The organism is Actinomadura litoris (assembly GCF_009733595.1).
GTDB lineage: Bacteria > Actinomycetota > Actinomycetes > Streptosporangiales > Streptosporangiaceae > Spirillospora > Spirillospora litoris.
On record NZ_WOFH01000008.1, the window covers coordinates 57,672 to 288,357 of the forward strand.

A 230,686-nucleotide genomic window follows, 5' to 3' on the forward strand; every position below is an offset into this window, starting at 1 on the left:
TCGACCCCGCCGTCGTCCAGCGCGGCCCGCATCGCGCGTCGCAGGCCGTCGCCGTCCGGCGCCCAGGCCCCGATCCCGCGCGCGTCCGACGCGGAGCCGTGCCCGGCGAACTCGCCGAGGATCGGAGCGTTTCGGGCCTTGGCCGCCGACTCGCGTTCCAGGACGAGCGCGATCCCGCCCTCGGTGAGGGTGTAGCGGCGTCCGCTGGGGCCGCTGAAGAGCGGGAGGGCCCGGTACGCCTCCAGCACCGCCGGGGAGAGTTCGTCCACCGCCGGGCACACCACCGCGTCCGCCCGGCCGGTGCGCAGGAGATCGTGGGCGACGCACAGCGCGGACGCGCCGGCGGCGTGCCCCGCGGTCGCGGTCGAGGTGGGCCCCCGGGTGCCGAGGACCATGGCGACCTGCCCGGCCGCGGCGTTGAACACGGTGTTCGGGAAGATCGCCGGGTTCGCGGCCGCCGGGCCGTCGGCCAGGACGGGGGTGAGGAAGTCCGCGACGCTGCGCATGGGCCCGAGGCCGGTGCCCACGATCACGCCGACGCGCTCGCCGCCCTCCAGGCCGGCGTCTTCCAGCGCCTCGCGGGCGGCGGCGACGGCGAGCCGTCCGAGCCGGTCCATGCGGCGGCGCTCCCGTGGGGGGACGTCGCGCCGGGGGTCGATCTCGACGCGCGCGAACCTCGGTGCGCCGTCGGTGGTCTCCGGCCTCTCGCCCGCGCGGTAGGCGCGCCACAGGTCGGCGCCGGAGGCTCCGGACGCGCTGATGACGCCGATGCCCGTGACGACGACCTTCTCCGTCGCGGTCGGGGGCGGTCCGGCCAGCGGGCTGCCGGGGCGGCCGAAGGCGAGCGAGGCGTTGGCGCCGGCGAACGCGAAGTTGTTCGACAGCGCCGCGTCCATCGCGGTCGGACGGCTCGCACCGGGCACCGGGTCCAGCCCGCATCTCGGGTCGGTCCTGGTGAACCCCGCCGTCGGCGGCACGACCTGGTCGCGCAGCGCCAGGACCGTCACGGCGGCCTCGACCGCGCCGGCGGCCCCGAGCAGGTGCCCGATCATCGACTTGGTGCTGCTCAACGCCGTCTTCTCGGCCGCCTCGCCGAGCGCCGCCCGGACGGCGTTGCTCTCCGCCGAGTCGTTCTTGGGCGTGCCGGTGCCGTGCCCGTTGATGTAGATGATCTGGCCCGGTTCCAGGCCGGCGGATCCCAACGCCTCGCGGATGGCGCGCGCCGCGCCCTCTCCCTGGGGATGCGGCGCGGTGGCGTGGTGGCCGTCGGCGGAGAGTCCGTATCCGAGGACCTCGGCCAGCACCGGCGCGCCCGCCGCGCGCGCCAGCGACTCCTCGGCCAGGACGAGCATGCCGCCGCCCGCGCCGAGGGACAGCCCGTCCCGGTCCTTGGAGTACGGCGCGGCCGGTCGGGAGGACAGCGACTGGAGGCTGCTGAACCCCGCGAACCCGGTCTCGGTGAACGCGTCGCTGCCGCCCACCAGCATGGCGTCCGCCCGCCCGGCCCGGATCGCTTCCAGCGCGTGCGCCAGCGCGTGGGCGCCCGACGCGCACGCCGTGTTCACCGACAGGCAGGGGCCCTTGAGCCCGAACACGGCGCTCAGCCCTTCCGCGATGGCGTGCGGCGGGATCACGAGCCACTCCCCCGGACACACCGGCGCGCCGCCCGTGCGGAGCCGTCGCAGCACACGCTCGCCCGTGCGCAGACCGCCGTTGCAGGTGCCGAAAGCGACGCCGAACCGGTGCGCGGCGACCGCCCCCGCGCGCGCCGGGCCGGTGCCGTCGGCTTGGACGGCCAGCCCGGACGCGGCCAGCGCCTCCTCGGCCGCCGCGAGCGCGAAGTCCAGGGCGTCCTCCCGCTCGGGCAGGTCGAGCCCGGCGGGCAGGACGCGGCGCGGCGCGGCCCCGTCGGGCACCTCGCCCCCGATCTCCGTCTGGTAGCCGCCCATCGGGAACGACGTCACCGGGCCGATGGCGACCCGCCCGTCACGTACGCCGTCCCAGAGGGCCTCCGCGCCGGCGCCCTGGGCCGTCAAGGCGCCCACGGCCGTGACGACCACGCGCACCGTTCGCCCGGATCCGGTCCGCTCCGCGGCCGAAGAACCGGACGTTTCCGTTATGTCCGTCATGCCGTCCCTCTTCGAGTCCTGCGGGCTCACCGCACACCGTCCATGGCCACCGCCACCGCCTGTCCCTCCAAGCCGCGCGCCAGGGCCAGCGCCGTGGCCGGACGGCTGTCGCGCGGATCGCCGGGGACGTAGTCCAGATCGCAGCCGGGCCCCGGCGTCTCCAGGTTCCGGGTGGCGGGGACGACGCCGGTGTGCAGCGCCATCGCGGTGACGGCCGCGTTGAGCGCGCCCGCGCCGCCGACCAGATGCCCGGTCTGCGGCTTGACGCTGCTGATCTCCGCCGCCGCGGCCGCGCCGCCGAGCGCGTCATGGAGCGCCCGCGTCTCGCTCACGTCGCCCAGCGGGGTCGCGCAGCCGTGCGCCGCGATGTAGTCGGTGCGGACGCCGCGCCCGGCGGTGCGCAGCGCGTTGCCGATCGCGCGGGACAGCCCGCGGGCGCGGGGGTCGGGCATCGGCGGGGCGACGCCGTCGTTGCCGGCGCCGTAGCCCGTGACCTCCGCGTAGATCCGGGCGCCCCTGGCCTGCGCGTGCTCGCGCTCCTCCAGGACGAGCAGGGCCGCGCCCTCCCCGAAGACCGAGCCGCTGCGGTCGACGTCGTACGGCCGGAACGCCGCGTCGCCCGACTCGTTGCGCGTGGTGAGGACGCCGAGGCCGTCCATCTTCGACATCGGCCACCACGAGGTGGCGTCGTCGTATCCGCCGGCGACCACCACGTCGGCCTCGCCGCGGCGCACGGCGCGCGCCCCGTGCCCGATCGCGGCCAGCCCGGCGTCCGCGGTGCCCGCGAAGAAGGCGTTCGCCCCGCGGATCCCGAACTTCGCGGAGATGTGGAAGGCAGCCGCGGGCTGGAGTCCCTCCACGAAGAACAGCGGCGTGATCTGCGATGACGCGGTCCGGCCCAGCGTGGCCAGGTCGACCCTGCCGCGCTCGTCGCGGGCCGCCCCCACCGCGCCGATGAGCTCCTCCATCCGCGGCATCTCCTTGTTGCCGCCCAAGAACAGTCCCGTGCGGTAGCCGAGTTCCCCGGTGCCGTCCAGACCCGCGTCGGACACGGCCAGCGAGGCACCGGCGAGCGCCAACCGGTCGCCGCGGTTGAGCATCCGGAGCGTCCGCCGGGAGGCGTACGCGCCCGGGTCGAAGCCGGCGATCTCGGCGCCGATGCGGGTGCGCAGCGGGGACGGGTCGTAGGCGCGCAGGGGCCCGATCCCGCTGCGCCCCTCCAGCAGCCCCGACCAGGTCTCCGCCATGCCCTCCCCGAGCGCGGTCAGGACGCCGAGCCCGGTGACGACGACGCGGTGTGCGGTGTCGGTCATGCCGTCCTGCCCTTCGGTTCGCTGATGGTGCCGGTGCCGGTGCCGGTACCGGCCGTGTGCGAGCCGGTGGCCCCCGGGGAGGCGGCGGTGTCGTCGCGGAGGACCAGTTCCCGGACGTCCGCGACGGTCCGTCCCTCGACCCGGGCGGACGCCCGGAACGTGGTGACGGCACCGTCCGGGCCGGCGGGGGCCCCCGCCGCCTCCGCCGTGATCTCCACCTGGTCCCCCGGCGCGACGAAGTGCCGGAACCGCACCCCGATGACCGCGCTCAGCCGCCAGGCGCCGGAGCCGGCCACCGCCGCCGCGAGTTCGGCCATGTTCTCCAGGAGCAGCGCTCCGGGGTAGACCGGCCGCCGCGGGAAGTGCGTGGTGAAGATCGGAAGGGTCCCGGGGACATTGCGCACCGCGACCGCGCGGACTCCCGGCTCGAACGCCAGGATCCGGTCGAACCCGGGGACCGCCCCGGGCGGAACGGTCTGTGTCACGGCTGGTCCTCCCGGTGCGCGCCGATGACGAGGCTGACGTTGCTGCCGCCGAAGGCGAACGCGTTCACGAGAACCGCCGACACCGGCATCGCGCGGGCCTCGTGCGGCACGTAGTCCAGATCCAGCCGGCGGTCCGGGGTGTCCAGGTTGATCGTCGGCGGGACCCGCGACTCGCGGATCGCGCCGAGCGCCGCCAGGACGTTGAGCGCCGCGCCCGCCGACGTCAGGTGCCCCGCCATGGACTTGGGCGAGCTCACGACCACGCGCCGGACGTCGTCGCCGAACACCTTCTTCAGCGCGACGGTCTCCGACAGGTCGTTGCCGTGCGTGCTCGTGCCGTGCGCCACGACGTAGTCGATGTCGCCGGTGCCGAGGCCGGAGTCGGCGATGGCGCTCTCCATCGCCTGGATCGCGCCCGAGCCGTCCGGCGGCGAGTCGGTGATGCGCCAGGCGTTCAGCGTGCTCCCGTACCCGAGCACCTCGCCCAGGATCCGGGCGCCGCGCTCCAGCGCCGCCCCGCGCTCCTCCAGGACGAAGCAGACGGCCCCCTCGCCGAGGACGAACCCGGCACGGTCCGCGTCGAATGGCCGCGACGCCGTCTCGGGGGTGTCGTTGCCGCGGTCCGTCAGCGCGCCGAGCAGGCTGAACCCGAGCAGGTCGAGCCAGCTGATGAGCGAGTCGTAGCCGCCCGCGACGACGACCGAGGCATCGCCCTCCTGGATGCCGCGGAACGCCTCGCCGATCGCGTGCCCCGACCCCGAGCAGGCGGTGCTCACACCGATGGCGGGCCCGGTCGCCGAAAGCAACCGTGTCATGGTCACCAGCGGCAGGTTCTGGTCGTGTTCGAGCGTGGTGCCGGGAGCCTGCCGGAGGAACGCGTCCGGTCGCCCGGTCGTCTCCCGCAGGGTCGCGATGTCGGCCAGGAACTGCGCGTCGGGGCGGCCGACGCTCGCGCCCATCGCGACGCCGCGCTCCCCGGCCGGGTGGTGGCCCCCGACCGCGCCGGCGTCGCGCCACGCCTCCAGCAGCGCCGCGACCCCGAACCGTCCCGCGCGCGTGAGCCGGTGGCGGTCGGCCCGCGCCGGGATGGCGGCTGCCGCGTCGAAGTCCTTCACCTGCCCCGCGATCCGCACGGGGAACCCCGTCGGGTCGAACACGGTCAGCGGGCCGACCCCGCTGCGCCCGGCCACGAGGCCCTCCCAGGTGGCCGCGGCGTCGTTGCCCAGTGGGGTCACGGCGCCCGCCCCGGTGATGACCACTCGTCTCATCGCACCCGCCCTCCGTCCAGCAGCTGTCCCGCCATCCGCCGGGTGTCGGCGGGGTCCTCCAGTTCCGCGCCGGCCCGGAGCGCGCACAGCACCCCGGCCGCCTCCAGCACGGGTTCGCCGTCCACCGCGACCACGCCGCCCACCAGGGCCGCCTCGTCGCTCATCGACTCGACCACGGCGGTCATGTGCAGCACCTCGCCGAAGCGCACCGGCCGGTGCGCGACGGCCTCGCCGACGGTCAGCAGCACGGCCCGCCTGCGGTGGCCGGTGCTGAGCATGACCAGCCAGGTGGCGGCCTGGCACAGCGCCTCCAGCGTCAGGCCGAAGGGCAGCAGGTCGCGGTCCGGACCGCGGTACAGGGCAGGCGCCCACCGCGCCTCCTGCCGGGAGGTCACCTTCCGGGCCGAGATCCGTTCCCCGGCGTCCCAGGACTCGATCCTGTCGATCAGGTGGAATCGCATTGCCCGCTCCGTTCAGGGACGGCCGACGCCGAGTTGCGCGGCGAAACCGCCGTCGGCGCGGACGAGTTCGCCGGTCATGTACGCCGCGTCGGGACCGGCCAGGAACACCGCCACCGCGGCGATCTGCTCCGCGGCGGCGAACGAGCGCAACGGCACCTGCTTCTTGATCCGTTTGCCGGTCTCGTCCTCCAGGAGGCTTCCGACGAGGTCCGTCGGGGTGAAGCCGGCGCAGACGGCGTTCACCCGGACGCCGAACCGGGCCAGCTCGACCGCCGTGGACCGGGTGAAGGCGTTGAGCGCCCCCTTGGAGGCCGAGTAGTTCGCCTGGCCGATCCAGCCGCGCTCGCCCATGACGGAGGAGATGTTGACGATCGCCCCGTCGCGCTGCGCCATGAGATGCCCCATCGCGGCGCTGGTGCAGTGGTAGGCGCCGCCGAAGTTGACCTTCATGACCTCCAGCCAGGCCCCGGGCGGCCGACCGTAGACCAGCCCGTCGTCGCTGATCCCCGCGTTGTTCACGAGGATGTGCAGGCCGCCGAGGCTCTCCGTCGCCGCGGCGACGAGGTCCGCCGCGGCGCCGGGGTCGGCGACGTCGGCGCGGAGCGCGACGGCGCGCCCGCCCAGCGCCTCGATCTCCTTCACGACCGCCAGGGCGTCCTCCTCCCGCGAGCGGTAGTTGACCGCCACCGCCGCGCCCTCCCGGGCCAGCGCCAGCGCGACGGCCCGGCCGATGCCCCGGGACGCCCCGGTGACCAGCGCGATCCGATCATGCAGTTTCATCTCGCCCCCGTTCTGGCCTGCGGTGAGATCGGGTCGCGGTTCAAGGAGCGTCGGCCGGGGCGCCGGTGTTCGAGGTGCCCGTGTTCGGCGTGCCGGTGTCCGGGGAGCCCGTGGCCGCCGCGCGCGAGGCGAGCAGCCTGGTGAGGTTCTCGACGGTGAACAGGCCGAGGACCCCGTCGGCCGTCAGCGGCTCGGTGAGCTGGCCGCGGTCGAACTGCGGGAGCACCTTCTCCAGGTGGCTCAGCCCCGTGTCGTTGACGACCTCGTTCTCGTCGCCGAACTCCTCGTCCGGGATGCCGCCCTGGAGCAGGCCGGCGATGTCCGCGATGGTGATCTTGACGCCGGAGGCGCGCTCCATCCGGAACAAGACGTCCAGCAGGTCGATGGACTCGGCGCCGAGGTCGTCGAGAAGCGTCGCCTCGGGGACCACCTCGTCCGGTTCGATGCCCAGCGAGTCGGCGGTCGCGGTCTGGACGACGAGCAGGTAGTCGGTCAGCGTGTCGGTCATCTGTGATCGGCCTTTCATCGGTTCGTGGATCGTTCGTCGTCGTTCAGGTCCCGGATCAGGGCCGAGACCCGGCGGGCGTCGTTGGTGCTGCGCACCGTCGAGCCCGGGAAGGCGCGGTTGGCGAACCCGCTAAGCACGCGTCCGGGGCCGACCTCCACGTAGGCGGTCACCCCGGCGGCGTGCGCGGCCTCCAGCACCCCGCGCCACCGCACCGGGCCGGCCAGCTGCCGGCCCAGCAGCGCTCTCGCCTCGGCGCCATCGCGCAGCGCGGTGCCGGTCACCGAACTGAGCACGGTGGTGCGCGGGTCGGCGAACGCGGCACCGTCGAGCGCGGCGCCGAAGTCCTCGCTGATCCCGTTCATCAGCGAGCAGTGGAACGGCGCCGAGACGTCGAGCCGCGCCACCCGGTCGGCCCCCGCGTCGAGGGCGCGGCGCGCGACCCGGTCGACCGCCGGACGGTGCCCGGAGACCACCGTCTGGTCGCTCTCGTTGAAGTTGGCCACCTCGGCGACCCCGTCGGCGGCCGCGTCCGCGCACAGCTCGGCGACCCGCGCCGCGGGCAGCCCCAGCACCGCGACCATCGCGCCGGCCACCGTCCGTCCCACGCCCGCCATCAGCTCGCCGCGGACGCGGACCAGCCGCAGCGCGTCCGCGCGGCCGAGCACCCCGGCCGCGACCAGCGCCGCGTACTCGCCCAGGCTGTGCCCGGCCACGGCGGACGGCGTGAAGCCCGCCTCCGCGCGCAGTACCTCCAGCACCGCGAGGCTGGTGGCGAGGATCGCGGGCTGGGTGATCTCCGTCCGGCCGAGCTCGGCCGTCTCCCCGGTGGTGCACAGCCGGGTCAGGGGCAGGCCGAGCGCCTCGTCCGCCTCGGCCATGACCCGGCCGGCCGTCCGCGGGTGGTCGCGCACGAGATGCGCGGCCATGCCCGCCCGCTGCGACCCCTGGCCGGGGAACATCGCCATGACCGGCGGCGGGGCGCCGGTCCCGGCGGGAGCCGGGCCGGCCTCCGACGCCGCCGTCATCCTCGACCCTCCAACCGCCGCGCGGCGCCCAGGTAGAGGGAGGACAGGTCCCGGGTCGGCTTGAGCCGCAGGCTTCCGTCCTTGCGCTGGCCGCGGATGGAGATGCCGGCCATCCGGCCGAGCGGGACGAAGCCCGCCGCGCCCAGATGACCGAGCATCTCGTCGGGCGTGATGAAGTCGCGGTGGTCGTGCGCGCCGCGCGGGACGATGCCGAGCACCCGCTCGGGAAGCCAGATCATCATGATCCGGGACCTGAGAGTGCGGTTGATGGTGTCGTAGAGGAAGATGCCGCCGTCGTCCAGGACGCGGTGGATCTCGCGCACCGCGAGCGCGGGGCTCTCCACGTGCTCCAGGACGTCCACGCAGGTGACGACGTCGAACGAGCGGTCCGGGTAGGGCAGTTCCTCGGCCTTGCCGACGGTGTAGGAGATGTCCCGGTCGGTGTCGTCGGCGTGCCGGGTGGCGGCCGCGACGAGTTTCGCGGACGGATCCACTCCGCAGACCCGGGAGCCCCGCTGGTGCAGGAACTCGGTGGTGTAGCCGCCGCCGCAGCCCACATCCAGGACCCGCTGGCCCTTCCAGTCGTCCAGGAAGCGGTCGAAGTAGGCGAAGCGTTCAGGGTTGAACGACCGCAGCGGGTTCATCTTCGAGTCGTCGTTCCACCAGGAATCCGCGTAAGGAGAGAAGAAGTAGTCGTCGGACATGGTCGGCTCCGGCATCGGGGCCCTCCTCGGGTGTCGGCAGGCGTGGTCAGGTACGGGACCGGCCGCGGCCGGTCGGCGTGCGGGCCGGGGCGCCGGCGGCGCCGGATCAGCGGGCCTCGGAGCGGGACGCGCCCGGCCGGCTCCAGCGCAGGCCGTAGGCGACCTGGTTCTTCTCCGCGGCGGCGAACGCGCGGGTGTCCCAGCTCTTGCGCATGAAGGTCTCGCGGGCGCTGATCAGGGCCGGGTTCTCGACGGCCCCCATGCGCCCGATCCAGCGCGCGATGCGCTGCATGGGCGCGGTCCGCGCCCGGCGTTCCGCCTCATAGGCGCGCAGCGCGGCACGCGGGTCGGCGCCGCCTCCGCGCAGATGCTCGGCCAGAACGAGCGCGTCCTCCAGCGCCTGGCACGCGCCCTGGCCGATGTTGAAGGTGATGGGGTGCGCCGCGTCGCCCAGCAGCGTGACCCGGTCCCGCCCCCACCGGCGATCTGGCCTGCGGTCGAGGACGTCACCGCGGATGACGTCCTCCTCGGGCGTCGCCTTGAGGATGTCCAGGACGGGCCCCGCCCAGCGGCGGTGACGTTCGGTGAGCATCTGGAGCGCGGCCGGGCCGTCCTTGCCGCCGGCCGGCCCGTTGGCGACGCTCATCCAGTGCACCACGCCGGGCGCCACGTCGTAGTAGGTGAAGCGGGTGCCGGGGCCGAAGATCGCGTTGAACGTCCCCGGCGGGATCAGCGGGTGATCCATCCGGGCGCGGCCGCGCCAGGCGATGTAGCCGGTGAAACGGGGCGGCTTCGGCCCGAGGAGGCCGCGCCGGACCGTGCTGTGGATGCCGTCCGCGCCGATCAGGAGGTCACCGTGCTCGGTGCCGCCGTCCGCGAGGCGCACGCTCACTCCGGCGCGGCCGCTCTCGAAGGAGGTCACCTGCGCGCCGGTGCGCACCGTGTCCTCGGGGAGTGCCTTCTTGAGCACGCCGTGCAGGACGGATCGCTCGACCGCGATCGTCGGCTGCCCGTACCGGGCGACGAAGTCGCCGACCGGCCAGGCCGCCAGCGTCTCGCCGCGCCAGGTGCTGAAATGGCAGGTCTGCTGGACCGGTGCGATTTCGAGCACCCGGTCGGCCACGTCGAGTTCGTTCAGCGCGATCACGCCATTGCTCCAGATGTGCAGCCCGGCGCCGCCGTCGCGCAACCGCTCGGCGCGTTCGAGTACGAGGGTCTCGAAACCCCTGCGGCGGAGCGCGAGCGACGCGGCGAGACCGCCGATGCCCCCGCCTGCGATCAGGATGCGCGGTGAGCGGTCGGACATCCTGGCCCCCTTCCGAAAAGGACGACTTGCCACCGTCATTCTCGGCACGCCAGCTTGTTGTGCTTCTTGACTGCGCCTTGAAGACCTGGTCGGAACCATTGGCGCCCATTTGGTTTTCCAGCCCCGCCGGCGGCCGTCAAGAAAGGTTCAAGTCGGCCGCCCACTCGTCCCGCCTAGCGTGCTCACTGACCACAGGGAGGACAGACAATGCGGGACGAACACTCACTGGCCGAGCGAAACAAGGCAACGATTCGACGGGTTTTCGACGAGTTCGTCAACAAGGGCGATTTCTCGATCGTCGATGAGATCTACCGGCCGGACATGATCGACCACCAGCCGCTGCCCGGCGCCCCGGCGGGCGTGCCGGGCGTGAAGCACACGATCGCGGGCCTGCGCGCGGGGTTTCCCGACCTGCACGTGACGATCGAGGACATGAGCGCGCACGAGGACTACGTCGTCATCCACAACACCTGGCGCGGCACCCACCTCGGCGACTTCCTCGGCGCGGCGCCGACCGGGCGTGCCATCACCTCCCGCGGGGTCGTCGTCTGGAGGCTGGCGGACGGGCTGATCGCCGAGCGGTGGGGCATCGGCGTGGAGTCCAACATGCTGGCGGCGCTCGGGATGCGGAGGCTGGGCCGCAGATCGCGGGCGGGCCGTCCCGCGGAGAACGCGGGCCCGTCGGCCGAGCCCGCGGTGAACGTGCTGCCCCTCCTGCCGGGGTGCGAGGGGCGGTGGCGGACGCTGCGGCATGAGCTCGCGTCCACGCGGCTCCGCGAGTACGAGGAGTCGCGGCGCCGCACCGGGATCGTCCGGGAGTCCTTCTGGCTGCGGCGGGCCGGGGAGACCGACGTCGTCATCCACTACCTGGAGGCCCGGGACCCGCGCCTCGCCGGACGGCGGCTGCGGGACTCCGCCGACCCGTTCGACACCTGGCTGCGCGGCGTGGCCACCGAGCTCCACGGCCTGGACCCGTGGGCGGAACTGGCCGGGGGCGCCACTCCGGCCGTGCATGCCTGGACGGTGCCCGTCGAGCTCGTCCAGGACGCGCCGCGCTGACCGCCGCGTAGGAGCGAGAACGCCGGGGCGGACGTCCAGGCGTGCGCCACCGACCGCACGCGTCGCGCGCGGCGCCCCGGCATGGTGCGGACCCCCCGCATGGTGCGGACGCCCTACACGGAACGGGTGAACGCGGGACCGGGGCGCGGGCGGTCAGCGGCGGGTGGCGGTGCAGGAATGGTGGCACACCCGCACCGTTCCGCCTGCCCGACCGGCCCGCCTCCCGCATCCGACGTGCCCCTCCCCCGCGCGACGCTGAAGAGTTCGCACGCAGGACCCGGGTGTTCACTCGCCATGGCCGGGCGCTCAGCACGGCCACGGCACCGGAAGACCGGGCACCGATCAGGGCCGGTCGGTTCCGTATCGAGGCTTTCCAGGCAGCGGCGGTTGCCCTGACGGACTGTGCGCCCGTGTTCGTTTCGAGCCGCGGCATCCTCGCTGGCAGGGCTGCGCCGAAGAACGCCCCGGAGCCGGCAGCGGGTCGCCCCGCAGAATCGTCCGGTGGAGTTCTTGCAGGTCGGGGCCGGGATCCGCGCCCAGTTCGTCGGCGATGGCCTGCCGGACCGCCTCGTACTGGACGAGCGCCTCCGCTCGGCGCCCACTCGCGTACAGGGCCCGGACCAGGCGTTCATGCAGCAGCTCGGCCATCGGCGCCTTCATGAGTTCCTGGCGCAGGTCCTCGATCACCTGGTCCCACTCTCCGGCGCGCAGTTCGGCGTCCGCCCACTCCGCGAGCGTCTCCTGCCTTAACTGGAGCAGGTTGTTCCGGAAGAGCACGGCCCATTCGTTGTCGAGGTCGGCCAGCGCCTCGCCCTGCCACAGTCGCAGTGCGCCGTCGAGCAGGGATCGCCGCTCCCGGGCGCCGGCGGGCAGCATTCTGGCCCGCTTCACCATGCAGCGGAACAGGTGCAGGTCGACCTGGTCCGAGGCGATCGAGAGGCGGTACCCCACGTCGTCGCGGTGCAGGGCGACGGGCGTGCCGGTTCTGTCGGTCGCCTCCGCCAGGATGCGGCGGAGGCGGGCGATATAGGTGTAGGCGACGTTGCGCGCCTGGTCCGGTGGCGTGTCACCCCAGACGCGGTCGATGAGCGACCGAAGCGGAACGGGCTCGACGGCCTCGGTGAGGAGCACCGCGAGAACGCTCCGTTGGCGCTTGGGGCCGAGATCGACCTGCGCGTCCTGCACCCACATCTTGACCGGACCGAGCACTTGGAACCTGATCACTGGGCTTCCCCCGTAGTAAGTCCAGTACACCCCGACCTGACGATGCGCGGAATCAATGTGGCGGTAGACGCAAATTCCGCGGCAGAGGTTCGTGGCGAGGCCAGATGTGATCGAATATCCGATCACATCTCAAGCCCTTACCCCTCGCCAACTGTCCCTCCTGATATACATGCTATTGCGTTTTGTCAAGAAGTCAAAATTTCTATCAGTGCCGGGTCGGTCACGTCCTGCCATGATTGCCGTATCCATCCGGAAGGGAACCTTGCGGATGCCGTGGCGGCAGGCGCACTGGCGACCGACGTTAGGGGCTGAGCGGAAAACTTCGAGTACAGCCGGACGGTCCTGAAGGCCAATCGACGCCGACCACGGATCTACGGGATGTTCTCCCCCGGGGCGGCCGCTCCGATTCACTGTTCTTCCTGCGGTAATGGCGAACGCGCGTGACCGATGTGGATTACCCCCGGCGGCATGGTTACTTTTTGAACCATTTTCCACTGGACCGATCCCAATGGCGCTCGCGAGCCGGTGCCACGCCGTCCCCGAACGGCGGTGTGACGGCTTTCACACGGTCGTCGGAGGCGGCATGGATGCTCGCAGGACGTGAACGGTCGTCCCCACCGGCTTCCGCGACCGCTGACCGCGCGATCTCGGTCCACGCCCCCGTTGACATCGCAGGTGATCAGGAGGTCGCCGGGGCTTCGGGACTCGCCCGGGAGAGGCGGTACTCGTCAGGAGCCCGCCGGAAGCCAGTTCCCGTGGAAACCGTGGGGCACGCGTGCGGGCAGCGCTATCGTCGCCACCGTCTCCAGCGTGCCCGCGTCGAGGAGGAGCAGATCGCTGCGCTGGGTGGCCGCGTCGTACACGAACCCCATCAGCACTCCCTCGTCCTCCGCCGCGCCGGATCCGTTCGGAACGAAGACGAACTCGCCCGCCTGCCTTCCGCCGCCCAACTCGACCTTGGCGAAGGCGCCCGAGACGAAGTCGTACTTGAGGACCGCGTCGGTGGGAACGGCTCCGGTCACCGCGCCCATCGCGTAGCCGAACCGGTGCGGCCGGCTCACCACCCGGTCGTCCACCCGAGGGAACTCCTGCGGACGGTCGTCGAGCCGCGACTCCGTCACCTTCCCCGCGGAGAGGTCGATCGTCCAGCGGTCCAGGGTCGGCGCGCCCTCGTTCGGGCCGCGCAGGTCGGTCACGAACATGCGGGGATGCCGGACGACGTCCACCACGACCGAGTCGCCGTGATCGTAGGCGTTGAGCGTATGGAAGACGTAGCACGGCTCGACCCCGAACCAGCGGACGTCGTCCGATCCGCCGTCACGCGGCATGACCCCGACGCGGGCGGGATGCCGCGGATTCCAGCTGAACGGCAGGTTCTCGTTCGCCCGCATCCTCGCGCCGACCATCGCGGCGATGGGATGGGGGACCTTCACCCGGCCCACGAGGGCGGACAGCAGCAGCGCGGTCGGGTAGCGCAGCGGCCGGGGGACGGTGATCCGGGCCGCCTGGCGCGCGTCGAAGGTCACCGGAAGGTCGTAGAGGACGACGTACTTCTCGGTGAGGGCGAAGTCGTGCATCATCGGCATCCCGGGAGCGGCGATGTCGACGATCCGGCGGGCGCGACCGTCCGTGCCGATCACCGAGTACCGCACCCGGTCGCCCCGGCCGAAGTAGTGCGTCACCGCATGGAGTTCGCCGGTGGCCGGATCGAGCTTGGGATGGGCCGTGTACCCGCTGGTCATGGTCCCCTCGAACCCGTACGGGCCGACCGTGCCGAGCTCGCCGTCGAGTTCGTGGCAGCTCATCCCGCCCTCCACGAGGGCGAGGACGCGGCCCGCGTGGCCGATGACGTTGGTGTTGGCGCCGTACAGTTCGATGCCGGTGCCCTCCCGGCGCCGCCCCGCCGGCTGCCCCGCGGCGGCCTTCTGCTTGGAGGTGCGCACCCAGCGGTTGCGGTACCACTCGGCCCTGCCGTCGCGGATGCGGACGCCGTGTACCATTCCGTCGCCCATGAACCAGTGGTAGTTCTCCGGGTCGACCTCGGAGATCGGGTTGGGTCCGTTGCGCACGTACCGCCCGTCCAGGTGCTCCGGAATCCGGCCGGTGACGGGAAGGTCGGTGACCGTGAGCTCCCGTCCGACCGGGGCGTAGTTCCCCTCAAGGTAGGCGTTTCCCATTCAGATCCCCCTCCCGCACGAGGGGCGGGGAGCACGAGCGGCCGCGCGGTGCGGGTCGGGCGGCCGCCCGGAGTCCTCCCCCGCCCCTCGGATGATCTCTGCTAGACGCCCCTGGCCAGATCGTCGAGGACATCGAGGTGCTTCGGCTGCCAGCCGAGCTCGTCGCGGGCCCGGGTCGTGTTGAACCGCTGGTCGAGGGCGAGCGCGTCCGCGACCATGCCGAGGCTCTGGGAGAGTTCCGCGACGCTCACCGAGACGGTCTTGCCGGGGATGCCGACGGCCTGGCTGAGCGCCTCGGCGAACTCCTTGGTGGTCGGGTTCTGGCCGACCGTCCCGAGGTAGCGGCCGCCGGCCGGGGCCTTCAGCGCGAGCACGTACAGCTCGGCGATGTCGTCCACGTGCACCAGCGACCAGTGGGTGCCGCCGTCACCGAGGTAGGGCACGGCTCCCTTCTCCGAGCCCTGCCACGCGAAGAAGCCCGGCAGCCCGCCCTGCCGCCCGTACACCAGACCCGGGCTGATGACGACCGGATGCCGGCCCTGCTTCCTGGTGGCGAGCACCCTCTCCTCACCCGCGACCCGCCACGCGGTGATCAGCGGCGGGTCGTACGGAGCGTCCTCGTCGACCTCGCCGGCCGTGTTCCCCCACGTCCACGCGCCGCCGGTGTGCACGTAGGGATTGCGTCCCGCACCCTCCGACAGCGCGTCGGAGGCGATCTGGTCGATCTCGCCCGAGCGCTCGTCGCCGGTGAGCGCGAGGTGGATGACGCCGTCCGCGGCCGCGGCGGAGTCCCGCAGCAGATCCACTTCGGTGAGCTCTCCGCGCACCGGCGTGGCTCCGAGTTCACTGATCACGGTCGCGGACTTGTCGGAGCGGGCCAGCGCGGTGACCTCGTCACCGCGTTCCTGCAGGACGCGCAACACCGATCGGCCGATGTAGCCCGATCCGCCGGTCACGAACACTTTCATAAGACCCTCCAGTTCATAGTTCTCCTTGCCGCCAGGACATCGGCCGGGCCAACCGTCCGCGCGGGTCGGACGACCTGCGACGGTCGGGGACCGGCGGATGCGCCGGTCACGAACCGGCGACCGCGCCGACGAGGAGCGCGGCCACCGCCAGGCCCTGCAGACCGGCCCGCAGGTTGATGACGCTGTCCCATCTCTCCTGGAGCGATCGGGCGTCGTCCGGCGTGCGGCCTTCCTCGGCCGCCGAGGTCTGCCGCTTGTTCACCGGCGCGCTGATGCGCAGGAAGACGCCGAACCAGCCGGCGAGCATCAGGATCGCCGCGGCGTCCGCGGCGATGATGGCGGGGTCGCCGATCGCCGCGGCCGCGGCCGTGGTGAGCACGGTGGCGATGACGCTGATCGCTCCCGGTACGGCCAGCCGCTTGTCCCCGTAGAAGTGGACGTAGCCCATCACCTTGGTGAGCACCTCGTCGTCGACATGCCGGAGCGCGGACCGCTGGACGAGTGCGCAGAACATGTCGGTTCCGTAGATGACTCCGGCCGCCAGCAGCGCGATCGCGGTGAGGACGTCATGAACGACGATCACTACGCATCTCCCGATTACGTCAGGTTGGCCATTAATCGCCTAGCGTGCCGCAACGCGAACAACCCAGACTTCTAGCGCCGCTAGCAAGCAGCACGCTAACATGGCCGACACTAGAGGTTCAAGCAGTGCTAGATATTGGAGTCACGTTAGACTTTCTGCATGTCCGTTAGAGAGCGACGCGAGCGGGAGTACGCGCACCGCCACCAGCTGATCATCGACACCGCCCGCAGGCTGGCGGAGACCGACGGCTGGTCCGCGGTCACCACCAGGCGCCTGGCCGACACGATCGAGTACAGCCAGCCGGTGCTCTACAGCCACTTCAAGGAGGGCAAGGACGCGATCGTCGGCGCCGTGGCCCTCCAGGGGTTCGACGAACTCGCGGCCCTGCTGCGGGAGGCGCGCGAGAGTACGAACGAGCCGGGGACGGCCCTGCACCGGGTCGCCCACGCCTACACCGAGTTCGCCCTCGCCAACCCGGCGCTGTACGACGCGATGTTCATGCTCTCCTCCACGCTCCGCTTCGGCGAGGCGGACACGCCCGCGGTCCTGGAGGCCGCGTTCCAGGAGCTGTACTCCGCCGTCGCGGAGGTGACCGGCGGCGAGGATCTGGAGACCTGCACAGAGGCGATCTGGAGCGCACTCCACGGACTGGTCACTCTGCTGCGCAGCGGTCGACTCCGCCCCGGCCATCACGCCGCCCGGCTCGACCTGCTCCTCGACCGCTTCACCTTCAAGGACTGAGCGACGCGCGGCAGGCCGCGCACTCCCCTGGCCGACCAGCGACGACGGCACCCATGACCTTCGTCGCTAGCAAGGCTATTCTTTCTTTCGCTACTATTCTAGCGTCGCACTTCATGCTAGCGTTGATAGCGAATCAATGAGGGAGGGCACATGGGACGTGACCTTTGCAAGATCGCTGAGGAGTTCGTGGCGATGGTCGCCCGCCGGGACGCCGATGCCGTCGACGACCTCCTCGTCGAGGACTACATCGACCACAACCCGCTGATCGGCAACGGCAGGGAGGCCAACCGCGCCTTCTGGTCCGCGTTCTTCACGGCGTTCCCGGACGTCACGGCGACGCTGGAGGACTGCGTCGCCGACGGTGACCGCCTGGTCGGGCGGTTCACCTACCGCGGCACCCACAAGGGGGTCTTCTTCGGCGTGGACCCCACTGGCAACGACCTGCACATGCGGACCATCGACATCTGGCGGGTGGAGGACGGCCGCCTGGCCGAGCACTGGGACGAGATCAATCTGCTGGAGGTCCTACAGCAGATCGATGTCATTCCGGCGCTCGACATCACCCCGGAAGAGCAGCCGGCATGACCACCGCGGTACAGGCGCTGGCCATCGTGGCCATTCTGGCCAACGCCGTGATCTACGGCACGGACGTCTTCTCCGCGGTGGTGCAGCGCCCCGCGCTCGCCCACGTCGACGACCGCGCCCTGATCGCGATGATGGGGAACATCCACCGGTACGGGGACAGGCGGTTACCCGTCCCCGGCACCATCGGGCTCCTGGCCGCCCTGGCCGGCGCCATCACCGCCGCCGTCGCCGGGCTCGCCCCGGCCGCGGTCGCCGGCTTCGTCGCCTGCGCGGCCCTGCTCGCCTGGCTGGTCTTCTTCAACAAGGTCGCCGCGCCGGTCAACCGGCGGCTGGCGAAGGCCGCCGAGAACGGCGGCGAGCTCCCGGAGGCCAGGTCGCTTCAGGACAGGTCCGACGGCGCACTCGGAGCACTGGTGCTCTTCCAGTCCGTGGCGCTGATCGCGCAGTGCGTCATGGTCACCGCCGCATGACCGGCCGGCCGCCCTCGACCACCGGAAGGAAAACGCTGATGCGCCGCCGCAGACTGGGCATGGGTTCCCTGAGCGTGTCCGAGCAGGGGCTCGGCTGTATGGGAATGTCATTCGCCTACGGCCCCGTGAACGACTCCGAGTCCGTCCGTACCGTGCATCGCGCTCTGGAACTCGGGGTCACCCTGTTCGACACCGCCGACATGTACGGCCCGCACCACAACGAGAGCCTGGTGGGCCGCGCGTTGTCCGGACGCCGCGACCAGGCCGTCCTGTCGACCAAGGTCGGCAACGAGATAGACCGGGACGGCGCCTTGACCGGAAGGATCAACGGCCGGCCCGACTACATCAGGTCGAGCATCGACGGAAGCCTCCAGCGCCTCGGCGTCGACTGGATCGACCTGTACACCTTGCACAGGGTGGATCCACAGGTGCCGATCGAGGAGAGCTTCGGGGCGCTCGCCGAACTCGTCCAAGCGGGCAAGGTCCGCCACCTCGGCCTCTCCGAGGCGTCCGCCGCCACCATCCGCCGGGCCCACGCGGTACACCCGGTGACCGCCGTCCAGACGGAGTACTCGCTGTTCTCCCGGGACGTCGAGACCAACGGCGTCCTGGCGACGACACGCGAACTGAACATCGGGTTCGTCGCCTACAGCCCGCTCGGCCGCGGCTTCCTGTCCGGACGTATCCGCGACATCGACGATCTCCCGGAGAAGGACTTCCGCCGCGTCGCACCGCGCTTCCAGGAAACGAACTTCCACAGAAACCTCAAGGTCGTGGAGCGCATCGAGCGGGTCGCGGACACCAAGGGCGTGACCGCCTCCCAACTCTCTCTCGCCTGGGTGCTCGCCCAGGGCCCCGACGTGGTGGCCATCCCCGGAACCAAACGCCGCACCTACCTCGAAGAGAACGTGGCGGTCTCCGCGATGGCGCTGACACCCGACGAGCTGGCGGCCCTGGACGTGATCGCCCCACCGGGGGTGGCGACGGGCGACCGCTACCCGGCTGCGGCGATGGCCTATCTCGACGGCTGACGCGTGAGCCGACACAGCGAGGTCTCCGGTTGGGGGAAGAACCCCAGACCGGAGACCTCCCCAACGCCGCCTGCGCTCCGACGACCGATGCTGGACGCTGCCGCCCCGCCCCCCGGCGCCATACGCGGCCTGCCTTTTGAGGTCGGGCAGTGACCAACATGTTCAGCCTTGCTCGGGCTCCACCGGCAGCCACAGTTCGGCGTCGGCCTCGGTGTGCTCCGGCGACAGGTGGACGCGCAGAATCTCGGGGCCGGTGCGGGTGCGGTACGGGTTCGACGGAAACCACTCGGTGAAAACGTCCCGCCACAGTTCCTGGATGGCCTGGGGTGCCGGCCCGGAGGTGGTGAAGACCGCCCAGGTACCGGCCGCGACGGCCAACGTGGTCATGCCCTCCGGAGCGGCCGCGGAGGTGATCACGCCATGGTGGTAGTCGAGTTCAGTGCCCTGGGCGCGGCTGGGGTCCACGTCGTCGCAGACAGCGACGATGCCGTGCGGCTCCTGATCCGACAGCTTCTCCAGGCGCTCCAGGGTCTGGGGGGTGATCCCACGGACGAAGTCCATGATCGCCTGGTTCGGACCCGCGTGCACCAGCGGAACCCGGGTCTTGAACCCGACGACGGTGAAGTCCGGCCTGTCCACGACGCGGTACCGCATACTGCTGCGCCCTTCGATGGTGAGGCGGAAGGCCATCCGGGACTGGGAGTTGAGCGCGGCACCGGTCCGCCGGGCCTCGCCCGGTCCGATGCCGTGCATGGCACGGAACGCCCGCGCGAACGCCTCACCGGAGCTGTAGCCATAGCGCACCGCGATATCCAGCAGCGTTTCACGCCCCGCCAGCACTTCGGCGCCCGCGAGGGTGAGGCGGCGGCGCCGGACGTACTCCGACAGCGGCATGCCCGCGAGCGCGGAGAACATCCGGCGCAGGTGGTGCTCCGACGTCGCCGCGATGCGAGCCAGCTCCTCCACATCGACCGCCTGGTCGAGGTGGCACTCGATGTGCTCCATGGCCTGGTTCAGCCGCTCCAGCATGCCTGACCTCCCTTCACGGTGCCGACGATAGTCATTCAGCGCTGTGGCCGGTGCCGTCCCCCTCCGGCCCAGGGGTCTCCCATCCCAGTCCCCGGCGGATCGCGATCTCCACGGGCGAATACGCGCCGTCGGCCCGCTCCAGTTCGTACGGCGCGGCCGGCATCAGCGGCGGCTGGGCCATGAAGCGCGGCCGAGTCCCGTGGTGCGGTTGCGCGGTGTGCACCAGGAACGGATGGCACAGGAAGACGTCGCCCGGGGACCCGGTGGCGAGGCCGAGCGGCCGGTGGTCGGAGGCCGCCACCAGATCGGGCGCGAGGGTCAGCCCGCTCGCCCCGTCCTCCCCGTACTTCTCCAGCACCTTCGGCACATCGAGGTGTGAGCCGACGCGGATCCGGGTCGGGGCGTCCTCCTCACCGACCTCGCTGAACAGGAACAGCATCAGCAGCGCCCGGCCCCGGGAGCGCAGATTCGTGAAGTACCAGCTCTCACCCTCCGGCAGGTAACTCCCCTCGATGTGCCAGCCGGCATCGCTCGGCTCCTCCTCGTGCGGGAAACGCAGCGGGAACGTGCCCAGCGAATAGCGCGGCTCCCAGCGTCCCGCGCCGACGAGCAGATCGTACGCGTGCTGGAGGAACGGGGAGTTGGGCGCTGCTGCGAACGGCCCCTGCGCCATGCCGCCCACCCAGTGCACGGGCTGCGTCCACGTCGACGGGTCATCCGGGTCGCAGCCCGTCTCCCGCCACAGCAGCCGCGCGCAGTCCGCGGCCACACGCGGCGCGACGGCGCCCTCCAACTTCACGAAGCCGTCGCGAAGGAAACGGGATACCAAGGTCAGGTCGTCCATGCGCCCCATCGTGCGACAACACCGGCCCCGACCACCCGACATTCCCCGCGCCGCTTCTGTCGGGTACGAGGACGGACGTGGTCCCCGGCCACGCCGCCCACCTGCCCCCGCACCCGGAAGAGGCGGCGCGTCGGCCTTCAACAACGTCCAGGCACCCGCACGTCACACAGCCAATCGGCCCACGATCTTCTTGCCGACGTCGGTGCCCTGGTCGACGCGGGGCACACCGACGGAGGTCTTGACGCACTGGGAGTGGATGATGCAGGCGCTGGGCTCACCCCGGTCTCCTTCCTGCCCGCATCCAGGTGGGCTTGGGCGGAGCGCGGGGTGGTGGAAGGGGCCTCCGTGGTGCTGGACGAGTTGGCGCGGCGGGGTGGATCGACCGCCGCGCCGCTGGAGCCGGCGCAGGGCGCGGACGGGTTCTCGGCCGAGCCGAAGTCCGACCGGGCCGGCCTCGAAACCTGCATGCCCGGCAAGCAGGAGATCTCCGCGCCGCCGGTTATTACGTACCGCGAACGGAATGCCGCCGGGCCTGGGAACTCCAGGTTTCTCCTCCTTAACCTGCAAACCATGATCACTACTAGCCGCACACGCCGCGTCATCGCGGTCATGACCACCGCCGCCGCGCTCGCCCTCGACGCAACGGCGCTACCGGCATCGGCCCAGGAGGTGCAGCCGGCGGTCTCGGCACTGCGGTTCAGCGCCGAGGCCGCCACGGTCGGCACCAAGCTGACCGGGTCGGTGACCCTGGACGGGCCCGCACCCGCCGGGGGCTCCCAGGTCACCCTCTGGCGCAACACCTACTCCGCACCCAGCGTCCTCATGCCCGCCAAGGTCACCGTCCCCGCCGGAAAGACCTCGGTGTCATTCCCCGCCACCGCGTACTCGGCCGAGCCCTACGACCGCGACCACGCGAAAATCATCACCCCGTCGGCTCATCTGGGGACCTCACTGGCCTCGCGTGAGCTGGTCCTTCTGCCCACCGCCTTCGCCCTGTCCAGCGGTGTGGCACGACCCGGCACCGGCACCAAGGTGGCCGTCGGCATCGGCACGCCCGCCCCCGCGGGAGGCGCCACGGTCGCCCTGAAGAGCAACACCGCGGATATCAAGGTCCCGGCGACCGTCACGGTCCCGGCGGGAAGCCCCGGGGTGTCCTTCCCGGCGTCGGTGGCCTCCTCGGCTCAGTCGGGCGGGACCGGCCAGATCACCGCCACCTGGCAGGGCTCCACGACGACCTCCGCCTTCTACCTGAGCTGAGGGCCGATGTCGATCATCTGACAGACCCAGGCCCACGAGGAGGACCGGTGCGGACGGCATCGCCGCAGGTCACACGCGCTACCGCTCTGTACCGATCCTCCCCGAGGGCCGGTTCGAGGTCGCCACCAGTTCGAGGCCGCGCTCGCCCGCGCTCGCCAGATCAAGGCGTACGCCCTGCCTGCCGCGCCATCGTGACCGTGCATGATCGGACGGCGTCGTCCACAAACCATCGCCGAGGAGATACTACGGGCAGGCAGCGACATGGTGACGCTCGACGCTGATACTGCGGGCTGCGCAATGACGGCTTTCTTGATGTGCGAGGCCACAACAGCCTGCTCCGCTGTCTCGCCGGCCTCGACCGGGTCCTGCCGGCGCTCACCAAGGCAGGGGGCCTTGAATATTCGCAGCGTCTGCGTCAGGCGGCTCAACTCATCGCGGACGCCCCCATCGGTTCCATCGGATGATGGTCCCTTGAGCCGTGCTTGAGTGAGCCCGCCAGCCGACCGTTTTGTTGGGATCGCGAGAGCCGTTTTCCTCCTGGCCTCGGCGTGTCTTCGCCGTGCCAGATGCACCGCCCCCCGAGTCTGACTCGTTCGTTATCCAGCCCGCACCCAGCAACGGCATTCCGGCTTGGTCGCGTCCCCGGCGTGAACCTGACGCCCAATGCGGGTCTCGACGATTGCAGCGAACTCGGCCTTCGAGACCTGTCCCGCCGGACGGCGCAGCCACCCCCGTGGTCAGGTCCCCGCTCTCCATTACCGACGCCGCCGTCGCACTCGACTCTCTCTCGGCTCCCGATCCGATGACCACAAGGTGAACCGCGCGCCATCAGAGGCGTTCAGCGGCCCTTGCGGGTCTGGCGGGTGATGGCTCGGCCCTCGTCCGGGGTGAGCGGGCCCGCGCTTTCCGGCGGCGACGTACCGAGGGACGTCGCCAGCGTACGTCCGTGCAGGTCGAGGGCCGCCTCGGTGAGGTCGGTGAGTTCGGCCAGGGTGGACCGGGCGCGCGTCCAACCGGTGAGGGCCACGGCGAGCGCGACGATCGCGCCCGGCCACCACCAGACCGCCAGCACCGCGTAGGGGACCGCCCAGGCGAAGGTGACGACGGTCGCGGCGAACTGGCCGTGCGCGGCGGACAGGTCGGCGCGGACCGGGTCGGGCAGGACCAGCCACAACCGCGGCCATGCGAACGCCAGGTCCAGGGAGTAGCGGTTCAGCGCGACCTGCTCGACGGCCGCGACCCGGTCGCCCATCCAGGTGGGGCGCGCGGGCGGGGCGAGGGCGATCCGGTTGGCGCGGTCGGCGGCGGCGTCGATCGCGGCCTGCTGCGCGGGTGTTCGGTCGGCGGCGGGGCGGTCGCGTTGCAGGGCCTGCCGCGTTTCGACGTGCGCGTTCCAGCGGTGGGCCCGGGCCGTGGCGAGCCGGTCTCGCAGCCCGTGCAGGCCGCGCGGCCACAGGCCGAGCCAGATCGCGCGGACGGGCGTGGTGAGCGCCTGGACGACGAGCCCGATCCCGCACGAGGCGAGCAGCAGGCCAACGGCGAAGAGTAGCTGCGCCGGGACGGTCAGCCTGCCCTGGCTTGTGCCGAGTGCGATGACCTCCTTGCGGAGCAGCGCCAAATCGAGCGCGTGCGACCAGCCGAGCCGCACCCCGGCCCACGCGACGGCGACGAAGAGCAGGCCGGGCACGGCGAGCAGCGCCACCCAGCGTTCGGCGAGCTTCTTGGCCAGTTCGCCAAAGAAGGCGTTCACCTCGTCACCTCGGGGCCATCGGCAGGCCGGTGATGCCGCAGCGCGGGAACGGGCCCGCGGGGACGCCGTGGGCGGTGCGGTCGCAGGCCCCGTCGGGACAGCCGAAAACCTCCTCGTCGGCTCGTCCGGGGCCGCCGCCGGGAAGGCCAGCGCCGGGTCCGCGCGTCGTGCCGGACGGGTCGCCACCGATGAGGTCGGCGAGGAGCGCGCGGACGGGACGGCGAGCTCGGGCCTCGGCCTCGATGCGGGACAGCAGCCGCCGTTCCGGCTCGTCCGCGCATTGTTCCCGAAGCGCCGGCAGGTCGTCGCAGAGCGCGCCGAGCGCCCACCGTTCGGAGGATTGATCAGTTTCTTCGTCCACGACCGAGAACGTTATCCTGCGCATGGTCGCCGAGCGGCCGATTCTCCTCTTTCCCCCGATACGGGAGCGGGCCGTGGTTAGGATCGCGGCGTGAGCGGCGACAAGTTCTGGGATTTCACGCTGGATAAAGATCATTTCCCGGCCATGCAGTGGGTTCTGCGCGATCACGGCTCGTTCGACGGGCCCGTCCATATCCAGGTCGGCGAGCTCGGATCCGGCGGCTGGTATGTACGACACCAGGGCTTTGGCGTTCGCGAGTTCCCCGACCGGCGCGCGGCATGGCACGCGGTCCAGGCGCAGATGCGGCGGCACGAAGGACGGTGGGAGGAACTGCCCGCCGACCCCGAGCCGTTCCGCCTGCTCTGCGGCGCGGACGGCTCCCGGATTCTTTACGACACGGGCGACCCCTGCCTCTACGAATGCTGGGGTGAACTCAAGGACGCCGTCTGGGACGAGCTCTGGGCGGCGATCAACTCCGGCAAGGTATTGCGCCGGACGGAGGCGCACGCCCTTCTCGGAGGCGTGATCGAAGTGGCGCGATATGTTGACCCGAAGGACGGCGTCCGAAGGTTCGCCGTCATCGAGGCCATCGACGCGGGCGGCGACTACCGGGTCGTCGACTTTCCCGACGAGGGCGCCGCCGTCCACCTGTATGAGGAGGTCGTCCGTTCCAGGGAGGACCATGAACTTCCCTATCGCGCCACGGACCTCGACGATGTCCACTACCAGGCGCCCATCGCGGGCCGTCCGGAGCTTCCCGAGGGTCTCACCGCCCTTCCCGACGGGTCGATCATTTCCAGCGCCGACGCCGACGAATGGCGTTACCTGTATGGACGGCCCCGTTTCGACTGGCCGCTGACGCCGGACGCGCCGAACCCGCCGGGCCCGGTGCGCGCCGTCACCGGAGAGCCGCGGGATTGGCTGCCCACCGGGGTGGAGGTGCGCGAGGTCACCCCGCCCGCGTGGGCGGAGGCCGCGGGGATCGGGGAGCCGGCGCCCAGGGCGCTGTCCCTCGCCGTCCTGCCTGATGGCCGGACCGTCCTCGCCTCCGGCCACAACGACGCCGCCCACCTGTGGAACCTCCGGGACGGCGGGATCGCCCGCTCCTTCTCCGGCCACGCCGAGTGGGTGCTGGACGTCGCGCTGGCCGTGGTCGGCGACGGGACGGCGGTGCTCGCGACCGCGGGCAAGGAAGGCCAGGTCCGGGCCTGGTCGACCGGGGACGGCGCCGTCCTCCAGGAGATCGACGACCATCGGCGGGCGGTCAACGCGGTGGCCTGGGTGTGTCCACCGCGGGATGTCCCGTGGCTGATCTCCGGCAGTGACGACGGGACGGTCCGGGTGTGGTCGGTGGAGTACGCCAGGGAGCGTGCGCGATTCGAAGTGGGGCCGCCGGGCGTCGATCTGATCTGGTCGGTCGCCGGGGCGGTGCTGGCGGACGGGCACGTCTGCGTCGCCGCCGCCTCGGACGACTCGACGCGCTCGGCCGTCCACGTCTGGGACGTCGAGGCCGAGACGAAGGCGCACGAGTTCGTGCTGGAGCACAGGCCGACGTTGATGGTGCCGAAGGTGGCGCTGGCCACGCTGCCCGACGGCTCCTTCCGGGTCGCGGCGGCCGCCGGGCCCACGGTGCGCGTCTGGGACGGGCTCACGGGCGACGTCGTCCGGACCTTCCCGATCGAGGAGACCGGCTCCGCCGCCGTCGCGCTCGCCGTCCTGCCGGACCTGCGCGTCGCCGTCGCCGCCGCGAGCGGATCGGCGACCCTGGTCTGGGACGCCGAATCGGGCGCCGAGCTCGCCAGGGTCGACCATGGGACGCGCGGCCCGCACCCTGCCGTCGAGCTGGCGGCACGACCGGGCGGGGGGCTGGTGCTGGCGACGGCGTGCGCCGACGGCCGTCCCGCGCGCGTCCTGCGGCTGAACCCCCGCTGGTGACGGGCTGGCCGGATGCCCTTGGACGATCTGTCCGCCAAGCTCGCGGACCTGCTGGGAGAGTACTCGGCGACCGGGGACGAGCCGCTGCTGCTCGGCGCCGAGGCCGACGGATACGCCTCGGCGCTGTGGCGGAACGTCCGGGCCGTCGACACGGCGACCGCGTCGTCCGCGCTGATCGGGTCGTTCGTGGCGGCGAGCGTCGCGCTGGCGGTCCTGTACTACGAGCGGTACCTGTGCCGCGCCCCCGGGAGCCCGGCGGGAGAAGCCGACCTGGCGCGCGCCGTGGTGGTCGCCGCGCCCCTCGCGGCCGATCGCCGCCGCGTCCCGCCGCCGCTGCGCCCGTTGCTCGGCCCCGAGTCCGACGACGGCGCGCAGGCCGACACGGCGCGGGCCCTGCTGCGGTCGCCGGGACGGGAACCGGCGCTGCTCGACGCCGCGATCGTCCTGCTGGACGCGGCCGTGAACCGCGGGTCCGGTGACGTCTCCCGGCAGGCGGCGCTCTGCCGCGCGCTCCGGCGCCGCCACGAGCGGGACGGCTCCCGCGCCGACCTGGGCCGGGCAGTGGCCGCCGGCGAGAAGGCCGCTGAGGGGCGGGGCGACTCCGATGCGTGGACGTCGCTCGCGTCCGCCTACCTATGCCGGTTCCGGCTGTGCGGGGAGCCCGAAGATCTCCGGCGGAGCATCCGGCTGCTCGAACGGATTCCGGGCCCGGGCGCGGAGCCGACCGCCCTCGCCGATCTCGGCGCCGCCTACCGGCTCCTGTTCGAGCACGGCGGCGACCCCGGGCACCTGGACGCCGCCGTCCACCAGGGCGAACGCGCCCTCGCCGCCGCCGGGGACGACGCCCGTCCGGGGTGGCGGTCCGAGCTGAGCGTGGCCCTGCTGCGCAGGCACGAGCGGGCCGGTTCGCGCGCCGACCTCGACCGCGCCGCCGACCTCGCCGAGCAGGTCGTCGCGACGGCGGCCTGGGACGATCCCGAGCGGGGGGTGTACCTGGCGACCGCCGCGGAGGCCGTGCTGCTCCGGCACCGCCGCGGCGGCGACCCGCGGCATCTCGACCGAGCGGTCGCCCTCGCCGACGAGGCCCTCGAAACGCTCCCGGAGGACGACCCGCGCCGCACGGACGTCCTGCGCGGCCTCGCCGACGCCCTGCACCGGCGCTCGACCGCCGCCGGCTCCCTGGACGACCTGGACCGCGCCGCCACGGCGGCCGCCTGGGCGCTGGCCGCGCTCTCCGGCGGGCATCCGGCGCGCGGCGCGACGACCGCCCGGCTCGCCGCCGTCCACCTGACGCGCTACACGCGCACGGGCGTGCTCGCCGACCTCGACCGGGCCGTCGAGCTGGGGGAAGAGAGCCTGAGGGCGCCCGGGAACGCGCCGGAGCGGCGGTCGATGCTCGGCGAGGCGTACCGGCTGCGGTCCAGCGTCGGCGCCTCGGACGCCGACCTCCAACGCGCGATCCACCATGGCGAACAAGCCGTCGGCGCCACCGCGAAGGACGACTTCGCACTTCCCGGCCGCCTCGCCAGGCTCGCCGCCGCGCACTGGACCCGGCACTGGAGCAGCGGCGACCCGACCGACCTCGACCTGGCGATCGCCCTCGGCGGCGAGGCCGCCGACCGGACGCCCGACGACGAGGCGGACCTGCCCGGGAGGCTCGCCGACCTGGCGGCCGCGCACCTGGCCCGGCTCCGCGCCACCGGATCCCCGGCCGACCTCGCCGCGGCCGTCGACCTCGCCGAACGGGCCTGGCTCGGCCACCCTCCGGGCCATCCGGACCGGCCGCGCGCCGCCGCCGGGCTGTGCCGCGCGTACCGGGCGCGGGTGGAGGGCGGCGGCGCGTCCCCGTCCGCGGCGCGACTGCGTGAACTGGCGGGGACCGACGACGACCACGAGACCGCCTCGCCCGCCGAACGCGTGGCGGCCCGGCACACCGCGGGCCTGCTCGCCCAGGCCGCCGGAGCCGACGGCCTCGCGGCGGAACTCCTGGACGCGGCCGCCGCGCTGCTGCCGTCGGTGGCACCACGCGAAGCGGGCTGGCCCGACCAGCAGCACCGGATCGGTGAACACGCGGGGCTGGTCGCCGCGGGTGTCGCCGCGCACTGCGCCTGCGGCGACCCGGCGGGCGCCGTCGAGTTCGCCGAACTCGGCCGGGGCGTGCTGCTCGCCGCGCAGGCCGGCACCCGCGTCGGCGTGGCCGACCTCCGCGACCGCGACCCCCGGCTCGCCGACCGGTTCCAATGGGTGTGCGCACGGCTCGGCACGCCCGGGTTCGGCGCCGCCGAACGCCGCCGCTGGTGGGAGGATCACGACACGCTGCTGCGCCGGATCCGCGCCCTCCCCGGCCTGGCGCGCTTCCTGGCGGCGCCGCGGCTGGACGACCTGCGCGCGGCCCCCGCGGGAGGCACCGCGGTCCTGCTCAACGCGGGCAGGGACCGCGGCGACGCCGTCCTCGTCCGGGACGAGGGCCCGCCCGTCCACATACCTCTGCCCGCGCTCCGGGAGGCGGTCGTGGCCGATCAGGTCACGGCGCTTCTCGCGGCGCTCTCCAGCAGACGGTCCCTGAGCGGCGTGATGATCCTGCGCCGGACCGTCCGGGACGTCCTGGCCTGGCTGTGGCGCACCGCCGTCGGCCCCGTCGCGGACGCGCTCGGCCCGCCCGGGCCGGAACCGCATCGGGTCTGGTGGCTGCCGACCGGCGCCCTGGGCCTGCTGCCGCTGCACGCCGCCGAGGAGCCTGGGATCCCGGGGGCACTGGACGTCATGGTCTCCTCGTTCGTGCCGTCCCTGCGAGCGCTGCGGGACGCCCGGTGCCGCCCGCCCGCCGCCCGCCGGGAGACGCTGACCGTCGTGCTCGCCCAGACTCCCGGCCACGCCGACCTGCGCGAGACGGACGCGGAGGCGCGCCTCCTCGACGGACCGACGCTGACGGGCGCGCAGGCCACGGCGGGAAGGGTCCTCACCGCCCTCGGCGACGCCACCTGGGCGCACTTCGCCTGCCACGCCGTCGCGGACCCCGTGTCACCGGCCGCCGGCGGCCTCCTGCTCCACGACCGGACGCTGACCCTCCCCGAGCTCGGCGACCTGCGGCTGCCCGAGGCGGAGCTGGCGTACCTGTCGGCGTGCTCGACCGCCGGGCACGGCGTCCGCTACGCCGACGAGGTCCTGCATCTGGCGTCGGCGTTCCAGCTCGCCGGGTTCCGGCACGTCGTGGCCAGCCTGTGGCCTCTCAACGACACCGCCGCCGGCGAGGCCGCGACCGCCTTCTACGCGGCGCTACCCGCGACCCCGGTCGCCGACGCGGCGGCGCCGGTCCTCCGTGAGGTCACCCTCGGCCTGCGCGCCCGGCATCAAAGGCAGCCGGAACTCTGGGCGCCCCTCGTCCACAGCGGTCCCTGACCTCGGCCTCACCTGCGAAGGCGATGACTCCCGGGGCTGGTCGGAAGCCGTCGCGGAAGGTCGCCGGCCAGGGCGCAACCACGCGAGCCGCCGCCGCGGGCCCGCTCATCAGGATGTGGCCGCCGACGAGGGGCATGTCAGGGGCGGGCATCCGGCAGGTCGCAGCAGGAAAGGCCTTTTCTAGACAGTTTCGTCAACTCTCCCGTCTGCCTGTGCAGTTGAACCAGGCATTGGCAGCGGCGGCACCGAGGGCCAGAATCCCCACCGGAATCCCGATCCAGGCGGGGACCGGATTCCCGGAGGCTCGAGCGGTAAAGGGCACTGCTGCCAGAAGGAAGAGCGCCACTACCGCGACGATCCACCTCCCCTTGCGCATCATCTGATCCTCAGGTCGGTTTCAGCACACCGGCGGGCACCGCCGCGCCTTCGCTTCGCGGTGCCCGCCGTTGCGCAGAGTCACTCACGGGACTAGATGTTCATGTCCCGAATCGTCCGATTCATTACCCGGAGATCGCACCGGCGATCTGATCACCGAGGAAGGATCCTCCGACCTCGCAGAGGCCGGTCGCCGCCACTCCGAGGCCACCGGTGGCGCATGTGACGCCGGCCATGCAGCCGAAGGCGACGCCCTGGCCGCCCACGGCCGCGTAGGTGTCCTGGGAGACGCTCCCGTTGGGGTCGCTGACATCTTCGTAAACGGTGGCGTAAATATCCGAGTCTTGGGCCAAACCGATACCGTTCCAGAGAAGTTCGCCCCACGGACACTTGCCGGTGGGATCGACTCGGTTGACGGGGCTGTCGCCCGCATATGCATAGCGATTCCCCTTGCCTGGGTCGCCGAGCGAAATGACCGAGTCCTGCTGGGTGAAGCGGCCGCGGCCGGCATCGTAGAAGCGCTGACCGAGTTTAAGCAGGCCGCTACCGGGTTCGCTCAGGCCACTGGTATAGCGGATCAGGTTGATCGCCGACTGCCGGCCGTTGTCGGCGGTCGTCTCGCCGTACGGCCCGTAGGTGTCGGACGCGGCCTGGGTGCCCGAAGGCGAGACGATGGAAGTGACCGAACCGAGGCCGTCGGTGCCGAAGACGTAGGGGTTGCTGCCGTCGGGGTAGCCGAGCGGCGTGCCGGTGCTGTCGTGGATCATCCAGGCGGTGCTGCCGCCAGGCCATGCCGCAGCAGGAGAGTACATGCACGACCCCTTTGACAGGCCAGTGCAGCTCAGGGGCCGCTATCCAGTTGATAGCTGCCCCTGAGCTGGGGAAAGTGAAGGCGATACTGAGTTCGATTGAGTGACCTCTTCGGTGTGAACACCATTCACCATCCCTAGCACAGCGAACCTTCCGACATCTTCCCAGCTCAGAAGCACCTCATCCCTTCACCACAGAGCCGTTCGAGGAAGTTCGGACCACTCCTGATCTCCCACAATGCACACCCGCATATCGAGCAGCAACTACTCTAAGGGTGTGTCTCACGTGGATGTGGTGGGGGCCGCCGGATACTGCGGGATCGTGTCGTCAGATCTTGCGTTGCGGCTGGTGCCGGATGAGTTGTGGGAGCTTGCTGAGCCGCTGATCCCCAAAGTTCGCGCCGCGGCGGCAGGGCGGCGGTACGGCAGCGGTGAGCGATCGGGGGGTGTTCACCGCGATCGTGTATGTGCTGACCAGCGGGCGCGCGTGGCGCCATCTGCCCGCGGAGTTCGGTGTCAGCGTGCCGACCGCGCATCGCCGGTTCACCGCCTGGACGCGGGCGGGGCTGTGGCCGCGCCTGCACCGGGCGGTGCTGGACGAGCTGGGTGCGCGCGGGCAGATCGACTGGACGTCGGCGATCGTGGACGCCGCCGCCGTCCACGCGAAAGGGGGGGCACGCCGACCGGCCCAAATCCGGTCGATCGGGCCAAGAAGGGCAGCAAATTCCACGTACTGTCCGATGCCGCCGGGCTGCCGCTGGTGGTGGCCGTCTCGGCCGCCAACCTCCACGACAGCCTGGCCTTCACGCCGTTGTTCATGGCGCTGCCAGCGATCCGCTCCCGGCGCGGACCGCGCCGCCGACAGCCGCTCAAGGCCCGCGGCGACAAGGCCTACCATTCGGCCAAGCATCTGGCCCTTCCTGCGGCAACGCGGGATCACACCGCGCATCGCCCGGCCCCGGCATCGAGACCGGCGAACGCCTGGGACGCCACCGCCGGGTCATCGATCGCAACCTGGCCTGGCTGCTGGGCTACCGTCGCCTGGCCGTCCGCCACGAACGCCACGGCAGCCTGGTCAACGCCTTCCTCGTACTCGCCGCCGCCCTGATCTGCTACAAGAAACTCGCCCGAATCCCCACATGAGACATACTCTAAGTTAGATCTGTGTGTGATCGGTGCCACACAGCCAGCCACAATCCGTCCCGCTCCACCGCCTCCTTCGGGACAAGATCTAGCGGATTGGCGGCGACCTCATCCGGGAGATGGAACGCGTCGCCAACCAGCTCGGCCCGATCGGATGACCCGAGCGAAACCGGGTCCACGACCTGTGGTGCTCGACCGTGCCACTACCGCTGGAACAGGACGCCACTGCGCCGATCATTTCGACTAGCAGGCGAACTTTCTATCAGCATGAACGCCCCACTTCGAGGAACTGCCGATAAACAAGATCGAGTAATGCCGCGTATGCATGTTGCGAACGGGCGACGGATTGGTCGCCGCCTGATGCGATGCGACCGAGCCGGTCGACTCGCTCCATCAGCGTTTGAAGCATCGTGAGGACATCAGCCGGCGCCGGCTTGAAGATCCCCCGTTCCACATATCGAATCACCGTCGTTACATACTCGTCGACTTCCGCCAACTCGCCGTGCGTCAGAATAAGATCCCCACTTGACCCACTCCGAGGAAATGGCAGGTTGCGCCACAAGGTGTAGGCGTCCATAAAACTGAGCATCATACCTCATCTGCCTCTAATGAGTCCCGTTGTACCAAAATGAAACGATTCGCCCATCCGGCCCGACGATCCCCCCCACACCCCCGTTGGGATCCGAATACTTCACACCCCATTTACCATCATCAAAAGGCATCCTCTTTGCATTATACCCTACCTTTCCCCCCGGCTCAGCCAGACGCTTTACCCAGTCACTCGAATCTTGCAAGTACTTTTCTCGCGTTATTTTCAATGGTTCGCCGTGCTTTGCCCAATGATATTCAAAGCTCGCCACAGGATTGGCAAACGTGCCCTCATGCCAGGCATCTGCAACCGCCTTAGGGCATAGCCCCGTATTATGCACCAAAACTGGCGCCTCGTCCGCCAGCACATAGTACGTGTGGAGGTCGGCAATGGCGAGGTTGTGGGTGCGCTGGTGGCGGGTGGTCCAGTGTTTGGTTGCCGTGACCTGGACGTAGGTGCCAGCGCTGGTGCGGAGCCACATGCCGGGTTCGAGGTCGGTGGCGTTGACCCACTGGTTGACTCCACCAGCGACCCAGAAGGGGTGGTGGTCGGTGGCAATGATCATGCCCTGCCCTCCTGCACCGTGAGGACGGAGCAGGGAGCCGCTAATCTTGGGTTGACTTTTAGTCGTCCAGAACGGGCGCGCAGCGTGAGTGTCGATGGTGATCTGCACGAAGTTCTTATCGCCCTCGGTTACGACGGTAGCCAGAACTGGTTGGGCCGCAGTTTCTCCGGTTTCGGGATTGGTAGCAAGTACCTTGTCGCCAACCCTGATTTTTTCGATGGACTTCCGACTATTACCAGCCAGGAGAACCTGCGTGCCCGGGACGAAGCTATTACAGGCCGACTTCAGCAGGCGATTTCTAATAGTATTTTTAGCAATGATTTGCCTTGCGGCGGGCGCCATTGCACCCATACCCCCTTCCATTGCCGCCGCCGGCCCACCCATTGCAAAAAATGCTTCTAGGCCGAGTTGAGCGAGATAGCTTCCATGCTTGCTGCACTCCTTCCATGCATTACAGGCAAAGTGGGCGGCCCGTAGATCATAGTAGGGCTGCGCATCCGGGTTATACCATGTTCCGTATCCCGACACCCGGACGTACATCTTCCAGAATCGCTCCCGGAATTCGGAGATGTCAAGGCCTGGTGGAACGGCAACCACCGCCGCCAAGCCGACGGTGCGGTCGTCGGGAGCATCGTCACTATCGCCCTTCCAGGTGATGGGGACGCCGTTCGGGTGCCTGCTGTTTTGCCGCTTGGCCCTATCGCTGTTCTGGTTGCACCATGATGCACATCCGGTGGGAATGTCCCCCATCATCCCGGTGGGGTCGCTTATTGTGACCGGGTTGTTGTTGCTGTAGGTGTAGCCGTTCATCTGTTGTGGGTCGGCTTGGTCCATGAGGGGGTCAACAGAGATGAATCGGCCTGTCTGGGGCTCGTACTCGCGAGCGCCGAGGTGGGTGAGACCGGTGGGGTCTTGGGTGCCGCCGACGAAGCCCTTGTCCATGGCGGTGGGCCAGACGCCAGTGGAACTTCGTTCGGCACCGAAGGGCGTGTAGCGGCGTTGGCTGATAGAGGTGATGTCCCAGGCGTCGATGGCGAGCTGCGCCGTGCCCTGGTGATCTGCGGCGAGGAGGGTGACACCGCTCGCTGTGCGCATGGCGACGGTGTTGCCGGCGTATCCGTAGTAGCGGGTGGCGGTGGTGGCCCCGTTACTCAGGCGCAGTTCCATACCTGGCAGGTAGAGGGTGCTGCCGGTGTTGTCGCGGCGGATGAGCCGGTTGCCGTCGGCGTCGTTGACGTATCGGGCTTCGCCGGTGGCACTGTCCTCAGTCTTCACCAGTTCACCGGAGGGTGCCCACGTGAGTTTAAGGGTGTTGGTTCCTTGTGTGCGTTGAGTGGTGTGCCCGAGAGCGTCGTAGGTGTATCCGAAGGTGGTGCTTATGCCGCCCTGCTGTTGGGTGTAGCTCGCGAGTTGGTGGCCTTTGTATTCGGGGCCAACTCCGGTATCACCGGCATAGGTGAAGCTGCGGTTCCATTGGGGTATGCCACCGTTGGGCCCCGCACCCCAGTTGTCTTGCTTAGTGCGGTTTCCGTCGGCGTTGTAGGCATACCTTTCCCGGTAGGGCGCGGGGCCGCCGATCTGGGCGGCGGTCGGGTCGGCCGCGCAGGTGGCGCTGTTCTGGGACCAGGCGTCGGTGAGGCGGCGTTGGATGTCGTAGCCGAAGCACTGGGTATCGGTGGTCAGGGTGCCGTTGGCCGTGGAGCCGGTGATGTCAGTGATCTGGCGGATGTTGCCAGCGTTGTCGTAGCGGTAGGTGGCGTCACGGTCGTAGCCGACGATACCTTGTCGGCTGACGGTCGAGTGAGTCAACCGGCGGGTGGTGGGGTCGTAGTCGTAGCCGATGTTGACGGCTTTGCCGCTGGCATACAAGACATAGCCGCGGACCTGGTTGATATCGCTGTAGCCGGTGCCGGTGACGTAGGTCGACAGGCCGGTCAGCTTAGTGGGGCGTTTGAGGCCGTCGTAGCTGTAGACGAGGACTTCGGCGGGCAGTCCACCGACGGGTGGCATGCTGGTGTTTTGGACAGTGCCGTCGGGGTTGTAATTAGTGTTGAACTGGTAGGAGCCGTCCAATCCGGCGCCTTCGGCGCCGGTGGGCACTATGACGGTGGTCCTGGTGGCCCTGTTCGCCGCATCATATTTGTCGATGCGGGTCTTGTATTCGTAGATCTTTCCGTCAGCGCCGGTGGCATTGCGGGAAGAGAAGCTGAGTTGCCCGGGCCGGACCGTATCGTAGCCCCACAGGGCGATGAGGTCGCCTTTCTCGCCGCTGTCGTTGGCGGCGTAGGTGCGCAGTTTGCGACCCAGTTCGTCATAGTCGTTGAAGATCTTGCCAGCGTTGCCGCGTGCGTCGGTCGCCGACACAGGCTGGTCGAGGTCGTTGTAGTCGGTGTGGGTGGTGCCCTTGTCGGGGTCGATGGTGGTGGTAGTGCGGCCGCGTTGGTCGTAGCCGTACTCCCAGACCTTGCCGCCAGGCCCGGTGATCTTTGTGGTTCGGTCCGCCGCGTCGTAGGTGTAGCTGGTGGTGATGTAGTCGTTACCGCCGTTGTCCTGGCGCAACTCAAGAGTGCGTCCACGCGCGTCGGCGTAGGTGGTAGTGGGAGTGCCGCCCTGGGGTGGTGTCGTCCGCACCCAGTCGCCGGTGGTGTCACTGCCATAGGCGTAGGCGGTCGCGGACACCTCGGGGTTGTCGCCGGCACCGCCCAGGAGGGCCTCGCGGGTTTTGCGGCCTACGCCGTCGTAGGAGTAGCGGATCTGGCTGTGGACCAGGCCCTGCATGTCGGGGCCGAACAAGCTGGGGGTCGGTCCGGCCTGGTCGTTGTAGTAGCCGTTGTAGGTGTAGGCGACCAGACCGCGGCCGTCGTACATGGTGTCGGTGATGATCCGGCCGCCGTTTTGTCCTGGTGCTTGGGTTTGGCGGCCCCTCAGAAAGCCGTCGTAGATCTCGTAGGTCGGAGTGTCCAGGGCACCGGTGTTGGTCACGGTCCGGGTCCCGACCACGACGGGTGCGTTCTCGGTGACCTGGTAGCTGAACTCCATGCTCTGTGTGGCGCCGTCGCTGCGGGGGCGGTCAGGAAGCCAGACTTTGGTGGTACGCCCCAGCGCGTCGTAGTACAGATCGGTCTTGCCCAGACTCTGGGTGCCGGTGCCTTGAGCGGCGTTGTCGGTCTGGATGATCGGCAGGCCCCACGCGGCGTCCAACGTGGTGGTCGTCGACAGCAGCAGGGTGGTGTCGTCGTCCTTTTTCACTGCTGGTTTGGTGGTGGTGACCTTGGTGGTCAGACCGGCGGTCTGGGTGTAGGCGGTCGTGATGAGGTGATCGTAGGCGTCGACTGCCGCCGTGGGACGGCCGTAGTCGTCGAAGGCGGTGACCGCAGCGACCTTCTGGTAAGTCGGGTCGGAACCGTCGGCGCTGGCGTGGGAGACCAGGCGCTCGGAGTAGGTGACGCGCCCCTTGCTCACCGACTTGAAGGCGCTCTTCGGAGTGACCGAGGTCCCGTCGTAGTAGGTGCGTCCGTCAGCCAGGACGTCCTTGGTGCGGTCGACCGTGGTCGCGCAACTGCCGCGGGTGACCTCTTTGTGTGCGACGTAGTTGCGTAGCCAGGCGGTGGTGTTGTCGGCATAGGTGAGCCGGGTGCAGCGGTCGTCGCCGGTGCCGGGGCCGCCGAGATCGGACGTCCAGTTCAAGCGGCCGACGTCGGGGTCATAGTCGGAACGGGTCTCGGCGATCCGCCAGCTACCCGGCCCTATGGGGGTGAAATTCCGGGCGTACTCGGTGGCGACGATGTTGGCGGTCACCGTTCCCCAGTCACGGGTTTTGGACGCGGTCTGGTACTTGCGGGGCAGTTTCTGCGTCCAGTTCACGACCGAGCCGCCGGGCTTGTCGAGTTGCACGGTGCGCACTTCGAAGCCAGCGAAGGGGTCGTGGTCGGTGATCGTGCCGCCGTTGCCGTCGTCGACGGTCACGGTGCGTTTCTTGGTCTTGTCCGTGGCGGAGGTGCGGTCGCCGTGCATACCGCGAAGGTAGTAGTGGTCGGTTTGGGCGACCATGCCGTTGGTGAGGTCGGATCCCGTGAGGACGCTGACCTTGCCGTAGCCGCGCCATTGACCCCAGGACTTGTATTTGTCCTTGGTCAGTCCGTCATCGTCGTCATAGTGCCAGGCCGCGCCCTGCTGCTCGTCATAGATGTACTTGGTGACCATGTCGGGCGTACGCCCAGTGCGGTCGCGCGCTGTGACGTGGGTGACGACATATTTGTGGAACCAGTCCAGGCTTGGGTCGAGGTCGCCGTCATGCGCCCAGTGCACGGGGAAGCAGCGTTTGGTGTTGGTCTCCGGTTCCAGATGGTCGTCGGGGGTGCATTGGGCGGTGCTGTAGGCCACGGAGATCTCGCTGCCGTACTCGTCGGCAATGTAGTCGAGCCGGTAGTGCAACAGGCCGCCGGTGTCGCCTGCCCGGACCCGGTTGGGGCGTTCTTCGTAGTCCAGGCTGGTCTTGGGCAGCGTGATCGTGGTGGTGGCGGCGAGTCCGGTGTGCTGGATCGCGGTCGGCAGCAGCGCGCGGTCGTAGTCGGCGGTGCCCCACTTGTGCGACAGCGTCCAGGAGTCGACGTCCCGCCAGGTCCCGTCCGATTTGCTGATCTGGGTCTTGACCGACTCCAGCCGTTTGCGCGTCCAGAACGTCGGCGACACCGATCCCCTGAAGTCCTTGCATTCGGTGCCGGCCTTGCAGTTGAGGTCGTAGGGGACGTCCGGCCACAAATTCGGGTTGGTCTCGATCTTGGCGGGGTCGCAGTTGGCGTCGGTGTCCAGGCACCGTTCCTTGCTGGTGAACATCACCCGGGCCGGGGCCTTGGCGGTCAGGTTGTCCGAGCGAAGCCCGTATTCGATACGGTTGAGCACACCACCGCGAATGTAGGGCGTCTCATCCTCGGGCTTGAGGTCGCGCCCGTAGTGGTTCTGCTCGGCGTCGTAGTAGTAGGTGATGACGTTGCCGTCGGGATCGACGACGTAGTCCAGGTTCCAGCGCCATGCCTGCTGGCACCAGGACTCGGCGAAGGTGTCTTTATGGCAGTGCTCGGTGGCGTCGTTACCGAAGACCGGCATTGTCCAGGTCGCGCCGGTGGCAGGCTTGTTGCCGTCGGCGCCCTTGTTGGAGCCGAAATAGTAGGCGGTGCCGTCGGTGGTGGTGAGCTTCCAGTACTCGTTGTCGTTGTCACCGTTGTCGACATCCGCGTCGGTCAGCTGTTCGATGCGGGTGCCGTCGTCGTTCTTCATCCGCCATTTGCCGGCGCCGTCGGGGATGAGCTCGCCGCCGTGGCCGTTCCAGGTCAGTGTCGCGTTGTCATTGCCCCAGCACTGGTCAGTTGGGGCTCGTCCCCACTGGTCCTTGGGGGCTCCATCGTCCTCGCAGGACTTGTAGCGCCGTTCGATGAACCCCGGCCACAGGTCAAAGCCCTCACCGATCCAGGACGATTGTGCGTTGGCGCCCGAGGTGCGGCCGTCCACACTGCCCGACGAGTAATTGATCTTGACCGGTGGCTGCAGTCCACCGGGGACCGGGGGCACTCGCATCGGATAGGACCAGGTGAATTCGCCGGTGTTGGCGCCGATGTTCCAGGTCGATGATGAGGTCAGCTTCGTGGCCTTGTAGTCCCCGCCCTCGCCGGCGGTGCCTGCCTGGGCGGCCAGAACGGTCCCACCGGCATCGGCAAAGGTCGTCTGAATCTGGGCGACGAGTTTGTGGTGCTCAGGGTCGCGGGTGGTGGCTACTGGCACGGCAGCGCTGCATTGCGGGCGCTGCGGGGTGGTCAGAACACATGCGGGGAATCGCACGAGTCCCAACCTGTCGGCGTAGTCGCCGCCGAAAGCCGAGGCGAAGGAGGTGTAGTCCAACCCGATTGTGACCTGTCCGGGCGTCGGGGCATCGGTGCGGGCCACCGCGATCATCGGCCCACGTACACCTGCGCGCTGCGCGAGCGCGCGGTCTAGCACCTGCACACGGACGCTCTTGGCGGGCTGGAACGCTGCGCGCTGCGGCTGGCCTCCTGGTGACTGAGGCGCGCCGACGAGCACCGGTAGTTGCCCAGCTTGAGTCATCGATTTGTGTGAAGGAACCTTGACTTCGACGGTGCCTGGGGCAGGCCAGGTCGGCGCGGGCAACGCTTTTGTGTTGAGGGCCTCGTTGGCTGGCTTTCGGGGGCGCACTTTTACCGATTTGCCTTTGACAGGCTTTTCGTCGGCGTAATGGTGGCGCGGTGCAGGGTCGGCTTGGGCTGGCAACGGTGAGGTGAGCCCGATCGCCAGGACGGCGGCGAGGCCAAGGGCGATCTTGGCGCGCATGCGGCCGTGGCCTCCCAGCAGCATCCGGGTACCGCGCTTACTCACAGCATCCTCCAAGGCTGCGCCCGCCCGGTTTGGGCTGACGGATGATTCTCAGCGGGATTCGACAGGGGCAGGCACTTGGGGTGACCCCGGGCGGCCGGACAGCGCGGTCAGCTCGTTTCGCAACCGCACCGGGGTGCTGCTAGTCGTCAGGACATTGCAGGGTGGTTTCGTCGTAGGTGCACGGCAACGACGGGTTACCGGACGAGGTGGCGATCTCTTGAAGGTTCACCAACTGAGAGACCCCATCCGTGTCGAGGGCGCCCTTGAACATCCATACGTCGTCGACCAGGCCGGAGAGGTACTCGCGGTTGGCGTGGTCGTCGGCGGTCTGGCCATCGGCGAACCGGCGGCCGATCTGCACCGGACCGGTCGCGTTGAAGCCGATCACACCGGTCTTGGCCGAACTGTTGGTGGCACTGGCGTCGACGGCACCGTTGACAAACAGCGTCATGGTGCCGGTGGCGGCGTCATAGGTCAGCGCCAGGTGGTCGGGGCCGGAGTCGGTGCAGACGTTGCAGGGCTGCCCGTGGTAGGCCGTCGCGCGGACCGGGTTGTCTCCGTCGGCGGACGGCATCTCGATCTCCCACTTGCCCAGGTACTCGTCAGCCGGATCGTCGCGGTCTGGATCCCATCCGGGGTTCTTGGTAGCGCGCGGGTTGAACCGGACGGTGAACGCGCTCTGCTCCGTCCCGGCGGCCGAGAACACGGTCATCGGGACGGTGGGTTTGGCCGCGTCAACCCAACCGGCGATTGTGAAACTGCCGTCGGTGCGCACCACCGGATCGGCCTGTGCCCACTCCCCGCCGCCGGTGCGCGCGCCGTCCAGAGCAAGGCATCGTCCGGTCAGTTGGACGCAGGTCTCGTCGTCGGTCTTGATCTCGGCGCCCCCCTGAAGGGTGAGGGCATGGCCGGCGCCCGAATCGTCGGGGACCGTGACGTCGGTGCCCGCGGGGCTGTTGAGCCGCCACCGCGCCTGGACGGTGGGCCGGTACCAGCCGGTCACGCTGGAAAGCGTCACGGCTCGGTCGAACACGCGCACGTCGTCGATCTCGCCGCTGAAGTACTCCCCCACGCTGCCCGCGGTCAAGGTGCGGCCCATGGCGAACTTGCCTCGACTGGTGGTCCAGGTGCTCATGTCCGCCACGGCGGGATTGCTCTGGGATTTGCCGTTGATGTACAGGGTGAGGTTCTTGGCGTTAGCGTCGTGGACGGCGACCAGGTGCACCCACTGGCCGACGCGGACCTGTTCGTCCGACAAGGCGGTGGCCACGGTGGCGTCGGCGCCGTCCTTGGTGCGCACGACGGCGGCCCACTTGTTGGTCCAGTCGGCCTGCCCGCGAGTCCCACCCACGTATTTGAGCTGGAAGGCGGCCCCGCTCAGGCCGTCTTGGCTGAGGACGGTCTGGTAGCCCTCGTCCTTGGTGAGCTTGGCCCACACCGACACCGAGAAGCTCTTGGCCGGGTTGATCAGTGGCACGCCCATCTCGGCATAACCGAAGCTGCCCGGGTCGCTGTCGGAGTTGAGCACCAACGAGGTCGAACGGATTCGGGCGGGGTTGCCGGTGGTGTAGTCGGTGCCGACGAGCTTGGCGGTGTTGACGGAGGTGATTTTCCAGAGTTGGCGGTCGCTGCCGTCACATCCCCACTGGACGATGGTGGCGTTGTTGGCCGTGGAGGCGCCAAACACGTCGATGCAGCGGCCACTGCGCTTGGAAACCAGCTCGAAGCCATCGTCACGCTTCTTCTTCGTCCAAACCTGGTTGGTGGTGTCGTAGCAACCCCACTGCCACACCTGAGCACCATCACCGTCAGCGCCAACATCGGCACACTTGTTGCTGTTGACATTAACGAGTTTGTAGTCGTCCCCACCCATCGGATCCAGTCGCCACCGCTGGCTCAATCCACCATCGCACTCGTACTGGACCGTCTTGCCCGTCGGCCCGTTCTCTGTGCTTTTGCCGTTGACATCGAAGCATTTGTCAGAATGGGCAGCGACGAGGCTGTAGGTGTTGTTAATCGAGGTTATCTTCCACAGTTGACGGTCGCTGCCGTCGCAAGTCCACTGGACGATTGTGGCGTTATTTTCCGTTGACGCGCCGAGCACATCAACGCAACGGCCACTGCGTTTGGAGAGCAGTTCGAAGCCGTCGTCCCGCTTCTTCTTGGTCCAGATCTGATTGGTGGTGTCGTAGCAGCCCCACTGCCATACCTGAGCCCCGTCACCATCGGCACCGACATCCGCGCATTTGTTGCTGTTCATATTGACGATCTTGTAATCGTCACCGCCCACCGGATCCAACCGCCACCGCTGACTCAACCCATCGTCGCAGTCGTACTGCACCGTCTTACCGGTCGGCCCGTTCTCCAGGCTGCGTCCATTGACGTCGAAGCATTTGCCGGATAGCGCCGACACGATCTGGAAGGTGTCACTACCGGTGATCTCATTGAGTAGGACATGGGAACCGGCAGGGTCGTCCAGTTTCCAGTGCGCCTCTTCAGCTGCCATGTTGCGGATACGGAACTGGTAGGTGGGGGCACTGCCTGGTCTTCCGGCCCGGTCGACCGCCCACACGTCCATCTTCCAGTCGCCCTTGACGTCCGGGGTTTTGGAGAAGGTGCACTGTGTGGCCGTGCAGCCCGGCGACGGTGAGGCGCCCAGGTTCTTCCACTGGATCGGTTCGGCGGCGCGGCCGGGCGGGGTGAACTGCACACCGAACTTGGACAATGGCTCGCTGTCGGCCGCCGCGGTGACGGTAAAGTCGCCGGGCTGGCCGACTCCGTCATGTTCGGCGCCGTCATTGGGGTACTTGGTGGAGGTGATGGTGGGCGGCTTGGGGTTGGCGTCGTCGTAGACGAACCAGCACTTGTGCCCTTGCCCGCCGGCGGTGGTGGCAACGTCGGTCCACACTCCGACGCCCTGCCAGTGCTGCCAGTTGTCGTCTTCCTGGTTGTCCTTGAAGTCGTGGCCGCGCACCATCCAAGCGATCGGGACGTTCTTGGGGATGCCGCGGGAGGTCGCCAGGCTGGACAGCGACTTGGTGAAGGTGGTGCCGGAATTTCCGCCGCCAGAGGTCAGCGGGGCGGAGTCCGGGCCGAGCCCGCCGGCACCGATCCGCCACTGGAAGTTCGCGCCATTGGCGTCGCCCCATCCGACGAGGAACTCGGCCTGGACGCGGTCGCTGCTCTGCGGGTCGGTGATCTTTGCGGACATGGTCGGCCAGACCCGCACATAGGGCTTGCTGGCGTCGTTGGCGCCGCACGGGTAGTAGCCGCCCTCGGCCTGCAGCTGCACGTTGGTCGGGGCCTTGGGCGGCAGGTTGTACAGCACGCGCAGGACCGCGTCGTTGTTGAACCGCTTCCAGTACTTGGTGGAACTCTCACTACCGGCCTTCAACCCCAGCCACAGCGTGCCACCGCCGTCCGCGGTCTTTTGCACCTCATCCTTCAGGCGCGCGTCCTGGAACACCACGGTGTTGTTGGCGCAGCCGACACCCTCGTTGCCGTAGTTGAAGCTCTTCTCAGCGACCTTGCGCTGCCAGAACCCCGAGGCGTTCTGGGTGTTCCAACTCGTCGAGCCGCTGACCCCCTTGGTCCGCCACAACTCGGCCTCGGCGGGGGTGCAGTTGTAGGCACCGGTCTGGTACGGCTTGAACTCCACCGCGAGAACGTTGGTCTTCATCACCGCCGACGGCAGTGTGAACTTGTAGAACAGCCGCTTGGTAATGGTTCCGCCGCACTGCCCGCCCATGTAGGGGTCGCTGTCGGAGCAGTACCCCATCCCCTCGTCCTCCCAGGAGGAGTCGCTGTACTTGGTCGACACCATGACTGCGGCCGACTCCCCCGGTCCCTGCCAATCGGGATCGATGTAGACCGGGAACTTGGTGGTCGTCCCAGTCAGCAGCGCCTGATCCGGGGTCAGCTTCAGCATTCCGCCGCTGACAGCGGTCTTCACCGCCGCCCGCTGCACTCCGTCCGCCGGGTCCTCGCTGGGCCCAGCCAACGATCGCTTGGACGCCGAAGAGGGGGATGGCGAAGGCGTCGCCCTGCTTGATGACTGGGTAGGCGTGGACGGCGCGGCGCCGTCTCCGGCGGGCTGTCCAGAGGAGTCCCACATGTACGGCTCGGCGGCCCGGAAGACGGTTCCGCCGGCCGCCTCGTCGATGGCGGTCAGGCCACCGGCTCCGTCGCCCTGCACCTTCAGACGGTCAGCTGTCAGCTTGAGCTGCAGTTCCTTCAGCTCGGGCCGCTGGGCGGCCGCGGCGGTCTTCACCACCAGGACATGGCGAAACCCGTCCCCGACGGCCCGGAGCACCAGGTCAACATCGGGCAACACGTTTTGATAAGTCGCCGTATCACCATCGACGACCGGGATCGGCAGGCGTCCATAAGGCCATGTCAAGGCCAGTTCTCGACCTGCGCGGGTCATCCGCGCGAACGGGCCGTCCCCGCCTCCCGAGAATGCCAGGCCCACCGTGGTCGCTCCCGGCACCAATTCCCCGTTACTGCGACGGGTCAGCTTGGTGTCGACCGGCACCCACTTGCCGCCCCGCCGCGTGCGGACAGGGCGGGAACTCATCGTGGCCTCAAGTTCGCCATCGGGCAACGCGCGCACTTCTCGCTGGGCCCCGGTCAGCGAGGACACCACGACCGGCTTGTCCCACTTCTTCGCGGCGGCTACGGCCTCGTCCTGAGACACCATCGACTCGGGAGCCTCGCCCGCCCGCGCCATCGGCACCGAACCGAACGCCCTGACCTGCAACAACGCCAACGCCAGCAGGACGGCCAACGCACTCGCGCATAGCCGAAAACGTGCCGAGAACATATATCTGCCCTTACGGGCACTGTCAAGGCCAAGATGAGAACTAAGGCCCACACGTGCCCCCAAGGACATAAGGCTGCCATAAAGTCGCCTTAACCTAACCCGGCGGATGATCTACGGGAAGAGATGCCAGTCAAAGTCGTTTGTGATTCAGATCACAGTAGTAATGAGTGCTCTCGAGAGCCTTGTCGAGCGTCCTATCCCCGCTCTCCATAACAGTCACTTCGAGCGATCAAGATGGTGCCGAGAGTGGCGGCTACAGCACGCTCACCCGAAGGAGACTTCACAACTCCGCTGGGGTCGCGACGACACAGCCACCCGGCCGCGGCCGCTGCCTCAGCGACTCGCCGGGCAGGGTCACCTGATGACCGGCAGCCAACCCGGATTGGAAAGCGAGGAACCTGCGGCCGCCACATTCGACCGGTTCAAGCGAGACAGGAACTCCTCGGCGTCGCAACCTCACTTCCTTCCGCTCGTGACTTCGCGGTCAGGCCGACGCGAGAGCTGCTGGGGTAGTGATGGTCATTGAGTCATCTGGCGGGCGACTTCCAGGTGGGGGTTGGGCGTGGTGGCGGCGACATAGAGCCTGCGGCTCTTTCCGCGGATGGCGCAGTGCCACCAGCCGGACGCCGGGTCGTCGGTGAAGGCAGCACCGACGATCGCGCGAGTGGTGGTGTCCGCGACGATGAAGCTCTCTTCATCACCGATGAGCTCGTACTCCTTGTTGATCCTGTGGCTGGTGTCCATCAAGCCGGACCTTTCGAGGCTGGTAAGCCAGAGCGTCGTCCGGGGATTGAGCACGAGAGCGTCTTTCGAGTAGCTGGGCGCAACGGCGGGTTTCTCGACCCGACTTGCTTCCCATGCGGATCGGTGTGGCGCGCCTCAGACCTCGGCGCCAGCTGCATAACCGGGGGCACGGCGATGAAAGGCGGTCGCCGTTGCACCGTGCGTAGAGGAGGGCATGGCGGCACCAGACCACGGGGGCGACAGCCTGATACCGCCATGCCCGCTCGCGGGGGGATTCACAGCGCGGCCGAGGCAACGCATGGTTGCCGTCGGCCGCGCCGCAGCCCTCCCCAGGCGGGGCCACTTGAGCTCCGCCCTTCCGCGCCCGCTCGCGGCCACACCATCCCGGGGGGGCCGGACCGGCAGTGGGGCAGGGGAGGTGGGGACGATGCGAGAGCGAAAGCTCCCCAGCCGGTCCGCTTCAGCGTCGTCCCCGGCTTGTGAAAGATCGACATCGGCCGGCCTCGGAGAGCAACTGCTGTACCCGGAGGGCCAGCGCAGCCTCGGTGTCGGCCTCGACCAGCCGAACGCCGTACTCCGCCCACGGCCACGGCAGCATGGCGAACCAGTGCCGGGTGGCGTTGCCGTACCAGTGCATGATGCCTACCGGTATCTGGAGCGCTGGCTGTGCGCGTGCCGCCAGGATTGGCGCCCCAGGTGCGTCCATGGGGAGCGGGGGCCTGGAGGTGTTCGGCTGTGCTACCACCGATGCTCCGCCTGCACCCTCGGGAACGTTCGCCCAGGTCACCATGATTGCTCTCCGGACTCAGCAGTAGGTGCGCGATTCGTCGTGGACGCGGCGGCACGTCCCCGGGGGTAGGACGTGCCGCCGCGCCGCTGAAGAGCCGCCCGCCCGGTGATGCCGGCCACCGGGCGGGCGGCGGGCACGGCCCCTGGATGCGTCCGTGCCGGTGGTGCGGCCTCGCCTGCGGCGATCCCTGCGCCGGGCGTCCGGCCGCACATTGGGGTGGGCGCGGCGGTCGATGCCGCGCGCATCCGCCGCGCCCACGTCATGAGAGGCGTCCTGTGGGCTGGCCTTCGATCAGGCCATGGGGAAGCGCGGACATCAGCGTGGCCAAGAGCGCGTAGGTGCGTGAGCGCTCGGTGCTGTCGAAATCGTCTGTCATGCCCGACCCCCTGCTGCGATACGCAGTGGTGTTCCGGTCACAGAAAGTGAAGCGTTGACAGGTGCCGCAGGTCAGCGCCAATGAGCGGATGACCCCGGACAACACCGGATGACCTGCGGATGGCGCTCGCCTCCCCGACCCCGATGGGGCACCCTGGGACAGCGGAGGTGGTGCCGATGACCGCTGAGGAGGTTCCGCTTTGGAGCCGACGCCTGAGGACCGCACGCGAGGCGAAGGGCTGGGACATCCCCGAGGCGGGCGAGTACCTCTGGCGCGGACTCGGCAAGAGCGTCCGGCGCGACAGCGCCCGCCGGATGATCGACAACTGGGAACGCGGCAGGCACAGACCGCGTGGCCGCAACCTCCGCACGATGTGCCAACTACTGAGCCTGGATCCGGGCAGCCTCTTCGATGACGAAGACACCCGGGCGTGTGCGTCGTCAGAAGACGAAGCCGCGCATCTCCTCATCACCTTGAAGGCCGAGGCGCTCGACCTGGCGACCTGGGCAGAACGGACCAATGTGGGCGACACCACCGTCAGCTACCTCGCCGCAGCCACCCAACGCCTCGCCCGGGACTACCTGTCGAAGGCGCCGGCTCCGATCCTCGCCGAGGCCGCAGAGTTGTACCGGCGCACCGCCGACCTCCTACGCGGTGGCCGACAACACCTCCGCCAGTCCCGCGATCTGCACATCATCGCCGGGCAACTGCTGGCCTTCCTGTCATGGGCGTCCTCAGACCTCGGGGAACCCTCCGCCGCCGAGGCGTACGCCTCTGTCGGATGGGTGATGGCGGAGCAGGCCGACCATGACGCGCTCCGCGCGATGGTGCTCACCGCACAGTCCAAGAACGCGTTCTGGGAAGGCCGCTACCGCCAGGCCGCCGAACTGGCGCGCCAGGGCCAGCAGTACGCACCCTCCACCGAGGCCAAGGTCCTGCTCGCCTGCCAGGAAGGCGACGCTCACCAGGCACTCGGCGACCTCGGACGAGCGCAGGAGTCGCAACGCAGAGCCCAAACAGCACGCGAGGCCATCACTGCCGAGACAGAGGTGGGCGGACTGTGGGCCTGCGGCCGAGCCCGGCAAGCCAACTATGCGGTGGGAGTCCACCTGCGGGCGCGAGACACCACCAGCGCCCTCGCCAGCGTCGCCGAGGCCCACCAGGCATACGCCGCCGGTGAGCTGTGGGCCTACGGGACATGGGCGCAGATATGCCTGGGCGCCGCAACCGCCTACGTCTTCAAGGGCGAACTCGACCATGCGCTCGAAGAACTGACACGCCTTGCCACGCTGGTCAACCGGCTCGGCGAGGTCGACCAGCACCTCGCCCACCGCAGATTCCACGGCAGCCGCGCCGCTCTGACCCTGCGTCAGCAGATCACCGAATACCAAGCGGACGCGCTCACAACCAAGGCGATCACCACGGGAGACCAATGACCTCCGCATCCGAGAGCATGCGCGACCACTGGTGGTGGCGGCCCGGCTGGAGGATCGGCCGCCGCATGTACACCTGGCACTTCACCTTCGACGACCAGCACGAACTGCACCAACTCGTCCTCGCCTACCAGAAGCGCCTGGCGCACCTACCTGGCCTCGACCCGATCCCGCTGCAATGGCTGCACCTCACCACCCAAGGCCTGGCATTCGTCGACGAAATCCCCACCGAAACAGTCGACGCCGTGGTCTCCGCCACACGCACCCGCCTCGCAGACATCCCACCCGCGTCGGTGACCGCCGGACCGGCCATCGTCGACCCCGAGGTCGTACGCCTACGCATCACACCGATCGACACACTGATCCCCATCCGCGCGGCGATCCGCGCCGCCATCACCGACATCGTCGGCAACGTCAACGAACCCGAAGAGTGGAACCCACACATCAGCATCGCCTACAGCAACACCCAAGGTGCAATGGCACCGATCACTGCCGCCCTCACCAAAGAACTACCGCCCGCCCACGCGGAGATCAACTCGGTACAGCTCATCATCCTGGGACGCGACGAACACCGCTACACATGGGACACTCAGGCCACCCTCCCCCTAACCGGCTGACACCCGCCAGCACGGATGACGAGGTCGCGCGCGCTCTCCGCTTGCTGAGACGCCCGGACGGGCCCTCCTCTTGGCCAGCGATCCGCCCGTGTGATGAACCCTTGTTCAGTCCATGGGCCCCGTCCGCGACGCGGCGGACGGTCGTCCGCAAAAACAGCGCGAACCGTCCGCGCCGACAGATGCCGTCCAGACAATGGACGGCTAGCGTCCTACGCGCCCCATCAGCACCGAAGCCTGGCTAGATTGAGTCGCTCGCCAGCTTCCCTCCGCCGAACCAGACAGGCCTGCCGGACGAGCCCCGGTCATCGGACGGCGCCACGGCATAACCGGTGACTTGGCTAGCGAACCGTGAAACTGTAACACCTGCGGACCAAAAGCCCCTTCGCCTCCAGTCGGCGAAGAAGAGCGAAGAAGTCGGCTCCCGTCCGCGTCCCCGCCGCGGTGACCACGTGCCGTCGAAGAACGCCTCGCGCCGGTTCAGCGCGTCCGACACCTTCGGCCTCTCGTCTCGGCTCGTTTGGACCGCCGCGCCGCCATCCGGTCCGCCGGAGCCGTGGACCGCAGCCCCAATCGCCACTCCACCGCACGGCAGGCGCCCCGCACTCGATACCCGTCGTTCCACACCTCGGGTCGGTCCCCGTCCGACCGCGCCAAGGTCGCCACGATGTGGATGTGGTCCTCGGCATGGCGAACGGCGACCCACCGGACACTGTCCTCATCCCCGTCCGGCACAAGCCCGGTCTGGGCCATCACTTCGCCCGCGACCTCCGCCCACTGCCGATCACTCAGAATCGGATCCTCAGGCGCCGCGCGAACCGACGGATGCCACACCGGGCTTCCGGTAATCGCACTCCCCCAAAACGCCACCTGAAATTGCGCCTACCGTCCGCGCGCAGAGCCAGCTCTAGCTCAGCCGCGCTCCGAAAGCCCGTCCACGATGTGGGGATCGCGATGCTCCCCGTGTCGCCCCGCCCTCTACAGATACCGAATCAGGCCCTGCCCCCGTACACCAGGCAGATCCTTCCCGTTCAACGCTCGATCACGGGATCGAGGAAGGCGGCAGCCCAGTCCGGCCGTAGACCGTCGCCCACGCCTCCCGCAACGCGTAAGCCGTGGGCCGGCGCCACCAACGGACACGCACTGACCGCCATCCGGTCACCCGCCGCAGCCCGCACGATAGCGCACGCTCGTCCACAGACAACGAGAGCCTCGCCGACCTTGTACGACGCGGCGTGCGATGCGCACGCCGCGACAACACCGCCGTCCGCTGCCACACCTCACTCCCCCGACACAGCCCGCCGCTTCCCGGATCGCGCCCGATCCCCACCACACGCTGGACCGCGCCCGGTCCAGTCGCCATATGTGCACGATTTCCATTTCTAATAAGGGTCGTCGCGTCGGAAGCCTGTTCCATTTCAGGCCCACGGAGGCCCAGGGCAAGACCGGCGGACGCGGCCCGCCGCAGTGGTGGCGCTTGGTCGATCCAAGCGCGCCACTGCGCCGGAGCACGGCAGGTTGGTGATCGTGGTTCGAGCCGCCCGCACGGTTCACCCCTCGTCCTCATCCGAGCCTTCGAGCTCTGACTCAAGACTGGGGCCCGCGCGGGTCGCTGGGATCGCGAACGGCTCCATCGGAGGCCAGGCCACGAGCCTTGTTATTAGAGCGCCGCGCGTTCCCTGCCAGGTCAGATCCACATTCGAACTCGCCGGGTGATCAAGGAGAAAGCCCACGTGAAAGTATTCTGCGGCGTGGACTGGGCCGAATCCCACCATGACATCGCGCTGGTCGACCAGGACGGGCGACTGCTGGCCAAGCGCCGGATCAAGGACAGTGCCGAAGGGTTCACCGAGCTGCTGCAGATGCTCGCCGACGCCGGCGACGACCCCGCCACCGCCATCCCCGTGGCGATCGAGACCCCGCGCGGCCTCCTCGTCGCCGCACTGCGCGGCACCGGACGCAAGGTCTACTCCATCAACCCAATGGCTGTCGCCCGCTATCGTGAGCGCCACACCGTGGCCCGCAAGATATCCGACCACGTCGACGCGATGACGCTGGCCAACATCCTGCGCACCGACGCCCACGCCCATCGGCCGCTGCCCGACGACACCGAACTCGCCCGCGCCATCTCGGTACTGGCCCGCGCCCACCAGGACGCCACCTGGCGGCGCACCAAGGCCTCCAACGAGCTGCGCTCGCTACTGCGCGAGTACTTCCCCACCTTCCTAGACGCCTTCGCTGGCAACACCACCAATCTGGGCAGCCGCGACGCCCGCGCCATGCTGGCCATCGCACCGACCCCGGCGGCCGCCGCGAAGTTGTCGCGCACCCGCATCGCTGCGGCGTTGCGCCGGGCGGGCCGCCAACGCGGTATCGAGCAACTGGCCGAGAAGCTCTACCACGCCCTGCGGCGGCCGCAACTGCATCACCCGCCCCTGGTCGAAAAGGCGATGGGCGAGCAGGCCTGCGCGCTCCTGGCCGTCCTGGACACCGAATGCACCAACGTCGACCGACTCGGCCAGGCCGTCGCCGAGGCCTTCGTCCAACACCCCGACTACGAGATCATCACAAGCTTTCCCGGACTGGGCGATCACCTCGGCGCCCGGGTGCTCGCCGAAGTCGGCGACGACCCGACCCGGTTCGCCGACGCCCGCGGGCTCAAGGCCTACGCCGGATCAGCGCCAGTCACCCGCGCCTCAGGACGCAGCGTCTCCATCACCCACCGCGTCATCAAGAATGACCGCCTGGCCGCCGCCGGCTTTATCTGGGCATTCACCGCTTCCACCAACCATCCACCAGCCCGTGCCCACTACCAACGGCGACGAGACAGCGGAAGCCGGCATCCCGCCGCCCTGCGTCATCTGTTCAACCGCATGCTCGGGCAGCTCTACCACTGCCTGCAAACCAGACAGCTCTACGACCCGATCAAGGCCTTCGCCCCGCCCGTCACCGCAGCGACTTGACGCCTTAACGCCATCGGAGGTCTTGCCCCGCGTCAGCGGAGCCTCCAGCGGAGTGCTCGTGCCCATGCTGGGTCAGCCTTGGGTTACACCGCACCCGTCCCCGTAGGACACCGAGCGACGACATCCGGACCGAACTAGGGCACAGCGAGTAGGACGGCTGCGGCCAGAAGGAACGTCTGTCCGTCCTCCGACGTCGCGACCCCTGTCTGGGCACGGGAGTGTAGGGGTCCGCGGCATCAGCGTCGCAGGTCAACGACACTCCGTCACAGAACACCCTCAGACGACTACTCTCTGTGTAAAGTTGGCGCCAAGGTCGTTCAACTCTCATGAAAGGTGCCCGTCTCTGATGTTCGAGCCGCAGAGTGGTCGCCTTCTCGCCTCTGCCCTGCGGCCTGGCGGAGTAGCGAGGTGTGACCTTGCAGGGCAGGAGAAGCGGTCAGCGGCATTCTGCGGACTCGAAGGACAGCAAGGGAACGGACGTTCGGTTGTACACGCCCGCCGAGGCGGCGGCGATGCTGCGGGTGCGCGAATCATGGCTGCGCAAGAAGGCCAGTGCACGGGTGATCCCTTGCACCTTCATCGGCAAGCATCTGCGTTTCAGCGAACACGATGTGGCCGCGATCATCACGGCTGGGGCTAAGCAGCCGCTCGGCCGTCGGGGGCGCGCCTGCCCCTGAAGGGCGTTTCGACCACACAGGAGGAGTACGTCATGGCGTATGCCGAGAAGCGGGGAAGCAAATGGCGGGTCCGGTATGTACGGCCGGACGGCAGCAGCGCGTCAGAGTCGGGCTTCGACACCAAGACCGCCGCGCTGCGGTGGGGACAGGAACATGAGACGGGGATCCGACAACATACCTGGAGCGACCCCCGTGACGGGGCCGCGTTACTAGCGGACTGGGTCGAGCTCTGGTGGGCCGGCCAGGACCTGGAAGCGACCACCGAAGCCAAGTACCGATACCTGATCGATCACCACATCCTTCCAGCGTTCGGCAACCGACCAGTCAGCACGTTCACCAGCCCGGAGGAGATTGTCGCGTGGGAGAAGCGAACGCGGACCGGCGGCTTCTCCCACCGGACCGCAGCCGACGCCCGATCCCTGCTTGGAACGATCCTCGGCGACGCCAAGGAACGTGGGTTGGTCCCGACGAACGTCGCGGTCAAGCGGCGTGGACGTGGCCGGAAGCGAGCACGGCGCGCCATCGCGGTCCGGGGACCCGAGAAGGTCTGGGCGACGCCGTTGCAGGCGCTCCTGTTGGCTGAGCGGTGTGCCCTGCTCTCGGGGAGGGACGACGACTTTGTCATGATCGTCACGGTCGCCTACACCGGCGTACGGTGGGGCGAGGTGAATGGGCTGGAGCGGCCTGCCTGCCGCCTCGACCAGCTCCGGATCGACTGGCAACTTCGCGAACTGGCCGGTCGGGTGGAGAAGGTTCCGCCCAAGGACGATTCCCATCGTCCGGTCGACCTACCGACCTTCCTCTCGGCGCTGCTGTCAGGACAGAGCACCCGCACCACCGGGCGCTGCACATGTCCTGGTCGCAGACCCGAGTGTGGGGGCCACGGACAGTACCTGTTCCTCGGCACCGGCGGCGGGCACCACCGGCGCTCCACCTACGCGCGCCGTGTCTTCCAGCCGGCGGCGGACGGCCAGTACCCAAAGGCACCCGTGTGGCTGGCAAGCGCGTACTGGTGAACACCGGCGTGTGGCCGGGAGTCCCACTTCCTGCTTGGCCTGATGCCATCGCAGGGCAGCCGTTCCATCCGCCCAGAGGCAAAGGAGTCCGCATCACCACCGAAGCGGACTCGCCCTCGGTGTGGCTCCCGCTCCTGGAGGGGCTCACACCACACGGACTGCGCCACGGTCACAAGACCTGGATGATCGAGGACGGTGTGCCCGAAGTGCTTCAAGCCGAGCGGCTAGGGCACACCCTCCCGGGCATTCGCGGCGTGTACTCCCATGTCTCCGATGCCATGCGAACCGAGCTGAAGGCCAAGCTCCAACGGCGGTGGGAGGAAGCTCTGCGCGAGAGGCTCCTGCTCAGCGCGACATCCCCGGTCCCGCTACTCAACGAGCTTCTGGAAACCGCTCAGCAGAAGAAGAGGAGACCCGAGCTCAAAGCCGTGAGCGCCTAGCGCGGTGTAGCCGGAGGTGGGGTGGAGTCGGCACAGCCCGCCGCCCCACCTTCGACTACACAGAGTGACGAAACAGGCAAGCTTCTCGTGACCTCGTTTGACTGGGAGGGAGATGATCTCCCAGATTCCTCCCAGTTGATCACTCGGGCGCTGGGGCCGGAGTGCGGGAAGGCCAGTGGGGTAGGAGTGGGCGATACTGGGTTCGAACCAGTGGCCTCTTCGGTGTGAACGAAGCGCTCTCCCACTGAGCTAATCGCCCTTGCTCGTCGGTCGTGTGGGGGTGGCCGACGTCGGAAACTCTAGCGCATGCGGGGGGATGGTCGCGCGTCGGTTTCGGGGGCGCGGTCGGCCGTCAGTTCCAGAAGGTCGGGTCTTCCACGTTCCAGGGGAGGTTGAAGCCGTAGACCACCAGGTAGGCGATCACGGCGGCGCCGGCCAGGAGGCCCGTCAGCACGGCGAGGATGGTGTTGCGGCGCTTCTTGCGGGGGTCCAGGGCCTTCTCCTTGGCGCGCTCGGCGGCGGCCTTGGCGCGGCCCAGGGCGCGTTGGGCCCAGGCGAACTCGGTGGCGAGGATCGCCAGGCCGAGGACGATGGCGACGATGCCCGGTCCGGGGGTGACCATCATCACCAGGCCGCCCACGAGGACGGTGGCGCCGACGGTGAAGACGCCGACGCGCCAGGCGGTGTTGAGGATCGTGTTGCGCCTGACCCGCTCGCGGAACCGGTGGAAGGCGCCCGCTTCCGCGTCCTTTTCATTGTTTATTGCCACGTTTTTACCTTAAGGCAGCGGGTCGGCCAGGCGCCGACTGGAGCGTTCCACGTACCCCCTCGATCGTGACACATGCCCCAGGCGGGAGGGTTGAAGATCGCCCTGATGATCCGCTTTTGCCCAGGTCAGGAGGTACTTTTAGGTCAGTGAGATGGATCACACAGCCGGGGGGCGGCGGAATGTTCGGCCGAGTTCCGGCAGTTAGGCGTCATAGATCGCGGGGACATCCGTGAGAGGGAAACCAGCGCGACTCACCGGAGCGTGCGTGAGGCAGCGGCACCGACGTGTGAAGGAATGGCCATGGACAGCAGCACCACCGTCTCAGCAGAGCTGGGCCTTCGTCTCGTCGTCCCCGACCGCACGACCGTTCCCCTGCTCGCCGGGCTGGAGTACGCGGCGGACGACCCGTACGCCATCCGGATGGCCTTCTACGTCGGCGACGACGAACCGGTGGAGTGGATCTTCGCGCGGGAGCTGCTGACGGTGGGCATCGTGCGCAGGGTCGGCGACGGCGACGTGGAGGTCTGGCCGGGGGCGCCGGACGATGACACCACGTTGAACATCGCGCTGTCGTCCCCGTTCGGCAACGCGCTGTTCGAGGTGCCCCTGTCCCCCCTCGCCGACTTCCTGCACCGGACGTACCAGGCCGTGCCGGCGGGGCGGGAGACCGAGTTCATCGACATCGACGCCGAGCTGGAGAACCTGCTCTGGCCCTCCTGATCACCGGGTGAGGCGGGCGATGTGGCGCATCTTGTTGGTGGCGTCGAGGGCGGCGACCTTGTAGGACTCGGCCAGCGTGGGGTAGTTGAACACCGCGTTGACCAGGTAGTCGACGGTGCCGCCGCAGCCCATCACGGTCTGACCGATGTGGACGAGTTCGGTGGCGCCCGTCCCGAAGACGTGGACGCCGAGGAGCGTGCGGTCCTCGGGTGAGACCAGGAGCTTGAGCATCCCGTAGGAGTCGCCGATGATCTGGCCGCGGGCCAGCTCGCGGTAGCGGGACACGCCGACCTCGAAGGGGATCTTCGCCTCGGTGAGCGCGTCCTCGGTGCGGCCGACGAAGCTGATCTCGGGGATCGTGTAGATGCCGATGGGCTGGAGGTCGAGGATCTCCTCGACGGGCTCGCCGCAGGCGTGGTGGGCGGCGAGGCGGCCCTGCTCCATCGAGGTGGCGGCCAGGGACGGGAAGCCGATCACGTCGCCGACCGCGTAGACGTGCGGGACCTCGGTGCGGTAGTTCTCGTCGACCTTGATCCGGCCGCGCCGGTCGGCGGTGAGCCCGGCGGCCTCCAGCCCCAGCGCGCCGGTCATGCCCTGGCGTCCGGCGGAGTACATGACGGTGTCGGCGGGGATGCGCTTGCCGCTCTCCAGGACGGTGATCGCGCCGCCCGGCATCCGCTCGACCGACGCGACGCTCTCGCCGAACCGGAAGGTGACCGCGAGGTCGCGCAGGTGGTACTTGAGGGCCTCGACGATCTCCAGGTCGCAGAACTCCAGCATCCCCTCGCGCCGCTCGACGACGGTCACCTTGGTGCCGAGCGCGGCGAACATCGAGGCGTACTCGATGCCGATCACCCCGGCGCCGACGACGACCATGGTCTCGGGGACGCGGTCCAGGTGGAGGATGCCGTCGGAGTCGATCACCGTGCGCTCGTCGAACTCGACGGTGGCGGGCCGGGCGGGGGTCGTGCCGGTCGCGATCACGATGCGGTCGGCGGTGACCTTGGTCTCGCGCTCCGCGCCGTTGCTGACGCCGATGGTGTTCGGCTCCAGGAAGCGGCCCGTGCCCTGGAGGAGCGTGACGTGGTTGCGGGCGAGCTGGCTGCGGATGACGTCGATCTCGCGTCCGATGACGTGCTGGGTGCGCATGCCGAGGTCGGCGACGGTGATCTCGTCCTTGACCCGGTAGCTCTGCCCGTACAGTTCGCGCTGGTTGAGGCCCGTCAGGTACAGGACGGCCTCGCGGAGCGTCTTGGACGGGATCGTCCCGGTGTTGATGCAGACGCCGCCCACCATGTCGCGGCGGTCGACGATGGCGACGCGGCGGCCGAGCTTGGCGGCGGCGATGGCCGCGCGCTGCCCGCCGGGGCCGGACCCGAGCACGAGGAGATCGAAGTCAGTCACGCACCCAGTCTGGCGGGAGCGCGCGGCCCGGTCGAACCCCTTACAGGGATTAATCAGGGTTTTCGCCGGTGCCGAGGCCGGCGAGGAGGTCGTCCAGGCCCGCCTTGATCCGCTCGACCGGCATGCCGCGGGTGCGGCGCTGGTGGACGTACAGGTGCGCGGCGAGCGGGGCCAGGAGGGCGTCGGCGAGGTAGAGGGCGTCGGCGCCGGGGCGGACGGCGCGGATCAGCATCGCCAGGTGCCGGTTGTACAGCTCGTACGAGCCGTCCCGGAAACGGGCGTCGGGGGGCCCGGACTCGGCCATCAGCAGCAGGTCCGCCTGGGCCTCGATGCGGTCGGTGAGGGCGTGCAGGAAGGCGCGGAGGCGGTCGCGGGGGGCGGCGCCGGGGCCGAGCGGCGGCGGGCCCTGGAGGAAGGCGGCCTGGAACTCGCGCTCGCGGTCGTCGATCACCGCGTAGACGAGGCGGGACCGGTCGCCGAAGCGGCGGTAGACGGTGCCGACGCCGACGCCCGCGGCGCGGGCCACCTCGTCCATGGAGACGGCCTCGGGGCCGCGGGTGGCGATCACCTCGGCGGCGGCGCGCAGGATGCGCCGGCGGTTGTGCGCCGCGTCCGCCCGCTCGGCCGGTGGACGGCCCACGACCGGCAGTTCCCGCATCCCGCCCCCCTCTCTCGACACAGCAGGGTAGCGGGAGTTGTATCCGGAGACTTCTCCGGTTAATCTCACTAACCGGAATGTTCTCCACATACTGGGAGGCCGATATGGCGGCGGATCTGGCGGGACGGGCGGCTCTGGTGACCGGGGGCGGGCGCGGCATCGGCGCGGCGATCGCGCTGCGGCTGGCGCGCGAGGGCGCGGACGTCGCGATCACCTATGTGCGGGCGCCGGAGCGGGCGGCGGAGGTCGTCCGGCAGATCGAGGCGGCGGGGCGGCGCGGCCTCGCGATCCAGGCGGACGCCGCGGACGCGGGGGCCGTCGCGTCCGCCGTCGACACCGCGGCGCGGGAGTTGGGCCGCCTCGACGTCCTGGTCAACAACGCGGGCATCGCCCCGTACGGGCCGCTGGAGGACGTGCAGGCCGAGGAGATCGACCGGACGCTCGCCATCCACGTGCGGGCGGCGTTCGTCGCCGCGCAGGCGGCGGCGCGGCACCTCGGCGAGGGCGGGCGGATCGTGAGCATCGGCAGCAGCCTCGCCGAGCGCGTCCCCTACCCCGGGTGGACGCTGTACGCGATGAGCAAGTCGGCGCTGATCGGCATGACCCGCGGCCTGGCGCGCGACCTCGGGCCGCGCGGGATCACCGCGAACGTGGTGCAGCCGGGCTCGACCGACACCGAGATGAACCCGGCCGACTCCCCCGACGCCGACTTCGAGCGCGGGTTCACCGCGCTCGGCCGGTACGGGCGGGCCGAGGAGATCGCCGCGATGGTCGCGCATCTGGCGGGACCGGGCGGCGGCTACGTCACCGGCGCGTCGATCGCGGTCGACGGGGGGTACGCGGCCTGATGCCCTGGATCGTCCTGGTGATCGCGGCGCTCCTGGAGCTGGTGTGGGCGACCGCGCTCAAGCAGTCGGAGGGCTTCACCCGGCTCTGGCCGAGCGTGATCGGGCTGTCGGTGGCGCTGCTCAGCGTCGTGGTGCTGTCGGTGGCGCTGCGCGACCTGCCGGTCGGGACCGCCTACGCGGTGTGGGTGGGGCTCGGGTCGCTCGGGGTGGCGGTGACGGGCATGATCGCACTCGGCGAGAGCGTCACCCCGGCCCGGGTGGCCTGCCTCGGCCTGATCCTGATCGGAGTTATCGGTCTGAAGGTGGTCGAAGGGTAGTAATAGGGATATGACGACGCAGATGCTGGGCATCGACATCGGCGGATCGGGCATCAAGGGCGCACCGGTCGATCTGTCGGACGGCACGTTCACCCGGGACCGCTACCGCATCGACACGCCGAAACCGTCCGCGCCGGAGCCGGTCGCGGAGGTGGTCGGCGAGATCGTGCGGCACTTCGCCTGGGACGGCCCGGTCGGCGTGACGTTCCCGGGCGTGGTGATCGACGGGGTGACGCTGTCGGCGGCGAACGTGTCCAAGCACTGGATCGGGCAGGACGCGCGGAGCCTGTTCGCGAAGGCGACCGGGTGCCCGGTGACGCTGCTGAACGACGCCGACGCCGCCGGGATCGCGGAGATGCGGCTCGGATCGGGGAAGGGCCGCACCGGGACGGTCGTGCTGCTCACGCTCGGGACCGGGATCGGCAGCGCCGTGTTCACCGACGGTGTGCTCGTCCCCAACACCGAGTTCGGGCATCTGCAACTGCACGGCAAGGACGCGGAGGCGCGCGCGTCCGCCAAGGCCCGCGAGGAGCACGGCCTCGGCTGGGAGAAGTGGGCGAAGCGGCTCGGCGAGTACATGGCGCACCTGGAGGCGCTGATCTCGCCGTCGCTGATCATCGTCGGCGGCGGGGTGAGCCGCAAGTCCGAGCACTTCGTCCCGCTGATCAAGGGCGTGCGGGCGCCGATCGTCCCGGCGACGCTGGTCAACAACGCCGGGATCGTCGGTGCCGCGATGGCGGCGGCCGAGGAGACCGCGCCCGCCTAGAGGCCCGCCTAGAGGCCCGCCTAGAGGCCCGCCTAGAGGCCCGCCTGGACGGTCCTGAGCCGGACGGTGGCGATCTCCCACGGGCGCAGCGCGAGCGTGAGCGCGCCGCCCGCGGCCTCCAGCGGCTCACCGGGGCGTCCGCGCGCATCGGCGCGGGCCGCCTCGGTGAAGGGGCCGCGCAGGACGGCCGTGGCGGGCTCGGGCGTCTGGGCGACCATCCTGGCCTCGATCCACCCGCCGTCCCGGGGGCGCAGGGACGTCAGGGCGACGCCGCGCCCGGTGAGCGTGAGACCTTCGCGGGACGCGGGGACCGGCGCCCCGACCGGCCCGTACCCGGCCGTGGCCGCGAGGTCGTGCCGGTACTCCTCGGCGGCGTCCAGGACCCGCGGGCCGGGCCGGTCGCCGTCGTGGGGCATCAGGGCGAGGCCGACCGTCCGCCCGCCCCGGCACTGCGCCCGCGGCGTCGGGAGCTGCGGCCCGGCGGGCTGGTCGCGGTAGGCGTTGCGGTCGCGGGACAGGTACCCGACCGAGCGCAGCAGGGTGAGCGCCAGCTCGCCTCCCCCGCCGGTGATCTCGTACTCGGTCACGTGCTCCAGCAGGACGGCGAGGCCGCCCGCCGCGACGAACGCCGACGCGGGATAGGTCGGGACGGGACGCTCCCCGAACCCGCCCTCGGCGGCCGTCCCGCGCTCGACCACCGCGAACTGCCCCTCGGCGAACGAGGACTCCGCCCGGCGCGGCAGCGGCAGGTGCAGCCGGACGCGGTGGTCGTCGCACCGGTTGTCGAACGCGACCCGCAGCCGCAGGAACGGCTCGCCCGCGCGCAGCTCGGCGCGCATGGCGACCGTGATGTCCTCTCCATCCTCCGAGCGGGCGTCAGAAGCGGCGTCGCCGGACGCGGGCCAGCGGTAGGTCCGGACGATGTCGAGCGCGGCCACCAGCGGCCCGGGCCGCACCGGCTCGACGCGGACGGTCAGCGGCGTCTCGACGAGCCGGTCCCGCGCGGGCGGGGCGTGGTTGTAGGTGTCGCCGAGGTCGCCGCCGTCCACGATCCGCCCCGCGCCCTCGACGACCTGCCCGGCCGGGGTGCGCAGGCGCAGCGTGCCGTCCTCGCGGACCTCGGCGCGCAGAAGCCCGTTGTCCAGCGTGGACGCGTCCGCCACCACCGGGCCGTCCACCTCGGCCGGAGCCGGAACAGAGGCCGGTGCCACGGCGGTCAGTCCCAGCGCGGGCGCGGGGACGAGCGCGGCGACCGTGCGGCGCGGGTCGGCGAGGACGCGGAGCCGCCAGTCGCCGTCCGCGCCGCGCAGGGCCTCGCGGACGTCGCCGATGTCGAACCGCGTGTCCGCGCGGGCCGTCACGTGGAAGGTGAGCGTGCGGTCGGCGGGCGACACCGACCAGTCCCGGATCTCCCGCCCGTACAGGACCCGCCCGTAGATCCGCTCCAGCAGGACCGGCAGGTCCGAGGCCGGGTGCACGGCGTCGTCCAGCACGGTCGGCGCGGTCTCCAGGACCTGGACGGGCACCGGCCGCCCCTCCCCCGTCACCAGCCCGTCCCCGCCGGCGGAGGGCACCTCCACGACGACCACGCCCCGGCGGGCGCGCGGCGACGGGTTGAACACCAGGTGCCCGCCGAGCGGGACCCCGGCGGCCCACCGCTCCAGCGCGAGGTCGCGGACGGCGCGGCCGAGCTGCCCGGCCTCGGCGGCCCGCGCCGCGACCTGCTCGGCGGTCTCGTCGGCGCCGCAGCCGGTGACCGAGTCGTGGCAGCTCACCTCGACGAGCCGCCGCCAGGCCAGGTCGAGGAACCGCCGCGCGTCGCCCGCGTACCAGAGCGCGGCGAGCGGCTCGGCGTACCGCTCGACGAGCCGTTCGCCCCGCCCCATGAGCTGCTTCAGCCTCACCCGGGCCGAGATCACCCCGGGCAGGATGTTCGCGCGGGCGTGCGAGCGCAGTTCGCCGCGCACGCGGGTCAGCCCCTCCACCGACGGCCCGACGGCGGCCATGTACCCGGTGAGGGTGTCCAGCCGCATGCCATCACCGGCGGCGGCGATCCGGTCGGCGAGGTCGGCGGCGGGCGCGGTGTGGTCGGCGCCGTACATCGCCAGCAGCGGGCCGCCGCGCGGATGCCAGCGGGACATCGCCTCGGCGAACGCGGCGGCACGTCCCTCGGGCGCGCCGTCCTCGAACATCGACGCCGCGTTCCCGTAGCCGCCCTCGGGGAGGTACTGGGTGCGGATCACGGTCCCGTCCGGCGCCTCCCAGGCGAACGCGTGCTCCTGGACGCGGGACGGGACGCCCCGCCACACGCACGCGTGCTCCAGCCCCGCCAGCCGCAGGATCTGCGGCGTCTGCGCGCAGTGCCCGAACTGGTCGGGCAGGTAGCCGACCATCATCGCCGCGCCCAGCTCCTCCGCGCGCCGCAGCCCGAGCTCCAGGTTCCGGACGATGGTCTCCCCCGAGCACAGGAACTCGTCGTGGAGGATCTGCCAGGGGCCGACGGCGAGCCGCCCCTCCCGGACGAGCGCGACGATCTCCTCCCGGCGCTCGGGACGGATCTCCAGGTAGTCGTCGACGGCCGCCATCTGGCCGTCCAGGGTGAAGCGCCAGCGCGGGTCGGCGGCCATCCGCTCGACGACGCCGTCGAGCAGCGACACCAGCCGCAGCCGGAAACGCTGGAACGGCAGGTACCACTCGCGGTCCCAGTGGGTGTGGGGAACGACGACGATCGGGCCCGCCTCGGTTTTCACCCGCACAGGGCGATCACCTCGTTCGTGTGGGTCTCCAGGCGGTGCATGCCGGGGTCCTTCGCCGGGACGGCGACGTGGTCGCCCCGGATCGCCACGCGCCGGCCGCCCGGCCCGACCAGGACGGTCCCGTCCGCGTCGAGCGCGACCAGGTCGTCCTCCACGCGCAGCAGCACGGGCGCGCGTGGGCCGGAGGAGACGGACGTGCGGCCGGAGCGCAGCGCGGCGACCACCCCGTCCGCCGAGGCGTCCTCGGCCAGCACCCAGGTCGTGGGCTCCCCGAGGATCTTGTGCTGCGCCGGGTCGTGGAAGTCGCTGCCGCCGACCGGGACGGCGCCGCCCGGCAGCCACAGGTCGGTCCAGGCGAGCGGCGCGCCCCAGGTGCGGTCCCACCAGGAGGAGTGCCAGATCTCGACCAGCGGCGGGCGGTCGGCCTCGGGCAGCGGGCGGCGCCAGGCGCAGTCGCCGCTCAGCGGATGGTTGATCGACATCACCCCGCCCCGGTCGGCGGCGTAGCGCGCCCAGTCGGCGCTCGGGCGCCGGAAGTCGACCCAGCCGGTGTCGCCGAAGACGTTCGCGTGCCCGAGGTCGGTGGTGACCTCCTGGCCCGGCACGAGGACGACCCCGGCGTGCGCCCCGGCGGCGGGCAGCTCCGGATGGTGGCTGACGGTGTTGTGGTCGGTCACCGCCAGGAAGTCCAGCCCCCGGGCCGCGGCGCGGCCCGCCAGCTCGTCGACGGTGAGCGTCCCGTCGCTGTGGACGGTGTGGGCGTGCAGGTCGCCGGCCAGCCAGCGCCACCCGGCGGGCGCCGGGAGGTCGCGCGCGGGCGGGCGCTCGGGACGCGGCGCCAGGGTCTCGGCCTCGGGCTTCGGGAGCGGCACCGGGGACGTGGTGACCGCGACCTCGTAGGGCACGCCGCCCGGCGGGACGCGGTGCAGGCCGAGCCACACGTGCCACAGGCCCGGCTCCAGCTCGCCGGGCAGGTACCCGGGCGTGGCCCAGTCGGGCGTCACGGTGTAGCGGCGGCGGGCGCCGCCCGACCAGCCCCGGAACCCGTCCGGGCCGTGGCACCCGAGGTCGATGACGCCGCCCTCGAACGACAGCTCGACGGTCAGGGACGCCGTTCCCGGCGGAACCTCGAAGGGCAGCTCGCGCAGGCCCCGCTCCAGCCGGTCCTCCAGGCTCCAGCGCCCGCTGTGCGCGGTCATCGGCGTCCTCCAGTCGTGTCCATCCGCGTTTCCTCCTCCTCGCCGCCCGTGACCAGCTCGCCGTCCCGGTAGACCAGGACGCGCCCGGGGCGGGGGACGGCCCACCCCGCTGCTCCCGGTTCGGGCTCGCGGCCCTCCCCGACCACAACGTGCACGGCGCCGCCCGCGCCGTCCAGGGTCACCAGTGCCGAACCGCCGAGGTGCTCGACGACCGACACGATCCCGGGGAAGGCCCCCTCGGTCGCCTCCGAGGCGTAGTCCAGGTACTCGGGTCGTACCCCGCAGACGATCTCCTCCCCCTCGCCGAGGCGTCCGCGCGCCTCGTCCGGGACGGGCAGCTCCGCCCCGGCGACGGCGACACGGCCGTCCCGGACCGTCCCGGCCAGCAGGTTCATGGGCGTCGAGCCGATGAACGAGGCGGCGAACACGTTCGCGGGGCGGCGGAACACCTCCTCCGGCGTGCCGAGCTGCCGGATCCGGCCCGCCTCCATCACCGCGATCCGGTCGGCGAGCGCGAGCGCCTCCGCCTGGTCGTGCGTGACGAACACGGTCGTGATCGCGAGGTCGCGCTGGAGCCGCTTGAGCCGGGTGCGCGCCTCCAGCCGCAGCCGCGCGTCGAGGTTGGACAGCGGCTCGTCCAGCAGGAACACGCGGGGCTCGGCCACCAGCGCGCGGGCCAGCGCGACCCGCTGCTGCTGGCCGCCCGACAGCTCCCCCGGGCGGCGCGCCTCCAGCCCCGCGAGACCGAGGAGGCGCGCGGCGTCGGCGGCGCGCGCGTGCCGGTCCGCGCGCGGCCGCCGCCGGACGCGCAGCGGGTAGGCGATGTTGTCCAGGACGGTCATGTGCGGGAAGAGCGCGTAGTCCTGGAAGACCATCCCGACCCCGCGCCGTCCGGGCGGCAGCCGGGTCACCTCGCCGCCGTCGAAGGCGACCGTCCCGCCGGAGGCGGCCTCCAGCCCGGCGATCGTGCGCAGCAGCGTCGTCTTGCCGCAGCCGGACGGGCCGAGCAGCGCGAAGAACTCGCCGTCCGCCACGTCCAGGCCGAGCGCGTCCAGGGCGCGGACGCCGCCGGGGTACACCTTCGTCAGCCCGCGCACGGTGATGGCCGCCATCAGCGCTTGATCCCTCCGTGGAAGCGGAACCCGTACCGGCGGCTCACGAACAGGTACATCGCCACGACCGGCAGGGAGTACAGCAGCGAGAACGTCGAGATCAGCGCGAGGTCCGGCTGGCCGCCCTCGGTGTAGAACGTGTACATGACGACCGAGGCGGGCGCCTTGTCCGGGTCGCGGAGCAGCAGGAACGGCATCAGGAAGTCGCCCCACACCTGCGCGACCGCCCAGACCCCGACGGTGGCGAGGCCCGGCCTGATCACCGGGACGACGACGTGCCGCAGCACCTGGAGCGGCGACGCGCCGAACACCCGCGCCGCCTCCTCGTAGGAGGGGGGCGTGGCGTCGGTGAAGTCCTTCAGCAGGAAGATCGCCGCGGGCAGCAGCCCGCCGGTCAGCACCAGCACCACCCCGAGCCGCGAGTCGATCAGGTGCAGGTCGAAGGCCAGCAGGAACACCGGCACCATCGCGGCCGTCCCGGTGACGATGGACGACAGTAGGAGCAGGACGTACAGCAGCGCGTCCCGACCCGGCACGCGGACCCGGCTGAGCGCGTACGCCGCGAGCGCCGCGCACGTGACGACCAGCGCGGCCGTCCCGCCCGCGAGCAGGACGGAGTTGCGCAGCGACGCCAGCGCGTAGGGGTTGTCCATCAGCACGCGGAAGTTGTGCAGGGTGAACTCGGGCAGCGAGGCGGAGACGCCCGGGTCGGCGTCGAACGGCGCGAACGCCAGCCACAGCAGCGGCAGCGAGAAGAACCCGAGCACGGCCGACACGAACGTCGCCAGCCCGATCCGGCGGAGCGCCCCGCGCACGGCCTCGTTCACGACGCCCCCGCCGGGGCGGCGCGGCGGGCGCGCAGGGCGCGCAGGTAGACCAGCGCGATCGCCAGGTTGATCAGGATCATGATGAGCGAGACCGCGGCCCCGGCGCCGAGCCGCCCGTCGCCGAGCGCGGTCCGGTAGACGTACACCGACATGATCTCCGAGCGCCCGTCCGGCCCGCCCGCCGTGATCAGGAACGGGGTGAAGTCGTTGAACGTCCACAGCCCGACCAGCAGCAGGCTCGTCAGGACGTGGCCGCGCACGCGCGGGTAGACCACGTCCCGCAGCGTCTGGAGGGTCGAGGCGCCCGCGAGCGCGGCGGTCTCCAGATGGGAGGGCGGCACGTTCCCGAGCGCCGCTCCGTACAGCATCATCGAGAACGCCGTCCCGTGCCAGACGTTGAACACGATGACGCACCCCATCGGATGGTCGAGCAGCCACGCCGTCCCCGGCGTGCCGAGCAGCGCGTTCAGCGTGCCGCCGTCGCGGTCGAGCAGCGCGATCCACAGGAACGCGATGACCGAGGACGGCAGGATCCACGCCAGCAGCACCAGCCCCTCCACCAGCCGCCGCACCGGCCCCGGCCGGTCGCGCATCACCCAGGCGACGGCGAACCCCAGCAGCGTCTGCCCGAGCACCGCCGACCCGATGACGAACTGCGCCGTCAGCCACAGCGACCGGTGGAAGTCGCCGTCGCCGAGGACGTCGCGGTAGTTGGCGGTGCCGACGAACCGGGGCTCGCTCGCCGCGACGCCGGTGAGCCGGTAGTCGGTGGTGCCGAGGTAGAGCGTCCACAGCGCCGGGAAGACGAGGAACACCGCGACGAGGACCAGCGCGGGCGCGACGAACGCCGCGGCGCGGGCCCGGCCGAGGCCCGCCGCGTCGTCCGCGCCGGACCGGGCGGGCTCGGCGGCGACGTCAGCGCGCGGCGACGTTGGCGGCGCCACCGACGATCCCCTCCAGCTTCTCGGAGTAGCGGGCGGCCGCGTCCTGCGGGCTCGTGCCCGACACGACGGCGGCCGTGGCCTCCTGCAAGGCGGTGGACACCCGCGGGTACACCGCGAGCCCCGGCCGGTAGGACGTGACGGGCAGCGCCTTCTCCGACACGAACGTCAGGAACGGGTCGCCCGCGAGGATCTGCTTGTTCACGTCCGTCCGGGACGTGATCTCCGGCGTTCCGGCCGTCCGCGCCCGCGTCATCTCGGCGGAGTTCATGTAGGCCAGGAGCGCGAACGCCTGCTGCGGGTACTTGGTGTTCGGGTTGAGGACGGTGACCGCCCCGCCCGACATGCTCACGAACGACTGGCCGCGCACGCCCCTCCCCGGCGCGACGGCCGGGATGAGCGCGTAGCCGACGTCCTGGTCACGGGTCCTCATCCGCGCGACGCCGCTCTTGGGATTGAGGACGTCGCGCCAGAGGTAGTCGCCCTCGGCAAGGATCCCGATCCTGCCCGCCGCGAACTCCTCGAAGGACTTGTCGCGCCCCTTGGCCTCCTGCTGGAGCTTCGGGTCGCCGAGCCCCTCCGGCCCGTAGATCTGCGCGTACAGGCCCAGGACCTGCTGGAGGGCCTGCCCGCCGCCCGTCCATTTGCCGCCGGAGTAGATCTCGGCCCCGGCACCGGCCAGCAGCGGCAGCACGCCCTGCATGCTGGTCGCCTCGCCCATCGCCGTGCCCGCGTCCAACTGGACGGGCGTCACGCCGGGGAGCCGCTTCAGCGCCCGCGCCGCCGCGAGGACGTCCTGCCAGCTCCGCGGCTGCCAGGCCGCGGGGAGCCCGGCCCGCGCGAACAGCCTCCGGTTGAAGTACAGGACGCGGCCGTCGGTCGAGGGCGGGACGCCGTAGCGCCTCCCCTCGAACGACGCCTGCCTCTGGATGGACGCGGGGATCGCCGTCCAGCCGTCCCAGGCGTCCGCCGGAGGGCCCACGACGTCGCCGAGCGGCCGGATGTAGCCCGCCTGGGCGAACTCCCCCACCCAGATGCCGTCGATGTCCACGATGTCGGCGCCGGAGCGGGACTTCAGGTCGAGCGCGAGCCTGGTCTTGTAGGCCTCGTCGGCCACGCCCTGCCCGCGGAACGTCACCTTCGCGGTGACGCCCTTGGCCTTCTGCGCCGCGACGAACCCCGGGATCACCGTCCTGGTGATCCACTCGGCCTCCTCGGCGTTCTTGCCGCCCGCGATGGCGTTGCGCGTGATCGTCAGGGTGAGGCTCTTGGCGTCCCGGCCCCGATCGGGGTCGGCCGGGGATCCGCCGCCGCATCCGGCCGCGACCACCGCCATGACCATTGCCATGACCACCGCCGCGAGCGCCGCCGCGCCGATCCGTCCGCCGGGTAAGCCCGTACCGGAGAAGACCATGGGTGACCTCCACACGCGTCACCACTCAACGTGACCGATGTCCGCCATCACGTAAAGACCCCGGATACCGGAATCGGGGCGACCGGCCGGTGAACGGCGACCGGCGGGCGGTGGCGGGCGGCGGGCGGTCAGGGGTCCATGAGGTCGGCCGCGTGCGCGGCGAACGCCTCCATCGCCTTGGCGGTGATCGGGCCCGGCGCGGCGGGCAGGGCCCGCCCGTCCACGACCCGGATCGGCTGGATGTCGCGCGTCGTGGAGGTCAGGAACGCCTCGTCCGCACTGTGCAGGGCGTCGAGCGGGACGTCCTCCTCCTCGCCGCCGCACCACTCCAGCGCCAGCTCGCGCGTCACCCCGGCCAGGCAGCCCGCCGACAGCGGCGGCGTGAGCAGCCGGCCGCCGCGCACCACGAACACGTTGCTGCCGGTGCCCTCGCACAGGTTCCCCGCGAGGTTGCCGAAGATCGCCTCACCGCCGCCGCGCTCGGTCGCGAACGCGAGCGCGACCGCGTTCTCGGCGTAGGACGTGGTCTTCACACCGGCCAGCGCGCCCCGCTCGTTGCGCGGCCACGGCACCACCGTCACCTCCGCCGTCGCGGGGAACGGGCGCTGCTCCGCCACGATGATCGTCACGGTCGGGCCCGCGTCGCCCCGGTTCGAGCCGAGCGGCCCCGGCCCGCTCGTGCAGGTGATGCGGATCCGCGCCAGCGGCCACCTCGGCGCCGCCGCCAGCACCTCCAGCACGCCCTGGGCGAGCGCGTCGTGGTCGGGCTCGGGCAGCCCGAGGGCCGCCGCCGAGCGGGCGAGCCGCCGCAGATGCCGGGTCAGGGCGAACGGCTCCCCGCGCGACGCCTTCACCGTCTCGAAGATCCCGTCCCCGACGAGGACGCCGTGGTCGAACACCGACACCACGGCCCGCTCAGCGTCGAGCAGTTCCCCGTTCATCCAGATCCTGGGCTCGCTCACCCGAGGCCACCTCCAGTAGCCGAGCCGCCTTCAGCTCGGTCTCACGCCATTCCCCTCGCGGATCGGACCCCCACGTGATGCCCGCGCCCGTGCCGAACCGGAGCACTCCGTCCACCGCCCAGAAACTCCGGATGCCCACCGCGAGCGCGCCCCGCCGGGAGTCCGCGTCCACCCAGCCGACGGCCCCACAGTACGGGCCCCGGGGCACGGGTTCGAGTTCATCCAGCAGCGCCAGGGCGCTGGACTTCGGCGCGCCTGTCACCGAACCCGGAGGAAACGTCGCCGCCAGTAGACCGGGCCACCCGCCCCGCGTCACCCGCGCCCGCACCGTCGACACCAGGTGGACGAGCCCCGGATGCTCCTCCAGCTCGCACAGCCCCGGCACCCGCACCGACCCGGTCTCGGCGACCCGCCCGAGGTCGTTCCGGACGAGATCGACGATCATGATGTTCTCGGCCTCGTCCTTGGGCAGCAGGTCGGCGGCCGTCCGGCCGGTGCCCTTGATCGGACGGGACTCCACCACGTCCCCGTCCCGCCGCAGGTAGAGCTCGGGCGACGCGCACGCGACCTCAAGGCCCGGCACCCGCAGCGTCATCGCGTACGGCGCCGGGTTGCCGCGCGCCAGCCGCGCCCCGAGCCCGGCGATGTCGGCGCCGTCCGCCAGCGGCGCGGACAGCACCCGGCACAGGTTCGCCTGGTAGACGATCCCGTCCGCGATCGCGTCCCTGATCCGCTCGACGCCCGCCACGTACCGCGCCTCGTCCAGCGAGGAGGCCCACTCCCCCGGCGCGCGCCACACGCCCCCCGGATGCCTCGCGGGACGCACGTCGTCGAACCGCGCGCAGGTGACCTCGCCCTCATAGGTGACCACGACCGCCCACCACCCCCGGGAGTCCAGCGCCGCCGGGTCGTCGGTCACGTCCGCGAGGCCCGTCGCCAGCAGTCCCCCCGCATAGGCGAAGTTCACGGCAGGACGCACCCGAACGAGTCCGCGAGGCCGGCCAGCCCGGCGTCGGTCACCCGCAGCGCCCGCCGCGTCGTGCCCCGCTCGAACCAGCCCAGCTCGATCATCCGGCTCGTCAGCGCCGCCCCGAGCGCCCCGTTCAGATGCGGGCGCCGCTCCGTCCAGTCGAGGCACTGCCAGGCGAACCTCCGCCGCGCCTTCCGCAGCGCCGGAACGTCCAGCCCGAGCGCCTCGAACCGCTCCTCGCCCTTCCCGGTGACCTCGTACGCCTCCTCGCCGTCGGGCTCGATCAGGCCGGCGTCCAGCAGCGCCGCGAACAACGCGACCCCGGCCTCGCCCGCAAGATGGTCATAGCAGGTCCGCGCCACGTGCAGCCGCGCCGCGTCCCGCGACTGCCGCAGGCTCCGCGCCCGCACCGACGGGCTGATCCGCGACAGCGCCTCGATCACCAGCGCGACCTCGGCGCCGTTCAGCCGGTAGTACCGCCACCGGCCCTGCTTGATCACCGTGACGAGCCCGCCGTCCAGCAACCGCGCCAGATGGGCGCTCGCGGTCTGCGCGCTGACGCCCGCCGTGCGGGCCAGTTCCCCGGCCGCCAGCGGCCGCCCGTCCAGCAGCGCCGTCAGCATCGCGGCCCGCGCCCGATCGGCCAGCAGCGCCGCCACCGGCGCGAAGTCGGAGGTGAGGACATGTTCGGAGTCCATACGACGAGCCTATGCGCCGCATCCTTCGACGCCCGTCGAAGCGACCCGCCGCGAAACCGGTTTGGGGAACGCGCCGGGACGCGCTAAGGTTTTGCCCGTCGCCGCAAGACCGGGCGGCACACGCGGAAGTGGCTCAGGGGTAGAGCATCACCTTGCCAAGGTGAGGGTCGCGGGTTCAAATCCCGTCTTCCGCTCTGAGGGGCCTTTCAGGCTATGAACCAGAGGGTCTCGATTCTGGTGGAGTGGCCGAGAGGCGAGGCAACGGCCTGCAAAGCCGTGTACACGGGTTCAAATCCCGTCTCCACCTCGACACCGCACCTCCCCCCGGAGGCGGCGGCCTGGGGCGATTAGCTCAGTGGGAGAGCGCTACCTTGACACGGTAGAGGCCACTGGTTCAATCCCAGTATCGCCCACCAAGTAAGCCCAGGTCAGCCCACAGGCGGCGGCTTGGGCTTTTTCGGTTTGGTGCAGTTGGGCACGGAATCGGGAGCACCATGCTCCCCGGGCCGTCGCGGACTACCCGATCTCAGGTAGTGGTCAACCGGGAGCACCTGCTCCCGCCCCGACCCCCACCCGGACGTCACGGGTGGCCCCCGCGGGTTCGGCGGTTCAGGCTGGTCCAGCGGCGTTGGAGCTGGGCGATCAGACGGCGGCGCATGGCGTCGGTGACATGGCTGTAGACGCCCTGGATGCCTCTCATCCGGTGGCCCATCCGCTCCTGTTTGAGTACTTCGGGGACGTCCAACTCGTCCAGGACGGTCTTGTGGTGGTGGCGGAGCCCGTGTAAGACCGCGCCGGGCAGGATCGGGTGAGGGCTCCCCGTCACAGGCGGGTCGCCAGATGCGCCGAGCGAAGTTGGAGCGTCGTAGCCACTCCCCCGCCCTGCCGATGAACAGCTGGTCATGGTCGTGGCCGACGATGACCTCCTCCAACAGTTGGACCAGGAAGGGCGGGAGATCAATGCGGCGGACGGCGGCTTCGCTCTTGGGCGGCCCCAACCACAGTTTCCCGGCCACCTCGTGCAGGGAACCGACGTCGGGGCCGATGAGCAGGTAGCCCTCGCCGGTGTGGCAGTTGACCCGGTCGAGTCCTGCCAGCTCACCCCAGCGCAATCCGGTCCAGGCAGCGGTGATCGCCATGACCTGGGCATTACGACCGCCTGTCCGGCGGATGCGTTCGGTGATCTGGTGGGCTTGCGTGCTGCTGGGGACCGGGCGGGCACGGCGCCTGGGCGCGTTGGCGCTGGTGGTGGTTCGGGGTATGCGCAGGCCCTGGACGGGGTTGCGGGCGAGCATGCGTTCGTCGACCGCGGCGGTCAGCACGACCGACAGCAGCGTCACGATCCCGCTGACGGTGGAGGACGCGTATCGCTCGGCCAGCTCGTTGGCCCAGCGGTTGACCGCCAGTCGGCGGATTTCCTCCAGGCTGGTCTCGCTGAAGGCGGGCAGGATGTGGTAGTCGAGGTAGTGGTCGTATTTGGCCTGGGTGCTGGGGGCCACGCGGTGGGAGCGCCGCCACTGATCGGCCCATTCGGCCAACAGAGTGCGCGAGTCATTGGGGTCGATGAACTGGCCGCGCCGGCCGGCTGAGTCCATGTCCTCGGCCGCCTGGGGGGCGCCGGTCTTGGTGCGGTATTTGTCGGGACTGGTGCGGACGGTGCCGTCGGCGTCCCGGTAGCGGACCCGGTACCACGGACCGCGCTTTCCGCCCAAGCCATCAGTGATGCCGGGGCGGGCTCAAGGCTGGCCAGCGGCGCTGCCGCCACCGCACGGGACGTGCGCCGACGGCGACGATCGCCTCCAGGTCGGCACGGGAGAACCGCAGATGCTTCCCCACGAAGGTGCAGGGAACGGCGCGGTCTGCGGCCTTACGGCGCAGCCACGACGCTTTTACGCCGAGCAGCTCAGCGGCCTCCTCGGGGCTGTACAGCAGCGGATCACCCCTGCTCATAGCCCGGCCTCGGGTCATCAGCGACTCCCGTCGAGCGCCCCCGCTTGCGTGACCTGCACCCTGCACGGTTCAGGGGTCCACGCAGCACCAGAACGTCCTAATATGCGATGAGATGGGGGGAAGGTCCGTCCGCGCAGGCCGTGCGGATTGCGTGCGCGACGAAGAACGACGCCCGAGGCACCAAGTGTGCGTCTTCGATCCCGCACAGCAGCGCGACCAGCCGCTGCATCCATTCCAGTCCAGCGCGTCGGGCAGCAGCCCTTGTCTGGCGGAAAAATCTATCAAGTGGCCGTGGCGGCGGAGCGTGCAGGTGGTGATGGTCACGATGGCACCCGGAGGCAGGAGCGGTAGACAACCGGCCAGGGTGTCGGTGAGAGCGGTCAGCAACCGCTGGTGGCCGCCACGGACGAGGTTGCCGAGGTGTTGCCGTAGCAAGAAGTCTGACCCGTGCGCGTCGGCCCGAACGGAGTCGCGGGTGGAACGGATGGACTGCGTTGTTGCGCTGGCCTGGGGGTCGAGTGGTGACCACGAAGTGAGTGGCGATCTCACCGCAACTCCTCCCCGCCGACCTCGGGCCGGTCGAGGCGGAGCTGGCCTGGGTTTGTAGTTCGGTGAGGATGTCGATGGCGAGCGCGGTCTGGGGAGGTATCGCGCCATTGCCGAGGGCCCGCATCTGGACGGTTCGCGACAACCCCAGGTCGGTGACCCATCCCTAGGGCAGCCCCATCATCCACTCGACGAATCGGGCGCTCAGTCGTGGTTGTCTCCGCCGGCCGGGTTCGAGCGGCGCCGGTGCCGGGCGGTCGAGGATCGTTTCCCAACGGTGGATCGCATGCTGGTACGGGCCCCAGCCGAAGCAGTTGTCGGGGTGGGTACAGCCTTCCGGAGCTGAAGACGGCGGCGGCCCGGATGGCGGCGGCGTGGGCGATTGTCCTGGCGGAGCGGCCCGAGGGGTGGGCGTAGGCGTCGGTGGCGGAGATGATGGCCGCGGTCGAGTAGGTCGTGTCCCGCGATGATCTGGCGGCGGCGGTGAGTCGGTGCGGGAGCTGCCGCCGCCGAGTGAGGCCGACGACGGGGACGCCGAGTGGCGGACCGCGCTGGTCGGCCGGTCCGGCCCGGTGCGGACGTTCATCGAGGTGCCGGCCTGGGCCCTCGGTGAGACCCGGTGCGGGATCTGAGGGGAGTGAACGGGGCGGGACCTCAGGTGGCCTCGCCCCGTTCGGGTTTGAGATCAGCCGTCGACGTTGAAGGCGTCTCCCTCGGTCCGGGCCGAGGCGGCGTCCAGTACGCGGTTGGCGTCGAAGAAGTTCTTCAAATCGGCGCCTTGGCTGTCCTGCTCACGTTTGGGCACCCAGTCGTGCCCGTTGCCAGGTCGTGTTCCGCCCTCGTTGGTGGCCGCGAAGGCGTATTCGTCGCAGCTCGGCTTGTTTCGAGGGTCGGACAGCGGCAGTGGCCAGCCGGCCGGCGGCCGCCAGCCCTGGGGCAGCTTGGCCTTCCCGCACACCGCGGAGCGGTGGCCGGCCTTGAGGAAGCTGTTGCGGTGCAGCACCTTCGGGGCACCCCGCCCCTGCCACTGGCGGATGTTCGCATCGATGAAGCGGAGCCTGTGCAGGCTGGTGATGGTCGGTGTGAACTCGGGCACGACACAGCCGGCGCCCTGAGGCTTCAGAAGATCATCGCAGCGAACGTCGGTTGTCGCCCGGGCTGCCGCTGGCATGCCCGCCCCCGGTACGGGCATCTCCGGCGTGACAATGATGATGGGCTTGTTGTGCTGCTGCTGTGGGGTCTGGTCGCGGTAATTCAGTTTGCCTGTAAACGATTGACCCTTGGCGGATGACGGGCCCGCCACTTCCCCGGTTCCGACGCACGTGCCTTCGCACTTGGTGGTGATGATATTGATCAGCCCAAGCGTCATGCCCTGGGCGTAGGTGGTGTCGAAGAAGATCTCTGCGGTAAACTCCCGGCTCTTGATCTGTGTCCGCCAGACAATGGCGAGGTCAGCGACGGTGTGGCCGACCGCATGGCCTTTGCCATCGGAGATGATGGTCCGCACCGTGAATTTTTCGCAGGCGGCCGTCCGGCTTGGTTTGACGCAGTGCGGCGAAGACGGGGACGCCTTCGGGCCAGCCGCTGCCGACTGTTGGGGGGTGAGTGTGGATTTGATGTGCAGCCCGTTACGGGGTGTTGCTGTCGCGGAGGCTGATGCCGGCCCGGCGACCAGCCCCGACATGATCAATGCGATTAACGCCGGTAACCAGAGAAAACGCACAGGTGTTCCTTTCCTCGTGTCCGTGGAGAGTTACATGACGGTGATCCCGCTCCGGCAGGCCACCGCACCATCGCGGCAGACTCCGGCGTTCAGCCCGTTGCTGTTCCGGCGGATACCGCATTCGCGTGGTTATACGATGGCGATGGCTATGGGGGATACCAGTGCCGGGTGGGCAGCCTTGCAGGGAAGAGTTTCACGCCGATACCCGGCAAATCTGTTTGCCTCGGTGATGTAAGGCGGTTGTTGTTGGTGTTGGTCAATCCGTGCCGGCCAGAGTTGTGGGCCCAGGACTCCGCGGCCCAGGGGCCGCAGTCCCCGGCGTCGATGCCGGCGCGGTATCGAGAGAAGATGAACGCCCTCAAGCACCGCTTCGAGGGGTTGCCCGCCGATGCCATCGGCGCGTCGAGCCCCAGCGCAGTGGCCGGTCCGGCGGGGATCACCCCGGCCGTGTGAAGCCTCAGCCCTCAGACCGAGTAAGCATGCAAAGGGGCAGTGGGGTGCTCAGGTCTCTCGACGGTGGTCGGACCTGGTGCCGGAAGGTGTTGATCCGGTCGCGTCACATCGGACGGAGGAGCTCAGGCGCCGCCCATCCGGAACCACTCCCACGGCCCGATATAGTCCGCGCGTGCGCGGAGCATCCCGTTGCGGTCGCCATCGTAGTTGAGCTCGGCCGACACGAACTTGCCGTTGGCCTTCGACTTGAACGCCCACAGGTCCCGGGTTTGGTTGTAGTAGAGGTCGAACTTCTCCCATTCGCCGGCCACGTCCGCCCGCGCGCGGAGCATCGCGTAGTTCTTCCAATCGTAGTTGAGTTCGGCCGACACGAATTTCTGGTTGGCGCCCGACCTGATCGTCCAGGTCAGTTTGCCCCACACCTCCAAGTGGAACCTCTCCCACTCGGCGGCGACGTCCGCCCGCGCGCGGAGCATGCCGTAGTCGCCGCGACCGTAGTTGAGTTCGGCCGACACCAGCTTGCCATTGGCGTCAGAGGTGAGGGTGGAGCCGGCCATCCTCTTACCGAAAGGAGAATTCGCCGCTGTCACCAGGACGAAGCGGTCGCCGGTGGCGGCGGACGCGCCGGCGGCCGTGACGGAGCCCAACAGGCCAGGAGCGGCCACCATGAGCGCAACCCTGATCATCAAACGACGCATGAAGATCCCCCTCGTCCGGACGGCCCCGGCGTTTGCGGGGCGGCTCCGCACCGAATACTCAACGATCAAAAGGGGATGCGCAATAGCCGGTTCCGCCGAGGAGTGCCCGTAGTGGCCGCTTGCGGACCCATGCGGCTTGTATTCACCCAGCCCGGCGGGACGGTCGCTGCCATTCCAATGACCGAATGCGGTCCATCGGGAACGGTCCTTTCGACGTCGAGCCGTATTCGCAATACCGGTGGTCACCGCATTCACTCCGCCCCCGTCAGCCAGGGCCGGTTCTGCAGAGTGCTGGCGCGCCGCCGGGCGGCCCGGGCCGCACCTGACCACGGCCCGCAGAGTGCACCTCCGGCTACGACGTTGCGAGTTGGATCCACCCGGACCTCCTCGGTGGCCCCCGTTTCCGGACCCAACTGATCCGAAGGTCGCTGCAAAGCTGGTGGCCGATGACCAGGTCCGCGGTGTCGAGCATGTCGGCGATGGCGGCGTCGATGAGGTCTTGGGTTTGCCCGGGGCCGGAGACGTAGAGGGCGTGGTAGGCGAACTCGGCCGGGGATGCGCCGGGCGTGCGGGGGATGGTGAGCCAGGTGATCGACCAGCAGAATGGGACGTTGCCGTTGCTGACCCGGTAGTTCTTGGTCCACTCCACATCCAGCGAGGCCGCCAGCAAATGACCGGCGCCGGGGACGGGAGTGGGTGTGCGGTGGGTGATCACTCGGGTTCCTGGCGGGACAACTAAGGCGTTCGAGAGTTCGCCGGTTCAGCGATCACGGGCGTCCTTGTCGTGAAACTGCTGAGTGGGGAAGCAGTCTCCCACCCTGTTCTCAAGCTCGGTCGCAACGTTCAGGTTCTGCGACCATTCGTAGAGCCCGAGGTGTCGGACGGCGATCAGCGCGGACACCAGAGCACGCTCGATCGCCCACGCGGCGAGCCGTTCCCGCTTGTACTGCCCGGGCTCATGTGCGCGGGGGGCCGCTTCCGTCACGGCCTGTGGCTGAGCCGCCCGCCCGAGGGAACTCAGCGTCAGGTCGGCGGCCTCGGTCTGGCGCTGAAAGTGGTCGCTGTCGCCGCCGGCGTGGTCCTGGTCGCCGCTGTCCTCGCCGATCCTGTCGCCGGGCAGGTCGTAGGCGGTGTCGAGGTAGGTGCTCTGGCCGTGGCGGCGGCTGCCGCGTCAGGGCCACTCGGCTGCCAGCGCGTGCAGGCCGCGCCCGAACTCGTTGTCGCCGCACCTGGGTCGTGCTGGTCGACGGCACTAGAGGGTGTCTGACTCCCTGCCGGTTATCTGCCTGGAGGCCCTACACGCGCTGCCGCGCCTGGTTGACGCCCATGGTCCATCCACCGAAACCCAGGATGCTCCCCAGCAACCCCAATCTCACGACACCGCCCCACGCAGCTAACCGTGTAGCGCCGACCACCATCGAGAGCCGGTTACCGCTTCCTCGCGCGTGCTCCCCTTGCTCCTGCCGGGAACCAGGAACGACGGGAGCACGCCTGGTTCCCGAATCGCTCCGAACGGATGTCAACGAGCGTCAGCCGCCGCTGACCTGCGGTATCTCGAAAGCCGTAGGTCAGCGATGAGCGCGGACTACCTTGACACGGTAGAGGCCACTGGTTCAATCCCAGGTATCGCCCACCACAAACGCCCAGGTCAGCCCATAAACGGCGGCTTGGGCGTTTTTGGTTTGGCGGAGTCGGGGCCGAAATCGGGAGCACACTGCTCCACGGGCCGTCGTGGACTGCCCCATCTTAGGTAGTGGTCAAACGGGAGCATCTGCTTCCCGCCTCGAACCACACTCGGTCGTCACGTTTGGTTCTTGCGGGTTCGGCGGGTCAGGGTGGCCCAGCGGCGTTGGAGTTGAGCAATCAAGCGTCGGCGCATGGTGTCGGCGACGTGGCTGTAGACGCCTGGGATGCCTTTCATCTGATGGCCCGTCCACTCCTGTTTGAGTACTCCAACGCGTTGATGATGGTCTTGTGGTGTTGGCGAAGACCGTGGAGGGCCGCGCCGGGCAGGGTCGGGGGCTGTTGTGGGGGGTTTCCGTCGCAGGCGGGTCGCCGGATGCGGTGGGCGAAGTCGGAGCGTCGTAGCCACTCCCCCACGCCGCCGATGAACAGCTGGTCATGGTCGCGGCCGACGATGATCTCCTCCAGCAGTCGGACCAGGAAGCCGGCGGTCAGGACGGGCAAGATCGTCGGCAGGGCCGCAGAGTCCCAGGTCGTGGGAGCCGACGGGCAGGTCCTGCGCACCTTGAGGTGACCGGTAACGGCCATCCGCCGACGAGCGGGGCACAGTGCTCCGGGCTGCGGAAATCGGAAGCCGGGCTCCTGCCGAACGGCCAGTCCACATGTGGCACTTCCCCGATGGGCTGCGACACCTGACCATGATCCGTTTCGTTGCATTACAATGATGGGCCAGCACTTGAAGTGCCGGGGAGCCGCCCCTCCTCCGGAGCCGAGAGGGCGCGTGCGCGTAGGACAGAGCGCAGAGCGCCGCCCCCGTCAGTCACTCGCGAAAGAAGGCCACCGGAGACGTTGGAACAAGTGTTGTTGCGTTCCATCGACATCGCCTGGAAGTTGTCGTGCGCGTGCCACCAGAGAAGAGGGCTCTCTCCGAACCGTTGGACCGATGAATCCGTGTAAGCGTTGTGGATGAGACTGCAATCATTATTCCGCTCTGCCGAAACCGTGCCACGGCTCGCAGATAGGAGGTCTCTGACTCGATGGGCCGTACACAACCCGTAGCGCCGTCACGACCGGACGTTATCAGGCACGGCGAGACGCAGCGGCTTCACGGCGCGCTCGACGCTCTCGACCAGGGGCGGGGCCAGATCATCGAGTTGGTGGGGGAGCCCGGGATCGGCAAGACCCGGCTGCTCGCCGAGATGATGGGCGAGGCGCAGCGCCGCGGCCTCGCGGTGTTCCACACCCGCTGCACCGAGTTCGAGCAGAGCATTCCCTACCAGGTGTTCGCCCATCTGCTGGCGGCCCGGCCGATGACCGACCGGCTCCTGCAACTTCCCGCGGACGACCGCAACCTGATCGGCAAGGTCGTGACGCGCCCGCAGACCGGGTGCGCCGAGGCGGAACGGCCCGCGGCCTGGTACCGCTACCGGCTGTCGTTCTCCATGCGCACACTTCTCGGCGGGCTGGCGGAGAAGGTCGTCCTGGTGATCGAGGACTTCCACTGGGCGGACGCCGAGTCGGTCGAGCTGATCGACTACCTCGTCCGCCGACCGGTCGAGGGGCCGCTGCTGATCGTGATCGTGCACCGGCCGCGGCAGGCGTCTCCGCGGCTGCGCAGCAGCCTCGCGCACGGCATCGAGCTGGGGTCGGTGGCACGGATCGAGCTGGGGCCGCTGTCGCTGGAGCAGTCCGCCCGCCTGCTGGGCGTGCCCCGTGAAGAGCCGGGGTTCGTGGAGCTGCATATGGCCAGCCAGGGCGTCCCGCTGTACCTGCTGGCGCTGGCGGCGGGCGGTCATGCGCTCGACGGCGACCTCCCGTCCGGCGATCCTCCGGCGCACCTGTCCGGCCTGCTGCTGGGCGAGGTCATGGCGCTGGACACGCGTGAGTCGTTCGTCGCGGCGGCCGCCGCGGTGCTGGGCGAGCACTGCGTGATGGACGCCCTGATCAAGGTCGCGGAGATCGGCTCCGCCGACGTCTCGAAGGCGGTCGACACGCTCATCGCCCGCGACGTGCTGCGTCCGGTCAACAGCGGCGTGGGCTTCACCTTCCGGCACCCGATCATGCGATGGGTCGTCTACGCGAACGCTGACCTGACCTGGCGGCTGTGCGCCCATCGCAAGGCGCTCGCGGTGCTGGCCGAGCACGGGGCGCCCGCGGCCGAGCAGGCGGTGCACGTGGAGCGTTCGATCGCCCGTGCCGAGCCGCCGGACCTGGACGTCCTGACGCGGGCCGCCGAGGACGCCCTGATCACCGACCCCGGCCGGGCCTCGCACTGGCTGGAGGTCGCGCTCCAGGCGTTCCCCGAGGGACGGATGGAACCGCGAAAGCGGATCGAGCTGCTCCTGCTGCGTACCCGGGCGCTGGGCCTGGCCGGCCGGCTGTCGGAGAGCCGCGACCTGCTCCACCAGGTGCTGCGGGCGGTCGGCGACGACCACGGCGACCTGCGTGCCTCGACGGTCGCGTTCTGCGCGGTGATCGAATGCCTGCTCGGGCATTTCGCCGAGGCGCGGGCGCTGCTCGCGGGTGAGCTGGACACCATTTTGACCTGCGACGACCCGCCGGCGGGGGCGGCGACCCTGCTCATCGAGCACGGGATCATCGGCGCGTTCGACGGGCAGATGCCGAGCTGTGCCCAGGTGAAGTGCGCCGTGCGGCTGGCGCGCCGGCACGGGGACCGGGTGGCCGAGGCCGGCGCCCTGGTCCTCAACGGACTCTGCGACGCGTTCAACAGCATCCCCCAGGCGCGTGCCTCGCTGGCGGTCGGCTCGGGGTACATCGACCGGTTGTCGGACGCGGAGCTGGCCGCCCATCCCGAGTACCTGGGGCTGCTCGGCTGGGCCGAGACCCTCGCCGGGCTGTTCCAGGACTCCCAGCGGCACTTCGCACGCGGCATGGACATCGCCCGCAAGTTCGGACGCAGCTACATGCTCCCGGCCATGCTCCTCGGCCTCGGCAACGTGCACCGGCACATCGGGCACCTGGCGGACGCGCGGCGGACGGCCACCGAGGCACGGGAGCTGGCCGAGGGCTTCGACGCCGATCACCTTTCCGGCCTCGCCCTGGCGCTGGAGTCGCTCGCCATGGCCGAGGGAACCGGCGAGGGCGTCAGCGAGACGGCGGTGCGGCTGGCGGAGGAGGCGTTCTTCATCCTGCGCTCCCGGGACTTCTTCTGGAGCACGGCGGGGGCGATCGCGGTGGCGATCGCGGCCTGGTACGACGGCGGCCCGCGGCGGTCCATGATGCTGCTGCTCGACGCCGGTGGCGGCTGCGACCTGCCGCGCATCCCGCCGTTCCAGCGGGTGCAGGCCCTCACGCTGATCCTCGCGGCGTCGCTGGCCGTCGGCGAGCCGCTCCCGCAATGCGCGGAACTCGCCGAGGAGGAGGCGGCGGGCCTCGACCTGCCCTCGCCGCGCGCCTACGCGCGGGTGGCGCGGGCCATGGTGCTGAAGCACGAGGGGCGCTCCGCCGAGGCCGCCGAGGCGTACCAGGAGGCCGCGGGCCTCTTCTCCGAGGCGGGGATGATTCACGCGCAGTCGAGATCGCTCCTGCTGGCCGCCCACGACCTCGCCCAGGGCGGCCCGCGCCGGGAGCTGCGGTCCAACCTCGTCCTGGCCCGGGAGCTGGCGCGCCGCTGCGGCGCCGACCGGGCCGCGGAGGCCGCGGCGCAACTGCTGAGGAGCCTCGACGAGGGTTCCGCCCCTACGGCGCCGCACACGGACCTGTCCGTCCTCACCGAGCGGGAACGCGAGATCGCGGGCATCGCGGGGACCGGGCTGCGGACCCGCGAGATCGCCGCCGCGCTCTCGCTGAGCCCTCGCACGGTCGACGTCCACCTGACGCGCATCTACCGCAAGCTCAGCATCAGCTCGCGGGCGGCGCTGGCGCGGTTGATGGCCGAGTCCGGCTGAGCGCCCCGTCCCGGTGGCTCCCAGACCACGTGCCGCCCGGCCTTCCGCAGCCTCGGCTCGCAGGGCCGACGTCGAGGTCGGGCGGCGCGTTCGGAGCACCGGACGAGCCGTGGTCTTAGGTCACGTTTAGGCGTGCCGTACAGGATCGGCACCGATACGCAAGTCTGTTCGACCCCAGGGAAGGACCGGGGATGGACGCGTCGGACATCCGAATCCTGTCGGCCGGGACGGCGTTGCCCGGCCCGCCCGTGACCAACGCGGAGCTCGCCGGGCGCTTCGGCATGGACGCGCTGTGGGAGCAGTGGGTCGAGGTCTTCATCGGCACCCGGACCCGGCACCTGTCGGTCGATCTCGGCACCGGCGAGATCCATTCCACGCTCGCCGATCTCGGGGAGCGGGCGGCGCGGCGAGCGCTGGTCTCCGCCGGGCTGCGGGCCGCCGACGTGGACGTCGTGGTCATGGGGACGGCGACGCCCGACGCCCTCATGCCGACGACCGTCAACGTCGTCGCGGACCGGCTGGGGATCGACGGCGTACCGACCTACCAGTTGCAGAGCGGCTGCTCCGGTGCGGTCCAGGCGCTGGAGGTGGCCCGGCACGCGCTGCTCGCGGGCGGGCACCGCACGGCCCTGGTCATCGCGGGCGACAGCTGCGCCAAGCACTTCGACCTCGGCGCCGACCTGCGTGCCATGCCGCCCGCGGAGCTCGTGAACGTGGTGCTGTTCGGCGACGGTGCCGGGGCGGCGGTGCTCATCGCGGACGCCCCGCCCGGCTCGGTGGCGATCCGGCGGGTGCTGACCAGGTTCACCGGGCGGGGACGCGCCCCCGGGCAGACGGTCGAGTGGTTCGGGCTGGCCGAGCGGGACACGCGCCGGGCGGCGATCGCCGAGGACTACAAGGCGATCGAGGAGTCGGTCCCGCGGATGTCCGCGGAGATTCTTGAGGAGCTTCTGGCGGATCTGAACTGGAAGGCGTCCGACGTCGACTTCGTGCTGCCGCCGCAACTGTCCGGCCGGATGAGCGAACGCATCGGGGAGCGGCTGGACCTGCCCCTGGCGGAGGAGATCACCTGTGTGGAGGAGACCGGGAACTGCGGGAACGGCCTGCTGTTCTTCCAACTGGAGCCCGCGCTGCAACGGCTCGACCAAGGCGACCGCGTGGTGGGCATCGCCGTCGAGTCGAGCAAGTGGATCAAGGCCGGATTCGCGTTGGAGCGGGTCTGATGCGCATGAATACGGCCGGCACCGGTGCGGACGGCTCTGATCCGGACCGTCTCATGGGGGCCGAGCAGATCTCCGCGTGGCTGCGGGCGGGGAGGCTGGCCGCCCGGTATCCCGAGGTGCCGGGGTTGCTCGCGGATCTCGACGCCACGGCGCTGGCGCGCGCCGGGCGGCTGCTGGCCCGCCTCGACCCGGACGAGGTGGCCCGCCACCATCCGGGGATCCCGTCCGTCACGGTGGCGATCACGGGGCACGGCACGCTCGCCCCGCTGGTTCCGGCGCTCACGGCCGAGCTGGCGCGGCACGGGCTGCTGCTGCGGCCGTTCTCCGGCGACTTCGACGGTTATGTCTTCGACCTGTCCGACCCCGGCAGCGCGCTGTACGCGGTGGACCCCGACATCGCCCTCTGCGTGCTGGACCCGGCGGTCGTGTTCGACGAGGTCGCGGTGCCCTGGCGGCCCGAGGACGTCGAACGCGTCCTGGCGGGCAAGCTCCGGCTGATCGAGTGGCTCGCCGAGCGCTTCGCCGCGGTCGCGCGCGGCACGCTCGTGCTCAACACGCTTCCGCTGCCGTCGCTGCTGACCTCCCAGCTCACCGACCACCGGTCCCGCGCGCGGCTCGGCGCCGCATGGCGGGAGGCCGGGGCGGCCCTGCTGCGCCTGTCCGCGGCCCAGGAGTCGCTGGTGACGCTCGACCTGGACGCGCTGGTCGCCGAGGGCGTCCCCGCCACCGACTCGCGGATGGACCTCTACGCCCGGATGCACCTGTCCGCCGGGCTGCTCGGCAGGTACGCGCGCGAGATCGGGCACCTGGCGCGCGATCTCACCGGCCGCACCAAGAAGTGCCTGGTCGTGGACCTGGACGGGACCCTGTGGGGCGGGGTGCTGGGCGATGACGGGCGGGAGGGCATCGAGGTCGGGGAGAGTCACCGGGGCGAGGCGTTCCGCGCCTTCCAGCGGACGGTCAAGCAGATCGGGTCCCAGGGGGTGCTGCTGGCCGCGGTGAGCAAGAACGACCCCGAGCCCGTCCGGGAGGTGCTGCGCGAGCATCCCGGGATGGTGCTGCGCGAGGACGACTTCGTGCGGGTCGTCGCCAACTGGCGGCCCAAGCACGACAACCTCGCCGAGCTGGCCGACGACCTCAACATCGGCGTCGACTCCCTCGTCTTCGCCGACGACAGCGCGTTCGAGCGGGGCCTCGTCCGCCGGGAGCTGCCGGGCGTCGCGGTGGTCGCGCTCGACGGAGAGCCCGCCCTGCACGCCGAGCGGCTGCTGGCCGACGGCTGGTTCGACTCCCGCGACCTGACCGCCGACGACCGGGCCCGCGCCGCGCGCTACCGCGAGGAGCTCGCCCGCCGCGACTTCCTCGACACCTTCGACTCGCTGGAGGGCTACCTCGCCGAGCTGGACGTGCGGGTGAGGCTGGAGCCGGTGACAGAGGCACAGGTCCCGCGGGTCTCGCAGCTCACGCTGCGGACCAACCAGTTCAACCTGACGACGCGGCGGCTCCAACCGGCGGACGTGCGCGCCCTCGCCGCCGATCCGGACGCATCCGTGCTGGCCATCCACTCGGCGGACAGGTTCGGCGACAACGGGCTGGTCGGCGCGGTCTTCCTGCGCCGGGACGGGGCCGTCCTGCACATCGACAACTTTCTGCTGAGCTGCCGGGTCTTCTCCCGGGGGATCGAGCAGGCGTGCCTGACCGCCGTGCTGCGGCACGGGGCGGCGACCGGCGCGAAGGCGGTGCTCGCCCCGTACCGGCCGACCGCCAGGAACGGCAAGGTCCGGGACTTCTACCCCCGGCACGGCTTCAGCCGCGTGGGCGGCGGGTCCGGTGATGCCGAGGAGACCGGCGGGACCGAGGCGGCGGAGTTCCGGCACGACCTGCGCTCCATCGCCGCGCCACCCGCGCACCTGCGACTGATCGACGGCCTGGGAGGGGAGACACAATGACCACAATCGACGACTTCATCACCCTCGTACGCGACGAGCTGGGGCTGGAGGTCACGCCGGCCGACGCGGACCGGAGCCTCGACGAGGTGGCGGGCTGGGACTCGGTGCACCTGCTGGCCCTCGCCGGAGCGCTGGAGCGGGCGACGGGCCGCGGCCTCGTGCTGCCCGACCTGCTGGAGGCGCGGAGCCTCGCGGGCATCTACCAGGTGGCGGTGGCCACATGACCGGCCCGTCCGTCGCGCCGCTCCCCCGGGAACGCCGGCACACCCTGTACTTCCTGGACGAGGTGCGCGCGTTCGCGCCGGTCTTCCTGGACACCGAGGTGGAGATGACCGAGCTGGCCGCGCACCGCGAGTCCGCGGACCGGCGATACTCGACGGTGACGTACGCGGTCCACACGGCGGCGCGCGTCCTGGCCCGCCATCCCGACGCCAACGCCGCCCTCCGGGGCCGGACCCGTCCCCGGATCGCCCGCCCTCCCGGCGTCCACGCGAAGATCACTCTCGACAAGACGCTGAACGGGCGGCGCGTGGTGCTCTCGGCCGTCCTCCGCGACGCCGACAAGGCGGGCCTGGAGGAGTTGCAGCGCCAGGTGGAGCGGTACCGGGACGGCGACCCCGACGTCATGGAGGAGTTCGCCGGGCTCCGGACGCTGCACCGGCTGCCGGTGCCGCTGGGACGCGCGGCCTTCCGGCGGGTCGTCCGGCCGCTGCGGGGCAGGGCGGACCGGTTCGGCACCTTCGCCGTGACGTCGCTCGGGCATCGCCCGGTCGACGGGTTCCACTCGGTGGGCGGCACCACGGTCACCCTGGGCCTGGGCCGGGTCGTCGACCGTCCGGTGGCGCGGAGCGGCCGGGTGGTGGTCGCGCCGACCATGCGGCTCAGCCTGGCCTTCGACCACCGTGTCATCGACGGCGCGGAGGCCGCGGACGTGCTGGCGGAGATCAAGGAGGGCCTTGAGTCGTTCAAGGAGCCGCCCGGGGACGGTGACCCGCGGTGAACGACGTCGCGGAACTCAAGCGGTTCGTGCTCGTCCACGCCCGCGCGCAGGGGATCCCGGGGCGGGAGCACCAGGCACTCCTGCGCCGCGTCGAGAACGACGACGGCGACGGCCCCGGCTCGTGGGTGCGGGCATGGGTGGAGGCGGGCGAGGCGCTGGAGCGGCAGGGCCGGTTCCTGGACGCCTGCCGTCGTTACACCATGGCCCGCTTCCCCTACGTCGACGGCCCCGCCCGGCAGGACGCCCTCGACCGGTGCCTCGCCGCCTTCGACCGGTGGCGGGACGGCAACGGGATCGAGCGCCTCGACGTCGACCTGGGCGGTGGGCGGGTCCGCTGCTGGACGACCGGTCTGGACGGGCGCGACCGCCGCCCTCTGCTGCTGGTCATGGGCGGGATCGTCAGCGTCAAGGAGCAGTGGGCGCCGGTGCTGACGCAGGCGCGGCGGCTCGGCATGGCCGGTGTCGTCGCGGAGATGCCGGGAGTGGGCGAGAACACGGCCCGGTACGGCCCGCACAGCGGGCGGCTGCTGCCGCGCATCCTGGACGCCGTGGCGGACCGGGCCGACACCGGCCGCACCTACGCGGTGGCGCTGAGCTTCAGCGGCCACCTCGCGCTCGGGTGCGCGGCCGGGGACTCCCGGATCCGGGGCGTCATCACGGTGGGCGCGCCGGTCAGCGGCTTCTTCACCGACGCCGCCTGGCAGCGGCGGGTGCCCCGCATCACGCTCGACACGCTCGCCCACATCAGCGGCGTCTCCCCCGGCGACGTCCACGCGCACCTGAGCGGCATGGCGCTGGACGGCGACCGGCTCGCCGCCGTGGACGTTCCCGTCCACTACATGGCCAGCCTCCGGGACGAGATCATCCCCGCCTCGGAAGCGGAGCTGCTCCGCCGCCACGTCCGCGGCCTGCGCCTCGTCGAGAACGACGACGTGCACGGTTCGCCGCGGCACTTCGTCGAGACCCGGTTGTGGATCGTCCGGTCGCTGCTGGAGCTGGACGGCACCCACCGGCCGCAGCGTGCCGCCCTCGGTGCGCTGCTTCGTGCCCGGCGAGCCCGCAGCCGCCTCGCCGTGGCCCGCCCCACCCGCTGATCTTCTGAAGCAGTGGCCCCCAGGCCCGAGCCCTGGGGGCGCTTCCGCATGGGCCGCCCCCGGTGAGGGGCACTCGCAAGCCGTCGTTTAGATCACGCCAAGGGTGGTCTTTAGCTCGCCCGCGCAACCTGAGGGCCATGGCAGGACCGGCAATCCCGCGAGAGGTTCGCAGCGATGACGAGTGAGGCCGTTTCCGCAGCCGGGGACAGCGCGATCGCGATCACCGGGATCGCCTGCCGGCTCCCGATGGCCCCGGACCCGGCCGCCTTCTGGCGGCTGCTGAGCGAGAGCCGCACCGCCGTGACGGAGGTGCCCGAGGGTCGCTGGGAGACCGGCGGCGCTCCCCGGCACGGTGCCTTCCTCGACGGGATCGACCAGTTCGACCCGGAGTTCTTCGGCATCTCGCCCCGCGAGGCCGCGGGCATGGACCCCCAGCAGAGGCTGATGCTGGAGCTGAGCTGGGAGGCGCTGGAGGACTCCGGCACGGTCCCCGCATCCCTCAGGGGCACCCGGACCGGCGTGTTCGTGGGGTCGATCTGGGACGACTACGCCGCGCTGCTGCACCGGCACGGCCCGGAGGCCATCACCCCGCACACCATCACCGGGGTCAGCCGGAGCGTCATCGCCAACCGGGTGTCCTACGCGCTCGGGCTGCGCGGTCCCAGCCTCGCGGTGGACTCCGCCCAGTCGTCCGCGCTGGTCGCCCTGCACATGGCCGTCGAGAGCATCCGCGGCGGTGAGGCCGACCTCGCGATCGCCGGCGGGGTCAACCTGAACATCCTCGCGGAGAGCGCCGTCCTCACCGCGCGGTTCGGCGGCCTGTCGCCCGACGGCCGGTGCCACACCTTCGACGCCCGCGCCAACGGATACGTACGCGGTGAGGGCGGCGGCGCGGTCGTGCTGAAGCCGCTGGAGCGCGCCGTGGCCGACGGCGACCCGGTCTACTGCGTGGTCCGCGGCGGCGCGGTCAACAACGACGGCGTCGCCGACGGGCTCACCGTCCCGAGCGCCGAGGCGCAGGAGGAGCTGCTGCGCCGCGCGTACGAGCGGGCGGGCGTCCGTCCGTCGGACGTGCAGTACGTCGAGTTGCACGGCACCGGCACCCGCCGCGGGGACCCGGTCGAGGCGGCGGCGCTCGGCGCCGCCCTGGGCTCGGCCCGCCCGCAGGACCGGCCACTGCTCGTCGGCTCCGCGAAGACCAACGTGGGCCATCTGGAGGGCGCCGCCGGGATCGTCGGGCTGATCAAGACCGCGCTGAGCATCGGCCACCGGCGGATCCCGGCGAGCCTGAACTTCGAGACACCGAACCCCGACATCCCCCTGGACGAGCTGAACCTGCGGGTCCAGACCGGGCTGACCGGATGGCCCCGGCCGGACGAGCCGCTGGTCGCCGGGGTCAGCTCGTTCGGGATGGGCGGTACCAACTGCCACATCGTCCTCTCGGCTCCCCCGGCGCGGGCTTCGGCGGAGGCACCGGAGGAGGGGGCACCGGTGGAGGCGTCCACCATGCCGTGGCTGTTGTCCGCCCGAACCGAGAGCGGGCTGCGGGGCCAGGCCGCGCGGCTGCGGGAGTTCGCCGAGGCGAACCCGGACGTCGACCCGGCCGACATCGCGCTGACGCTGGCCACCGGCCGTACCCGTTTCGCCCATCGCGCCGCCATCGTGGGGGACGGCCCGGGACGGCTGCTGCACGGGCTCGCCGCGCTGGCCGAGGGCTCGCCCGCCGTGGGCGTCCTGCGGGGGACGGCGCGCCAGGGATCGGTCGCGTTCCTGTTCTCCGGGCAGGGGTCGCAGCGGGCGGGCATGGGCAGGGGGCTGTACGACACGGTCCCGGCCTTCGCGGACGCGCTCGACGAGGTGCTGTCCCATCTCGAACCCGGTCTGGGGGAGCTGATGTTCGCCGAGCCCGGCTCGTCCGAGGCGGCCCGGCTCGATCAGACGGCGGTGACGCAGACCGCGCTGTTCGCCGTGGAGGTCGCCCTCTTCCGGCTGCTGGAGGGGTGGGGCGTCACGCCCGGCCACCTCATCGGGCACTCGATCGGCGAGCTGGTCGCGGCGCACGTGAGCGGCGTGCTCTCGCTGCCGGACGCGTGCGCCCTGGTGACGGCGCGCGGCAGGCTGATGCAGGCGGCGCCCGCCGGGGGCGCCATGGTCTCCGTCCGGGCCCCGGAGGAGGAGGTCGCCGCGGAGCTGGACGGGCACGGAGGCCGGGTGTCGATCGCGGCCGTGAACGGCCCCGCCTCGACGGTCGTCTCCGGTGACGAGGACGCGGTGCTCGCCCTGGCGGACGCGTGGCGCGGGCGCGGGGTCAGGACGCGACGGCTGCGCGTCAGCCACGCGTTCCACTCCGCCCACATGGATCCCGTTCTGGAGGACTTCCGCGTGGTCGCGGAGGGGTTGTCCTATCGCCCGGCCGAAATTCCGATCGTCTCCAATCTGACGGGGAGGCTCGCCACCGGCGAACAGCTCGGGTCCGCCGAGTACTGGACGAGGCACATCCGCGAGGCGGTCCGCTTCCACGACGGCGTCCGGGCGTTGCGCGACGCGGGCACCACGACGTTCCTCGAACTCGGGCCGGACGCGGTCCTCACGCCGCTCGCGCACGCCTCGCTCGGCGGCGCTCTCCCCGTGTTCTCCGTGCTGCGCCGCGACCGGCCGGAACCGGAATCGCTCGTCACGGCGCTGGCGAGGGCGCACACGGGCGGCGTCCCGGTCGGCTGGGACGCCGCTCTCGCCGGGAACGGCGCCCGGCGCGTCCGGCTCCCCACCTACGCCTTCGAACGGCGGCGCTTCTGGCTCGAAGGCGAGGCGGCGCCCGCGGCCCCGGCACCACCGCACGCGCCGCCACAGGCACCGGCCGACACAGAGGCGGCCGCATCGGCGCCGGACGCGTCGTCACCGGCGGGACGGCTCGCCGCGGCGCCCCCGAGCGAGCGCGAGCGGATCGCGCTGGACCTCGTGCGCGCCCACGTCGCGGCCGTGCTGGGACACGACTCGCCCGAGGCCGTCGACCCCGGGCGGACGTTCAAGGAACTGGGCTTCGACTCCGTGCTCGGCGTCGAGCTGAGCGGCCGGCTGACCGAGGCGTCGGGCGTGCGGCTGCCCGAGACGCTCGTGTACGACCACCCGACCCCGGTGGCGCTGGCCCGGCGGCTGCGCGCCGAGTGGCTCGGCGAGGCGGACGGCGGCACCGGCGGTTCGCCGGGCCGGGCGGTTCCCGCGCACGGCGACCCGATCGCGATCGTGGCCATCGGCTGCCGCTACCCCGGCGGCGTCACCTCGCCGCAGGAGCTGTGGGAGCTGGTCGCCGCGGGCCGGGACGTGGTCGGCGGCTTCCCGTCCGACCGCGGCTGGGACCTCAAGGGACTCTACGACCCGGACCCGGACCGGACGGGGTCCTCCTACACCCTGCGCGGCGGATTCCTGTACGACGCCGCGGCCTTCGACCCGGCGTTCTTCGGGATATCCCCGCGCGAGGCCGCCGCGATGGACCCGCAGCAGCGGCTGCTGCTGGAGGTGTCGTGGGAGGCCATCGAGCGGGCGGGGATCGCCCCCGCCTCGCTGGCCGGCGCCCGCGCGGGCGTCTTCGCGGGCGCCACCGCCCAGGACTACGGCCCGCGGCTGCACGATCCGGCCGGCGGTCTCGACGGGTACCTGCTCACCGGCTCCACGCCCAGCGTCGCGTCCGGGAGGATCGCCTACACCCTCGGTCTGGAGGGCCCGGCGGTCACGGTGGACACCGCCTGCTCGTCCTCGCTGGTCGCGCTGCACCTGGCCGCCCGGTCGCTCCGCGACGGCGAGTGCGACCTCGCGCTCGCGGGCGGTGCCACCGTCATGGCGACGCCCGGGATGTTCGTGGAGTTCAGCAGGCAGCGGGGGCTGTCCCCGGACGGCCGGTGCAAGGCGTTCGCCGCCGCCGCGGACGGAACCGGCTGGGGCGAGGGCGTAGGGATGCTGCTCCTGGAGCGGCTGCCGGACGCCCGGCGCAACGGGCATCCCGTGCTGGCCGTCATCCGCGGCTCGGCGATCAACCAGGACGGCGCCAGCAACGGGCTCGCCGCCCCCAACGGCCCCTCCCAGCAGCGGGTGATCCGGCAGGCCCTCGCGGGCGCGGGACTCGGGCCCGGCGACGTGGACGCGGTCGAGGCGCACGGCACCGGCACCACCCTCGGCGACCCCATCGAAGCCGGAGCCCTCCTCGCCACCTACGGACAGGAACGAGACCACCCCCTCTGGCTCGGCTCCATCAAATCCAACATCGGACACACCCAGGCCGCCGCCGGAGTCGCCGGCGTCATCAAGATGATCATGGCGATGCGGCACGGCACACTCCCCAAGACCCTGCACGTGGACGAGCCGACCCCGCGGGTCGACTGGGAGTCCGGAGCGGTCCGGCTGCTCACCCGGCCTGTCGCGTGGGAGCGGAACGGGCACCCGCGCCGCGCGGCCGTCTCCTCCTTCGGCATCAGCGGGACCAACGCCCACCTCATCATCGAACAGGCTCCGGCCGCCGACGCGCCCGCGCCCGCCGACGCGCCCGCGCCGGACGACGCCGAAGCGGGCGTGGACGACCCGCCCGTCATCGTCTGGCCGCTGTCCGCCAAGAGTGAGGACGCGCTGCGCGCCCAGGCCGGGCGGCTCCACGAGCACTTGGCGGGGAGCGCCGGCGCCGAGGCCGGGACCAGGGACGTCGGCCACACGCTGGCCGTCCGCAGCGGGTTCGATCACCGCGCGGTCGTGCTGGGAACCGACCGCGACGGGTTGCTGGCCGGGCTGGACGCCCTCGCCCACGACGACGAATCACCTCAGGTGGTGCGGGGTGTCGCCCGGCGGGATCACAAGACCGTTTTCGTCTTCCCCGGCCAGGGCTCCCAGTGGACCGGAATGGCGGCCGGGCTCCTCGACGCCTCTCCCGTGTTCCGCGACGGCTTCACCGCTTGCGCCGACGCCCTCGCCCCCCACATCGACTGGGACCTCTCAGAGGCCCTGCACGACCCGGACACCCTGCGACGCGACGACGTCGTGCAGCCCGCCCTGTTCGCCGTCATGGTCTCCCTGGCCCGGCTCTGGCGCCACCACGGCATCCACCCCGACGCCGTCATCGGCCACTCCCAGGGCGAGATCGCCGCCGCCCATGTGGCGGGAGCCCTGACCCTGGACGACGCCGCCAAGATCGTCGCGCTGCGCGGCAAGGCCCTCACCGCGCTCGCCGGAACCAGCGCGATGGCCTCCCTCTCCCTGCCCGTCCATCGGACCCGGGAACACCTCACTCCGAGACTGTCGATCGCCGCCGTCAACGGACCCGCCACCACCATCGTCGCCGGCGACACCGACGCCATCGAACAACTCCTCGCCGACTGCGAGAGCCGGGGGGTGCACGCGCGCCGCGTCCCGATCGACTACGCCTCGCACTCCGCGCATGTGGAGCCACTCCGCGACGAGCTCCTCAACACTCTCGCGGACGTGGCGCCGCGCGCCAGTGACATCGCCTTCTACTCCACCCTTACCGCCGAGCCGATCGACACCACCGGACTCGACGCCGAGTACTGGTACCGCAACCTGCGCCACACCGTCCAGTTCCAACCCACCATCCACCGCCTCACCGACGACGGCCACACCCTGTTCATCGAAACCAGCCCCCACCCCGTCCTCACCGCACCCATCCAGGACACCACCCCCGACATCACCGCCATCGGCACCCTGCGCCGCGACCACGGCGACCTCCACACCTTCACCACCGCACTCGCCACCGCCCACACCCACGGCGCACCCGTCAACTGGCACACCCACAGCCAACACGGCCGACACATCGAACTGCCCACCTACCCCTTCCAACGCCAGCGCTACTGGATCGACGCCCCGACGGGACCCGGGGACGCGGGGGTCCTCGGACTGACGACGGGTGAGCATCCCTTCCTGGGTGCCGCGGTGCACATGGCGCAAGGCGACACGGCCGTATTCACCGGACGGATCTCCCTGCACACCCACCCCTGGCTCGCCGACCACGCGGTCACAGGCACGACCATCCTCCCCGGAACCGCGTTCGTCGACCTCGTCCTGCACGCCGGTGAGCGAGTAGGCGCCGAGCGGATCGGTGAGCTGACCCTGGAGAACCCGCTGCCGCTGCCCCAGGACGGGGCGGTGTGGATCCAGCTCGCCGTCAGTGCCGCCGACGACGCCGCGCGCCGTTCGGTCACCGTCCATTCCCGTCCCGAGGACGGGCCCGACGACGCCTGGACGCGGCACGCCACCGGCCATCTCGCCCCGGAGGGCCCGGCGCCCGCCCCCCTGGCCCGGCCCGCGGACGCGGCGCCCGCGGAAGCGGAGCCCATCGACGTCACCGGCCTGTACGAGCGCCTCGCCGACCAGGGGTACGACTACGGTCCCGCATTCCGGAGGGTCCAGTCGGCGTGGCGCCACGGCGACGATCTGTACGGCGAGGTGGCGCTGCCCGAGGACACCGACACCATCGGTTTCGGCCTGCACCCCGCGCTGCTCGACGCGGCGCTCCACCTGGCCATCGCGGCGGACGGCGTCCCCACCGACGCCGCGCCGTCACCGCGGCTGCCGTTTTCCTGGAGCGGGGTCCGCCGCCACGGCGCGGCGGGCTCGCGGGTGCGCGTGCGCGTGCGGCCGACCTCGGCGGACACGGTGGCGCTGTCCGTGGCCGACCTGGAGGGCGGCGCGGTCGCCTCCGTCGACGGCCTGGTCCTGCGGCCGGTCTCGCCCGACCGGCTGGCGCGGGCCGGGCACCGGGACTCGCTGTTCACCCTCGACTGGACGGTGCCGTCCGCTCCGCCGGTGCACGCCGCCGACCGGGTCGCCGTCCTGGGCGGCGGGTCCGGCCTGCCGGGAACGCACTACGGCGACCTCGCCGCGCTGCGCGCCTCCTTCGGCGACGGGGCGCCTCCCCCGGAGCTGATCCTGCTTCCGCTGCCCGAGCAGCACGGCGGCGTCACGGAAAGGCTCCACGCGGCGGCGCGGCACGTGCTCGAAGTCGTCCAGGACTGGCTCGCCCAGAGTGCGTTCGACTCCTCCCGGCTCGTGGTGGTGACCAGGCAGGCGGTGGCGGTGCGTCCGGAGGACCGCCTGCCGGGGCTCTCGGACTCGCCGGTGTGGGGGCTGGTCCGCACGGCGCAGTCGGAGAACCCCGGCAGGCTCGTGCTGCTCGACCTGGACGACGCCGACTCGTCCCGCCGGGCGGTCGCCTCCGCGCTGGCCACGGGCGAGTCCCAGCTCGCGCTCCGCGACGGGACCGTGCACGTCCCCCGGCTCGCCCCCGCCGCGACGACCGCCGTGCGCACCACGCCCTGTCTCAACCCGGACGGGACCGTGCTCATCACCGGCGGGATGGGGACGCTCGGCGGGCTCCTCGCCCGGCATCTGGCGGCCGAGTACGGCGTCCGCCACCTGCTGCTGACCGGACGGCGCGGACCGGCCGCCGAGGGCGCCGTCGAGCTGGAGGCCGAGCTGATCACCCATGGCGCCGAGGTGACGCTGGCCGCCTGCGACGTCGGCGACCGGGACGCGCTCGCCGCGCTCCTCGCCGCCGTCCCGGCGGAGCACCCGCTCACCGCCGTCGTACACACGGCGGGGGTGCTCGACGACGGCGTCATCGGCTCGCTGACGCCGGAGCGGATGGACGCCGTCCTGCGTCCGAAGGCGGACGGCGCCTGGCACCTCCACGAACTCACGCTGGACGCGGATCTGGCGGCGTTCGTCGTGTTCTCCTCGGCGACCGCCACGCTCGGGAGTCCCGGCCAGGGCAACTACACCGCCGCCAACGCGTTCCTGGACGCGCTGGCCCAGCACCGGCACACGCTCGGGCTGCCCGCCACGTCGCTGGCGTGGGGGCTGTGGGCCCAGGCCAGCGGGATGACCGGGCATCTCGACCGCCGTGACCTCGGCCGTATGAACCGCAGCGGTCTCGTGCCGCTGTCCACCGACCAGGGCCTCGCGCTGTTCGACACGGCACTGGCGCTGAACAGCCCGTTCACGGTGCCCGCCCGGCTGGACCTCGCCGCGACGCGGGCGCAGGGCGAGGCGATGCCCCCCGTGTTCCGGAGGCTGGTCCGGGGGGCGGCACGGCAGGCGGCGGGCGGCGCGGGGGCGGGCGCGCCGTCCTCGTGGGCCGGCCGGCTCCGGGAGCTGGCGCCCGCCGAGCGCGACCGCGCGGTGGGCGAGATGGTGCGCACGCAGGTCGCGACGGTACTGGGCCTCCCGGCGGCGGAGCCGATCGAGGCCGGACGGGCCTTCAAGGAACTGGGGTTCGACTCCCTCACGGGCGTCGAGCTGCGCAACCGCCTGAACACCGCTACCGGGCTGCGGCTGCCCGCCACGCTCATTTTCGACCATCCGACTCCGGAGGCGCTGGCGGAGTACGTCCGAGGCGAGGTGCGGGGCGTCGCGCCCACGGGGCCGCGGGCACCGTCGGCACCCGCCCGCGCGGCCGGGGAGCCGATCGCCGTGGTGGCCATGGCCTGCCGCTACCCGGGCGGCGTGGCGTCGCCGGAGGACCTGTGGAGCCTCGTCGCCAACGGGACCGACGCCATCGGGCCGTTCCCCGACGACCGAGGCTGGGACCTCGACCGCCTCTACCACCCCGATCCCGACCATCCCGGCACCTCCTACACCCGGGCGGGCGGGTTCCTGCGCGACGCGGCCGACTTCGACCCGGAGTTCTTCGGGATCAGCCCGCGCGAGGCGGCGGCGATGGACCCGCAGCAGCGGCTGCTGCTGGAGACGGCGTGGGAGGCCGTCGAGCGCGCCGGGCTCGCCCCGTCGAGCCTGCGCGGCAGCTCGACCGGCGTGTTCACCGGGATCATGTACCACGACTACGGGTCGCGGTTCCGGCGGGCGCCGGAGAACCTGGAGGGCTATCTCGGAAACGGCAGCCGGGGCAGCGTCGCCTCGGGCCGTGTCTCCTACCTCCTCGGCCTTGAGGGCCCGGCGGTGACGGTGGACACCGCCTGCTCGTCCTCACTGGTGGCGCTGCACCTGGCCGCCCAGGCCCTCCGCAACGGCGAATGCGACCTCGCGCTGGCGGGCGGGGCTGCGATCATGGCCACCCCGGCGACGTTCGTGGAGTTCAGCCGCCAGCGCGGGCTGTCGCCCGACGGCCGATGCCGCTCGTTCGCGGCCGGCGCGGACGGCACCGGCTGGAGCGAGGGCGTCGGTCTCGTGCTGCTGGAACGGCTGTCGGACGCGCAGCGCAACGGGCATCCCGTCCTGGCGGTCATCCGCGGGTCGGCCGTCAATCAGGACGGCGCCAGCAACGGCCTCACCGCACCCAACGGACCCTCCCAACAACGCGTCATCCACCAAGCCCTCACCAACGCCCACCTCACCCCCCACGACATCGACGCCGTCGAAGCACACGGCACCGGCACCACCCTCGGCGACCCCATCGAAGCCCAAGCCCTCCTCACCACCTACGGGCAGGACCGCGACCGTCCGCTGTGGCTGGGGTCCATCAAATCCAACATCGGGCACACCCAGGCGGCGGCCGGGGTCGCCGGTGTCATCAAAATGATCCTGGCGATGCGGCACGGCACCCTCCCCCAAACCCTGCACGCCGATGAGCCGACCCCGCACGTGGACTGGGACTCCGGAGCCGTACAACTGCTGAACGAACCGGTCCCCTGGACGGCGGACGGAAAGCCGCGACGCGCCGCGGTGTCGGCGTTCGGCGTCAGCGGCACCAACGCCCACGTCATCATCGAACAGGCGCCGGACGGGCGGGAACCGGAGACCGCCGCCGCTCCGGAGGCGGGCGGCGGGGACATCCCGCCCGTGATCCCGTGGGTCCTGTCCGGCCGGACCGGCGCGGCACTGCGCGAGCAGGCGGCCCGCGTGCGGGAGCGGGTCTCGGCCGCGCCCGACCTGTCCCCCGTGGACGTGGCCCTCTCCCTCGCCACCGGGCGGACCGCCTTCGAGCACCGCGCGGTCGTCCTGGGCGAGGACCGCGACGAGCTGCTGCACGGCCTCGGCCAGGTGGTCAGGGGAGAGCCCGGCCAGGTGACGGGCGTGGCGAACACGGCGGGGAAGCCGGTGTTCGTGTTCCCGGGGCAGGGATCGCAATGGCCCGGCATGGCGCTCGACCTCGCCGCCGACTCGCCCGCGTTCGCCGGGTACCTGCGGGAGTGCTCGGACGCGCTCGCCCCGCATGTGCCGTGGTCGCTGAAGGACGTCCTGCGCGACGAGCTCGCGCTGGAGGCGGTCGACGCCGTCCAGCCCGCGCTTTTCGCGGTCATGGTGTCGCTCGCGCGGCTGTGGCGTTCGCACGGCGTCGAACCGGCCGCCGTCGTCGGCCACTCGCAGGGCGAGATCGCCGCCGCGTGCGTGGCCGGTGCGCTGTCCCTGGAGGACGCCGCCCGGGTGGTGGCGCTGCGCAGCCGGGCCCTGGCACGGCTCGCCGGCACCGGGGGCATGGCCTCCGTCGCGCTGCCCGCCGACCGGGTGGCCGGGCTGCTGACCCGCTGGGAGGGCGGGCTCGACCTGGCCGCCGTCAACGGCCCCGGCTCGGCGGTGGTCGCCGGAGACCCGGCGGCGCTGGAGGAGTTCGGCGCCCTGTGCGCGGCGGAGGACGTCCGCTTCCGCCGGATCCCGGTGGACTACGCGTCCCACTCGCCCCAGGTGGAGGTCATCCGGGAGGAGCTGCTGGACAGGCTCGCCCCGATCCGGCCGCGCCCGGCCGAGGTGCCGCTCCACTCCACCGTCACCGGCACCGTCCTGGAGGGCACCGAACTCGACGCCGCCTACTGGTACCGGAACCTGCGGGAGACGGTGCGGTTCGCGGACGCCACCCGGGCCCTCATCGCCACAGGGCACGACGTGTTCATCGAGGTCAGCCCGCATCCGGTGCTCGCGGCGGGCGTCCAGGAGAGCGCGGATGCCGCCGGCGCGGACACCGCCGTCGTGGGCTCGCTCCGCCGCGACGGCGGGCCCCGGCGGTTCGCGGTATCCCTCGCCGAGGCGTACGCGGCCGGTGCCGGGGTGGACTGGCGACGCGCGCTGCCCGCCGCCCGGCGCGTCGACCTGCCGACCTACCCGTTCCAGCGGCGGCGGTACTGGCTGGACGCGCCGGCGGGGGCCGGGGACGCCGAGGCCGCCGGGCTTGAGGCGTCCGGGCATCCGCTGCTGGGCGCCGCGCTCGACCGGGCCGGGCGTCAGGAGCGGCTGTTCGTCGGACGGCTGTCCGTGCGCACGCTGCCGTGGCTGGCCGACCACGCCGTCAGGGGGAGGATCCTCCTGCCGGGCACCGGCTACCTGGAGGCGGTGCTGCACGCGGGCCGCGAGGTCGGCTGCGACCGCGTGGAGGAGCTGACGCTGGAGGCCCCGCTGGTGCTCGGCGAGCGCGACGCCCGGCTGTGGCAGGTGGCGGTCGGCGATCCGGACGCCGCGGGCAGGCGCGAGGTCACCGTCCACTCGCGACCCGACGCCGCCGAGGCGAACCTGCCGTGGACGCGGCACGCCACCGGCGTCCTCGCGGCGGCCGCCCTCGGCGTTCCTGACGGTCCCGGCGGTTCCGGCGGCCCTGGCGCGATGGTCGCTTCAAAGGCGGGATCCGCCGTGTGGCCGCCACCGGGGGCCGTCCCGATCGGGCTGGACCGCCCGTACGAGCGGCTGGCCGACCTGGGCTACGAGTACGGCCCCGCCTTCCAGGGGCTGCGGGGTGCCTGGCGCGACGGCGGCGAGGTCTTCGCGGAGGTCGCCCTGGCGGCGGGGCCGGAGGGCTTCGGGCTTCATCCGGCGCTGCTCGACGCCGCGTTGCACCCGGTCGTGCTCGGGCTGCTGGGCGACGCCGCCGAGGGGCTGCTGCCGTTCTCGTGGACGGGGGTGTCGCTGCATGCGGCGGGCGCCACCGCGCTGCGCGTCCGGCTGGCGCCCGCCGGGCCCGACACGGTGCGGGTCGCGGTGGACGACCCGTCCGGGCGGCCGGTCGCGACCGTGGACTCGCTGGTCCTCCGTCCGGTCTCCGCGGAGGCGCTGGCGGCGGCGGACGACGGCGCGAACGACGGCGCGCTGTACCGGCTCCAGTGGAACCCCGCGCAGGCGGATCCGGAGCCGAACGCGGCGGTCGCGATCCTGGACGCGGATACGGACCTCGACGCGCTGCGATCGGCCGAGACGGTCCCGGACGTGGTCGTGGCGCCGCTGGCGCCGGCCGCCGCCCCGCGCGACGCCGTCGGGCGGGTGTTGGACCTCATCCGGGAGTGGCTCGCGGACGAGCGGTTCGCTGGCGCGCGGCTGGTGTTCCGGACGCACGGCGCCGTCGCGGCGGCGCCCGGCGAGGAGGTCACCGACCTCGGTCACGCGGCGGTCTGGGGCCTGGTGCGGGTCGCGCAGACCGAGCATCCGGGACGGTTCGCCGTGGTGGACGCCGACGTCCTCCCGGCCGAACCGGCCGAACCGGGGGTGCCGACCGGGTCCGAGCCGCAGTCCGCGCTGCGCGGCGGCGCCGTCCTGGTGCCCCGGCTCGTCCGGGCCCCGGCGGTACCCCCCGGCCCCGAGCCGCCGTTCGACCCGGACGGCACCGTGCTGATCACCGGAGGGACGGGGACGCTCGGCGGGATCCTCGCCCGCCACCTGGTGACCCGGCACGGCGTCCGGCACCTCCTGCTCGCGGGCCGGCGGGGGCCGGACGCGCCCGGCGCGGGCGTCCTGGCGGCCGAGCTGCGCGAGCTGGGCGCCGAGGTCGAGGTGGCCGCGTGCGACGCGGCGGACCGCGACGCCCTCGCGCGGCTGCTGGGGCTGATCCCGGCGCACCGTCCGCTGACGGCGGTCGTCCACGCCGCCGGGGTGCTGGACGACGCGCCCGTGGAGGCGCAGACGGCCGAGCGGGCGGCCGCGGTCCTGCGGCCGAAGGCGGACGCCGCGTGGAACCTGCACGAGCTGACCGCCGGTTCCGGGCTCCGCGCGTTCGTGCTGTTCTCGTCCGTCGCCGGGACGATCGGCACCGCGGGCCAGGCCGGCTACGCGGCGGCCAGCGCCCATCTCGACGGGCTGGCGGCCTACCGCCGCTCGCTGGGCCTGCCCGCCACGTCGCTGGCGTGGGGACTCTGGGAGGGGCCCAGCGGGATGACCGGCCACCTCGGCGCGGCGGATCTGGCCCGGCTGGCGCGCACCGGCATCGCCCCGATGGCGACCGCGCGCGGGGTGGCGCTGTTCGACGCCGCGCTCGGCCGGGACGAGGCGGTCCTCGTCCCGTTCCGGCTGGACCCCCGGGCGCCGCGCGAGGCCGGAACGGTGCCGGCCGTCCTGCGGGGGCTGATCGGGACGCCGGTCCGGCGCGCGTCCGGCGCGCTCACCCCCCTGGACGGCGCGCCTCCGCTGGTGGAGCGGCTGGCCGGGCTGCCCGAGAACGAGCGCGGCGAGGCGCTGCTGGACGCCGTGCGCGCCGAGGTGTCCGCCGTCCTCGGCCTCGCGGACGCGGGGCCGGTCGCCGCCCAGCGCCCCTTCAAGGATCTCGGCCTCGACTCGCTCACCGCGGTCGAGCTGCGGAACCGACTGGGCGCCGCGACCGGGCTGCGGCTGCCGGCGACGCTGGTCTTCGACCACCCCACACCGGAGCACCTCGCCGGGTTCCTCCGGACGGCCCTGCCCGGCGACCACACCGCCGCACCGGCCGCGGCGTCCGCCCCGGTGGCGGCTACCGGCCCGGTCACCGACGGAGAGCCGATCGCGATCGTCGGGATGGGCTGCCGGTTCCCCGGCGGGGCGCGCTCCCCCGAGGCGCTGTGGAAGCTGCTGGTGGACGGAGCCGACGTGACGGGCGAGTTCCCCGGCGACCGCGGCTGGGACGTGGACGCCCTCTACGACCCCGACCCCGCAAGCGCGGGGAAGACCTACACCCGCCGGGGCGGGTTCCTGGAGGGGGCCGCGGAGTTCGACGCCGGGTTCTTCGGGATGAGCCCGCGCGAGGCCCTCGCGACCGACCCGCAGCAGCGGCTGCTGCTGGAGACGGCGTGGGAGGCCGTCGAGCGCGCGGGGATCGACCCGTCCAGCCTGCGGGGCAGCCGGACCGGCGTGTTCGCCGGGCTGATGAACAACGACTACGGCGCCCTCCCGGCCGGTGTGCCGGCGGAGCTGGAGGGGTACCTGGCCACCGGGAACACCGGCAGCGTCGCGTCGGGCCGGGTGGCGTACGCGCTCGGTCTCGAAGGTCCGGCGGTCACGATCGACACCGCCTGCTCGTCCTCGCTGGTCGCGCTGCACCTGGCCGCCCAGTCGCTCCGCAACGGCGAGTGCGACCTCGCGCTCGCGGGCGGCGTCACGGTCATGGCGACCCCGGGGTTCTTCGTGGAGTTCAGCAGGCAGCGGGCGCTGTCCCCGGACGGGCGCTGCAAGGCGTTCGGCGCGGGCGCCGACGGCGCGGGCTGGTCGGAGGGCGCGGGAACGCTGCTGGTGGAGCGGCTCTCGGACGCCCGGCGCAACGGCCACCCGGTGCTGGCGGTCATCCGCGCCTCGGCCGTCAACCAGGACGGCGCCAGCAACGGGCTGACCGCGCCCAACGGGCCGTCGCAGCAGCGCGTCATCCGGCAGGCCCTCGCAAGCGCGCGGCTGGAGCCGGGCGACGTGGACGCGGTCGAGGCGCACGGCACGGGAACGACGCTGGGCGACCCGATCGAGGCGCAGGCCCTCATCGCCGCCTACGGCCAGGACCGGGAGCGGCCGCTCTGGCTGGGGTCCCTCAAGTCCAACCTCGGGCACACCCAGGCCGCCGCCGGGGCCGCGGGCGTCATCAAGATGGTCATGGCGCTGCGGCACGGCCTGCTCCCGAAGACCCTGCACGTGGACGAGCCGACCCCGCACGTCGACTGGGATTCCGGCGCGGTGGCCCTGCTCACCGAGCCGGTCGCCTGGCCGGAGACCGGCCGTCCGCGCCGCGCGGCCGTCTCGTCGTTCGGCATCAGCGGCACCAACGCCCATCTCGTCCTCGAACAGGCGCCCGCCGGCGAGGAGGAGAGCACGGTCCGGCCGGCGCCGGCAGGGGGCCCGCTGCCGTTCCCGATCTCGGGCCACGACGAGGCCGCGCTGCGGGCACAGGCCCGGCGCCTGCTGGACCACCTGGCCCGGCACCCCGGCACGGAGCCGGCCGACCTCGGGTTCTCCCTGGCCACCACCCGGCCCTCCCTGCCGGAGCGGGCGGTGCTCGTCGCCGACGGCGGGGACGCGCTCCGCGAAGGGCTGGCGGCGCTGGCGGCGGGCGAGCCCTCGCCCTCGGTGGCCCGGGGCGGCGGCACCGGCAAGACGGCGTTCATGTTCACCGGACAGGGCAGCCAGCGTCCCGGCATGGGCCGCGGGCTGTACGAGGCGTTCCCCGTGTTCGCGGACGCCTTCGACGAGGTGGCCGGGCATCTCGACGCCCATCTCGACCGCCCGCTGCGCGAGGTGGTCTTCGGCGCGGAGCGCGCTCCGCTGGACCTGACCGGTAACACCCAGCCCGCCCTGTTCGCCGTCGAGGTGGCGCTGTTCCGGCTGCTGGCGCACCACGGCGCGGCGCCGGACCTGCTGATCGGCCACTCGGTCGGCGAGATCGCCGCCGCGCACGTCGCGGGCGTGCTGCCGCTCCCGGACGCCGCGGCGCTCGTCGCCGCGCGCGGACGGCTCATGCAGGCGCTCCCGCCGGGCGGGGCGATGGTCTCGTTCCAGGGGGCCGAGGACGCCGTCCGCGCGCTGCTGCCGGACGGGCGCGCCTGCGTCGCCGCGGTCAACGGCCCGGCGTCGACCGTGGTCTCCGGCGACGAGGAGGCCGTCCTGGAGGCCGCCGCCGCGTGGGAGGCCCGGGGCGGGAGGACCCGGCGGCTGCGGGTCGGCCACGCCTTCCACTCCCCGCACATGGACGCCATGCTCGACGACTTCCTGCGGGTGGCCGAGGGGCTCGACTACGGGCCGCCGCGCATCCCGGTGATCTCGAACGTGACCGGCGGGCCGGCGACCGCCGAGCAGCTCGGCTCCCCGTCCTACTGGGTCCGGCACGCACGGGAGACCGTGCGCTTCCTCGACGGCGTGCGCGCCCTGGCGGAGCTGGGCGCCACCGGCCTCGTCGAGGTGGGCCCGGACGCGGTCCTCGCCCCCATGGCCGAGGAGTGCCTCGCCGGCACGGCGGCGGACGGGCCGGTGCGGGCCGTGGCGACGCTCCGCCGCGACCGTCCCGAACCGGAGACCTACATGCTCGCGCTCGCCCAGGTGGCCGCCGGGGGCGGGGCCCTGGACTGGGACGCCGTCTTCGCCGGCGCCCGCCGCGTCGCGCTCCCCACCTACGCCTTCCAGCACCGGAGCTACTGGCTCAGGCCGCCCGCCGCCGCGGCGGACCCGGCCGGGCTGGGAATGCGGGACGCCGCGCATCCGCTGCTGGGCGCGGCCATCGACCTGGCGGGCGGCACCGGCCTGGTCATGACCGGCCGGGTGTCGGCCCGGACGCACGAGTGGCTCGCCGATCACGCCGTGCACGGCGCGGTCCTCTTCCCCGGCACCGGGTTCGTGGAGCTGGCGGCGCGCGCGGGCGACCAGGCCGGGCTGGGCCACCTGGAGGAGCTCACCCTTGAGGCGCCGCTCGTCCTGCCGCCGGACGGCTCCGTCCAGCTCCAGGTGACCGTCGCCGAACCGGGTGGGGACGGCACGCGCCACCTCGCCGTGCACGCCCGCCCCGACGACGACTCCCCCTGGTCCCGATACGCCACCGGCGTCCTCTCCGACGCTCCTGCCGCCGCCCCGGCACCCGTACCCGCCGAGTGGCCTCCCGCCCAGGCAGAGCCCATGGACGTGGACGCGCTGTACGCCGGGCTCTCCGCCTCCGGCCTCGAACACGGTCCCGCGTTCCGCGGGCTGGAGGCCGCCTGGCGTGCCGGAGACACCGTGTACGCGCAGGTCAGCCTCGCCGAGGGGCAGGACGCGGCCTCGTACGTCCTGCATCCCGCGCTGCTGGACGCGGCGCTGCACCCGGCGGCGGGCGACGGCGGGAGCGGGCCCGTCCGGCTCCCGTTCGCCTGGCGGGGGGTGAGCCTGCACGCGACCGGGGCGACCAGGCTGCGCGTACGGCTCGCGGCGACCGGCGACGGCACGCTGCGGATCTCCGCCGCGGACGACGCCGGACGCCCGGTGTTCTCGGCGAGGTCGCTGGTGACGCGGCCGATCACCGGCGAGCAGCTCGCGGCGGCCCGGAAGGCGCACCGCGACGCCCTGTTCACCGTCGAGTGGACGCCGCTCCCCCCGCCGGACGCCGCACCCGCGCCCGCGTCCGCCGAGACCTGGGCCGTGCTGGGCGACGACGACCTCGGCCTCCCCGCCCGGCGCCTCGCCGGCCTCGGCGCGCTCGACGACGCCACGCGGACCGTACTGCTACCGGTCGCCGTCCCACCGGGGGACCCCGTCGCCGCGACCCACCGCGTGACGGAACGCCTGCTCGCCTCCCTCCAGGAATGGCTCGCCGGCGAGCGGTCCGGCGCGACCCGGCTCGTGGTCGTCACCCGGGGCGCCGCCGCCGTGGACGGCGACGCGCCGGACCCCGCCGGCGCCGCGGTCTGGGGCCTGGCGCGCTCCGCGCAGACCGAGCACCCGGACCGGATCGTGCTCCTGGACATCGGCCCCGGCGAGGTCTCCGCGGAACCGGTCGCCGCGGCGCTGGCCTCGGGCGAGACCCAGCTCGCGCTGCGCGGCGAGCACACCTTCGTCCCCCGGCTCACCCGGCTCTCCCAAGCCGACGTGAACGGCCCGGAGCGAGCGGGCGCGAACGGCCCGGCGCGGGGGGACGCGTTCGCCGCGGGCGGGACGGTGCTGGTCACCGGCGGCACCGGCGCGCTGGGCTCGGTTCTCGCCCGCCACCTGGTGACCCGCCACGGCGTCCGGCGGCTGCTGCTCACCAGCCGCCGCGGGCCCGCCGCTCCGGGCGCGGACGCCCTGGTCGCCGAGCTGACGGGGCTCGGCGCCTCGGTGGAGCCGGTGGCCTGCGACGCCGCCGACCGCGAGGCCCTGGCGCGGCTGATCGCCGCGATCCCACCGGAGCACCCGCTCACCGCGGTGGTGCACACCGCCGGTGTGCTCGACGACGGCGTCATCGGGTCGCTGACCCCGGAGCGGCTCGGGACCGTCCTCAGGCCCAAGGCCGATGCGGCCTGGAACCTGCACGACCTCACCCGCGACCTGGACCTGTCGGCCTTCGTGCTCTACTCGTCCCTCGCCGGGACGCTGGGCACCGCCGGGCAGGGCAACTACGCCGCCGCCAACGCCTTCCTCGACGCCCTGGCCCAGCACCGGCACGCCAGCGGGCTTCCCGCGGCCTCGCTCGGATGGGGTCTGTGGGAGCAGGACGGCGGCATGGCGGGCCGCCTCGAAGGCGCCGACCGCGACCGGCTGGCGCGCGCGGGGGTCGGCCCGCTGAGCGTCGAGGACGGTCTGGGATTGTTCGACGCCGCGCTGGCGCTCGGCCGTCCCGCGGTGGTTCCCGCCCGCCTCGACATGGCGGCGCTGCGCGGGCTCGCGGCCCGGGACGCCCTGCCGCCACCGCTGCGCGGGCTGGTCCGCGCGCCGCGTACGGCGGCGCCCGGTACCGGCCCCGGCTCCGGCCTGGCCGGACGGCTGGCGGGGCTGTCCGAGGACGAACGGGGCCGGGCGCTGCTGGACCTGGTGCGCGCCGAGGCCGCCGAGGCGCTCGGCCACCCGTCAGCGGGCGCGGTGGACGCCGAACGCGGATTCATGGACCAGGGGTTCGACTCGCTCACCGCGGTAGAGCTGCGCAACCGGATCGGCGCCGCCGTGGGACGCAGGCTGCCCGCCACGCTCCTGTTCGACCATCCCACCCCGAGCGCGCTCGCCGCGCACGTGGGCACGCTGATCGCCCCCGGCCCCGCCGGGCCGCCGCCCGTGCTCGCCGAACTCGACCGGCTGGAGGAGGCCCTGGAGGCGCCGCTCCCGGACGCCGCGGCGCGCGACCGGCTGGCCGTCCGGCTGCGCTCCCTCCTGACCAGGCTCGACACCGGCGCACAGGAGCGGGCGGAGGGCGACGGGGGGATCGCGGAAGCGAGCGACGAAGAGATCTTCACCATCATCGACAACGAACTCGGGACCGTCTGACCCCCCGTCCTCCGGAAAGGGACCGACACCGCATGGCGAACGAGGAGAAGCTCCGGGACTACCTCAAGCGGGTCACGGCCGATCTCAGGACGACCCGCGGACGGCTCCGCGAAGCCGAGGCGGCCCGGCGGGAACCCATCGCGATCGTGGCGATGAGCTGCCGCTACCCGGGCGGGGTCGCCTCCCCCGAGGACCTGTGGGACCTGATGGCGGCCGGCACGGACGCGATCTCGCCGTTCCCGTCCGACCGCGGGTGGGACGTCGAGGCGCTCTACGATCCCGATCCGGAACGGCCGGGCACGACCTACACCCGCCACGGCGGCTTCCTGCACGACGCGGCCGGTTTCGATCCGGAGTTCTTCGGCATCAGCCCGCGCGAGGCCCTCGCGATCGACCCGCAGCAGCGGCTGCTGCTGGAGGCCGCCTGGGAGGCCGTCGAACGGGCGGGGGTCGACCCGTCCGGCCTGCGCGGCAGCCGCACCGGCGTCTTCACCGGGATCATGTACAACGACTACGCCGCCCGGCTCCCTCGGGCCCCCGAGGCGTTCGAGGGGTACCTGACCAGCGGCAGCGCGGGAAGCATCGCCTCGGGCCGGGTGGCCTTCACCTTCGGTCTTGAGGGCCCGGCGGTGACGGTGGACACCGCCTGCTCGTCCTCACTGGTGGCGCTGCACCTGGCCGCCCAGGCCCTCCGCAACGGCGAATGCGACCTCGCGCTGGCGGGCGGGGTGACGGTCATGGCCAGCCCGCGGACCTTCATCGAGTTCAGCAGGCAGCGCGGGCTGTCACCGGACGGCCGGTGCAGGGCGTTCGGCGCCGGCGCGGACGGCACCGGCTGGGGCGAGGGCGCCGGGCTGCTGCTGGTCGAGCGGCTGTCGGACGCACAGCGCAACGGGCATCCCGTCCTGGCGGTCGTCCGCGGGTCGGCCGTCAACCAGGACGGCGCCAGCGCCCGGCTCACCGCTCCCAACGGATCCGCCCAGCGGAGGGTGATCGAAGGGGCGCTGTCCAGCGCGGGGCTCGCCCCCGGCGACGTCGACGCCGTCGAAGGGCACGGCACGGGCACCACCCTCGGGGACCCCATCGAGGCCCAGGCGCTTCTCGCCGCCTACGGGCAGGACCGTGACCGTCCGCTGTGGCTGGGGTCCATCAAATCCAACATCGGCCACACCCAGGCCGCCGCCGGGGTCGCCGGTGTCATCAAGATGGTGCTCGCGCTGCGGCACGACCTGCTCCCCAAGACCCTGCACGCCGACAAGCCGACCCCCCACGTGGACTGGGACTCCGGAGCCGTACGGCTACTGACCGAACCGGTCCCCTGGCCCCAGGGCGAACGCCCCCGGCGGGCGGGCGTCTCCTCCTTCGGCGTCAGCGGCACCAACGCCCACGTCATCATCGAACAAGCCCCGGCCACCGAGCCCGGTCCGGAACCTGCGGCGACCGGGCCCGCCCCCACCGTCTGGCTGATCTCCGCCCGGGACGACGACGCGCTGCGGGCCCAGGCGGACCGACTGCGAGCCTCCGCCGCGAAGCACCCGGACGTGAGCCCGTGGGACGTCTCCCACTCCCTGGCTGTCGGCCGCAGGACGTTCGACCATCGGGCGGCCGTCACCATCGGCGCCGACGAAGATCCCCTATCCGGCCTTGAGGCTCTGGCCCGTGGAGAGAGCGCGGCGAACGTGACGCGCGGCAAGGCCGGGGAAGGCCGGACGGCGTTCGTGTTCTCCGGGCAGGGCAGCCAACGTCCCGGCATGGGCCACGACCTCTACACCACCTACCCCACCTTCGCCCAAGCCCTCGACACCATCGCCCACCACCTCGACCCCCACCTCGACCACCCCATCCAAGACGTCATGTTCGACCCCGACCCCACCCGCCTCAACCACACCACCTACACCCAACCCGCCCTGTTCGCCTTCGAAACCGCCCTCACCCGACTCCTGGCGCACTGGGGCATCCACCCCGGCCTGCTCATCGGCCACTCCATCGGCGAACTCACCGCCGCCCACATCGCCGGCATCCTCACCCTCCCCGACGCCGCCCGACTCGTCACCGCACGCGCACAACTCATGCAAACCACCGCCACCGACGGCGCCATGATCTCCATCCAAGCCCCCGCCGACGCCGTCGCCGACACCCTCACCAACCACCCCACCGCCGCCATCGCCGCCATCAACAGCCCCACCACCACCGTCATCTCCGGCGACACCGACACCGTCACCACCATCGCCCAACACTTCCAAAACCAAGGACACCCCACCAAAAAACTCCACGTCCACCACGCCTTCCACTCCCCCCACATGGACCCCATCCTCGACGAATTCCACAAGACCGCCCAAACCATCACCTACCACCCACCCACCATCCCCATCGTCCCCAACACCACCGGACACCTCCCCACCCCCACCGACCACACCACACCCCACTACTGGACCCGCCACATCCGCGACACCGTCCACTTCCACCAAAGCATCCAAACCCTCCAGGCCGAAGGAGTCACCCACTACCTCGAAATCGGACCCAGCGCCACACTCACCCCCCTCGTCCAGGAGATCCTGGACGAAGACGCCGGTTCCGGCGCCGTCGTGATCCCTCTGCAACGCCGCGACCAGCCCGAGCCGCGCACCCTCGTCACGGGCGTCGCCACAGCGCACGTCCACGGGGTGGAGGTGGACTGGCCGACGATCCTGCCCGGCTCGCGGACGGACCTGCCCACTTACCCGTTCCAGCGGCAGCGCTACTGGCTCGACGCACCGGCCGGTGGTGATGTGACCACGGCGGGCCTGGGCGCGGCCGAGCACCCGCTGCTGGGCGCCGCGGTGGAACCGGCCGAGGACGGCGGGCTGCTGCTGACCGGCCGCCTCTCCGCCCAGAGCCACCCGTGGCTCGCCGACCACGCGGTCCACGGCACGGTCCTGCTTCCCGGCACCGCCCTGGTGGAGCTCGCCCTGTACGCCGGTGAACTCGTCGGGTCACGCCGCGTCCAGGACCTCACCCTCGAAGCGCCGCTCGTGCTCGGGCGCACCGGTGCCGTCCAGATCCAGCTCGCCGTCACCGCCCCGGACGACGCGGGACGGCGCCGCATCACCATGCACTCCCGGTCCGATGAGGGCCCTTGGACCCGCCACGCCGTCGGGGCCCTGGCGGCGCCCGAGGAGACCGCGCCACCGGCCGGAGCGGAGGGGGCATGGCCGCCGCCCGGCGCCGAGGCCGTCGATCTGGAGGCGCTCCATGTCAGGCTCGCCGGGCTCGGTCTCGACCACGGGCCCGCCTTCCAGGGCCTTCGCGCCGCCTGGCTGACCGATGACGCCGTCTTCGCCGAGGTGGAGGCGCCGGACGGCCTCGACACCTCCGGATACGGCCTGCACCCGGCCCTGCTGGACGCGGCACTGCACGCCGCCGCGCATGACGCCACATCCCCGCGGGTTCCGTTCGCCTGGACCGGCGTCGACCTGGCCACCGCCGGGACGGCCCGCCTGCGGGTCCGCCTGTCCCGCATCGGAGACGACACCGTGGCGCTACGCGTCACCGACACCGACGGCGGCGCCGTCGCCACCGTCGAGTCCCTGACCGTACGGCCGGTGACGGCGGAGCAGATCCCGTCCCGCGCTTCGGACGACACGCTGTTGGGGGTGCGCTGGGAGCCGATCGCGACCGACCCCGCCGCGACCGTGCCGGAGGCGTCGCTCGTCACGCTGGCGTCCGGTGGCGACGCCGGGCCGGCCGGGGCTCGCGCCGTGACCTGCGAGGCGCTGCGCGTCCTGAACGAGTGGTTCGCGGGCGAGCACCCGCCCGGGGCCCCGCTGGTGATCGTCACGAGTGGCGCCGTCGCGGCGGAGGACGGGGAGCGCCCGGGCCTGAACGCCTCGGCCGCCTGGGGGCTGGTGCGGACCGCGCAGGCCGAGAACCCCGGCCGGGTCGTGCTCGTCGACGTCGACGGCTCCGATGCCTCCCGGCTGGCGATCCCCGCGGCGCTCGCCACCGGGGAGCCCGAGATCGCCCTCCGGGAAGGCCGCGCATACGTCCCCCGGCTCGTCCGCGCGAACATCGAGCGGACCGGAGGGGAAGCCGCGGCTCACGCGTTCCGCCCGGAGGGGACCGTTCTGGTGACCGGCGGTACCGGCGCGCTCGGCCGGGTCATCGCCCGCCATCTGGTGACCGGGCACGGCGTGCGGCACCTGCTGCTGGCCGGCAGGCGGGGTCCGGAAGCCGAGGGCGCCGGGGCCCTCGTGGAGGAGCTGACCGCGCTCGGCGCCCATGTGACGGTCGCCGCCTGCGACACCGCCGATCGTGACGCGCTGGCCGCGCTGCTGAGGTCCGTTCCCGACGAGCGTCCCCTGACCGGTGTCGTGCACGCCGCCGGAGTCCTCGACGACGGCGTCCTCACGTCGCTGTCCCCCGAGCGCGTCGACGCGGTGTTCCGTCCGAAGGTCGATGCCGCGTGGCACCTGCACGAACTCACCGCCGACCTGGACCTGTCGGCGTTCGTCCTCTACTCCTCCCTCGCCGGCACCCTCGGCAACCCCGGCCAGGGCAACTACGCCGCCGCCAACACCTTCCTCGACGCCCTCGCACAACACCGGCACGCACACGGCCTTCCCGCCCTCTCCCTCGCCTGGGGCCTGTGGGAGCAGCCCGGCGCCATGACCGGCGATCTGGACGCCATCGCCCTCGCCCGGCTAAGCCGTTCAGGTGTCGTCCCGCTGACCGCGCGGGAGGGGACCGAGTCGTTCGACGCCGCGCTGGCGGCGGGCCCGGCCGCGCTCGTCCCGGTCCGCTGGAACATGGCGGCGTTGCGCGCCCAGGCCGGGGCGGCGCGGCTGCCCGCGCTGCTGAGCGGGCTCGTCCCGGCCCCGGCGCCCCGCCGGACGGCACCGGAAGGATGGCGCGAGCGGTTCCTCAGGCTCCCGGAGGCCGAGCAGCATCGCGCCGCGCTCGATCTGGTGCGGGCCCAGGTCGCGGACGTCCTGGGGCACCGGAGCCTGGAGACGGTGGACACCGCCAAGGCGTTCGACGACCTCGGCTTCGACTCGCTGACAGCCGTCGAGTTGCGCAACCGGCTGGGCGACGCCATCGGGTGGACGCTGCCCGCCACGCTCGTGTTCGACCACCCGACCCCCGCCGACCTGGCCCGCCGCATCCGGGACGAGACCGTCGGCCAACCCTCCGGGCCCGGCGCGCGGGTGACGGCCGTGAAGGCCGCGGCGGACGCGAGCGAGCCGATCGCGATCGTCGGTATGGCGTGCCGCTACCCCGGCGGGGTCGCCACCCCCGATGACCTCTGGGAGCTGGTCGCGGGCGGCACCGACGCCATCGGCCCGTTCCCCGCCGGTCGCGGCTGGGACGTCGACGCGCTGTACGACTCCGACCCGGAACAAACGGGCAGGACCTACGCCCGCCACGGCGGGTTCCTGCACGACGCCGACCGGTTCGACGCCGCCTTCTTCGGCATATCGCCCCGGGAGGCCGCCGCGATCGACCCGCAGCAGCGGCTGCTGCTGGAGATCGCCTGGGAGGCCGTCGAACGGGCCCGGATCGACCCGGCCGGTCTACGCGGCAGCCGCACCGGTGTCTTCACCGGCGTCATGTACAACGACTACGGCGCGCGGCTGTACCTGGGGCGGTCGCCCGACGAGTTCGAGGGATACCTGGGCAACGGCAGTGCGGGGAGCATCGCGTCCGGGAGGATCGCCTACACCCTCGGCCTGGAGGGCCCGGCGGTCACGGTGGACACCGCCTGCTCGTCCTCGCTGGTGGCGCTGCACCTGGCCGTCCGGTCGCTCCGCGACGGCGAGTGCGACCTGGCCCTGGCCGGAGGCGTGACGGTCATGGCCACGCCCGCGACCTTCATCGAGTTCAGCAGGCAGCGGGGGCTGTCCCCGGACGGCCGGTGCAAGGCGTTCGCCGCCGCCGCGGACGGCACCGGCTGGGGCGAGGGCGCGGGACTGCTGCTGGTGGAGCGGCTCTCGGACGCCCGGCGCAACGGGCACCCCGTCCTCGCGGTCGTCCCGGGCAGCGCGATCAACCAGGACGGCGCGAGCAACGGCCTGACGGCTCCCAGCGGGACGGCCCAGCAGCGGGTGATCCGGCAGGCCCTCGCGGGCGCGGGACTCGGGCCCGGCGACGTGGACGCGGTCGAGGCACACGGCACCGGCACCACCCTCGGCGACCCCATCGAAGCCGGAGCCCTCCTCGCCACCTACGGACAGGAACGAGACCACCCCCTCTGGCTCGGATCCATCAAATCCAACATCGGACACACCCAGGCCGCCGCCGGAGTCGCCGGCATCATCAAGATGATCATGGCCATGCGGCACGGCACACTCCCCAAGACCCTGCACGCGCAGGAGCCGAGCCCGCATATCGACTGGGAGTCCGGGGCGGTGCGGCTACTGCACGAACCGGTGCCGTGGGAGCGGAACGGGCACCCGCGCCGCGCGGCCGTCTCCTCCTTCGGCATCAGCGGAACCAACGCCCACCTCATCCTGGAGGAGCCCCCGGCGCCCGAGGACGGCAGAGCGCCGGCGCCCGAGGACGGCAAGGCCCCGGCGCACGAGAGCGGCCGGGCCCCGGAGCCCGGCGCGGCGCCGGCGGTGACGCCCTGGGTGATATCGGCGCAGGACGAGACGGCCCTCAGCGCCCGCGCCGCCGGTATCCGCGGGCTGGCGGAGGAGGAGCCGGAATCGCTCGCCCTGTCCCTCGCGACCACCCGGGCGTCCCTCGATCATCGCGCGGTGGTCCTCGGCGCCGACCGGGAGGAGGCGCTGGCCGGGCTGGACGCCCTCGCCCACGACCGGGAGTCGCCCCACGTGGTGCGCGGCATCGCCCGTCCCCACCACAAGACCGCGTTCGTGTTCCCCGGCCAGGGCTCACAGTGGACCGGCATGGCCCTCGACCTGCGGGACGCCTCCCCGGTGTTCCGCGACGGCCTGGACGCCTGCGCCGACGCCCTCGCCCCCCACCTGGACGTCCCGCTGATCGAGGCGCTGGGCAGCGCCGACGCGCTCCAGCGCGTCGACGTCGTGCAGCCCGCCCTGTTCGCCGTCATGGTCTCCCTCGCCGGGCTGTGGCGCCACCACGGCGTCCACCCCGACGCCGTCATCGGCCACTCCCAGGGCGAGATCGCCGCCGCCCATGTGGCGGGAGCCCTGACCCTGGACGACGCCGCCAAGATCATCGCGCTGCGGAGCAGGGCCGTCACCGCACTCGCCGGAACCGGCGCGATGGCCTCGGTCTCCCTGTCCGCCGACCGGACCCGGGAGCACCTCGTCCCCGGGTTGTCGGTCGCCGCCGTCAACGGCCCGGCGACCACGATCGTCTCCGGCGACGCCGACGCCGTCGACCGGCTCCTCGCCACCTGCGAGGACCAGGGCGTCCACGCCCGCCGCGTCCCCGTCGACTACGCCTCGCACTCCGCGCACGTCGAGGGGCTCCGCGCGGAACTCCTCGACGGCCTCGCCGGCATCGTCCCGCGTCCCGCCACCGTCCCCTTCCACTCGACCGTCACCGGCGAAGCGGTCGACACCACCACGCTCGACGCCGAGTACTGGTACCGGAACCTGCGCCACACGGTCCGCTTCGAACCGGTGGTCAGGCGCCTGCTCGACGACGGGCACACCCTCTTCGTCGAGGCGAGCCCGCACCCCGTCCTGACCGCCCCCGTCCAGGACATCGCCACCACCGGAGCCGCCACCGGAGCGGCCACCGTGACCGGCACGCTGCGACGCGACCACGGAGACCTCCGCACCTTCGCCACGGCACTCGCCACCGCCCACACCCGGGGCGCACCCGTCGACTGGACGCCGCTCCTGGCCGGACGTCCCATCGACCTGCCCACCTACCCGTTCCAGCGGCAGCGCTACTGGATCGACGGGCCCGCGGGAGCCGGTGACGCGACCGCGCTGGGGCAGGCCCCGGTCGAGCACCCGTTCCTCGCCGCGGCCGTGCGAAAGGCCGAGGACGACACCGTGGTGTTCACCGGGCGAATCTCCCTGCATGCCCACCCCTGGCTGGCCGACCACACGGTCACCGGAACCACCCTCCTCCCCGGCGCCGCGTTCGTCGAGCTGGCGGTCCGGGCGGGTGACGAGGTCGGCTGCGCCCGCGTGGACGAACTCGTCCTGGAGAACCCGCTCCCGCTTCCGAGCGGCGGAGCGGTGCTGGTCCAGGTCGCCGTAGCCGCACCCGGCGAGGACGGGCGGCGCACCATCGCCGTCCACTCCCGGCCCGGTGACGAGCCCGACGACGCCTGGACCCGGCACGCGGCCGGGGTGCTCTCCCCGGCCGCGGCGACCGGCGGTGAACTGACCTCGTGGCCGCCTCCGGGTGCCGAGCCCCTCGATCCGGACGGGCTCTACTTCCGGCTGGCGGAGCTGGGCCTGGAGTACGGGCCGTCCTTCCAGGGCGTGCGGGCCGCGTGGCATGACGGCGACGACGTCTACGCCGAGATCGCGCTCCCGGACACCGGCGCCGCCGACACCGGCACCACCGGGTTCGGCCTGCATCCCGCGCTGCTGGACGCGGCACTGCACCCGCTCGCGCACGACGCCACCGTGCCGCGACTGCCGTTCTCCTGGTCGGGTGTCACGCTGCACGCCACCGGCGCCACGGCGCTGCGCGCGCGGCTGTCGCGCACCGGCGCGGAGACGGTGTCGATCACCCTCGCCGATCCCGCCGGGGCCCCGGTGGCCACGGTCGAGTCCCTGATCGCGCGGCCGGTGCCCGTCGGCGGGCTCACGCCGCCTCCGAAGCAGGACGCGTTACTGCGGCTGGAATGGGTCCCGGTCCCCGCGGACGCGGCCCCCGGCACCGTCCCCGCGCTCCTCGACGGCCCCGGCTTGGACCCGTCCGGACTGCACGGCGAAATTCATCCCGACCTCGACTCCCTGGCGGAGGCGGTGCCGGAGGTCGTCATCGCCGCGCTGGACGGTGGTGGCGGCGACGACCCGGTCGCCGCCGCCCACGAGACGGTGTGGCGCGTACTGCGGCTGGTACAGGACTGGCTCGCCGACGAGCGGTTCGCCGCCGCGCGGCTCGTCGTCCTGACGCGGGGGGCGGTCGCCGTTCACGCCGGTGAGCGTCCCGCGGACCTGGCGCACGCCGCCGTCTGGGGCCTGATCCGCACCGCGCAGAGCGAGAACCCGGATCGGCTGGTGCTCCTCGACCGCGACGGCACCGACGCCTCGGCCGGGGCCGTCGCCGGGGCCGTCAACGTCGCGGCGGCGGGCGAGCCGCAGCTCGCGCTCCGCGAGGGGCGGCACCACGCGCCCCGCCTGGCGCGGCGGGCCGCACCGGGTGCGCTCCAGATCCCGGTGGACACGGAGGCATGGCGGCTGAACCTCACCGGCGACGGCCTGCTGGAGGGCCTGTCGCTGGACCCGAACCCGGAGGCGGAGGCGCCGCTCGGACCGGACCAGGTGCGCATCGCGGTGCGCGCGTCGGGGCTGAACTTCCGCGACGTGCTGCTCGCGCTGGGCATGGTCCCCGACGACGCCCGCCCGTTCGGCGGCGAGGCGGCAGGGGTGGTCCTGGAAACCGGTTCCCGGGTGATGGACCTGTCCCCGGGCGACCGGGTGATGGGGCTGATGGCGGCGGGCGTCGGCCCCGTCACGCTGACCGACCGCCGCCTGGTCGCGCGGATGCCCCGGGGCTGGACGTTCGCCGAGGCAGCGTCCGCGCCGGTGGTCTTCCTCACCGCCTACTACGGCCTGGTGGACCTGGCGCGCGCCCGGCCCGGCGAGACGCTGCTCGTGCACGCCGCCACGGGCGGGGTCGGCCTGGCCGCCCTGCGGCTGGCGCGGCACTGGGGCCTGCGGACGCTCGGTACGGCGAGCCCGCCCAAGTGGCCCACGCTGCGGGCCCAGGGCCTCACCGGCGACCGCGTCGCCTCGTCCCGCACCCTGGAGTTCGAGGAGCGCTTCCGGGCCGTCACCGCCGTCGAGGGCGGGGTCGACATCGTGATGAACTCGCTCGCCGGGGAGTTCGTCGACGCGTCCCTGCGGCTGCTGGGGCCCGGGGGCCGCTTCCTGGAGATGGGCAAGACCGACGTCCGCGACCCCGACGAGGTCGCCACCGCGCACCCCGGCGCGTCCTACCAGGTGTACGACCTGCTGGACGCGGGACCGGAGCGCATCCAGGAAATGCTCACCGAGTTGGGGGAGCTCTTCGAGAGCGGCGCGATCCGCCCCCTACCGGTGACGGCATGGGACGTGCGCCGCGCGCCCGACGCGGTCCGCTTCCTCGGCCAGGCCCGGCACATCGGCAAGGTCGCGCTGACGCTGCCGCGCGGGCTCGACCCGGACGGGACCGTGCTCGTCACCGGCGGCACCGGCACCCTCGGCGGCCTGCTCGCCCGGCACCTGATCGCCCGGCACGGCGTCCGGCGCCTGCTGCTGGCCGGACGCGGCGGCCCCGCCGCCCCGGGCGCGGAGCGGCTGCGCGGCGACCTCGCCGAGCTGGGCGCCGAGGTCACGATCGTCGCGTGCGACGTGTCCGACCGGGACGCCGCGTCCGCGCTCCTGGAGTCCGTCCCGGCGGAGCACCCGCTGACGGCGGTGGTGCACTGCGCCGGGGTCCTCGACGACGGCGTGCTGACGTCCCTCACGGCGGAGCGGCTGGAGTCCGTACTGCGGCCGAAGATCGACGCGGCCTGGAACCTGCACGAGCTCACGCGCGACCTGGACCTGGCCGCGTTCGTCCTGTTCTCCTCGGCGGCGGGCACACTCGGGACGCCGGGGCAGGCCAACTACGCGGCGGGCAACGCCTTCCTGGACGCTCTCGCCCAGTACCGCGGAGCGTGCGGCCTGCCCGCGCAATCGCTGGGCTGGGGTCTGTGGACGGAGGCCAGCGGGATGACCGGCCACCTGGGCGACGCCGACCGGGAGCGGCTGGCCCGCACCGGCTTCGCCCCCCTCACCAACGAGCAGGGCCTCGCCCTCTTCGACACCGCGCTCACCCGGGACGAGACGCTGCTCCTGCCCCTGCCGCTGAACACGGCGGCGCCGCGAGGGGAGCCGGTCCCCGCGCTCCTGCGCGGCCTGGCCAGGGCGCCCGCCCGCCGCACCGCCGGGTCCGCGACCGCGGCGAACCAGCGGGACCTGCGCGAACGGCTCACCGCGCTGCCCGAGCACGAGCGGAGGGACGCGCTGCTGACGCTGATCCGGGCCGAGAGCGCCGCCGTCCTCGGCTACGCCGCACCGGAGGCCGTCCGGGAGGACAGGGCGTTCAAGGAGCTGGGCTTCGACTCGCTGTCCGCCGTGGAGTTCCGCAACCGGCTCAACGCGGCCACCGGGCTCAGGCTGCCCGCGACGCTCGTGTTCGACCGTCCGACGCCCGCCGTGCTCGCCTCCTACCTGCGGGACGAACTGTTCCCAGGGGAGACCGCCGCACCGCCCGTGCTGACCCGGCTCGACGAACTCGACTTCGCCCTGTCGGGCCTGGACTGGGACGAGGAGGCGCAGGCGCGGATAGGCCCGCGGCTCCGGGCCTTCCTGTGGAAGTGGGGCGGCGGGGACCCGCCGGACCCCGCCGGCGACGACCTCGTGCCGGCGACCGACGAGGAGCTGTTCGACGCCCTCGATCGGGAACTCGGAACACCCTGAAGCCGATGACCGGACGGACCCGACGGGGCGAAGAGATGCGATCCCAGATGAACGACCAGGAGAAGCTGCGCGACTACCTCAGGCGGGCGATGACCGACCTGCGGCAGGCGAGAAGGCGGCTCAGCGAGATCGAGGCCCGCGATGCCGAGCCGATCGCGATCGTCGGGATGTCCTGCTCGTATCCCGGAGACGCGGAGAGCCCGGAGGAACTGTGGCGGCTGCTCGCCGACGGCGCGGACGGGATCTCGCCGTTCCCGTCCGACCGGGGCTGGGACGTCGGGGACCTCTACGACCCGGATCCCGACCGCCCCGGCCGGACGTACACGCGGCACGGCGGGTTCCTGCGCCACGCCGACCATTTCGACGCGGGCCTCTTCGGGATCAGCCCGCGCGAGGCGGCGGCGATGGACCCGCAGCAGCGGCTGCTGCTGGAGGCGGCCTGGGAGGTCTTCGAGCGCTCCGGCCTCGACCCGCTCTCCCTGTCCGGCAGCCGCACGGGGGTGTTCGTCGGCGCCATCGCCCAGGAGCACGCGCCGAGGCTGCCGGACGTCCCGGAGGAGGTCGAGGGCCACCTTCTGACCGGGAACACCACGAGCGTCGCGTCCGGCCGGTTGTCCTACACGTTCGGTCTTGAGGGCCCGGCGGTGACGGTGGACACCGCCTGCTCGTCCTCGCTGGTGGCGCTGCACCTGGCCGTCCGGTCGCTCCGCGACGGCGAGTGCGATCTCGCGCTGGCGGGCGGGGTGACGGTCATGGCGTCGCCGAGCCTGTTCGTGGAGTTCAGCAGGCAGCGCGGGCTGTCGCCCGACGGCCGGTGCCGGTCGTTCGCGGCCGGCGCGGACGGCACGGGCTTCGGCGAGGGTGTCGGCCTGCTGCTGGTCGAACGGCTGTCGGACGCGCGGCGCAACGGGCATCCCGTCCTGGCGGTCGTCCGCGGGTCGGCGATCAACCAGGACGGCGCCAGCAACGGCCTCACCGCACCCAACGGGCCCTCCCAGGAACGCGTCGTCCGGCAGGCTCTCGCCAACGCCCGCCTCACCCCTCACGACATCGACGCCGTCGAAGCACACGGCACGGGCACCACCCTCGGGGACCCCATCGAGGCCCAGGCGCTTCTCGCCGCCTACGGGCAGGATCGTGACCGTCCGCTGTGGCTGGGGTCCATCAAATCCAACATCGGACACACCCAGGCCGCCGCCGGGGTCGCCGGTGTCATCAAGATGGTGCTCGCGCTGCGGCACGGCCTGCTCCCCAAGACCCTGCACTCCGACGAACCGACCCCCCACGTGGACTGGGACTCCGCAGCCGTACGGCTACTGACCGAACCGATCCCCTGGCCCCAGGGCGAACGCCCCCGGCGGGCGGGCGTCTCCTCCTTCGGCGTCAGCGGCACCAACGCCCACGTCATCATCGAACAAGCCCCGGCCACCGAACCGGTGGAGGAGGCCGCCGAGTCGGAGGCACCCGGCGCGACACCGGTGCCGTGGGTCATCACGGCTCAGGACGACGAGGCGCTGCGGGCCCAGGCCCGCCGCCTGCGGAGCTTCCTGGCGGACCGGCCCGACCTGGAGCCCGCCGACATCGGGTTCTCCCTGGCCACGTCCCGCGCGGTCCTCGACCGGCGCGCGGTGGTCCTCGCCACCAACCGGGACCGGGGCCTCGCGCAACTGGAGGCCCTGGCCGACAGAGCGTCAGAGAGCGACGCCGTGCTCGGCGGCGCCGTACCGGGGCGAATCGCATTCGTGTTCTCCGGGCAGGGCAGCCAACGTCCCGGCATGGGCCACGACCTCTACACCACCTTCCCCGCCTTCGCCCAAGCCCTCGACACCATCGCCCACCACCTGGACCCCCACCTGGACCACCCCATCCAAGACGTCATGTTCGACCCCGACCCCACCCGCCTCAACCACACCACCTACACCCAACCCGCCCTCTTCGCCTACCAAACCGCCCTCACCCACCTCCTCGCCCACTGGGGCATCCACCCCCACCTGCTCATCGGCCACTCCATCGGCGAACTCACCGCCGCCCACATCGCCGGCATCCTCACCCTCCCCGACGCCGCCCGACTCGTCACCACACGCGCACAACTCATGCAAACCACCGCCACCAACGGCGCCATGATCTCCATCCAAGCCCCCGCCGACACCGTCACCGCCACCCTCAACCAGCACCCCACCGCCGCCATCGCCGCCATCAACAGCCCCACCACCACCGTCATCTCCGGCGACACCGACACCGTCACCACCATCGCCCGCCAATGGAACAACCAAGGCCACCGCACCAAACAACTCCACGTCCACCACGCCTTCCACTCCCCCCACATGGACCCCATCCTCAACGAATTCCACCAAACCGCCCAAGCCGTGACCTACCACCCACCGACCATCCCCGTGGTGTCGAACCTGACCGGACGAATCGCCGACCCCGCCGACCTCACCACACCCCAGTACTGGACCCGCCACATCCGCGACACCGTCCACTTCCACCAGGGCGTCGTGACGCTGGAGGCAGAGGGAGTCACCCGCTACCTCGAAATCGGACCAAACGCCACACTCACCCCACTCATCCACGAGTGCTTGGGAGATGCGGCCGACTCGGCGGTGCTGGTTGCGACGCGGCGGCGGGACCGTCCCGAGGTGGACGACCTCATGACGGCGATGAGCCGCCTCCACGTGCACGGCGCGGCGCCCGACTGGCCGGAGTTGGCGGCGGGACCGGGGGCACGGCGGGTGGAGCTGCCCACCTATCCGTTCCAGCGCCGCCCTTACCGCATCCGCGAGGGGGCCCCGGTCGCCGGCGCGCGGTCGGCGGGGCTCGCTCCCACCGGGCATCCGCTGCTCGGTGCGGTGATCGGCCTGGCCGGGGCCGATGGGCTGCTGCTGACGGGCCGCCTCTCCGCGCAGGGGCTTCCGTGGCTGGCCGACCACGCCGTCCACGGCGCCGTCCTGCTCCCGGGGACGGGTTTCGTGGAGCTGGCGATCCAGGCGGGCGACCAGGTCGGCTGCGGGCGGATCGAGGAGCTGACACTGGAGGCGCCGCTGATCCTGCCGGACGAGGGCGGGGTCCAGGTGCAGGTCCGGGTCGAGGGCCCCGACGGGTCGGGACGCCGAGCGGTCGGCGTCCACTCGCGCCCGGAGAGCGCCGCGTCCGACGACCCGTGGACGCGGCACGCCTCCGGACTCCTGGGCCCGGACACACCAGACGCGCCAGACGCATCGCACGCGGAGGACGGGGCGAACGTCGCCGCGTGGCCGCCACCCGGTGCGGAGCGCCTCGACACAAGCGATCTGTACGAGCTTTTCGAGGAGATCGGCGTCGGCTACGGCCCCGCGTTCCGCGGGCTGCGGTCCGCCTGGCGGGTCGGGGACGACGTCCACGCCGAGATCTCGCTGCCCGACGGTGTCGACGGCACGGGCTACGGCCTGCATCCCGCGCTGCTCGACGCCGCCCTGCACGCGCTCGGCGCCGATGCCTTCGCGGTGGGCGACGCCGCGCCGAAGGCGCCGGGGCCGGCGGTCCTCCTGCCGTTCACCTGGGCGGGTGTCACCCTGCACGCCACCGGAGCGAGCGCTCTGCGCGCGCGCCTGTCGCCCACGGGAACGCGGACGCTGTCGCTGAGCCTCACCGATCCGGCGGGCGCCCCGGTGGCCACGGTCGAGTCCCTCACCGTGCGGCCCGTCGGCGCCGATCAGCTCGCCCCCCGTCCCGCGCACCACGATTCGCTGTTCCACGTCGGCTGGACTCCGCTTCCCGCCGCGGAAGCGGGCGGCGCCGAGGCCGCCGTTCTCGACCCCGACGACCCCGACCTCGGCTCGCTCGTCGACGGCCCCCCGGACCTGGTCCTTCTGCCGTGTGCGGCGGAAGGCCACGAGGACGTCCGGCCGCTGCTCCAGCGCGTCCTGGGCGTCATCCGGGACTGGGTCGCCGACGAGCGGTTCGCCGGTTCCCGCCTGGCCGTGGTGACACGCGGCGCCGTCCAGGTCCTCGGCGGTGAGAACGTCCCCGGCCTGCACTCCGCACCGCTCTGGGGCCTGGTCCGCACCGCCCAGGCGGAGAATCCGGACAGGCTGCTCCTGGCCGACGTGGACGGTTCCGAAGCGTCGTGGGAGGCGCTGCCCGCGCTGCTCACCGCCTCCCTCGCCGCGGGTGAGACGCAGCTCGGAGTCCGGGCCGGGGCGGCGTACGCGCCCCGCCTCGTCCGCGCCGCCGCCGACGGCGGGTTCACGCCGCCGCCGGAGCCCGGGTGGCGGCTGGAGGCCGGCGGGGCCGGGACCCTCGGCGACCTGGCCGTCGTTCCCACGGCGCCGGACGAACCCTTGGGGTCGGGGCAGGTTCGGGTGCGGATGCGCGCGTTCGGCCTCAACTTCCGCGACGTCATGATCACGCTGGGCGTGTACCCGGGGGAGGCACCGCCCGGCAGCGAGGGCGCCGGCGTCGTCCTCGCCGTCGGCCCGGACGTCACCGGCCTGTCCCCGGGCGATCGAGTGACGGGCCTGTTCACCGGGGCGCTGGGGCCGATCGCGGTCACCGACCACAGGCTGGTCGCCCGGTTCCCCCGCTCGTGGTCGTACGCGCGAGCCGCCTCCGTGCCGGTGGCCTTCCTCACCGCGTACTACGCGCTGTGCGATCTGGCCCGGCTCCGCCGGGGCGAGTCCGTGCTCGTCCACTCCGCCGCGGGCGGCGTGGGCATGGCGGCCGTCCAGCTCGCCCGGCATCTGGGCGCCGAGGTGTTCGGAACGGCGAGCCCCGCCAAGTGGGACGCGCTGCTCCCGCTCGGCCTCGGCCGCGACCGGCTCGCGTCCTCCCGAACGCTGGGCTTCGAGGAGCAGGTCCTGTCGGCCACCGGAGGCCGCGGGGTCGACGTGGTACTGAACTCCCTCGCGGGCGAGTTCGTCGAAGCCTCGCTGCGGACGCTGCCGCGCGGAGGACGGTTCGCCGAGATGGGCAAGACCGACGTGCGCGACCCCGAGGACGTCCGGCGCGCCCATCCGGGCGTCGAGTACCGGGCGTTCGACCTCAACGAGGCCGGACCCGACCGCATCCGCGAGATGCTGGCCGAAGTCCTGTCCCTGTTCGAGGACGGCGTCCTGCGGCCACCGCCCGTCACCACCTGGGACCTGCGCCAGGCGCCGGAGGCGTTCCGGCATCTGGGACAGGCGCGGCATGTCGGCAAGGTGGTCCTCACCCTCCCGGCACCGCTCGACCCCGACGGCACGGTCCTGGTCACCGGCGGCGCCGGCGCCCTCGGCGGCCTGGTGGCGCGGCACCTGGTGACGGGGCACGGGGCACGACGGCTGCTCCTGGCGAGCCGCCGGGGCCGGGCGGACCCGGCGCTGGCCGACGAGCTGGCCGCGCTCGGCGCGCAGGTCACCGTCGCCGCGTGCGACGTCGCCGACCGGGAGGCCCTCGCCCGGCTGCTGGCGGCGGTGCCGGACGCCCATCCGCTGACCGCGGTCGTGCACGCCGCGGGGATCATCGACGACGGCACGCTCGCGACCCTGACCCCGGAGCGGTTCGACGCGGTGCTCCGTCCGAAGGTCGATGCCGCGTGGCACCTGCACGAACTCACCGCCGACCTGGACCTGTCGGCGTTCGTCCTCTACTCCTCCCTCGCCGGCACCCTCGGCAACCCCGGCCAGGGCAACTACGCCGCCGCCAACGCCTTCCTCGACGCCCTCGCACAACACCGACACGCACACGGCCTCCCCGCCCTCTCCCTCGCCTGGGGCCCGTGGGCGACCGGCGGCGGCATGACGCGGGACCTGGGGCGGGCCGACACCGCCCGGATCACCCGCGCCGGGCTCGTCCCGCTGTCCGCCGGCGAGGGACTGGCCCTCCTCGACGCGGCCCTGGCGCGCGGGCGGGCGAGCGCCGTCCCGGCCCGCCTCGGCGGCGCGACGTCCTCCGGAAGCGCGGCCGGCTCCGGAGGCGCGGTGCCGCCGATCCTGCGCGGCCTCGCACGGTCCGCGCCGGCCCGGCGGACGGCCGCGGCGGAGGCCGGCACCTCGTCCTCGTCCTTCGCGCGGCTGCTGGCCGGCCTGCCGGAGGCGGAACGGCACGGCGCGGCTCTGGACCTGGTCCGCACGCAGGCCGCCGCCGTCCTCGGACACTCCTCCGCCACCGCGATCGCGGCGGACCGGTCGTTCAAGGACCTCGCGTTCGACTCGCTGACCGGCGTGGAGCTGCGCAACCGGCTGAACACCGCCACCGGCCTGCGGCTGCCCGCCACCCTCGTCTTCGACCATCCCACGCCCGCCGCTCTCGCCTCCCACCTGCTCACCGAGACCGCGGGGGCCGAAGCGGGGGCCGAAGCGGCGTCCGGACGCGGCGTCCGCGCGGCCACGGCCGCCGCCGGAGACGAGCCCCTCGCCATCATCGGCATGGCCTGCCGCTACCCCGGGAGGGCCGACACGCCGGAAGACCTGTGGACGCTCGTCGCCGACGGACGCGACGCCATCGGGCCGTTCCCCGACGACCGGGGCTGGGACCTCGACCGCCTCTACCACCCCGATCCCGACCATCCCGGCACCACGTACACCACCCAGGGCGGATTCTTGTACGACGCCGGCCTGTTCGACCCGGCGTTCTTCGAGATCTCCCCCCGCGAGGCCGCCGCGATGGACCCGCAGCAGCGGCTGCTGCTGGAGACGGCGTGGGAGGCCGTGGAACGTGCGGGCCTGGACCCCGCCTCGCTGCGCGGAAGCGCCACCGGCGTCTACACCGGCGTGGTCTCCCAGGACTACGCGCCCCGCATCCACGAGGCGGCGGAGTCGCTGGAGGGCTACCTGATGACGGGGAACGCCACGAGCGTCGCGTCCGGCCGGTTGTCCTACACGTTCGGTCTTGAGGGCCCGGCGATGACCGTCGACACCGCCTGCTCGTCCTCGCTGGTGGCGCTGCACCTGGCCGGCCAGGCGCTCCGCAGCGGTGAGTGCGATCTCGCGCTGGCGGGCGGCGCCATGGTCATGCCGACCCCGGCGCTGTTCGTGGAGTTCAGCAGGCAGCGCGGGCTGTCACCCGACGGCCGATGCCGCTCGTTCGGCGCCGGCGCGGACGGCACCGGCTGGGGCGAGGGCGCGGGAATGCTGCTGGTCGAGCGGCTGTCGGACGCGCAGCGCAACGGCCACCCCGTCCTGGCCGTCATCCGCGGATCCGCCGTCAACCAGGACGGCGCCAGCAACGGCCTCACCGCACCCAACGGACCCTCCCAACAACGCGTCATCCACCAAGCCCTCACCAACGCCCACCTCACCCCCCACGACATCGACGCCGTCGAAGCACACGGCACCGGCACCACCCTCGGCGACCCCATCGAAGCCCAAGCCCTCCTCACCACCTACGGACACAACCGCGACCACCCCCTCTGGCTCGGCTCCATCAAATCCAACATCGGACACACGGCCGCCGCGGCGGGGGTGGCGGGGATCATCAAGATGGTCATGGCGCTGCGCCACGAACTCCTGCCCCCGACTCTGCACTCGGGCGAACCGACCCCGCATGTCGACTGGGGCTCGGGGGCGGTGCGGCTGCTCACCGAGGCCGTCCCGTGGGAGGAGAACGGGCGCCCGCGCCGCGCGGCCGTCTCCTCGTTCGGCGTCAGCGGCACCAACGCCCACGTCATCATCGAACAGGCCCCGTCCGCCGGGTCCGTGCGAGCGGCGAGTCCACCCGAGGCGGGCGTGGTGCCGTGGCTGCTGACGGCGAAGAGCGAGGACGCGTTGCGCGCCCAGGCCGGACGGCTCCGCACCCATGTCACCGGACGGCCCGAGGACGGTCTCCTCGACATCGCGAACTCCCTGGCGGGCCGCAGCCGCTTCGAGCACCGCGCGGTCGTGCTGGGAACCGACCGCGACGAGCTGCTGGCCGGGCTGGACGCCCTCGCCCACGGCGACGAGACACCGGGTCTGATCCGCGGCACCGCCCGCGACCACCGCAAGACGGCCTTCGTGTTCCCCGGCCAAGGCTCCCAGTGGACGGGCATGGCCGTCGGCCTCCTGGAAACCTCCCCGGTGTTCCGTGAGGCCGTCCACGCCTGCGCCGACGCCCTCGCCCCGCATACCGACTGGAACCTCATCGAGGTCCTGGCCGACACCCGTGACCTGGGACGCGTCGACATCGTCCAGCCCGCCCTGTTCGCCGTCATGGTCTCCCTGGCCCGGCTGTGGCGCCACCACGGCGTCCACCCCGACGCCGTCGTCGGCCACTCCCAGGGAGAGATCGCCGCCGCCCACATCGCCGGAGCCCTCTCCCTCGACGACGCCGCCAAGGTCATCGCGCTGCGGAGCAAGGCCCTCACCGCCCTCGCCGGAACCGGCGCCATGGCCTCGGTCTCCCTGCCCGCCGACGACACCGGCGCCCTGCTCACCCCCGGTCTGTCGATCGCCGCCGTCAACGGACCCGCCACCACGGTCGTCTCCGGCGACGCGGACGCCATCGAGCAACTCCTCGCCGACTGCGAGACCCGGGGGGTGCACGCCCGCCGCATCCCCGTCGACTACGCCTCGCACTCTCACCACGTCGAACGACTTCGCGCCCCGATCCTCGACGCGCTAGTCGGCATCAGCCCCCGCCCCGCCGACCTCCCGTTCTATTCGACGGTCACCGGCGAACCGATCGACACCACCGGACTCGACGCCGAGTACTGGTACCGCAACCTGCGCCACACCGTCCAGTTCCAACCCACCATCCACCGCCTCACCGACGACGGCCACACCCTCTTCATCGAAACCAGCCCCCACCCCGTCCTCACCGCACCCATCCAGGACACCACCCCCGACATCACCGCCATCGGCACCCTGCGCCGCGACCACGGCGACCTCCACACCTTCACCACCGCACTCGCCACCGCCCACACCCACGGCGCACCCATCAACTGGCACACCCACAGCCAACACGGCCGACACACCGAACTCCCCACCTACCCCTTCCAACGCCAGCGCTACTGGATCGAGCCGCCGGTCCGCTCGGGCGACGTCACCTCGACGGGGCTGAGCGCCACCACCCATCCGCTCCTGGGCGCGGGAGTCGAACTCGCCGGCGGACGCGGCTCGCTGTTCACCGGACGCCTCTCGCTCCACACCCATCCCTGGCTCGCCGACCATGCCGTCACGGGAACCGTCCTGCTCCCCGGGACCGCGTTCGTCGACCTCGCGCTGCACGCGGGCGAGCACGCCGGCCTGCCCCGCCTCGAAGAGCTGACCTTGGCCGCACCGTTGATCATCCCCGAAACGGGCGGCGTCCGGATCCAGCTCACCCTCGGCGCGCCCGAAGACGACGGGCGAGGAACCGTGGCCTTCCACTCCAAGCCCGAGGACGCGCCGGACGACCAGTGGATCCACCACGCGGACGGCCTCCTCGCCGGACCCGCCGAGAATGCGCCACGGCCGAGCCGGGGCCCGTGGCCGCCGCCTGGCGCGGTCCCCATAGAGGTCGCCGACCGGTACGAACGCCTCGCCGCCGCGGGCCACGACTACGGCCCGCTCTTCCGGGGCCTGCGCGCCGCCTGGCGCGACGGCGCCGACCTCTGCGCCGAGGTCGCGCTCCCCGAGGACACCGCCCCCCTCGGATTCGGCCTTCACCCGGCCTTGCTCGACGCCGCGCTGCACGCCGCCGGGCTGGCCTCGGACGAGATCGCGGAGATCCGGTTGCCTTTCGCGTGGAACGACGTCACGTTCCACGCGCACGGGTCGGGCGGGCCTCTTCGGGTGCGCGTCTCCCCCGCGGGCGGGGACGCCGTGTCCCTGTCGATCACGGATGCGACCGGGAGGCCGGTCGCATCCGTGGGATCGCTGGCGACCCGACCGATCGCGGCCGGGCAGCTCACGGACCCGCGCGGGGCCAGCCGGTCCCTGTTCCACCTGGAGTGGACGCGGGCGGTCGCCCCGCCCGGCGCGCGGCCCGGACGCTGGGCGCGAATCGGAACGGGGGACCCAGCCCCGCCGCCCTTCGCCCACGCCGAGCCGTACGCCGACCTGAACGCCTTGCGCGAGGCCGTCACCGCGGGGGCGAGCGTACCCGAGGCCGTCCTCCTCCCCGCCGCTTCCGCGGCCGTGGAAGTCCCGGACCGCGCCCGCGACCTCGCACACCGCGTGCTCGCCGTGTTGCAGGAGTGGACGGCGGACGACCGCTTCGCCGCGTCCCGGCTGGTGGTGGTGACCCGGGGGGCCATGGCCGCCGACCCCGGCGACGACGTCGGCGACCCGGCCGCCGCGACCGTGTGGGGCCTGGTCCGCTCGGCCCAGGCGGAGGAACCGGGAAGGATCGTGCTGCTCGATCTCGACACCCCGTCTCCGGAGGCGGTGGCGGCAGCCCTGGCCACCGGCGAGCCACAGATCCTGGTCCGCGACGGCGAGCTCCGGGTACCGCGCCTCGTCGCCCGGCCAGCGGAGGAGGCGACCGGCGCGAACAGCGCGGACACCGGGGGCGGCGCGGGTGCCGTGCGGGCGTCGTTCGGGGACGGGACGGTGCTGGTCACGGGTGGGACGGGTGCGCTCGGCGGGCTCGTCGCCCGGTATCTGGCGGCCGAGCACGGGGTCCGGCGGTTGCTGCTGGTCAGCCGGTCCGGTCCGGACGCGCCGGGCGCGGCCGAGCTGGTGGACGCCCTCGCCGGGCTCGGCGCGGAGGCGGCCGTCGCCGCCTGCGACGCGGCCGATCCCGCCGCGCTCGCCGCCCTGCTGGCCTCTCTGCCCGCCGACCGTCCGCTCACGGCGGTCGTGCACGCCGCCGGGATCCTCGACGACGGCACCATAGGCTCGCTCACCCCGGAACGCGTCGACGCCGTCCTGCTTCCCAAGGTCGACGCCGCGTGGAACCTGCACACCCTCACCCGCGGCCTGAACCTGTCCGCGTTCGTGCTGTTCTCCTCCCTCACCGGGACGCTCGGCACCGCGGGGCAGGGCAACTATGCCGCCGCCAACGCCTTCCTCGACGCGCTGGCGGGCCATCGGCACGCGCACGGGCTGCCCGCCGCCTCCCTCGCCTGGGGCCTGTGGCAGCGGGCCGGAGGGATGACCGGCCACCTCGGCTCGGGCGACCTCGACCGGGTGGGCCGGGGCGGGCTGCTGCCGCTCACCGACGATGAGGGCCTCGCGCTCTTCGACGCCGCCGTCACGCTCGGCGGGGACGTGACGGCCCTGGCCCGGCTGGACGTTCGCGCGCTGCGGGCGCAGGCCGCCGCCGGGCTGCTGCCGCCGGTGCTGCGCGGCCTGGTCCGGGCACCGGCCCGGGCCGCCGGGGGCGACGCGGGGGCCGCTCCCCTCGCCGAGCGGCTCGCCGGGCTCGAACCCGAAGCGCGGCTCAGAACCCTGCTCGACCTCGTCCGGGGGCAGGTCGCGGCCGTCCTGGGGCATCCCACGCCGGGCACCATCGACACCGGCGCCGCGTTCAAAGAGCTGGGCTTCGACTCCCTCACAGCGGTCGAGCTCCGCAACCGCCTGGGCGCCGCCACCGGGCTCCGGTTGCCCGCGACGCTCGTGTTCGACCATCCGACGCCCACCGCCCTCGCGGAACACCTCGCCGGTGCCGTCGCCCGGGACGCGGCCCCGCCCGTCCTCGCCGAGCTGGACCGGCTGGAGGAGACGCTCGCGGCCGTCGGCGCCGAGGAGGCCGGGCGGCTCGGCGTCGAGGCGCGGCTCCGGGCGCTGCTGTCCGGGCTCGGCGGCGGCGCCGCGGCACCCGATACGGACGAGGGCACGGACGCGCTGGGCTCCGCGACGGCCGACGAGATCTTCGACCTGATCGACAAGGACCTCGGCCGGGCCTCGACATGACGGCCGATTCACCGACCACCGGAGGAAACGCGCCCCATGGCTGACGAGAAGAAGCTCCTGGACTACCTCAAGTGGGTCACGGCCGACCTGCGGAAGACCCGAAAGCAGTTGGACGAGGCCAGGGCCGGGGTTCGGGAGCCGATCGCGATCGTGTCGATGGGCTGCCGTTACCCGGGCGGCGCGGACACGCCGGAGCGACTGTGGGAGCTGGTCGCCGAGGGCCGGGACGCCATCGGCGGCTTCCCCGAGGACCGGGGCTGGGACGTCGAGGAGCTGTACGACCCCGACCCGGACGCGGCGGGGAAGTCCTACACGCGGCACGGCGCGTTCTTGGACGGGGCCCTGGACTTCGACGCCGGGTTCTTCGGCATGAGCCCGCGCGAGGCACTCGCGACGGACCCTCAGCAACGGCTGCTGCTGGAGACGGCATGGGAGACGGTGGAGCGGGCGGGGATCGACCCGGCGAGCCTTCGCGGCAGCCCGACCGGCGTGTTCGCCGGCGTGATGTACGGCGACTACGCGCACCGGCTGCACGAACCACCGGAAGGGCTGGAGGGCTTTCTCGGCAACGGCAGCGCGGGAAGCGTCGCCTCGGGCCGGGTGGCCTTCACCCTTGGACTTGAGGGCCCGGCGGTGACGGTGGACACCGCCTGCTCGTCCTCACTGGTGGCGCTGCACCTGGCCGCCCAGGCCCTCCGCAACGGCGAATGCGATCTGGCCTTGGCGGGCGGGGTGACGGTCATGGCCACGTCAGGTCTGTTCGTGGAGTTCAGCAGGCAGCGCGGGCTGTCACCCGACGGCCGGTGCCGGTCGTTCGGCGCCGGCGCGGACGGCACGGGCTTCGGCGAGGGTGTCGGCCTCGTCCTACTGGAACGCCTGTCGGACGCGCAACGCAACGGCCACCCCGTCCTGGCCGTCATCCGCGGGTCGGCCGTCAACCAGGACGGCGCCAGCAACGGCCTCACCGCACCCAACGGACCCTCCCAACAACGCGTCATCCACCAAGCCCTCACCAACGCCCACCTCACCCCCCACGACATCGACGCCGTCGAAGCACACGGCACCGGCACCACCCTCGGCGACCCCATCGAAGCCCAAGCCCTCCTCACCACCTACGGACACAACCGCGACCACCCCCTCTGGCTCGGCTCCATCAAATCCAACATCGGACACACCCAGGCGGCGGCCGGAATCGCCGGCGTCATCAAAATGGTCCAGGCGATACGACACGACATACTCCCCAAGACCCTCCACGCAGACGAGCCAACCCCGCACGTGGACTGGGACTCCGGAAACATCCGCCTCCTCACCCAACCGGTTCCCTGGACGGCGAACGGCAGACCACGACGTGCCGCGGTGTCGGCGTTCGGTATCAGCGGCACCAACGCCCACGTCATCATCGAACAGGCCCCCGCCACCGAACCCGTGCGGGACGAGACCGCTGGGAGCGCCGCCCCGGACGTGGTGCCCTGGGTGCTGTCCGGACGCACGGAACACGCACTGCGGGCTCAGGCGGAGCGGCTCCGTGATCTGGTCGCGGCGAATCCGGAGGCGGACGCGGACGATCTCGCCCGATCCCTGGCGACGACCCGCACCGCGTTCGAGCGCCGCGCGGCGGTACTGGGCGCGGACCGGGACGACCTGCTACGCGGGCTGGAGGAGCTGATCCGCGGTGAGAGCTCGCCCGACCTGGTCCGAGGGGTGGCACGGCCGGGACGGACGGCGTTCGTGTTCTCCGGGCAGGGCAGCCAACGTCCCGGCATGGGCCACGACCTCTACACCACCTATCCCACCTTCGCCCAAGCCCTCGACACCATCGCCCACCACCTCGACCCCCACCTCGACCACCCCATCCAAGACGTCATGTTCGACCCCGACCCCACCCGCCTCAACCAGACCACCTACACCCAACCCGCCCTCTTCGCCTACCAAACCGCCCTCACCCACCTCCTCGCCCACTGGGGCATCCACCCCCACCTCCTCATCGGCCACTCCATCGGCGAACTCACCGCCGCCCACATCGCCGGCATCCTCACCCTCCCCGACGCCGCCCGACTCGTCACCACACGCGCACAACTCATGCAAACCACCAGCACCGACGGCGCCATGATCTCCATCCAAGCCCCCGCCGACACCCTCGCCGCCACCCTCAACCAGCACCCCACCGCCACCATCGCCGCCATCAACAGCCCCACCACCACCGTCATCTCCGGCGACACCGACACCGTCACCACCATCGCCCGCCAATGGAACAACCAAGGCCACCGCACCAAAAAACTCCACGTCCACCACGCCTTCCACTCCCCCCACATGGACCCCATCCTCAACGAATTCCACCAAACCGCCCAAACCATCACCTACCACCCACCCACCATCCCCATCGTGTCGAACCTGACCGGACGAATCGCCGACCCCGCCGACCTCACCACACCCCACTACTGGACCCGCCACATCCGCGACACCGTCCACTTCCACCAGGGCGTCGTGACGCTGGAGGCAGAGGGAGTCACCACCGCGATCGAGCTGGGGCCGGACGCCGTCCTCACTCCCATGGCCGAACAGGTCCTCAGCACCCCCGGGGCGTGCGTTCCGGCGCTCCGCCGCGACCAGCCGGGCCCGCGCTCGTTGGTGCACGCCGTGGCGTCCGCCTTCGCCCGGGGCGTGGCGGTGGACTGGGACGCGGTGTTCGCCGGGGCCGGGCGGGTCGACCTGCCGACCTACCCGTTCCAGCGCCGCCGCTACTGGATCGACGCCCCGGCGGACGCGCCCGCGCGCGGAGCCCAGGCCCGTTTCTGGCACGCGGTGGAGAACGGTGATCTCGCGTGGCTGACCGACGCGCTCCAGGCCGGCGACCCCGGCCGGGCGAGGTCGCTGTCCGAGGTGCTCCCGGCCCTGTCGGACTGGTGGCGGCGCCACCGTCCGGCTCAGCCGCCCGGCCTGCCGTTCGAGGACGGCGCGGAGGGCGAGCCGGACGCGGAGACGTTCGCGCGGCTGGTCGAACGGCTGTCCCGGGAATCGGAGGAGGGGCGGGAGCGCGTGCTGTCCGACCTTGTCCTCAGTCAGGCGGCGGCCGTGCTGGGACACGGCTCGGCCGACGAGATCGACCCGGAGCTGGCCTTCGCCGAGAGCGGTTTCAACTCGCTCACCGGCCTGGACCTGCGGAACCGGCTGTGCGCCGCCACCGGCCTGACGCTGCCCGCCGTGGCGGTCTTCGAGCACCCGACGCCCGCCGCGCTCGTCCGGTACCTGCTGCGTGAGCTTCTCGGCGACCCGGCGCCCGCCGCCCCCTGACCGCCCCCCCGGACCGGCCCCCGACCGGCCCCGGACCGGGCGGCGGCCGCGCCGGCCCGGCCGGGCTCGGCTCGCGGGCGGGCGGCGACCCGGTGGGGTCGCCGCCCGCGATGACGACGCGTGCTCCGGCGCCGGTTCACCGGCTCCATGAGCGGTTTCCACAACAGCGCGGCTCGCCCGAGCTCACTCGGCGGTACCGGCGGAGGGCGGTTCGCCGAACCAGGAGGCGAGGGCCCGCCGCAGGTCCTTGGGGTCCCCGCCCGTGCGGTCGGCGTAGGCCACGTGGCCGTCCGGCCGCACCAGCAGTACCGCGGCGTCCAGTTCCCGTAGCGGCTTCGCGGTGACGACGTCGACCCGCCCGGCCCAGGCTCCGGCCTCCCCGAGGTCGGCGGCGCCGTCGGACAGGTCCAGCAGCACCCCGCGCCCGTAGCGCAGGGCCGCGGCGACGCCGTCGGGCTCCCCGCCGGTGTCCAGGGGAACGTCGGGGAGCGGCTGTCCGAGCAGGGGATGCGGCTCCCCCTGCGTACCGTCCGCGGCGGGGAGGGGATAGCCCGCCGCGGACGGCAGCTCCAGCAGGAACCTGTTGACCGCGTCGATCTCCAGCAGGTCGCCGACGAGCGCCCGCAGGGGCGTGACCTGGTCGAGCGGATGCATCAGAGCCATCTGCGCCCGCGCGTGCATGCAGATCCGCTCGCCGACCGGGTGCCGCTCCCCGTGGTAGGTGTCGAGGAGGCCGTCCGGCGCCCAGCCCTGGACCTCGGCGGCGAGCTTCCAGCCGAGGTTGACCGCGTCCTGGATGCCGGCGTTCAGGCCCTGCGTGCCGGAGATGTAGAGGACGTGGGCGGCGTCGCCGGCCAGCAGCACCCGGCCCTCCCGGTAGCGCCGGGCGTGGCGGGTGGTGCCGCCGAACCGCGACAGCCACCGCACCCCCTCCACCTCCGGGTCGGTGCCGGTCACCCGGCCGATGCTCGCGCGCAACTCCTCCGCGGTGACGGGCGTGCCGCGGTCCGGCGCCCGCGCGCCGAACTCGATGGTCATCAGGCGCAGCTCACCGGGCTGGAGCGGCAGCGCGCCGAACATGCCCCGCTGGAACAGCCCGGTCGTGAACTCCGGCTGCGGCCCGTCCGACAGGACCACGTCGCCGAGCACGCCGTGGTAGGCCAGCCCGCTCGACTCGAACTCGATCCCGGCGAGGTCCCGGACCTTGCTGTCCGCCCCGTCGCAGCCCACGAGGAAGGCGCCCCGGAGCCGGTCCGAGCCCTCGGCCGAGCGGGTCTCGACGGTGACCCCGGCCGCGTCCTGCTCGAAGCCCACCAGCTCGTGGCCCCGCCGGATGTCGACGCCGAGTTCGCGGGCGCGTTCCTCCAGGAGCCGCTCCGTCCGCCATTGGGGGAAGGCATAGGTGTAGTCCTGTTCGCCCAGGTCTCCGAGGTCGAGCCAGAAGAAGGCGAACGGGGTGCGCGGCCAGGCCCAGATGTCCTCCTCGCGGATGCGGTCGGCCAGGCCGCGCCGCTTGAAGACCTCCAGGGAGCGCCCATGGACGGCCATCCCCTGCGAGTCCTCGTCCTGCTCGGGGTCGCGTTCGACGACGACGGCCTCCACTCCGGCCAGCCCGAGCTCGCACGCCAGCATGAGACCGGTCGGCCCGCCGCCGGCGATGACGACCCTGTCTTCCCAGTCCTCCATACCACTCCCTACGCAGACATCCGCACGGCCGCGACCGGCGAGGACGAGGCGCGCCGCGCCGTTCAGAGCATGCCGCGGCCGCCGTCGACCCCGACGTAGGCGCCCGTCACGTGCCGCGTCAGGCCGGAGGCGAAGGCGACCACCGTGTCCGCCACGTCATCGACGTAGGCGACGCGGCCCAGCGGGGTGACCTTGGCCATCTCGCCCATCAACGGTTCCTGGTGAGGGCCGGCATTGGCGTCGGTGGGGACCATGCCGGGGGCCACGACGTTGACGCGAACGCGCTCCGGTCCGAGCTCGACGGCCAGTGACCGCGCGAGCGCGTCCTGCGCCGCCTTGGCGACGGAGATCTCGGCGATGCCGCGCCCCGGCCTGCCGCGCGACGCGGTCGCCCCGATCAGCACGATGGAGCCGCCGCCCCGCCGGCGCATACCGGGCAGCACCTCGCGGGCCGGGAACAGCGTGGTCGCGAGCTGCGTGTCGACCCGCGCCCGCACGTCCTCGGCGTTGTCCAGGGCGAGGGTGAGGCCCTTGCGGATCCGGTCGATCGCGTTCTCCGTGCTGCCGACGGCGTTGCAGACGAGGACGTCCACGTCGCCGAGCGCGTCGGCCGTCTGCCGCACGATCTGGGCGACGTCCCCGGCGTCGGTGGCGTCGCCCGCGACGGCCACCGCACGGGACCCGGCCGCCTCGATGGCGGCGACGACCTCCTTGGCCGCGTCGGCGCTGTGCAGGTAGTTGACGCCGACGGCGGCGCCGTGGCGGCCGAGCGCTCGCGCGACCCCGGCGCCGATCCCGCGGCTGCCGCCGATGACGAGCGCGACCCGCCCCGCCAGGAGCGGCTCCGCCGTCCCGGGGGCGCTCACCGCGGGTCCCCCGCCGCCTCGGGGGCGGTCTCCGACGCGGCGATGAGCCATGCGGTGGGCTCGGCGAAATGCCGCAGGTTCACGATCCGGCCCTCCCGGACGCGCACCACGTCGATGTAGGTGGTGCGGTAGGTGCCGCCCGTCGTGGACACCGAGCCGAGGCCGTCGAACTCAAGCACGATCACCTCAGGGTCACCGGTCTCGTGGATGACGAGGGACTCGATCTTCTCCAGCTTGAGGGGCGTCGCCGCCTGCCCCCTGATCAGGTACTCGCGGATCGTGTCCCGGCCGCGCAGGTAGCGGGGGGCGCCCTGCGGCGCGAAGAGCAGGTCGAGGTCGCCGTCCTCGGCCCACAGGTCCCCGAAGCCCGCCATGTCGATGTCCAGCATGTACCGGACGATCTGGTCGACGACTTCCCTGGGGGTGGCGGCGGGGTTCACCGCGGCGGTGGATTCGGTCATCGGTCGGTGCTCCTTGGTCTCGGTGCTCTCGGTTCGTCGTGCTGGCCGGCGGGCTCGTCGCCGAGGACGGCGATGGCCCGCTCCGGGCAGGCGGAGGCCCCCTTGCGCGCCACGTCCCGCAGCGCGTCCGCGACCTCGAACTCGCCCATCTCGTTGTAACCCGTCTCGGTGACCTGGTAGACGTCGCCGGCGAGGGCCTCGCACAGCCCGTGGCCCAGGCATCGCCCCTGGTCGACGCGGACTCTCACGGCCGCTCCCCCTTCCCCAGCGTGAGGTCGAGGTTCAGCACGCCGCGGGCGGGTGAGTAGTGGTGGACCGGGCTGGTGCCCGGTGTCAGCGCGTAGTGGGGGATCCGCGCGTGCCACTCCTCCAGCGCGATTCTGAGGATGCGGCGGGCGACGTGCATTCCGAGGCAGCGGTGCGGGCCGGCGCCGAACGCCAGGTGCCGGGTCTTCGTCCGGTCGAAGTCGACCTCGTCGGGCCGGTCGAAAGCGTCGGGGTCCAACCCCGACAGGCCCCACGACAGCAGCACCCGGTCGCCCTCGCGCAGCACCACGCCGTGCCGCTCGACGTCCCGGGTGACCAGTCGCCCGGTGGACGAGACCGGCGAGTGGCGCAGCAGTTCCTCGGCGATGGCCGGCACCTTGCCCGGGGACGCCGCGATCAGGTCCTGGATCTCCGGGTGCGCCGCGAGGTGCAGGAAGATCAAGCTGAGCGCGGCCGTCGTGGTGTCCAGGCTCGCCAGCATGGACACGAACAGGGCATTGATCACCTCGTCGCGGGTGGGCTCGCGGCCGTCGTAGGTCGTCCGGAGCATCGCGCTGATGACGTCGCGGCGCCCCTCGGTCCCCTCGGCGCGACGCCGGTCGATGGCCTCGCCGAAGAAGTCCCAGAGCGGCTGGTTCGCGGCCCGGATGTCCTCGTCGGTGCGGGCGTTGGGGATCCCCTCGCGGCGCAGCCAGGTCTTGTGGTCCAGCAGGGCCTTCAGGTGCTCGCGCCCGATGCCGAACGTGATCAGGAACGTCTCGGCGGGGAGCGCCGTGGCGAACTCGGAGACGAACTCGCAGTGGCCCTTCTCGGCGATCGGGCCGATGGAGTCGACCGCCGCCCTCCGGATCTGCGGGGCGAAGTGCTGGACGACGCCGGGGTTGAACAGGTCCGATAGCGTCTGCCGCCATTTGCGGTGCTCGTCGCCGTCCAACTGGATCGGGATCTGCTTGGCCGGGAAGACCTTGCGGTGCGGAATGCCGACCTGGGCACTGGAGAAGATCTCGGGGTTCTTGGCCGCCCACTCGATGTCCTCGTAGCGGGTGAGGATCCAGAAGCCGCCGGCCTCCTCCGAGCGCACGATCGGGGCGTGGTCCCGGATCTCGTTCCAGTGGGAGATCGGGTCCTGCTGGAGCCACGGCTGGTACAGGCTCCAGTGCGTTATCCGCTCGTCCAGCGTCTCGGGCGCCTGCGCGGCGGCCGCGCCCACCGGCTTGCTCATGGTCGGCCTCTCGTGAGGTGACGGGGAGTTCCAGCATCACGAGGGCGCCTAAGGAGATCCTTCACCTCACCTGAGCGTGACCTATGCCCGGCCTAAGGCCCCGCGCGGCCGGCGCGGGCACCCGCGACGCCCCGGGCACGCGAAGCGTCCGGGGCGTGCGAAACGTCCGAGGCATGCGAAACGTCGGGGCATGCGGACGTCCCGGGCCCGGCGGGGTCGGCCCGGGACGTTCGCGGCCCCTGGTCCCGCGCGGCCGGGCGCCGCTCCGGCCGCCCGGGTCCGGCCTCGCGGGGCGGTCGCTCCCCGTCGCCTCAGGCGAGGGAGGGCGCGGCGAGCGGAACGATCTCGGTGAGCAGCTCGTACGAGCGCAGCCGTTCGGCCGGGTCGTGCACCATGGTCAGCGCCATCAGCTCGTCCGCGCGGGTCGCGGCCAGCAGGTCGCGGACGCCGCGTCCGACGGCCTCGGGGTCCCCGACGAGGTGATGGCCGGAGCCCTCGCCGACGATCTGCCTCTCCAGCGGCGTGAACGGGTAGGCCGCCGCCTCCTCCGGGCCCAGCATCGGGCCGGACGTGCCGGTGGTGCGCAACTGGAGGCCGATGACGGTGAGCGGCCCGGCGAGCAGGCGGGCGCGCTCGCCCGTGTCGGCCACGATCACCGACGACGCGATGATCGAGTACGGCTGCTCCAGGTGCACCGAGGCCCGGAACTCCCGCCGGTAGAGGTTGAGGGACTGGACGGCGTTCTGCGGCGCGATGTGGTGCGCGAACGCGTACGGCATCCCGAGCTCCGCCGCGAGGCGGGCGCTGGCCGGACTGGACCCGAGCACCCACATCCCCGGCCGGTGCCCCGGGGCGGGCACCGCGACGGCCCCGGACCGCGGGTCCTCGCCACCGCCGCGGTCGGCGAAGTAGCCCTCAAGCTCGGCGATCTGCTGGCGGAAGTCCCCGCCGCCTCCCGCGCGGCGCAGCGCCATCGCGGTGACCGGGTCGGTTCCGGACGCCCGTCCGAGGCCGAGGTCGATGCGGGCGGGGTGCAGCGCCTCCAGCGTCCCGAACTGCTCGGCCACCACCAGGGGCGGGTGGTTGGGCAGCAGGACCCCGCCCGACCCGACCCGCAGGGTGGACGTCGCGTTCGCGAGCTCGGCGACCAGCACGGGCGGCGAGGAACTGGCGATGCTGAGGGTGTTGTGGTGCTCGGCGACCCAGTAGCGGTGGTAGCCGAGCCCCTCCACCTTGGGGGCGAGTTGGAGTGTGTCGCGGAGTGCCTGTGCCTGCGAGGATCCGTTCCAGACGGGTGCAACGTCGAGGACGGACAGCTTGATCGTGGCAGGGTGGGACAAGGCCGTGGCTCCCTTCGGTGTGATGCCCGGACCCCTCGATGGGACGTCCGGGAGTCAGTCGTCCTTCTTCGCCTTCGCCGCGGGCGTGCCCCGGAATCCGAACAGAAGGACCAGGAACGCGATGACCACGATGACCGTCGCGCTGAGGAAGCCGGTGGCGATGCCGTGGGTGAGCAGGTGGTGGGCCTGATCCTGTGGACTCGCTCCGGCCACCGGGTGCTTCGCCTCGTCGCGGACGGCCTCGCCGTAGACCGTCACCAGCACGGCGACGCCGAGCGAGGCGCCGACCTGCTGCATGGTCTGGAGCAGCCCGGAGGCCGCGCCCGAGTCCCGCGGTGACACCGAGGACAGGATGGTGACGCTCATCGGCATGAAGCACAGGCCCATACCGGCGCCCACCAGGATCAGCGGCCCGAGCACCTCGGTGGCGTACCCGCCGCCGTCGGACAGGCGGCTGAGCCAGGCCATCCCGATGAAGACCCCCACCGCGCCGGTCAGCATGAGCGGCTTGGGCCCGAACTTCGCGAGCAGCGCGGCCGAGTTGCGGGCGGTGACGATCTGGAGGACCGCCATCGGCAGGAACGCCAGCCCGGCCTCGATCGCGCTGTAGCCGTACCCGGTCTGTAGCAGCTGGGTGATGAAGAAGAACAGTCCCATCAGCGTCGCGGGGAGCAGCAGCATGTTGAGGTAGGCGGCGGCCCGGTCACGGTCGCGCAGCAGGCGGTAGGGCATGACGGGCTGCTTGGCGCGGGCTTCGACCACCAGGAACAGCGCGAGGGCGGCGACCGCGACGGCGAAGGACCCGAGGGCGACGCGGTCGCCCCAGTCCTTCTCCGCGACGCGGGTGAACCCGTAGACCAGCGCGACCATGCCGACGGTCGAGGTGACCGCCCCGGCCACGTCGAAGCGCCCGCTGTGCCGCGGCGGCTCGTTGACGAACAGCGGCGCGAGCAGCACGATCGCCACGCCGATCGGGACGTTGATGAACATCACCCACCGCCAGGAGCCGCCGGAGGTCAGCGCGCCCCCGAGGATCAGGCCGATGACCAGGCCGGAGCCGGCGATGGCGGAGTAGATGCCCATCGCCTTGTTGCGCTCGGCCTCTTCGGGGAAGTTGGTGACGATGAGGGCGAGAGTGCTCGGCCCTGCCAGCGCGGCGCCCGCTCCCTGCCCGACCCGGGCAGCCAGCAGCAGCTCCCCGGTGGTGGCGAGGCCGCCGAGCAGCGAGGCGACCGTGAACACCGCGATGCCGGCGACGAACACGCGGCGCCGGCCGAGGACGTCGCCGATCCGCCCGCCCAGCAGGAGCAGCCCGCCGAAGGTCAGCGTGTAGGCGGTGATGATCCACGCCTTGCCGGTCTCGGAGAACTCCAGGCCCCGCTGGATGTCGGGCAGGGCGATGTTCACGATCGTGCCGTCCAGGACGATCATCAGTTGGCAGGCCACGATGACCGCGAGGGCGATCCCCGGCCGGTCCCCGCGGCGGGCCGCTCCCGGGGGCCTGGTCGTCACGCTGGGCGACGACGGTGAGACGGACATCTTTCCTCCGGGTTCTCCGGGTTACAATTGGAGGGTGCCTCCGTACGGAGGCTCCCTCCACACAATACGGAGGGTACCTCCGACTTGCAACGAGAGAGCTGGAGAAAGATGAAGCCCCAGGAGACCGCCGACCCGGCGGCCCGCCCTCTCCGCGCCGACGTGCGCCGCAACCGCGAGAACCTCCTCGCCGCGGCCCGCGAGATCTTCACCTCCCACGGCGCGGAGTCGTCCCTGGAGTCGGTCGCCGAGCGCGCCGGGGTGGGCATCGGGACGCTCTACCGCCACTTCCCCACCCGCCAGGACCTGCTGGAGTCGCTGCTGGCCGACGGCTACGACCAGCTCGGCCTGCGCGCGCACGAGCTGCTGGACGACCCCGACCCCGGCGCCGCGTTCGTCACCTGGCTGGAGGCGTTCATCGCCCAGGTCACGCCCTTCCGGGGGATGGCGGCCTCGGTAGTGGTCACCATGCGCGACGAGCGCTCGGAGCTGTTCCACTCCTGCCACGCGATGCGCACAGCGGGGGCGACCCTGTTCGCCCGCGCCCTGGAGGCCGGCGCCGTCCCGCCCGGCACCGCCTTCCTGGACGTGCTGCGGCTCGCCGGCGGCATCGCCATGGCCACCGAGGGCGAGCCCGAGATGTCCCGGCGGCTCCTCGACCTGGCCGTCCACGGGGTGGTCCCAGGGGCCGCGACGGGGCCGTCACTCTAAGGTGATCTTTAGATCGCCCCTGAAGAGTGCGACATGGATTGCGAACCCGCCGGTCACGGCGCCGAAGCGCCTCCACGTCCCCCAAGGAGCCGAGATGCCCGACCCCCGGCCTCGATGGTCCACGCGACACCGCCGCCGGGTCGGCGCGTGGACGGCCGTCCCCCTGCTGCTCGGAACCGCGGCCGCGTGCGGCGGCGGATCCGAATCGGCCGCCGCGGGCGGCGACCTGACCTTCGCCGCCAGCATCGAGCCGGACTGCCTCGACCCGCAGATGAGCGGCCTCGACGTCACGGCCGTCATCGTCCGGGGCGTCTTCGACTCCCTGGTCTCCATGACCTCGGACGGTAGGTTCCATCCCTGGCTGGCCCAGCGCTGGACGGTCTCCAAGGACGCCAAAACCTACACGTTCGACCTTCGGCCCGGCGTCAAGTTCCATGACGGGACGCCCCTGGACGCCACCGCCGTGAAGGCGACGCTCGACCACGCGGTCGACCCGAAGACCAAGTCGCGGTACGCCGCCAGCCTGCTCCGGTCCTACGCCGGGGCCAGGGCCGTCGACGCGGACACCGTCGAGGTCCGGCTGTCGCAGCCGGACGCCTCGTTCCTCCAGGCGATCAGCACCGCCTACCTCGGCGTCCAGTCGCCCAAGGCGATCAGGGAGAACCCCGCCGGGCTGTGCGTGCGGCCCGTCGGCTCGGGGCCGTTCCGCTTCGGATCCTGGACGCGCAACAAGAACATCACGCTGACCGCGAACCCCGGGTACGGCTGGGGGCCGGCCACCGCGGCGCACACCGGGCCCGCGCACCTGTCCCGGCTGTCGATCGCGTTCATCCCGGAGAACGCCGTCCGCCTCGGCGCGCTCACCAGCGGGCAGGCCGACGTCATCGACGATGTGCCGGCCATGTACGTCAAGAACGTCCGGGCGTCGGGCAAGCTGCGGCTGCTGCGCGCCGAACAGACCGGCGCGGTGTTCTCCGTCTTCCCCAACACCACGCACGGCCCCCTGACGGACGAGCGGGTCCGCCTCGCGCTGATGCGCTCCATCGACCTCGACCGGCTGGTCCAGTCGGTCTACTTCGGCCAGTACAAGCGCGCCTGGAGCCTGCTCAGCCCCTCGACCGTCGGCTACTCCCGCGCGACCGAGCGGACCTGGCCGCACGATCCGGCGCTGAGCGCCAAGCTGCTCGACGCGGCGGGCTGGACGGCCCGGGACTCGGAGGGCTACCGGACCAAGGCCGGGCGGCGGCTGACCCTGCGCTGGCCCTACCTGCCCAAGCTCATGCGGGACCGGCGCGACGTCCTGGCCCAGGGCGTCCAGGCGCAGGCCAAGCAGGCGGGGATCCACATCGACCTGGTCGGCGAGGACGGCGGGGCGCTGGCCAAGGACATCCTCACCGGCAGCACGATGGACCTGTACTCGACGGGGTTCGTCCGGGCCGAGCCCGACATCCTGCGGTACTTCTTCGCGGCGGCCTGGCCTCCGGCCAAGGGCGGCGGCAACTTCTTCCACCTGAACGACCCCGAGCTGGACGGCTGGCTGCGCGCCGCGACCGCCACCACCGACCCCGCCGCGCGCGCCGGGTACTACGCCAAGATCCAGGACCGCATCCTGCGGCGCGGGCTGGCCATCCCGACCTACGTCCCCGCGCGCCTGGTCGGCACCGGCGCGCACATCAAGGGCCTCGGCTTCGACGCCAACGGCTACCCGCTGTTCTACGACGCGCGCGCCACACGGAAGGGAGAGTCGTGACCGCCGCGCGGTGGCTGGTCCGGCGGCTGCTGCTCACGGTCGTGGTGATGCTGGGCGCGGCGACGGTCGCGTTCGCCGGGCTCCAGCTCACCCCCGGGGACCCGGCCCGCGTCATCCTCGGCTCCACGACCCCGAGCCCGGAACAGGTCGAGCAGGTGCGCCACGAGCTGGCCTTCGACCGGCCCGTGCCCGTCCAGTACGGGCTGTTCATCGGCCGCCTGGCCAAGGGCGACCTCGGCCGCTCGTACCAGCTCAGGGAGCCGGTCGGGGCGCTGATCGGCGACCAGGCGTGGTCCTCGGCCCTGCTCGCCCTCACCGGCTTCGCGACCGCGCTCACGGCGGCGACGGTGCTCGCCGTGGCGACCGCCGGGAGACGGCCGGCACTGCGGCGCCTCTCGATGGGGCTGGAACTGATCGCCATCTCCACCCCGGGGTTCTGGGTCGGGGCGCTGCTGCTCACCTTCTTCGCCTTCCGCTGGCACCTCTTCCCCGTCGCGGGAGGGTCGGGGCCGGAGGCGCTCGTCCTTCCTTCGGCCACCCTCGCGCTGGGCCTGGTCGGCGTGTACGCGCAGGTGATGCGCGAGGGAATGGAACGCGCCCTGGACGAGCCGTTCGTGCTCACCGCCCGCGCTCGCGGCGGCGGGGAGACCTCGGTCCGCCTCAGGCACGCGCTGCGGCACGCCCTCATCCCGCTGATCACGATCTCGGGATGGAGCGTGGGCGCGCTGCTCAGCGGGGCCGTGGTGGTCGAGACCATCTTCAGCCGCCAGGGCATCGGAAGGGTCATGGCGGCGGCCATCGCCAGCCGCGACCTGCCGGTGGTCACCGGCGTGATCCTCCTGTCGGCACTGGCGTTCTCACTGATCAACATGGCAGTCGACGGCCTCTACCGGATCGTCGACCCGAGGCTGAGGGAGTCGGCCCTGTGACGGAACGGATCCTGACCGCGGCGGAGGTTCTCACCGGCACCCCGGGAGAGGTGATCCCGGACGGGGCGGTCCTCATCCGCGACGGGCTCATCGAGGACGTGGGGCCCGCCGCCGACGTGACCGCCCGCGCGGCGGCCGGGACGCCCCGGGCGTCCTTCCCGGGCGCCCGCATCCTGCCCGGCCTGATCGACGTCCACGTCCACCTGGTGTTCGACGGCGGCGACGACCCGGTGGGCGCCCTGGCGGCCACCGACGACGCCACCCTGACGCTGGACGTCGCCGAACGGGCCCGGCGGCTGCTGGACGTGGGCGTCACGACGGTCCGCGACCTCGGCGACCGGGGCGGCATCGCGGCGCGGCTGCGCGACGCGGTCAACGCCGGGACGATCCCGGGCCCCCGCGTCCTCACCTCCGGCACGCCGATCACGGTGACCGGCGGGCACTGCTCGTTCCTCGGCGGGCAGGCCGACGGCGCGGAGCAGGTGCGCGCCCTGGTGCGGCGGCTGGCCGAGGACGGCGTGGACGTCATCAAGATGATGGTGACGGGCGGGCACCTCACCGAAGGCGGCCCGTCGAGCTGGGAACTCCAGTACACCGCCGAGGAGGTCGGGGCCGCCGTCGAGGAGGCGAGCCGCTTCGGCCTGCGGGTGGCGGCCCACGTGCACAGCAGGGAGGGCGTCGAGATCGCGCTGGCGGCGGGGGCGCACACGCTGGAGCACTGCACGCTCCTGACCGAGGCGGGCCCGGCGGCGGGCCCCGACGCCGACGAGAAGCTGATCAGGACCATCGCGGAGAAGGGCGTCTTCGTCTGCCCGACCTTCCACGGGGGCATGGGGGCGCTGGAGGCCCGGTTCGGCGCGGACGTCCTGCGTCCCTGGCTGGACATCCGCCGCCACCAGCACGAGCAGGGGGTCCGGCTGGTCGCCGGGACGGACGCGGGGATCACCGGCGTGCAGGTCGAGGAGTACGCCGAGGGGCTGCGCTGGCTCGGACGCGCCGGGCTGCCCGCCGACGCGGTCATCGCGATGGCCACCTCCGTCGCGGCCGACGCCCTGGACCTCGGCGGCAGGACGGGCCGGCTGCGCCCCGGCCTGGACGCCGACCTCATCGTCGTCGACGGCGACCCCCTCGCCGACCTGTCGGTGCTGCGGCACCCACGGCTGGTGGTCGCGCGCGGCCGGTTCCACCTCCCGCGTGCCGAGGAAAGCCTGCCATGGGAATGAGCGCACTGTCCCGCACCGCGTGGACGGCGGTCCCGCCGCGCCGTCGGTGGGCCTGGACGGCGGGACCGGGGGTGTGCGCCGCGGCCGCGGTGCTCGCGCTCATAGCGGTCGCCGTCCTCTGGCCGGACCTGCTCGCCACCCACCCGCCGGACCAGGGCGGCACGGTCGACGTGCTCGCCCCGCCCAGCCTCGACCACCCCTTCGGCACCGACCAGCTCGGCCGGGACGTCTACAGCCGCGTCGTCCACGGCGCGCGGCCGTCCCTGACGATCGGGCTGGGCGCCACCGCCATCGCCGTCCTCGCCGGGTCGCTCCTCGGGATGCTCGCCGCGGCCGGCGGCCGGATCGCGGACGAGCTGATCATGCGCGTCTCGGACGTGTTCCTCGCCTTCCCCGGGCTGCTGCTCTCGCTGCTCGTCGTCGCGATCCTCGGGACGGGGACGGTCAACGCCACGCTGGCGATCGGGGCCTCCCTGACCCCCGGCTTCGTGCGGCTGGCCCGCGGGCAGGCGCTGGTCGTGCGGAACTCCGACTACGTCCGCACCGCGATCACGCTGGGGCAGCGGCGGGCGGCCATCCTGCGCCGCCACGTGCTCCCCAACGCCCTGCCCCCGCTGCTCGTGCTCGCGATGATCAACGTGGGGACCGCCATCATCGCCGGCTCCTCGCTGAGCTTCCTCGGCCTCGGGCCGAAGCCGCCGACCCCCGAGTGGGGCGCGATGCTGTCGGAGGGGCGCGACTTCCTGGGGATCGCGTGGACCATCGCGGTCTTCCCGGGACTGGCGCTCACCTCGACCGTCCTCGCCGTCAACGTCGTCGGCAGGTGGCTCCAGCGACGGTTCGAAGGGAGGCTCCCGAGTGCGGGGTGACCAGGGCACCGACCCGAAGGACGCTCCTCCCGCGGAGGGGGGCGCCCTGCTCGCCGTCGAGAACCTCCGTGTCTCCTTCGGTTCCGGCGGGAGCCGCGTGGACGCCGTCCGCGGCGTGGGTTTCACGCTGCGGGCCCGGGAGTGCCTGGCCGTCGTCGGCGAGTCGGGCTCCGGCAAGAGCGTGACGGCGCGGGCGCTGCTCGGGCTCGCCGGGCCGGGCTCCTCGGTCGCGGCGGGACGGCTGGAACTGGAGGGCGAGGACCTGACCCGCGCGGGCGACCGCCGCTGGAGGGAACTGCGCGGGCGCCGGATCGGCATGGTCCTCCAGGACGCGCTGTCGTCGCTCGACCCCGTGCGGACGGTCGGCGCGGAGATCGGCGAGACGCTCCGCAACCACCGCACCGTCCCCCGGCAGGCCCGCCAGGATCGGGTGGTCTCGCTCCTCAAGCGGGTCCACGTGCCGGATCCCGGGCTGCGCGCCCGCCAGTACCCGCACCAGCTTTCGGGAGGGCTGCGGCAGCGCGCCCTCATCGCCTCGGCCGTGGCCGCCGACCCCGCCGTCCTCATCGCCGACGAGCCGACCACGGCGCTGGACGTGACCGTTCAGGCCCAGATACTCGACCTGCTGACGGCGATGAAGGCGGCCGGGACCGCCGTCCTGCTGATCAGCCACGACCTGTCGGTCGTGGCCAGGTTCGCCGACCGCATCGCCGTCATGTACCAGGGCGCGTTCGTGGAGGAGGGACCCGCCGAGGACGTACTGGGGTCGCCGGCCCACCCGTACACGCGGCGGCTGCTCGCGGCGGTCCCCGGCGTCCGCCGCCGGGGCGCGCGGCTCGCGCCGTCCGAACCCGGCGGCGACCTCGCGGGCATCACCACGGCGTGCGGCTACGCGCCCCGGTGCCCGCTGGCGGAGGCGCGATGCCGCGAGCATGTCCCGCCCCTGGTGGCGATCGGGCCCGCCCATGGCGCCCGGTGCTGGCGGACGGACGACGAGGAACCCGCCCAGACGCTCGACACGGCGGTCACCGGCCGCGGGCGCCGCGACGAGGCGGTGATCGAGGTGAGCGGCCTCACCAAGGCGTTCCGCGGCCCGGACCGCCGCCACCGCCCCGCCGTGGAGGGCGTCTCGCTCACCGTGCACGCCGGGGAGACGCTCGGCGTCGTGGGCGAATCCGGGTCGGGCAAGAGCACGCTCGCCGCCCTGGTCATGGGACTGCTGGAACCGGACGACGGAAGCGTGCGCTTCCTCGGGGAACCCTGGTCGCGCGTGCCCGAGCCGTCCCGGCGGTCCCGGCGCGGGCGGATCCAGCTCGTCCACCAGGATCCGCTCGCCTCCTTCGACCCCCGCTACACCGTCGAGCGCATCGTCGGGGAGGCGCTCGGCTCCCCCGGCAGGCGCGCCGTGCGGCGGCGCCGCGACCAGATCACCGAGCTGCTCCACCGGGTCGGCCTGGACCCGGCGCTGCTCACCCGGCATCCCCGCGAGCTGTCCGGAGGGCAGCGCCAGCGGGTGGCCATCGCCCGCGCCCTCGCGCCCGGGCCGGACGCGATCGTGTGCGACGAGCCGGTCTCCGCCCTCGACGTGTCGGTGCAGGCGCAGATCCTCGACCTGTTCGTCGACCTGCGGGACGAGCTGGACGTCGCGCTGCTGTTCATCTCGCACGACCTCGGCGTGATCCACCACATCAGCGACCGGGTGATCGTGATGCGGGAGGCCGTGGTCGTGGAGGCGGGGCCGGTCGAGCAGATCTTCCGGGACCCGCGGCACGACTACACGCGCTCCCTCCTGGCAGCCGTCCCGCGACCGGAGGCCCGCACGGACACCACACCGACGCACTGAGCCGGATGCGAACGCCGCCGGGCTCGTGGAGCCGTCAAGGGCGCGACGTGGGGCCCGCACGCGGGCGCGGCGGCCCGGCGGGCGCGGTCAGGTACCCGGTCAGCACCTCGGCGACCGCGTCCAGATGGTCCTCAAGGTAGAAGTGGCCGCCGGGGAAGACCCGCACGTCCACGGGGATCGCCGAATGGGCGGCCCAGGCGCGGGCCTCCTCGATCGTCGTCAGCGGATCGGCGTCGCCGACCAGGACCACGATCGGGCAGCCCGGTTCGGGGCCGGGCGGGCGGCGGTACCGCTCGATCGCGGTGTAGTCCGCGCGCACCACCGGCAGGATGAGCTCGCGCAGCTCCGGGTCCCGCAGCAGCCGGGAGTCGGTGCCGCTCAGCCGCTCCAGCTCGGCCAGCACACGCTCGTCGTCCCCGGCGTGCACGTTCTCCGGACGCACCCGCGAGGGCGCCCGCCGCCCGGACACGAACAGCGTGTGCGGCCGGGTCCCCGACCGGTGCTCCAGGAGCCGGGCGACCTCGTAGGCGACGGTCGCCCCCATGCTGTGCCCGAACAGGGCGAGCGGGCGGTCCGCCGGCTCGCCGCCCAGCGCCTCGGCGACGTGCCCGGCCAGGGTGGCGATGTCGGTGACGGGCGGCTCCCGGCGCCGGTCCTGGCGCCCCGGGTACTGCACGGCGAGCACCTCGACCTCGGGCGCGAGCCACGCGGACAGCGCGTGGTAGCCGCTCGCGGAGCCCCCCGCGTGGGGGAGGCACGCGAGCCGCACCCGCGCCTCCGGCGCGGGATGGTAGCGCCGCAGCCACAGCTCCCCGGCACCGCTCATACGGCGGGCCGGACGTCGAGGACGTCGGCCGCCGCCAGAACGGACCGTTGCATCTCGCGCAGGTGCCTACCGGGCTCCAGGCCCAGTTCCTTGTTCAGGGCGGCGCGGGCGGACTGATACACCGCCAGCGCGTCGGCCCGGCGCTCGGACCGGTACAGCGCGAGCATGAGCTGCCGGTAGAACGCCTCGTGCAGGGGATGGTCCTGGATGAGCTCGTGCAGCAGGCTGACCATCTCACGGTGGCGGCCCAGCCGCAGGTTCGTCTCCACGAGCATCTCGTGGCACTCCAACCGCACCTCGTCCAGCCATATCGCGAACCCATTGATGATCGGCCCCTCCCGCAGCTCGCTCAGCGCCGGCCCCCGCCACAGGCCGAGGGCGGACTCGAACGCCCTGCTCGCGAGCTCGTACTCGTCCCGCCGCATGTGCTGGCGGCCTTCGCGGACGAGGCGCTGGAACTCGTGCAGATCCAGCTCGTCCGACCCGGTGCGCAGAACGTAACCCGGGGTGCGGGTGACGATGGGACCCGCGGTACCCGTCCGCCCGGTCAGCAGCTTGCGCAACTGGGACACGTACACGTACAACGCCGCGGTGGCGCGCCGCGGCCGGGAGCCGCCCCACATCTCGGTGACGAGCTGATCGACCGACACCACCTGGTCCGCCCGGATGAGGAGCGCCGCCAGGACGACCTCCATCTTGGGAGCGGTGACCGCCAGACTCTTCCCGCCGTCGGTCACAGAAAGAGAGCCAAGCACCTCGTATCGCAAGTCTCCTCCGTAGGACGAGCCCACATCCGGCGACACCGGACCACCGAATCGGAGCACCAGGATTACAGGGGGGAGGGAGACTTTCGTCAGAGAAAATACGTAAATCAAACATAAGCAATGCTACGGATGGCCGCCACCGGCCGCCCTAAGGCCGTCTTTAGCTCTCCGGCCGACCATGGCGGAAGGCTACCGCTGACGACCCCCGCGGAGGACGACGATGGCGGCCAACGGTATCAGGCCCCTGAACGGGTCGTGTCGTGCCCTGCCGTGGCCCCCGTCCACCGCCTCGGCACCCACGACGCCGCGGCCCGCTTGTACCACCGGGGTCAGTACGGACGGCTCGCGGCGGCCGACGTCCCGAGCCGCGACATCCCCCTGTGAATCCGTCCCGCAACCAGGAGGTCCGATGCCCAGCGCCCGAAGCGACGCCTCCGTCGGCGACACGGTCGAGGTCACCCTCGTCGGCGGCCCGCTGGAAGCCCCGGAACGCGCACGCGTCCCCCTCACGACGGTGCGCGAACGCAAGGTCAAGGTCCCGCGCCACGGCGGTTACGAACACTACGAGCTGGTCGACGCGAAGGACGGCGCGAGCGACACCGTCTTCGAATGGACCATGCGCACGACGATCGCCGAATAGACGTCCCCAGCCCATGAGGCCGAACCGCCCGCGAGGACGCGCACAGGAGGGTATGAAACGAAAGCGAGAACACTGTTCTGATAGGGGACCAGCGGACTCCTGATATGGGAAACCGGTACCGGCCGGCGTCCGGGGCCGCCCGCGAATTGGTCACGGTCCGGACCCGCTCAGCGGACGGATGGTCACCCCGTACCGGACAGGGTCACGCCGCACGTGCGGCTGGCGTTCGTCAACGACGAACAGACCCTTCCACGAGTCAGTCCGCGATCGGGACCGTTGCGGGGCGCCACCCCAGGGCGGGGGCCACCAGGGCGCGGGCGTCGTGCAGGATCTGGCGGTAGTCGTGCTCGCTGAACTCGTAGGGCAGTTCAAGGCGCAGCTCGGTCACCTCGGCCGCGGCGATGTCGGCGCGCAGCCGGTCGACGATCTCCTCAGACGGGCCGACGAGGTCGGGAGCGAAACGGACGCGCTGCTCGCCGTGGACGGTGAGCGTGCGCTCGTGCCTGCTCGCCTCGTACTCGCGGTAGCGCCGGCGGGTCGCCGCGGCCGCGCCGTCGAACGGGACGATCACCCTGCCGAGCGCGACCCTGCCGGGACGTCCGGGCGGCAGCAGATCCCGGTACAGGGCGATCTGCTCGCGCTGCTGGTCGGCATGAGCGTCGGGGCCTTCGCCCTGGACGATGTTGCCGGTCAGCAGGTTCAGCCCGTTCCGCGCCGCCCAGCGGACCGAGCGCGGGCTGGTGCCGCCCAGCCAGGAGCGGTCGAGGAGGCCGGGGCTGTGCGGCTGGAGCCGAGGGCGCTGCACGGCGCCCGGGGAGCGGATGACGGTGTCGGGCCCGCCGAGGTACTCGCCGCGCAGGTTCTCCAGGACCCTGCCGATGCGCCCGTAGGACAGGTCGTACTCGCGCCAGTCACCGTCGTGGACGAGGTCCGCGAGCAGCGCGGCGTGCGGCATCCCGGTGCTGAACCCGGCCTGGAGCCGTCCCCGCGACAGGACGTCCACGGTCGCCAGGTCTTCGGCGAGGCGGAACGGGTTCTCGTAGCCGATCGGGATGACGCCGGTACCGAGCTCGATTCGGTGGGTGCGCTGCGTGGCGGCGGACAGGAACACGGCGGCGGACGAGACGCCGTGCTCCAGGTGCCGCTGCCGGATCCACGCGCCGTCGTAGCCCTCGGCCTCGCCGTACTCGAAGAGCCGGAGCGTCGCCTCCAGCCCGGAGTAGGGGTCGTCGTCGGGGTAGTTGCCGGGCGTCAGGAAGGACAGCGAGGAGATCGGCATGTCAGGCGCGCTCGTACGGGATCTTCTCGCCCGCCTCCACGGCCACCGGCAGCCGGTTCTCCGGCGGCGGCAGCGGGCAGGTGGCGAGGTCGGTGTAGGCGCAGGGCAGGTTGGTGGCGCGGTTGAAGTCGAGCGTGACCACGCCGTCCGGGCCCGGGGACAGGCGCAGGGACCGGTTCGCGGCGTAGGTGGTGACGCCGGACGTCGCGTCGGTGAACAGCACGGTCAGGCTGCCGGGCTCGTGACCGGGGAAGACGGTGAGGCTCAGCTCGTACCCGTCCAGCTCGAACCGGACGCTGCCGGGGGCGTCGTAGACGTGTTCGATGCCGTCCACGACGGCGCCGACCGTGGTGGGGCGCGGCACGTCGAACGGGACGTAGCGCCCGGTCACCGCCCAGCGCGGATCCGGCTCGTAGGCGGGCGTGCCGCGGAAGGACGTACGCAGCGGGTTGCCTGGATGGCGGGGACGGACGACGTCGTACCCGCCGCGCCTGGCCACCTCGATCACCGCGTCGCCCCAGCGAGCGAACACGCCGCCGCGTTCCGGGATGACGCCGAAGTGATGTGCGCCGCGCACGGTCTCGCCGTCCACGACGAGTTCCTCCCCTTCGTCCAAGACGACGACGGGGCCGCCAGGGCCGGTGGTCCAGGAGCCGGGTCCATCGGTGAAGGTCTGCGGCTCGGCGTCCAGCCAGTGCAGGCCGGTGATGGCGAGAAAGCCGTGCTCGTCGGCCAGCTGTTCCTCGTGGGCGGCGTGCCATGCGCGCCACTGTTCGGCGAACGCCTCGGTCTCGGCGGACGCCGTGCTGTGAACGGTCATCACGAATCCTCCGTTGCCTGTGCCCGCCGCCCCGGAATGGCGGCGAGCAGTTCACGCGTGTAGTCGTGGGACGGGCTGCCGAAGATGTCGGCGACCGGCCCCTGCTCCACGGCCCGCCCGTCCATCATGACCACGACCGTGTGCGCGATCTGCCGGACGACGGCCAGATCGTGGGAGATGAACAGGTACGCGACGCCCCTGCGGGCCTGTGGTTCCGCGAGCAGTTCCAGGACCGGGGCCTGCACCGACACGTCCAGGGCGGAGACCGGCTCGTCGCACACCACCGGGTCGGGTTCGAGCGCGAGGGCGCGGGCGATCGCGACCCGCTGCCGCCGGCCGCCCGACGGCTCGGCGGGCCTGCGGCCCAGCACGGCGGACGGGAGCGCCACGCGGTCGAGCAGCTCCCTCGCCCGCGCGGCACGGTCACCGACCCGGAACGCGCGCGACGGCTCGGTGATGATCTCCGCGATCGAGAACCGGGGGTCGAGCGAGGCGTACGGGTTCTGGTGCACGAGCTGGGCGCGACGCCGGAACGCACGCGGCGCCGCGCCCTTCACGGCGGTGACGTCCTGGCCGTCGGCGACGATCCGTCCCGACGTCGGCTGGACGAGCCGCAGCAGCAGGCGGGCCGTCGTCGACTTTCCCGATCCCGATTCGCCGACCAGGCCGAGGGTCCGTCCCCGTTGGACGGCGCGGCTGACGTCGTTCACCGCGCGGACGGACCGCGGGGCGCCCCCGCCGGTGCGCGGGAGCGGGAACTCCTTGACGAGGTGCTCGGCCGACGCCCTCGGGCGCCGCTCGTCAACGACCGTCATCCCCGCGTCCCGCTCAGGTACCCGATGCCCAGGGTGACGAGCGGGCCGAGGCGGGGGATGGCGTCATTGCTGCCCACCTGCCGCGGGTCGACGCAGCCCGTGTCGGAGCCGACGGCGAAGGTGAGCGTTCCCCCGTCCTTCGGCGTGCCGGACCCGTCGCCCGAGGCGCCGGCCAGCACGGCCGCGGATGCCGCGTGCTTCGATGTTCCCACTGAATGGCCCTCCCTTGGTCGTGCCCCGTGGACGGTGGAACGCTATCCGATAATATCTATTCAAAAAGTAGGAAATATCTCGGCGCTGGTCAACGCGGCGTCGACCCCCGAGCCCGCCGCCGGTGCCCGACCGGCCCCGGCTTCCAGGCGTCAGCCAGCGGTTCGGCGGACCTGCCGGCGACCGCAGAGAGGGTCCGCCGGGCAGACTGCCACGCCGAAACCCGGAGTCCGGACGGGGATCACCTGCCCGGGCTCCGGCAAGCAGGCGCGGTTCAGCGGTAGAGGACAACCGGCCCGATCGCCGGATACGCCACCGCCGCGCTCCCGTTGATCGCCAACGCACGCGCCGCCCTGGCAGCCGTCACCGCCGTCCTGGACATCAGCGCCGACACCGCCGCCCGCCACGACCACTCCTGAGCACTCAACCGACGTCCCGAGCGCTAGATGTACTTGGCCATGATCTTGGTAACACCTGACCGGTAGGTGTTTGATCAGTAAGAAGACCTCCGGGCGTAGTGGAGTTGCTCGCTTCACCGGCACCGGAGGTCTTCGATGGGCACGCTAACGCCCGACTGGCGTCTCATGGCAGATGCCTGCTGGTTCGCCGTGTCGTGTTCGACCGGCGTCCGGTCGCGCTGGTGGCCGCCGAACTCGGGGTGTCGCGTCAGTGTGCGCATCGGTGAGTGCGCCGGTACCGCGGCCAGGGCTGGGACGGGTTGGCCGAGCGTCGCAGTGGTCCCCGCGCATGCCCGTCCCGGACGCCGGCACAGGTCGAGGAGCGGGTGCCGGCCGCCTGACCACATCGCGGGGGCGAAGGGGTGCCGGCCCGGACCATTTAGACCTTGACGACGAGAAACTCGATGACGCCTGGGCGCGCACTGTTCACCGAGGAGACCCGTGTCGAGTTCCCGATGGCCCGGCACGAGGGCGTCGAGGGGCTGGCGGCCTGGACTCCGGCTGGCTGGATTGTCGGTAGTCGTTGTCGACAAGCTGACCGAGCCCATGCAGCGGTCCCGGGCCCTCGGTTTTTCGGCTCGCACGATCGAGGAGTTCGGCCAGCGCGGGCTGCTCGATGAATTGGGCGAAATCGAAACCACACCCATCGGTCATTTCGGCGGGCCGCCCATCGACTATCGCATCATCGAGCCCTGTGCTCCGCCGCGGAAGGCGCGGACGCCCTGTTCCTTTTACTGGCCGGCGATCTGCTCGGCGGCGGCGCGCCCGCGACCGAGGTGCTCGACGTGGCGGGGGCGGACGGTGTGCGCCGCGTGGTGCTGCTCTTCTCCCAGATCAACGCCACCCGCCCGGACGCCCCCTCATACGCTCGGCTGCGGGAGTTCGAGGAGGCCGTACGGTCCTCCGGCCTTGACTGGACGATCCTGCGGGCGGGCGGCTTCGCCTCCAATGCCCACGCCTGGGCGGAGAGCGTCCGCCGGCAGCGGACGGTGGTCGCCCCCTTCGGCTCCGTGGCACTGCCGGTCGTGGACCCGGCGGACATCGCCGAGGCAGCCGCGATGGCGCTGCGCGACGAGGGCCACGCCGGGCAGACGTATGAGCTGACCGGCCCGACCGCCATCACACCGCGCTGCCAGGCCGCGGCACTCGGCGAGAAGGTGCGGTTCGTGGAGCTGACTCGCGAACAGGCGCGCGAGCACATGGCGCTGTTCATGCCCGAGCCTGTCATCGACGGCACCCTCGACATCCTGGCCGAGCCACGCCCCGAGGAGCAGCGGGTCAGCCCCGACATCGAGAAACTCCTCGGCCGTCCTGCGAACGCCTTCACGGACTGGGCGGCCCGCAACCGTCCACACCTTCAAGTAGCCGTCGCCGCCACACCGTAGACCCTGCCCCGGACCCGCTGAAGCCCCCGTCGCGGGCCCGGGGCGGACATCGCCCGACGCAGGCTTCGGCCATCCGCTCGCTGGACCTGTTCCTAATCGGTAGGCGACCAATCGGCACTCCCTGCCGGTCACCTGCCCAGAGGCCTACACACCCCGCCGCCCCGCGCAGGTCGGCGGAGTGTCGGGAACCTCCTGAACTCGACTCCCACTCACCGGCGATCGGAGTCCCGGGATCGGGCTGCGAAGATCAGCCGAGCGTGAACATCCCGACGCGGATACGGCGCCGGCTGGGAGGATGCGTCCCATGGAGGATTTGCGGGACGCCGAGCGCCGACTTCAGACCGCGCAGCTCGCTGGTGATGTCGAGGCGCTGGATCGGCTGCTGGATGATCGGCTGATCTTTACCTTCGGCGCGAACGTCCACACCAAGGCGGACGATTTGGAGCTGCACCGTACTCGGGCGCAGGTGGTGACGAGGGTGGCCGAGGAGGAGTTGACCGTGCTCGCCGATGGGCGCACCGGCGTGACGTGGTTTCTCGGCACCGTCGAAGGGACCCTCTCCGGGGCGCCGTTCGCGGCCAGGATGCGCTACACCCGTACCTGGCTGCACGACGATACCCACGGCTGGCGAATCATCGCCGCGCACGCCAGCACGACCGATTGACATAGCCGACACGTCGCAGGGCGAACCGTCGCACAACGATAGACGGCGGTAAGAGGCTGTGTTCGACCCATGCGGCGCTAGCCGTATCGAAAGCGCAGTGTCGGTCATGACGGTCTTGGGGGTGGGGCGCCGTCGACGGTGAGGATGGCGTCCAGGATGAACAGCGCGTCCCGCAACGTGCCCGGGACCTCCGCACGCGCGGCACATCGCCCGTGCGGGAAACGACCAAGGGGCTGGGCTTCTTCTTCATCTATGGCTCACGCTGACCTGAACGGCGCTCACGGCCCGGACGGGCTTCGACGCGGGGGCGTTGGACGCCAGGTGAGCGCGTGTAACCAAGGGTGCGGCGCCTCCGGCCGGTTTCGGGCCGTGGGCCGGGGCGTCGCCGGTGGCGGCGAGGAAGACGACTGCGCCGAGCGCGGTGACGGCCGCACCGAGCATGGTGTGGAACCGGGCCCGCCGCAGTTGCGCACGCACGTGCCAAGCGTGCGTCAGCTCCATGACCCCCCTCGATCGCTGCTGGATCATCTCGACGGCGGTGCGGGCCTGCTCGATCTTGGCGCTGATGACCTCCCGCCGGGCGGGGTCCTGTTCGGTGGCCAGCGCGGCGGCGAGGTTCGCCGCGACGGTCCGGTGGAAGGCCAGCGCGGTGCGCAGGTCGGCCACGCTCGTCCCATAGGGGCCGTAGAAGGCCCCGGGCTCGCGGGCGATGCGTTCTCTCAGACCTTTCAGCTGCGGCTCTTGGTCCAGGGACGAGGGGAGGGTGAGGGGCGGGATCAGTGCGTCAGCAGTGTGCCAGATCGCCCAGCCCACCCCGAGCAGCCCGATGACCAGCCCCGTGTAGGCGAGGGCCGCGTCTGCGAAACCGTGGACTTTGCCCGCCGCCGTGAGCGGCCCGCCGCCGAGGAGGGCCGCGCCGACCGCCGCCGAGGCGGCCAGGATCCATTTCGCGGTCGCCCGCATGTCCTGGACGGAGTCCAGGGGCGCCGGTGGGCCGGAGGTTGCCGGCCTGAACTCGGGTGGCGGCGTCGGAAGGGTCACCGTTCGTGCTGCGCGCCCGGAGCGGCGTGCTTGAAGATCGGCATCGCCGCGAGCCCGTCGTCCTCGGGCGGCCGGTACGGCGCCCACGCGGTGCCGTCGAAAGCCTCCAGGGTGCCGTCGTCACGGAACCGGATCTCGCCTGGCTCCGGCCCTGGCTCCGCGTCGCTCATAGCTCTACGGTAACTGCTTTTTCGGTAGGGGAAAGGGAGAAATATCGGACCCGGCACCGAATCATGAGCGGCAGGTGCCCGCCGGACCGGGCTGGTGCTCAGGGTGGTCGCAGTCGTGGTGCTCGGCGGCGAGGTCACGAGCCGCCTTCACGGCTCTGCGGAAGGCCGCCTCGAACGCGGCGGGATTGGAGGTGAGGGTGGCGACGATGCGGTCAAGATGGACGCCTTCGGTCCGGCCGGTCGCCTCGACGAGGTCGGTCGGTGTTGCGGGGAGGGCCGCGAGCCCCGAGACCAGGTTGCCCGCCATGCCGCGAATTGAGGCGTCGAGGAATCCACTGCCCATGAGGTCGTGGAGAATGGTTGCGGCGAGGTGGTGAGCGGCAGCCGCGGGCAGGTCACGCGCCTGTGTGAGGATGAGGCCGTAGTTGTGATGCGTGACGGCAATGGCGGGAGCGTCGTTGTAGGGATACTGGGTGCGAAGGGCGTCGCCGCAGAGGAGCAGGGCGGTGTCGATATGGCCGCGTGCTTTTTCGACCGCTGCCAAGGAGGCGAGCACGGCACCGAGCTTGCGCAGGTCACCATGGTTTTCGTAGAACTCGCGGCCATCCCGCAAGAGGGCCAGGGCCTCGTCGGTACGACCGAGCCGCATGAGCGGAAAGTACCGGTCCGTCCGATGATCTGTCAGCTCGTAGGGTAGCGCTTTGTGCTCACCGAAGTTGTCGATCAAGCGGTCTGAGTAGCTGAGAGCTCGTTCCCAGTCGCTGGAGGCGTTGGCGGCCTTGAAGCCGATGCCCAGGAGTTTCACGCGATCGCGCCAGAGGGCTTCGGACTCTCCGCCGGTGGACTGCTGAGCGCCGACCCGGGCGAGGAGCCCTTCGACATCGGTGAGGACCTGCTCGTACCGTCCCTGCGCGGCGGTGATCTGGAGCGTCTCGATCTCGATGGAGAGCTGCACCTGTGGTCCGCGGCCGGCTCGGCGCGCGTATTCGGGAAGCTCGGCATAGACGCGAAGTGCCTCGGCCAGGCGGCCGGCCCTGTGCTGTCCTCGCCCCAGATCCCCGGCCACGATGTAGGCGAGGTCGTCTCGCCCCGCGGACACGGCGTCGGCCAGGAGCCGTTCGAGTTCGGTGAGGGCCGCCGGCGGGTCGATGTGCGTGACCACTCTGGTCAGCGAGTGACGGGCGAGCAGTTGATCGTCGGTGCCCGCGGTGGCGGTGACCAGGCGGCGGGCGAAGGGCAGCAGAGTGGCGACCATGGCGGGTGTGGGGTTGAGGTTCATGATGACGGCCAGCAGGAACCGCGCATCGTCCAACCGGCCGGTGCGCATGAGGTAGGGCAGCGCGCAGGCGGCGGCGACGAACGCGACGCGATTGTTCTCCTCGTCCAGTCGCTCGCTTTGTGAGGCCCGGTAGAGGCTGCTCCAGTAGTCCGCCGCCTCGGTGTCCGCGGCGGCCCGCAAGCCTGGTGGGCTCTGTTGGACGATGGTGGCGGCGATGAGCGGGTGCACGCGCGCGACGGCCACCTTCCCGTTGGCGGGGTTCTCGGTAATGGCGATCAGGGCGCGGCGGGCCAGGGAGCGGAGGAGCGCGTCCGAGTCGGGGGCCTGGCCGGGGAGATCGACCCGGCGCCATGTCGCCGGCCAGGCGTAGGGCAGAACGCCGAAAAGGAGGCCGTTCGTCCGGTCTTCTTCTTCCAGGGCGCAGAGGAACTGGAGGAAGATCCGCTCGGGCTCGGGCAGCCGACCGGCGATCGCCGACGTCCACGCGGTCAGAACGGCCGTGAAGCCTTCGTCGGGCGACACCGTCCCGCCGTGGGTGAAGAGTTCACCCAGACGAGCGGCGCGGTGTTCCCAAGCGGTGCCGGCATCGGCGAGCAGGGCGTTCAAGGAATCCAGGTCGTCGGCGTGAGCCGCGGCGAGTTCCAGAAGCTTCGGGTGCCCCTGCGCCATGGTGAGTACGCGGGCCGCTGCCGTGCGTCCCCTCCCGGCTGAGAGCCCGGGTGCTCGGCCGTCCATCAGCGCACGGAGGGGAGGGAGATCACGAGCGAGCAGGACGGCCTCATCACGCGACAGCGCGTGCACGGCCGCGACGTGGAGTTCGGTGCCGCGCAGGGATCGCCGGGTCGTGACGATCAGCTTGGACCGGCCCCGGCGGGCGACGAAGGCGTGCAGAACCCGTCCCCATCGCGGGTCCTGCCAGTCTCCGCCATCGCCGAGAAGGGATTCCGCGTTGTCTACGACGACGAGGACACGCGCGTGCTCGGCGATTCCAGCCAGCATCGACAGGGCCTGCTCCAGCCGCTCCTCCTCGTCCAGGAGGTGGACCAACCGCACATCGGGGAGCACAGCCTCCAGCGCGGCGACGAAACGCGGAAGCGCGTCGGAGATATCCGCACCTTCGGCCGGGGCCGTGAACCACACGAAGGCGGAAAACGTGTCCGCGTGGGTGTGGGCGAGTTCCAGAGCGCAGGTGGTCTTCCCCGCCCCGGCCATCCCATGCAGGACGACCCCGGGCACACCGCTCTGCGGCGCCAAGGCCGCACTGGCCCCGGACATGACCGACACGCGGCCGACGAACCTCTCCGGCAGCTCCGGAAGCCCCGCGGCCTCATGCGCGGGATGGTAGGAGCCCGAAGGCGCGTGGACGGTGGTGGCGGCGCCAGGCGGGCTGAAGATGGCGGGGGTGGCCACCGACAGCGCGGGGCGTCCCGCGGTCGGCGGCACCGTCACCAAAGCGGGCAGTGCCCGCGCGAGGGCGCCGGGCAGGCTCCGCCCCCCGCCGATGACCTGCTCGTACACGGATGCGGCGAGATCGACGGCGAATTCGCTGGTGACCGGATAGCGCATCGCCAGCACCGCGCACTCCAGCCGGTCGGCCAACGCCATCGCCGCCGCGGACACGACCACCGGCCCGGCCTCCCCCGCCGCGCTCGCCTCGCCCGCCTCATCGCCGCCGTGGTCGAGGCCGAGCAGCCGCAGCTGCTCGGCCGCCCCCGGAGCCGCCGACGAACAGGTCGACAGCGTGACCAGCTTCATCTGATCGGCCATCGGCTCCAGGAGCGCGACGAGATCGCCGGTCGTGACCAGGTCGGGACTGCCGTCCGGTCGTTCCAGCAGAACCGCGCCGGCCGTGCCGTGCCCGGAAAGGTGAAGGACATCCCAGCCCTCGACGTCCTCGACCACGTCCCGGAGCAGTTCCCGGGTCACTCCATACTGGAGAACCTTCAGTTCCAACGCCAGATCGTGGGCCGCAGCCATCCGCTTCATGAGCCGCGCGAGTTCGTACCGTTCTTTGCGCAGGTCCAACGCGGAGGCCCCGTCCGGAGCGCTGAACAGGCCCAGTATCCGCAACCGGTCACCTATGGGCCGCTTCGCCGATCGCGAAGCCCGCCCTATTCCGAAGACCAGCCCGACACCTCGCACGGCGAGCATCGCGCCGTCCACGATGGCGGACTCCAACGGGTACAACGCGACCACCTGGGCCGCGCCGGGGAGCACCACGTCCACCGCCGCGGGAGCGCGCATCACCAGCGCCGTGCCGACGGCCCCGAAGACCTGGGCGCCGATCCACCTGCCGACCAGGTGCACGATGCGCGCCTCATCCACGAGACGCCGGTCGGGGGCGGCGCGTAAGCGCAGGTACTCGTGCAGATCGCACATAGCCTCGTACTGCCAGCAAGTGGCGTCGAGAACGACCTCATGCTCGGCAATGACGGCGCCGTCGGGCTCGGTCAACCGCCATCGCCAGCGCAGCGGCCCGGCGAACCCCACGACCTCCAGGCGCAACAGCCCATGCATCGGCCCCAGCCCCTCGCATCCGCCGCATGGAGACGGTCTTCACGTTAACCGTGATTCACCTGGAAAGGCCGACCACGCAAGGACCTCAGGCCGGATCCGGCCGAGCGAGGTGGCGAGTCGGCCAGCGCGAGCCCGGTCTGCCGGCGCGGCCCAGTGGCCGACGCGGGAAGGACGTTACATCCCGCTCGACCTCGATTCGCAGCAAGGTTCACATTTCGGAGGGTTAGCTAATTCGACGACTCTGTCGCCGACGGGACACCGCACCGCTTGCAGCCGTTCGCGTGGTCGTTCCAACAGACGTAGCGGATGGCACCTTCCACGCACCATTCGGCAGCTGCTTCGGACAGCAGGTCCGGCCCGGCAAGCAGGAGCCGGCGCAGTTCAGCGTTGTCCGCAATGTCGGCCGGACGGCTGGCGAACCACTCGTCGAACCAAGGCTCGTCCCGGTGCACGCGCCAGTGCCCGTGCTCCCGGTCGTCGACTGCGGCAACGAACCGATCGACGATGCGCCCCCAACCAGGTGCGCCGAACCAGCCGTCGTCAGACGCGCAGAAGAACTCGATCAGGGTCCGCAGGCCGAACTCCTGCTCGTGGAGGCGGTACGCACGGCCCCACCCGATCGCGTCCTGTGCCATCTCCGCGAGGTCGTCGCGCGGATCATCCTGGTGCGCCGGGTCGTCAGGGTTGTGGCAGGCCAACCCGAGCTCCAGCACGGACTGTCCAGTCGGCAGAACCCGAGACGGGTCGACGATCGCGAGACCGACAGCGACCCAGTCGACATGGTCGAACGACAGCATCGAGCGCACGAGCCGGGTCGTCGCCGCGTTGATCCGCATCATCGTGCCGTCGTGCAGCGGGCTCCTGCCGGCATGCCAGTTCTCGACAGGCGTGTTGCGCCACAGGGCGAGCGTGATCCGGGTGGCGGCGAGCCACAGCAGAGCGTCGTCGTCAAGGTGCCCGAACCGGCCGGCGCACTCCTGGGCACCGTACCGGATCAACTCTCGCTGGCTCGGTCGCGCGTGGCCGTCCGACCTTTCAGGTTCGACGTACTCGTAGTCGCTGGCGTACTCGTCGAGGATCTCGTTGAGCTCGGCTGCGCTGTCGGCGACGTCGTACTCGAAGCCGTCCGGCCCATTGACGGTGTACACGTCGTGGTCCCACGTGACCTGCACGTCGCCCCAGAGCACGACGTCGTCGCACTTGCCGATGGCGCCGTCAGTCACGACCGGCCTGATCGTGATCGGCGCGGTTCGCCCATCGGTGCGCCCATCGTCCTGTTCGGCCGCCCACGCGGTGATGACGCCGAGCGGCTTCGGGACGAAGGGACCGACCTCGGTGAAGCTGAACGGCTCCTCGTACTCATCGGTGTCGAACCGGCTGTTGATGAACGCGACCGCCTCGGCAGGTGTACTGACGATGGCCTCGGCGCCACTGTCGTTGTCGACAACTCGCCACAACACACTGTTCTTCACGACGGTCTCCGATCGAGGTGGGGACACCCAGGGCCGGCAGGACGCGCCGAGTTACTCGGCGCTGACTCCAATGATGGGGTGACCGTCCCCTCCGTAAATCCCGCAGGCGCTCATCGGCGAAGATGCCTGAGCGGACGGTGTGCAACCTACATTTCGCGACGGTGGTGACACACCCGAGATCGAGAAGAGTGCGGCGGCGTATCTGCGAAGTCTGCGCTGCGGAGCGCCTCACCCGGCGTCGAGTAGTCCATGAACGACAGCCGGACACCGCTCTCGGTTCCTCCCTGGTCGTAGCACCAACCGACCACGATCGCCCTCACACCGTCGTACCCGCCTCAGCGGCAGCTTCCGCAGTGATCGTGATGCCCTGCCGAACCCAGTACTCAACCGTATTGTCGTCCTGCCTGCAGAAGCCCGCCAGCAGATTCGCCGCCTCCGGTTCGCACGGGGTGGCCTACCGGCTCCCCATCGCCCGCCGCCACCGATGCACTCGCCCTCGGCAGCGCGGCGTCCAGCTCACCGATCAGATCCGACGAGGCGGACGCCTTGAGCCGGGAAGCTTCCGTTGGTAGCTCGACGGGCTCCATGCCCTCGCTCCCTCAGACTAGACCGACAAGGTCCGGCTGAACGTGTGGCCACTAACACCGAGGGTAGGCGTCTAGGCTCTTTTCCGGGTCAACAAGCGGCCCAGTTGCGACCACCATCGAATCGCGTGTTACCACTCCCCCATGTGTGCTCCCGTTGCTCCCGTCGGCGGCAGGGAGCAAACGGAGGCACGCAGGTTTCCTCACCCGTCCTGAACGGATGTCAACAAGCGTCAACGACCTACGCTGACCTACGGCATCTCACAAAGCCGCGGGTCAGTCGGAATCGCGGACTACTTGACACGGTAGAGGCCACTGGTTCGATCCCGGTATCGCCCACTTGCCTTCCTATGCTCGTTGAGCCCGGATGTCCACCCGGGGGCGACTCCCGGACCCCCGAAGTGCTCGCGCGCTGGCGCGCACTGCCGGTACAGGTTCGTGGTCAGCTCGCTCCTCTGAACACCGCGCTTCACAGCCACGTGCGGGCCGCACGTCTCTGCGTGGTCGGCGCCTTCGGGGGCGCGGTGGATGTTCTGGCGCAGCCGGGTCCGACCGGAATCGGGTGCCGGGGGAATGCAACAATGCGGGGCTTTCGGCGTCTCTTGGTGTGAACTCAAATCTGGATCTTCTGCCCGTCGCGGTCGAGCGGCCAGGCTCGTCCAGCGAAGACGCAGGTCCGGGGCGGTGGAGGGCGTGGCTCCTTCCCTCGGTGCCCGCGCTGCTGGCGCTGGCGATGGGGCTGTGGGGGGCCGGACGGCTGTCGCTGTGGCGGGATGAGGCGATCACCTCCGAGATCGCCCGGCGCTCGGTCCCCGACATCCTGCGGTGCGCGCGGCACATCGACGCCGTCCACGCCGCCTACTACCTGTTCATGCACGGCGTGGTGCAGGTCTTCGGGACCGGCGAGCTCGCGCTGCGGCTCCCCTCGATCGCGGCGCTGGCGGCCACGGCGGCGGGCGTCACCGTCCTCGGCCGCAGGATCGTGTCCGGGGCCGCCGGGCTGGTCGCCGGCGTGATCTGCGCGGGGGCTCCGTTCGCCAGCCACTACGCGCACGAGGCCCGGTCGTACTCCCTGGTCGCCGCGCTCACCGTGTGGCTGACCGTGCTGCTGGTGGATCTCGCGGAGCGGGGCTCCCCGCGCCGGTACGCCGCCTATGGCGCGGGCATCGCGCTGCTCGGGCTGGTCCATCTGTTCGCGCTGCTCATCCTGCCCGCCCATCTGGTGACCCTGCTGATGACGCGGCGCACCAGGACGATGCTGCGCCGCTGGTCGGCCGCCTCGGCGGGGGCCCTGGTCGCGGTGAGCCCGCTGATCGCGCTGGCCGCGACCCAGCGCAACGCCCTGGACTGGCTGACGCGTCCGGGATGGCGCGACGTGCGCTTTCTGGCGGAGTCGTTCACCGGCCCCCGGATCGTGGCGTACGTGCTCGGGGCGGCGATGGCGGTGGGACTGGCCACGGCGCGGCGGCGCGGCCCGATCGGCGTGCAGGCGCTGGCCGTGCCATGGCTGCTGCTGCCCGCGGCGGTGCTGCTGCTGGCCTCGCAGTTCCATCCCGTCTTCACGGGCCGCTACGTGATCGGCAGCCTCCCCGCCATGGCACTGCTGGCCGCCGCCGGGCTCGCCCGGCTGCCCTACCGGGCGTGGGTCGTGCCGCTCGTCGCGATGGCCGTCCTGGTGGCGCCGCTGCATGTGGAGCAGCGCCGTCCGGAGAACTGGTGGGACGACCTTCACGGGGCCGCCGCGATCGTCGAGCGGGAGGCGCGGCCCGGCGACGCGATCGTCTTCGTCACCGCGGACCGGCGCTCGATCGCCGAGGCGTACCCGGACGCGTTCCGCGGGCTGCACGACGTCACGCTGCGGCGGACCCCCGCGCAGGCGGGCAACTTCGGCGGCACCGAGTTCGCCCCGGCCGAGATCGACCGCCGGGTGGCCGGCGCCGCGGCGACCCGGGTCTGGCTGCTGGAGGGGCCCTGGCGCATGCCGTCCCTGGCACCGCGAGACCGCGCTAAGGTCGATGTCCTCCAGCGGCACTTCCGGCAGGCCGGTGCCTGGCGTGTCCGCGGCATCACGCTGTCGCTGTTCCAGCGGGAAAAAGTTCGGCCGCCCATGCAACATCCACGCCCCGGAGGCGTCTCTTCCCCGTGAGGCTCCTCAATTCCGGCCCCGCGGACCTGGCGGTGCACTCTCCCGAGAGGGCGGTGACCCAGTTGTACGAAGCGCACGCCCCCGACCTCGTCAGGCTGGCCCTGGTGATGGTCGGTGACAGGGCGACGGCCGAGGACGTCGTCCAGGACTCCTTCCTGGGCCTCTACCGGCGGTGGGAGCGGCTGAAGGACACCGGCAAGGCGCTGACCTACCTGAGGTCGTCGGTGCTCAACAACTGCCGGTCGGTGCTGCGCCGCCGGAGCCGCCGCCTCCTCGGCGCCCAGGAGCCGCCCGCCGCCTCGGCGGAGAGCCGCGTCCTGGACCGGGAGCAGGGCAAGGAGATCCTCGACGCGCTGCGCCGCCTGCCGCACCGGCAGCGTGAGACGCTGGTGCTCCGGTTCGTCCTCGACCTGTCCGAGGAGGAGACCGCGCAGATCATGCGGGTGAGCCGGGTCACGGTCCGGACCAACACCTCCCGCGGGCGCACCGCCCTCGAACGCATGCTGGGAGAGGCCCGGTGAACATCGAACGGCTGCTGAAGGACGCCGCCGCCGCCGAGACGCGCGGGGTGACGCGCGAGTCGCTGCCGCCCCTGTCCCTGCCCGCCGCCCGCCGCCGTCCGGCGCGGCGGTGGACCGCGCCCGTCGCCGCCGTCCTCGCCATGGTCGCGGTCGCGGCCGTGAGCGTCGGCCTCCGCGGTGTCCTGCGCGGCCCGGACGCGCTCGGCGCGCACGAAGGCCCCCCGTACTTCCTCGCGACCCAGCGCAAGGGCGGCGTCGGGGTCTTCGACTCCTGGACCGGACGCAAGATCGCCGACATCCGGCCCGATGCCGGGCACTACACCGCGCTCGCGGTGTCGGCCGACCGGCGCACCGCCTTCCTCGCCGCCGAGACCGGCTCCTGCCGCACCCACATCGAGAAGGCGACCCTGCGCCGCGACGGAACCGTGGCGAGCAGGACGACGCTGCCCGGCGAGTTCGGCCCCCCGGCGGACGAGATGGCCGCCACGGCGGACGGCGGCCGCGTCGCGCTCACCTTCGACAACACCACCGGGTGCGTCGGCGACGACCTGGCGGTCGTCGAATCCGCCTCCGGCACCACCCGGGGATGGCGCGTGTCGCCGGGGGGCGCGGACACGCTGTCGTCCGCGCAGTCCCCGGTCTGGGCGGCGGACGGGCGCGCCCTCTTCCTCGCCGAGAACGTTCCGGCGGGGCCCGGGGAGGACTACACCGGCCCCGACCTGAGCGAGCTCGACACCCGCACGGCCGGCGCCGGCCCCCTCCGCGCCCGCCCCGTCCTGAGGGGCATCACCGACCTGTCCTCCCTCCGGCCCTCCCCGGACGGGCGCACCGTCACGGCCATCAAGAAGAACTTCGGCGCCGACAGCGCGCTCAGCTCCATCGCGATCGTGGAACTGACCCTGAGCGGTGGCGGGTCCGGGGAGACCTCGTCCGTCCGGGAACTCGCCCGCATGACGGCCCGGCAGATCGCGCCCGCGCCGTCGGCGGGTTTTCAGACCACCCTCGACGCGACCGGCAGGCACCTCCTCGTCAGCTCCGGCCACGACCGCGCCGTCTTCCGCATGGACGACGGCCGCGTCCGCCGGCTCCCCGACGTCCACCGCGACCTGGACCTGATCGCCTGGTGACCCCCACGGAGCGGCAGTTCGGCATCAGTACGTCATGACGCGGGTGCTGGTGTAGCCCTGGATGAAATTGATTTCGACGTACCAGCTCCGGTTCTCCTGGCCGATGTTCTGCAGGCAGTGGCCGGCGGACAGCGTCGAGGCGCTGCCGACGCCCTGCGCCTGCCCGTCGCCGGTGTAGTGCGGGCCGCCGGAGTCGCCCTTCTCGGTGCAGGTCGTGTCGCGGGTCAGGTTGTAGATCGTCCGTCCGATATCGGAGAGGTACACCGACTCCCAGCGGGCGCGGATGACGCCGCAGGTGATGTTGGTGGTGAAACCCGATTTGCATATCGAGCTTCCGATCGGCCGCTCCTGGGTCCCGCGTACGAGCAGGAAGTTGTCGGCGGCCGTGTGCAGGGAGATGTACGGGCCCTGATGCCAGAAAGCGGTGTCGATGGCGCCGATGACACCCCAGTCGTAGTCCGCTGAGGAGAACCACCAGCGGCCCATCGGCGTGGAGATGTTATGGGAGTTGGCGAAGCCGTTCACCGTCGTGGACTTGGCGCAATGCCCTGCGGAGATGACCACGGGGGAGGAACTCCCGGGAGCGTCGGGGAAGCTCTGGACGGCGTTGAATCCGACCGAGCAGATGGCCTGCCCTGACAGGATGCCCTCCCCGCCGTCCAGCCATTCGGAGGACGAGACGGCCGGTTGGGCGGTGGTCTCGAACCGCACGGCGTCGCCCTCGGCGGCCGCCGCCCTGGCCAGGGCGCCCCGGGCGCGTCCCGCGATGGTGGTGACGACGACGCGGTTGGCGACGGGATCCACCCGCCAGGACGTCACGCCCGAGGCCGCGGAAGGCGTCGCCCTCGCCTGCGCGTCCAGCTTGGCCTTGACGGCGCGGAGCTCGGCGAGGCCGTGTCCCTTCGACAGCACTCGGGGGACGGCGCCTCCCCTGATCACGCGCGGTGCGAGCGCGCCGTCGGTGAGGTTGACGATCAGCTTGCCGGACGCCGCGTCGAACCAGGAGCCCGCGTAGCCCGGCCCCAGGGCGGGGACCAGGGCGGCCTCGGCCTTGGCCGCCGCGTCCTCGGCGGCGAGGCGGCGGCGGGCGGTGGCCTCGTCGATGCGCAGGTCGCGTTGCATCGCCTTGAGGACCAGGGCTGATCCCTGCGCGTCCGGCGGACGGGGCGCCTCGGCCCGAGCGGCGGTCGACAGGCCGCACACGAGGATGGTTGCGCTTACCAGGGACAGAAAAGATCGGGCTCCGGCTCTTCTCATCATCGCGCCTTCCGAGGTTTCGGTATCCACTGGTCGACGATCACAAGTCACGGGAGCCTGAGCCGAAGCATAATCTCGTCCAGGGGCATAAAAGGTGTCGTGTGACCTGGTTCGGCCAGCGGCGAGGAATGGTCTCTTAGAAGGAGGCGCAACACCTGGACCACTACGCCAAAAGATCGGCATCGCGAATGACCTTGGTCTCCGTCGGCGAGATGGGGCGCTCACAAGAAGAACTCCGACGCTCAGGCGTCGGAGCTCTTCGTATTGCCGGCCTTCGGGGACGCTAGGCGGTCGAGGCCCATTTCTTGAGCGCGTCCTGGTTCTCGAAGTCGGCGACGTTCTTGTCGAGCGGTTCGGAGGTGTACTGGTGGAAGCGCCATTCGTCGTGGATGAGCGGATGTCCGGCCTTGCGGTAGTCGGCGATCCAGAGGCCGTCGGCCTTGTGGTCGCCGGTGCTCTTCCTGGTCCACAGGTCGCGGTTGACGTAGAGGACCAGCCGGTGGCCGGGACGCAGGCTGCTCACCTCTTGCAGGAACTTGTCCTTCTGGGCGCTGGTGGCGAGCCGGCCCTTCGGGTCGGTCTCCCAGTCCAGGGCCAGGATGTCCCCGCGCTCGGCACCGCAGTGCTCGACGAAGTAGCGGGCCTGCGCCGTGATCCGGGCCGGGCTCAGCCCCCGGCGGCCGAGCAGGAAGTGGTAGAAGCCCACCACGCAGCCCGCGCGGCGGGCCCGCGCGGCCTGCTCGGCCCGGAGGGGGTTGGTGTAGGAGCGACCCTCGGTCGCCTTGACGATCACAAAGTCCAACCCCTCGGCCTCGAAGGAGGGGTTGTGGGACGAGACGTCGATGCCGTGCAGCACGACGACCACCTTTCGGCTCTCACGCCGACCCCGTCCACTACGCGTTCCTCCACGATCCGAGCGCGAACATGCCGCTGGGCGACAAAGCCGACTCGGCACGGCCACATCAAGGGGCCCTGGGGGCAGAGCACGTTTCGAAGTGGCCGCACCCGCCACGTGGGCGCGTTGCTGAGCGGCGACGACGCCGGAGGCGAGTGCCCTGGGCCATGACTCGGATGAACACCGTCTAGTTCGTGCGGGCGCTGGGGAGGTGCTCGCCGACGTACCCGATGTGGATCTTCGCCCGGTCGGCCAGGACGTCCAGGAAATGGACGCGGGGCGCCGGGGCCAGCGTGTCGAGTTTGATGTGGGCGCCCATGAACGCGCGGCCGGACGGGTCGGTGCTCGGGTCGACGGGGAAGGTGCGGGCCTGGCGGTAGCGGTGGTTGCGCTCGGACATGTCCGACTCGCTCATCGCGATGATGTGGGCGCTGATGAGCGCGCCCGGATGCCCGGACGTGAGGAAGGCGTAGAAGGTCGCGAGGTCGGGGCCGGGGGGCCTGCCGTTGTCCAGGCAGCGGCGTTTCGCGGTCGCGTAGTGGTGGAGCGAGGTGAACGCGTCGGCGAGTTTGCGGCGCCAGCCGTCGGCCTTGGGGTGGTGGTCGAGCCGGTCGCTCGGGTCGGGGTCGAGCCGGGTGAAGTCCAGCAGCGGGTACTGGTCGGCGGCCTGGGCCAGCAGTTCGCGCATGCTGCCGGGGACGGTGTCGGTGACGACGGCGGCGTCCGGGCCGGCCTGCCCGGCGCGGGTGAGGGCGGCCAGCCGGTGCGCGAGGATCCCGCGCTCGCGGACGGCCGTGTCGCGCTCGGCGGACAGGCGCTGGTTCTCGGCCAGCAGGGTGTCGTTCTCGGCGGTGAGGTCGGCGAGCAGGTTCAGCTGCGGGCGGGTCTGCTGGAGTTGCTCGTCGAGCGAGGCCACCTGGGTGCACGTGCGCTGGTGCTTGTCGCGCAGTTGCCGGTGCTGCTCGCACAGCCGCTGGTGGGCCTCGCGCAGCCGCGCGAGTTCGGCCTTGGCGCCGGCCGGCTCCGCCTGCCCGGACGGCTCGGGCACCGCGGGCGGCTTCGGGGGCGCCGGCTTCGGCGGGTCGGGCTCTGGCAGGCGCGGGACGGGCAGCGCCGGTGGTCGCGCGGGGACGGCCGCGTCCCCGGGGGCGGTGAGCCTGCGCAGCAGGGGGTGCTCGTCCAGGAGGGCCGCGGCCTCGGCGGCCGGGCCGGTGGGGGCGTGCCGGACGCAGGCCGTGGCGCAGTTCGCGAACAGCGGCTCCGACCAGCCGGGCCGCCGCAGCGCGGCCTTGGAGAAGACCACGTCGCGCGCCGCGTCCCCGGCCCGTGTGGCGGGCGCGAACCACCGCGCGCCGCCCACCGGGACCGGGCGCTGGGGCAGCCTGCGGGCCAGCGACTTGCGCGCGCGGGCGGAGGCCACCACCACCGTGCACAGCCCGGGCCAGACCGTGGCGGCCAGCTCGTCGGGGGTGGGGCCGGCGGGTCCGGGCGCGGCGGTGATCAGCACCCCGGTGGTGCGTGCCGGATCGGCGAGCGCGCGGGTCAGCCGCTCGTGGTCGTCCGCGGTGGCCATGACGATCAGGCGGCCGAGCGGCGGGGAGCCCGGCATCTCGCTCGCCCCGATCTCGCTGGTCTCCAGCTCCGTCCAGTTCGGGGCGTCGGCGGCGATGACCGGACCGGCGAACACCGGCACCCCGCTCGGATCGCGCACGCCCGCGCCGGCCAGCGCGAGCGTCGCGGCGGGCGAGTCGGCGGCGCCGCTCCAGCCGTGGTCGGCGTAGGCGCTGCACCCCCACTCCACCCTGTCCGGCTCGTCCGGCCCGGCCCGCTCCCCCACCACCAGAGCGGCGACCACCAGGCCCGCGTCCGGGTCCCGCCAGGACGCCGTCGTCGCCATGGACCGGTCGGCGGCTCCCCTGGCGGGCTTCCACGGCCGGAACGTGACGTCCGCCGCGTCGAACTCCTCCGTCAGGTGGGTGACCACGGCTCCGACCGGGTCGGTGGGACTGCTGTGCAGCTCACCTCGCATCCACAACCGCGCGAAGCGATCGGCCCGAACGGCGGCGGCGGGGGCGGTCATGGGAAGGGTCCCTCCTGTTTGGCGGGCGGACGCCCCGCCGGACGGTCACGTGGTGCGAGCGCGCGTGCGCTCACTGACACCGATGATGCCGGGCCGCGCCCGTCCCGTCCCCTAATCACGAAGATCTCGCCGCGCGGATCCCTGACGTCCGAGGTGACCGGGACGGGTGGCCGGTGGGCAAGGGAGATGTCGCCCGGCCGCTGCGCCGACCCCGGAGACCGGTCAGCCGGGGTGGATCTCCCCTCCGGCGGGGACGAGGTTCTGGCCCGTGTAGTAGGAGGACAGCCGGCTGCTGGCGAAGAAGACGTAGGAGGGGGCGATCTCGTCCGGGTCGGCGGCGCGGCCCATGGGGGCCTGCTCGCCGAAGCCCTCGACGCGGTCCTCGTCGAAGGTGGCCGGGATGAGCGGGGTCCAGACCGGGCCCGGGGAGACGATGTTGACCCGGATGCCGCGTTCCACGAGCGACTGGGCCATGCACTGCGCGAAGGTCATCGCGGCCGCCTTGCTGGCCGAGTAGTCGATCAGGCTGGTGTTGCCGCGCAGCCCGTTGATCGATCCGGTGACGACGATGGAGCCGTCGTCCGGCAGGTGGTCGAGGGCCTCCTGGACGGTCCAGAAGAGGCTGTGCACGTTCACGCGGAAGGTGCGGTCGAGCTGGTCGGTGCCGATCTCGCGGACGTCCTCGACCGGCCGCTGGGTGCCGTGGTGCAGGACCAGGACATCCAGGCCGCCGAGCTCCTCCGCCGCGCGCCGGACGACGTCGCGGGCGTGCCGCTCCTCGGCCAGGTCGCCGCCGAAGGTCGGGCAGCGCCGGCCCTCGGCCTCGACCAGGCCGGCGGTGTGCCGGGCGTCCTCGTCCTCCTCCAGGTAGGTGATCGCGACATCGGCGCCCTCCTTGGCGAACGCGACCGCGACCGCGCGTCCGATGCCGGAGTCGCCACCGGTGATCAGCGCCCGCCGTCCCGCGAGCAGGCCGCGCCCCTCGTAGCCGCGCATCTCGTCGCGCGGACGCGGATCCATCTTCGACGTCTCACCCGGATACGGCTGGCTCTGGCCCGACGGGCTGGTCACGTGGTCACCTCGCATGAAGTCGCTGCCGCCGCGGGGGTCGTCCGCGAACGTGCCGCCGTCGGTGGCGGCTCGTCCGGCCATTCCCGTCTGCCACGAGCCTTAACGTTCGCGCGGCCGTTTCACACCGACCGGGCGCCGGGTAGGTGGGGCCGCGCGCCGACCGCGACAGCAGGAGGGCCCATGCACGACACACCGGCCGCATCGACGGACCGCGTCGACGACGTCTGGGGGACGAGGACCCCGAGCGGATCAGGCTCGCCATGGCCGGTCCGGGTCGACCAGTACCTCCACGAGGGGATCTCCGAGGACGAGGTCGAGTGGGTCCGGTCGGCGTGCGTGCTGTGCTCGAACGGCTGCGGGATGGACGTCGCCGTGCACGGCGACCGGATCGTCGGCGTGCGGGGCGCGCCTCCGACCGCGTCAACCACGGGCGGCTCGGGCCGAAGGGCCTCTTCGGCTGCGCGGGAGGCGGAGATCGGACCGCCTGGGACGCGGGGCTGCTCGACGTCGTCGGCGAATGCCGCGAGGCGGCGGAGACGCGCGGCAAGTGGCTCCGCACCCGGATCAAGGTCACCGCCCCGCAGGTCCTCGTCAGCGCCTAGCGGGGCGGTGCCGGCGGCCAGAGATCAGGGGGCAGGGGTCAGGAGGGCGGCGCGGGGATCGGGTTCGCGGCCAGCGCCGTGGCGGCGGCCACCAGGTTGGAGGCCATGGCCCGCCCGGTGCTGTGCGACCAGTCCTTGCCCTCCTCGCTCTCCAGGTAGGTCGGGCCCGGCCCGGGGCCCCGGTTCCAGTACGTCCACGCCTGGCCCGGGATCGTGTAGCCGAACTCGTTCAGCGCGCCGCTCAGGTTGTTGATCACGTGGTGGGCGCCGTCCTCGTTCCCGGTGACGATCACCCCGGCGACCCGGTTGAAGGCGACGGGGCGGCCGGCGTCGTCGGTCTCCGACAGCATCGCGTCCATCCGCTCGATGACCCGCTGTGCGACCGAGGACGGCTGTCCCGCCCACGTCGGCGACGCGAGGATCAGGATCTCCGACTCCAGCAGCGACTTGTGCACGGCGGGCCACGGGTCCCCGTCGCCGAGGTCGGTCTCCACGCCCGGCGGGATGTCCAGGTCCACGGCCCGGACGGTCTCCACCGTGACACCCCTCGCCCGCAGCGCCTCCTCCACCACCGAAGCGAGCGCGTGGGTGTTGGAGGTCGCCGGTGAGCGCTTCAGGGTGCAGTTGATCACTACGGCGCGCATCGGCGCCCTCCTTCGGGTCCGGTGGATCGGTCCCCGGCGAAGTACCCGGGCCACCGCCGCGAAACGTCGGGGGCGGGAGGGGCGCCCGTGGAACGGTCAGGCGGTGAGCACGGGGACCGCGCGCAGCGGCGAGCGGCCCCGCGACGCGACGGCGGGGACGGCCTGGGTGAGGCGCGCGGTCTCGGCGTCGGCCGCCGCCGGATCCGACATCGCCTGCAGGCGCCGGATGATCAGGCCCTCGCGGATCGCCCACGGGCAGATGTCGACCCGGTCGATCTCCAGGGTCGTCATGAGCGCCTCGGCGACGATCGCGCCCGCCAGGATCTGCGGCGCCCGGGGCCGGGAGACCCCGGGCAGCTTCGCGCGGGCGGCGGCGCGCTTGGACGCCAGGACGGGGATCTGCTCGCGGAGCCGCTCCAACTCCAGCACCCGCCGCGTGTACGGGCCGTCCTTGCGCCGGGGCGCCCCGGTCAGCCGCGCGAGCTGGGTGAAGGTCTTGGACGTCGCCACCGGACGCACCGGCCGCTCGTCGTCCAGCCCGGCGAGCACCCGGGCGGACGTCTCGGACAGCCGCTCGTACACCCGGCGGCGCAGCCGGCGCACGTGCTTGCGGGAGGGCGGGTCCCCCGGCAGGTGCGCGCGGGTGAGCCGGCCCGCGCCGAGCGGCAGCGACACCGCCAGCGCCGGCTCCTGGCCCTCCCCGTGGGCGATCTCCAGCGATCCGCCGCCGATGTCGGCCAGCAGCAGCCGCCCGCCCGACCACCCGTACCAGGCGCGGGCGGCGAGGAACGTCAGCCGCGCCTCGTCCCGGCCGGACAGGAAGCCGAGCCGCACCCCGGTCGCCGCCGCGACCTCGTCGACGATCTCCCGCTGGTTCGCCGCGTCCCGCACCGCCGACGTCGCGAACGCGACCAGTTCCTCGACGCCGTGCTCGGCGGCGGCGTACACGGCCTCGCCCACCGACAGGACCAGCCGCTCCATCGCCTCCCGCGCCACCCTCCCCTCGGCGTCGACCGCCTCGGCCAGCCTGGTCGGACGCTTGACCGTCGTCACCGGCGCCGGCGGCGCGCCCACCTTGAGGTCCATCACCTTGAGATGGGCGGAATTGGAACCCACGTCCAGCACACCGATTCGCATGCCGACGCTTTACCCACATAAGTCCGTTTCATTGCCGTTCTCGGCACGACGCACGGTGTTCGTCCCGTTCCCCATGGGTGTCGTCGAGCCCATGGGGCGCCGCGCTAAGGAGTGGCGGCGAGGGGCCTGGTGTACTGCCAGAAGGCCCGGTTGATGGTGGCCGTGAGGGTCTTGGAGAACAGGCCGACGGGGCCCGCCCAGCCGATCTCGGCGGTGCGCAGGCCCAGCCGGTCCCGCTGCTCGGCCAGGCACCGCTTCATCAGGACCGTTCCGAGGCCCGCGCGGCGGTGGGCCGGGTCCACGGCCAGCGGGCCGACGATGTGGAGCTGGTTGAGGCCGTAGGCGACGAAGCCGATGACCTCCTCCCGGTGGGTCGCCACGAGGCAGCCCGCCTCCGGGTTGTCCAGCGTGACCTCGATCTCCTCCACCCAGGCCTCCTCCGCGCCTCCGACGCCCGAGCCGACCCACGCCTGGAGGGCGGCCTTGTCCTCGGGCCGGGCGCGCTGGACGCGGATTCCGGAGTCGGCCAGCCGTTTCTCGTCCTCGGCGGTGTCGAGCGGGGCCTCGAATAGGTCGACGTCCATGTTGACGAAGCAGTGCCTGCGGGAGAATCCCAGCGCCTCGAAGAAGCCGATCGCGGGGGTATAACGAAGATCGACTCCGGGCCAGAGATAGCAGGGGGAGTTCCCCTGCACGGTGATCGCCGCACAGCCCCGGCCCAGGAACTCCGCTTCGAGATGCGCGACGAGGCGGCGCGCTATTCCCGCGCGCCGGGCCGAGCCGTCGACGGCGAGCAGGTCGATGACCCCGTCGGGGACGGGCGAGCGCGTCACCGAGCCGAATGCCGCGCCCAGCAGCGCTTCGCCGCAGGTGGCGACCACCACGGACCGGGGCCGGCGCATCAGCAGGGCGGGGTATCCCGCCGCCGTCCGGTCGAGATGGAGTTCCCGTTCGCAAAGGGCGCTGATCTGCGGCAGGTCCGCATCCGAGGCCGCCCGCACCGTGATCTGCCGTGTCGAATCCGCCAACGAGCCGACCCCGCTTTCATCACCATATGAAGCGCTTTCGCCATCGCGTTGTCAATACCCTTCCATTGCTTGGACCTCCGGTCAAGAGGTCCATTCTTCGGTGGATTCATAGATGATCATTCAATGAAAAATAGGGGTTGCGCGCGCCCGGCCGGGTGGGTACCCGGCGCGCCGGCCCTCCGCGTTAGGGGCGCGTTAGGGACGCGTTAAGCCCGGCCCGTCCGGCGCTAAGAAGCCGTCAAGACACCTCAAATCACCCCTGACCGGGAGTTCTACTCATCTGGCGCCCTTCCGGACGGCGGGGCGGTCCTTCGACAAGGGAAGCGAGAGATGTCCGATCTGGCGTTCGTCCTGCTGACGGTGGCGCTGTTCGCCCTGTTCGCGCTGGTCGTGAAGGCGGTCGAGCGGCTGTGACCGCGCAGAACACGGTCGGCCTGGTGCTGGCCGTCCTGGTGACCGTCCTGCTCGTCGCGGCCCTTCTGTTCCCGGAGCGTCTCTAGTGAGTTCGACGACTGCGGGGGTCCTGTTCCTCGGATCCCTCGTGCTCGCCCTCGTCCTGACCCACAGGCCGCTGGGCGACTACATGTACCGGGTCTACTCCGGTACGCGGCACACGCGCGTGGAGCGGTGGATCTACCGGCTGGTCGGCGTCAGGCCCGACGCCGACCAGCGGTGGGGCGTGTACGCGCGCGCCGTCCTCGCGTTCTCGGTGGTCGGCGTCCTGTTCCTGTACGGGTTCCAGCGGCTCCAGAACCGCCTGCTGCTGAGCCTCGGAATGGACCCGGTCAAGCCCGACCAGGCATGGAACACGGCGGTCAGCTTCGTCACCAACACCAACTGGCAGTCCTACTCGGGCGAGTCGACCATGGGCCACCTCGTGCAGATGACCGGGCTCGCGGTGCAGAACTTCGTGTCGGCGGCGGTCGGCATGGCGGTCGCGGTCGCGCTGATGCGCGGGTTCGCCCGCCGCCGGACGGAGGGCCTCGGCAACTTCTGGGTCGACCTGGTGCGGGGGACGCTGCGGATCCTCCTCCCCATCGCCTTCCTCGGCGCGGTCGCGCTGGTGGCGGGCGGGGTCGTGCAGAACCTCCAGGATCCGGCCGACCACACGGTGACGACGGTCACGGGCGGGTCGCAGACCCTGCCGGGCGGGCCGGTCGCGAGCCAGGAGGCGATCAAGGAGCTGGGCACCAACGGCGGCGGGTTCTTCAACGCCAACTCGGCGCATCCGTTCGAGAACCCGACGTCCTGGACGAACTGGCTGGAGATGCTGCTGATCCTGCTGATCCCGTTCGCGCTGACCCGCACGTTCGGCCGGATGGTGCGCCAGCCGCGCCAGGGCTACGCGATCGCGGCGGTGATGGGCCTGCTGGCGCTGGTCAGCGTCGCGCTGACGATGACGCTCCAGGCCGTGCACCACGGGACCGTTCCGACCGCGGTCGGCGCCGCGGCGGAGGGCACCGAGGCGCGGTTCGGCGTCCTGGACTCGGCGGTGTTCGCCGCCGTGACCACGCTGACCTCGACCGGCGCCGTGGACTCCTTCCACGACTCCTACACGAGCCTCGGCGGGATGATGACGATGCTGAACATGCTGCTCGGCGAGGTCGCGCCCGGCGGGGTCGGCTCCGGGCTGTACGGGATGCTGGTGCTCGCCGTGATCACGGTGTTCGTCGCCGGGCTGATGGTGGGCCGCACCCCCGAGTACCTGGGCAAGAAGATCGGCGCCCGGGAGATCAAGCTGGCGTCGCTGTACTTCCTCGTCATGCCGGCTCTGGTGCTGGCCGGGACGGGCGCCGCCGCCGCGACCGGGCACGGCCGCGCGGGGATGCTGAACTCCGGCCCGCACGGCCTCAGCGAGGTGCTCTACGCGTTCACCTCGGCGTCCAACAACAACGGGTCGGCGTTCGCCGGGCTCACCGTCAACACGGTCTGGTACGACACGGCCCTCGGCCTGTGCATGGCGGTCGGGCGCTTCCTGCCGATCGTCTTCGTGCTCGCGCTGGCCGGGTCGCTGGCCCGGCAGGGGCACACGCCCGAGTCGGACGGCACGCTGCCCACCCACCGGCCGCAGTTCGTCGGCATGGTCGCCGGCGTCACGGTCGTCCTCGTCGCCCTCACCTTCCTGCCCGTGCTGGCGCTCGGACCGCTGGCCGAAGGAGTCCACTGATGTCCCTCCAGACGCGGGCCGCGCGGACGCCCGCACGCACCCCCTCCCCCGGCGGGAGGCCCGGCGGCGCCCGGCGCGGGCTCCTCGGCCCCGGCGTGCTGGCGGCCGCGCTGCCGGACGCGCTCCGCAAGCTCGACCCCCGCACGCTGTGGCGCAACCCGGTGATGCTGATCGTGGAGGTCGGCGCGGCGTGGTCCACGGTGCTGGCGTCCGCCCGGCCGAGCTGGTTCGGCTGGCTGGCGGTCGGCTGGCTGTGGCTGACGGTGGTCTTCGCGAACCTGGCGGAGGCGGTCGCGGAAGGGCGCGGCAGGGCGCAGGCCGAGACGCTCCGCCGCGCCAAGCGCGACATGGTGGCCCGCCGCCTCACCGGCTGGCGGCCCGGCGGGCCGGACCCGCGGGAGGAGACCGTGCCCGCGCCCGAGCTGCGGCAGGGCGACCACGTCGTCGTCGAGGCCGGGGAGACCGTCCCGGCGGACGGGGACGTCGTCGAGGGCATCGCCAGCGTGGACGAGTCGGCGATCACCGGCGAGTCGGCGCCGGTGATCCGCGAGTCCGGCGGCGACCGCAGCGCGGTGACCGGCGGGACGCGGGTGCTGTCGGACCGGATCGTCGTCGAGGTCACGCAGCGGCCGGGCGAGAGCTTCATCGACCGGATGATCTCGCTGGTGGAGGGGTCGAACCGGCAGCGGACGCCGAACGAGATCGCGCTCAACATCCTGCTCGCCGCGCTGACGATCATCTTCGTGCTGGCGGTCGCGACGCTCCAGCCGATGGCGATCTACTCCATGGGCGCCGACCCGGGCGTGCCGGGCGGCCTGGCGCTGGACTCCGGCGGGATCACCGGGATCGTGCTGGTGTCGCTGCTGGTGTGCCTGATCCCGACGACGATCGGCGCGCTGCTGAGCGCGATCGGCATCGCGGGCATGGACCGGCTCGTCCAGCGGAACGTGCTCGCGATGAGCGGCCGCGCGGTCGAGGCGGCGGGCGACGTCGACACGCTGCTGCTGGACAAGACCGGCACGATCACGCTCGGCGACCGGCAGGCGGCGGCGTTCCTGCCGCTGGGCGGCGTGGCCGAGCGGGAACTGGCGGACGCGGCGCAGCTCGCCAGCCTCGCCGACGAGACGCCCGAGGGGCGCTCGGTCGTGGTGCTGGCCAAACGGCTGCACGGGCTGCGCGAGCGCACGCCCGGCGAACTGGACGGCGCGGAATGGGTCCCCTTCACCGCGCGGACCCGGATGTCGGGCGTCGACCTGCCCGGCCGCCGGCTGCGCAAGGGCGCGGCGAGCGCGGTCGCGGCGTGGGCGCGCGAGCGGGGCGGGGACGTCCCGCCGGGGCTGGGCCGCGCCGTCGAGGAGATCTCCTCCTCGGGCGGGACGCCGCTGGTGGTGGGCGAGTCCGGCCCGGCCGGGACGCGGGTCCTCGGGGTGATCCACCTCAAGGACGTCGTCAAGCAGGGGATGGCGGAGCGGTTCGCGGAGATGCGGGCGATGGGCATCCGCACCGTGATGATCACCGGCGACAACCCGCTGACCGCGAAGGCCATCGCCGACGAGGCCGGGGTGGACGACTTCCTCGCCGAGGCGACTCCGGAGGACAAGCTCGCGCTGATCAAGCGGGAGCAGGAGGGCGGCCGGCTCGTCGCGATGACCGGGGACGGCACCAACGACGCGCCCGCGCTCGCGCAGGCCGACGTCGGGGTCGCGATGAACACCGGCACCTCGGCCGCCAAGGAGGCCGGGAACATGGTCGACCTGGACTCCGACCCGACCAAGCTCATCGAGATCGTCGGGATCGGCAAGCAGCTCCTGATCACGCGCGGCGCGCTGACCACGTTCTCCATCGCCAACGACATCGCCAAGTACTTCGCGATCATCCCGGCGCTGTTCCTGACGCTGTTCCCCGGCCTGGACACGCTCAACGTCATGCGGCTGCACAGCCCGCAGTCGGCGATCCTGTCGGCGGTCGTGTTCAACGCGCTGGTCATCGTCGCGCTGATCCCGCTGGCGCTGCGCGGCGTGCGGTACCGGCCGGGCGGGGCGTCCGCGCTGCTGTCGCGCAACCTGGCCGTCTACGGGCTCGGCGGGATCGTCGCGCCGTTCATCGGCATCAAGCTCATCGACCTGTTCATTCAATTTCTTCCGGGGATGTCCTGACATGCGTATGCCCACCTGGATCCGCGGGCACCTGGCGGCGGTGCGGGCGCTGCTCGTCCTGACCGCCGTGTGCGGGGTCGCCTACCCGCTGGCCGTGTTCGCGGTCGCGCAGCTCCCCGGTCTGGAGGACCGGGCCGGCGGCTCGCTCGTGAGCGCGCCCGGCGGCCGCACGGCGGGCAGCCGCCTCATCGGCCAGTCGTTCACCGACAGGGACGGGAACCCGATCCCGCGCTACTTCCAGAGCCGTCCGTCCAACGCGGGCGACGGCTACGACCCGACCGCGTCGTCCGCGAGCAACCTCGGCCCCGAGGACGTCGTGGACACGCTCCCGGCGCCCGGCGTCGAGGGGGCGCCGAGCCTGCTCACCCAGGTCTGCGCCCGCAGCAAGGCGGTCGGCGACCTGGAGGGCGTGAGCGGCGCCCGCCCGTTCTGCACCCCGGACGGCGTGGGCGCGGTGCTGAAGGTGTTCGGCGCGCGCGCCGCCGACGGGACCGTCCGGCATCCGGCGCGGGTGGTGAGCGCCGACCAGGCGTGCCCGGCGGTGCCGTTCGTCCGCGAGTACCACGGCGTCCGGGTCGAGTGCGCCAGGCCGGGCGAGGACCTCGCCGCCGGGCTGACCGTCCCGGTGCGGGGCGGCGCGCCGTCCAGGCCCCGGGTGCCCGCCGACGCGGTCACCGCGAGCGGGAGCGGCCTCGATCCCCACATCAGCCCCGCGTACGCGCGGCTCCAGGCGCCCCGGGTGGCGCGGGCGCGCGGCGTGCCGGTGGAGCGGGTGCTGGAGGCGGTCCGGCACAACCGGACCGGACGGGCGCTCGGGTTCATGGGCGAGCCGGTGGTGAACGTGGTGCGGCTCAACCTGGAGCTCGACCGCGGCGTCGGGTCCTGAGTCGTCCGGCCCGTGCGGGATATGTCGTGATGAGGGGTCCTGTTGGCGCTTTGCTAGATTTCGCCAGGCCGGAAACCGGGGAGGGCCCCGGCGGGGGAGGTGGGCCCGGGATGGGCACGCGGGGCACGCGGGGGACGTGGCGCGTCTACCTGGGCGCGGCGCCGGGGGTCGGCAAGACCTACGCGATGCTGAACGAGGGGCGGCGGCGCGCCGGGCGGGGCGCCGACGTCGTCGTCGGCCTCGCCGAGACGCACGGGCGGCCGCACACCGCCGAGCAGCTCGGCGGTCTGGAGGTCGTCCCCCGGCACGAGCGCCTCTACCGGGGCGCGGCGTTCACCGAGATGGACCTGGACGCCGTGCTCGCCCGCCGGCCCGAGATCGCGCTGGTGGACGAGCTGGCGCACACCAACGTCCCCGGCTGCCGCAACGCCAAGCGCTGGCAGGACATCCAGGAGCTGCTGGACGCGGGCATCGACGTGATCTCCACCGTCAACATCCAGCACCTGGAGTCGCTGAACGACGTGGTCGAGCGGATCACCGGGGTCCGGCAGCGCGAGACCGTCCCGGACGCCGTCGTGCGCCGCGCCGACCAGGTCGAGCTGGTCGACATGACGCCCGAGGCGCTGCGCCGCCGCCTGGCGCACGGCAACGTCTACGCGCCCGGACGGGTCGACGCGGCACTCGCCCACTACTTCCGGGCGGGCAACCTCGCCGCGCTGCGGGAGCTGGCGCTGCTGTGGGTGGCCGACCGGGTGGACGAAGGCCTGGCCCGCTACCGCGACCAGCACGACATCACCGAGCGGTGGGAGGCGCGGGAGCGGATCGTGGTGGCGCTCACCGGCGGCCCGGAGGGCGAGACGCTCGTCCGCCGCGCCGCGCGGCTCGCCGCCCGCGCCGGGCACGCCGACCTGCTCGCCGTCCGGGTGTTGCGCAGCGACGGCCTCAGTGAGGGCTCGCCGCGGACGCTGGCGGGTCAGCGCGCGCTGCTGGAGAGCCTGGGCGGGACCTACCACCAGGTCGTCGGCGACCAGGTCGCGCGGGCGCTGCTGGAGTTCGCGCGCGGCGTCAACGCCACCCAGCTCGTGCTCGGGTCGAGCCGCCGCCCGGCGTGGCAGGCGGTGCTCGGGCCCGGCGTCGGCGCGACCGTCAGCCGGGACGCCGGGGACCTCGACGTCCACATCGTCACCCACGAGCACGTCGGCAAGGGGCGCGGGATCGCGCGGACGGCCGGGTCGGCGCTGAGCCCCCGCCGCAGGGCCGCCGGCTGGGCGCTGTCGGCGCTCGGCCCGCCGCTGCTGACCGCCCTGCTGTCGAGCGGCTTCGGGCACTTCGGGCTGGTCACCGACATCCTGCTCTACCTGGCGCTGACCGTCGGGGTCGCGCTGGCGGGCGGGCTGTGGCCCGCGGTGGCGGCGGCGGTGCTGGGCAGCCTGCTCGCGAACTGGTTCTTCACCCCGCCCTTCCACACGCTGACGATCGCCGACGCGCAGAACGCGCTCGCGCTGGCGATCTTCATCGGGGTCGCGGTGGCGGTGTCGTCGGTGGTGGACCTGGCCGCCCGCCGCACCCGGCAGGCCGCCCAGAGCAGCGCCGAGGCCGAGACGCTGGGCCTGCTGGCCTCCAGCGTGCTGCGCGGGGAGCGGGCGCTCCCGGCGCTGCTGGAACGCGTCCGGGAGACGTTCGGGGTCACCTCGGCCGCGCTGCTGGAGCGGGACGACGGCGGGTGGAACGTGCTGGGCGCCACCGGGCCCGACCCCTGCGGGCGTCCCGAGGACGCGGAGGTGCGGGCGCCGGTCGCGGAGGGCGCGGAACCCGGCGGCGAGGGCGAGACGGTGCTCGCGCTGCGCGGACGGGTGCTCCCCGCGGCCGACCGGCGGGTGCTGTCGGCGTTCGCCTCGCAGGCGGCGGCCGTCCTGGAGTGGCGGCGGCTGGCCGAGGAGGCGGCGCGGGCCCGGCGGCTGGCCGAGGGCAACAAGATCCGCACGGCGCTGCTGGCGGCGGTCTCGCACGACCTGCGCACCCCGCTGGCCTCGATCAAGGCGGGCGTGAGCAGCCTGCGCGCCGCCGACGTGGACTTCGCCCCCGAGGACGAGGCGGAGCTGCTCGCCACGATCGAGGAGTCCGCCGACCGCCTGGACGGGCTCATCGGCAACCTCCTGGACATGAGCCGGTTGCAGACCGGCGCCGTCGTCCCGCTCGTCCGGCACGTCAGCGTGGAGGAGGTGCTGCCCGGCGCGCTGCGCGGCGTCCCCGGGGACCGCGTCGAGACCGACGTGCCCGAGGCGCTGCCGCCGGTCGAGGCCGACCCGGGGCTGCTGGAGCGGGCCCTCGCCAACGTGGTGGAGAACGCCGTCCGGCACAGCCGCGAGCCGGTGCTGGTGTCGGGCAGCGAGCTGCGGCTCGGGCGCAGGCCGGGCCGGATCGAGATCCGCGTCGCCGACCGGGGCCCGGGGGTGCCCGACGCGGCGAAGGAGCGCGTGTTCGCGCCGTTCCAGCGGCTCGGCGACGCGCCCCGGGGCACCGGGGTCGGGCTCGGGCTGGCGGTCGCCCGCGGCTTCACCGAGGCCATGGGCGGGACGCTGCACGCCGAGGACACCCCGGGCGGCGGCCTGACCATGGTCTTCGCGCTGCCGCCCGCGGCCGCGCCCGAGCCCCGGGAGGGACGATGACGCGGGTGCTGCTGGTCGAGGACGAGCCGCAGATCGTCCGGGCGCTGCGGATCAACCTGCGGGCGCGCGGCTACGAGGTCGACGCGGCGCCCGACGGCAGGAGCGCGCTGGAGGCGGCCGCGCGCCGCCCCCCGGACGTGGTGGTCCTCGACCTCGGCCTGCCCGATATGGACGGCGTCGAGGTGATCCGGGGCCTGCGCGGCTGGACCGGGGTGCCGATCATCGTGCTGTCGGCGCGGCACGCCTCCGCCGAGAAGGTCGCGGCGCTCGACATCGGCGCCGACGACTACGTCACCAAGCCGTTCGGCATGGACGAGCTGCTGGCGCGGCTGCGCGCGGCCGTGCGGCGCGCGCGGCCCGCCGACGAGGCGCCGGTGGTGGAGACCGGGGACTTCACCGTGGACCTCGCCGCCAAGCGGGTGGAGCGGGACGGCGCGGACGTCCGGCTGACGCCGACCGAGTGGCACATCCTGGAGCTGCTCGTCCGCGACGCCGGGCGGCTGGTCAGCCAGCGGCAGCTGCTGCGCGAGGTGTGGGGGCCCTCCTATGAGAAGGAGACCAACTACCTGCGCGTCTACCTCGCGCAGCTGCGCCGCAAGCTGGAGCCCGACCCGGCGCGGCCCCGGCACCTGATCACCGAGCCGGGCATGGGCTACCGCTTCGAACCCTGAGCCCGTGCCGGCGGGCCCAGGGGGTCAGAGCATGACCCGGCCGCCCGCGACGTCGACGGTGAGGCCGGTCAGCCAGGACGCCTGCGCGGACGCGAGGAACAGCGCGGCGCCCGCGACGTCGGCGGGCTCGCCGAGCCGGCCGAGCGGGTGGGCGGCCGCGACGGCCTCCTGGACCTCCGGCGGCATGTGGCGCGCGGTGCGCTCGGTGCGGATCGCCGCGGGGGCGAGGCAGTTGGCGCGCACGCCGTCCGGCCCGACCTCGGCGGCGACGTGCCGGGTGAGCGCCTGGACGCCCGCCTTCGCCGCCTCGTAGGCGACCGGCGCGCCCCAGCGGTTGCCCGCGTCGCGCCCGCCGCCCGGGAGGTTGGTGGGCAGCCGCCCGGCCGAGGACGACATCGTGAGGATCGAGCCCGCCCGCCGCTCCTGCATCCCGGGCAGGAAGCTCTTCAGCGTGAGGAACGTGGCGGTGAGGTTGCCGTCGACGACCGAGCGCCACTCCTGCTCGCTCATGGACGCGGTGGGCCCCGGCCGGGCGATGCCGCCGCCCGCGAAGGCGCACAGGACGCCCACCGGGCCGAGCTCGTCCTCGACCAGGCGCCGGGCGTCCTCGATCGCGGCGAGGTCGGTCACGTCGGCGACCAGGCCCAGTCCGCCGGTCTCGGCGGCGACCTTCTCCAGCGCCGCGCCGTCGCGGCCGAGGACCGCGACCTTGGCGCCCTCGGCGGCGAACGCGCGGGCGGTGTGGGCGCCGATGCCGCGCGAGCCGCCGGTGACCACGACGACGGCTCCGGCGAGTTCGGTGTACATCTGGGCTCCTCAGCGGGTGTCGGACAGGGAAGGGACGCGGGTGAGCGCCCCGCCTCCAGACTGAGTGAGCGCTCACCCATTTGTCAAGCGCACGGCGCCGCGCGGCACCCGGCGGGGACGTCAGGTCTCGCGGCGGCGCAGGGCCTGGTCGAGGGTCACGGCGGAAAGGATCAGCAGGCCCTCGATGACCTGCTTGTAGGTGGGGTTCCAGCCGAGCAGGTTGAAGCCGTTGGAGATGAGCGTGAGGATCAGCACGCCGACCATGCCGCGCCACACCGCGCCCTCGCCGCCGAGGATGCTGGTGCCGCCGAGGACGACGGCGGCGATCGCGGTCAGCTCCAGCAGGTTCCCGATGCCGGGCTGGGCGGAGCCGCCCCGGGCGGCCATGACGAGCCCGGCCGTCCCGGCGCAGGCGCCGCTGGCGGCGAACACCGCGACCCGCACGGGCCCGGTCCTGATCCCCGACAGCCGCGCCGCCTCGGGGTTGCCGCCGACGGCGTGGACGCTCCGTCCGAACGCGGTCGCCGACAGCAGCACCGTGGCCGCGGCGGCGACGCCCGCGAGCACGAGGGTCGCGGCGGTGATCCCGCCGAGCGCGGTGGGCCAGCCGATCATCTGGAACGCGTCGAGCTGCGCGGCGCGCGGGTAGACGATGGCGCCGCCGGTGATCACGACGGCGAGGCCCCGGTAGACGATGCTGAGCGCGAGCGTCGCGATGAAGGAGTGGACGCGCGACAGCACGACGGCGAGCCCGGTGGCCGTCCCCATCAGGGCCCCGGTCGCGACGCCCGCCGCGTATCCGGCGGGGACGCCCGCCGACCGGGTGACGATGACGGCGACGACCGCGCTCACCGCGAGGACGGCGCCGCAGGCGAGGTCGAACACCCCGCAGACGACGCACAGCGTCATGCCGCAGGCCAGCAGCCCGACGACGACGGCCTGGTCGAGGAGGTTGACCAGGTTGCCCTTGGTCAGGAACGTGTCGGTGGACAGCGACAGCGCGAGGACGAGCGCGGCGAGGGCCACCACCACGCCGTGGTCGCGGAGCGTCCTCACCGCAGGCCCGCGAGCGCGAGGACGTCCCCGGCGCGCGCCGCGCCGCGCGGGCACTCCCCCGCGATCGCGCCGCCGCGCATGACCAGCACGCGGTGCGCGAGCCCGAGCACCTCCTCGACCTCCGAGGAGGCGACGAGCACCGCCGTCCCCCGCGCCGCGAGGTCGGTGACCAGCCGGTGGATCTGGGCCTTGGCGGCGACGTCCACGCCGCGGGTCGGCTCGTCGGCGAGCAGGACGCGGGGGCGGCGGACGAGCCACTTGCCGAAGACCGCGCGCTGCTGGTTGCCGCCCGACAGCGTCCACGCGGGCCGGTCGAGGCCGGTGCCGCGGACGCCGAGGCCGTCGGCGGTGGCCTGGGCGGCGCGCCGCTCGGCGCCCCTACGCACGACGCGCAGGGGGCGGCGGCCCGGCAGCGCGGTCATGCGCAGGTTCTCGGTGGTGGGCCTGACCAGAACGAGCCCGTGCTCGGCGCGCGACTCGGGCACGAGCGCCATGCCGAGCGCGATCGCCGCCGCCGGTCCGCCCCGGGCCCGCAGCGGCCGTCCGGCGACGCGCACCTCGCCGGAGTCCCGGCGGTCGGCGCCGAACAGCAGCCGGAGCGTCTCGGTGCGCCCGCTGCCGACCAGGCCCGCGAGCCCGACGATCTCCCCGGCCCTGACCCGCAACGACACCCCGCGCACGGCGTCGCCCCTGGACAGCTCCCGGGCCTCCAGGAGCACCGGCGAGCCGGCGGGGACGGGCTCCGGCTCGGGGTAGCGGGTCTCGACGGGGCGTCCGGCGATCTCCTCCAGCAGGCCGCCTGCGGTGCGGTCGGCGGCGGGCGCGGTGGAGACGTGCCGCCCGTCGCGCAGGACGGTGACGGTGTCGCAGCCGTCCAGGACCTCCTCCAGCCGGTGGGAGATGAGCACGATCCCGGTTCCGTCGGCGGCGAGGCGGCGGGCGAGGGCGAGCAGCAGCGCGGCGTCGGTGCGGGGCAGCAGCGCGGTCGGCTCGTCCAGCACGAGGAGCCGCGCGCCGTGGGCGAGCGCGCGCAGGATCTCGGTCCGCTGCCGCTGGACGAGCGGCAGGTCCCCGGCCCGCGCGGCGGCGGGCAGGTCGAAGCCGGTGCGGTCGAGGAGCGCGGCGAACCGCTCCCGCCTCCGGGTGGCGTGCGGGGTGCCCAGGAAGACGTTGTCGAGGACGCTCAGCCCCGGGACGATCGCGCCCTCCTGCGTGACGAGCGCGATGCCGTGGCGCAGCGCGTCCCGGGGCGCCCGGAGCCGGACGGGCGCGCCGTCGACCGTGACGCGCCCGGAGTCCGGACGGACCGCCCCGCACAGCACCCGCGCGAGCGTGCTCTTGCCCGCGCCGTTCTCCCCCACGACGCCGTGGACCCGCCCGCCGGGCAGATCCAGCGTCACCTCGCGCAGGACGGCCGTCCCGCCGTAGCTCTTGCCGATCCGGTCGAGCGCGACGTCCATGCCCCGGCTACTCGTCGTACTCGCCGGTGACGCCGGGGAGCGTGGCCTTGGTGAGCCTGCCCTCGTCCGGCACGAGCGAGGCCATGTCGACGGCCGCCGGCACGTTCTGCCCGGCCGCCTTCGCGAGGCCCAGCTCGGCGGCCTTGGCGCCCGCCGTCCGCACCGGCAGGTACGGGATGCCGAACCAGCGGCCCTCACGGACGGCCGCGACCGCCTGCCGCGACGCGCCGTTGCCGACGTAGAGGATCTTCTTGCCCCTGGCGACGCCCTCGGCGCCGAGCAGCGCCTGCGACGAGCCGAGCACGACCTGCACGTCCGGGTGGGCCTGGAGCACGTCCTGCATGGCCTTGCGCCCGGAGTCCTTGGTGTAGCCGCCCTCGACCGTCGGGAGCACCTTCACGCCCGGGGAGTTCTTGAGCGTGGACACGACCGCCTGCGTGCGGGCGTTGTCCAGCGGCAGCGTCTTCATGCCCTCCAGGTAGGCGACCTCGCACGACTTCGCCTTGCGGCTCGCGCAGGCGGCCGCGCCCAGCTCGCCGAGCCGGCGGCCGTTGCGGGCGGGCACGTCGACCAGCGAGACCGCGCCGGGCACCTGCGGCTGCTCGGTGTCGTACCGGGTGCCGACCGGAGTGAACTGCACGACGACCGCGATGCCCTCCCGCACGGCCGCGCGGACGGCGGGGAACACCGCCGTCCCGTCGTTGGCCTGCACGACGAACACGCCGAAGCGCTTCGCGGTCACCGCGTCCTGGATCTGCCGCACCTGGAGTTGGGCGTCGAACGCCGAGTCGAAGAACTCCGCCGTCGCGCCCGACTTTCCGGCCTGCTGTTTCACGCCGTCGAACGTCGCGACCGTGAACGAGTTGGCCTTGGCGAACCCGAAGAACGCGATGTGCTTGGCATTCTTCCCCTCGCTCTTCTTCTCCCCGTCGTTCGGGTCGGAACAGCCCGCCGCCAGCAACGCCATGCCGAGGGCGGCCGCGGCCACCGCGTGATGCGCTCTCATCTTCTGCGTCCGACTCCCACGTAGAACCATTCGCCACCGGGACGGGTGCGGTCCGCCTCGCCGTCGGGCCGCCATTCGTTCACCTGCGTCACCCCGGGCTCCACCAGGTCGAATCCCGTGAAGAAACGGGAGATGGCCGCGTGCGAGCGGTGGACCAGCGGAGCCGTCGCGCCCTGGTAGACCTCGCGCGCGGCGGCGCCCTCCTCCGGGTGCGCGTCGTCGGTCAGATGGGAGACGATCAGGTGGCTGCCCGGCGCCAGCGGCGCCGTGAACTCACCGACGACTCCCCACGGGTCCTCGTCGTCGGTGAGGCAGTGCAGGATCGCCACGAACATCACCGCGACCGGTTCGGAGAAGTCGATCAGGCGCCGCACGTCCGGGTGCCCGAGGATCTCGCCGGGCCGCCGGATGTCCTTGGAGACGACGGTCGTGGTGTCGTCGATCGCCCGCAGCGCCCGCGCGTGCGTCAGGACCACGGGGTCGTAGTCGACGTAGACCACATGGGCGTCCGGGACGACGCTCTTGGCGACCTCGTGGACGTTGTCCTGCGTGGGAAGACCCGTTCCGAGGTCGAGGAACTGGCGGATGCCCTGCTCGGCCGCCAGCCGGACGGAGCGTCCGAGGAAACGCCGGTTGGCCACGCAGATGTCGCGGCTCGGGCCGAGCGCCATGATCTTCTCGGCGGCCTCGCGGTCGGCGGGGTAATTGTCCTTACCGCCCAGGTAATAATCGTACATTCGGGCAGCATTCGGGGTATCCACGTCCGGCGTGTACGGCTCGATGCCGGGCTCGGTCAACGCGGCACCTCCCCCAGGGAGCGGCATGCGGGGCGAAAGATCGTCACCGCAGGGATCATAACGCCGGAAGCGCGCGTTCTCGCCGTTTCACGAGCGATAGGCGATCTTCACCACGGATTCACCATGAAACCGGCCAGGAACGACAAGGCGGGCCCGCCAGGGGCGGGCCCGCTCAGAACTCGGAAAACCTTCAGATCAGGGGGCGCTGCGCCTTCTTGCCCTCCTCGTAGACGGCGCGGGCCCGCGCCGTGGACTCCAGCGTCGAGACCTCCGCGACCGGCACGTCCCACCAGGACTCGCTGTCGGGCGCGGGCACGGTCGGGTCCGTCTCCACGTGCACGACCGTCGTCCGGGACGAGTCCCGCGCCCGCGTGAGCGCGGTGCGGAACTCGCCGGCGGTGGTGGCGCGCAGCACATCGGCGCCGAGCGCGGCGGCGTTCGCGGCGAGGTCGCCGGGCAGCCGGAACCGGGTGCCGAAGCGCTCCGCGCCGACCGACTCCGACAGGTTGCCGATCGAGGCGAACCCGTGGTTCTGGACGAGCACGACGACGAGCTTCACGCCGTCCGCGACGGCGGTGACCAGCTCCTGCGCCATCATCAGGTACGAGCCGTCGCCGACGAGGACGAACACCTCCCGGTCGGGCGCGGCGAGCTTCACGCCGAGGCCACCGGCGATCTCGTAGCCCATGCAGGAGTAGCCGTACTCGACGTGGTAGCCCTTCGGGTCGCGCGTCCGCCACAGCTTGTGCAGGTCGCCGGGCATCGACCCGGCCGCGCACACCACGACGTCGCGCGGTCCGCTCACCTCGTTGACGATGCCGATGATCTCCGACTGGGCCGGGAGCGGGCCGTGGCCGAGGCCGTAGGCGTGGTCGACGGCGGCGTTCCAGCGCCCGGCCAGCGCGGCGGTCTCGCGCCGGTAGGACGCGGCGACCGCGTGGCCGCCCAGCGCGACCCGCAGCGCGGCGAGCCCGGCGCGGGCGTCGGCGAGCAGCGGGACGCCCGCGTGCTTGGCGGTGTCCGGCGCGGCGACGTTGAGGTTCACGAACCGGACGCCGGGGCGCGCGAACGCCGTCCGCGAGCCGGTGGTGAAGTCGCTGTAGCGGGTGCCGACGCCGAGCACGACGTCGGCCTCGCGGGCCAGCGCGTTGGCGGCGGTCGTGCCCGTCGCGCCGACCGCGCCGACCGAGGCGGGGTGGTCCCACGGCAGCGAGCCCTTGCCCGCCTGCGTCTCCGCGACCGGGATGCCGGTCTCGGCGGCGAGCGCGGCCAGCTCGGCGGTCGCGCCGGAGTAGATGGCGCCGCCGCCCGCGACGATCAGCGGCCGCTCGGCCGTCCGCAGCAGCGCCGCCGCCTCCTCCAGCGCGGCGGGCTCGGGGACGGCGCGCGGGACCCGCCAGGTCCGCTCGGCGAACAGCTCCACCGGCCAGTCGTGCGCCTCGGCCTGCACGTCCTGCGGCAGCGCGAGCGTGACCGCGCCGGTCTCGGCCGGGTCGGTCAGCACCCGCATGGCCGCGAGCAGCGCGGCGGGGAGCTGCTCGGGACGGTTGATCCGGTCCCAGTACCGCGACACCGGCTTGAAGCAGTCGTTCACCGACACGTCGTAGGACCGCGCGTCCTCCAGCTCCTGGAGCACCGGGTTCGCGACCCGGGTCGCGAACACGTCGCCGGGCAGCAGCAGCACCGGGATCCGGTTGATCGTCGCGAGCGCCGCGCCCGTCACCATGTTCGTCGCGCCCGGCCCGACCGACGTCGTGCACGCGTACGCGCGGAGCCGGTCGTGCATCCGCGCGTACCCGACCGCCGCGTGCACCATCGCCTGCTCGTTGCGCGCGGCGCGGTAGGGCAGGGAGTCGTCCTGGAGCAGCGCCTGGCCGAGGCCCGCCACGTTGCCGTGGCCGAAGATGCCGAAGCAGCCGGCGAAGAAGCGGCGGCGCTCGCCGTCGCGCTCGGTCCACTGGTTCGCCAGGAAGCGGACGACCGCCTGCCCGACGGTGAGCCGCTCGGTCGCGGTCATCGTTCTCCCTCCAGGTGCCCGCGGCGTCCGGCCGCCGACGTCATCGGCAGCCTCGGGTCGGGCGGCAGGTCCGGCCAGGTGCCGCGGATCCAGGCGTGCGCCGGGTCGTCGCAGATCTTCCAGACGCGCTCGCCCGGCCCCGCCATCACGTTCAGGTAGTACAGGTCGTAGCCGGGCACCGCCATCGACGGGCCGTGCCAGCCGTGCGGGATCAGCACCGCGTCACCGGTGCGGACCTCCTCCAGCACGTCGGTGCTGCCGTAGACGCGCTGGTAGCCCATGCCGGGGCCGCCGTCCGGCGCGTCCGCGACCTCGAAGTAGTAGATCTCCTCCAGCACGGACTCGTCCGGGGTGTCCTCGTCGTGCTTGTGCGGCGGGTAGGACGACCAGTTGCCGCCCGGCGTCAGCACCTCGCAGGCGATCAGCCGGTCGGCCTCGAACGCGTCCGGCGTGCAGAAGTTGGTGACCTGCCGCGCCATCCGCCCGGCCCCGCGCAGCTCGACCGGCACGTCCTCGGCCGGGCCGTAGCGGGGCCGCAGCCGCCGCTCGCAGCGGGCCGAGGGCAGCGCGAACCGCCCGCCGTCCCGCGAGACGACCCGCAGTGCCGCTTCGCGGGGCGCGTAGGCGAAGTCGGTCACCCGGGAGAACACGTCGGGACGGCCTTCGAGGTCGAAGGTCTCCGTGCCGCCGTCGGCCTCGATGGTGACCGCGCACGACCCGGCGAGCGGCAGCACGAGGGTCTCGGCGCCGCCGGTCTCCAGCACCGCCTCCTCCCCCGGCGCGAGCGTGAGGACGCGCAGGCCCGAGTACGTCCAGCCCGCGCCGTCCGGCGTGATCTCCAGCGAGACCTCCGGGGCGCTCACAGCAGCCCCACCGCGGCGTCCACGGCGGCGGCGACGTCGTCGTCCGGCGGGTACAGCAGCGTGCGCCCCACCACCAGGCCGCGGACGGACGGCAGCGCCAGCGCCTTCGCCCATCCGGCGAGCGCCGCGTCCGGATCGGCGGGCACCTCGCCGCCGAGCAGGACGGCGGGCAGCGTCGAAGCCGCCATGACCTCCTCCATCCGGTCCACCACCGGGACCTTCAGCCACGTGTGGGCCGACGTCGCGCCGAGCCCCGAGGCGATCGACATCACCTGGATCATCGCCTCCGGCGTCAGCACGTTGCGGACCCTCCCGCCGCCCGCCCGCGTCGACAGGAACGGCTCCACCATCGCCATCAGCCCGTGCTCGGCGAGGCCCGTGACCGCGTGCGCGCACGACTCCAGCGTCCGCGCGGTCGCCGGGTCCTCCAGGTCGACGCGCAGCAGCATCTTGCCGCCGTCCAGCCCGGCCGCCGCGATCGCGGCCGGGGTGTACCCGGTGAACCGGTCGTCGATCTCGAACGCCGAGCCGGCGAGCCCGCCCCGGTTCATCGACCCGAGCACGACCTTGCCGTCCAGCGCGCCGAGGAGCAGCAGGTCCTCGATGACGTCGGGGGTGCCGAGCACGCCGTCCACGCCGGGACGGGCGAGCGCGGCGCACATCCGCTCCAGCAGCCGGCCCCGGTCGCCCATGGCGAGCGGGTCGTCCCCGGCGCGCAGCGCGCCGCGCGCCGGATGGTCCGCCGCGATGATCATCAGCCGGGCGGGCGGCGCGGCCGGCCGCCGCCGGTTCGCGGCGGCCTCCGCGACCGCCCCGGGCCGCGTCGCGCGCGTCTCGATCACGCCGGCGAGCCGTTCGGCGAAGGTCCCGGTCAACGCGGCGCCTCCCCCTGCTGGGTCTTCTCCATCAGTTCCTCGACCTCCGGTTCGGTGGGCATCGCGTCGGCGCAGGCCAGGCGGGAGGCGACCAGCGCCCCGGCGGCGCTCGCGAAGCGGAGCGTGCGGGCGAGGTCCCAGCCGTCCAGCAGGCCGTGGCAGACGGCGCCGCCGAACGCGTCGCCCGCGCCGAGGCCGTTGACGACCTCGACCGGCGTCGGCGGCACCTCGACGACCTCCTCGGCCGTGGCGGCCAGCGTGCCGCGCGGCCCCTGCTTGACGATGGCGATCGACACGCCGCGCTCCAGCAGCGCCCGCGCGGCGGCGTGCGGCTCGCGCTCGCCGACGGCCAGCTCGCACTCCTCCAGGTTCCCGATCGCCACGGTGGCGTGGTCGAGGGCGCGGCCGACGCGCTCGCGCGCCTCGTCCCGCGACTCCCAGAACATCGGGCGCCAGTCCAGGTCCAGGACGGTCGTGCCGGTGTTCGCGGCCATCGCGGCGAGCGTGCTGCCGTGGCTGGGCTCCTGCGACAGGCTCGTGACGGTCGCCCAGAAGATCCGCGCCCCGGCGATCGCGTCGAGGTCCAGCTCGTGGCCGTGGATCTCCAGGTCGGGCGCCTTGGGGTAGCGGTAGAAGTACAGCGGGAAGTCGTCGGGCGGGAAGATCTCGCAGAACGCCAGCGGCGTCGGGAGCCCGGGGACGTCGGTGACGAACCGGTCGTCCACCCCGTACCCGGCGAGCGCGCGGTGGACGAAGCGGCCGAACGGGTCGGCTCCGGTGCGCGTGATGACGGCCGTCCGGTGGCCGTACCGGGCGGCGGCGACCGCGACGTTGGTCGGGCTGCCGCCGAGGTACTTGCCGAACGACTCGACCTCCTCCAGCGGGACGCCGGTCTGGAGCGGGTAGACGTCGACGCTGACCCGCCCCATGGTGATCAGGTCGTGCGTCATGCCGCCGCCAGGAAGTCGAGGCAGGCGCGGACGTCGCGGGCGGGACCGGCGGACGGGTCGGGCTCGGCGTCCAGGACCATGTCCTGCTCCAGCACGTACCAGCCGTTGTAGCCCACGCCCTCCAGCGCGTCGATGATGCCGGTGATGTCGATGTCGCCCTGCCCGAGCGGGCGGTAGATCCCCTCCCGGACGGCGGCGGTGTAGCCGATGTCGCCGGTCTGGACGCGCCGGGCCAGCGCGGCGTCCACGTCCTTCAGGTGGACGTGCGCGACGCGGCCGGCGGACGCGCGGGCCAGCTCCAGCGGGTCGGTGCCGCCGATGAGCAGGTGCCCGGTGTCCAGGCAGAGCGCGGCGTCCGAGCCGTCCAGCACGCGGCCGACCTCCTCGCGGGTCTCCACGACCGTGCCGACGTGCGGGTGCAGCACCGCGCGGTGGCCGCGATCGGCGGCGTGCCCGGTGGCGCGGCCGAGGTTGGTGAGCAGCGCGCTCCAGTGCTCGGGGCCGAGGACGGGCCGCTCGTCGTAGCCGTCCAGGCCGGTGGTGGCGGCGAGCACGACGGTCGCGCCCGGCTCGCCGAACGAGTCGAGCGCGCGCGACAGCTCCGGCAGCGGGTCGCGGCCGGGGTCGTGCAGGACGAGCGGGACGAACCCGCCCACGGGCCGCAGCCCGTAGGAGCCGAGCAGCGCCGCCCGCTCCCCCGGGTCGGACGGGAGGAACCCGTCGGGTCCGAACTCGGTCGCGGCGACGCCGAGGTCGCGCATCTCGGCCAGGACGCGCCCGGCGGCGAGCTGGTGGCCCCAGCCGGGGACCTCGCAGACGCCCCAGGAGATCGGGGCGGCGGCGACACGGGACGCGGCGATCATCGCCGGACCTCCTCGATCGTGACGGAACGCCGTTCGCGGCGGGAGATGTCACATGCCTCGGCCACGTAGAACGCCTCCAGGCTCTCTTCGGGTGGACATGGGCTCTCCGTACCCGCGTTCACCATGTCGACGAACGCGCGCAGCTCGGCGGCGTAGGCGTCGGCGAAGCGCTCCAGGAACCCGGTGTGCGGGGGGCCGGCGGGGCGGAAGCCCACCCCGGACGGGGCGAGCGGGGTGCGGTCGTCCAGGCCGACGACCACGCCGTCCTCGGAGCCGAGGACCTCCAGGCGGACGTCGTACCCGGCCGCGTTGTAGCGGCTCGCGGAGACGACCGCGAGCGTGCCGTCGTCCAGGGTGAGGACGGCCGAGCCGGTCGAGACGTCGCCGGACTCGGCGAACACCGGCGCGCCGCGCTGGGCGCCGGCCGCGGTGACCTCGGTGACGGCGCGGCCGGTGACGAAGCGGACGGCGTCGAAGTCGTGCACCGAGCAGTCCCGGAACAGCCCGCCCGAGGTCGGGATGTAGGCGTCCGGCGGCGGCGCCGGGTCGAGCGTGAGCGAGCGGACGGTGTGCACCCAGCCCAGCCTGCCCGAGCGGACCGCGTCGCGCGCGGCGACGTGCCCGGGGTCGAAGCGGCGCTGGAATCCGACCTGGACCGAAACCCCCGAGTCCCGGACGGCCGCCAGCGTCTGGATCGTTCCATCGAGGTCGGCCGCGACCGGCTTCTCGACGAACACGGGCAGGCCCGCCTCGACCGCGCGCACCACCAGCGGCGCGTGCGCGGCGGTCGGCGTGGCGACCACCAGCGCGTCCAGCCCGGCGCCGAACAGCGCGTCGACGGAGTCGGACCGGTCCACGCCGAGCTTGTCGGCCACCTCGCGCGCACGCCCGGCGTCCGCGTCGGCGACGACCACCTCCTCGACCAGGCCGCGCAGCGTCTCCGCGTGCCCGGCCCCGATCCGGCCCACACCGGCCAGCCCGACCCTCATACGGTCCCCCTCCCGTTGCCTCTGCCGAGTTTCATGGAACGCTCCAATTTCTGTCAACAGTATGTCCTGACATAAGGACTTTAGCCCCTACCGAGACCGCGTCCGCTATCCTCGTCGCGATCAAGGCGAAGGAGTCCTGACGTGCACGGACCCACCGTGAAGCTGGATCGCGGCAGCCCCGTCCCGCTCTACTTCCAGGTGGCCCGCCAGCTTGAGGAGGCCATCCGGGCGGGCGATCTGCCGCCCGGCACGCGGCTGGAGAACGAGCTGGAGCTGGCGGCCCGGTACCGGCTGTCGCGGCCGACCGTCCGGCAGGCGATCCAGCACCTGGTGGACAAGGGCCTGGTCGTGCGCAGGCGCGGGGTGGGCACGCAGGTCGTCCAGCCCCGGGTGCGGCGGCCGATCGAGCTGTCCAGCCTCTACGACGACCTCGCCGCCGCCGGGGCCGAGCCCGGCACCAAGGTGCTGGCGCTCGGCCCGGTCGCCGCGTCCGAGGAGGTCGCGGGGCAGCTCGGCGTCGCGGCGGGCACCGAGGTGCTGCGGGTGCACCGGCTGCGGCTCACCGGCGGCGAGCCGCTCGCGCTGATGACCAACCACCTCCCGGCGGGCCTCGTCGAGGTCACCGCCGAGCGGCTCACCGAGCACGGCCTGTACGAGACGCTCCGGGACGCGGGCGTGAACCTGCGGATCGCGCACCAGACGATCGGCGCGCGCGCCGCGACCACGGCCGAGGCGCGGCTGCTCGACGAGCGGCGCGGCACGCCGCTGCTCACGATGACCCGCACCGCCTACGACGACACGGGCGCCGCCGTCGAGTTCGGCACCCACGTCTACCGCGCGGACCGCTACGCCTTCTCGCACACGCTCGTCGGCAAGTAGGGCACCGCCGCGCCGGGCCGCGAACCCGCGACCCGGCGCGACGGTGTCATGTCACCTGATGCTGGCGACGTCGCTCGCCGTGCCCCCCTTCCGCGCCTCGAAGGCGAGGGTCACCACGCCGCTCGTGCCCGGGACCGCCACGGTCTGGACGCCCGCGCGGGTGATCTCGACCTTCTTCGTGCCGAGCACCTTGCCGTCCCACACCTGGAGGTTCGCCGTGCCGGGCCCGGTGGCCCGCAGCCTGACGCTGACCGAACCGCCGGAGGGCTTCGGCCTCCCGGTGATCCGCGCCGTGTCCGAGCGGGGCGCTTCGGGGCCGGCGGCGAGCGGGACGCCCGTCCGCACGGCCTGCAGGATCGACTCCGGCGAGTTCACCGAGGACGCCGCGTCGGTCGGCATGACCGGCTCCGGAGGCGTGGTCGGCATCCCGGCGGGCGGGGTGTGCCCGGGCAGGGACACCAGGCCCCAGCGGTACGGGTCGCCCTGCACGCCGCCCCAGGTGGACCAGCCGATACGGGTCTGGCCGGTCTTGTCCTGGGTGTCGGAGTCGTACACGAAGATGTTCAGGCCCATCCGCGCCGGGTCCACGGCGGTCGGCAGCGCCTTGAAGGGGATCTTCGTCTCGATCACGTACCCGTCGTAGGGGTCGGCGACCGTCGAGGCCACCTGCATCCCGGGCGCGGTCTCGGGCCCGCCCTGGTGCGCGTCGGCGTCGCGCTCGAAGCACGGCTTGCCGTCGGACATCCGGGGGAAGATGCCGGTCTTGAACGTGGTGGAGGTGTTCTCGGAGTCGCCGCGCGGGTCGATCGCGATCTCGACCGAGTCGCTCCGCCAGTGCCGCTTGCAGTCGTCCGCGCCGAGCACGGTCCCCTGCTTGTCGTCACGGACCTTGACGAGCAGGTACAGCGCGTCGTCGGTCCAGGTGACCTTGCCGGTCGCCGAGCAGTCGTCCGCCGAGGCGCACGCGTCGCCCTCCCACACGCGGGAGAGGTTCAGCTCGGGTCCGGGGTACTCGCCGGCCGCCTCCTTGCCGTCCACGGCCGGGGCGCCGGCCGCCTTCGGCAGGACGGAGGTCGGGACGAGCTCCAGGCCGCCCTTCTGCACGTCGGCGGCGCCCGAGGACGGCGTCGTCGTGATGGTCACGTCGTAGTCGCCGCCGGTGCCGCCCTCGTTGGAGGTGGGCAGCGAGGCGTCGGTGTTGGTGACGGTGAAGGTGGCCGAGCCCTTGGCGCCGGCCGCGAGCGTGTAGGGCTTGGACGGCTCGTCGGCCGCGAAGCCCTTCGGCAGGTCGAGCCGGACCGTGCCCGACTGGGCGGACGCGGTCGTGTTCGCGAGGTCCACCCGGACCTTGCGGGACTTGCCGGACGCCAGCGACAGCACCGGCTTGACCTGCCCGGTGAGGGACTGGACGCCGGTCTTGGCCGCCCAGGAGTCGAAGTCGGAGACGCGCGGCAGCGGCTCCATCGTCCCGGTGACGGCGGGCTGCACTTCGACCTGCGTCGTGGCCTGGCCCGTGGCCTTCCCGGCGGTGAGGGTCGCGGCGAGCTGGACGCGCCCGGCGGCGGTCCCGGCCGGAGGCGTGACCGTGAACGTCGCGGTCCGCTCCTTCGTGCCCACCGTGCCGAGGTCGCCCGAACCCGCGACCTTCCAACCGGCGGGGACCGACAGCGCGGCCTTCGCCCCGCGCAGCGAGCGCTCCGCGACGGCATGAGCGGTCACCTTGAACCCGGCGCCGGGCGTGACCCCGAGCGACTGGGTGGTCAGTGAGAAGCCGGTGCCGAGCGGAAGCCCGCCCTTACCCGGCAGCACCGCGCCCTCCAGCATCGCCGTCGGGCCCGTGTTGCCCAGCGTGAACGGCGCCCGGCTGTGGATCTGGGTGAAGAAGTCACAGCCGATCTTGGACGGGTCGGACGGCACGTCCGGGAAACCGCCCCAGCCCTGGCTCACGTAGGTGCGCTGGGCCTCGCGCTCGACCTGCGCCCACGTCTTGCCGCCGTTGCGGGCGGACGCGCGGCCTCCCCACACGCCGCGCACGAGCGTCCCCGGCCGGGACGGCTTCAGGTCGGTGGCGCACGCGGCGCCCGTGGGCCCGGACGCGCCGCCGGTCTGGAAGATCCGTCCGGGCGCCCAGGTGCTCAGCCCCTCCTCGCGGAGCTGCGCGGGGTACGCCTTCGGGTCGGCCGCGGCGAAGTAGGCCTCGGTCGCCAGGCGCGCCGCCATCTGGTGGTTGCCGTGCTGGCCCGGCAGCGGCGCGGGCACCATGGTGACGATCACCTTGGGCCGCGTCTCGCGGACCAGCCGGACGACCTTCTCCAGCGACTTGTCGTGGTCCCAGGTCTTCGCGGTGAGCGGGGTGCTCACCGTGTAGTAGAAGTCGACCTTGTCGAGGTAGTGGATGTCGGTGACGCCCGCCTTGCCGACGGCGCGCCGCTCCTCGTTCTCACGGAGCAGGCCGAGCGGTGGCCCCTCCTCGTTCCCGGACGCGTTGCCGCCGCCCTCGCCGCGCGTGACGGTGAGGACGCCGGTCCTGGCCTTGTCGAACTCGTTCCACTGGCCGAGCGTGGACAGCGTCCCGGCCTCGTCGTCGGGGTGGGCCCCGACGAACAGGACGTCCAGCCTCCCGTCACCGGACGGGGCGCCGCCCGGTGCGGACGGCGCGCCGGCCGGTGCGGGCGCCGCCTGCGCGGGCGGGGACGCCAACGCGAGGGCGGACGCCGCGAGCGCGGCGGAAAGGACGGCGGGTAGGGCGAGTCTTCGCAAGTGAACTCTCCTTTACTTTCCCTACTCCTTGATGGCCCCCGAGAGCATTCCTGCGATGAACTGTCGTTGCAGGAAGACATAAACGATCACGATGGGCGCGGCGATGATGAGCGCGCCCGCCATGAGCAGCGAGTAGTCGGTCTTGTGCGTGCCCTGGAAGAAGGACAGACCGAGAGGCGCGGTGCGCAGCGCCTCGTCCGAATTGATGATCACCAGCGGGAGCAGGAACTCGTTCCAGGTCCACATGGTGGTGAGCAGCAGCATGGTGAGGATGGCGGGGCGGCCGATCGGCACCAGCACCCGCCACAGCGTGGTCCAGCTCGACGCGCCGTCGATGCGCGCGGCCTCCAGCAGGGAGGGCGGGATGCTGCGGAAGTAGGCGCGCATCCAGAACGTGCCGAACGCGACCGACATCGCGACCTGCGGCAGGATCAGCCCGGCATAGGTGTTGTCGAGGCCCATCGACCGGAGGTCGAAATAGAGCGGCACGACGACCGCCTCGGTCGGGATCGTCAATCCGGCGAGAAAGACCAGGAACAGCGCCGAGGCACCCCGGAACCTCATCGCGCCGAGCGCGTATCCGGCCATGATCGACAGGATCGCCGCGATCACGACGGTGCACGCGGTGACGATGAGGCTGTTGCGCAGGTAGGTGGCGAAGTGCCCCTCCCGCCAGGCCGTCCCGAACGAGGAGAAGTCCACGTCGTCCGGCAGCTTCAGCGCCTGCGTCACCACGCCGATCATCGGGAACACCGCGATCACCGCGAACACGGCGAGGAGCGCGTGGTTGAAGATCCGTTCCCCCCGCGGGTTCATGCGTCCTTCCCTTCCACCAGGCGGCCGATCCCGGCGGTGACGGCGAAGGCCAGCACCGCCAGCGTCACGCCGATGGCGCATCCGAGCCCGACCTCGCCGGTGTTGAACGTGCGGTTGTAGACCTCGTAGGCGGGCACCTTCGTGGCGTCGCCCGGCCCGCCCTCGGTGGCCATGTAGATCAGGTCGAAGTTGCGGATCGCCATGATCGTGGTCAGCGTCAGCGCCACCGCCAGCTCGCGGCGCAGCGCGGGCAGCGTGACGGTGAGGAACTCACGGACGGCGCCGGCGCCGTCGATCCGCGCCGCCTCGTACAGCTCCCTCGGGATCTTCTGCACCCCGGCGAGGAACAGCACCAGCGCCAGCCCGATCCCGACCCACGTCCCGACGAGGCCGACGGCGGGCAGCGCGAAGGTGAAGTCGCCGAGCCAGCCGTGCCGCCAGTCGGGCAGGCCCGCGCTGTGCAGCCAGCCGAGGACGGTGTTGATCGGGCCGTCCTCGGAGTACACCCACCGCCACGCCACCGCGACCGCGACCATCGCGATCACCTGCGGCAGGAACAGCACGGTCCGGAAGAACACCAGACCGCGGATCTTCGTCCGGGACATCGCGCCGACCAGCACGAACGCGATGCAGCAGGGGAAGACCGAGTAGAACACGATGAGGACCAGCAGGTGCCCGAAGGCGCCGCGCAGCGCTGGATCGGTCCAAGTACTGGTGTAGTTGGAGAGGCCCGCCCACTCCGCCGTCCCGAGGCCGTCCCAGTCGTACAGCGAGAACTGCGCGCCGCGTATCAGCGGCCACAGCAGGAACCCCCCGTACACCAGCAGGGCGGGCAGGACGTACAGCCACCCGATCGCCCGGGGCTCCCCGGGGGGCCGGCCCCCGTACCGGCCCCCCGGGCGCCCGGCCGCGCGCGTGTCCGCCGGTTCGCTCCGCTTCCTCGCGGTCTTGTGCCGCGCGACGGTCGTCATGTGCGGGCTCCCTCTATCTCCGTGTCGGCCCGGTCACTTCTTCTTCTGGAAGGCGGTGTAGTCGTCCTGGGCCGCCTTCATAACGGCCTCCGCCGACTTCTTGCCGGCGACGAGCTCCTGGAGCGGGCCGCCGAACGCGTCGGTGAAGGTGGGGGTGGCGTAGTCGATGTAGGGCGTGGTGCCGTCGTTCTTGCTGAGCTCGGTCCAGGCCGTCAGCACCTCCTTCATCAGCGGCGCGGAGGGCTGCTTGGACGGCGCGGGCAGCACCGGCAGGCTGCCGGTCTCCACCGCGACGTCCATCGCCTCCGGCGAGGTGATGAAGTTGATGTAGGCGGCGGCCACGTCCGGGTGCTTGGTCTTCGCGGTGATCGACCACGGCAGGCTCTCGCCGCCCATCGTCGCCACCGGCGCGCCGGCCTGGGAGGCGGGCGGCAGCATGAAGCCGACCTTCTCCTTCATCCGGTCGTTGAGGTCGGGCGCCCACCAGGTGCCGCCGAACATGAACACGCCGTCGCCCTTGGCGAAGTTCACGGGCGTGTCGTCCCACTTGATGGAGTTGGCGTTCTTGGTGAGGTAGCCCTTCTTCGCCCAGTCCGACAGCCGCTGCGCCGCCTGGACGTTCGGGCCGTCGCTCCAGGAGCCGCCGCTGCCGAACACCAGCTTGCGGACGGACTCCTTGTCGGTCAGGCCGTCCTGGAGGAGGCCGTAGAGCTGCATGGCCGGCAGCTTCTCGACGTTGCCGAACGCGACCGGGACCTCGCCCTTGTTCTTCGCGGTCGCGAGCGCCTGCTCGAACTCCGCCCACGTCTTCGGCGGCTGGATGCCGAGCTTGGCGAGCTTCTCCTTGTTGTAGTAGAGCCCGACGATCTCACCGTTGAGCGAGACGCCGTACAGCTTGCCCGACCCGATCAGCTTGCCGTCGTCGGTGACGCTGTTGAGGTCCATCAGGCCCTTGGGGAAGCGCTTCTTCCACCCGTACACCTGGTCGTAGGAGTCGAGCGGCAGCAGCATGCCGGCCTTGACGAACTGCGCCATCGCCGCGTAGCCCTGGTTGGCCTCGACGACGTCGGGCGGGTTGCCGCCCGACAGCGCGAGCCGCAGCGTCTTCTGCAGGTCGCTGAACGAGCGCGAGACCCGGTTGATCTTGACGTTGGGGTACTTGGCCTCGAACCGCTTGTTGAGCGTCTCGATCTGCTCCTTCATCCCGCCCTGGACCTCCTGGTCCCAGACGGTGAGCGTCACGTTGCCCGCCCCCGCGACGTCGGTGCTGACCGCCGCTGGCGCCTTGTCGGCGGGCTTGTCACTGGACCCGCCCGGCGCGCACGCGGCGGCGAGGGCGGTCACCAGGGCGGCGGCGGTCGCGACCGCTCCCCGCCTCATCAGTGCCGGCATAGCGGCTCCCTTCTCTCTTACTGATCCTGCGCGGTTCTCTCGGCCGCGTTCAGGACGGCTGCTGCAGGTCGGCCCGGAGGGTGGGCTCGGCCCGGACGACGGTCTCCGACGCCGAGTCGGGGATGTAGTCCACGACGAAGGCGTACGGTTCGAGTTCGGCCTCGGGGACCTCGCCGGACTCGCCGAACGCGGCGATCTCGCCCCAGCAGGGCGCCCCGAGCGAGCCGCTGCGGTGCCGGACCGACAGGCCCGCGCACAGGTTCGCGAACCGCAGCCGCTCGGCGAGCGGCAGCCCGGCGAGCGTCCCGAACAGGAACCCGGCGGCGAACACGTCCCCGGCGCCGGTCGCGTCGAGCGCCTCCACCGGCAGCGCGGTCGTCTCGGCGACCTCGCCGGTGGTGGAGTCGATCGCGATCGCGCCGTCGCCGCCGCGCTTGACCACCACGACGGGGACCCGCGCGGACAGCGCGCGCGCCGCCTCCTCCGGCGAGCCGGTGCGGGTGTAGGCCATGGCCTCCACGGCGTTCGGCAGGAACACGTCCACGTCCTCCAGCCGGTCGAGCACCTCGCTCGACCAGGTCTCGGTCGCGTCCCAGCCGAGGTCGGCGAACACGGTGGTGCCGGCCTTGCGCATCTCCTTCGCCCAGCCCGGCACCGGGCGCTCGATGTCGACGAAGCAGGCCCGCGCGGGCGGCGGCGGGGAGCCGAGCACCGCCTCCCCCGCGTCGCCCGTTCCGTCGCCCGCGCCGGACGCGAGGTCCGGCATGGGCTTGGCGTAGGTGACCATGCTGCGGTCGGAGTCGTAGGCCAGCGACACCGTCACCGGCGTCGGCCAGGCCGTGACCCGGCGGGAGTGGCCGAGGTCGACGCCCTCCTGCTCGGCGAGGGTCCGCCACAGGTAGGCGCCGAACAGGTCGTCGCCGAACGGCGCCGCCAGCCCGACGCGCAGGCCGAGCCTGCTCATCGCGACCGCGATGTTGGCGATCCCGCCGGGCGCGGAGCCGAGGCCGTCGGTGAACAGCTCGGTCCCGGGCGGCGGCAGGCCGGGCAGCCCGGTGAAGATCATGTCCATGAAGACCTGGCCGGACAGGAACACGTCCAGCCCGGGCTGCTCGCCCTCCTCGGCGTCCCGGCGAAGCAGCTCGCCGGCCAGGCCGCGCTCGGCGCACGGGTCGGCGAGTGATGGCTCGGGCGGGCGCCCGGGCGCCGCGGCCTCGCCCCGTCCCGCGTCCGCGGCCGGATCCGCCCCGTTAAGGGTCTCTGCTGTCATGACGCCTCCTCACGAGGTCCGTCGGTGCTGATGGTGGTGCGGGCTGGGGTGGTGCTGTCAGGGGTGGTGCTGTCGGGGGTGGTGCTGTCGGGGGTGGTGTTCGCAGGGGTGGGGTTCGCGGGGGTGGCAGGGGCAGGGGGTGTCCTGGTCACAGGACGGCGGTGAGCAGGGACACGGCCGACTCCTGGCGGGCGATGTCGGCGCGGTCGAAGGGACCGGTCCAGCTCAGCCCGTACTGGTCGCCGCTGCGCCCGTGCTCGTACAGGGACGCCGCCTGCGCGCGCAGGTAGCCCCGGTAGGGGTGGCCGGGCAGGACGGCGTCCAGCTCGGCGAGGTTGCGGGCGAAGACGCCCTTGAACGACGCCTGGTCGGCGTTGCAGGCGCCGGCGGGCTCGCACGGCTCGGTCAGGACGCCCCGGGGCGACAGCTCCGGGCTCCTGATCACCGCGTCGGCGATGCGCCGGGCGGAGGCCAGCAGCTTCCGGTCGCGGGTCGCCTTGTACAGCTCGGCGAGCCCGCCGAGCACGACGCCCTGGTTGTAGGTCCAGGTGGTGCCGTGGTTGCTGGCGCAGCCGCCGTCCTGCGTGGTGAGTCCGTCGTTGACCAGGTTCTCGTTGTTGATCATGCCGCTGCGCTCGAACCAGCGCCACGCCTCCTTGGCGCGGGCGAGGTACACCCGGTCGCCCCGGACGCGGTTGTGCAGGGACGCCAGCAGCTTGAAGTACAGCTCCAGGCTGATCGCGTTCTTGTACGACCTGCCGGGGATGTCCCACCAGACGCCGCCACCGCACGTGTCGTCCCAGTACTCGCGGATGTAGCGCTCGTCGGTCTCGGCGATGTCGAGGTAGCGCCGGTCGCGGGTGAGGTCGTACACGCGGACCATCGCGAGGGCCCACCAGCCGGTGTCGTCGGTGGAGTCGGCGCGGAACTCGCCGCCGCCCTCGGGCCACCACGGCAGCGGCTTGCGCTGCTGCTCGATCGTGTTGCGCACCTGCGGCATGTAGCGGGTCGAGCCCGTCTCGGCCATGTAGTCGAGCAGGGCCTGGAGGGCGTTGCCCGACTGCCACCACGGCGACTCGGGCTGCCAGCGGCCGGACTCGCGGTCGTAGAACCGCATCATCGCGTCCACGGCGGCCGCGGCCCTGGCACGGTCCCGCGCGGGCCGCGACCCGTGCGCGCCCGGCGCCGCCTGCGCGGCCGGGACGACCGCGAGCAGCGCCGCCGCCACCACGGCCGCGAGGGCGGCCGCGAGCAGGCGGCTCCCGCGCGGGCCCCGGGTCACCGGTCGCCGCCGGGGGGTCACGGCCGGCCGCCGGGGGGTCACGGCCGGCCGCCGGGGGTGAAGACCGCCGCCACCTCGGGGATGCGGTCGATGTAGCCGTCGAGCAGCTTGCGGCCGAGCGTGGCCGAGTCGACGAGGGGGTGCAGCGCGAACGCCTTGACGGCGTCGGCCCGCGAGCCGGTGAGCGCCGCGCTGATCGTGAGCCGCTCGACGGCCTTCATCTGCTGCATGAGCCCGGTCTGGTGCAGGTCGGGCTGCTCCAGGACGAGCGGGTGGATCCCGTTGGCGTCCACGGTGACGGGCACCTCGACGACGGCGTCCCCGGGCAGCGCGGTGACGGTGGAGCCGTTGCGGACGTTCAGGATCATCCGGGCGGGCTCGTTGCGGCTGATCGCGGCCATCACGCTGAGCGCGACCCCGGCGTAGCCCTCGTCCACCGGGTCCACCCCGGCGTGGTCCTCCAGGGCCTCGCCGGTCTCGGCGCCCTTCATCTCGGCCATGTAGCTGGCGCTGCGGGAGGCGACGGTCTCGCGCCACAGCTCCAGCGCAGCGCCGCCGGACGCCGCCGCGATCCGCTCGTAGAACGCCGCCTGCTGGGTGGCGAGGAACTCGCCGCGCGTCTGCGGCGCGTCCAGGGTGGCGCGCACCGCCTCGCGGTTGAAGTAGTAGTAGTACAGGTACTCGTTGGGGATCACGCCGAGGTCGCGCAGCCACTCGCGGCCGAAGACGACGCCCTCCTCCAGCGAGCCGAGCAGCGCGTCGTCGGCGAGCATGCGGGGCAGGACGTCGACGCCGTCGTGCAGGATGCGGCGCATCCAGCCGAGGTGGTTCAGGCCCACGTAGTCGAGCTGGAGGCGGGCGGGGTCCAGGCCGAGCGCGGCGGCGACGCGGGTGCCGAGCCCGGACGGGGTGTCGCAGACGCCGAGGACCCGGTCGCCCAGCACCGCCCGCATCGCCTCGGTGATCATCCCGGCGGGATTGGTGAAGTTGATGACGTAGGCGCTCGGCGCGAGCGCCTTCACCCGCTCGGCGATGTCGACCATGACCGGGATCGTGCGCAGCCCGTAGGCGAGGCCGCCGGGGCCGGTGGTCTCCTGCCCGAGCACGTTCAGGTCGAGCGCCACGCGTTCGTCGCACACCCGTCCGGCGAGGCCGCCGACCCGCACGGCGGCGAAGACGAAGTCGGCACCCTCCAGCGCCTTGTCGAGCCCCGTGCTGGTGTAGACGGCGGGCGCGCCCTCGACGCCCTCGGCGAACGTGGCGAGGACCGCCGCCATCGCCTCCAGCCGACCGGGGTCGGAGTCCTGGAGCCAGACCTCCTCGATGCGCGGGGAGCCGTGGTCGTTCAGCAGCGCCTGGTACACGTAGGGCACCCGGAAACCGCCGCCCCCGAGAATGGCCAGCTTCATGCGATGACAACCTTCCCGCCCGCCTGCCGGCAGAGCTCAAGAGTCTTCGGGTCGGCACCGGCGGTGGTGACCAGCGTGTCGATCTGCGCGAGGGAGCACACGCGCAGCGAGCCGGTGCCGGGGAACTTGGCCTCGGACGCGACGAGCACCACCTGGTCGGCGGCCTCGATCATGGAGCGCTTGATCTGCGTCTCGATCTCCATGTCGTCCACGACGTGGCCGTTCGGGCGCACGCCGGTACAGCTCAGGAACACGAGGTCGGAGCTGACCTGGCGGAGCGCCGCCTCGGTCAGCGACCCCACGAGCGAGAGGTAGTTGCGCCGGACGACGCCGCCGAGCAGGCACACCCGGACGGCCTCGTCGTCGCGCAGCTCGTCCAGCACCGCCAGGTTGGCGGTGATCACCGTGACCGGGCGGCCGCGCAGGTGCCGCGCGATCAGCCGGGTGCTGGTGCCGATGTCGAGCACGACGACCATGTCGTCCTCGACGAGGGCGGCGGCGCGCTCGGCGACCGCCTCCTTCTCGGCGCTGTCACGTTCCGCGGACGCCGCGAACGAGATCTCGGGCGCCGCCGCCTGCGGGGAGAGCGCCGCTCCCCCGTAGGTGCGCACGAGTTCGCCGTTGCGGTCCAGCACGTCGAGATCACGACGGATCGTCGACTCGCTCACCTGGAGCGTCTCCGCCAGCTCCTTGACGGAGGCGGCCCCCTTCGTGCGCAGGGAGGACACGATCTGCGCACGACGCTTGCTCGATGTCACGCAGGGGAACGTAACACTTCTGCACGACTTCGGTCATCTGTCACTGTGAATTTGCTTGAAGTCGGTCAAGAACCCTTCTGACGTGCGTGAACTCGGTCAGGGGCGCGGTCGAGTCAGGGTTGCGTGTCAATCGTGGGAACGTTCCACAAACGAGTGAACCGCCCACGGGCGATTCCGTGGGCGGCCCACCGCCGCCCCCCGGTCAAGCTGACTGGTCAGACCCGGACGGAGGGCGCGGAAAAGTCAAGGACGGACGAAGACCCCGATTCCGTTGGCGACCGCGCGCTCGACCCCGTCCGAGGGGACGTTCCGCACGGTCACGGCCGGTTCCTCGCTGCCACGGGCCACGAACGTGGAGGAGCCGCCGCCGTCCAGGTTGACCCCGTCGTCCACTCCGGCCTTGTCAAGCAGGGCGGCCAGCTCGGCGACGGTCAGGCCCGCACTGCGCTGCGACCGCCCGTCCACGACCATCAGGTAGAGGTGGCGGCCGTCGCGGCTGACGCCGGCGGCGGTGCGCGGCGCCGGGCCCTTCGGGTCGAGCCCGGCGAGCGGCTCGCCGTCGCGCAGGATCGGGAAGCCGCCCACCGCGAAGCTCACCCGCTTGGCACTGGCGAACCGGTAGCGGACGCCGACCCGCTCGCCGGGGGTCAGCGTGCGCAGCGTGTCGGCCGCCGCGCCGCGTCCGACCAGCACGGTCGTGCCGGGCGGGATCGCGCCCTCGCCGATCGAGTCGGTCACCTTGGTGACGACGCCGCGCTCCAGCGTGACCTCGGCGGTGTCGGTGTCGCACGGGTCGTCGCGGCGCGCGTCGCTGCCGCAGACCGCGCGCAGCCGCGACACCGTGCCCCACTCGCTGGTGAACGCCCCGGCGGAGCCCTGCGGCAGCGCGTACTGGTTGAGCCCGCGCAGCGGGAGGTCGAGGTGGCGCGCGCGGACCGTCCCGACCAGGTGCAGCCGGGTCACACGGGCGCGGTGGTCGTCGGTGACCGCGATGACGTCCTCGGCGGACGTGCCGGGCGGCAGTCCGGGCCCGAACCGCTGCTTGTCGGGCACGGCGGCCTTGAGCGCCCTCCCCTCCTCGATCTCGGGGCCGGACGCCGACCCGGTCGGGGTGACGCCCGGGTGCGTCTCGCTGATGTTGAAGAAGTCGCCGTTCACCCCGGCCAGCGCCTGCCGGGCGTTCGCCATCTGGGAGACGGTGCCGCGCGCGGCCACCGCGCCCGGGGACAGCAGGCCGACGCGCACCCGGGGGTCGCGCAGGTCGACGTCCAGCAGGTCGCCGAGCACGGGACCGGCCGGGGAGGACGTCTCGAACGTCCTGAACACGACCCCGGGCGCCAGCCGCGTCGTGGAGGTGTAGCGCGGCGGGTCGACCGCCCCGGGGTCGGCGGGCGCGAGGGTCGCCGACCGCGCGTCCGGCCGCTCGCCCGAGCCCGCGCCGTCGACGTCCGGCGGGCGCGGCCCGCCGGCGGACGCCGGGGCGGCGCAGAGCGCGACCACGGAACCGGCGGCCGCCAGCGCGGCCGCGAACCTCCGCACCGCGGGGAGCCGCACGGGCACCCTCGGTCCGGACGGTCTCAACAGGGGCGTTCTCACAGTTCACCACGCCTTTCTCAGCGATCACGAAGCCTGCCGATCATGGCGTGCGCGAGGTGAAGCGACGGTGGGATCGGAGTCAACAGTGATCGAAGATCCGCGTGCGCCGACGTGACCCGGGCCCGTGGAGGCGGACGGTGAACGCCGCGCCCGCGCCGGGACGCCCCGCCACGGTGAGCGTGCCGTCGTGCGCGTCCACGACCTCGCGGGCGAGGGCCAGGCCGAGCCCGAACCCCTCCGCGTGGGCGCCGGTGAAGCGCGTGAGGTAGCGGCCGGCGTCGCGCGGGTCGAGCCCGGCGCCGTCGTCCTGCACGGTCAGCTCCACCAGCCCGGACGGTCCGCGCGCCACCATCACGCGCACGTTCTCCTCGGCGTGCCGCACCGCGTTGTCGAGCAGCGCGGTCACCACGCGGCGCAGGGCGGGTTCGGTGCCCCGGACGAGGTGGCCGTCCCCGCGCCGCAGCACGTCGATCGTCACGCCGCGCGCCTCGGCCCTGGCCTTCTCCGCCGCCGCCTCCTCCTCGGCGAGCGCGGCCAGGTCGACCGGGGCGCCCTCCTCCCGCCCCCGGGCGGGACGGGACGCGCGCAGCACGTCGTCCAGGACCTCGCCGAGCTGCCGGGTGCCGACGACGAGGCGCTCCATGTCGTCGGCCACGTCGGTGCCGGGCTGGAGCCTGCGGGCGAGGAGCTGGGCGCGCAGGTGCAGGCGGCTCAGCGGGGCGCGCAGCTCGTGCCCGGCGTCGGCGGCCAGGCGCGCCCGCCGGTCGAGCGCGTCGCCGAGCGGGGCGAGCGCGCGGCGGGCGAGCAGGTGGCCGGCCAGCGGCGCGGCCAGCAGGCCCGCCACCTCGGCGGCGGCGAGCGCCCGGCGGATCCGGCGGCGCGCCTCCGCCGCGTCCCCGCCGCAGAGCGTGGGCTCGGGCGGGCCGTCCGCGATCGCGCGGTGCGAGAGCGCCCACGCCAGCAGGAGCGGCGCGGAGACCCCGGCGGCGACCTGGAGGGTGACCAGGCGCCGCGTCCGGGCGAGCAGACGCCGCTCCAGGTCGGCGGCCGTCACAGCTCCCCCACCCGGTAGCCGACGCCGCGCACGGTGTGCACGACGCTGTCGCCGAGCTTGCCGCGCAGGTAGTAGACGTAGGTGTCGACGATCGACTCGGTCCGGGCGCCATCGAACACGTGCTGGCGCAGGACGGCGCGGGTGTGCACCTGGCGCGGGCGGGTCGCGAGGGCGCGCAGCAGCCGCGCCTCGCGGCCCGACAGCGGCACCTGCTCGCCGGTCGGCAGCGCGACGACCCGGTTGTCGGCGTCGAACCAGCCCGCGCCGAGCGGGAACTGCCCCGCCCGGTCCAGGTGGCGGCGCAGCAGCGCCCGGACGCGGGCCAGCAGCTCCTCGACGTCGAACGGCTTGACCAGGTAGTCCTCGGCGCCCGCGTCCAGGCCCGCGACCCGGTCGGCGACGCTGCCCGCCGCGCTCAGCACGAGCACCGGAACCGTGCAGGCGCGGCGGCGCAGCCGCAGCACCAGCTCGATGCCGTCGGCGTCCGGCAGGCCGCGGTCGACGATGATCGCGTCATGGTCGTGGCCGAGCGCGAGGTGCAGGCCGCGCTGCCCGTCGGGCGCGAGGTCGACCGCGTACCCCTGCTCGGCGAACAGGCCCGCGAGCATCCGGCCGAGCTCCCCGTCGTCCTCGACGATGAGCAGCCGGTCCGCGGCGCGCTGCCGCACCCGGCTGGCGGTTTCCGTTGGCGCGGACACGAGGCCACGGTCGCACCGTGATCAGGAAACCGCCAGCCTTGAGGGCAATTGTGGACAATTCCGAAAATCATTGAACCGGTTCGGGGATTGGCACGTTCTTTTCGTGTGCCTCCAACCGATCCGGAAGGGCCAGCTTGTAGAGCGGAAGGGTCCCGGCGGTGGTGACGACGGCCACCAGGACCAGCATCGAGAACACCTCCCGGCTGATCATCCCCTGCGCCAGCCCGATGTTGATGAAGATCAGGATCATCAGCCCGCGCGCGTTCATCAGCGCGCCGACCGCGTACGACTCGCGCCACCCGAACCCGATCGAGCGCATCGCCAGCGCGCAGCCGAAGTACTTGCCGCCGAACCCCGCCGCCATGATCAGCAGGAGCGCGAGCAGCAGCGTCAGGCTGCTGATTCCGCCGAGGTCGGTGTTCAGGCCCGAGAAGGCGAAGAACACCGGCAGCAGCAGCGTCGAGACGGTGCCCATCATGCGCTCGTGCACGGCGCGCCGGAACGCCATGTCGCGCGGCATCGCCAGGCCCGCGACGAACCCGCCGAAGACCGAGTAGACGCCGATCCAGTCGGTGAGCCAGCCCGCGACCAGCGGGACGAGGACGACGACGTACATCGCGCCGGCGCCGATCCCGCCCCGGCGCGTGAAGTCCTCGCCGAGCGGGCGCAGCAGCCGGGTGACGACGGTCAGCATCACGGCCGCGAACAGCGCCGAGAGCCCGATCGTGCGCCACGCCTCGCCCATGCCCGACCCGAGGTGCAGCGCCGACAGCACCGCGAGCAGGCACCAGGCGAGCGCGTCGTCGACCGAGGCGGCGAGCAGCGACAGCCGTCCGAGCGGGGAGTTCTCCAGGCCCCGCTCGTAGAGGATCCGGGCGAGCATCGGGAACGCGGTGAGCGACAGCGCGCCGCCGACGAACAGCGCGAACTGGAACCGTCCGACGTCGGGGCGCGAGAGCGTGCCCCACAGCAGGGCTCCGGCGGTCACGCCCAGCAGCAGCGAGGGCACGACCCCCGACACCGCGAGTCCCATGGCCCGCCGCGCCTCACCGGGCCTGGCGGCCTGGTGGTCGAGTCCGGCGCCGACGAGGAACATGTAGAGCGTCAGGCCGATGGTGCTCAGCACGTACAGGATCGGCCTGACCTCGGCGGGGAACACGGCGCGCTGCGCGTCCGGGAACAGCGCGCCGAACAGGGTGGGGCCGAGGAGGACGCCCGCGACCATCTCGCCGAGGACGCGGGGCTGCACCACCATCAGCGCGAGCCGTCCGCAGACCGCCGAGGCGATCAGGATGACGACGAGCGCGGGCATCACCTTGAGGGTCAGTTCGAGGTTCGGGTCGGTGCCTCCCGAAGCCAGGGCGGGGGTGGAGACGAGGACGGGAGCCGGGGTGGGGGCGAACACCGTTCCTCCGTTTCGTGGTCGGTCGGGTTCAGAACCTTTCGGGGTGGAAGTGGCGGGCGCACAGCCGCTGCCGCCGCGCGTCGCGCACCATCCGGGTACCGAGGACGAGTTGGACGAGGCTGCGCCACACGTCCTCGAAGCGGTCGCGCGCCCACATGGCCGGCAGCGCCGCGCGGTGCGCGCGCCCGGCCGCGGGAGGCGTCCGGGGGACGAGCAGGCACGGGCCCCGGTTGGGGAGCGACCGGGTGTGCGAGGCGGACGTGGCGAGCGCGTACCGGCGCAGCACCTCCCGCACGGCGACCCGCATCGTGATCGGCGCGAGCCGCCAGGCGGGGCACGGGCGGTTGGCGGCGACACCGAACGGGATGTGGTGCGGGGCCGCGCCGCCCTCCCGGCGCCGGGAGGGGGCGAAGCGCCCGGGGTCGAAGCGGTCCGGCTCCTCGATCCCGGCGTGGTGGAACTCGGGGTAGTTGAAGCAGAGCACCGACCCCGCCGGGATCGTCGTCCGTTCGTCCACCTCGATGTCGCCGGTCGTGATGCGGTGCGCGACGCCGAACAGCGGGTAGAGCCGCATCGTCTCGGCCATCACCTGGTCGAGCACGCGGTCGTCGCCGGTGCGGGCCTGCTCCTGCGTCTCCGGGTGCCGCGCGAGGACCATCAGCAGGTGCGCCATGGCCTCCGACATCTGGACGACGGCCGTGTTGAAGAACGTGCCCTGAAGGTAGAAGGACCTCTCCTCGTCGGAGAGCCCCTCGGGGAGCGGGCGGCGGACGTCGTCCAGCCGTCCGGCGAGGTAGCGGGTCAGCCGGTGGCGGCGGTCCATGTGGCGGAGCCCGCAGCACTTCAGCGCGGTGACGACGTCGTCGGCGTTCCCCACGATGAGGTCGCGGGCCTCGCGCGGGCACGGCTCGCCGAAGACCAGCTCGTAGTAGAACGCGGCCCAGACCGGCATCATCAGGTCCCGGAGCCGGACCGTCCCCCCTCTCCCGACGCCGTCCAGCGCCGCGGCGACGCTGCGGCGGGTCAGCTCCTCGGCGTCGGCGCGCGGCACGGACAGGAACCCCCGGGTGGCGCGGGCGACCGCGTCGTAGCGCTCCCCCGCCTCCAGGTGCTCCTGGTGGACGTGCGGCCCCGGCGCCAGCCAGTACCAGAACAGGTCCGACAGGACGGCGCCCTCGCTCCGGCCTCCCGCGGCCGGATGCGAGTACACCTCCAGGAACCGGTCCACGCCGACGGTCTCGCCGGGGACGGGGATGCCCTCGTCGCCGTTGATCCGGGCGAACAGCCGGACCCGCAGCGCGACGACGCGTCCCGGCAGCCACCACGGCAGGCTGAGCGCCACCGCGACGGCGGTGAGCGCGACGACCGCCGCCGTCAGCATGTCCGCCGGACCATGCTCGGATCGAGGTCGGCCGGGGACGCGCACCCGCACAGGGCGAGCGCCTCCCGGACCTCGGCGCGCAGCATCGCGAGCACGCGGGCGGCGCCCCGCTCGCCGCCCGCCGCGAGGCCCCACAGGACCGGGCGGCCGACCGCGACGGCGGCGGCGCCGAGCGCCAGCGCCTTGACGACGTCGGTGCCGCGCCGGACGCCGCCGTCCAGCAGCACCGGGACGGCCCCGTCCGCCGCCGCGACGACCGGGGGGAGCATGTCGAGCGTGGCGGGGAGCGTGTCGAGCTGCCGGCCTCCGTGGTTGGACACCAGCAGCGCGGCGGCGCCGTGCTCGATCGCGGGCCGCACGTCCGCCGGGTTCATGATGCCCTTGAGCACGATCGGGAGGTCGGTCATCCGGCGGAGCCGGTCGATGTGCTCCCAGCCGATGTCCGGGGACATCACGATCGGCCGCACGGCCGCGCCGTCGCGGAGGTTCTCGCAGCACAGGCCGTCCGGGAGGTCGTGGAAGCCGTGCGCCAGCTCGCGCTCGCGGACGCCGCGCGCGGGCGAGTCGACCGTGACGACCAGCGCCGCGCAGCCCGCCGCCTCGGCGCGCCGCACGACGGTCTCGGTGAAGGGCATGTCGGGCTGGATGTAGAGCTGGAACCACAGGACGGCCTCGGGCGCGGCGGCCGCCACGTCCTCGACGCCGACCGTGCCGGCCATGCTCACCATCATGATCGTTTCGTTGGCGGCGGCGGCGCGCGCGGTGGCGCGCTCGCCCTCGGGATCGGCGAGGCGGTGGAAGGCGGTCGGGGCGACGAGCACGGGCATGCCCGCCCGGCCGCCCGGGAGCGCGACCTCCGTCCGGGGCTCACCCGCGCCCCGCAGGACGCGGGGGAGCAGCGCGAGGCGCCGGAACGCCGCCTCGTTCGCCCGGAGCGTGACCTCGTCGCCGGCGCCGCCCGCGAAGTAGTCGTAGTGCGCCGGGTCGAGGCGGGCGCGCGCCTCCTCCTCGAACTCGCGCGGGGTGGCGGGGAGCCTCGGGACGGTGCTCATGGTCATGCGGAGGCCGTGGGGAGGTGCTTGGCGATGAACGCGCGGAGCGGCTCGACGTGGACCTCCCGCGACGTCCAGTCGTTCTCCAGGTTCTCGGTGACGTGGTGGACGGCCGGCGGCCCGTCCGGGCCGTGGAAGCGGACGACGGGATGCAGGTAGTGGCCCTCGTGCGCGCGCTCGGCGTCGCGCTGGGAGATCCGGCCCTGCGAGACGTCGAAGGGGTCGCGCTTGGCGTGGTCGGGCCCGTACTCCAGCGTGACGGTGAAGTGGCCACGGTCGCCGCCGGCGAGGGGCTCCTTCAGGTCGACCGGCAGTTCCTCCAGGTAGCGGGCACCGTCGCCCGGGAAGTCGATGACGTCGCCGAGCACCTCGAACTGCTGCCACAGCGCGGACGTCCGGTTGACGCGCTCGATCACCGCCGCCGTGAGCGCGTCCGCGTCGGCGGGCAGGGCGCGGGCGGGCCAGGGGTTGGCGTGGTGGCGGCTCTCCAGGATGCGGTGCAGCGCGCGGACGCTGTAGCGGAAGCCGTGGATGAACCCGGTGGTGCCGTGCTTGAAGTCGCGGGACTGCATCAGCGTCCCGGCGAAGTACATGCCGGGGACGTTGACCGACTCGAACGCGGGGGTGAGCGCCGGGAACCGGTCCCGGATCGTCGTCTCGGGGCGGCAGCCCTCCCCGAAGATGGAGGTGTCCATCCGGAAGCCGGTGCAGACGATCACCTTGTCGTAGGGGATGTCCTTGGTGACCTCGTCGGCGCGGACGAAGGACACCGTCACCAGGTAGGTCCCGTCGGGCCGCTGCTCGACGCGGCGCACGTCGCCGTCCAGCACCGCGTTCTGGAGCTTGAGCTGGTAGGTGTCGAGGAAGTTGTTGTTGATCGCGCGCAGGTGGCCGACGAAGTGGGTCCGCCACGCGAGGTTCAGGGTGTTGGGCCCCGCCACGTGGATGACGGCGGCGGTCTCGATCAGGTTGTCGGCCGTCTCGAACGCCGAGTTCGCCTTGCCGAGGATGAGCACCCGCCGGTCGAGGTAGTCGGCGGGGTCGACGGACGCGGTGCCGTAGACCTCGGCGGTCTCGATGCCGGGGATGTCGGGGACGTTCGGCCCCCCGAACCCGGTCGCGACGACGAGCCGCCGCGCGCGGCGGACGGTGCCGCCCTGGTCGGTGACGGCGAACGGGCCGTCCGGGCCTTCGCGGGTGACGCTCACGACGCGCGTCCCGTAGGAGATCCGCAGGCCGGACGCGGAGGCGTAGTCGGCGAGGTAGCGGAGCATGTCGTCGGCGGGCGGGAAGTAGCGGTCGCTGTAGCGGGTGAACAGCAGCTCGGGGTCGTCGGACAGGAGCGAGTTCCAGTCCGCGCGCAGGTTGCGCTCCGGGTCGTCGGTCCCCGTGTGCTTCTTGTTGATCGAGATCAGCGTGCGGTGGCGCGGGAACGTCCTGAAGAACGTTCCCGGCGCCTCGCCCTCCTCCAGGATCAGGTAGTCCCGCCCGGCCTTCTCCAGGAAGTATCCGAGCTGCAGGCCGGACGGCCCGGCTCCGATCACCAGGCTGTCCAGGATCGTGTCCGGCACGGTACCCTCCATCACGACGATGTGGTTGAACGGACAACCTTGATCGTGACGGAGAATTCTCAGAGCTTGATCAGAAAGAACCGGTCAGAATGGCTCAGAGCAGCCGCAACAGCGCTTGTTTGTCGGGTTTTCCACTGGCCGCGACGGGCACCGCCGACAGCTCCGTCACCGTGCGCGGCACGGCGTCCCCGCCCAGCTCGGCGCGGACGAGCGCGGCCAGCTCCTCCCGGTCCGGGGACCGCCCGGCGACGGGGACGACGAACGCGTGGACGGCCTCGCCCGTCCGGTCGTCCGGCGCCCCGGCCACGTACGCCTCGGCGACGTCCGGATGGGAGGCGAGCGCCCGCTCGACCGGGCCCGCGTACACCACCATCGCGTTCACGATGATCACGTCGCGGGCGCGGCCGGTGAGGCGCAGCAGGCCGTCGGCGTCCAGCCGGCCGAGGTCGCGGGTGCGCAGCATGCCGTCGCGCAGGACGTCGCGGTTCTCCTCCGGCTGCCCCCAGTAGCCCGTCATCTGGCACGTGGTGCGCACGAAGATCTCGCCCTCCTGACCGAGGCCGACCTCCCGGCCAGCCGCGTCGCGGATGCTGATCTCGACGCCCGCGCGGACGCGGCCGACCGAGTCCAGCGCGGCCGACGGCGCCGCCGCGATGTCGGCCGGGGTGAGCATCGAGATCAGGTTCGCCTCCGTCTGCCCGTAGCCCTGGTAGACCACCGGGCCGAGCCGCTCCACCGCCTCGGCCAGCCGGGCCGGCGGCAGCGGCGACCCGGCGACGACCAGCGCGCGGGGGGTGCCGCCCGCCGCGTCCGGGTCCTCGCGCAGGAGGTCGAGCATCGCGCACAGCCGGGGGACGGTCAGGATCGAGCCGGTGATCCGGTGGCGGCGGAGCGCGTGCGGGAACAGGGGCCGCCCGTCGTCCTCGGGGATGACCGCGACACCGCCGCCGAGCAGGCAGAGGCCGAGGAACTCCAGCACGACCATGCTGGCCAGCGTCCCGAACAGCAGGTAGCGCTCGAACCCCTTGGCCAGTTCGGCGGCCAGCGGCGACCACGCGCGGGGCTGCCACGTCCAGTGCCCGCTCATCGCCCGGTAGGTGACCGCGCACCCCTTCGGGCGCCCGGTGCTGCCGCTGGTGAAGGTCAGCAGCGCCACGTCGTCCGGACGCGCGAGGACGTCCGGCACCCCGCCCGCGGGCGAGGCCAGCAGGTCCACCGCACCCGGGCACGGGCCGAGCGAGAGCAGCGCGCCCGACCACGCCAGCTCCGGTGCCGCCGTCGAGGCGTCGACGAGGACGGCGGCGACGTCGGTGTCCAGGACGTGCGCGAGCTGGCCGGCCGAGTAGCCGGGGCGGACGCACACCACGCGGCAGCCCAGCACGTGCGCGGCGACATGCGCGGCCAACGCCTCCGGTGTCAGCGCCGTGCGGACCGCCACGGCGACGCCGGGGCCGAGCCCCGCGCCGAGCATCGCCCCCGCCAGCCGTCCGATCAGCTCCAGCAGCTCACCGCGCGAGACCACCCGGTTCCCGTGTTCGATGACGGGGCTCTCCGGGGACTCGCGAAGAATGTCCAACAGGGGCCGCGGGAAGATCATCTCATTGGGCACAGCTTGTCTCCTCACCACCGCGATACCACCGCGATGCTTGTCCGGTGCGGCGAATCGTCGTACAAACGGTCTGTCGTCCACGAAATTAGGCGGCGCGGATTAGAGAACCATCAGAACATTGCGGGAGGAACACGGCGTGAAGGTGATAGGAGCTGGTTTCGGGCGTACCGGTACGGCGTCGTTGCGGACGGCCCTGGAAATGCTCGGGCAGGGCCCCTGCTACCACATGCGCGCCGTCATCGAGGAGCCGTTCCGCATCCGCCAGTGGCTCGACGTCGCCGATGGCGCGCCACCCGACTGGGACACGATGCTCGCCGGTTTCCAGTCGGCGGTCGACTGGCCTTCGGCCGCGTACTGGCGCGAGCTGGCCGAGCATTTTCCGGAGGCCAAGGTCCTGCTCACCGTCCGCGACCCGGAGCGCTGGTACGAGAGCGCCAACGCGACCATCTTCGCCGCCAACCGGCAGGCCTGGGGGGACCGCCGGCCGCTCCTGCGGAGGATCCTCGGCCGCCTCGCCAGGTGGCGCCACCCCGACCTGCCGCTGTTCCCGACCCTGATCAGGAAGATCGTCCTAGAGGGGGCCCTGGAGGGCCGCTCCGCGGACAGGGCCTACATTCTCGGCCTCTTCGAGCGGCACATCGAGGAGGTCAAGGCGGCGATCCCGGCCGACCGGCTGCTCGTCTACGAGGTGCGGGAGGGCTGGGAGCCGCTGTGCGCGTTCCTCGGCGTGCCCGTCCCGGACGAGCCGTTCCCGCGCGAGAACGACCGCGAGGCCTTCCAGCGCGCCTACAACCGGGTCCTCCTGCGGCTGATCCTGCACCGCCGGGCGCGCCCTCAGACCCCCGCCCACGCCGACTCGTAGGCGGCGGCCGACCCGGTGACGGCCCGCGCGGCCCGTTCGAGGTCGCCCGCGGCGGCGGCGAGCCGCGCCGGGCCGTCGTCGGGCGCCATCGCCCGCAGGTGCGGGTGCAGGAGGGCGCCCAGCTCCAGCGTCGTGCGCTCGTTGCGCAGGAAGCCGTCGAAGAACTGGTCGGCGCAGGCGAACAGCGCGCGGACGGCCGCCGCCGACTCCTCCTGGAGCGCGGCGGTCAGCCGTGCGAGGACGTCCTCGACGACGGCGGTGAGCGTCCCGGCCAGCCACCGCACGGTCTCCTCCGCGCTCTCGGTCACCGGGATCGCCGCCGCCGCCCGGTCGGCCGACAGCCCGCGCACGTCGCGGCGCCGCCCGAGCGGGATCGTGGTGCTCACGTTGATCTCGGCGGGGATCGCCCACGGCGCGACGCTGACGCCGAGGCGCAGGTCGCGCTCCGCGCCGTCCCGCCGGTGCGCCCCGGGCGCTGCGGGCGCGGCCGGCTCCCCCGCCGCGCCGGGGCCGTCCTGGTCGATGCCGACGGCGATCGGCTGGACGACCCGCAGGAACAGGCTCTGGTCGCCGTAGCTGACGCTGAGCGCCGCGAGGTCCTCGATGGGCGCCGCCAGCACCCCGAGGCCCTGCGCGCGGAGCGCGGCGGCGAACGCGGGCAGCGTCCGGTCGGCCGGCAGCACCGCCTCGGGCAGCCGCGCCCACAGCGCCGCCGCGACCGTCCCCTGGAGTTCGCCGATCGCCTGGGCGAGCGAGGCGTCCACGAGGCGGCGAAAGGTCCCGGCGACGAAGTGCCGGGCGCGGATGAACTCCTGCTCGACCGCCGCCTTCCGGAACACCAGGATCTTCTTGCGGGCCCGCTCCGCCCAGACGTCGTGGCCGCCGCTGCCGAACCCGTCCGCCAGCCATGCCCTGACCTGCCCGGACGCGGCGGCCGTCGCCGCGTCGAGCTCCTCGCTGCGCAGCCCCTCGCGGACCCGCGCGAGGTAGCCGTCGCGGATGTGCGCCAGGTCGTCGGCCAGCTCGTCCACGACCCCCGGGACGATCTCCGCGAGGCGCTGCTCGTCGCTCGGCGCCCGGAACGCGGCCGCGCGGATCGCGGCGGCCAGCTCCTCGCCCGCGGCGGAGGCGTCCCGGCCCGCGCCGACGGTCGCCTCGTGCGCGTCGCGGAGGGCGGCGCGGTCCATCGCGGCGAGGTTGCGGGCCAGGTGCGTGAGGACGGGCCGCAGGACGCGCTCGGCCACCTCCTCCCGCGAGATGAGGTCGCCGTCCAGCACCCCGACGCCGTGCGGCGCGGCGGCCCGGCGCGCCTGCTCCACGGCGTCGGCGAACTCCTCCTCGGTCAGGTCGGTGCGGCGCCGGTCCCGGTTGAGCACGACGAACAGGAAGTCGCCGAGCTCCACCCCCGCGCGGGAGGCGTGCGCGAGCTCCTGCAGCTCGGCGTCGGCCGCGCCGAACAGCACGGTGGTGCGGCTCGGCCGCTTCACCTGGACGAGCAGGTCGACCTCGTTGCGCAGGTCCCGCATGAACTGGCGGGCGACGTCCAGGCCGCGCTCCTCCGTGCCGGGCAGGTCGATCAGGGCGAGGTCGCGCACCGGGTTGTTGGGGAAGGGGTGGTGGATGCGCACGTCCCGGACCGCGAGGTAGCGCCGCCGCGCGCCCGGCGGCGCCGGCTCGGGCGGGTAGGAGACGTAGCCGGGCACCTCCGCCAGCGCGATCTCCCGGACGCGGCTCCCCTCGAACAGGTCGCGGTAGCCGGGCAGCGCCGCCTGCGCCAGCCGCAGCCGGGCCAGGTGCTCCTCGTTGGAGGGCGCGTCCAGCCCGGCGGCGCGGCCCGCGCGGGAGAACTCCTCCCACGACGGGTACCGGACCGCCGCGAAGTCCTCGATCCGCTGCGGCACCGGCATCGCCAGCGCCTCGTGCCTGGGCCGCAGGTAGACCTCCCTGAACTCCTCGAACGTCCGCAGCACGACCTCGGCGCGCGGCGCCGGGGCGTTGTGGATGCGGCTGCGGGCGGCGGTGGTGGGCAGCAGGTCGGCGGAGGTCGGCAGCACGTCGGTGCCGTGCTCGTCCAGGCCGGAGATGGCGCGCAGCAGCGTGCTCTTGCCCATCTGGGTCTGGCCGATCACGCCGATGTTGAGCGTCGGGCGGGTCGCGCGCTCGCGCACCGCGTCCAGCCGGTCGGTGGCGGCGGCGAGCCCCCGCCGCAGCCGGAGGGGCCTGCCGCCGTCGAGGAAGGGCCGCAGGGCCCCGGCCAGCTCGTCGGCGCGGCCGCCCGCGGGCAGGGCCGGATCGAGCCGGGTCCGCTCGGCGAGTTCGACGAGCGCGCCGAACCGCTCGCACAGGTCCCGCCAGGCGTGGACGAGCCGCTCGATCCGATCCCGCTGCGCGTGCCGCGCCGCCAGCGCCGCCGCGATCTCGGCCTGGATCCGCTGGGCTTGCATGGGCCCTCCCTGGGCTCACTCGAATCGGACGCTACAGGGGCCAGGCGGTGACCCTGACCGTCACCGCGCCGTCCCGGACGGTGTCGACGACCAGGGCGGCGAGGCCCGTGGCGGTCTTCAGGCAGAAGCCCGTCCCGGGCGTCGCGCGGAACGACAGCGCCGCCCGCCGCCCGGCCACGAGCCCGCGGCACCGCTCCCGCGTCGCGCCCGCTCCCGGCGTCATCACGAGCACGCTGGACTCGGCGGCGAACAGCTGCCGGTTCCGGTAGCCGACGTCGCCGCCGTCCGCCACCGGGGCGGGCGCCGGGGAGAGCGTGAGCCAGCCCCTTCTCGGCACCGTCACCTGGACGGGCGCCGGCGGCGCGGGCGTGGTCGCGCTGGGCGTCGGGCTGGGCGTCGGGGCGGGCGTCTCCCCCGTCGCGTCGCCTCCGCTCGCCGACAGGCCCACCGCGAGCACCGTCACCGCGACCGCCCCCAGCAGGCCGCCGCCCCCGACGAGCGCGGGCACCAGCCGGTTCGTCCCGCCCGCGGGACGAGGTCGCGGCGCCTGCGGCGGCGGCGCGGGGCGCGGCGGGAGCGCCGGGCGGGACGCGACAGGCGCGGGCACGGGCACGGGTGCGGGTGCGGGCACGGGCGCGAGGCGCGCGGGGGCGCCGACGACGCCGAGCCGGACCGTGCCGAGCCCCGCCGGGTGCGCGCCGCGCGGCATGGACTCCCATCCCAGCACGACGGTGATCGGGTGGACGGCGTCGTTCGCCTCGTCCCAGGTCTGCTCCCAGCCGGGCGGCGGCACGACCTCCGCTCCGGCCGGAGGAGGCGCGGCGGAGAACGGGCGGGGCGGCGGCGCGGGCCAGGGCGCGGGCTCCGGGCGCGACCGGCGCGGCCAGCGGAGCTCGCTCAGCGGCGCCGTCCACACCGGGTCCATCCACCGCTCGTAGACGGCCCCGGCCCAGCTCCGGTAGGAGTCCCGCAGCTGGGGCCAGGCGGGGCCGGGCGGCGGCGGGCCGGACGGTCCGCCGGAGGCCACCCAGCCGACGAAGCAGTACATCTCGCGCGCGCCGTCGGAGTGCATGGTGTCGCTGAGGTCGGCGGCCTGGCAGGCGACGCCGACGAGCCGGTGCGCGCCGGACCGCGCGAGGACGAAGCGCGGCGCGCCGTGCAGCCCGGCGCCGCCCGCGACGGCCGCGCGGACGACCCCCTCCAGCCAGCCGCGCTGGTCGATCCCCTCGGGGAGCGCGCGCCACCAGGTGTCGGCGTGCCGGGTGCGGCCGTAGACGACGGGCGCCCACCCGGGCCGGCCCGTCCTCGCCTCAGCCACGGCCGGTCCCGGCCCAGGTCGCGAGCACGCCGCCCTCGTAGATCGGCACGTAGCGCAGCATCGGGAAGATCGCGGCGGCCTCGGCCTGGCACAGCTCACGCCACTGCTTCATGGCGTGCTCGGCGCGGTCCATCTCCTGGAGGCGCAGGGCGATCCGCTCGTGGGCCCGGCGGGTCGCCCGTCCGGGCACGGGCGGGAGCGCCGCGGCCTCGCGTCTGGCGGCGGCGCGGTCGGCGGCCAGCACCTCCATCCGCGCGTCGAGCCCCTTGCGCTCCTCCAGGTAGAAGCAGGCCAGATGGAACAGGACCGGCAGGTGGACGTCGGTGGGGCTCACCGAGTCGGGCCGGACGCCGCCGTCGGCCGTCCGCTCCAGCGCGCCGACGCTCACCGGGCAGATCGCGGTGACGACGCGCTTGGCGAACGCGGCCGGGAGCAGGTCGCGCAGCTCCTCGACGAGGTCGGTGAGGCGGCGCGGCGCGTCCGTGCCCCGCCAGTCGATGACGTCGGCCTTGGTGATGACGATCGACACCGACGGCAGCGGGCGCCCCTCGCGGTTGCGCGCCGTCAGCGCGTCGGTGACGACGCTCGACATCTGCTGCGTGAGGGTCTCCCTGGCGACCGCCTCGCGCCGTCCGGGCCCGACCGGTTTGCGGAAGTGCTCGCCGTCCAGGACGAGCATGATCCCGTGCGCCTGCGCGACGTCCCAGAGCAGTTGCTCGGCGTCGGGCGACCCGTCGGGCCCGACGAAACTCGGCAGCGCGCCGCCCCGGTAGTCGGCCCAGTGGATGTGCGCCATCGGACGCATCTCCCGCGCGTACACGAACGTGTGCCGCCGCGGCACGGTGTCGGTCGGCTCGGGGAGCCGCCCCCGCTCACCGAGATCGCGCCAGCCGTCGGCGAGCATCACGTCGGCGTTGCGGTCGGCCTCGTGCAGCGTGCAGTCCCGCACACCTCGCGACAGCGCGGCGTAGAGCGCCAGCAGGTAGGTCGACTTCCCGGCGCCCGGCGCCCCCATCATGGACAGCCCGATCCTGTGCAGATCCGTCATCTCGCCCCGTCCTCGCCGCCCGCCCCCGGTCCCCACCGGGGTCTTTACATTGAGACGCGCGACCATTGGCGATGGAGCATGAAAGGGATATCGATCCGGATAACACTGGTCGGTAATATCACTTGATCAATGGCCCGAAGAATTGATAACTTTGTTTTCGGATATACCGGTCGTGGCTTTGACGGCGGCACGAAAAGAAAGTCAGGGCGGTGGCCAGGAAATGGTCAGTGGGCGGCGGCGTCCCAGTCGGCGCCCGCGCCGATCGCCGCGTCCAGCGGCGGGCTCAGCGGGTAGGCGGCGGTCATCTCCGCGCGGACCAGCCCGGCGACCCGGTCGCCCTCCCCCGGCGCGACCTCCAGCACGATCTCGTCGTGCACCTGGAGCAGCAGGCGGCTGCGCAGGCCGGCGCGGTCGAGCGCCGCGTCCACCCGCAGCATCGCGATCTTGACGATGTCGGCGGCCGAGCCCTGCACGGGGGCGTTCAGCGCCATCCGCTCGGCGGTCTCGCGGCGGCGCCGGTCGTCGCTGGACAGGTGCGGCAGGTAGCGGCGGCGGCCGAGGAGCGTGCGGGTGTAGCCGGTCTCGCGGGCCTCCGCGACGACCCGGCCGAGGTAGTCGCGGACGCCGCCGAACCGCGCGAAGTAGGCGTCCATCAGCGGGCGCGCCTCGGCCACCGCGACCCCGAGCTGCTTGGCGAGCCCGAACGCCGACAGCCCGTAGGCGAGGCCGTAGGACATGGCCTTGATCCTGCGCCGCTGGTCGGCGGTGACCGCGTCCGGCGGGACGCCGAAGACCCGCGCGGCCACCGTGGTGTGCGGGTCCTCGCCGGACTCGAACGCGGCGAGCAGCGCCGGGTCCCGCGACAGGTGCGCCATCACGCGCAGTTCGAGCTGGCGGTAGTCGGCGGTCATCAGCGCGGCGAATCCGGGGCCGGGGGTGAACGCCCGCCTGATCTCCCGGCCCTCGCCGGTGCGGACGGGGATGACCTGGAGGTTCGGGTCGGTGGAGGTGAGCCGTCCGGTCGCGGCGACGGTCTGCTGGAAGGTGGTGTGGATCCGGCCGTCGGCGCCGACCTCCCGGAGCAGCCCGGCGACGGTGGCGCGCAGCCGCGCCTGGTCGCGGTGGCGCAGCAGCACCCGCGGGAGGCCGTTGTCGGTGCGGGTGGCGAGCCAGGTCAGCGCGTCCAGGTCGGTGGAGAACCCGGACTTGATCTTCTTGGTGCGGGGCAGGTCGAGCTCGCCGAACAGGACCTCCTGGAGCTGCTTGGTCGAGCCGGGGTTGAAGCGGCGCCCGGCGATCGCGGCGGCCTCGTCCGCCGCCCTCTCCATGCCCGCGGCGAACCGCCGCTCAAGGTCGCGCAGCAGTTCCCCGTCGACGTGGACCCCGGTGCGTTCGACCCGCGCGAGGAGGGCCGCGAGGGGCAGCTCCACCTCGTCCATCACCCGGTCCATGCCCGTCTCCGCCAGCTCGGGCCCGAGCTTGGCGGCGAGGTCGTGGACGGCCCCAGCGCGCAGCATCGTCCCGGCGGCGCCCTCGGCGGAGGGGCGGCGGCCGAGGTGGCGGGCCGCGAGGTCGGCGATCCCGTACGCGGCGAGGCCGGGCAGCAGGAGGTAGGCCGCCAGCGCCGGGTCGGTGGTGAGGCCGCCGAGCGTCCGGCCGTGCTCGGGCAGGGCACGCAGCAGCGCCTTCACCTCGTGCACCGCCTTCGGACGGCCCGGGTCGGCGAGCCAGCCGGCGAAGGCGCGCTCGTCGTCCGCCGAGAGCGCGTCGAGCAGGAACGACGCGGCGAAACCGGCGGGCGTGGCGAGCGCGATCCGGACACACTCCCCGTGGTCGGCGGCCAGGCCGACCGGGCCCGTCGCGTGCGAGTCCAGCCATCCGGCCAGCTCGCCGGGGCGCAGCTCGCGCCCCCGCAGCCGGGTCTTCGGCTCCGGCGGCCGCCCGCCGCCGGGGTCGGCGGCGAACAGCCGCTGCCGCAGGCTGGCGTTGCGGAACTCCAGGTCGTCCAGGAGCCTGGTGAAGGCGGGCAGGTCGTAGGGGCGGCGTTCCAGGTCGTCCAGCCCGACGGGCAGGTCGAGGTCGCGGACGAGTTCGGTCAGGCGCCGGTTGAGCCGCACGGTGTCCAGCGCGTCCCGCAACCGCTCCCCCGCCTTGCCCCGCACCTCGTCGGCGCGTTCCAGCAGCGCGGCGAGCGACCCGTACTCGCGCACCCATCTCGCGGCGGTCTTCTCCCCGATGCCGGGGATGCCGGGCAGCCCGTCGGACGGGTCGCCGCGCAGCGCCGCGAAGTCGGGGTACTGCGCGGGCGTCAGACCGTACTTCTCCTCGACGAGCGCGGGCGTGTAGCGGATCATCTCCGCCGCCGTCCGGTAGAAGTACAGGACGGTGACGTTCGCGCCGACGAGCTGCAGGGCGTCCCGGTCGCCGGTCATCACGAGCACGCGGAACCCGGCCGCGTCCGCCGCCGCGGCGAGGGTCGCGATGACGTCGTCGGCCTCGTACCCCGGCATCCGGACGGCGGGCATCCGCATCGCGGCGAGCAGGTCGTCCAGGACCGGGAGCTGCGCGCCGAACCCCTCCGGAGACCGCGCCCGCCCGGCCTTGTACCCGGGGAACGCCTCGGCGCGGAACGTCCGCCGGGACACGTCGAACGCGACGGCGGCGTGCGTGGGGCGTTCGTCGCGCAGGACGTTGGCCAGCATGTTCGCGAACCCGTAGACGACGTTGGTGGGCTGGCCCGCGGTGGTGCTGAAGTTCTCGATCGGCAGCGCGTGGAAGGCCCGGTAGGCCAGCGAATGCCCGTCCAGGAGCAGCAGGGACGGCCGGTCGGTCATGTCCACATCCTGGCATCGGGCCCGCGGGCATGATGGAGCGGCACCTGATGTTGGAGGGGAAATGACGAACATCAACGTTGGACGTTTCGGTATCTGGCGCCGGTGGCAGGACCTCACCCCCGAGCTGGCCAAGGGGGTCGAGGACCTCGGCTACGGGGCGATCTGGATCGGCGCCTCGCCCGGCGGCGACCTCGGCATCGCCGAGCGGCTGCTCGCCGCGACCGACCGGATCGTGATCGCGACCGGCATCGTGAACATGTGGGCGACGCCCGCCGAGGAGGCCGCCGCGTCCTACCACCGGCTCGCCGCGAAGTACGGCGACCGGTTCCTGCTCGGCGCCGGGATCGGGCACCGCGAGATGACCGGCGAGTACCGCACGCCGTACCAGACGATGGTGGACTACCTCGACCGGCTGGACGCGGCGGAGGTCCCGGTGTCGGGGCGGGCGCTGGCCGCGCTCGGCCCGAGGGCGCTGCGGCTCGCGGGCGAGCGCGCGGCGGGCGCCCACCCGTACCTGACGACGCCCGAGCACACCCGCCGGGCGCGGCTCGAACTCGGTGCGGGACGGTTGCTGGCGCCGGAGCAGAAGTTCGTGCTGGAGGCCGATCCCGAGCGCGCCCGCGCGGTCGCCCGCTCGCACATCGGCGGCAGCTACCTCCTGCTCTCCAACTACACCGCCAACCTCCGTCGGCTCGGCTGGAGCGAGGAGGACATCGCGGACGGCGGCAGCGACGCCCTGGTCGACGCGCTGGTCGCGCACGGCGGGCCGGAAGCGGTCGCGGCGCGGCTCGGCGAGCACCTCGACGCGGGCGCCGACCACGTCGCCGTGCAGCCGCTGACCGGAGAGGGCGAGGACCCGCTGCCCGCGCTCGGCGAACTCGCGGCGGCGCTCAAGCCGGCGGAATGACCGGCCGCCCAAATGATCATCGCCCGGGGCGTGCCATTCGCGCCGGACACACCTTACGGGCCTTCACAAAGACATCCACCTAACGTGTAGAAAATCGCGCTATACCGCTGTATGGCTACGCTTGCCTTTCAGCTGACCATCCGGCGGGAGGCGCATGGCGTGAACGCTGATGTCGAGGCCGGCGGGCGGCCCCCCGACCCGGCCCCGGCGGGCACCCTGCTCGCGCGGTTGAACCTGCTGAACCTGGCCGGTGCGCGCATGGCGGGCACCCTGGACCTGGAGCAGGTCGCGCGGCGGCTGGTGGAGGTGGCGCTCACCGGGTTCGCCGACGCCGCCGGCGTGTACGTGGCCGAGCGCCTCATCGCCCGCGACGAGGAGCCCCGGCCGTCCGCGGCGCGGCCCGTCGAGGTGCGGCGGATCGCGCTGGGCGCCGCCGACGCCGGGCTGGAGGAGCGCTTCCCCTCCGGCGAGGTGCTGGCGTTCGCGCCCGACACGCCCTGCGCGGCGTGCCTGCGGGACGGCGCCGTCCAGCGGTTCGCCGCGCTGCCGCCCGAGGTCGCCGGGGCGCACCCCGCCGCGGCGGTCGGGCTGGGCGACCTGGTCGACTTCCTGCTCGTCCCGCTGCGGGCGGACGGCGGCGTGCTCGGGTTCGTCGCGTTCGCGCGCGGGCGGGCCGCCGGGCCGTTCACCCCCGAGCAGGTCGGGCTGGCACGGGAGCTGACCGCGCTCGCGGCGGGCTGCCTGGACAACGCCCGCCGCTACCAGCGCGAGCACGCGACCGCGCGCGCCCTCCAGGCCGGGCTGCTGCCCCGGCTGCTCGGCGACGTGCCCGGAGTCCAGGTGGCGCACCGGTCGGTGCCCGCCGGGCGCACCGACCTGGTCGGCGGCGACTGGTGCGACATCATCCCGCTCGCCGCCGGGCGGGTCGCGCTCGTCATCGGCGACGCGATGGGGCACGGCTCGGCCGCCGCCGCGACGATGGTGCAGCTGCGCGCCGCCGCGCGGACGCTCGCGATGCTCGACCTCGGCCCGGCCGAGATCCTCACCTGGCTCGACCGCGTCGCGCCGGACCTCGGGCCCGTCCAGTTCGCGACCTGCGCGTGCGCCGTCCTGGACACCACCGCGCGGACGGGCGTCATCGCCCGCGCCGGGCACCCCCCGCCGATCCTGCTGCGCCCCGACGGCCGCTGCGACACCCCCGACATCCCGCCCGGCCTCCCCCTCGGCCTGGGCGGAACGGTCTACGAGGACGTGCGGGTGCCCTTCCCCGACGGGACGACGCTCGTCCTGTACACCGACGGGCTGATCGAGTCCCGCGAGCGCGACCTGGAGGCGGGCATCGCCGCGCTGCGGACCGCGCTCACCGCCCCCTCGGCCGGGCTGGACGACGCGTGCGGCGCGGTCGTCTCCGAACTCGTCGCCACGCCCATCCAGGACGACGTGACCGTGATGCTCGTCCGCGCGCACGGCGATGCCCCGCCTCGGCAGCCTGAGGAGGGATGACCCGAGAACGCGGAAGGAACGCACCCGGCCGGGGAGCAGGGGCGACGTTGTCGCGACGAGCCGACCCGGAGGTCAGGGCCGCTGTTCGGTCACCTGTCGGAGGCGGACGTGCAGGCCGTCCAGCAAGCGCCGCAGGCCGTAGTCGAACTGCTCGTCGCGGGTCGTGCGCGGGTCCGTGCCGGTGAGTGAGTCGAACAGCGTGGCCAACTGCGGGTAGGGGCCGGTGATCTGGGTCAGGGTCGGCCCCAGGGCGTCGAGCCACTCGGCCTCGGTGTCGCCGGCGAGGGTGATCTTGTTGAGCGCGGCGGCCTCGCTGGTGGCCGCGCCGAGCACGTAGGTGAACACGGTCTTCGCGGCCCGGTCCGCTTCGGCGAGGTCGAAGCCCGCCGCCCGCAGCAGGGTCAGCATGCGGTCGGTGAGCAGCATCAGGTTCGGGCCGAGATGGGTCACGCCGACCTCGCCCACCAGCAGGGAGGCGACCCAGGGGTGGCGCAGGACGACGTCCCGCGCGCTGTGCCCGCACCGGGACACCGCTTCGCCCCAGCGAGCCGGGTCGTCGGCGACGGGCGGGCTCATCTCTCCGTAGATCTCGTCGACGACGAGCTCGATCAGCTCGTCCTTGTTGGCGACGTGCCAGTACAGCGCGTTGGCGGCGACGTTCATGCGCGTGGCGAGCCCGCGCATGGTCAGGGCGGGCAGCCCCTGCTCGTCCAGCAGCGCGACGGCCGCGGCGACGATCTGGCCCCGGTCGAGCGCCAGGCGCTCGCGGCGCTTGCGGGCCGGGCGTGCCCATACCGACACGACCCCCTGCTCATCGGCTGACATCGCGGTCGGGGTCCTCTTCACTGCCGGGCGCGCCTCTCGCACGCCGTCCGGGCCACCGATTCTCGCACGGCGGCCACCGGCGGGAGCACCGTCCATCCTCGTGGACGATGTCCAGTTATTGTACAGCGTCCAATGAACCTGTACGTTGTCCATCAATGCGCCGGCCGCATTCGCCGCTCCCGTCCAAGCGAAGGAACCCGTCATGAGTGATTCCCTGCCCGTCGTCGAGCGGATGCCGGTGGAGCGCCCCGCCGGATGCCCGTTCGACCCGCCCGCCCGGCTGGCCGAACTGCGGTCGCGGGCACCCGTCACGCCGTTGCGCTTCGGGGACGGCCACCAGGGCTGGCTGGTCACCGGCCACGCCCAGGCCCGCGCCGTCCTGGCCGACCCCGGCTTCAGCTCCCGCCACGAGCTGATGCACCTGCTCGACCCGCAGATCATCGAGGTGCCGCCCGCCGGTCCCGGCCAGTTCATCGGCATGGACGCGCCCGAGCACACCCGCTACCGGCGACTGCTCGCGGGCAGGTTCACCGTCCGCCGGATGCGGTCGCTGGCCGAGCGCGTCCAGCGGCTCACCGCCCAGTACCTGGACGACATGGCCGCGCGCGGCCCCGGGGTCGACCTCGTCGATGCCTACGCCTTCCCCATCCCGGCCCAGATGATCTGCGAACTGCTGGGCGTTCCGTTCAGCGAACGCGCGCACTTCCAGCACCTCGGCGCCGTCGCCAACCAGGCGGACGTGCCCATGGAGGACAAGCTGGCCGCGTTCCAGGAGATGGGCGGCTACATCGCCGACCTGGTGGAGCGCAAGCGCGCCCGGCCCACCGACGACCTGCTCAGCGACATCATCGGCGGCGACCTGGACCACGAGGAACTGGTCGGCGTCGGGTCGCTGCTGCTGGGCGCGGGCCTGGACACCGTCGCCAACATGATCGGGCTCAGCACGTTCGCGCTGCTCACCCACCCCGACCAGCGCGACGCCCTGCACGCCGACCCCGAGCGCGCGGTCGAGGAACTGCTGCGCTACCTGACGATCGCCCACACCGGCTTCCGCGTCGCGCTGACCGACATCGACCTCGACGGCATCACCATCGGCAAGGGGCAGACCGTGGCGGTCTCGCTCCAGGCCGCCAACCGCGACCCCGCGCGCTTCGCCTCCCCGGACGCCCTGGACCTGACCCGCCAGGCCGCCGGGCACCTGGCGTTCTCCCACGGCGCCCACCAATGTCTGGGCCAGCAACTCGCACGCCTGGAAATGAAGGTCGCGCTGCCCGCGCTGTTCGAACGCTTCCCGAGCCTGCGGCTGGACGTCCCGCCGCAGGAGGTCCCGCTGCGCGCGGGCGACGACGTGTACGGGGTGCGGCACCTCCCCGTCGCCTGGTGACGCCGCCGCGACGCCGATGAGAGTGATCATTGACGAGGGCCGGTGCGTCGGCGGCGGCCGGTGCGCGGTGGCCGCGCCCGAGGTGTTCGACCAGCGCGACAGCGACGGCGTCGTCGTCCTCCTGCGAGCGGACCCGCCCGCCGAGTACGCCGAAGGCGTCCGGAACGCCGTCATGCTGTGCCCCGCCGCCGCGATCGAACTGCGGGAGGAGCGGTGACCGGCCCGGCGTCGGCGCCGACCCGCCCAACGAACACGACCGAGAAAGCAGGAACGATGCCCGCCTACATGCTCGCCCACCTTCGCAAGGCCGGGAAACCTCACCCCGAGGTGCTGGAGTACCTGGAGAGGATCCAATCGGCGTTGGACCCGTTCTCGGGCCGATTCCTGGTGCACGGCGCCGAGGTGGACGTCCGGGAGGGGGAATGGCCCGGGGACGTGGTGCTCGTGGAGTTCCCGTCCCTGAGGCACGCCCGCGATTTCTACGGCTCCGACGCCTACCAGGCGATCCTGCCGCTGAGGCGCGAGCACCTCGAAGGCGACCTCATCATCGTCGAGGGCGTCGAGCCCGGCCACGACTCGGCCGCCATGGCCGCCGAGATCCGCCGGGCCACCGCCGAGAGCCCCCGCTGACCGAAGCCGACGTGAGTCTCGGTCGGAAAGTCACGGCGACGACCGTTGACTTTCCGACCGAGATCTACAGATCCTGCGTTCTTACTCGGCCGCGTACTGGCCGGCCTGGCGCGGGGCGGTGCCGCGCGCCGGAGCGCGCCGCTTGGCGAACTCGTTGCCGTTCACCGTCAGGGTGCTGTTGGCGAACAGCTCGGTGACGGCCGCGGCGCCGTCGATCAGCTGGTCGTAGCCCTTGAGGTTCACGTTGTCGTAGCGGTCGCACGCCTGGTGGTAGCACGGGTCGTAGGGCCGGCCCGCCGTGCCGCCGTACGTCGCGGCCTGCGCGGGGGTCTTGATGCCCTCGGCCCCGGCGTCGATGCCGCCGGCCGGGATGCCCGCGACGATGAAGGCGTTGTAGTCCGAGCGTCCGTTGAAGGGCGTCGGGTCGGTCGCGAGCTTGCGCGAGGCGAAGTGGTCGTTGAACGCCTTCTCGATCGCCCCGGACCCGGCGGGCGCCTCGACGTTGTTCTGCCCGTTGCTGTTGTCGCCGTCGTAGACGAACCGCACGAAGTTCGGCGAGGCGAGCATGTCGAAGTTGAGGTTCAGGGCGATCTTGTCCAGCTCGGCCTTCGGCAGGCTGTCGACGTAGTGCTGCGAGCCGAGCAGGCCCTCCTCCTCGGCGCCCCAGAACGCGAAGCGCACCTGGTTGCGGACCTTCGCGCCGAGCTTGCCGATCTGCTGCGCCGTCGCCAGCAGCGTCGCGGTGCCCGAGCCGTCGTCGTTGATGCCGGGCCCGGCGACCACGCTGTCGTTGTGCGCGCCGACGACGACGACGTTGTCGGCGCGTCCCCGCTTGGTGTCGGCGATGACGTTGGAGGTCTGCCGCTTCTCGTTGAGCGTGTCGGTCCTGACGCGCAGCGTCAGCGGGCCGGCCTGCGCCTGCTTGACCAGGTCGGTGCCGACGGCGTTGGTCGGGCCGACGACCGGGATCGCGTACGGCTTGGTCAGCGTTCCCGCGACCGGGCCCGGCGTCCCGGGGAGCTGGTAGATCACCACGGCGGCGGCACCGGCGGCGATGGCGTTGTCCGCCTTCACCGAGAAGAAGCAGCCGCCGCGCTGGATCAGCGCGACATGGCCCTTCGGGAAGCCCGCGAAGTCGGTGGCCTCGCATCCGCTGCCCGCGCCGGTCGCTCCCGGGTCGACGGGCGTCGCGGCGGCCGTGA

The 230,686-nt window shown here is 72.5% G+C and carries 154 protein-coding genes, 4 tRNA genes and 2 pseudogenes (2 of these 160 only partly in view); 59 read left to right on the forward strand and 101 right to left on the reverse strand.

Going from position 1 to position 230,686, the window contains the following annotated elements:
• From GNZ18_RS22660 to GNZ18_RS22705, 10 genes are all read right to left on the reverse strand, one after another.
• Nucleotides 1-2,129 carry the 5' portion of a beta-ketoacyl-[acyl-carrier-protein] synthase family protein gene (locus GNZ18_RS22660; RefSeq protein WP_156218563.1) on the reverse strand. 277 nt of this gene lie to the left of the window's left edge, so only the first 2,129 of its 2,406 coding nucleotides appear in the window; its start codon is at nucleotides 2,127-2,129; the stop codon falls past the left edge of the window.
• A 26-nt stretch (nucleotides 2,130-2,155) separates the two neighbouring features.
• Nucleotides 2,156-3,442 (reverse strand): beta-ketoacyl-[acyl-carrier-protein] synthase family protein, encoded by a 1,287-nt coding sequence (locus tag GNZ18_RS22665; RefSeq protein ID WP_156218564.1) that lies wholly within the window; start codon nucleotides 3,440-3,442, stop codon nucleotides 2,156-2,158.
• The gene (locus GNZ18_RS22670; protein WP_216651410.1) at nucleotides 3,439-3,927 is read right to left on the reverse strand and encodes an ApeI family dehydratase; all 489 of its coding nucleotides are present in this window, start codon (nucleotides 3,925-3,927) and stop codon (nucleotides 3,439-3,441) included. The genes GNZ18_RS22665 and GNZ18_RS22670 overlap by 4 nt, the downstream gene beginning before the upstream one ends.
• A complete protein-coding gene (locus tag GNZ18_RS22675; protein ID WP_156218565.1) occupies nucleotides 3,924-5,195 on the reverse strand; it encodes a beta-ketoacyl-[acyl-carrier-protein] synthase family protein in 1,272 nt (423 codons plus the stop codon). The genes GNZ18_RS22670 and GNZ18_RS22675 overlap by 4 nt, the downstream gene beginning before the upstream one ends.
• Nucleotides 5,192-5,656, reverse strand: coding sequence for a hotdog family protein (locus tag GNZ18_RS22680; protein WP_156218566.1), 465 nt, complete (start codon nucleotides 5,654-5,656; stop codon nucleotides 5,192-5,194). The genes GNZ18_RS22675 and GNZ18_RS22680 overlap by 4 nt, the downstream gene beginning before the upstream one ends.
• Nucleotides 5,657-5,668: 12 nt before the next feature.
• Complete coding sequence (locus GNZ18_RS22685) at nucleotides 5,669-6,436, reverse strand: SDR family NAD(P)-dependent oxidoreductase (RefSeq protein WP_156218567.1); 768 nt, start codon at nucleotides 6,434-6,436, stop codon at nucleotides 5,669-5,671.
• A 40-nt stretch (nucleotides 6,437-6,476) separates the two neighbouring features.
• The gene (locus GNZ18_RS22690) at nucleotides 6,477-6,944 is read right to left on the reverse strand and encodes an acyl carrier protein (RefSeq protein ID WP_156218568.1); all 468 of its coding nucleotides are present in this window, start codon (nucleotides 6,942-6,944) and stop codon (nucleotides 6,477-6,479) included.
• Between the two features lie 14 nt (nucleotides 6,945-6,958).
• Nucleotides 6,959-7,969 carry an ACP S-malonyltransferase gene (gene fabD, locus GNZ18_RS22695; protein WP_173390857.1) on the reverse strand — a complete coding sequence of 337 codons (1,011 nt, stop codon included), beginning with the start codon at nucleotides 7,967-7,969 and terminating at the stop codon, nucleotides 6,959-6,961.
• Complete coding sequence (gene ubiG / locus GNZ18_RS22700) at nucleotides 7,966-8,688, reverse strand: bifunctional 2-polyprenyl-6-hydroxyphenol methylase/3-demethylubiquinol 3-O-methyltransferase UbiG (RefSeq protein ID WP_156218569.1); 723 nt, start codon at nucleotides 8,686-8,688, stop codon at nucleotides 7,966-7,968. Before ubiG ends, fabD begins: the two co-directional genes overlap by 4 nt.
• A gap of 91 nt (nucleotides 8,689-8,779) precedes the next feature.
• Entirely contained in the window at nucleotides 8,780-9,979 is a 1,200-nt protein-coding gene (locus GNZ18_RS22705; RefSeq protein ID WP_156218570.1) for an FAD-dependent oxidoreductase, read from the reverse strand.
• 207 nt (nucleotides 9,980-10,186) lie between these two features.
• Here GNZ18_RS22705 and GNZ18_RS22710 point away from each other — a divergent pair, with 207 nt between their 5' ends.
• Nucleotides 10,187-11,038, forward strand: a complete 852-nt coding sequence (locus GNZ18_RS22710; protein WP_156218571.1) for an ester cyclase — start codon at nucleotides 10,187-10,189, stop codon at nucleotides 11,036-11,038.
• Nucleotides 11,039-11,380: 342 nt separating this feature from the next.
• Here GNZ18_RS22710 and GNZ18_RS22715 read toward each other — a convergent pair whose 3' ends face one another.
• From GNZ18_RS22715 to GNZ18_RS22730, 4 genes are all read right to left on the reverse strand, one after another.
• Nucleotides 11,381-12,262, reverse strand: coding sequence for an AfsR/SARP family transcriptional regulator (locus GNZ18_RS22715; protein ID WP_156218572.1), 882 nt, complete (start codon nucleotides 12,260-12,262; stop codon nucleotides 11,381-11,383).
• Between the two features lie 728 nt (nucleotides 12,263-12,990).
• Entirely contained in the window at nucleotides 12,991-14,439 is a 1,449-nt protein-coding gene (locus tag GNZ18_RS22720; protein WP_156218573.1) for a carotenoid oxygenase family protein, read from the reverse strand.
• A 101-nt stretch (nucleotides 14,440-14,540) separates the two neighbouring features.
• On the reverse strand, nucleotides 14,541-15,407 hold the full coding sequence (locus GNZ18_RS22725) for an NAD-dependent epimerase/dehydratase family protein (RefSeq protein ID WP_156218574.1): 867 nt from the start codon (nucleotides 15,405-15,407) through the stop codon (nucleotides 14,541-14,543).
• A 106-nt stretch (nucleotides 15,408-15,513) separates the two neighbouring features.
• Nucleotides 15,514-15,990, reverse strand: a complete 477-nt coding sequence (locus GNZ18_RS22730) for a DUF1772 domain-containing protein (RefSeq protein WP_214619790.1) — start codon at nucleotides 15,988-15,990, stop codon at nucleotides 15,514-15,516.
• A 159-nt stretch (nucleotides 15,991-16,149) separates the two neighbouring features.
• On the opposite strand from GNZ18_RS22730, the gene GNZ18_RS22735 reads away from it, so the two are divergent.
• The 4 genes from GNZ18_RS22735 to GNZ18_RS22750 all read left to right on the forward strand — a co-directional run bounded on the left by GNZ18_RS22735 (nucleotide 16,150) and on the right by GNZ18_RS22750 (nucleotide 18,817).
• Complete coding sequence (locus GNZ18_RS22735; protein ID WP_156218575.1) at nucleotides 16,150-16,731, forward strand: TetR/AcrR family transcriptional regulator; 582 nt, start codon at nucleotides 16,150-16,152, stop codon at nucleotides 16,729-16,731.
• Nucleotides 16,732-16,881: 150 nt separating this feature from the next.
• The gene (locus GNZ18_RS22740; RefSeq protein WP_156218576.1) at nucleotides 16,882-17,316 is read left to right on the forward strand and encodes an ester cyclase; all 435 of its coding nucleotides are present in this window, start codon (nucleotides 16,882-16,884) and stop codon (nucleotides 17,314-17,316) included.
• On the forward strand, nucleotides 17,313-17,786 hold the full coding sequence (locus GNZ18_RS22745) for a DUF1772 domain-containing protein (RefSeq protein ID WP_156218577.1): 474 nt from the start codon (nucleotides 17,313-17,315) through the stop codon (nucleotides 17,784-17,786). The genes GNZ18_RS22740 and GNZ18_RS22745 overlap by 4 nt, the downstream gene beginning before the upstream one ends.
• 38 nt (nucleotides 17,787-17,824) lie before the next feature.
• Nucleotides 17,825-18,817 carry an aldo/keto reductase gene (locus GNZ18_RS22750; RefSeq protein ID WP_156218578.1) on the forward strand — a complete coding sequence of 331 codons (993 nt, stop codon included), beginning with the start codon at nucleotides 17,825-17,827 and terminating at the stop codon, nucleotides 18,815-18,817.
• 162 nt (nucleotides 18,818-18,979) lie between these two features.
• On the opposite strand, the gene GNZ18_RS22755 is transcribed toward GNZ18_RS22750, so the two are convergent.
• Nucleotides 18,980-19,846 (reverse strand): AraC family transcriptional regulator, encoded by an 867-nt coding sequence (locus tag GNZ18_RS22755; RefSeq protein WP_156218579.1) that lies wholly within the window; start codon nucleotides 19,844-19,846, stop codon nucleotides 18,980-18,982.
• Nucleotides 19,847-19,877: 31 nt separating this feature from the next.
• Nucleotides 19,878-20,690 carry a phytanoyl-CoA dioxygenase family protein gene (locus tag GNZ18_RS22760; RefSeq protein ID WP_156218580.1) on the reverse strand — a complete coding sequence of 271 codons (813 nt, stop codon included), beginning with the start codon at nucleotides 20,688-20,690 and terminating at the stop codon, nucleotides 19,878-19,880.
• A gap of 330 nt (nucleotides 20,691-21,020) precedes the next feature.
• Between GNZ18_RS22760 and GNZ18_RS22765 the strand changes: the two genes are divergently transcribed.
• Complete coding sequence (locus GNZ18_RS22765; RefSeq protein ID WP_156218581.1) at nucleotides 21,021-21,947, forward strand: hypothetical protein; 927 nt, start codon at nucleotides 21,021-21,023, stop codon at nucleotides 21,945-21,947.
• Between the two features lie 838 nt (nucleotides 21,948-22,785).
• Here the strand turns inward: GNZ18_RS22765 and GNZ18_RS22770 are convergent.
• Nucleotides 22,786-23,697, reverse strand: coding sequence for a hypothetical protein (locus GNZ18_RS22770; protein ID WP_216651411.1), 912 nt, complete (start codon nucleotides 23,695-23,697; stop codon nucleotides 22,786-22,788).
• A 4-nt stretch (nucleotides 23,698-23,701) separates the two neighbouring features.
• Nucleotides 23,702-24,058 carry a hypothetical protein gene (locus GNZ18_RS22775; RefSeq protein WP_216651412.1) on the reverse strand — a complete coding sequence of 119 codons (357 nt, stop codon included), beginning with the start codon at nucleotides 24,056-24,058 and terminating at the stop codon, nucleotides 23,702-23,704.
• A gap of 90 nt (nucleotides 24,059-24,148) precedes the next feature.
• Here GNZ18_RS22775 and GNZ18_RS22780 point away from each other — a divergent pair, with 90 nt between their 5' ends.
• Both GNZ18_RS22780 and GNZ18_RS22785 read left to right on the forward strand, forming a co-directional pair.
• Nucleotides 24,149-25,993: a WD40 repeat domain-containing protein gene (locus GNZ18_RS22780; RefSeq protein ID WP_216651413.1), complete on the forward strand. Its 1,845-nt coding sequence runs from the start codon at nucleotides 24,149-24,151 to the stop codon at nucleotides 25,991-25,993.
• A gap of 12 nt (nucleotides 25,994-26,005) precedes the next feature.
• Nucleotides 26,006-29,392, forward strand: a complete 3,387-nt coding sequence (locus GNZ18_RS22785) for a CHAT domain-containing protein (protein ID WP_156218582.1) — start codon at nucleotides 26,006-26,008, stop codon at nucleotides 29,390-29,392.
• A 500-nt stretch (nucleotides 29,393-29,892) separates the two neighbouring features.
• Here GNZ18_RS22785 and GNZ18_RS22790 read toward each other — a convergent pair whose 3' ends face one another.
• On the reverse strand, nucleotides 29,893-30,534 hold the full coding sequence (locus GNZ18_RS22790; protein WP_173390859.1) for an RHS repeat-associated core domain-containing protein: 642 nt from the start codon (nucleotides 30,532-30,534) through the stop codon (nucleotides 29,893-29,895).
• 364 nt (nucleotides 30,535-30,898) lie between these two features.
• Between GNZ18_RS22790 and GNZ18_RS22795 the strand changes: the two are divergent.
• Nucleotides 30,899-31,719, forward strand: a pseudogene (locus GNZ18_RS22795) (IS5 family transposase).
• Between the two features lie 262 nt (nucleotides 31,720-31,981).
• On the opposite strand, the gene GNZ18_RS22800 reads toward GNZ18_RS22795, so the two are convergent.
• The 4 genes from GNZ18_RS22800 to GNZ18_RS22815 all read right to left on the reverse strand — a co-directional run bounded on the left by GNZ18_RS22800 (nucleotide 31,982) and on the right by GNZ18_RS22815 (nucleotide 44,826).
• Nucleotides 31,982-32,296 (reverse strand): hypothetical protein, encoded by a 315-nt coding sequence (locus GNZ18_RS22800; RefSeq protein WP_156218584.1) that lies wholly within the window; start codon nucleotides 32,294-32,296, stop codon nucleotides 31,982-31,984.
• 28 nt (nucleotides 32,297-32,324) lie between these two features.
• Nucleotides 32,325-39,215, reverse strand: a complete 6,891-nt coding sequence (locus tag GNZ18_RS22805) for an RHS repeat-associated core domain-containing protein (RefSeq protein WP_156218585.1) — start codon at nucleotides 39,213-39,215, stop codon at nucleotides 32,325-32,327.
• Nucleotides 39,216-39,399: 184 nt separating this feature from the next.
• A complete protein-coding gene (locus tag GNZ18_RS22810; RefSeq protein WP_173390860.1) occupies nucleotides 39,400-44,046 on the reverse strand; it encodes an RICIN domain-containing protein in 4,647 nt (1,548 codons plus the stop codon).
• Nucleotides 44,047-44,601: 555 nt separating this feature from the next.
• Nucleotides 44,602-44,826, reverse strand: coding sequence for a hypothetical protein (locus GNZ18_RS22815; RefSeq protein ID WP_156218587.1), 225 nt, complete (start codon nucleotides 44,824-44,826; stop codon nucleotides 44,602-44,604).
• 1,342 nt (nucleotides 44,827-46,168) lie between these two features.
• On the opposite strand from GNZ18_RS22815, the gene GNZ18_RS22820 reads away from it, so the two are divergent.
• Complete coding sequence (locus GNZ18_RS22820) at nucleotides 46,169-47,428, forward strand: helix-turn-helix domain-containing protein (protein WP_156218588.1); 1,260 nt, start codon at nucleotides 46,169-46,171, stop codon at nucleotides 47,426-47,428.
• Nucleotides 47,429-47,493: 65 nt separating this feature from the next.
• Nucleotides 47,494-48,042, forward strand: a complete 549-nt coding sequence (locus tag GNZ18_RS22825) for a 2'-5' RNA ligase family protein (RefSeq protein ID WP_216651414.1) — start codon at nucleotides 47,494-47,496, stop codon at nucleotides 48,040-48,042.
• A gap of 477 nt (nucleotides 48,043-48,519) precedes the next feature.
• Here GNZ18_RS22825 and GNZ18_RS44065 read toward each other — a convergent pair whose 3' ends face one another.
• Nucleotides 48,520-48,909 (reverse strand): relaxase/mobilization nuclease domain-containing protein, encoded by a 390-nt coding sequence (locus GNZ18_RS44065; protein ID WP_376766281.1) that lies wholly within the window; start codon nucleotides 48,907-48,909, stop codon nucleotides 48,520-48,522.
• An 863-nt stretch (nucleotides 48,910-49,772) separates the two neighbouring features.
• Between GNZ18_RS44065 and GNZ18_RS22830 the strand changes: the two genes are divergently transcribed.
• The 4 genes from GNZ18_RS22830 (at nucleotide 49,773) to GNZ18_RS22845 (ending at nucleotide 53,135) form a co-directional block, all read left to right on the forward strand.
• Nucleotides 49,773-51,002, forward strand: coding sequence for an IS110 family RNA-guided transposase (locus tag GNZ18_RS22830; protein ID WP_446678409.1), 1,230 nt, complete (start codon nucleotides 49,773-49,775; stop codon nucleotides 51,000-51,002).
• A 410-nt stretch (nucleotides 51,003-51,412) separates the two neighbouring features.
• Entirely contained in the window at nucleotides 51,413-51,679 is a 267-nt protein-coding gene (locus GNZ18_RS22835; protein WP_312874679.1) for a helix-turn-helix domain-containing protein, read from the forward strand.
• 32 nt (nucleotides 51,680-51,711) lie between these two features.
• Nucleotides 51,712-52,695, forward strand: coding sequence for a tyrosine-type recombinase/integrase (locus tag GNZ18_RS22840; RefSeq protein ID WP_156218590.1), 984 nt, complete (start codon nucleotides 51,712-51,714; stop codon nucleotides 52,693-52,695).
• Nucleotides 52,696-52,877: 182 nt separating this feature from the next.
• Nucleotides 52,878-53,135 carry a hypothetical protein gene (locus GNZ18_RS22845; protein ID WP_156218591.1) on the forward strand — a complete coding sequence of 86 codons (258 nt, stop codon included), beginning with the start codon at nucleotides 52,878-52,880 and terminating at the stop codon, nucleotides 53,133-53,135.
• Nucleotides 53,136-53,322: 187 nt separating this feature from the next.
• Here GNZ18_RS22845 and GNZ18_RS22850 read toward each other — a convergent pair.
• Nucleotides 53,323-53,394: transfer RNA gene (locus GNZ18_RS22850), tRNA-Val, on the reverse strand.
• 93 nt (nucleotides 53,395-53,487) lie between these two features.
• On the reverse strand, nucleotides 53,488-53,904 hold the full coding sequence (locus GNZ18_RS22855; RefSeq protein ID WP_214619821.1) for a PGPGW domain-containing protein: 417 nt from the start codon (nucleotides 53,902-53,904) through the stop codon (nucleotides 53,488-53,490).
• A gap of 300 nt (nucleotides 53,905-54,204) precedes the next feature.
• On the opposite strand from GNZ18_RS22855, the gene GNZ18_RS22860 reads away from it, so the two are divergent.
• On the forward strand, nucleotides 54,205-54,624 hold the full coding sequence (locus GNZ18_RS22860) for an SsgA family sporulation/cell division regulator (protein WP_156218592.1): 420 nt from the start codon (nucleotides 54,205-54,207) through the stop codon (nucleotides 54,622-54,624).
• Here the strand turns inward: GNZ18_RS22860 and sthA are convergent, their stop codons facing one another.
• Nucleotides 54,625-56,028 carry a Si-specific NAD(P)(+) transhydrogenase gene (sthA, locus tag GNZ18_RS22865; RefSeq protein WP_312874680.1) on the reverse strand — a complete coding sequence of 468 codons (1,404 nt, stop codon included), beginning with the start codon at nucleotides 56,026-56,028 and terminating at the stop codon, nucleotides 54,625-54,627.
• Nucleotides 56,029-56,077: 49 nt separating this feature from the next.
• Nucleotides 56,078-56,686: a TetR/AcrR family transcriptional regulator gene (locus GNZ18_RS22870; RefSeq protein WP_156218594.1), complete on the reverse strand. Its 609-nt coding sequence runs from the start codon at nucleotides 56,684-56,686 to the stop codon at nucleotides 56,078-56,080.
• Nucleotides 56,687-56,763: 77 nt separating this feature from the next.
• On the opposite strand from GNZ18_RS22870, the gene GNZ18_RS22875 reads away from it, so the two are divergent.
• The 3 genes from GNZ18_RS22875 to ppgK are packed head-to-tail and all read left to right on the forward strand — an operon-like array spanning nucleotide 56,764 to nucleotide 58,617.
• Nucleotides 56,764-57,534 carry an SDR family oxidoreductase gene (locus GNZ18_RS22875; RefSeq protein WP_246250211.1) on the forward strand — a complete coding sequence of 257 codons (771 nt, stop codon included), beginning with the start codon at nucleotides 56,764-56,766 and terminating at the stop codon, nucleotides 57,532-57,534.
• Entirely contained in the window at nucleotides 57,534-57,851 is a 318-nt protein-coding gene (locus tag GNZ18_RS22880) for a DMT family transporter (protein WP_156218596.1), read from the forward strand. Before GNZ18_RS22875 ends, GNZ18_RS22880 begins: the two co-directional genes overlap by 1 nt.
• A gap of 10 nt (nucleotides 57,852-57,861) precedes the next feature.
• Nucleotides 57,862-58,617, forward strand: coding sequence for a polyphosphate--glucose phosphotransferase (ppgK, locus tag GNZ18_RS22885; protein WP_156218597.1), 756 nt, complete (start codon nucleotides 57,862-57,864; stop codon nucleotides 58,615-58,617).
• A gap of 32 nt (nucleotides 58,618-58,649) precedes the next feature.
• Here ppgK and GNZ18_RS22890 read toward each other — a convergent pair whose 3' ends face one another.
• From GNZ18_RS22890 to GNZ18_RS22930, 9 genes are all read right to left on the reverse strand, one after another.
• On the reverse strand, nucleotides 58,650-61,373 hold the full coding sequence (locus GNZ18_RS22890; RefSeq protein ID WP_312874681.1) for a glycoside hydrolase family 38 N-terminal domain-containing protein: 2,724 nt from the start codon (nucleotides 61,371-61,373) through the stop codon (nucleotides 58,650-58,652).
• The gene (locus GNZ18_RS22895) at nucleotides 61,364-62,572 is read right to left on the reverse strand and encodes a CehA/McbA family metallohydrolase (RefSeq protein WP_156218598.1); all 1,209 of its coding nucleotides are present in this window, start codon (nucleotides 62,570-62,572) and stop codon (nucleotides 61,364-61,366) included. Before GNZ18_RS22895 ends, GNZ18_RS22890 begins: the two co-directional genes overlap by 10 nt.
• Nucleotides 62,569-63,684, reverse strand: coding sequence for an ABC transporter ATP-binding protein (locus GNZ18_RS22900; protein ID WP_156218599.1), 1,116 nt, complete (start codon nucleotides 63,682-63,684; stop codon nucleotides 62,569-62,571). The genes GNZ18_RS22895 and GNZ18_RS22900 overlap by 4 nt, the downstream gene beginning before the upstream one ends.
• The gene (locus GNZ18_RS22905; RefSeq protein WP_312874682.1) at nucleotides 63,684-64,511 is read right to left on the reverse strand and encodes a carbohydrate ABC transporter permease; all 828 of its coding nucleotides are present in this window, start codon (nucleotides 64,509-64,511) and stop codon (nucleotides 63,684-63,686) included. The genes GNZ18_RS22900 and GNZ18_RS22905 overlap by 1 nt, the downstream gene beginning before the upstream one ends.
• Complete coding sequence (locus tag GNZ18_RS22910) at nucleotides 64,508-65,455, reverse strand: carbohydrate ABC transporter permease (protein WP_312874683.1); 948 nt, start codon at nucleotides 65,453-65,455, stop codon at nucleotides 64,508-64,510. The genes GNZ18_RS22905 and GNZ18_RS22910 overlap by 4 nt, the downstream gene beginning before the upstream one ends.
• Nucleotides 65,427-66,866: an extracellular solute-binding protein gene (locus GNZ18_RS22915; RefSeq protein ID WP_246250213.1), complete on the reverse strand. Its 1,440-nt coding sequence runs from the start codon at nucleotides 66,864-66,866 to the stop codon at nucleotides 65,427-65,429. Before GNZ18_RS22915 ends, GNZ18_RS22910 begins: the two co-directional genes overlap by 29 nt.
• A gap of 128 nt (nucleotides 66,867-66,994) precedes the next feature.
• Nucleotides 66,995-67,807 (reverse strand): aminotransferase class IV, encoded by an 813-nt coding sequence (locus GNZ18_RS22920; RefSeq protein WP_156218826.1) that lies wholly within the window; start codon nucleotides 67,805-67,807, stop codon nucleotides 66,995-66,997.
• On the reverse strand, nucleotides 67,782-68,795 hold the full coding sequence (locus tag GNZ18_RS22925; protein WP_312874684.1) for a chorismate-binding protein: 1,014 nt from the start codon (nucleotides 68,793-68,795) through the stop codon (nucleotides 67,782-67,784). Before GNZ18_RS22925 ends, GNZ18_RS22920 begins: the two co-directional genes overlap by 26 nt.
• Nucleotides 68,792-69,496: an ArsR/SmtB family transcription factor gene (locus GNZ18_RS22930; RefSeq protein WP_156218600.1), complete on the reverse strand. Its 705-nt coding sequence runs from the start codon at nucleotides 69,494-69,496 to the stop codon at nucleotides 68,792-68,794. The genes GNZ18_RS22925 and GNZ18_RS22930 overlap by 4 nt, the downstream gene beginning before the upstream one ends.
• A gap of 122 nt (nucleotides 69,497-69,618) precedes the next feature.
• Between GNZ18_RS22930 and GNZ18_RS22935 the strand changes: the two genes are divergently transcribed.
• The 3 genes from GNZ18_RS22935 (at nucleotide 69,619) to GNZ18_RS22945 (ending at nucleotide 69,912) form a co-directional block, all read left to right on the forward strand.
• A tRNA-Gly gene (locus GNZ18_RS22935) sits at nucleotides 69,619-69,690 on the forward strand.
• 42 nt (nucleotides 69,691-69,732) lie between these two features.
• Nucleotides 69,733-69,803, forward strand: a tRNA-Cys gene (locus tag GNZ18_RS22940).
• Nucleotides 69,804-69,837: 34 nt separating this feature from the next.
• Nucleotides 69,838-69,912: transfer RNA gene (locus GNZ18_RS22945), tRNA-Val, on the forward strand.
• Between the two features lie 12 nt (nucleotides 69,913-69,924).
• Here GNZ18_RS22945 and GNZ18_RS22950 read toward each other — a convergent pair.
• Both GNZ18_RS22950 and GNZ18_RS22955 read right to left on the reverse strand, forming a co-directional pair.
• Nucleotides 69,925-71,208, reverse strand: a complete 1,284-nt coding sequence (locus GNZ18_RS22950) for a tyrosine-type recombinase/integrase (RefSeq protein ID WP_156218601.1) — start codon at nucleotides 71,206-71,208, stop codon at nucleotides 69,925-69,927.
• Between the two features lie 4 nt (nucleotides 71,209-71,212).
• On the reverse strand, nucleotides 71,213-71,446 hold the full coding sequence (locus tag GNZ18_RS22955) for a helix-turn-helix domain-containing protein (protein WP_246250215.1): 234 nt from the start codon (nucleotides 71,444-71,446) through the stop codon (nucleotides 71,213-71,215).
• A gap of 1,037 nt (nucleotides 71,447-72,483) precedes the next feature.
• On the opposite strand from GNZ18_RS22955, the gene GNZ18_RS22960 reads away from it, so the two are divergent.
• Complete coding sequence (locus tag GNZ18_RS22960; RefSeq protein ID WP_156218603.1) at nucleotides 72,484-72,624, forward strand: hypothetical protein; 141 nt, start codon at nucleotides 72,484-72,486, stop codon at nucleotides 72,622-72,624.
• A gap of 53 nt (nucleotides 72,625-72,677) precedes the next feature.
• Here GNZ18_RS22960 and GNZ18_RS22965 read toward each other — a convergent pair whose 3' ends face one another.
• The 5 genes from GNZ18_RS22965 to GNZ18_RS22985 all read right to left on the reverse strand — a co-directional run bounded on the left by GNZ18_RS22965 (nucleotide 72,678) and on the right by GNZ18_RS22985 (nucleotide 77,137).
• Nucleotides 72,678-73,715, reverse strand: a complete 1,038-nt coding sequence (locus tag GNZ18_RS22965) for a NucA/NucB deoxyribonuclease domain-containing protein (RefSeq protein WP_156218604.1) — start codon at nucleotides 73,713-73,715, stop codon at nucleotides 72,678-72,680.
• Between the two features lie 575 nt (nucleotides 73,716-74,290).
• Nucleotides 74,291-74,866, reverse strand: coding sequence for a fascin domain-containing protein (locus GNZ18_RS22970; RefSeq protein WP_156218605.1), 576 nt, complete (start codon nucleotides 74,864-74,866; stop codon nucleotides 74,291-74,293).
• A 352-nt stretch (nucleotides 74,867-75,218) separates the two neighbouring features.
• Nucleotides 75,219-75,581, reverse strand: coding sequence for a hypothetical protein (locus GNZ18_RS22975; RefSeq protein ID WP_156218606.1), 363 nt, complete (start codon nucleotides 75,579-75,581; stop codon nucleotides 75,219-75,221).
• 45 nt (nucleotides 75,582-75,626) lie between these two features.
• Entirely contained in the window at nucleotides 75,627-75,851 is a 225-nt protein-coding gene (locus tag GNZ18_RS22980; protein ID WP_156218607.1) for a hypothetical protein, read from the reverse strand.
• A 932-nt stretch (nucleotides 75,852-76,783) separates the two neighbouring features.
• Nucleotides 76,784-77,137 carry a hypothetical protein gene (locus GNZ18_RS22985; protein ID WP_156218608.1) on the reverse strand — a complete coding sequence of 118 codons (354 nt, stop codon included), beginning with the start codon at nucleotides 77,135-77,137 and terminating at the stop codon, nucleotides 76,784-76,786.
• A 449-nt stretch (nucleotides 77,138-77,586) separates the two neighbouring features.
• Here GNZ18_RS22985 and GNZ18_RS22990 point away from each other — a divergent pair, with 449 nt between their 5' ends.
• The 10 genes from GNZ18_RS22990 (at nucleotide 77,587) to GNZ18_RS23035 (ending at nucleotide 131,459) form a co-directional block, all read left to right on the forward strand.
• Nucleotides 77,587-80,457, forward strand: coding sequence for a helix-turn-helix transcriptional regulator (locus tag GNZ18_RS22990; protein WP_156218609.1), 2,871 nt, complete (start codon nucleotides 77,587-77,589; stop codon nucleotides 80,455-80,457).
• Between the two features lie 191 nt (nucleotides 80,458-80,648).
• Nucleotides 80,649-81,680 (forward strand): 3-oxoacyl-ACP synthase III family protein, encoded by a 1,032-nt coding sequence (locus GNZ18_RS22995; protein ID WP_156218610.1) that lies wholly within the window; start codon nucleotides 80,649-80,651, stop codon nucleotides 81,678-81,680.
• Nucleotides 81,680-83,629, forward strand: a complete 1,950-nt coding sequence (locus GNZ18_RS23000) for an HAD-IIIC family phosphatase (RefSeq protein WP_216651415.1) — start codon at nucleotides 81,680-81,682, stop codon at nucleotides 83,627-83,629. Before GNZ18_RS22995 ends, GNZ18_RS23000 begins: the two co-directional genes overlap by 1 nt.
• Nucleotides 83,626-83,853, forward strand: a complete 228-nt coding sequence (locus GNZ18_RS23005) for an acyl carrier protein (protein WP_156218611.1) — start codon at nucleotides 83,626-83,628, stop codon at nucleotides 83,851-83,853. Before GNZ18_RS23000 ends, GNZ18_RS23005 begins: the two co-directional genes overlap by 4 nt.
• Nucleotides 83,850-84,629, forward strand: a complete 780-nt coding sequence (locus GNZ18_RS23010; RefSeq protein WP_156218612.1) for a 2-oxo acid dehydrogenase subunit E2 — start codon at nucleotides 83,850-83,852, stop codon at nucleotides 84,627-84,629. Before GNZ18_RS23005 ends, GNZ18_RS23010 begins: the two co-directional genes overlap by 4 nt.
• On the forward strand, nucleotides 84,626-85,723 hold the full coding sequence (locus GNZ18_RS23015; RefSeq protein ID WP_216651416.1) for an alpha/beta fold hydrolase: 1,098 nt from the start codon (nucleotides 84,626-84,628) through the stop codon (nucleotides 85,721-85,723). The genes GNZ18_RS23010 and GNZ18_RS23015 overlap by 4 nt, the downstream gene beginning before the upstream one ends.
• A 174-nt stretch (nucleotides 85,724-85,897) precedes the next feature.
• Entirely contained in the window at nucleotides 85,898-104,797 is an 18,900-nt protein-coding gene (locus GNZ18_RS43255) for a type I polyketide synthase (RefSeq protein WP_156218613.1), read from the forward strand.
• Between the two features lie 32 nt (nucleotides 104,798-104,829).
• Nucleotides 104,830-116,397, forward strand: a complete 11,568-nt coding sequence (locus tag GNZ18_RS42400; RefSeq protein WP_156218614.1) for a type I polyketide synthase — start codon at nucleotides 104,830-104,832, stop codon at nucleotides 116,395-116,397.
• A 35-nt stretch (nucleotides 116,398-116,432) separates the two neighbouring features.
• On the forward strand, nucleotides 116,433-128,168 hold the full coding sequence (locus GNZ18_RS23030) for a type I polyketide synthase (RefSeq protein ID WP_216651417.1): 11,736 nt from the start codon (nucleotides 116,433-116,435) through the stop codon (nucleotides 128,166-128,168).
• 36 nt (nucleotides 128,169-128,204) lie between these two features.
• Nucleotides 128,205-131,459, forward strand: coding sequence for a type I polyketide synthase (locus tag GNZ18_RS23035; protein ID WP_173390861.1), 3,255 nt, complete (start codon nucleotides 128,205-128,207; stop codon nucleotides 131,457-131,459).
• A 183-nt stretch (nucleotides 131,460-131,642) separates the two neighbouring features.
• On the opposite strand, the gene GNZ18_RS23040 is transcribed toward GNZ18_RS23035, so the two are convergent.
• The 7 genes from GNZ18_RS23040 to GNZ18_RS23070 form a co-directional block, all read right to left on the reverse strand.
• Nucleotides 131,643-133,145 carry an FAD-dependent monooxygenase gene (locus GNZ18_RS23040; protein WP_156218615.1) on the reverse strand — a complete coding sequence of 501 codons (1,503 nt, stop codon included), beginning with the start codon at nucleotides 133,143-133,145 and terminating at the stop codon, nucleotides 131,643-131,645.
• A gap of 62 nt (nucleotides 133,146-133,207) precedes the next feature.
• Nucleotides 133,208-134,011 carry an SDR family NAD(P)-dependent oxidoreductase gene (locus GNZ18_RS23045; protein WP_173390862.1) on the reverse strand — a complete coding sequence of 268 codons (804 nt, stop codon included), beginning with the start codon at nucleotides 134,009-134,011 and terminating at the stop codon, nucleotides 133,208-133,210.
• Nucleotides 134,008-134,472 (reverse strand): nuclear transport factor 2 family protein, encoded by a 465-nt coding sequence (locus tag GNZ18_RS23050; RefSeq protein WP_156218617.1) that lies wholly within the window; start codon nucleotides 134,470-134,472, stop codon nucleotides 134,008-134,010. Before GNZ18_RS23050 ends, GNZ18_RS23045 begins: the two co-directional genes overlap by 4 nt.
• Nucleotides 134,469-134,720 (reverse strand): ferredoxin, encoded by a 252-nt coding sequence (locus GNZ18_RS23055; RefSeq protein WP_156218618.1) that lies wholly within the window; start codon nucleotides 134,718-134,720, stop codon nucleotides 134,469-134,471. Before GNZ18_RS23055 ends, GNZ18_RS23050 begins: the two co-directional genes overlap by 4 nt.
• Nucleotides 134,717-135,961: a cytochrome P450 gene (locus GNZ18_RS23060; protein WP_156218619.1), complete on the reverse strand. Its 1,245-nt coding sequence runs from the start codon at nucleotides 135,959-135,961 to the stop codon at nucleotides 134,717-134,719. Before GNZ18_RS23060 ends, GNZ18_RS23055 begins: the two co-directional genes overlap by 4 nt.
• Nucleotides 135,962-136,272: 311 nt before the next feature.
• Nucleotides 136,273-137,301, reverse strand: a complete 1,029-nt coding sequence (locus GNZ18_RS23065) for an LLM class flavin-dependent oxidoreductase (protein WP_156218620.1) — start codon at nucleotides 137,299-137,301, stop codon at nucleotides 136,273-136,275.
• 54 nt (nucleotides 137,302-137,355) lie between these two features.
• Nucleotides 137,356-138,813: an MFS transporter gene (locus tag GNZ18_RS23070; protein ID WP_216651418.1), complete on the reverse strand. Its 1,458-nt coding sequence runs from the start codon at nucleotides 138,811-138,813 to the stop codon at nucleotides 137,356-137,358.
• Nucleotides 138,814-138,948: 135 nt separating this feature from the next.
• On the opposite strand from GNZ18_RS23070, the gene GNZ18_RS23075 reads away from it, so the two are divergent.
• The 6 genes from GNZ18_RS23075 to GNZ18_RS42405 all read left to right on the forward strand — a co-directional run bounded on the left by GNZ18_RS23075 (nucleotide 138,949) and on the right by GNZ18_RS42405 (nucleotide 146,162).
• Nucleotides 138,949-139,548 (forward strand): TetR/AcrR family transcriptional regulator, encoded by a 600-nt coding sequence (locus GNZ18_RS23075; protein ID WP_156218622.1) that lies wholly within the window; start codon nucleotides 138,949-138,951, stop codon nucleotides 139,546-139,548.
• Between the two features lie 94 nt (nucleotides 139,549-139,642).
• Nucleotides 139,643-141,298 (forward strand): ABC transporter substrate-binding protein, encoded by a 1,656-nt coding sequence (locus GNZ18_RS23080; RefSeq protein WP_156218623.1) that lies wholly within the window; start codon nucleotides 139,643-139,645, stop codon nucleotides 141,296-141,298.
• Nucleotides 141,295-142,227 carry an ABC transporter permease gene (locus tag GNZ18_RS23085; protein WP_312874685.1) on the forward strand — a complete coding sequence of 311 codons (933 nt, stop codon included), beginning with the start codon at nucleotides 141,295-141,297 and terminating at the stop codon, nucleotides 142,225-142,227. Before GNZ18_RS23080 ends, GNZ18_RS23085 begins: the two co-directional genes overlap by 4 nt.
• A complete protein-coding gene (locus tag GNZ18_RS23090) occupies nucleotides 142,224-143,450 on the forward strand; it encodes a metal-dependent hydrolase family protein (protein ID WP_156218624.1) in 1,227 nt (408 codons plus the stop codon). Before GNZ18_RS23085 ends, GNZ18_RS23090 begins: the two co-directional genes overlap by 4 nt.
• Complete coding sequence (locus GNZ18_RS23095) at nucleotides 143,447-144,319, forward strand: ABC transporter permease (protein ID WP_214619849.1); 873 nt, start codon at nucleotides 143,447-143,449, stop codon at nucleotides 144,317-144,319. Before GNZ18_RS23090 ends, GNZ18_RS23095 begins: the two co-directional genes overlap by 4 nt.
• Nucleotides 144,309-146,162, forward strand: coding sequence for a dipeptide ABC transporter ATP-binding protein (locus GNZ18_RS42405; RefSeq protein ID WP_312874686.1), 1,854 nt, complete (start codon nucleotides 144,309-144,311; stop codon nucleotides 146,160-146,162). Before GNZ18_RS23095 ends, GNZ18_RS42405 begins: the two co-directional genes overlap by 11 nt.
• Nucleotides 146,163-146,196: 34 nt before the next feature.
• Here GNZ18_RS42405 and GNZ18_RS23105 read toward each other — a convergent pair whose 3' ends face one another.
• Entirely contained in the window at nucleotides 146,197-146,988 is a 792-nt protein-coding gene (locus tag GNZ18_RS23105; RefSeq protein WP_156218626.1) for a thioesterase II family protein, read from the reverse strand.
• The gene (locus tag GNZ18_RS23110) at nucleotides 146,985-147,725 is read right to left on the reverse strand and encodes an AfsR/SARP family transcriptional regulator (protein WP_214619852.1); all 741 of its coding nucleotides are present in this window, start codon (nucleotides 147,723-147,725) and stop codon (nucleotides 146,985-146,987) included. The genes GNZ18_RS23105 and GNZ18_RS23110 overlap by 4 nt, the downstream gene beginning before the upstream one ends.
• A gap of 436 nt (nucleotides 147,726-148,161) precedes the next feature.
• Here GNZ18_RS23110 and GNZ18_RS23115 point away from each other — a divergent pair, with 436 nt between their 5' ends.
• Nucleotides 148,162-148,392, forward strand: coding sequence for a DUF5988 family protein (locus tag GNZ18_RS23115; RefSeq protein WP_156218628.1), 231 nt, complete (start codon nucleotides 148,162-148,164; stop codon nucleotides 148,390-148,392).
• A 256-nt stretch (nucleotides 148,393-148,648) separates the two neighbouring features.
• Here the strand turns inward: GNZ18_RS23115 and GNZ18_RS23120 are convergent, their stop codons facing one another.
• Genes GNZ18_RS23120 through GNZ18_RS23135 form a run of 4 tightly spaced genes read right to left on the reverse strand, consistent with a single transcriptional unit; the run spans nucleotide 148,649 to nucleotide 151,518 of the window.
• Nucleotides 148,649-149,671 carry an LLM class flavin-dependent oxidoreductase gene (locus GNZ18_RS23120; RefSeq protein WP_156218629.1) on the reverse strand — a complete coding sequence of 341 codons (1,023 nt, stop codon included), beginning with the start codon at nucleotides 149,669-149,671 and terminating at the stop codon, nucleotides 148,649-148,651.
• A gap of 1 nt (nucleotide 149,672) precedes the next feature.
• Complete coding sequence (locus GNZ18_RS23125; protein WP_156218630.1) at nucleotides 149,673-150,491, reverse strand: DUF1684 domain-containing protein; 819 nt, start codon at nucleotides 150,489-150,491, stop codon at nucleotides 149,673-149,675.
• Nucleotides 150,491-151,306, reverse strand: coding sequence for an ATP-binding cassette domain-containing protein (locus GNZ18_RS23130; RefSeq protein ID WP_156218631.1), 816 nt, complete (start codon nucleotides 151,304-151,306; stop codon nucleotides 150,491-150,493). The genes GNZ18_RS23125 and GNZ18_RS23130 overlap by 1 nt, the downstream gene beginning before the upstream one ends.
• Nucleotides 151,303-151,518, reverse strand: coding sequence for a hypothetical protein (locus GNZ18_RS23135; protein WP_156218632.1), 216 nt, complete (start codon nucleotides 151,516-151,518; stop codon nucleotides 151,303-151,305). The genes GNZ18_RS23130 and GNZ18_RS23135 overlap by 4 nt, the downstream gene beginning before the upstream one ends.
• A 521-nt stretch (nucleotides 151,519-152,039) precedes the next feature.
• Here GNZ18_RS23135 and GNZ18_RS23140 point away from each other — a divergent pair.
• The 3 genes and pseudogenes from GNZ18_RS23140 to GNZ18_RS23155 form a co-directional block, all read left to right on the forward strand.
• Nucleotides 152,040-152,303, forward strand: a pseudogene (locus GNZ18_RS23140) (leucine zipper domain-containing protein); the annotation flags it as partial.
• 405 nt (nucleotides 152,304-152,708) lie between these two features.
• Nucleotides 152,709-153,359, forward strand: a complete 651-nt coding sequence (locus GNZ18_RS23150; protein ID WP_246250260.1) for an NAD(P)H-binding protein — start codon at nucleotides 152,709-152,711, stop codon at nucleotides 153,357-153,359.
• Nucleotides 153,360-153,663: 304 nt separating this feature from the next.
• The gene (locus GNZ18_RS23155; RefSeq protein WP_156218634.1) at nucleotides 153,664-154,023 is read left to right on the forward strand and encodes a nuclear transport factor 2 family protein; all 360 of its coding nucleotides are present in this window, start codon (nucleotides 153,664-153,666) and stop codon (nucleotides 154,021-154,023) included.
• Nucleotides 154,024-154,269: 246 nt separating this feature from the next.
• Here the strand turns inward: GNZ18_RS23155 and GNZ18_RS23160 are convergent, their stop codons facing one another.
• The 4 genes from GNZ18_RS23160 to GNZ18_RS23175 all read right to left on the reverse strand — a co-directional run bounded on the left by GNZ18_RS23160 (nucleotide 154,270) and on the right by GNZ18_RS23175 (nucleotide 160,502).
• Nucleotides 154,270-154,986, reverse strand: a complete 717-nt coding sequence (locus GNZ18_RS23160; protein WP_156218635.1) for a hypothetical protein — start codon at nucleotides 154,984-154,986, stop codon at nucleotides 154,270-154,272.
• A 74-nt stretch (nucleotides 154,987-155,060) separates the two neighbouring features.
• Nucleotides 155,061-155,234 (reverse strand): hypothetical protein, encoded by a 174-nt coding sequence (locus GNZ18_RS23165; RefSeq protein WP_156218636.1) that lies wholly within the window; start codon nucleotides 155,232-155,234, stop codon nucleotides 155,061-155,063.
• 61 nt (nucleotides 155,235-155,295) lie between these two features.
• Nucleotides 155,296-159,030, reverse strand: a complete 3,735-nt coding sequence (locus GNZ18_RS23170; protein WP_156218637.1) for a CHAT domain-containing protein — start codon at nucleotides 159,028-159,030, stop codon at nucleotides 155,296-155,298.
• Between the two features lie 227 nt (nucleotides 159,031-159,257).
• Entirely contained in the window at nucleotides 159,258-160,502 is a 1,245-nt protein-coding gene (locus tag GNZ18_RS23175; RefSeq protein WP_312874687.1) for a hypothetical protein, read from the reverse strand.
• Nucleotides 160,503-161,795: 1,293 nt separating this feature from the next.
• Between GNZ18_RS23175 and GNZ18_RS23180 the strand changes: the two genes are divergently transcribed.
• From GNZ18_RS23180 to GNZ18_RS23190, 3 genes are read left to right on the forward strand one after another with little or no spacing between them, the layout of a single operon-like run.
• Nucleotides 161,796-163,232 (forward strand): glycosyltransferase family 39 protein, encoded by a 1,437-nt coding sequence (locus GNZ18_RS23180; protein ID WP_156218638.1) that lies wholly within the window; start codon nucleotides 161,796-161,798, stop codon nucleotides 163,230-163,232.
• Nucleotides 163,233-163,285: 53 nt separating this feature from the next.
• Nucleotides 163,286-163,753, forward strand: a complete 468-nt coding sequence (locus GNZ18_RS23185) for an RNA polymerase sigma factor (RefSeq protein ID WP_214619864.1) — start codon at nucleotides 163,286-163,288, stop codon at nucleotides 163,751-163,753.
• A complete protein-coding gene (locus GNZ18_RS23190; RefSeq protein ID WP_156218639.1) occupies nucleotides 163,750-164,880 on the forward strand; it encodes a hypothetical protein in 1,131 nt (376 codons plus the stop codon). The genes GNZ18_RS23185 and GNZ18_RS23190 overlap by 4 nt, the downstream gene beginning before the upstream one ends.
• 24 nt (nucleotides 164,881-164,904) lie before the next feature.
• On the opposite strand, the gene GNZ18_RS23195 is transcribed toward GNZ18_RS23190, so the two are convergent.
• From GNZ18_RS23195 to GNZ18_RS23230, 7 genes are all read right to left on the reverse strand, one after another.
• Complete coding sequence (locus tag GNZ18_RS23195) at nucleotides 164,905-166,002, reverse strand: S1 family peptidase (protein WP_173390863.1); 1,098 nt, start codon at nucleotides 166,000-166,002, stop codon at nucleotides 164,905-164,907.
• 418 nt (nucleotides 166,003-166,420) lie between these two features.
• Nucleotides 166,421-166,993 (reverse strand): glycoside hydrolase family 25 protein, encoded by a 573-nt coding sequence (locus tag GNZ18_RS23200; RefSeq protein ID WP_216651419.1) that lies wholly within the window; start codon nucleotides 166,991-166,993, stop codon nucleotides 166,421-166,423.
• A 226-nt stretch (nucleotides 166,994-167,219) separates the two neighbouring features.
• Nucleotides 167,220-169,112 (reverse strand): hypothetical protein, encoded by a 1,893-nt coding sequence (locus tag GNZ18_RS23205; RefSeq protein ID WP_156218641.1) that lies wholly within the window; start codon nucleotides 169,110-169,112, stop codon nucleotides 167,220-167,222.
• A 222-nt stretch (nucleotides 169,113-169,334) separates the two neighbouring features.
• Nucleotides 169,335-170,132 carry an SDR family oxidoreductase gene (locus tag GNZ18_RS23210; protein ID WP_156218836.1) on the reverse strand — a complete coding sequence of 266 codons (798 nt, stop codon included), beginning with the start codon at nucleotides 170,130-170,132 and terminating at the stop codon, nucleotides 169,335-169,337.
• A gap of 691 nt (nucleotides 170,133-170,823) precedes the next feature.
• Entirely contained in the window at nucleotides 170,824-171,429 is a 606-nt protein-coding gene (locus GNZ18_RS23220) for a flavodoxin family protein (protein WP_156218642.1), read from the reverse strand.
• A 96-nt stretch (nucleotides 171,430-171,525) separates the two neighbouring features.
• Nucleotides 171,526-172,566: a Ppx/GppA phosphatase family protein gene (locus GNZ18_RS23225; RefSeq protein WP_156218643.1), complete on the reverse strand. Its 1,041-nt coding sequence runs from the start codon at nucleotides 172,564-172,566 to the stop codon at nucleotides 171,526-171,528.
• 104 nt (nucleotides 172,567-172,670) lie between these two features.
• Nucleotides 172,671-173,594 (reverse strand): GNAT family N-acetyltransferase, encoded by a 924-nt coding sequence (locus GNZ18_RS23230; protein ID WP_156218644.1) that lies wholly within the window; start codon nucleotides 173,592-173,594, stop codon nucleotides 172,671-172,673.
• Between the two features lie 410 nt (nucleotides 173,595-174,004).
• Here GNZ18_RS23230 and GNZ18_RS23235 point away from each other — a divergent pair, with 410 nt between their 5' ends.
• From GNZ18_RS23235 to GNZ18_RS23260, 6 genes are all read left to right on the forward strand, one after another.
• Complete coding sequence (locus GNZ18_RS23235) at nucleotides 174,005-174,094, forward strand: K(+)-transporting ATPase subunit F (protein WP_156218645.1); 90 nt, start codon at nucleotides 174,005-174,007, stop codon at nucleotides 174,092-174,094.
• A complete protein-coding gene (gene kdpA, locus GNZ18_RS23240) occupies nucleotides 174,094-175,761 on the forward strand; it encodes a potassium-transporting ATPase subunit KdpA (protein WP_312874688.1) in 1,668 nt (555 codons plus the stop codon). The genes GNZ18_RS23235 and kdpA overlap by 1 nt, the downstream gene beginning before the upstream one ends.
• A complete protein-coding gene (gene kdpB / locus GNZ18_RS23245; RefSeq protein ID WP_156218646.1) occupies nucleotides 175,761-177,917 on the forward strand; it encodes a potassium-transporting ATPase subunit KdpB in 2,157 nt (718 codons plus the stop codon). The genes kdpA and kdpB overlap by 1 nt, the downstream gene beginning before the upstream one ends.
• 7 nt (nucleotides 177,918-177,924) lie before the next feature.
• Entirely contained in the window at nucleotides 177,925-178,803 is an 879-nt protein-coding gene (locus GNZ18_RS23250) for a potassium-transporting ATPase subunit C (protein WP_216651437.1), read from the forward strand.
• 110 nt (nucleotides 178,804-178,913) lie between these two features.
• On the forward strand, nucleotides 178,914-181,472 hold the full coding sequence (locus tag GNZ18_RS23255) for a DUF4118 domain-containing protein (protein WP_156218648.1): 2,559 nt from the start codon (nucleotides 178,914-178,916) through the stop codon (nucleotides 181,470-181,472).
• Nucleotides 181,469-182,143 carry a response regulator gene (locus GNZ18_RS23260; RefSeq protein ID WP_156218649.1) on the forward strand — a complete coding sequence of 225 codons (675 nt, stop codon included), beginning with the start codon at nucleotides 181,469-181,471 and terminating at the stop codon, nucleotides 182,141-182,143. Before GNZ18_RS23255 ends, GNZ18_RS23260 begins: the two co-directional genes overlap by 4 nt.
• 24 nt (nucleotides 182,144-182,167) lie before the next feature.
• Here GNZ18_RS23260 and GNZ18_RS23265 read toward each other — a convergent pair whose 3' ends face one another.
• From GNZ18_RS23265 to GNZ18_RS23315, 11 genes are all read right to left on the reverse strand, one after another.
• On the reverse strand, nucleotides 182,168-182,950 hold the full coding sequence (locus tag GNZ18_RS23265; RefSeq protein ID WP_156218650.1) for an SDR family NAD(P)-dependent oxidoreductase: 783 nt from the start codon (nucleotides 182,948-182,950) through the stop codon (nucleotides 182,168-182,170).
• Nucleotides 182,951-183,070: 120 nt separating this feature from the next.
• Nucleotides 183,071-184,006, reverse strand: coding sequence for an ABC transporter permease (locus GNZ18_RS23270; protein ID WP_308166325.1), 936 nt, complete (start codon nucleotides 184,004-184,006; stop codon nucleotides 183,071-183,073).
• Nucleotides 184,003-185,466 (reverse strand): sugar ABC transporter ATP-binding protein, encoded by a 1,464-nt coding sequence (locus tag GNZ18_RS23275; RefSeq protein WP_156218651.1) that lies wholly within the window; start codon nucleotides 185,464-185,466, stop codon nucleotides 184,003-184,005. The genes GNZ18_RS23270 and GNZ18_RS23275 overlap by 4 nt, the downstream gene beginning before the upstream one ends.
• A gap of 7 nt (nucleotides 185,467-185,473) precedes the next feature.
• Entirely contained in the window at nucleotides 185,474-186,472 is a 999-nt protein-coding gene (locus tag GNZ18_RS23280) for a sugar ABC transporter substrate-binding protein (protein WP_216651420.1), read from the reverse strand.
• The gene (locus GNZ18_RS23285) at nucleotides 186,469-187,296 is read right to left on the reverse strand and encodes an SAM-dependent methyltransferase (RefSeq protein WP_156218652.1); all 828 of its coding nucleotides are present in this window, start codon (nucleotides 187,294-187,296) and stop codon (nucleotides 186,469-186,471) included. Before GNZ18_RS23285 ends, GNZ18_RS23280 begins: the two co-directional genes overlap by 4 nt.
• Before the next feature lie 163 nt (nucleotides 187,297-187,459).
• On the reverse strand, nucleotides 187,460-189,286 hold the full coding sequence (iolD, locus tag GNZ18_RS23290; protein WP_156218653.1) for a 3D-(3,5/4)-trihydroxycyclohexane-1,2-dione acylhydrolase (decyclizing): 1,827 nt from the start codon (nucleotides 189,284-189,286) through the stop codon (nucleotides 187,460-187,462).
• Nucleotides 189,283-190,149 (reverse strand): 5-deoxy-glucuronate isomerase, encoded by an 867-nt coding sequence (gene iolB, locus GNZ18_RS23295; protein ID WP_312874689.1) that lies wholly within the window; start codon nucleotides 190,147-190,149, stop codon nucleotides 189,283-189,285. Before iolB ends, iolD begins: the two co-directional genes overlap by 4 nt.
• Nucleotides 190,146-191,024: a Cgl0159 family (beta/alpha)8-fold protein gene (locus tag GNZ18_RS23300; RefSeq protein ID WP_156218655.1), complete on the reverse strand. Its 879-nt coding sequence runs from the start codon at nucleotides 191,022-191,024 to the stop codon at nucleotides 190,146-190,148. Before GNZ18_RS23300 ends, iolB begins: the two co-directional genes overlap by 4 nt.
• On the reverse strand, nucleotides 191,021-191,974 hold the full coding sequence (gene iolC / locus GNZ18_RS23305; RefSeq protein ID WP_156218656.1) for a 5-dehydro-2-deoxygluconokinase: 954 nt from the start codon (nucleotides 191,972-191,974) through the stop codon (nucleotides 191,021-191,023). The genes GNZ18_RS23300 and iolC overlap by 4 nt, the downstream gene beginning before the upstream one ends.
• Complete coding sequence (locus tag GNZ18_RS23310) at nucleotides 191,971-192,837, reverse strand: TIM barrel protein (protein ID WP_156218657.1); 867 nt, start codon at nucleotides 192,835-192,837, stop codon at nucleotides 191,971-191,973. Before GNZ18_RS23310 ends, iolC begins: the two co-directional genes overlap by 4 nt.
• The gene (locus GNZ18_RS23315; RefSeq protein ID WP_156218658.1) at nucleotides 192,834-193,826 is read right to left on the reverse strand and encodes a Gfo/Idh/MocA family protein; all 993 of its coding nucleotides are present in this window, start codon (nucleotides 193,824-193,826) and stop codon (nucleotides 192,834-192,836) included. Before GNZ18_RS23315 ends, GNZ18_RS23310 begins: the two co-directional genes overlap by 4 nt.
• A gap of 141 nt (nucleotides 193,827-193,967) precedes the next feature.
• Between GNZ18_RS23315 and GNZ18_RS23320 the strand changes: the two genes are divergently transcribed.
• A complete protein-coding gene (locus tag GNZ18_RS23320; protein ID WP_242889742.1) occupies nucleotides 193,968-194,705 on the forward strand; it encodes a GntR family transcriptional regulator in 738 nt (245 codons plus the stop codon).
• A gap of 51 nt (nucleotides 194,706-194,756) precedes the next feature.
• Here GNZ18_RS23320 and GNZ18_RS23325 read toward each other — a convergent pair whose 3' ends face one another.
• From GNZ18_RS23325 to GNZ18_RS23400, 16 genes are all read right to left on the reverse strand, one after another.
• A complete protein-coding gene (locus GNZ18_RS23325; RefSeq protein ID WP_156218659.1) occupies nucleotides 194,757-197,465 on the reverse strand; it encodes a sugar-binding protein in 2,709 nt (902 codons plus the stop codon).
• A 21-nt stretch (nucleotides 197,466-197,486) separates the two neighbouring features.
• A complete protein-coding gene (locus GNZ18_RS23330) occupies nucleotides 197,487-198,281 on the reverse strand; it encodes a carbohydrate ABC transporter permease (protein ID WP_156218660.1) in 795 nt (264 codons plus the stop codon).
• On the reverse strand, nucleotides 198,278-199,252 hold the full coding sequence (locus GNZ18_RS23335; RefSeq protein WP_156218661.1) for a carbohydrate ABC transporter permease: 975 nt from the start codon (nucleotides 199,250-199,252) through the stop codon (nucleotides 198,278-198,280). Before GNZ18_RS23335 ends, GNZ18_RS23330 begins: the two co-directional genes overlap by 4 nt.
• 33 nt (nucleotides 199,253-199,285) lie before the next feature.
• Nucleotides 199,286-200,644, reverse strand: a complete 1,359-nt coding sequence (locus tag GNZ18_RS23340) for an extracellular solute-binding protein (RefSeq protein ID WP_156218662.1) — start codon at nucleotides 200,642-200,644, stop codon at nucleotides 199,286-199,288.
• A gap of 49 nt (nucleotides 200,645-200,693) precedes the next feature.
• The gene (locus GNZ18_RS23345; RefSeq protein ID WP_156218663.1) at nucleotides 200,694-201,914 is read right to left on the reverse strand and encodes a carbohydrate kinase family protein; all 1,221 of its coding nucleotides are present in this window, start codon (nucleotides 201,912-201,914) and stop codon (nucleotides 200,694-200,696) included.
• A 148-nt stretch (nucleotides 201,915-202,062) separates the two neighbouring features.
• Nucleotides 202,063-203,196, reverse strand: a complete 1,134-nt coding sequence (locus GNZ18_RS23350) for a glycoside hydrolase family 76 protein (protein ID WP_216651421.1) — start codon at nucleotides 203,194-203,196, stop codon at nucleotides 202,063-202,065.
• Nucleotides 203,197-203,234: 38 nt separating this feature from the next.
• Nucleotides 203,235-204,605, reverse strand: coding sequence for a 6-phospho-beta-glucosidase (locus GNZ18_RS23355; RefSeq protein WP_156218664.1), 1,371 nt, complete (start codon nucleotides 204,603-204,605; stop codon nucleotides 203,235-203,237).
• Nucleotides 204,602-205,363, reverse strand: a complete 762-nt coding sequence (locus tag GNZ18_RS23360) for a DeoR/GlpR family DNA-binding transcription regulator (protein WP_214619883.1) — start codon at nucleotides 205,361-205,363, stop codon at nucleotides 204,602-204,604. The genes GNZ18_RS23355 and GNZ18_RS23360 overlap by 4 nt, the downstream gene beginning before the upstream one ends.
• 243 nt (nucleotides 205,364-205,606) lie before the next feature.
• Complete coding sequence (locus GNZ18_RS23365; protein WP_216651422.1) at nucleotides 205,607-206,917, reverse strand: phosphodiester glycosidase family protein; 1,311 nt, start codon at nucleotides 206,915-206,917, stop codon at nucleotides 205,607-205,609.
• 121 nt (nucleotides 206,918-207,038) lie between these two features.
• Nucleotides 207,039-208,013, reverse strand: coding sequence for a sensor histidine kinase (locus GNZ18_RS42415; protein WP_156218665.1), 975 nt, complete (start codon nucleotides 208,011-208,013; stop codon nucleotides 207,039-207,041).
• Nucleotides 208,010-208,711: a response regulator transcription factor gene (locus tag GNZ18_RS23375; protein ID WP_214619886.1), complete on the reverse strand. Its 702-nt coding sequence runs from the start codon at nucleotides 208,709-208,711 to the stop codon at nucleotides 208,010-208,012. Before GNZ18_RS23375 ends, GNZ18_RS42415 begins: the two co-directional genes overlap by 4 nt.
• 67 nt (nucleotides 208,712-208,778) lie before the next feature.
• Nucleotides 208,779-210,116: a cation:proton antiporter gene (locus tag GNZ18_RS23380; protein WP_156218666.1), complete on the reverse strand. Its 1,338-nt coding sequence runs from the start codon at nucleotides 210,114-210,116 to the stop codon at nucleotides 208,779-208,781.
• Between the two features lie 28 nt (nucleotides 210,117-210,144).
• Entirely contained in the window at nucleotides 210,145-211,497 is a 1,353-nt protein-coding gene (locus GNZ18_RS23385; protein ID WP_156218667.1) for a cytochrome P450, read from the reverse strand.
• Nucleotides 211,491-212,555, reverse strand: a complete 1,065-nt coding sequence (locus GNZ18_RS23390; protein WP_216651423.1) for an alpha-hydroxy acid oxidase — start codon at nucleotides 212,553-212,555, stop codon at nucleotides 211,491-211,493. Before GNZ18_RS23390 ends, GNZ18_RS23385 begins: the two co-directional genes overlap by 7 nt.
• Nucleotides 212,552-214,120 (reverse strand): NAD(P)-binding domain-containing protein, encoded by a 1,569-nt coding sequence (locus GNZ18_RS23395; protein ID WP_216651424.1) that lies wholly within the window; start codon nucleotides 214,118-214,120, stop codon nucleotides 212,552-212,554. The genes GNZ18_RS23390 and GNZ18_RS23395 overlap by 4 nt, the downstream gene beginning before the upstream one ends.
• Before the next feature lie 94 nt (nucleotides 214,121-214,214).
• Complete coding sequence (locus GNZ18_RS23400) at nucleotides 214,215-215,729, reverse strand: class I adenylate-forming enzyme family protein (RefSeq protein WP_216651425.1); 1,515 nt, start codon at nucleotides 215,727-215,729, stop codon at nucleotides 214,215-214,217.
• A 136-nt stretch (nucleotides 215,730-215,865) separates the two neighbouring features.
• Here GNZ18_RS23400 and GNZ18_RS23405 point away from each other — a divergent pair, with 136 nt between their 5' ends.
• Nucleotides 215,866-216,591 carry a sulfotransferase family protein gene (locus GNZ18_RS23405; protein WP_214619892.1) on the forward strand — a complete coding sequence of 242 codons (726 nt, stop codon included), beginning with the start codon at nucleotides 215,866-215,868 and terminating at the stop codon, nucleotides 216,589-216,591.
• Here GNZ18_RS23405 and GNZ18_RS23410 read toward each other — a convergent pair.
• From GNZ18_RS23410 to polA, 4 genes are all read right to left on the reverse strand, one after another.
• The gene (locus GNZ18_RS23410; RefSeq protein WP_156218670.1) at nucleotides 216,564-219,035 is read right to left on the reverse strand and encodes a GTPase family protein; all 2,472 of its coding nucleotides are present in this window, start codon (nucleotides 219,033-219,035) and stop codon (nucleotides 216,564-216,566) included. The genes GNZ18_RS23405 and GNZ18_RS23410 overlap by 28 nt on opposite strands.
• Nucleotides 219,036-219,066: 31 nt before the next feature.
• Complete coding sequence (locus GNZ18_RS23415) at nucleotides 219,067-220,353, reverse strand: hypothetical protein (RefSeq protein WP_156218671.1); 1,287 nt, start codon at nucleotides 220,351-220,353, stop codon at nucleotides 219,067-219,069.
• Nucleotides 220,346-221,401 carry a hypothetical protein gene (locus GNZ18_RS23420; RefSeq protein ID WP_156218672.1) on the reverse strand — a complete coding sequence of 352 codons (1,056 nt, stop codon included), beginning with the start codon at nucleotides 221,399-221,401 and terminating at the stop codon, nucleotides 220,346-220,348. The genes GNZ18_RS23415 and GNZ18_RS23420 overlap by 8 nt, the downstream gene beginning before the upstream one ends.
• A gap of 224 nt (nucleotides 221,402-221,625) precedes the next feature.
• The gene (polA, locus tag GNZ18_RS23425) at nucleotides 221,626-224,235 is read right to left on the reverse strand and encodes a DNA polymerase I (RefSeq protein WP_156218673.1); all 2,610 of its coding nucleotides are present in this window, start codon (nucleotides 224,233-224,235) and stop codon (nucleotides 221,626-221,628) included.
• A 61-nt stretch (nucleotides 224,236-224,296) separates the two neighbouring features.
• Here polA and GNZ18_RS23430 point away from each other — a divergent pair, with 61 nt between their 5' ends.
• On the forward strand, nucleotides 224,297-225,142 hold the full coding sequence (locus GNZ18_RS23430; protein ID WP_156218674.1) for an LLM class F420-dependent oxidoreductase: 846 nt from the start codon (nucleotides 224,297-224,299) through the stop codon (nucleotides 225,140-225,142).
• A gap of 159 nt (nucleotides 225,143-225,301) precedes the next feature.
• Nucleotides 225,302-226,645, forward strand: a complete 1,344-nt coding sequence (locus GNZ18_RS23435; protein WP_173390864.1) for a PP2C family protein-serine/threonine phosphatase — start codon at nucleotides 225,302-225,304, stop codon at nucleotides 226,643-226,645.
• Between the two features lie 72 nt (nucleotides 226,646-226,717).
• Here the strand turns inward: GNZ18_RS23435 and GNZ18_RS23440 are convergent, their stop codons facing one another.
• Complete coding sequence (locus tag GNZ18_RS23440) at nucleotides 226,718-227,470, reverse strand: TetR/AcrR family transcriptional regulator (protein WP_156218676.1); 753 nt, start codon at nucleotides 227,468-227,470, stop codon at nucleotides 226,718-226,720.
• A gap of 202 nt (nucleotides 227,471-227,672) precedes the next feature.
• Here GNZ18_RS23440 and GNZ18_RS23445 point away from each other — a divergent pair, with 202 nt between their 5' ends.
• Genes GNZ18_RS23445 through GNZ18_RS23455 form a run of 3 tightly spaced genes read left to right on the forward strand, consistent with a single transcriptional unit; the run spans nucleotide 227,673 to nucleotide 229,484 of the window.
• Complete coding sequence (locus tag GNZ18_RS23445; protein ID WP_156218677.1) at nucleotides 227,673-228,854, forward strand: cytochrome P450; 1,182 nt, start codon at nucleotides 227,673-227,675, stop codon at nucleotides 228,852-228,854.
• Between the two features lie 16 nt (nucleotides 228,855-228,870).
• Nucleotides 228,871-229,071: a ferredoxin gene (locus GNZ18_RS23450; RefSeq protein ID WP_156218678.1), complete on the forward strand. Its 201-nt coding sequence runs from the start codon at nucleotides 228,871-228,873 to the stop codon at nucleotides 229,069-229,071.
• A 56-nt stretch (nucleotides 229,072-229,127) separates the two neighbouring features.
• Nucleotides 229,128-229,484: a DUF1330 domain-containing protein gene (locus GNZ18_RS23455; RefSeq protein ID WP_156218679.1), complete on the forward strand. Its 357-nt coding sequence runs from the start codon at nucleotides 229,128-229,130 to the stop codon at nucleotides 229,482-229,484.
• A gap of 81 nt (nucleotides 229,485-229,565) precedes the next feature.
• On the opposite strand, the gene GNZ18_RS23460 is transcribed toward GNZ18_RS23455, so the two are convergent.
• Nucleotides 229,566-230,686 carry the 3' portion of a M20/M25/M40 family metallo-hydrolase gene (locus tag GNZ18_RS23460; protein WP_156218680.1) on the reverse strand. Its footprint extends 403 nt past the window's final position, so only the last 1,121 of its 1,524 coding nucleotides appear in the window; its start codon lies beyond the right edge, outside the window — the gene reads right to left on this strand; it ends in the stop codon at nucleotides 229,566-229,568.

Coding starts and splice junctions, on each gene's coding strand:
- GNZ18_RS22665 (WP_156218564.1), bottom strand. CDS start 3,442: ATGACCGACACCGCACACCGCGTCGTCGTCACCGGGCTCGGCGTCCTG.
- GNZ18_RS22675 (WP_156218565.1), bottom strand. CDS start 5,195: ATGAGACGAGTGGTCATCACCGGGGCGGGCGCCGTGACCCCACTGGGC.
- GNZ18_RS22680 (WP_156218566.1), bottom strand. CDS start 5,656: ATGCGATTCCACCTGATCGACAGGATCGAGTCCTGGGACGCCGGGGAA.
- GNZ18_RS22685 (WP_156218567.1), bottom strand. CDS start 6,436: ATGAAACTGCATGATCGGATCGCGCTGGTCACCGGGGCGTCCCGGGGC.
- GNZ18_RS22690 (WP_156218568.1), bottom strand. CDS start 6,944: ATGACCGACACGCTGACCGACTACCTGCTCGTCGTCCAGACCGCGACC.
- fabD (WP_173390857.1), bottom strand. CDS start 7,969: ATGACGGCGGCGTCGGAGGCCGGCCCGGCTCCCGCCGGGACCGGCGCC.
- ubiG (WP_156218569.1), bottom strand. CDS start 8,688: ATGCCGGAGCCGACCATGTCCGACGACTACTTCTTCTCTCCTTACGCG.
- GNZ18_RS22705 (WP_156218570.1), bottom strand. CDS start 9,979: ATGTCCGACCGCTCACCGCGCATCCTGATCGCAGGCGGGGGCATCGGC.
- GNZ18_RS22710 (WP_156218571.1), top strand. CDS start 10,187: ATGCGGGACGAACACTCACTGGCCGAGCGAAACAAGGCAACGATTCGA.
- GNZ18_RS22720 (WP_156218573.1), bottom strand. CDS start 14,439: ATGGGAAACGCCTACCTTGAGGGGAACTACGCCCCGGTCGGACGGGAG.
- GNZ18_RS22725 (WP_156218574.1), bottom strand. CDS start 15,407: ATGAAAGTGTTCGTGACCGGCGGATCGGGCTACATCGGCCGATCGGTG.
- GNZ18_RS22735 (WP_156218575.1), top strand. CDS start 16,150: ATGTCCGTTAGAGAGCGACGCGAGCGGGAGTACGCGCACCGCCACCAG.
- GNZ18_RS22740 (WP_156218576.1), top strand. CDS start 16,882: ATGGGACGTGACCTTTGCAAGATCGCTGAGGAGTTCGTGGCGATGGTC.
- GNZ18_RS22745 (WP_156218577.1), top strand. CDS start 17,313: ATGACCACCGCGGTACAGGCGCTGGCCATCGTGGCCATTCTGGCCAAC.
- GNZ18_RS22750 (WP_156218578.1), top strand. CDS start 17,825: ATGCGCCGCCGCAGACTGGGCATGGGTTCCCTGAGCGTGTCCGAGCAG.
- GNZ18_RS22755 (WP_156218579.1), bottom strand. CDS start 19,846: ATGCTGGAGCGGCTGAACCAGGCCATGGAGCACATCGAGTGCCACCTC.
- GNZ18_RS22760 (WP_156218580.1), bottom strand. CDS start 20,690: ATGGACGACCTGACCTTGGTATCCCGTTTCCTTCGCGACGGCTTCGTG.
- GNZ18_RS22785 (WP_156218582.1), top strand. CDS start 26,006: ATGCCCTTGGACGATCTGTCCGCCAAGCTCGCGGACCTGCTGGGAGAG.
- GNZ18_RS22790 (WP_173390859.1), bottom strand. CDS start 30,534: ATGATCCACGACAGCACCGGCACGCCGCTCGGCTACCCCGACGGCAGC.
- GNZ18_RS22800 (WP_156218584.1), bottom strand. CDS start 32,296: ATGGACGCCTACACCTTGTGGCGCAACCTGCCATTTCCTCGGAGTGGG.
- GNZ18_RS22805 (WP_156218585.1), bottom strand. CDS start 39,215: ATGCGCGCCAAGATCGCCCTTGGCCTCGCCGCCGTCCTGGCGATCGGG.
- GNZ18_RS22815 (WP_156218587.1), bottom strand. CDS start 44,826: ATGGACACCAGCCACAGGATCAACAAGGAGTACGAGCTCATCGGTGAT.
- GNZ18_RS22820 (WP_156218588.1), top strand. CDS start 46,169: ATGACCGCTGAGGAGGTTCCGCTTTGGAGCCGACGCCTGAGGACCGCA.
- GNZ18_RS22825 (WP_216651414.1), top strand. CDS start 47,494: ATGTACACCTGGCACTTCACCTTCGACGACCAGCACGAACTGCACCAA.
- GNZ18_RS22840 (WP_156218590.1), top strand. CDS start 51,712: ATGGCGTATGCCGAGAAGCGGGGAAGCAAATGGCGGGTCCGGTATGTA.
- GNZ18_RS22845 (WP_156218591.1), top strand. CDS start 52,878: ATGATCGAGGACGGTGTGCCCGAAGTGCTTCAAGCCGAGCGGCTAGGG.
- GNZ18_RS22860 (WP_156218592.1), top strand. CDS start 54,205: ATGGACAGCAGCACCACCGTCTCAGCAGAGCTGGGCCTTCGTCTCGTC.
- GNZ18_RS22870 (WP_156218594.1), bottom strand. CDS start 56,686: ATGCGGGAACTGCCGGTCGTGGGCCGTCCACCGGCCGAGCGGGCGGAC.
- GNZ18_RS22875 (WP_246250211.1), top strand. CDS start 56,764: ATGTTCTCCACATACTGGGAGGCCGATATGGCGGCGGATCTGGCGGGA.
- GNZ18_RS22880 (WP_156218596.1), top strand. CDS start 57,534: ATGCCCTGGATCGTCCTGGTGATCGCGGCGCTCCTGGAGCTGGTGTGG.
- ppgK (WP_156218597.1), top strand. CDS start 57,862: ATGACGACGCAGATGCTGGGCATCGACATCGGCGGATCGGGCATCAAG.
- GNZ18_RS22895 (WP_156218598.1), bottom strand. CDS start 62,572: ATGACCGCGCACAGCGGGCGCTGGAGCCTGGAGGACCGGCTGGAGCGG.
- GNZ18_RS22900 (WP_156218599.1), bottom strand. CDS start 63,684: ATGGCGGCCATCACCGTGCGCGGGCTGACGAAGGTGTACCCCGGCGGC.
- GNZ18_RS22915 (WP_246250213.1), bottom strand. CDS start 66,866: ATGGTCTTCTCCGGTACGGGCTTACCCGGCGGACGGATCGGCGCGGCG.
- GNZ18_RS22920 (WP_156218826.1), bottom strand. CDS start 67,807: ATGAACGGGGAACTGCTCGACGCTGAGCGGGCCGTGGTGTCGGTGTTC.
- GNZ18_RS22930 (WP_156218600.1), bottom strand. CDS start 69,496: ATGGACTCCGAACATGTCCTCACCTCCGACTTCGCGCCGGTGGCGGCG.
- GNZ18_RS22955 (WP_246250215.1), bottom strand. CDS start 71,446: ATGAGCAGGGGTGATCCGCTGCTGTACAGCCCCGAGGAGGCCGCTGAG.
- GNZ18_RS22970 (WP_156218605.1), bottom strand. CDS start 74,866: ATGCGTCGTTTGATGATCAGGGTTGCGCTCATGGTGGCCGCTCCTGGC.
- GNZ18_RS22985 (WP_156218608.1), bottom strand. CDS start 77,137: ATGGCCGTTACCGGTCACCTCAAGGTGCGCAGGACCTGCCCGTCGGCT.
- GNZ18_RS22990 (WP_156218609.1), top strand. CDS start 77,587: ATGGGCCGTACACAACCCGTAGCGCCGTCACGACCGGACGTTATCAGG.
- GNZ18_RS22995 (WP_156218610.1), top strand. CDS start 80,649: ATGGACGCGTCGGACATCCGAATCCTGTCGGCCGGGACGGCGTTGCCC.
- GNZ18_RS23000 (WP_216651415.1), top strand. CDS start 81,680: ATGCGCATGAATACGGCCGGCACCGGTGCGGACGGCTCTGATCCGGAC.
- GNZ18_RS23005 (WP_156218611.1), top strand. CDS start 83,626: ATGACCACAATCGACGACTTCATCACCCTCGTACGCGACGAGCTGGGG.
- GNZ18_RS23010 (WP_156218612.1), top strand. CDS start 83,850: ATGACCGGCCCGTCCGTCGCGCCGCTCCCCCGGGAACGCCGGCACACC.
- GNZ18_RS43255 (WP_156218613.1), top strand. CDS start 85,898: ATGACGAGTGAGGCCGTTTCCGCAGCCGGGGACAGCGCGATCGCGATC.
- GNZ18_RS42400 (WP_156218614.1), top strand. CDS start 104,830: ATGGCGAACGAGGAGAAGCTCCGGGACTACCTCAAGCGGGTCACGGCC.
- GNZ18_RS23030 (WP_216651417.1), top strand. CDS start 116,433: ATGCGATCCCAGATGAACGACCAGGAGAAGCTGCGCGACTACCTCAGG.
- GNZ18_RS23035 (WP_173390861.1), top strand. CDS start 128,205: ATGGCTGACGAGAAGAAGCTCCTGGACTACCTCAAGTGGGTCACGGCC.
- GNZ18_RS23040 (WP_156218615.1), bottom strand. CDS start 133,145: ATGGAGGACTGGGAAGACAGGGTCGTCATCGCCGGCGGCGGGCCGACC.
- GNZ18_RS23050 (WP_156218617.1), bottom strand. CDS start 134,472: ATGACCGAATCCACCGCCGCGGTGAACCCCGCCGCCACCCCCAGGGAA.
- GNZ18_RS23060 (WP_156218619.1), bottom strand. CDS start 135,961: ATGAGCAAGCCGGTGGGCGCGGCCGCCGCGCAGGCGCCCGAGACGCTG.
- GNZ18_RS23075 (WP_156218622.1), top strand. CDS start 138,949: ATGAAGCCCCAGGAGACCGCCGACCCGGCGGCCCGCCCTCTCCGCGCC.
- GNZ18_RS23080 (WP_156218623.1), top strand. CDS start 139,643: ATGCCCGACCCCCGGCCTCGATGGTCCACGCGACACCGCCGCCGGGTC.
- GNZ18_RS23095 (WP_214619849.1), top strand. CDS start 143,447: ATGAGCGCACTGTCCCGCACCGCGTGGACGGCGGTCCCGCCGCGCCGT.
- GNZ18_RS23105 (WP_156218626.1), bottom strand. CDS start 146,988: ATGAGCGGTGCCGGGGAGCTGTGGCTGCGGCGCTACCATCCCGCGCCG.
- GNZ18_RS23115 (WP_156218628.1), top strand. CDS start 148,162: ATGCCCAGCGCCCGAAGCGACGCCTCCGTCGGCGACACGGTCGAGGTC.
- GNZ18_RS23120 (WP_156218629.1), bottom strand. CDS start 149,671: ATGCCGATCTCCTCGCTGTCCTTCCTGACGCCCGGCAACTACCCCGAC.
- GNZ18_RS23125 (WP_156218630.1), bottom strand. CDS start 150,491: ATGACCGTTCACAGCACGGCGTCCGCCGAGACCGAGGCGTTCGCCGAA.
- GNZ18_RS23130 (WP_156218631.1), bottom strand. CDS start 151,306: ATGACGGTCGTTGACGAGCGGCGCCCGAGGGCGTCGGCCGAGCACCTC.
- GNZ18_RS23155 (WP_156218634.1), top strand. CDS start 153,664: ATGGAGGATTTGCGGGACGCCGAGCGCCGACTTCAGACCGCGCAGCTC.
- GNZ18_RS23160 (WP_156218635.1), bottom strand. CDS start 154,986: ATGCGGGCGACCGCGAAATGGATCCTGGCCGCCTCGGCGGCGGTCGGC.
- GNZ18_RS23165 (WP_156218636.1), bottom strand. CDS start 155,234: ATGAGCGACGCGGAGCCAGGGCCGGAGCCAGGCGAGATCCGGTTCCGT.
- GNZ18_RS23170 (WP_156218637.1), bottom strand. CDS start 159,030: ATGCATGGGCTGTTGCGCCTGGAGGTCGTGGGGTTCGCCGGGCCGCTG.
- GNZ18_RS23195 (WP_173390863.1), bottom strand. CDS start 166,002: ATGCAACGCGACCTGCGCATCGACGAGGCCACCGCCCGCCGCCGCCTC.
- GNZ18_RS23205 (WP_156218641.1), bottom strand. CDS start 169,112: ATGACCGCCCCCGCCGCCGCCGTTCGGGCCGATCGCTTCGCGCGGTTG.
- GNZ18_RS23210 (WP_156218836.1), bottom strand. CDS start 170,132: ATGGATCCGCGTCCGCGCGACGAGATGCGCGGCTACGAGGGGCGCGGC.
- GNZ18_RS23220 (WP_156218642.1), bottom strand. CDS start 171,429: ATGCGCGCCGTAGTGATCAACTGCACCCTGAAGCGCTCACCGGCGACC.
- GNZ18_RS23225 (WP_156218643.1), bottom strand. CDS start 172,566: ATGCGAATCGGTGTGCTGGACGTGGGTTCCAATTCCGCCCATCTCAAG.
- kdpB (WP_156218646.1), top strand. CDS start 175,761: ATGTCCCTCCAGACGCGGGCCGCGCGGACGCCCGCACGCACCCCCTCC.
- GNZ18_RS23250 (WP_216651437.1), top strand. CDS start 177,925: ATGCCCACCTGGATCCGCGGGCACCTGGCGGCGGTGCGGGCGCTGCTC.
- GNZ18_RS23255 (WP_156218648.1), top strand. CDS start 178,914: ATGGGCACGCGGGGCACGCGGGGGACGTGGCGCGTCTACCTGGGCGCG.
- GNZ18_RS23260 (WP_156218649.1), top strand. CDS start 181,469: ATGACGCGGGTGCTGCTGGTCGAGGACGAGCCGCAGATCGTCCGGGCG.
- GNZ18_RS23265 (WP_156218650.1), bottom strand. CDS start 182,950: ATGTACACCGAACTCGCCGGAGCCGTCGTCGTGGTCACCGGCGGCTCG.
- GNZ18_RS23275 (WP_156218651.1), bottom strand. CDS start 185,466: ATGGACGTCGCGCTCGACCGGATCGGCAAGAGCTACGGCGGGACGGCC.
- GNZ18_RS23280 (WP_216651420.1), bottom strand. CDS start 186,472: ATGAGAGCGCATCACGCGGTGGCCGCGGCCGCCCTCGGCATGGCGTTG.
- GNZ18_RS23285 (WP_156218652.1), bottom strand. CDS start 187,296: ATGCCGCTCCCTGGGGGAGGTGCCGCGTTGACCGAGCCCGGCATCGAG.
- iolD (WP_156218653.1), bottom strand. CDS start 189,286: ATGACCGCGACCGAGCGGCTCACCGTCGGGCAGGCGGTCGTCCGCTTC.
- iolC (WP_156218656.1), bottom strand. CDS start 191,974: ATGACGCACGACCTGATCACCATGGGGCGGGTCAGCGTCGACGTCTAC.
- GNZ18_RS23310 (WP_156218657.1), bottom strand. CDS start 192,837: ATGATCGCCGCGTCCCGTGTCGCCGCCGCCCCGATCTCCTGGGGCGTC.
- GNZ18_RS23315 (WP_156218658.1), bottom strand. CDS start 193,826: ATGAGGGTCGGGCTGGCCGGTGTGGGCCGGATCGGGGCCGGGCACGCG.
- GNZ18_RS23330 (WP_156218660.1), bottom strand. CDS start 198,281: ATGAACCCGCGGGGGGAACGGATCTTCAACCACGCGCTCCTCGCCGTG.
- GNZ18_RS23335 (WP_156218661.1), bottom strand. CDS start 199,252: ATGACGACCGTCGCGCGGCACAAGACCGCGAGGAAGCGGAGCGAACCG.
- GNZ18_RS23340 (WP_156218662.1), bottom strand. CDS start 200,644: ATGCCGGCACTGATGAGGCGGGGAGCGGTCGCGACCGCCGCCGCCCTG.
- GNZ18_RS23345 (WP_156218663.1), bottom strand. CDS start 201,914: ATGACAGCAGAGACCCTTAACGGGGCGGATCCGGCCGCGGACGCGGGA.
- GNZ18_RS23355 (WP_156218664.1), bottom strand. CDS start 204,605: ATGAAGCTGGCCATTCTCGGGGGCGGCGGTTTCCGGGTGCCCTACGTG.
- GNZ18_RS23385 (WP_156218667.1), bottom strand. CDS start 211,497: ATGCTGACGGCGGCGGTCGTCGCGCTCACCGCCGTCGCGGTGGCGCTC.
- GNZ18_RS23390 (WP_216651423.1), bottom strand. CDS start 212,555: ATGACCATGAGCACCGTCCCGAGGCTCCCCGCCACCCCGCGCGAGTTC.
- GNZ18_RS23410 (WP_156218670.1), bottom strand. CDS start 219,035: ATGCAAGCCCAGCGGATCCAGGCCGAGATCGCGGCGGCGCTGGCGGCG.
- GNZ18_RS23420 (WP_156218672.1), bottom strand. CDS start 221,401: ATGACGGATCTGCACAGGATCGGGCTGTCCATGATGGGGGCGCCGGGC.
- polA (WP_156218673.1), bottom strand. CDS start 224,235: ATGACCGACCGGCCGTCCCTGCTGCTCCTGGACGGGCATTCGCTGGCC.
- GNZ18_RS23430 (WP_156218674.1), top strand. CDS start 224,297: ATGACGAACATCAACGTTGGACGTTTCGGTATCTGGCGCCGGTGGCAG.
- GNZ18_RS23440 (WP_156218676.1), bottom strand. CDS start 227,470: ATGTCAGCCGATGAGCAGGGGGTCGTGTCGGTATGGGCACGCCCGGCC.
- GNZ18_RS23445 (WP_156218677.1), top strand. CDS start 227,673: ATGAGTGATTCCCTGCCCGTCGTCGAGCGGATGCCGGTGGAGCGCCCC.
- GNZ18_RS23450 (WP_156218678.1), top strand. CDS start 228,871: ATGAGAGTGATCATTGACGAGGGCCGGTGCGTCGGCGGCGGCCGGTGC.
- GNZ18_RS23455 (WP_156218679.1), top strand. CDS start 229,128: ATGCCCGCCTACATGCTCGCCCACCTTCGCAAGGCCGGGAAACCTCAC.